The organism is Colwellia sp. MB3u-8, from assembly GCF_014076985.1.
Lineage (GTDB): Bacteria > Pseudomonadota > Gammaproteobacteria > Enterobacterales > Alteromonadaceae > Cognaticolwellia.
This window is the reverse complement of sequence record NZ_JACGVA010000073.1, coordinates 173,014-403,699: the sequence shown is the minus strand read 5'-3', so window position 1 is coordinate 403,699 and position 230,686 is coordinate 173,014. Positions and strand designations below refer to the sequence as shown.

General features: G+C 40.1%; 211 protein-coding genes, 6 tRNA genes and 1 pseudogene (2 of these 218 running past the window's edge). 142 read left to right on the top strand and 76 right to left on the bottom strand.

Going from position 1 to position 230,686, the window contains the following annotated elements; all coding sequences use genetic code 11:
• The 3 genes in view from H4J54_RS18705 to H4J54_RS18695 are tightly spaced (at most 11 nt apart) and all read left to right on the top strand, a layout consistent with a single transcriptional unit that may run on beyond the window.
• On the top strand, positions 1-265 hold the 3' portion of the coding sequence (locus tag H4J54_RS18705) for an RNA polymerase sigma factor (RefSeq protein ID WP_182192440.1). It extends 227 nt beyond the left edge of the window; the window shows 265 of its 492 coding nt (coding positions 228-492); its start codon lies off the left edge, out of view; the stop codon is at positions 263-265.
• Positions 262-1,026 (top strand): hypothetical protein, encoded by a 765-nt coding sequence (locus tag H4J54_RS18700; RefSeq protein ID WP_182192439.1) that lies wholly within the window; start codon positions 262-264, stop codon positions 1,024-1,026. Before H4J54_RS18705 ends, H4J54_RS18700 begins: the two co-directional genes overlap by 4 nt.
• Before the next feature lie 11 nt (positions 1,027-1,037).
• Positions 1,038-1,568, top strand: coding sequence for a CC0125/CC1285 family lipoprotein (locus H4J54_RS18695; protein WP_182192438.1), 531 nt, complete (start codon positions 1,038-1,040; stop codon positions 1,566-1,568).
• 198 nt (positions 1,569-1,766) lie between these two features.
• Here H4J54_RS18695 and katG read toward each other — a convergent pair whose 3' ends face one another.
• Together katG and H4J54_RS18685 are read right to left on the bottom strand one after the other, a co-directional pair.
• The gene (katG, locus tag H4J54_RS18690; protein ID WP_182192437.1) at positions 1,767-3,941 is read right to left on the bottom strand and encodes a catalase/peroxidase HPI; all 2,175 of its coding nucleotides are present in this window, start codon (positions 3,939-3,941) and stop codon (positions 1,767-1,769) included.
• Positions 3,942-4,216: 275 nt separating this feature from the next.
• Complete coding sequence (locus H4J54_RS18685) at positions 4,217-4,366, bottom strand: entericidin A/B family lipoprotein (protein ID WP_182192436.1); 150 nt, start codon at positions 4,364-4,366, stop codon at positions 4,217-4,219.
• A gap of 485 nt (positions 4,367-4,851) precedes the next feature.
• Between H4J54_RS18685 and H4J54_RS18680 the strand changes: the two genes are divergently transcribed.
• The 10 genes from H4J54_RS18680 to H4J54_RS18640 all read left to right on the top strand — a co-directional run bounded on the left by H4J54_RS18680 (position 4,852) and on the right by H4J54_RS18640 (position 13,110).
• The gene (locus H4J54_RS18680; protein WP_182192435.1) at positions 4,852-5,529 is read left to right on the top strand and encodes a CsgG/HfaB family protein; all 678 of its coding nucleotides are present in this window, start codon (positions 4,852-4,854) and stop codon (positions 5,527-5,529) included.
• A 15-nt stretch (positions 5,530-5,544) separates the two neighbouring features.
• Positions 5,545-5,898, top strand: a complete 354-nt coding sequence (locus tag H4J54_RS18675; protein ID WP_182192434.1) for a DUF4810 domain-containing protein — start codon at positions 5,545-5,547, stop codon at positions 5,896-5,898.
• 10 nt (positions 5,899-5,908) lie between these two features.
• Complete coding sequence (locus H4J54_RS18670; protein ID WP_182192433.1) at positions 5,909-6,556, top strand: GNA1162 family protein; 648 nt, start codon at positions 5,909-5,911, stop codon at positions 6,554-6,556.
• 1,380 nt (positions 6,557-7,936) lie between these two features.
• A complete protein-coding gene (locus H4J54_RS18665; protein ID WP_182192432.1) occupies positions 7,937-8,707 on the top strand; it encodes a SapC family protein in 771 nt (256 codons plus the stop codon).
• Between the two features lie 96 nt (positions 8,708-8,803).
• Positions 8,804-9,094, top strand: coding sequence for a hypothetical protein (locus tag H4J54_RS18660; protein WP_182192431.1), 291 nt, complete (start codon positions 8,804-8,806; stop codon positions 9,092-9,094).
• Positions 9,095-9,150: 56 nt separating this feature from the next.
• Positions 9,151-9,777 carry a YjaG family protein gene (locus H4J54_RS18655; protein WP_220464197.1) on the top strand — a complete coding sequence of 209 codons (627 nt, stop codon included), beginning with the start codon at positions 9,151-9,153 and terminating at the stop codon, positions 9,775-9,777.
• A gap of 146 nt (positions 9,778-9,923) precedes the next feature.
• Complete coding sequence (locus H4J54_RS18650; RefSeq protein WP_182192430.1) at positions 9,924-10,886, top strand: adenosylmethionine decarboxylase; 963 nt, start codon at positions 9,924-9,926, stop codon at positions 10,884-10,886.
• 18 nt (positions 10,887-10,904) lie between these two features.
• On the top strand, positions 10,905-11,099 hold the full coding sequence (locus tag H4J54_RS19270) for a hypothetical protein (RefSeq protein WP_310650105.1): 195 nt from the start codon (positions 10,905-10,907) through the stop codon (positions 11,097-11,099).
• A complete protein-coding gene (locus H4J54_RS18645; protein ID WP_220464198.1) occupies positions 11,075-11,401 on the top strand; it encodes a hypothetical protein in 327 nt (108 codons plus the stop codon). The genes H4J54_RS19270 and H4J54_RS18645 overlap by 25 nt, the downstream gene beginning before the upstream one ends.
• Before the next feature lie 116 nt (positions 11,402-11,517).
• The gene (locus tag H4J54_RS18640) at positions 11,518-13,110 is read left to right on the top strand and encodes a serine hydrolase (RefSeq protein ID WP_182192429.1); all 1,593 of its coding nucleotides are present in this window, start codon (positions 11,518-11,520) and stop codon (positions 13,108-13,110) included.
• 107 nt (positions 13,111-13,217) lie between these two features.
• Here the strand turns inward: H4J54_RS18640 and rsmD are convergent, their stop codons facing one another.
• Entirely contained in the window at positions 13,218-13,808 is a 591-nt protein-coding gene (rsmD, locus tag H4J54_RS18635) for a 16S rRNA (guanine(966)-N(2))-methyltransferase RsmD (protein WP_182192428.1), read from the bottom strand.
• A 175-nt stretch (positions 13,809-13,983) separates the two neighbouring features.
• Here rsmD and ftsY point away from each other — a divergent pair, with 175 nt between their 5' ends.
• The 10 genes from ftsY to H4J54_RS19625 all read left to right on the top strand — a co-directional run bounded on the left by ftsY (position 13,984) and on the right by H4J54_RS19625 (position 27,436).
• Positions 13,984-15,168: a signal recognition particle-docking protein FtsY gene (ftsY, locus tag H4J54_RS18630; protein WP_182192427.1), complete on the top strand. Its 1,185-nt coding sequence runs from the start codon at positions 13,984-13,986 to the stop codon at positions 15,166-15,168.
• Positions 15,169-15,179: 11 nt separating this feature from the next.
• Entirely contained in the window at positions 15,180-15,881 is a 702-nt protein-coding gene (gene ftsE / locus H4J54_RS18625; protein WP_182137086.1) for a cell division ATP-binding protein FtsE, read from the top strand.
• Entirely contained in the window at positions 15,871-16,848 is a 978-nt protein-coding gene (gene ftsX, locus H4J54_RS18620; protein ID WP_182192426.1) for a permease-like cell division protein FtsX, read from the top strand. Before ftsE ends, ftsX begins: the two co-directional genes overlap by 11 nt.
• A 288-nt stretch (positions 16,849-17,136) precedes the next feature.
• Positions 17,137-18,000 carry an RNA polymerase sigma factor RpoH gene (gene rpoH / locus H4J54_RS18615; RefSeq protein ID WP_182192425.1) on the top strand — a complete coding sequence of 288 codons (864 nt, stop codon included), beginning with the start codon at positions 17,137-17,139 and terminating at the stop codon, positions 17,998-18,000.
• A 514-nt stretch (positions 18,001-18,514) separates the two neighbouring features.
• Positions 18,515-21,022, top strand: coding sequence for a TonB-dependent siderophore receptor (locus H4J54_RS18610; RefSeq protein WP_182192424.1), 2,508 nt, complete (start codon positions 18,515-18,517; stop codon positions 21,020-21,022).
• A gap of 255 nt (positions 21,023-21,277) precedes the next feature.
• Positions 21,278-23,194 carry a bifunctional diguanylate cyclase/phosphodiesterase gene (locus tag H4J54_RS18605; protein WP_182192423.1) on the top strand — a complete coding sequence of 639 codons (1,917 nt, stop codon included), beginning with the start codon at positions 21,278-21,280 and terminating at the stop codon, positions 23,192-23,194.
• Between the two features lie 36 nt (positions 23,195-23,230).
• On the top strand, positions 23,231-24,772 hold the full coding sequence (locus tag H4J54_RS18600) for a PAS domain-containing methyl-accepting chemotaxis protein (protein WP_182192422.1): 1,542 nt from the start codon (positions 23,231-23,233) through the stop codon (positions 24,770-24,772).
• Positions 24,773-25,074: 302 nt separating this feature from the next.
• Positions 25,075-25,443 (top strand): transposase, encoded by a 369-nt coding sequence (locus H4J54_RS19835; RefSeq protein WP_220464243.1) that lies wholly within the window; start codon positions 25,075-25,077, stop codon positions 25,441-25,443.
• Positions 25,356-25,922 (top strand): addiction module toxin RelE, encoded by a 567-nt coding sequence (locus tag H4J54_RS18595; protein ID WP_220464270.1) that lies wholly within the window; start codon positions 25,356-25,358, stop codon positions 25,920-25,922. Before H4J54_RS19835 ends, H4J54_RS18595 begins: the two co-directional genes overlap by 88 nt.
• Before the next feature lie 881 nt (positions 25,923-26,803).
• Positions 26,804-27,436 carry a PEP-CTERM sorting domain-containing protein gene (locus H4J54_RS19625; protein ID WP_259367065.1) on the top strand — a complete coding sequence of 211 codons (633 nt, stop codon included), beginning with the start codon at positions 26,804-26,806 and terminating at the stop codon, positions 27,434-27,436.
• A gap of 671 nt (positions 27,437-28,107) precedes the next feature.
• Here the strand turns inward: H4J54_RS19625 and H4J54_RS18585 are convergent.
• Positions 28,108-28,183, bottom strand: a tRNA-His gene (locus H4J54_RS18585).
• Between the two features lie 294 nt (positions 28,184-28,477).
• On the opposite strand from H4J54_RS18585, the gene H4J54_RS18580 reads away from it, so the two are divergent.
• The gene (locus H4J54_RS18580) at positions 28,478-29,026 is read left to right on the top strand and encodes a DUF1285 domain-containing protein (protein ID WP_182192421.1); all 549 of its coding nucleotides are present in this window, start codon (positions 28,478-28,480) and stop codon (positions 29,024-29,026) included.
• A 1-nt stretch (position 29,027) separates the two neighbouring features.
• On the opposite strand, the gene hemN is transcribed toward H4J54_RS18580, so the two are convergent.
• The 8 genes from hemN to H4J54_RS18540 all read right to left on the bottom strand — a co-directional run bounded on the left by hemN (position 29,028) and on the right by H4J54_RS18540 (position 37,053).
• Complete coding sequence (hemN, locus tag H4J54_RS18575) at positions 29,028-30,398, bottom strand: oxygen-independent coproporphyrinogen III oxidase (protein WP_182192420.1); 1,371 nt, start codon at positions 30,396-30,398, stop codon at positions 29,028-29,030.
• Positions 30,399-30,627: 229 nt separating this feature from the next.
• Positions 30,628-31,122 (bottom strand): DUF2489 domain-containing protein, encoded by a 495-nt coding sequence (locus H4J54_RS18570; protein ID WP_182192419.1) that lies wholly within the window; start codon positions 31,120-31,122, stop codon positions 30,628-30,630.
• Between the two features lie 12 nt (positions 31,123-31,134).
• Positions 31,135-31,704 carry a Der GTPase-activating protein YihI gene (gene yihI / locus H4J54_RS18565; RefSeq protein ID WP_182192418.1) on the bottom strand — a complete coding sequence of 190 codons (570 nt, stop codon included), beginning with the start codon at positions 31,702-31,704 and terminating at the stop codon, positions 31,135-31,137.
• A 663-nt stretch (positions 31,705-32,367) separates the two neighbouring features.
• Positions 32,368-32,901: a VOC family protein gene (locus H4J54_RS18560; RefSeq protein WP_182192417.1), complete on the bottom strand. Its 534-nt coding sequence runs from the start codon at positions 32,899-32,901 to the stop codon at positions 32,368-32,370.
• A gap of 149 nt (positions 32,902-33,050) precedes the next feature.
• Complete coding sequence (locus H4J54_RS18555) at positions 33,051-34,844, bottom strand: M61 family metallopeptidase (protein ID WP_182192416.1); 1,794 nt, start codon at positions 34,842-34,844, stop codon at positions 33,051-33,053.
• A gap of 105 nt (positions 34,845-34,949) precedes the next feature.
• Positions 34,950-35,810, bottom strand: a complete 861-nt coding sequence (purU, locus tag H4J54_RS18550; RefSeq protein ID WP_182192415.1) for a formyltetrahydrofolate deformylase — start codon at positions 35,808-35,810, stop codon at positions 34,950-34,952.
• Positions 35,811-35,905: 95 nt separating this feature from the next.
• Positions 35,906-36,142, bottom strand: coding sequence for a VF530 family DNA-binding protein (locus tag H4J54_RS18545; protein ID WP_182192414.1), 237 nt, complete (start codon positions 36,140-36,142; stop codon positions 35,906-35,908).
• A gap of 182 nt (positions 36,143-36,324) precedes the next feature.
• Complete coding sequence (locus H4J54_RS18540; RefSeq protein WP_182192413.1) at positions 36,325-37,053, bottom strand: glutathione peroxidase; 729 nt, start codon at positions 37,051-37,053, stop codon at positions 36,325-36,327.
• Between the two features lie 348 nt (positions 37,054-37,401).
• On the opposite strand from H4J54_RS18540, the gene hutG reads away from it, so the two are divergent.
• Both hutG and H4J54_RS18530 read left to right on the top strand, forming a co-directional pair.
• Entirely contained in the window at positions 37,402-38,214 is an 813-nt protein-coding gene (gene hutG, locus H4J54_RS18535) for an N-formylglutamate deformylase (RefSeq protein WP_182192412.1), read from the top strand.
• Between the two features lie 12 nt (positions 38,215-38,226).
• The gene (locus tag H4J54_RS18530) at positions 38,227-39,591 is read left to right on the top strand and encodes a formimidoylglutamate deiminase (RefSeq protein ID WP_182192411.1); all 1,365 of its coding nucleotides are present in this window, start codon (positions 38,227-38,229) and stop codon (positions 39,589-39,591) included.
• Between the two features lie 306 nt (positions 39,592-39,897).
• Here H4J54_RS18530 and H4J54_RS18525 read toward each other — a convergent pair whose 3' ends face one another.
• Positions 39,898-40,254: a hypothetical protein gene (locus tag H4J54_RS18525; RefSeq protein ID WP_182192410.1), complete on the bottom strand. Its 357-nt coding sequence runs from the start codon at positions 40,252-40,254 to the stop codon at positions 39,898-39,900.
• Positions 40,255-40,475: 221 nt separating this feature from the next.
• Between H4J54_RS18525 and ccoG the strand changes: the two genes are divergently transcribed.
• Genes ccoG through H4J54_RS18510 form a run of 3 tightly spaced genes read left to right on the top strand, consistent with a single transcriptional unit; the run spans position 40,476 to position 43,572 of the window.
• Positions 40,476-41,909, top strand: a complete 1,434-nt coding sequence (ccoG, locus tag H4J54_RS18520; protein WP_182192409.1) for a cytochrome c oxidase accessory protein CcoG — start codon at positions 40,476-40,478, stop codon at positions 41,907-41,909.
• Positions 41,909-42,886, top strand: coding sequence for a serine/threonine protein kinase (locus H4J54_RS18515; RefSeq protein WP_182192408.1), 978 nt, complete (start codon positions 41,909-41,911; stop codon positions 42,884-42,886). The genes ccoG and H4J54_RS18515 overlap by 1 nt, the downstream gene beginning before the upstream one ends.
• A 53-nt stretch (positions 42,887-42,939) precedes the next feature.
• On the top strand, positions 42,940-43,572 hold the full coding sequence (locus tag H4J54_RS18510; protein ID WP_182192407.1) for a thiol:disulfide interchange protein DsbA/DsbL: 633 nt from the start codon (positions 42,940-42,942) through the stop codon (positions 43,570-43,572).
• Positions 43,573-43,693: 121 nt separating this feature from the next.
• Here H4J54_RS18510 and H4J54_RS18505 read toward each other — a convergent pair whose 3' ends face one another.
• Together H4J54_RS18505 and H4J54_RS18500 are read right to left on the bottom strand one after the other, a co-directional pair.
• On the bottom strand, positions 43,694-44,584 hold the full coding sequence (locus tag H4J54_RS18505) for a RimK family alpha-L-glutamate ligase (RefSeq protein ID WP_182192406.1): 891 nt from the start codon (positions 44,582-44,584) through the stop codon (positions 43,694-43,696).
• Positions 44,585-44,637: 53 nt separating this feature from the next.
• Positions 44,638-45,138, bottom strand: coding sequence for a hypothetical protein (locus H4J54_RS18500; RefSeq protein ID WP_182192405.1), 501 nt, complete (start codon positions 45,136-45,138; stop codon positions 44,638-44,640).
• 262 nt (positions 45,139-45,400) lie between these two features.
• Here H4J54_RS18500 and H4J54_RS18495 point away from each other — a divergent pair, with 262 nt between their 5' ends.
• Positions 45,401-47,140, top strand: a complete 1,740-nt coding sequence (locus tag H4J54_RS18495; RefSeq protein ID WP_182192404.1) for a DUF885 family protein — start codon at positions 45,401-45,403, stop codon at positions 47,138-47,140.
• Between the two features lie 454 nt (positions 47,141-47,594).
• Here H4J54_RS18495 and rpmG read toward each other — a convergent pair whose 3' ends face one another.
• From rpmG to radC, 3 genes are all read right to left on the bottom strand, one after another.
• Positions 47,595-47,750, bottom strand: a complete 156-nt coding sequence (gene rpmG, locus H4J54_RS18490; protein WP_070375415.1) for a 50S ribosomal protein L33 — start codon at positions 47,748-47,750, stop codon at positions 47,595-47,597.
• Positions 47,751-47,759: 9 nt separating this feature from the next.
• Entirely contained in the window at positions 47,760-47,996 is a 237-nt protein-coding gene (gene rpmB / locus H4J54_RS18485) for a 50S ribosomal protein L28 (RefSeq protein ID WP_146877856.1), read from the bottom strand.
• 498 nt (positions 47,997-48,494) lie between these two features.
• The gene (gene radC / locus H4J54_RS18480; RefSeq protein WP_182192403.1) at positions 48,495-49,172 is read right to left on the bottom strand and encodes a DNA repair protein RadC; all 678 of its coding nucleotides are present in this window, start codon (positions 49,170-49,172) and stop codon (positions 48,495-48,497) included.
• Between the two features lie 83 nt (positions 49,173-49,255).
• On the opposite strand from radC, the gene coaBC reads away from it, so the two are divergent.
• From coaBC to H4J54_RS18460, 4 genes are all read left to right on the top strand, one after another.
• On the top strand, positions 49,256-50,500 hold the full coding sequence (gene coaBC / locus H4J54_RS18475; protein ID WP_182192402.1) for a bifunctional phosphopantothenoylcysteine decarboxylase/phosphopantothenate--cysteine ligase CoaBC: 1,245 nt from the start codon (positions 49,256-49,258) through the stop codon (positions 50,498-50,500).
• Between the two features lie 146 nt (positions 50,501-50,646).
• Positions 50,647-51,231, top strand: coding sequence for a nucleoid occlusion factor SlmA (gene slmA, locus H4J54_RS18470; protein ID WP_146877859.1), 585 nt, complete (start codon positions 50,647-50,649; stop codon positions 51,229-51,231).
• A gap of 73 nt (positions 51,232-51,304) precedes the next feature.
• Positions 51,305-52,777 (top strand): aminoacyl-histidine dipeptidase, encoded by a 1,473-nt coding sequence (locus tag H4J54_RS18465; protein WP_182192401.1) that lies wholly within the window; start codon positions 51,305-51,307, stop codon positions 52,775-52,777.
• 215 nt (positions 52,778-52,992) lie between these two features.
• Positions 52,993-53,652: a response regulator transcription factor gene (locus H4J54_RS18460; RefSeq protein ID WP_182192400.1), complete on the top strand. Its 660-nt coding sequence runs from the start codon at positions 52,993-52,995 to the stop codon at positions 53,650-53,652.
• A 60-nt stretch (positions 53,653-53,712) separates the two neighbouring features.
• On the opposite strand, the gene H4J54_RS18455 is transcribed toward H4J54_RS18460, so the two are convergent.
• The 4 genes from H4J54_RS18455 to H4J54_RS18440 form a co-directional block, all read right to left on the bottom strand.
• Positions 53,713-57,150, bottom strand: a complete 3,438-nt coding sequence (locus tag H4J54_RS18455; protein ID WP_182192399.1) for a PAS domain-containing hybrid sensor histidine kinase/response regulator — start codon at positions 57,148-57,150, stop codon at positions 53,713-53,715.
• Positions 57,151-57,228: 78 nt separating this feature from the next.
• Positions 57,229-57,669 (bottom strand): hypothetical protein, encoded by a 441-nt coding sequence (locus H4J54_RS18450; protein ID WP_182192398.1) that lies wholly within the window; start codon positions 57,667-57,669, stop codon positions 57,229-57,231.
• Positions 57,670-57,831: 162 nt separating this feature from the next.
• Positions 57,832-59,571 (bottom strand): sodium:solute symporter family protein, encoded by a 1,740-nt coding sequence (locus H4J54_RS18445; protein WP_182192397.1) that lies wholly within the window; start codon positions 59,569-59,571, stop codon positions 57,832-57,834.
• Complete coding sequence (locus H4J54_RS18440) at positions 59,571-59,822, bottom strand: DUF4212 domain-containing protein (protein ID WP_182192523.1); 252 nt, start codon at positions 59,820-59,822, stop codon at positions 59,571-59,573. The genes H4J54_RS18445 and H4J54_RS18440 overlap by 1 nt, the downstream gene beginning before the upstream one ends.
• 289 nt (positions 59,823-60,111) lie before the next feature.
• Between H4J54_RS18440 and H4J54_RS18435 the strand changes: the two genes are divergently transcribed.
• The 3 genes from H4J54_RS18435 to H4J54_RS18425 all read left to right on the top strand — a co-directional run bounded on the left by H4J54_RS18435 (position 60,112) and on the right by H4J54_RS18425 (position 63,137).
• Positions 60,112-61,953: a putative nucleotidyltransferase substrate binding domain-containing protein gene (locus H4J54_RS18435; RefSeq protein ID WP_182192396.1), complete on the top strand. Its 1,842-nt coding sequence runs from the start codon at positions 60,112-60,114 to the stop codon at positions 61,951-61,953.
• 15 nt (positions 61,954-61,968) lie between these two features.
• Positions 61,969-62,667, top strand: a complete 699-nt coding sequence (locus tag H4J54_RS18430; protein ID WP_182192395.1) for an exonuclease domain-containing protein — start codon at positions 61,969-61,971, stop codon at positions 62,665-62,667.
• A gap of 233 nt (positions 62,668-62,900) precedes the next feature.
• Positions 62,901-63,137, top strand: a complete 237-nt coding sequence (locus H4J54_RS18425) for an RNA-binding protein (RefSeq protein ID WP_146877867.1) — start codon at positions 62,901-62,903, stop codon at positions 63,135-63,137.
• A gap of 115 nt (positions 63,138-63,252) precedes the next feature.
• Here the strand turns inward: H4J54_RS18425 and greB are convergent, their stop codons facing one another.
• The 3 genes from greB to H4J54_RS18410 all read right to left on the bottom strand — a co-directional run bounded on the left by greB (position 63,253) and on the right by H4J54_RS18410 (position 67,939).
• Positions 63,253-63,726 carry a transcription elongation factor GreB gene (greB, locus tag H4J54_RS18420; RefSeq protein WP_182192394.1) on the bottom strand — a complete coding sequence of 158 codons (474 nt, stop codon included), beginning with the start codon at positions 63,724-63,726 and terminating at the stop codon, positions 63,253-63,255.
• A gap of 305 nt (positions 63,727-64,031) precedes the next feature.
• Positions 64,032-64,661, bottom strand: a complete 630-nt coding sequence (locus H4J54_RS18415) for an OmpA family protein (protein ID WP_182137125.1) — start codon at positions 64,659-64,661, stop codon at positions 64,032-64,034.
• 389 nt (positions 64,662-65,050) lie between these two features.
• A complete protein-coding gene (locus H4J54_RS18410) occupies positions 65,051-67,939 on the bottom strand; it encodes a pitrilysin family protein (protein ID WP_182192393.1) in 2,889 nt (962 codons plus the stop codon).
• A gap of 163 nt (positions 67,940-68,102) precedes the next feature.
• Between H4J54_RS18410 and H4J54_RS18405 the strand changes: the two genes are divergently transcribed.
• A complete protein-coding gene (locus H4J54_RS18405; RefSeq protein WP_259367064.1) occupies positions 68,103-68,933 on the top strand; it encodes an SDR family oxidoreductase in 831 nt (276 codons plus the stop codon).
• Positions 68,934-69,008: 75 nt separating this feature from the next.
• Here H4J54_RS18405 and H4J54_RS18400 read toward each other — a convergent pair whose 3' ends face one another.
• On the bottom strand, positions 69,009-69,962 hold the full coding sequence (locus H4J54_RS18400) for a peptidylprolyl isomerase (RefSeq protein WP_259367063.1): 954 nt from the start codon (positions 69,960-69,962) through the stop codon (positions 69,009-69,011).
• 369 nt (positions 69,963-70,331) lie between these two features.
• Between H4J54_RS18400 and H4J54_RS18395 the strand changes: the two genes are divergently transcribed.
• The 13 genes from H4J54_RS18395 (at position 70,332) to H4J54_RS18335 (ending at position 84,461) form a co-directional block, all read left to right on the top strand.
• Entirely contained in the window at positions 70,332-71,042 is a 711-nt protein-coding gene (locus H4J54_RS18395) for a DUF445 domain-containing protein (RefSeq protein WP_182192392.1), read from the top strand.
• A gap of 441 nt (positions 71,043-71,483) precedes the next feature.
• Positions 71,484-72,671 (top strand): amino acid aminotransferase, encoded by a 1,188-nt coding sequence (locus H4J54_RS18390; RefSeq protein ID WP_182192391.1) that lies wholly within the window; start codon positions 71,484-71,486, stop codon positions 72,669-72,671.
• Positions 72,672-73,004: 333 nt separating this feature from the next.
• Entirely contained in the window at positions 73,005-73,409 is a 405-nt protein-coding gene (locus tag H4J54_RS18385) for a VOC family protein (RefSeq protein ID WP_182192390.1), read from the top strand.
• A gap of 485 nt (positions 73,410-73,894) precedes the next feature.
• A complete protein-coding gene (gmk, locus tag H4J54_RS18380) occupies positions 73,895-74,518 on the top strand; it encodes a guanylate kinase (RefSeq protein ID WP_182192389.1) in 624 nt (207 codons plus the stop codon).
• A gap of 74 nt (positions 74,519-74,592) precedes the next feature.
• Positions 74,593-74,868, top strand: coding sequence for a DNA-directed RNA polymerase subunit omega (gene rpoZ, locus H4J54_RS18375; RefSeq protein ID WP_182137134.1), 276 nt, complete (start codon positions 74,593-74,595; stop codon positions 74,866-74,868).
• Between the two features lie 210 nt (positions 74,869-75,078).
• Entirely contained in the window at positions 75,079-77,184 is a 2,106-nt protein-coding gene (gene spoT, locus H4J54_RS18370) for a bifunctional GTP diphosphokinase/guanosine-3',5'-bis pyrophosphate 3'-pyrophosphohydrolase (protein ID WP_182192388.1), read from the top strand.
• A 17-nt stretch (positions 77,185-77,201) separates the two neighbouring features.
• Complete coding sequence (locus tag H4J54_RS18365; protein ID WP_182137136.1) at positions 77,202-77,591, top strand: RidA family protein; 390 nt, start codon at positions 77,202-77,204, stop codon at positions 77,589-77,591.
• An 80-nt stretch (positions 77,592-77,671) separates the two neighbouring features.
• Positions 77,672-78,382 carry a tRNA (guanosine(18)-2'-O)-methyltransferase TrmH gene (gene trmH / locus H4J54_RS18360; protein WP_182192387.1) on the top strand — a complete coding sequence of 237 codons (711 nt, stop codon included), beginning with the start codon at positions 77,672-77,674 and terminating at the stop codon, positions 78,380-78,382.
• Positions 78,383-78,423: 41 nt separating this feature from the next.
• On the top strand, positions 78,424-80,511 hold the full coding sequence (gene recG, locus H4J54_RS18355; RefSeq protein WP_182192520.1) for an ATP-dependent DNA helicase RecG: 2,088 nt from the start codon (positions 78,424-78,426) through the stop codon (positions 80,509-80,511).
• 360 nt (positions 80,512-80,871) lie between these two features.
• Entirely contained in the window at positions 80,872-81,660 is a 789-nt protein-coding gene (gene ubiE, locus H4J54_RS18350; protein WP_182192519.1) for a bifunctional demethylmenaquinone methyltransferase/2-methoxy-6-polyprenyl-1,4-benzoquinol methylase UbiE, read from the top strand.
• A 4-nt stretch (positions 81,661-81,664) separates the two neighbouring features.
• Positions 81,665-82,306, top strand: coding sequence for an SCP2 domain-containing protein (locus H4J54_RS18345; protein ID WP_182192386.1), 642 nt, complete (start codon positions 81,665-81,667; stop codon positions 82,304-82,306).
• Positions 82,307-82,315: 9 nt separating this feature from the next.
• Complete coding sequence (gene ubiB / locus H4J54_RS18340) at positions 82,316-83,881, top strand: ubiquinone biosynthesis regulatory protein kinase UbiB (protein WP_182192385.1); 1,566 nt, start codon at positions 82,316-82,318, stop codon at positions 83,879-83,881.
• 100 nt (positions 83,882-83,981) lie between these two features.
• Complete coding sequence (locus H4J54_RS18335; RefSeq protein ID WP_182192384.1) at positions 83,982-84,461, top strand: DUF1456 family protein; 480 nt, start codon at positions 83,982-83,984, stop codon at positions 84,459-84,461.
• A 37-nt stretch (positions 84,462-84,498) separates the two neighbouring features.
• On the opposite strand, the gene H4J54_RS18330 is transcribed toward H4J54_RS18335, so the two are convergent.
• Complete coding sequence (locus H4J54_RS18330; RefSeq protein WP_182192383.1) at positions 84,499-85,485, bottom strand: GGDEF domain-containing protein; 987 nt, start codon at positions 85,483-85,485, stop codon at positions 84,499-84,501.
• 133 nt (positions 85,486-85,618) lie between these two features.
• Positions 85,619-87,637: a DNA helicase Rep gene (gene rep, locus H4J54_RS18325; protein WP_182192382.1), complete on the bottom strand. Its 2,019-nt coding sequence runs from the start codon at positions 87,635-87,637 to the stop codon at positions 85,619-85,621.
• 177 nt (positions 87,638-87,814) lie between these two features.
• On the opposite strand from rep, the gene H4J54_RS18320 reads away from it, so the two are divergent.
• Positions 87,815-88,066, top strand: a complete 252-nt coding sequence (locus tag H4J54_RS18320; RefSeq protein WP_182137143.1) for a ubiquinone biosynthesis accessory factor UbiK — start codon at positions 87,815-87,817, stop codon at positions 88,064-88,066.
• A gap of 53 nt (positions 88,067-88,119) precedes the next feature.
• Here the strand turns inward: H4J54_RS18320 and H4J54_RS19620 are convergent, their stop codons facing one another.
• The 6 genes and pseudogenes from H4J54_RS19620 to ilvG all read right to left on the bottom strand — a co-directional run bounded on the left by H4J54_RS19620 (position 88,120) and on the right by ilvG (position 94,985).
• Positions 88,120-89,715: a DUF418 domain-containing protein gene (locus tag H4J54_RS19620; RefSeq protein WP_259367062.1), complete on the bottom strand. Its 1,596-nt coding sequence runs from the start codon at positions 89,713-89,715 to the stop codon at positions 88,120-88,122.
• A gap of 115 nt (positions 89,716-89,830) precedes the next feature.
• A complete protein-coding gene (ilvA, locus tag H4J54_RS18310) occupies positions 89,831-91,411 on the bottom strand; it encodes a threonine ammonia-lyase, biosynthetic (protein ID WP_220464242.1) in 1,581 nt (526 codons plus the stop codon).
• 139 nt (positions 91,412-91,550) lie between these two features.
• Positions 91,551-91,763 (bottom strand): annotated as a pseudogene (locus H4J54_RS18305) (dihydroxy-acid dehydratase); the annotation flags it as partial.
• A 279-nt stretch (positions 91,764-92,042) separates the two neighbouring features.
• A complete protein-coding gene (locus H4J54_RS18300; protein ID WP_182192380.1) occupies positions 92,043-92,969 on the bottom strand; it encodes a branched-chain amino acid transaminase in 927 nt (308 codons plus the stop codon).
• A 108-nt stretch (positions 92,970-93,077) separates the two neighbouring features.
• A complete protein-coding gene (gene ilvM, locus H4J54_RS18295) occupies positions 93,078-93,320 on the bottom strand; it encodes an acetolactate synthase 2 small subunit (RefSeq protein ID WP_182192379.1) in 243 nt (80 codons plus the stop codon).
• On the bottom strand, positions 93,321-94,985 hold the full coding sequence (gene ilvG / locus H4J54_RS18290) for an acetolactate synthase 2 catalytic subunit (protein WP_182192378.1): 1,665 nt from the start codon (positions 94,983-94,985) through the stop codon (positions 93,321-93,323).
• A gap of 498 nt (positions 94,986-95,483) precedes the next feature.
• Here ilvG and H4J54_RS18285 point away from each other — a divergent pair, with 498 nt between their 5' ends.
• Positions 95,484-97,007, top strand: coding sequence for a YifB family Mg chelatase-like AAA ATPase (locus H4J54_RS18285; RefSeq protein ID WP_182192377.1), 1,524 nt, complete (start codon positions 95,484-95,486; stop codon positions 97,005-97,007).
• 18 nt (positions 97,008-97,025) lie between these two features.
• Here the strand turns inward: H4J54_RS18285 and H4J54_RS18280 are convergent, their stop codons facing one another.
• Both H4J54_RS18280 and ilvY read right to left on the bottom strand, forming a co-directional pair.
• Positions 97,026-97,943 (bottom strand): aspartyl protease family protein, encoded by a 918-nt coding sequence (locus H4J54_RS18280; RefSeq protein WP_182192376.1) that lies wholly within the window; start codon positions 97,941-97,943, stop codon positions 97,026-97,028.
• Between the two features lie 82 nt (positions 97,944-98,025).
• The gene (gene ilvY / locus H4J54_RS18275; protein ID WP_182192375.1) at positions 98,026-98,901 is read right to left on the bottom strand and encodes an HTH-type transcriptional activator IlvY; all 876 of its coding nucleotides are present in this window, start codon (positions 98,899-98,901) and stop codon (positions 98,026-98,028) included.
• 172 nt (positions 98,902-99,073) lie between these two features.
• Here ilvY and ilvC point away from each other — a divergent pair, with 172 nt between their 5' ends.
• Positions 99,074-100,558: a ketol-acid reductoisomerase gene (gene ilvC / locus H4J54_RS18270; RefSeq protein ID WP_182192374.1), complete on the top strand. Its 1,485-nt coding sequence runs from the start codon at positions 99,074-99,076 to the stop codon at positions 100,556-100,558.
• Between the two features lie 102 nt (positions 100,559-100,660).
• Positions 100,661-100,978, top strand: a complete 318-nt coding sequence (locus tag H4J54_RS18265) for a pyrimidine/purine nucleoside phosphorylase (protein WP_182192373.1) — start codon at positions 100,661-100,663, stop codon at positions 100,976-100,978.
• Positions 100,979-101,057: 79 nt separating this feature from the next.
• Here the strand turns inward: H4J54_RS18265 and proB are convergent, their stop codons facing one another.
• Complete coding sequence (proB, locus tag H4J54_RS18260) at positions 101,058-102,167, bottom strand: glutamate 5-kinase (protein WP_182192372.1); 1,110 nt, start codon at positions 102,165-102,167, stop codon at positions 101,058-101,060.
• Positions 102,168-102,600: 433 nt separating this feature from the next.
• On the opposite strand from proB, the gene H4J54_RS18255 reads away from it, so the two are divergent.
• Both H4J54_RS18255 and H4J54_RS18250 read left to right on the top strand, forming a co-directional pair.
• Complete coding sequence (locus H4J54_RS18255) at positions 102,601-103,506, top strand: acyltransferase (RefSeq protein ID WP_182192371.1); 906 nt, start codon at positions 102,601-102,603, stop codon at positions 103,504-103,506.
• Positions 103,506-104,771 (top strand): mechanosensitive ion channel family protein, encoded by a 1,266-nt coding sequence (locus H4J54_RS18250; protein ID WP_182192370.1) that lies wholly within the window; start codon positions 103,506-103,508, stop codon positions 104,769-104,771. The genes H4J54_RS18255 and H4J54_RS18250 overlap by 1 nt, the downstream gene beginning before the upstream one ends.
• Here the strand turns inward: H4J54_RS18250 and tesB are convergent.
• Positions 104,755-105,612: an acyl-CoA thioesterase II gene (gene tesB, locus H4J54_RS18245; protein ID WP_182192369.1), complete on the bottom strand. Its 858-nt coding sequence runs from the start codon at positions 105,610-105,612 to the stop codon at positions 104,755-104,757. The genes H4J54_RS18250 and tesB overlap by 17 nt on opposite strands.
• Before the next feature lie 271 nt (positions 105,613-105,883).
• On the opposite strand from tesB, the gene H4J54_RS18240 reads away from it, so the two are divergent.
• On the top strand, positions 105,884-106,138 hold the full coding sequence (locus H4J54_RS18240; protein WP_310650127.1) for a hypothetical protein: 255 nt from the start codon (positions 105,884-105,886) through the stop codon (positions 106,136-106,138).
• A gap of 138 nt (positions 106,139-106,276) precedes the next feature.
• On the opposite strand, the gene H4J54_RS18235 is transcribed toward H4J54_RS18240, so the two are convergent.
• Both H4J54_RS18235 and H4J54_RS18230 read right to left on the bottom strand, forming a co-directional pair.
• On the bottom strand, positions 106,277-108,112 hold the full coding sequence (locus tag H4J54_RS18235) for a tetratricopeptide repeat protein (RefSeq protein WP_182192368.1): 1,836 nt from the start codon (positions 108,110-108,112) through the stop codon (positions 106,277-106,279).
• Between the two features lie 549 nt (positions 108,113-108,661).
• Positions 108,662-110,446: a DUF885 family protein gene (locus H4J54_RS18230; RefSeq protein ID WP_182192367.1), complete on the bottom strand. Its 1,785-nt coding sequence runs from the start codon at positions 110,444-110,446 to the stop codon at positions 108,662-108,664.
• Positions 110,447-110,922: 476 nt separating this feature from the next.
• On the opposite strand from H4J54_RS18230, the gene H4J54_RS18225 reads away from it, so the two are divergent.
• Positions 110,923-111,939 carry a GGDEF domain-containing protein gene (locus H4J54_RS18225; protein ID WP_182192366.1) on the top strand — a complete coding sequence of 339 codons (1,017 nt, stop codon included), beginning with the start codon at positions 110,923-110,925 and terminating at the stop codon, positions 111,937-111,939.
• On the opposite strand, the gene H4J54_RS18220 is transcribed toward H4J54_RS18225, so the two are convergent.
• Both H4J54_RS18220 and H4J54_RS18215 read right to left on the bottom strand, forming a co-directional pair.
• Positions 111,936-112,403: a DUF523 domain-containing protein gene (locus H4J54_RS18220; RefSeq protein ID WP_182192365.1), complete on the bottom strand. Its 468-nt coding sequence runs from the start codon at positions 112,401-112,403 to the stop codon at positions 111,936-111,938. The genes H4J54_RS18225 and H4J54_RS18220 overlap by 4 nt on opposite strands.
• A gap of 67 nt (positions 112,404-112,470) precedes the next feature.
• A complete protein-coding gene (locus tag H4J54_RS18215) occupies positions 112,471-112,785 on the bottom strand; it encodes a DUF3630 family protein (RefSeq protein WP_182192364.1) in 315 nt (104 codons plus the stop codon).
• A gap of 194 nt (positions 112,786-112,979) precedes the next feature.
• Between H4J54_RS18215 and H4J54_RS18210 the strand changes: the two genes are divergently transcribed.
• Positions 112,980-113,279: a cytochrome c gene (locus H4J54_RS18210; RefSeq protein ID WP_182137159.1), complete on the top strand. Its 300-nt coding sequence runs from the start codon at positions 112,980-112,982 to the stop codon at positions 113,277-113,279.
• Positions 113,280-113,361: 82 nt separating this feature from the next.
• On the opposite strand, the gene recQ is transcribed toward H4J54_RS18210, so the two are convergent.
• A complete protein-coding gene (gene recQ, locus H4J54_RS18205; RefSeq protein ID WP_182192363.1) occupies positions 113,362-115,161 on the bottom strand; it encodes a DNA helicase RecQ in 1,800 nt (599 codons plus the stop codon).
• A 127-nt stretch (positions 115,162-115,288) separates the two neighbouring features.
• Here recQ and H4J54_RS18200 point away from each other — a divergent pair, with 127 nt between their 5' ends.
• Entirely contained in the window at positions 115,289-115,744 is a 456-nt protein-coding gene (locus H4J54_RS18200; RefSeq protein WP_182192362.1) for a thioesterase family protein, read from the top strand.
• 91 nt (positions 115,745-115,835) lie between these two features.
• The gene (rarD, locus tag H4J54_RS18195; protein ID WP_182192361.1) at positions 115,836-116,747 is read left to right on the top strand and encodes an EamA family transporter RarD; all 912 of its coding nucleotides are present in this window, start codon (positions 115,836-115,838) and stop codon (positions 116,745-116,747) included.
• Positions 116,748-116,895: 148 nt separating this feature from the next.
• Here rarD and uvrD read toward each other — a convergent pair whose 3' ends face one another.
• From uvrD to H4J54_RS18165, 6 genes are all read right to left on the bottom strand, one after another.
• Complete coding sequence (gene uvrD / locus H4J54_RS18190; RefSeq protein ID WP_182192360.1) at positions 116,896-119,070, bottom strand: DNA helicase II; 2,175 nt, start codon at positions 119,068-119,070, stop codon at positions 116,896-116,898.
• Between the two features lie 183 nt (positions 119,071-119,253).
• Positions 119,254-119,979 (bottom strand): HAD-IA family hydrolase, encoded by a 726-nt coding sequence (locus H4J54_RS18185; protein WP_182192359.1) that lies wholly within the window; start codon positions 119,977-119,979, stop codon positions 119,254-119,256.
• Between the two features lie 11 nt (positions 119,980-119,990).
• Positions 119,991-120,701, bottom strand: a complete 711-nt coding sequence (locus H4J54_RS18180) for a DUF484 family protein (RefSeq protein WP_259367061.1) — start codon at positions 120,699-120,701, stop codon at positions 119,991-119,993.
• Entirely contained in the window at positions 120,698-121,528 is an 831-nt protein-coding gene (gene dapF, locus H4J54_RS18175; protein WP_182192358.1) for a diaminopimelate epimerase, read from the bottom strand. Before dapF ends, H4J54_RS18180 begins: the two co-directional genes overlap by 4 nt.
• 17 nt (positions 121,529-121,545) lie before the next feature.
• Positions 121,546-122,796 (bottom strand): diaminopimelate decarboxylase, encoded by a 1,251-nt coding sequence (gene lysA / locus H4J54_RS18170; protein WP_182192357.1) that lies wholly within the window; start codon positions 122,794-122,796, stop codon positions 121,546-121,548.
• Between the two features lie 11 nt (positions 122,797-122,807).
• Positions 122,808-122,993: an LPS translocon maturation chaperone LptM gene (locus H4J54_RS18165; RefSeq protein WP_182192356.1), complete on the bottom strand. Its 186-nt coding sequence runs from the start codon at positions 122,991-122,993 to the stop codon at positions 122,808-122,810.
• A gap of 83 nt (positions 122,994-123,076) precedes the next feature.
• Here H4J54_RS18165 and cyaY point away from each other — a divergent pair, with 83 nt between their 5' ends.
• From cyaY to H4J54_RS18140, 5 genes are all read left to right on the top strand, one after another.
• Positions 123,077-123,397, top strand: a complete 321-nt coding sequence (cyaY, locus tag H4J54_RS18160) for an iron donor protein CyaY (protein ID WP_182192355.1) — start codon at positions 123,077-123,079, stop codon at positions 123,395-123,397.
• 21 nt (positions 123,398-123,418) lie between these two features.
• Positions 123,419-124,351 (top strand): hydroxymethylbilane synthase, encoded by a 933-nt coding sequence (gene hemC / locus H4J54_RS18155; protein WP_182192354.1) that lies wholly within the window; start codon positions 123,419-123,421, stop codon positions 124,349-124,351.
• On the top strand, positions 124,338-125,096 hold the full coding sequence (locus H4J54_RS18150; RefSeq protein WP_182192353.1) for a uroporphyrinogen-III synthase: 759 nt from the start codon (positions 124,338-124,340) through the stop codon (positions 125,094-125,096). The genes hemC and H4J54_RS18150 overlap by 14 nt, the downstream gene beginning before the upstream one ends.
• 66 nt (positions 125,097-125,162) lie before the next feature.
• Positions 125,163-126,677, top strand: coding sequence for a uroporphyrinogen-III C-methyltransferase (locus H4J54_RS18145; protein ID WP_182192352.1), 1,515 nt, complete (start codon positions 125,163-125,165; stop codon positions 126,675-126,677).
• Entirely contained in the window at positions 126,677-127,870 is a 1,194-nt protein-coding gene (locus tag H4J54_RS18140) for a heme biosynthesis HemY N-terminal domain-containing protein (RefSeq protein WP_182192351.1), read from the top strand. Before H4J54_RS18145 ends, H4J54_RS18140 begins: the two co-directional genes overlap by 1 nt.
• Positions 127,871-127,953: 83 nt before the next feature.
• On the opposite strand, the gene arfA is transcribed toward H4J54_RS18140, so the two are convergent.
• Positions 127,954-128,157, bottom strand: coding sequence for an alternative ribosome rescue factor ArfA (gene arfA / locus H4J54_RS18135; protein ID WP_182192350.1), 204 nt, complete (start codon positions 128,155-128,157; stop codon positions 127,954-127,956).
• 142 nt (positions 128,158-128,299) lie between these two features.
• Between arfA and H4J54_RS18130 the strand changes: the two genes are divergently transcribed.
• Complete coding sequence (locus H4J54_RS18130; RefSeq protein ID WP_182192349.1) at positions 128,300-128,986, top strand: DUF2982 domain-containing protein; 687 nt, start codon at positions 128,300-128,302, stop codon at positions 128,984-128,986.
• Between the two features lie 239 nt (positions 128,987-129,225).
• On the opposite strand, the gene fre is transcribed toward H4J54_RS18130, so the two are convergent.
• The 3 genes from fre to trxA form a co-directional block, all read right to left on the bottom strand.
• Complete coding sequence (fre, locus tag H4J54_RS18125) at positions 129,226-129,921, bottom strand: NAD(P)H-flavin reductase (RefSeq protein ID WP_182192348.1); 696 nt, start codon at positions 129,919-129,921, stop codon at positions 129,226-129,228.
• Positions 129,922-130,510: 589 nt separating this feature from the next.
• On the bottom strand, positions 130,511-131,770 hold the full coding sequence (gene rho, locus H4J54_RS18120) for a transcription termination factor Rho (protein ID WP_182137176.1): 1,260 nt from the start codon (positions 131,768-131,770) through the stop codon (positions 130,511-130,513).
• A gap of 187 nt (positions 131,771-131,957) precedes the next feature.
• Positions 131,958-132,284, bottom strand: coding sequence for a thioredoxin TrxA (trxA, locus tag H4J54_RS18115; protein WP_126670492.1), 327 nt, complete (start codon positions 132,282-132,284; stop codon positions 131,958-131,960).
• A 187-nt stretch (positions 132,285-132,471) separates the two neighbouring features.
• Here trxA and rhlB point away from each other — a divergent pair, with 187 nt between their 5' ends.
• Both rhlB and H4J54_RS18105 read left to right on the top strand, forming a co-directional pair.
• On the top strand, positions 132,472-133,737 hold the full coding sequence (rhlB, locus tag H4J54_RS18110) for an ATP-dependent RNA helicase RhlB (RefSeq protein ID WP_182192347.1): 1,266 nt from the start codon (positions 132,472-132,474) through the stop codon (positions 133,735-133,737).
• Between the two features lie 3 nt (positions 133,738-133,740).
• A complete protein-coding gene (locus H4J54_RS18105) occupies positions 133,741-135,279 on the top strand; it encodes a guanosine-5'-triphosphate,3'-diphosphate pyrophosphatase (RefSeq protein WP_259367060.1) in 1,539 nt (512 codons plus the stop codon).
• Positions 135,280-135,431: 152 nt separating this feature from the next.
• Here the strand turns inward: H4J54_RS18105 and hemB are convergent, their stop codons facing one another.
• From hemB to tatA, 7 genes are all read right to left on the bottom strand, one after another.
• Positions 135,432-136,448, bottom strand: coding sequence for a porphobilinogen synthase (gene hemB, locus H4J54_RS18100; RefSeq protein WP_182192346.1), 1,017 nt, complete (start codon positions 136,446-136,448; stop codon positions 135,432-135,434).
• A gap of 199 nt (positions 136,449-136,647) precedes the next feature.
• A complete protein-coding gene (locus tag H4J54_RS19615) occupies positions 136,648-138,093 on the bottom strand; it encodes a diguanylate cyclase (protein ID WP_259367059.1) in 1,446 nt (481 codons plus the stop codon).
• Positions 138,086-138,880 carry a TatD family hydrolase gene (locus tag H4J54_RS18090; protein ID WP_182192345.1) on the bottom strand — a complete coding sequence of 265 codons (795 nt, stop codon included), beginning with the start codon at positions 138,878-138,880 and terminating at the stop codon, positions 138,086-138,088. The genes H4J54_RS19615 and H4J54_RS18090 overlap by 8 nt, the downstream gene beginning before the upstream one ends.
• Positions 138,881-138,895: 15 nt before the next feature.
• Positions 138,896-139,411: a hypothetical protein gene (locus H4J54_RS18085; protein WP_182192344.1), complete on the bottom strand. Its 516-nt coding sequence runs from the start codon at positions 139,409-139,411 to the stop codon at positions 138,896-138,898.
• On the bottom strand, positions 139,411-140,166 hold the full coding sequence (gene tatC, locus H4J54_RS18080) for a twin-arginine translocase subunit TatC (RefSeq protein WP_182192343.1): 756 nt from the start codon (positions 140,164-140,166) through the stop codon (positions 139,411-139,413). The genes H4J54_RS18085 and tatC overlap by 1 nt, the downstream gene beginning before the upstream one ends.
• On the bottom strand, positions 140,163-140,531 hold the full coding sequence (gene tatB / locus H4J54_RS18075; RefSeq protein ID WP_182192342.1) for a Sec-independent protein translocase protein TatB: 369 nt from the start codon (positions 140,529-140,531) through the stop codon (positions 140,163-140,165). The genes tatC and tatB overlap by 4 nt, the downstream gene beginning before the upstream one ends.
• Complete coding sequence (gene tatA / locus H4J54_RS18070) at positions 140,531-140,779, bottom strand: Sec-independent protein translocase subunit TatA (protein WP_182137184.1); 249 nt, start codon at positions 140,777-140,779, stop codon at positions 140,531-140,533. The genes tatB and tatA overlap by 1 nt, the downstream gene beginning before the upstream one ends.
• Before the next feature lie 139 nt (positions 140,780-140,918).
• Between tatA and H4J54_RS18065 the strand changes: the two genes are divergently transcribed.
• A complete protein-coding gene (locus H4J54_RS18065; protein ID WP_182192341.1) occupies positions 140,919-141,863 on the top strand; it encodes a hypothetical protein in 945 nt (314 codons plus the stop codon).
• A 29-nt stretch (positions 141,864-141,892) separates the two neighbouring features.
• Here H4J54_RS18065 and H4J54_RS18060 read toward each other — a convergent pair whose 3' ends face one another.
• Positions 141,893-144,538: an EAL domain-containing protein gene (locus tag H4J54_RS18060; protein WP_182192340.1), complete on the bottom strand. Its 2,646-nt coding sequence runs from the start codon at positions 144,536-144,538 to the stop codon at positions 141,893-141,895.
• A gap of 222 nt (positions 144,539-144,760) precedes the next feature.
• Here H4J54_RS18060 and H4J54_RS18055 point away from each other — a divergent pair, with 222 nt between their 5' ends.
• Positions 144,761-145,462 carry a YceH family protein gene (locus tag H4J54_RS18055; protein WP_182192339.1) on the top strand — a complete coding sequence of 234 codons (702 nt, stop codon included), beginning with the start codon at positions 144,761-144,763 and terminating at the stop codon, positions 145,460-145,462.
• A gap of 89 nt (positions 145,463-145,551) precedes the next feature.
• Here H4J54_RS18055 and H4J54_RS18050 read toward each other — a convergent pair whose 3' ends face one another.
• From H4J54_RS18050 to H4J54_RS18030, 5 genes are all read right to left on the bottom strand, one after another.
• Complete coding sequence (locus tag H4J54_RS18050) at positions 145,552-145,956, bottom strand: hypothetical protein (RefSeq protein ID WP_182192338.1); 405 nt, start codon at positions 145,954-145,956, stop codon at positions 145,552-145,554.
• 183 nt (positions 145,957-146,139) lie between these two features.
• A complete protein-coding gene (locus H4J54_RS18045; protein WP_182192337.1) occupies positions 146,140-147,219 on the bottom strand; it encodes a site-2 protease family protein in 1,080 nt (359 codons plus the stop codon).
• A gap of 325 nt (positions 147,220-147,544) precedes the next feature.
• Positions 147,545-148,738, bottom strand: coding sequence for an aromatic amino acid transaminase (locus H4J54_RS18040; RefSeq protein ID WP_182192336.1), 1,194 nt, complete (start codon positions 148,736-148,738; stop codon positions 147,545-147,547).
• Between the two features lie 365 nt (positions 148,739-149,103).
• Positions 149,104-150,426 (bottom strand): DEAD/DEAH box helicase, encoded by a 1,323-nt coding sequence (locus H4J54_RS18035; RefSeq protein ID WP_182192335.1) that lies wholly within the window; start codon positions 150,424-150,426, stop codon positions 149,104-149,106.
• Positions 150,427-150,912: 486 nt separating this feature from the next.
• Positions 150,913-152,187, bottom strand: a complete 1,275-nt coding sequence (locus tag H4J54_RS18030) for a S8 family serine peptidase (RefSeq protein ID WP_182192334.1) — start codon at positions 152,185-152,187, stop codon at positions 150,913-150,915.
• 507 nt (positions 152,188-152,694) lie between these two features.
• Between H4J54_RS18030 and H4J54_RS18025 the strand changes: the two genes are divergently transcribed.
• Complete coding sequence (locus H4J54_RS18025; RefSeq protein ID WP_182192333.1) at positions 152,695-156,024, top strand: DEAD/DEAH box helicase; 3,330 nt, start codon at positions 152,695-152,697, stop codon at positions 156,022-156,024.
• 78 nt (positions 156,025-156,102) lie between these two features.
• On the opposite strand, the gene H4J54_RS19260 is transcribed toward H4J54_RS18025, so the two are convergent.
• Together H4J54_RS19260 and H4J54_RS19255 are read right to left on the bottom strand one after the other, a co-directional pair.
• Positions 156,103-156,384 carry a DUF1294 domain-containing protein gene (locus tag H4J54_RS19260; protein ID WP_220464241.1) on the bottom strand — a complete coding sequence of 94 codons (282 nt, stop codon included), beginning with the start codon at positions 156,382-156,384 and terminating at the stop codon, positions 156,103-156,105.
• 6 nt (positions 156,385-156,390) lie between these two features.
• Positions 156,391-156,639 carry a hypothetical protein gene (locus H4J54_RS19255; protein ID WP_310650126.1) on the bottom strand — a complete coding sequence of 83 codons (249 nt, stop codon included), beginning with the start codon at positions 156,637-156,639 and terminating at the stop codon, positions 156,391-156,393.
• A 316-nt stretch (positions 156,640-156,955) separates the two neighbouring features.
• On the opposite strand from H4J54_RS19255, the gene H4J54_RS18015 reads away from it, so the two are divergent.
• Both H4J54_RS18015 and H4J54_RS18010 read left to right on the top strand, forming a co-directional pair.
• Positions 156,956-158,080: an MltA domain-containing protein gene (locus H4J54_RS18015; protein WP_182192332.1), complete on the top strand. Its 1,125-nt coding sequence runs from the start codon at positions 156,956-156,958 to the stop codon at positions 158,078-158,080.
• 251 nt (positions 158,081-158,331) lie between these two features.
• The gene (locus H4J54_RS18010; protein ID WP_182192331.1) at positions 158,332-160,506 is read left to right on the top strand and encodes a TonB-dependent receptor domain-containing protein; all 2,175 of its coding nucleotides are present in this window, start codon (positions 158,332-158,334) and stop codon (positions 160,504-160,506) included.
• Positions 160,507-160,688: 182 nt separating this feature from the next.
• Here the strand turns inward: H4J54_RS18010 and H4J54_RS18005 are convergent, their stop codons facing one another.
• Positions 160,689-161,222, bottom strand: a complete 534-nt coding sequence (locus H4J54_RS18005) for a TlpA disulfide reductase family protein (RefSeq protein ID WP_310650125.1) — start codon at positions 161,220-161,222, stop codon at positions 160,689-160,691.
• A gap of 150 nt (positions 161,223-161,372) precedes the next feature.
• Here H4J54_RS18005 and H4J54_RS18000 point away from each other — a divergent pair, with 150 nt between their 5' ends.
• A complete protein-coding gene (locus H4J54_RS18000) occupies positions 161,373-161,858 on the top strand; it encodes a hypothetical protein (protein WP_182192330.1) in 486 nt (161 codons plus the stop codon).
• 17 nt (positions 161,859-161,875) lie between these two features.
• Here the strand turns inward: H4J54_RS18000 and H4J54_RS17995 are convergent, their stop codons facing one another.
• Entirely contained in the window at positions 161,876-162,238 is a 363-nt protein-coding gene (locus tag H4J54_RS17995; protein WP_182192329.1) for a hypothetical protein, read from the bottom strand.
• A gap of 305 nt (positions 162,239-162,543) precedes the next feature.
• On the opposite strand from H4J54_RS17995, the gene ompR reads away from it, so the two are divergent.
• Positions 162,544-163,269 (top strand): two-component system response regulator OmpR, encoded by a 726-nt coding sequence (gene ompR, locus H4J54_RS17990; RefSeq protein ID WP_182192328.1) that lies wholly within the window; start codon positions 162,544-162,546, stop codon positions 163,267-163,269.
• 44 nt (positions 163,270-163,313) lie between these two features.
• Positions 163,314-164,609, top strand: a complete 1,296-nt coding sequence (envZ, locus tag H4J54_RS17985) for a two-component system sensor histidine kinase EnvZ (protein ID WP_182192327.1) — start codon at positions 163,314-163,316, stop codon at positions 164,607-164,609.
• A 118-nt stretch (positions 164,610-164,727) separates the two neighbouring features.
• Here the strand turns inward: envZ and pckA are convergent, their stop codons facing one another.
• Together pckA and H4J54_RS17975 are read right to left on the bottom strand one after the other, a co-directional pair.
• The gene (pckA, locus tag H4J54_RS17980) at positions 164,728-166,338 is read right to left on the bottom strand and encodes a phosphoenolpyruvate carboxykinase (ATP) (protein WP_182192326.1); all 1,611 of its coding nucleotides are present in this window, start codon (positions 166,336-166,338) and stop codon (positions 164,728-164,730) included.
• A gap of 460 nt (positions 166,339-166,798) precedes the next feature.
• Entirely contained in the window at positions 166,799-169,390 is a 2,592-nt protein-coding gene (locus tag H4J54_RS17975) for a penicillin-binding protein 1A (protein ID WP_310650124.1), read from the bottom strand.
• A gap of 131 nt (positions 169,391-169,521) precedes the next feature.
• Between H4J54_RS17975 and H4J54_RS17970 the strand changes: the two genes are divergently transcribed.
• The 9 genes from H4J54_RS17970 (at position 169,522) to H4J54_RS17930 (ending at position 178,365) form a co-directional block, all read left to right on the top strand.
• Positions 169,522-170,601: a pilus assembly protein PilM gene (locus H4J54_RS17970; RefSeq protein WP_182192325.1), complete on the top strand. Its 1,080-nt coding sequence runs from the start codon at positions 169,522-169,524 to the stop codon at positions 170,599-170,601.
• Entirely contained in the window at positions 170,589-171,167 is a 579-nt protein-coding gene (locus tag H4J54_RS17965; protein ID WP_182192324.1) for a PilN domain-containing protein, read from the top strand. The genes H4J54_RS17970 and H4J54_RS17965 overlap by 13 nt, the downstream gene beginning before the upstream one ends.
• A complete protein-coding gene (locus H4J54_RS17960) occupies positions 171,167-171,772 on the top strand; it encodes a type 4a pilus biogenesis protein PilO (RefSeq protein WP_182192323.1) in 606 nt (201 codons plus the stop codon). Before H4J54_RS17965 ends, H4J54_RS17960 begins: the two co-directional genes overlap by 1 nt.
• Positions 171,772-172,296 carry a pilus assembly protein PilP gene (locus tag H4J54_RS17955; RefSeq protein ID WP_182192322.1) on the top strand — a complete coding sequence of 175 codons (525 nt, stop codon included), beginning with the start codon at positions 171,772-171,774 and terminating at the stop codon, positions 172,294-172,296. Before H4J54_RS17960 ends, H4J54_RS17955 begins: the two co-directional genes overlap by 1 nt.
• Before the next feature lie 8 nt (positions 172,297-172,304).
• Positions 172,305-174,353: a type IV pilus secretin PilQ gene (locus H4J54_RS17950; protein ID WP_259367057.1), complete on the top strand. Its 2,049-nt coding sequence runs from the start codon at positions 172,305-172,307 to the stop codon at positions 174,351-174,353.
• A 144-nt stretch (positions 174,354-174,497) separates the two neighbouring features.
• Complete coding sequence (gene aroK, locus H4J54_RS17945; protein ID WP_182137206.1) at positions 174,498-175,016, top strand: shikimate kinase AroK; 519 nt, start codon at positions 174,498-174,500, stop codon at positions 175,014-175,016.
• Positions 175,017-175,024: 8 nt separating this feature from the next.
• Positions 175,025-176,092, top strand: coding sequence for a 3-dehydroquinate synthase (gene aroB / locus H4J54_RS17940; RefSeq protein ID WP_182192510.1), 1,068 nt, complete (start codon positions 175,025-175,027; stop codon positions 176,090-176,092).
• 22 nt (positions 176,093-176,114) lie between these two features.
• Positions 176,115-177,470, top strand: a complete 1,356-nt coding sequence (locus H4J54_RS17935; protein WP_182192321.1) for a hypothetical protein — start codon at positions 176,115-176,117, stop codon at positions 177,468-177,470.
• Between the two features lie 79 nt (positions 177,471-177,549).
• The gene (locus tag H4J54_RS17930; RefSeq protein WP_182192320.1) at positions 177,550-178,365 is read left to right on the top strand and encodes a Dam family site-specific DNA-(adenine-N6)-methyltransferase; all 816 of its coding nucleotides are present in this window, start codon (positions 177,550-177,552) and stop codon (positions 178,363-178,365) included.
• 119 nt (positions 178,366-178,484) lie between these two features.
• On the opposite strand, the gene H4J54_RS17925 is transcribed toward H4J54_RS17930, so the two are convergent.
• Complete coding sequence (locus H4J54_RS17925) at positions 178,485-178,676, bottom strand: DUF2970 domain-containing protein (RefSeq protein ID WP_404851922.1); 192 nt, start codon at positions 178,674-178,676, stop codon at positions 178,485-178,487.
• Positions 178,677-179,138: 462 nt separating this feature from the next.
• Here H4J54_RS17925 and H4J54_RS17920 point away from each other — a divergent pair, with 462 nt between their 5' ends.
• Positions 179,139-180,587, top strand: a complete 1,449-nt coding sequence (locus H4J54_RS17920) for a hypothetical protein (protein ID WP_182192318.1) — start codon at positions 179,139-179,141, stop codon at positions 180,585-180,587.
• A gap of 84 nt (positions 180,588-180,671) precedes the next feature.
• Here H4J54_RS17920 and argE read toward each other — a convergent pair whose 3' ends face one another.
• Positions 180,672-181,832: an acetylornithine deacetylase gene (gene argE, locus H4J54_RS17915; protein ID WP_182192317.1), complete on the bottom strand. Its 1,161-nt coding sequence runs from the start codon at positions 181,830-181,832 to the stop codon at positions 180,672-180,674.
• Positions 181,833-182,144: 312 nt separating this feature from the next.
• Between argE and argC the strand changes: the two genes are divergently transcribed.
• From argC to tuf (H4J54_RS17780), 27 genes are all read left to right on the top strand, one after another.
• Positions 182,145-183,182, top strand: a complete 1,038-nt coding sequence (argC, locus tag H4J54_RS17910) for an N-acetyl-gamma-glutamyl-phosphate reductase (protein WP_182192316.1) — start codon at positions 182,145-182,147, stop codon at positions 183,180-183,182.
• Positions 183,182-183,973, top strand: coding sequence for an acetylglutamate kinase (gene argB, locus H4J54_RS17905; RefSeq protein ID WP_182192315.1), 792 nt, complete (start codon positions 183,182-183,184; stop codon positions 183,971-183,973). Before argC ends, argB begins: the two co-directional genes overlap by 1 nt.
• A 68-nt stretch (positions 183,974-184,041) precedes the next feature.
• Positions 184,042-184,956: an ornithine carbamoyltransferase gene (locus tag H4J54_RS17900; RefSeq protein WP_182192314.1), complete on the top strand. Its 915-nt coding sequence runs from the start codon at positions 184,042-184,044 to the stop codon at positions 184,954-184,956.
• A gap of 110 nt (positions 184,957-185,066) precedes the next feature.
• Positions 185,067-186,311, top strand: a complete 1,245-nt coding sequence (locus H4J54_RS17895) for an argininosuccinate synthase (RefSeq protein ID WP_182137214.1) — start codon at positions 185,067-185,069, stop codon at positions 186,309-186,311.
• Between the two features lie 18 nt (positions 186,312-186,329).
• Positions 186,330-188,291, top strand: coding sequence for an argininosuccinate lyase (gene argH / locus H4J54_RS17890; RefSeq protein WP_182192313.1), 1,962 nt, complete (start codon positions 186,330-186,332; stop codon positions 188,289-188,291).
• A 129-nt stretch (positions 188,292-188,420) separates the two neighbouring features.
• A complete protein-coding gene (argA, locus tag H4J54_RS17885) occupies positions 188,421-189,728 on the top strand; it encodes an amino-acid N-acetyltransferase (protein WP_182192312.1) in 1,308 nt (435 codons plus the stop codon).
• Between the two features lie 251 nt (positions 189,729-189,979).
• Positions 189,980-191,014, top strand: a complete 1,035-nt coding sequence (murB, locus tag H4J54_RS17880) for a UDP-N-acetylmuramate dehydrogenase (RefSeq protein ID WP_182192311.1) — start codon at positions 189,980-189,982, stop codon at positions 191,012-191,014.
• A complete protein-coding gene (birA, locus tag H4J54_RS17875; RefSeq protein ID WP_182192310.1) occupies positions 191,011-191,985 on the top strand; it encodes a bifunctional biotin--[acetyl-CoA-carboxylase] ligase/biotin operon repressor BirA in 975 nt (324 codons plus the stop codon). The genes murB and birA overlap by 4 nt, the downstream gene beginning before the upstream one ends.
• A complete protein-coding gene (locus H4J54_RS17870; protein ID WP_182192309.1) occupies positions 191,982-192,716 on the top strand; it encodes a type III pantothenate kinase in 735 nt (244 codons plus the stop codon). The genes birA and H4J54_RS17870 overlap by 4 nt, the downstream gene beginning before the upstream one ends.
• A 134-nt stretch (positions 192,717-192,850) precedes the next feature.
• Positions 192,851-192,926 (top strand) — tRNA-Thr (locus tag H4J54_RS17865).
• A gap of 33 nt (positions 192,927-192,959) precedes the next feature.
• Positions 192,960-193,044 (top strand) — tRNA-Tyr (locus tag H4J54_RS17860).
• Between the two features lie 29 nt (positions 193,045-193,073).
• Positions 193,074-193,148 (top strand) — tRNA-Gly (locus H4J54_RS17855).
• Positions 193,149-193,164: 16 nt separating this feature from the next.
• Positions 193,165-193,240: transfer RNA gene (locus H4J54_RS17850), tRNA-Thr, on the top strand.
• A 77-nt stretch (positions 193,241-193,317) separates the two neighbouring features.
• Complete coding sequence (gene tuf / locus H4J54_RS17845) at positions 193,318-194,502, top strand: elongation factor Tu (RefSeq protein ID WP_146877790.1); 1,185 nt, start codon at positions 193,318-193,320, stop codon at positions 194,500-194,502.
• 382 nt (positions 194,503-194,884) lie between these two features.
• Positions 194,885-194,961 (top strand) — tRNA-Trp (locus tag H4J54_RS17840).
• Positions 194,962-195,069: 108 nt separating this feature from the next.
• Positions 195,070-195,453, top strand: a complete 384-nt coding sequence (gene secE / locus H4J54_RS17835) for a preprotein translocase subunit SecE (protein WP_182137224.1) — start codon at positions 195,070-195,072, stop codon at positions 195,451-195,453.
• A 9-nt stretch (positions 195,454-195,462) separates the two neighbouring features.
• The gene (gene nusG, locus H4J54_RS17830; RefSeq protein ID WP_182192308.1) at positions 195,463-196,041 is read left to right on the top strand and encodes a transcription termination/antitermination protein NusG; all 579 of its coding nucleotides are present in this window, start codon (positions 195,463-195,465) and stop codon (positions 196,039-196,041) included.
• Between the two features lie 344 nt (positions 196,042-196,385).
• The gene (gene rplK, locus H4J54_RS17825; protein ID WP_182192307.1) at positions 196,386-196,814 is read left to right on the top strand and encodes a 50S ribosomal protein L11; all 429 of its coding nucleotides are present in this window, start codon (positions 196,386-196,388) and stop codon (positions 196,812-196,814) included.
• A gap of 2 nt (positions 196,815-196,816) precedes the next feature.
• Positions 196,817-197,512, top strand: a complete 696-nt coding sequence (rplA, locus tag H4J54_RS17820) for a 50S ribosomal protein L1 (RefSeq protein WP_182192306.1) — start codon at positions 196,817-196,819, stop codon at positions 197,510-197,512.
• Between the two features lie 311 nt (positions 197,513-197,823).
• Positions 197,824-198,318 carry a 50S ribosomal protein L10 gene (gene rplJ / locus H4J54_RS17815; RefSeq protein ID WP_182192305.1) on the top strand — a complete coding sequence of 165 codons (495 nt, stop codon included), beginning with the start codon at positions 197,824-197,826 and terminating at the stop codon, positions 198,316-198,318.
• A gap of 100 nt (positions 198,319-198,418) precedes the next feature.
• On the top strand, positions 198,419-198,781 hold the full coding sequence (gene rplL, locus H4J54_RS17810; RefSeq protein WP_146877795.1) for a 50S ribosomal protein L7/L12: 363 nt from the start codon (positions 198,419-198,421) through the stop codon (positions 198,779-198,781).
• Positions 198,782-198,979: 198 nt separating this feature from the next.
• The gene (gene rpoB / locus H4J54_RS17805) at positions 198,980-203,008 is read left to right on the top strand and encodes a DNA-directed RNA polymerase subunit beta (RefSeq protein WP_182192304.1); all 4,029 of its coding nucleotides are present in this window, start codon (positions 198,980-198,982) and stop codon (positions 203,006-203,008) included.
• Between the two features lie 105 nt (positions 203,009-203,113).
• A complete protein-coding gene (rpoC, locus tag H4J54_RS17800; protein ID WP_182192303.1) occupies positions 203,114-207,319 on the top strand; it encodes a DNA-directed RNA polymerase subunit beta' in 4,206 nt (1,401 codons plus the stop codon).
• A gap of 213 nt (positions 207,320-207,532) precedes the next feature.
• Complete coding sequence (rpsL, locus tag H4J54_RS17795; protein WP_011045492.1) at positions 207,533-207,907, top strand: 30S ribosomal protein S12; 375 nt, start codon at positions 207,533-207,535, stop codon at positions 207,905-207,907.
• A gap of 96 nt (positions 207,908-208,003) precedes the next feature.
• A complete protein-coding gene (gene rpsG, locus H4J54_RS17790; RefSeq protein ID WP_182192302.1) occupies positions 208,004-208,477 on the top strand; it encodes a 30S ribosomal protein S7 in 474 nt (157 codons plus the stop codon).
• A 141-nt stretch (positions 208,478-208,618) separates the two neighbouring features.
• Positions 208,619-210,715, top strand: coding sequence for an elongation factor G (gene fusA / locus H4J54_RS17785; protein ID WP_182192301.1), 2,097 nt, complete (start codon positions 208,619-208,621; stop codon positions 210,713-210,715).
• 68 nt (positions 210,716-210,783) lie between these two features.
• The gene (tuf, locus tag H4J54_RS17780) at positions 210,784-211,968 is read left to right on the top strand and encodes an elongation factor Tu (protein WP_146877790.1); all 1,185 of its coding nucleotides are present in this window, start codon (positions 210,784-210,786) and stop codon (positions 211,966-211,968) included.
• 710 nt (positions 211,969-212,678) lie between these two features.
• Here the strand turns inward: tuf (H4J54_RS17780) and H4J54_RS17775 are convergent.
• Together H4J54_RS17775 and fusA (H4J54_RS17770) are read right to left on the bottom strand one after the other, a co-directional pair.
• Complete coding sequence (locus H4J54_RS17775; protein ID WP_182192300.1) at positions 212,679-214,682, bottom strand: methyl-accepting chemotaxis protein; 2,004 nt, start codon at positions 214,680-214,682, stop codon at positions 212,679-212,681.
• A gap of 235 nt (positions 214,683-214,917) precedes the next feature.
• On the bottom strand, positions 214,918-217,023 hold the full coding sequence (gene fusA, locus H4J54_RS17770; protein ID WP_182192299.1) for an elongation factor G: 2,106 nt from the start codon (positions 217,021-217,023) through the stop codon (positions 214,918-214,920).
• 1,203 nt (positions 217,024-218,226) lie between these two features.
• Here fusA (H4J54_RS17770) and rpsJ point away from each other — a divergent pair.
• The 27 genes from rpsJ to H4J54_RS17635 form a co-directional block, all read left to right on the top strand.
• On the top strand, positions 218,227-218,538 hold the full coding sequence (gene rpsJ, locus H4J54_RS17765) for a 30S ribosomal protein S10 (protein WP_070375080.1): 312 nt from the start codon (positions 218,227-218,229) through the stop codon (positions 218,536-218,538).
• Between the two features lie 13 nt (positions 218,539-218,551).
• Complete coding sequence (gene rplC, locus H4J54_RS17760) at positions 218,552-219,190, top strand: 50S ribosomal protein L3 (RefSeq protein WP_182192298.1); 639 nt, start codon at positions 218,552-218,554, stop codon at positions 219,188-219,190.
• A gap of 15 nt (positions 219,191-219,205) precedes the next feature.
• Positions 219,206-219,811 (top strand): 50S ribosomal protein L4, encoded by a 606-nt coding sequence (rplD, locus tag H4J54_RS17755; RefSeq protein WP_146877787.1) that lies wholly within the window; start codon positions 219,206-219,208, stop codon positions 219,809-219,811.
• Entirely contained in the window at positions 219,808-220,110 is a 303-nt protein-coding gene (gene rplW, locus H4J54_RS17750) for a 50S ribosomal protein L23 (RefSeq protein WP_182192297.1), read from the top strand. Before rplD ends, rplW begins: the two co-directional genes overlap by 4 nt.
• Positions 220,111-220,122: 12 nt before the next feature.
• Positions 220,123-220,947, top strand: coding sequence for a 50S ribosomal protein L2 (rplB, locus tag H4J54_RS17745; protein WP_182137235.1), 825 nt, complete (start codon positions 220,123-220,125; stop codon positions 220,945-220,947).
• 28 nt (positions 220,948-220,975) lie between these two features.
• A complete protein-coding gene (gene rpsS, locus H4J54_RS17740) occupies positions 220,976-221,251 on the top strand; it encodes a 30S ribosomal protein S19 (RefSeq protein WP_146877784.1) in 276 nt (91 codons plus the stop codon).
• Positions 221,252-221,261: 10 nt separating this feature from the next.
• Entirely contained in the window at positions 221,262-221,594 is a 333-nt protein-coding gene (gene rplV, locus H4J54_RS17735) for a 50S ribosomal protein L22 (RefSeq protein WP_126667308.1), read from the top strand.
• Between the two features lie 11 nt (positions 221,595-221,605).
• A complete protein-coding gene (rpsC, locus tag H4J54_RS17730; RefSeq protein ID WP_146877782.1) occupies positions 221,606-222,304 on the top strand; it encodes a 30S ribosomal protein S3 in 699 nt (232 codons plus the stop codon).
• A gap of 11 nt (positions 222,305-222,315) precedes the next feature.
• Positions 222,316-222,729 (top strand): 50S ribosomal protein L16, encoded by a 414-nt coding sequence (gene rplP / locus H4J54_RS17725; RefSeq protein ID WP_146877781.1) that lies wholly within the window; start codon positions 222,316-222,318, stop codon positions 222,727-222,729.
• On the top strand, positions 222,729-222,920 hold the full coding sequence (gene rpmC / locus H4J54_RS17720) for a 50S ribosomal protein L29 (RefSeq protein ID WP_182192296.1): 192 nt from the start codon (positions 222,729-222,731) through the stop codon (positions 222,918-222,920). Before rplP ends, rpmC begins: the two co-directional genes overlap by 1 nt.
• A complete protein-coding gene (gene rpsQ / locus H4J54_RS17715; protein ID WP_146877779.1) occupies positions 222,920-223,171 on the top strand; it encodes a 30S ribosomal protein S17 in 252 nt (83 codons plus the stop codon). Before rpmC ends, rpsQ begins: the two co-directional genes overlap by 1 nt.
• A gap of 350 nt (positions 223,172-223,521) precedes the next feature.
• The gene (gene rplN, locus H4J54_RS17710) at positions 223,522-223,890 is read left to right on the top strand and encodes a 50S ribosomal protein L14 (protein WP_182137237.1); all 369 of its coding nucleotides are present in this window, start codon (positions 223,522-223,524) and stop codon (positions 223,888-223,890) included.
• A gap of 12 nt (positions 223,891-223,902) precedes the next feature.
• Positions 223,903-224,217 (top strand): 50S ribosomal protein L24, encoded by a 315-nt coding sequence (rplX, locus tag H4J54_RS17705; RefSeq protein ID WP_182192295.1) that lies wholly within the window; start codon positions 223,903-223,905, stop codon positions 224,215-224,217.
• Positions 224,218-224,229: 12 nt separating this feature from the next.
• Entirely contained in the window at positions 224,230-224,775 is a 546-nt protein-coding gene (gene rplE / locus H4J54_RS17700) for a 50S ribosomal protein L5 (RefSeq protein ID WP_182192294.1), read from the top strand.
• Between the two features lie 4 nt (positions 224,776-224,779).
• Positions 224,780-225,085, top strand: a complete 306-nt coding sequence (gene rpsN / locus H4J54_RS17695; RefSeq protein ID WP_182192293.1) for a 30S ribosomal protein S14 — start codon at positions 224,780-224,782, stop codon at positions 225,083-225,085.
• A 19-nt stretch (positions 225,086-225,104) separates the two neighbouring features.
• A complete protein-coding gene (gene rpsH / locus H4J54_RS17690; RefSeq protein WP_404842454.1) occupies positions 225,105-225,494 on the top strand; it encodes a 30S ribosomal protein S8 in 390 nt (129 codons plus the stop codon).
• Positions 225,495-225,506: 12 nt separating this feature from the next.
• Positions 225,507-226,040 carry a 50S ribosomal protein L6 gene (rplF, locus tag H4J54_RS17685; protein ID WP_182192292.1) on the top strand — a complete coding sequence of 178 codons (534 nt, stop codon included), beginning with the start codon at positions 225,507-225,509 and terminating at the stop codon, positions 226,038-226,040.
• 9 nt (positions 226,041-226,049) lie between these two features.
• On the top strand, positions 226,050-226,403 hold the full coding sequence (gene rplR / locus H4J54_RS17680) for a 50S ribosomal protein L18 (protein WP_182137241.1): 354 nt from the start codon (positions 226,050-226,052) through the stop codon (positions 226,401-226,403).
• 9 nt (positions 226,404-226,412) lie between these two features.
• Positions 226,413-226,922, top strand: a complete 510-nt coding sequence (rpsE, locus tag H4J54_RS17675; RefSeq protein ID WP_146877772.1) for a 30S ribosomal protein S5 — start codon at positions 226,413-226,415, stop codon at positions 226,920-226,922.
• Positions 226,923-226,928: 6 nt separating this feature from the next.
• Positions 226,929-227,108: a 50S ribosomal protein L30 gene (rpmD, locus tag H4J54_RS17670; protein WP_081151057.1), complete on the top strand. Its 180-nt coding sequence runs from the start codon at positions 226,929-226,931 to the stop codon at positions 227,106-227,108.
• Positions 227,109-227,110: 2 nt separating this feature from the next.
• Complete coding sequence (rplO, locus tag H4J54_RS17665; RefSeq protein WP_182192291.1) at positions 227,111-227,545, top strand: 50S ribosomal protein L15; 435 nt, start codon at positions 227,111-227,113, stop codon at positions 227,543-227,545.
• An 8-nt stretch (positions 227,546-227,553) separates the two neighbouring features.
• A complete protein-coding gene (gene secY, locus H4J54_RS17660; RefSeq protein WP_182192290.1) occupies positions 227,554-228,879 on the top strand; it encodes a preprotein translocase subunit SecY in 1,326 nt (441 codons plus the stop codon).
• Positions 228,880-228,896: 17 nt separating this feature from the next.
• Positions 228,897-229,010: a 50S ribosomal protein L36 gene (rpmJ, locus tag H4J54_RS17655; protein ID WP_182137244.1), complete on the top strand. Its 114-nt coding sequence runs from the start codon at positions 228,897-228,899 to the stop codon at positions 229,008-229,010.
• Positions 229,011-229,143: 133 nt separating this feature from the next.
• Positions 229,144-229,500 (top strand): 30S ribosomal protein S13, encoded by a 357-nt coding sequence (gene rpsM, locus H4J54_RS17650; RefSeq protein WP_081151060.1) that lies wholly within the window; start codon positions 229,144-229,146, stop codon positions 229,498-229,500.
• Between the two features lie 13 nt (positions 229,501-229,513).
• On the top strand, positions 229,514-229,903 hold the full coding sequence (rpsK, locus tag H4J54_RS17645; protein WP_076420861.1) for a 30S ribosomal protein S11: 390 nt from the start codon (positions 229,514-229,516) through the stop codon (positions 229,901-229,903).
• Between the two features lie 32 nt (positions 229,904-229,935).
• Positions 229,936-230,556, top strand: coding sequence for a 30S ribosomal protein S4 (gene rpsD, locus H4J54_RS17640; protein ID WP_146877767.1), 621 nt, complete (start codon positions 229,936-229,938; stop codon positions 230,554-230,556).
• 24 nt (positions 230,557-230,580) lie between these two features.
• Positions 230,581-230,686, top strand: the 5' portion of a protein-coding gene (locus H4J54_RS17635; RefSeq protein WP_146877766.1) for a DNA-directed RNA polymerase subunit alpha. Its footprint extends 884 nt past the window's final position; only the first 106 of its 990 coding nucleotides appear in the window; it begins with the start codon at positions 230,581-230,583; its stop codon lies off the right edge, out of view.

Below are 230,686 nucleotides of genomic sequence, written 5' to 3'. Positions count from 1 at the left end.
ACCTGAGCTGCAAGAACCACAAAGCGTGAATGAACAGCAAGCATTCGACAATAAAGAAATGCTCACACAGGTTAATGTCGCGATGAATACTTTACCCGACGAACAACGCGCTATTTTGTCTTTGGTGGCGGTACAGGGTATGTCATATAAAGAAGTGGCGTCGTCAATGGAAATCCCCGTTGGTACTGTGATGAGTCGGTTATCAAGAGCGCGCTGCGCCTTATTGGATATGATGAAGCCTGAAAGATTAGGAGCAGACACATGAAAATCAGCGATGAAATGTTAAGTGCTTTTATAGATGCTGAACTTAGCGAAGCGGCCATGGAAGAGGTACGCTGTGCGCTGGAAAGCGATGACAATTTAGTGATGCGTTTAGCGGATTTAGCACAAGCGGATCACTGGGTGGTAGAAAATGCTGCCGTGATGGATAACACACCGATGGCAGATAATTTATTGCCATTAGCGCAACGCATTGATAAAAAAATAGCGCAAGGGAAAACGGCTGAGTCAGCGGCTGACTCAGCGAAAAATGTCGTGAGTTTATCCGCTTGGAAAAACTTCAATAAAAGCCTGCAAAAGCCTTATGCATTAGCCGCTGGCGTTGCCATGTTATTTGGCGTAGGTACGGTAACCTTAATGCAGTCTCAACAAGCACCGACAGTGCTTACTGCGGGTATTACACAAGTATTAGATCAGCAGCGAAGTGGCGAAATATCGTCAATAGCGCAAGGAGATAAGATCACAGCTAACTTAAGTTTTACTAACCGTGCCGGCGATTACTGTCGCCAGTTTCAGCGCGTTAGCGAGCAAACGGCGAGTGTTAATATTGCCTGTAAAGAAAATGGCCTATGGCAGTTAAAAATTACCGAAAAAGTAAAAATTACTGAAAACACACAAAATTACCGCGCCGCGTCTAACCAGGCGCAACTGGATAGCGCTATAGACGCGATGATCAATGGACCCGCTATGGACAGCGCTCAAGAACAACGAGCAATCGCAACCAACTGGCAAACTGAGCAACAATAATCGAGGTTAAAATGAAAACACTTATTACATTTATATTGATGACTTTATTAGTAACGGCTTGCACATCTAAGCCTGAATATCGCCCAGCAAACAAGGGTTCTGTCGGCTATAGCGAGCAAAAAATAACGGAAGACAGGTTTCGTGTGCAGTTTAAAAGTGTCTCTAATAGTGTTGCAGATGCCGCGGATTATGCCCTGTTAAGAGCAGCTGAACTGACTCAAGCGCAAGGCTATGATTGGTTTGTGATCACCAGTAAGGAAACCTTTGTAGAGTCTGAAAAAGTTCAGCCAGCTTCCTCGATAGGTTTATCGCATCAGCAGCGGGTTGAACGTCGTTGTGGACTATTAACGTGCGAAACTTACCGACGTCCAAGCAATGAAGTCGGGGTTGCCTTTAGTGGTACTAATACGAATAGCCGCAAAGAAGTGCATAGTATTTTAGAAATTCGTCTGGGCAAAGGCGTTATGAGCAACGAGTCAAGTTACAGCGCTGCCGATGTGCTTGAAAACTTATCTAAAAAACTAGCCACAAAGGCTAATTAATTTGTTGCCTATGGTGAGTTAAAAGCTGAAGTGGCATATATCCACTTGCAGTAAGCATTTGAAAAGGCCCATTTAGGGCTTTTTTTTTGGCTAATACTGATTGGCTTAAGTCAGAGAGTAATGATAACTGAGTATAAATATCCTCGCACCCGATTACTCAGGCGCGAGGATATGATTGGCAAGGTTATTAGCTGAACATTATGCTAAATCGAAACGGTCAGCGCTCATCACTTTGGTCCATGCGGCAACAAAGTCGTGGACAAATTTTTCTTTATTATCGTCCTGTGCATAAACTTCACTATAAGCACGAAGAATCGAGTTCGAGCCAAAGATAAGATCAACGCGTGTGGCTGTCCATTTGACCTTATCTGTTTTACGTTCACGAATTTCATATAAATTATCGCCAACGGGCTGCCATTTATAGTCCATATTCGTTAAGTTAACAAAATAGTCGTTCGATAGCACACCTTCACGTTCGGTAAATACACCATGCTTGCTGCCACCGTAATTAGTGCCAAGCATACGCATGCCGCCAATAAGTACGGTCATTTCATGAGCAGCTAAACCCATTAACTGTGTGCGGTCTAGCATTAACTCTTCAGCGCTAACACTATAGTCAGCTTTGAGCCAATTACGATAAGCGTCATGCAGAGGTTCAAGTACCTTGAATGACTCTACATCGGTCATCTCGTCAATTGCATCACCACGTCCAGGGGCAAATGGTACTGTAATATCAACGCCTGCAGCTTTTGCTGACTGCTCAATACCGACATTACCTGCGAGGACAATAACATCAGCAATACTGACGCCACTTTCGTTTGCAATAGTTTCTAGTGTAGTGAGCACTTTAGCTAGGCGTGTAGGCTCGTTTCCTTGCCAGTTATTTTGTGGTGCAAGGCGAATGCGAGCACCGTTAGCACCACCGCGCTTGTCAGAGTCACGGTAAGTTCTAGCGCTGTCCCATGCTGTGGCAACCATTTCGCTGACAGTTAAATCACTAGCCGCTATTTTTTCCTTAAGCGCTTTTACATCATAACCTGTCATACCTGAGGGTACTGGATCTTGCCAAATAAGCTCTTCTTGCGGTACTTCTGAGCCAATGTATCGTGCTTTCGGGCCCATATCGCGATGGGTCAGTTTGAACCATGCACGGGCAAAAACGTCAGAGAAATATTCAGGGTCATTGGCAAAACGTTGTGAAATTTTAAGATAAGCGGGATCCATTTTTAATGCCATATCTGCATCAGTCATAATGGGATCTTGGCGTATGCTAGCGTCTTCGACATCAACCGGTTTATCTTCTTCTTTAATGTTCACGGGTTGCCACTGCGTAGCACCGGCGGGGCTCTTTTTCAGTTCCCAATCATGGTTGAGTAGCATAGAAAAATAGCCATTGTCCCACTGTGTAGGATGAGTAGTCCATGCACCTTCAATGCCACTGGATACCGTATCGCGACCAATACCACGTTTTGTTTTATTGTTCCAACCTGTACCTTGCTCTGAAATATCGGCAGCCTCTGGTTCTCTGCCAAGTATTGAGGCATCGCCATTACCGTGACATTTCCCCACCGTGTGACCCCCTGCGGTTAAGGCAACGGTTTCTTCATCATTCATCGCCATGCGTTCAAAGGTAACACGCATATCATGAGCGGTTTTTAATGGGTCAGATTTGCCGTCTACACCTTCAGGATTAACGTAGATTAATCCCATCATTACTGCAGCTAACGGGTTTTCTAAATCGCGCTCACCAGAATAACGGCTATTTTCGCTGCCACTAGGCGCAAGCCACTCTTTTTCAGCACCCCAGTAGATGTCTTTTTCGGGATGCCAAATGTCTTCACGGCCAAAGGCGAAACCAAAGGTTTTCAACCCCATAGATTCATAGGCGATAGTGCCGGCGTAAGCAATTAAATCTGCCCAGCTAAGTTGGTTACCGTATTTCTTTTTAATTGGCCAAAGTAGACGTCGTGCTTTATCTAAATTTACGTTGTCGGGCCAAGAATTAATCGGGGTAAAACGTTGATTACCGGTAGCGGCACCACCTCTTCCATCAGCAATACGATAGGTACCGGCTGAATGCCAAGTCATACGGATCATTAAACCGCCATAATGTCCCCAATCTGCGGGCCACCAGTCTTGACTGTCAGTCATCAGTGCGTGCATATCTTTGTTGAGCGCGGCGATGTCGAGATCTTTAACCGTATCCCGATAATTGAAATTCGTGCCCATAGGATTGGTTTTATTATCATGTTGATGAAGAATATCGAGGTTTAGCGACTTAGGCCACCATGTCATATTTGTCATCGAACTCTCTGTAGCACCACCGTGCATCACAGGACATTTTCCACCAGATGTTGTTTTATCGTCATTCATATTTTGTTTCCTTTCGTGAAGTGATAGAGATATATCTAAGTCATAAACCAATTTGACATCATTACTTAGAGTGATCAGGTCAAACTACAAGCAAACTGTTTAAAGCGCCAATATTACAAATGTTTTATTACCTATTGAAATTCAGTTAGATAGACCTAGATTAACAGCCAAAAATTTCAGTTGAAATGTGATATTTCTCCATCTGATATGATGGCTAAATACGGATTTTCAAGTGACGTTACTAGCAGAGCTAAGCAGCGATATTCAGTGTTATTTTAGCCTTTAGCAGCATTTTGAATGGCTTCACCCGCTTTTTCGAGATCTTTACCTGCACCATCAATGGTGGCACAAGCCCCTAAGGCACTACTTAGTAATAATATCATTAATATTGATTTAATCTTTGGGTAGTATGTTTTAGCTGTCATTTTCTGTTCCTTTTAAGTTATTAGAATATTCTCTGTATCGCGATACAGAGAATATTCTAATAGGTGTCATTTCATGGTCATTAGAGTACGGCGCAACTCAATGCATTTGCTTTTAATTGAGTCGCTAAAGCCCGTGTCGTTAGTAACCTTATCATTACTTATATCACAATATTTAAGTTCATAATGCTACTAAGAATATTGCCATATTTAGCACCATAGTCCACTATTTTAATAACAAAAGGATAAAAAGCTAATTGAGGTGAAAATGAATACAGCCTTTAGATGTCCTCATGAAAATAAAAGGTAAATTAAAAATAGTGGCTAGATTCACCGCCAACAATGAAAGACTTATTAGGGGTAATCATCTTTAAATATCAGGACAAATATTTATTAATACTCTTGCAAGATATTGATGATGTAGAGATTTTCTTTATTTAAGAGAAAAGTTAATACATAATGTTTCTTTTTTAAAGGAATAAGTCATTATGAAATTAATCAGAATAAAGTCGTTTAGCCTGCTTTTAATGTTAGCGGCATTAATCTCTGGCTGTGCTACAGAAAGCCACCAAAAAATCACAGTCATCCCCGTAGAAACTAATAAAACAATTTACAACGGTCCAAAATCAACACTGGTATTAGGTGAATTTAATAATCGTTCAAACTATATGCAGGGATTGTTCTCATCAAATATAGATAAACTGGGTAATCAAGGGAAAACCATTCTTAAAACCCATTTACAACAAACCAATCGCTTTAAAGTTGTGGATAGAGAGAACTTAGCCAATTTAAAAAAAGAAGCTGAGTTATTGGGGATTAAACAAGAAATAAAAGGTGCTCGATACGTTATAAGTGGTGGCGTTACTGAATTTGGTCGTAAAGTGATTGGTGATAAGCAATTGTTTGGCATCTTGGGTTCAGGAAAGAGCCAGATAGCCTACGCTAAAGTTTCACTCAATATTATTGACGTATTGACTTCAGAGATTATCTATTCAACACAAGGTGCTGGTGAATTTCAGTTAAACGAAAGACAAATTATCGGTTTTGGCTCTAAGGCTGGTTATGATGCCACACTTAATGGCAAGGTTTTGGACTTCGCTATAAAAGAAAGCGTGAATAATATGACGAGAGATTTAGCAAACGGTGAGCTGAATTTCGTTTTATAATAATAAGAGAAATGTATGAAAAATAAAGTATTAACTATTTGTATGGCAGTTTTATTTATTTCTGGCTGTGCCTCAAATAATACCCAGTATTACTGGGGAGAGTATGAAAATTTAGTCTATAAAACACATCACACACCCGGTGAAGTGCCTCCAAGTGTTCAAATTGAGCAACTACAAACTGATATTGAAAAAGCTCAAGCAGCAGGTAAGCCAATTCCGCCTGGTGTCTATGCGCATTTAGGTTTGATGTACGCAGCTAATGGTAACAAAGCACTTGCTTTAGCATCATTGACGAAAGAAAAAGAACTATTCCCTGAATCTGCAAAATTTATTGATGGTTTAATCAAACGCTCATTAACTAATAGCTAAGGATTTAAAAATGAAGACAAATATTTTCAAAACTGCTCTCGTATCAATCCTTATTTTATCTGGTTGTGCTTCAGTTGAACCCTATAACTACAGTGCCTTACAACAAGCTGCACCTCGTTCTATTTTAGTGCTTCCGCCTATGAATAGCTCAGTTGAAGTAAACGCGCCATACTCGTATTTATCAACAATATCTCAACCACTTGCGGAAAAAGGCTACTATGTTTTTCCTGTTTCAGTGATTGATACCTTTTTAAAAGAAAATGGCCTACCTACGCCAGCTGAAATGAATGGTATCGCCTTGGATAAAGTTGATGAAATTATTGGTGCTGATGCCGTACTTTATGTTGATATTCAAGATTGGGGGCAAAAGTTCCAAGTATTATCATCGGTAGCTGTAGTGCAAGGCCACATAAAACTTGTTTCTGTTAAAACGGGTGAGATATTATGGGATTCAGTTATTAGCGCGCAATATAATCCGAATAATAATAGTGGTGGCGGTTTGGTGGGGGCATTAGTGGGTGCTGTTGTGTCACAGATAGCAGGTGAAATTTCTGACAATTCACCACTAGTTGCAAGAATGGCAAATGCTGCGGCATTTAACTCACCTAAGCGTGGCTTACTTAATGGGCCTTATAAAATAGAAAAAAAACAAAAGTAAACTTATATTCATTGCAATGATAAAAGTTGGCTAATGAGCTAAGTAACATTTAACGAGCTATTTATCGACTGACTTTTGCTTAATAAAAAAGGCTCCTGATTGAATTTAGGAGCCTTTTTTAGTCTCGTCATTATGTTATAGAAAATATGAGTTTTAACTGACTAACTATACATTTAACATCCTTGCCTTAGGCCATTTAACCAATATATTTCAAGCGTTTTCTGTTGTTGTAACGGCGATGATAAGGCAGAAAAAACAAGATGATACCGGTAACAGAAATTAGTAGTAGTACCACGGAAATAGGTAAGGTAAACCATAAGTTTGCGCTGTCTTGCCAATAACTTACATCATGTAATTGTTCAATTATGTCTGACCGACGAAAAGCTGTTTTAAACTTTCACCCGTTGTCGCATCGATTTGAATTTCCCAGTTCGACTTTGTCCGTATTTTGATTATGCCCTTGCTAGGGCGCACATCTAAACGGTCAATAGCTGCCAAGAGTCTATTTTTGCCCTTAATACTTGCTCAAAACTGATATGGTAAAAGTGGCAGCAAAATAGCAGCAGCCATGATGGTATCGGAGTTTAGTTTCGGGTGGTAAACCTAGTGCTTATCAAGAGAATTTATTTTTGTAAATAGCATAGTCACTTACAACTAATAATTATTCTCATTGGATTTTTGAGTGTTGATTGGCCGTTGGTTAAAAGGCGTTGTGATAGATTTTTGAGACTAGTTATTACAAGTGATTACGACAGGATAAAGCTTATATCAGCAGATTAAATGCTCGTCAGCAGGCATTATTTAAGCTGTGATGTATAAGCTGATTTTTTATGATTATGTTGTTAGTTATAAACTAAGAATTTTAAAGCGTAAAGCTTAATATGCTTGATAAGCTTTGTAGTTAGGATAAACCCCTAGATAATCACACCAAGTACTAAAATCTCGGTAGGTAAAGCGTGTATCTGTCGTGGTTATCCAGTTGGAGGTCGATCTCATGTGTAGCCAAAATTTAGCTTTATAGCCATCGATGGCTATAAAGCAAGCTAAGGATTCTTCGGTTTCGTTTTTAACTTTTACTTGGCTAAAGCCATTAGAAGATTCGTTAAAGATGACAGTTGTTTTTGGCCAAGCCGAAATGACTGGACTAATAATAAATGCCGTAGCACAAAGGTACTTGATGATTTTAATAGATTAACATACTGTTTTTAAATGGTTTTAATTAATTATTTTGATGAAGAAGCTTAAGTGTAATTAAAATTAACTCAAGCTAATTTTAGTTATACCATTGAAAGCGTTATTAGGTGTCTCCATAACTAATAGCAACGAAGAAGTGTCAAAAACGACAACGCTTAAAATACGCAGTAAAAAGAGAACTTATTCATGGCTAACATTACTCCGATTAAAAAAGAAACTCATCAGAAAATTAAAATCGCTGCTAAGCGCGATTTATCAAATGTATCTAATCAACATATTGCACCGATCACCGCTCCTGAGTATTCTCAAGCAGCAACCAGTTACCCTATTGTACTTGTTAAAGATCAAGGTACAGAGCGCTACCGTAGTGTGGTAATGCTAGGTCTAGAAGCGAATGAAAACTTATATTATAAAGAAGATTCTTGGAATGCAGTTTATGTTCCGCAAAGTATTTCAATGGCACCCTTCTCTCTAGGTTTAGACCCGGAAAAAGAGAAAACATTAACGGCTTGTGTTGATTTAGACAGCAAGTTTGTTGGTGAAGATAAAGACCATGAATTATTTGATGCTGAAGGCAAAGACACTGAGTTTTTTCAAGGTGTACAAGATTCACTAGGTCGTTTATACGATAATGAAGTGATGAACGAGAAATTCATTAAAGAATTGCTTGATAATGACTTATTGTTAGAACTTGAACTTAATATTAACTTTGCCTCAGGTGAAAGTAAAAAACTTGTTGGTTTATATAATATTAATGATAAAAAAGTTCAAGAATTAAGTGATGACAAAGTTTTAGATTTCCATAAGCGTGGTTTATTTGTGCCAATTTACGCTATGTTAGGTTCAATTGGTCAAATTAATCGTCTAGCACAATTACGTAACCAGAGTGAATCTACCGCTAAAGTAAATGCTATTCGCTTTACACCAGCTACTCCTGAAGCTGTAGCTGAAAAGTAATAGCGCAGTAAGTTGCCCTTAATAAAAGGACCGTTTGGTCCTTTTTTTTCGAGTGAAATTCAGCTTTTTAAGCCAAATTTTTTCTCAAGGCAGATAGTGAAAAACCAGCAACAAGAAAGCATAACCACTAAAACACTGAATTTAACGTTTGTACTAGCAGCTGACAGAGCAGCAAGGGCTAAAAATAGGTGCTGGCAGCAAGAAAATAAAGACAAACAAGAAGTGGAATATAACAAAATACGAGAAACCATAAAGTATCTTGGTGATGAAAATACTGAGCTAAACCTGAAACTTGAACAACAAGTTAATGCGCTTAAAGATAAATTAACCGCGTATCGCTTACGCTTTGATTATGCACAGAAGCAGTTAACAAAATTCAGTAAATAAACTGCTAATTTCGTTGTGATCCTTATATACTAACAGCCAACTTTTTAGCATTGAAAATGAGATTTTACGTGGCGATTAACCTACCTTTTAGCAAATTAAGTCAATGGCAGCAGGTGGCATTTAGTGCTGCATTACTTGAGCGCATGTTACCTAATTATCAAATGTTTGCTGAACATGTTGAGTTTGGTGACTTTAAGGTCTTGAGAAATCAACTTGATCTTATCTGGCAATGGTTAGATAAAGCTAACCGTTGCAAAATTAACTATGATGCCCAAATTGCTAAACTTGAAGAGCAAGTACCTGATCCTGATGATTTTGATTTTTTGGGTGTTTTTCCAGCCTTAGATAGTGCTATGGCATTAATGTCGTTATTTCAAGGTATGCAAGACCTAGAAAGTGATAGCTTGAGCAATATTAGTAAGTTGTCAGAGAATAGTGTCAGTTACTATGTTGAATTGAGCTTGGCTCAGAAAATTGATGAAATAACCCCTGATGAAGAAGAGATAGTGATCTCAGCGCAACAAATTGCTGAACATCCATTAATGCAGTGGGAAATAGCCACACAAAATGAGCTATTTGAATTTTTAACCACGGCTAGCGAAAACAAAGCCAGTTGTCTGCAGGCAAAAGCTATGGCGCTAGAAGAAGGTTTATCCAATTTAGGCATAGACATTAACGCTTAATTTTTAGTGGTTAATTAAACCCAATTTAAGTTGACGTTAAGCTCGTAACCTTTTTTTTGTAAGATAGTGTGCTGTTTTTGCTATAGAATTTGGCAACTTAATATGGCGCCATCAGCGATTGCTGTTATGACGTTGAGGATATGTTTTTGTTTTTTGAAGGTTCAGAAAAAAAAGCTCAAATTGTGGTTAAAGACAAGCAACTTTCGCTACTTGATGATATTACCGATGACTTTTGGACCGCGTTTGTTCAATGTTGTAATGCGCAAATTTTGTCGTCAATTCGTAATGATGACTGTAAAGCTTTTTTGTTATCAGAGTCGAGCTTATTTGTTTGGCACGATAGGTTATTAATTTTGACCTGTGGCAATACACGATTAGTACATTCGGTCGAATTTTTTATCCAGCACATTGGCATGGATAAAATTAAGCAGGTTATTTATCAACGTAAAAATGAATATTTTTCCCATGCTCAGCCAAGTAGTTTTGGTGACGACATTAAGTTGCTCGGGCAATATGTTACGGGTAAAGGCTATCGTTTTGGTGAGTTGGACAGCCATCATAACTATATTTTTCATCAGGATAATAGTTTTCAAGCCGATAAATTAGATAAAACCTATGAACTGCTTGCATATCAAATTAGTGATCGAGCTTCTGAAAAGCTGACCACAGTGGGTTTAACAGCACAGGAAATTCGTCAATTTTTACAATTAGACAAATTTTTTGCTGACTTTACCTTGGATGATTTTGTTTTTGATCCCTTTGGTTACTCTGTTAATGCGATTAAAGGGAAAAAATATCTCACTATGCATGTTACGCCTCAAGCTAACAGTAGTTACGTAAGTATTGAATCAAATATTAATTTAATAAAAATAGCGGGTGATTTTTTAGCGATACTAGCACCAAAATCGTTTGATTTACTGAGCTTTAATGACTTTGACTTTGTTAACTTAACCAATGAGTTTATTCCAAAAAATTATGTGAGCAAATCCTTAGTAAGCGAGCATTTAAGCAATAATTATTTAGTTTGTTTTGCTAACTATATATTACCGCAGCAAAAATTTATGCAAGCAACGGTGCTTGATTTAGCAGGAGAAAACCATGCACTGTGATTTTTTCGTAAAAGAAAAATTTCAAGACTTTTAGGTTTAAAATTTAAAGTAAAAAAAGTACTTTTTTCAGGAAAAAGTGAATTTAAAACGGTTGATGTGGTTGAAACTAAAGGCCATGGAAAAATGTTACTCAATGATGGCTTAATTATGGTGACCGAACGTGATGAGTTTGCCTATCATGGTATGCCATGGATATTCAGCAAGCACTTTTAAAAGTGCTCAATACGGTATTTACACAAAGTTATTTGTATTCATTTAGTAAGTTCACTTACCCTGGTGGTTTGTGGAGTTTTACTTTTTCCAGTAAAAAATATCACTCAGTGCATGACTTTGACGAGCAACGTGTTGCAGCAAGTGGCCTAGATTTTCATTATTATAACCAAGCTTTACACCGCGCCGCGTTTGCCTTATCTAACTTTGTTAAAAAAGATTTAGTGGGTTTATCAATAATGGTTAACTGTTACTTCTCCTTATATATCATAATTTTATATCAAATTATGATGTTATCAAACTAGTGTTTCAGCCATCATTTTTTCTGTCTGTATCTTTGTACGATGAATGCTAATATGAATGAAAGACCACAACTTGGTTAGCGTTATGACAACGAATAACAATAAAAATAGGACGGTAAATGAAATTACCTTATACATGGTTATGGGTTAGCGCACTACTTTGTTCTCCTTTGGGCTTTGCTGAAGCTGCAAATCAAACTGTCAGTGGCAAGGTCGCTAATATTGAGTTGTCAGTCAGTAAGGCCATGGCAGCATTTCAAGTGCCCGGCATTGCTGTGGCAATTATTAAAGATAATGAAGTTGTGCTAAGTAAAGGCTTTGGTGTGCTTAAGCAAGGCAGTAAAGAAAAAGTGACTGCCGATACCTTATTTGGCATTGCCTCAAATACTAAAGCCATGACAGTGGCATTGTTAGCGGGCTTAGTAGACGAAGGGAAATTGACTTGGAAAACAAAAGTTATTGATATCATTCCAGCGTTTCAACTACCCGATGCCACTGTTACGCGAGAATTCACTATTATTGATTTATTGTCGCATAACAGTGGCCTAGGTTTAGGTGCTGGCGACTTAATGATCTGGCCAGAAACCACGTTAAGCAATCAAGACATTATTAAAGGTTTAAAATATTTACCACAAGTGTCGAGCTTTCGCAGTGAATTTGCTTATGACAACCTAATGTATGTTATTGCGGGTGAGATCATCGCAAAGCTCACAGATAAACCTTGGCAAGAGGTTATTCAACACCGCATTTTTGCGCCATTAGGCATGGATAATACCCGCGCAACTTTCTCTTTAATCCCTAAAAGTAATCAAAATGTGGCTCGCGCTCATGTGTTATTAGATGGTGAGTTGCAGGTTATTGGTGGAAATTTTTTAGAGAAATTTTCATCAGCAGGCTCGGTTGTATCCAGTGTGAATGATATGGCGTTATGGCTTAAAGCTCAGCTTAATCTTGGACAATACGGTGTTGATGGCGATCAAGCGTTAAGGCTTTTTAGTGCACAGCAAAGTCGTGAAATGTGGCAAGCACGTACGCTTTTACCGGTTTTACCACAAACTAGCGAGCAAGATAAAACGCATTTTTATGCTTATGCTTTAGGTTGGTTTGTTAAAGATTATCATGGTGTAAAAGTCGTACGACATACCGGCGGCATATTAGGCATGGTGTCAAAAGTGGTAATGGTACCAGAAGAAAATTTAGCCATGGTTATTTTAACCAATCAACAATCAGGTTTTGCTTTTAATGCCTTATCTCAACAAATTTTGACTGAATATCTTGAGCTACCCGAAAAAGATTGGGTTGCGCATTATGCTAGATTGCAGCAAAAAGATAATGCCAACAAAAAAGCACAGTTAGCAAAAGTGGCTGCAGCTGCGGATAAAAGCTCAACACCTTCTTTACCGTTAGCCAGTTATGCGCAAAGTTATGTGGATGATTGGTACGGTGAAATAGCCATTAGCTTAGAAAATAACCACTTAGTTATGCAGTTTGCTAATACCCCGGCACTGCATGGCACCTTAGCGCATTATCAGCACAATACTTTTATTGTACGTTGGGACGATCGCACCTTAGAAGCCGATGCTTATGTGAACTTTAATTTAAACCCCGATGGCAGTATTAGCTATGTCAGTATGAAAGCAGTGTCTTGGGCGACAGATTTTAGTTTTGATTTTCATGATCTAAAACTGTGGCCTAAATCTGCGGGTAAATAGGAAGAGTGACGAATAAAAAAAGCGCCTGATGGCGCTTTTTTAGCACATTTTAATCAACGCAACTAATTTAACTTGGGGTAAATAAGGCTAATGCTTAGGCGCTGTCCTTACTCTGAACCATTTTGGTAGAGTCGATAGATGACTTGGCCAGCCACCTTTTCCTTTAAAAGTTGCCAATGGCTTGGCATTATTTGTAGGTTATCGTCAGCTTCCATTTCAACATAGATCAATGCTTCGTCAGTTAAGCCTTTTTCGACTAATAATTCAGCGGCTTTTTGCGCTAGGCCTTTTCTAAAAGGTGGATCAATAAACACTAACGAATAAGCTTGTTGGTTACTGTGCAAAAAGTTTAAGGCATTTTGCTGTATGACTCGGATATTACTGGCTTTGAGTAACGCTTTATTATCGTTTAATTGCTGAGCCGCTGATTTATTCAACTCAACTAAAATTGCTGAACTTGCGCCGCGAGATATGGCTTCAAAACCCAGCCCACCAGAGCCGGCAAAGCAATCTAAGCAATTAGCGTCTTGAATATAAGGCATGAGCCAATTAAAAACCGTTTCTTTGACACGATCGGTAGTTGGCCGCAAACCATCGGCTATTAATACGGGTAATTTTCGACCACGATGTTGGCCTGCAATAATGCGAATATGGCCTTTTGGGGTGCTTTTTTCTGATTGTTTTTTGACTTTGCTCATAACTTAAACAGCTTTTGTTTTTTGTCGGCAGGTTAGGTGATACTATATCGACAATTTTATCCTTGTTTACCCGCGAATAGCAATTAATCTAATGAATTGTTCAAGTTAGAACATGCCTTAGATAGATGGTTTTAGTAGTAAACCTCTACATCAAATTAATATTGTAAATACATTTATGTCAAAGAAAAAAGGTATGTTCTCCTGGTTAGGTCTGGGTAAAAAACAGCAAGAAGACGCGGCCTCAGTTGTTGAGAATGTTATTGACGAGACTGAGCAAGTAGCGGCCTCTGAAGAGCATTTAACCACTGATGCGATGAGTCATGAAGAAAAAGTGACTCAAAATAATCAGCAAACACCGGCAAAAGAGCTTGCAATCGACAATGCCATTATTGAAGACTTACCTGCAGAGCCAGAGCCAGAGCCAGAGCCCAAAGTTGGCTTTTTTGCCCGTTTAAAGCAGGGCTTAACTAAAACACGGCAAAATTTAGGTGGTGGGCTTTTCAGTTTATTTAGCGGTAAAAAAATTGATGAAGCATTATTTGAAGAACTCGAAACCCATTTATTGCTAGCAGATGTAGGTGTTGAAACCACGACAAAAATTATTACAGCGTTAACAGAATCTGCATCGCGTCAGCAACTAAAAAATGCCGAAGCTTTATATGATTTATTAAAAGCTGAGCTGAAAAAAATTATTGAACCTGTTACCCAGCCCCTAGTGATCCCGCCATCTAACAGCCCTTATGTTATTTTAATGGTCGGCGTTAACGGGGTGGGTAAAACCACCACTATTGGTAAATTAGCTAAGCAATTTCAGGCCGAAGGCAAGTCGGTTATGTTGGCAGCAGGAGACACTTTCCGTGCTGCGGCGGTTGAACAATTACAAGTATGGGGTGATCGAAATGATGTGCCGGTCATTGCTCAACATACCGGTGCTGATAGTGCCTCGGTTATTTTTGATGCTATCAGTTCCGCTAAAGCGCGTGGTGTTGACGTGTTAATAGCCGACACGGCTGGGCGCTTACAAAATAAAAGCCATTTGATGGAAGAGCTGAAAAAAGTGGTACGAGTAATGAAAAAACTCGATGTTAATGCTCCCCATGAGGTGATGTTAACCCTAGATGCGGGTACCGGGCAAAATGCCTTAAGCCAAACTAAACTTTTTAACGAAGCTGTGGGTTTAACTGGATTAGTATTAACAAAACTTGATGGTACTGCAAAGGGTGGTGTTGTTTTTGCTGTGGCGGATAAGCATGCTATTCCCATTCGCTATTTAGGTGTTGGTGAAGCTATTGATGATTTACGGCCATTTAATGGTAATGACTTTATTGACGCCTTGTTCACACGCGAAGCACAAGAGTAATAAGACTTGATATGATCCGATTTAATAACGTTAGTAAAACCTACCCAGGAGGATTTTTAGCACTTAAAAAAGTGAGTTTCACTATTGCTCCTGGCGAAATGGCGTTTTTAACGGGTCACTCTGGCGCGGGTAAGAGTACCTTATTAAAACTCATGAGTGTGATGGAAAAGCCAACGGTTGGCAGTATTGAGATTAATGGTACTGAATTATCTACCATTAAGTATGCACAAGTCCCTTATGTACGTCGCGGTATTGGTATGATTTTTCAGAGCCATAATTTGTTACCCGACCGCACTGTCTTTGATAACGTTGCTCTGCCTTTGATTATTGAAGGCTATAGTCACAAAGAAACTCGTAAGCGTGTTGAAGCGGCACTTGATAAAGTGCATTTAACCAGTAAATTAAAGTGCTTTCCAAATATGCTTTCGGGTGGCGAACAGCAACGTGTCGGCATTGCTCGGGCGATTGTTAATAAGCCACCCATATTACTAGCAGATGAGCCTACGGGTAATTTAGACCCTAAGCTTTCATTAGATATTATTCGATTATTTGAAGAGTTTAATGATATGGGCATCAGTGTGTTAATTGCGACCCATGATTTAGGGTTAATTGCCCGCATGAGGTATCGCACACTGACTTTAAAGCAAGGTCATATGATCACCGACGGTATTGTTGATGGTTTACAAACGATAAGTGAACGTAATGGCAGCTAATGATACTCGCCACAATAATAGTCAGCATTTAAACTGGACTGGACGCATTACTGCCAGAGTTTTACGGCATTTGCAGCAAGCTATAGGGAGCTTAGGTGACTTGTGGCGCACACCCTTTACTTCGGTGATGACCGTACTTGTTTTAGGTATTAGTTTAACCTTGCCTGCCACCTTACATTTGTTTGTAAAAAACACCCAAACAGTTACCGAACAGTGGAATTCTGCCTCAGAAATCACTTTGTTTTTGCAGCTATCAACCTCGGAAAAAGTCGCACAAAACCTGGTGCAACGTATTCAGCTTTATCCTGAAGTAGACAATGTTGTTTATATTTCTGCTGAACAGGCATTAACTGAGTTTAAAGTGAGTTCTGGTTTTGGCCAAGCATTGGAATATTTAGATGAAAACCCATTACCGGCAACCTTATTGGTAACGCCAATTAAACGTTTTAGCCAGGCACAAGCTGCCCATGAGTTATTACTTAAATTAGAACAAGAGCGCGCTGTTGATCAAGGTAAATTGGATTTAGAATGGCTGACTCGATTACAGGCCATAGCAGCTCTGATAGAAGATGTTGTTATCGGTATCGCCATATTATTGTGTTTATCCGTAGTCTTAATTATTGGCAACACTATTCGATTGGCCATACTTAACCAAAAAGATGCGATTGCTGTGATGAAATTAGTGGGCGCGACAGATGATTTTATTCAGCGGCCATTTTTATATGCGGGCATTTGGTACGGGTTACTCGGTGGTTTTGTGGCGAGTATTTGTGTCGCTATTTTAGCCAACTATATTTCTGGCGCTTTACGCCAGTTAACTGATCTGTATCAAAGCCAATTCGTTTTGTCAGGCTTATCATTTAATGAATTAGCGATACTACAACTAACGGCAATAGGCTTAGGTTTATTAGGCAGTTTCATTTCTGTACGTCAACATATCCGAACAATTGAGCCAACTGCAGATTAATATCCTCTGTTTTTAATTGCTTTTTCTACTCACCACTACCTTGTAATTTATACTGATTTTCATCTTGGTGACAAAGTTTAACAAATTATTCATGATAATATTGGCAGAGAGTATTGTTTCACTCTGTCTTCTAAGCTAGTGTTAGTTCATTAAAGTTATGTTGATCTTTCATACACCCAGCTTCGTATTGTTTGGTATTGTTTTCATTTTTCACTAAAATGAGGATCTTGAGGTGTTTTGGGTATCTATGTTATTATCATCGACCAGATTAGATAGAGGAGTTATTAAATGAGTGAAGCAATGCAATCAATGGCGTTAACTGTGCCCAAAAGTGGCAGCATTGAGGCATACGTGCAATCAGCATATAGCATTCCAATGCTAACAGCTGAAAAGGAACGTGAATTAGCAACTCGTTTATATTCTGAAAATGATTTAAAAGCGGCGCAAGAGTTAATTATGTCGCACCTTCGTTTTGTTATTCATGTTGCTAAAGGCTATGCCGGCTACGGTTTACCACAAGCTGACTTAATTCAGGAAGGTAACATAGGTTTAATGAAGGCGGTTAAACGCTTTAATCCAGAGGTGGGTGTGCGACTAGTCTCATTTGCTGTGCATTGGATCAAAGCTGAAATTCATGAATTTGTGCTAAAAAATTGGCGTATCGTTAAAGTTGCCACTACCAAGGCACAACGAAAATTATTTTTTAACCTACGCAAAAATAAAAAGCGTTTAGGTTGGTTTAGTCACGATGAAGTCCATAATGTTGCTGATACCTTAGGTGTAACACCCAAAGATGTTTGGGAAATGGAATCTCGGATGAGTAATCAAGATCAAGCATTCGAATTATCAACTGATGATGATGATAATGCTAGCGCCAGTACTTATTCTCCAGCGCAATATTTAGAAGATAAACAATCCGATCTTGCTACTGAAGTAGAAGATTCGAATTGGGAGCAGCACGCCAATAAAAGGCTAAGTAATGCTTTAGTCGGTCTTGACGAGCGAAGCCAAGATATTATTCGTACTCGTTGGTTGCATGACGAAAAAACTACCTTACAAGAGTTAGCGAATAAATATGAAATATCAGCAGAGCGCGTTCGACAACTAGAGAAAAATGCCTTAGCAAAGTTAAAAGGTGCCATGGCAGCCTAGCGCTAATAAAACATAATTTAAACCGGCTTTCTGCCGGTTTTTTTATGCGCAGAATTTATCTGCAAAATAAACAGCCTGTCTTTGTTATACCAATTTCATTAATTAGGTGGTCTACTTTATACGCAGGAAAAATGGCCAAATATAAGGCATTTATTTTAATCACTCGTTGTTCTGATTATTAAATAAATAACGCAGTAGTGGGTTATTTTAACCAGTGAAAATGATCAGATAATGAGTGAGATTGGTATTATATAGCTGTGAAGCATGATGATAGAAAACTCTTTATCGCGACAATATAATTATTATGACTATAAAACAACTACTTAAACTTAGATTAAGGACAAGAATTTAACTTAAAGTAACATAATCACAATAAAAGTTACAACGCTCTAACGTTACATTACAACTCTTCAACATTAAATAACAAACCTCACTGAACTTTTGTCGCAAAATTGCTTTAGGCGATAAAACGCCGCTTTATAAAAAAGCTCATCATCGATGTTTGGAGAATTTAATGTATTCAGAAAAATTTTTAAGCCATGCTATTCGCGTTGCTTTACTCGCAGGTACCACTAGCTCTTTAGTTGTTGCTGGTCAGGTTAGTGCTGCAGAAAAGCAAATGGCAAGTGTTGAACGTATCGAGGTAACAGGCTCACGTATCACCCGTACTGATATTGAAACAGCAAGCCCAATAACGGTAATATCGTCAGAATTTATTACCCAAAGTGGTTACACCTCAGTAGCAGAAATATTATCAGCACAGCCTACTGCTGCAGGCATGAGTTTAGGCGCTACCACTAATAATGGCTCAGGCGGTTCGGCAACAGTAAATTTACGTGGTATGGGTGCTCAACGCACTTTGGTACTATTAAATGGTCGCCGTATGGTGTCATCAGGCACAGGTGCTGATTCAGCCGTGGACTTGAATACCATACCCGTTGCCATGATCAAAAACATTGAAATTCTTAAAGATGGTGCGTCTGCTGTTTATGGTTCTGATGCCATTGCCGGTGTAGTTAATATTATCACTAAAAAAGACTTCGTTGGTACTGAGTTAACCGTTGAAGGCAGCCAAACTGATAAAGGTGACGCTACGAGTAAAGGTATTAATATTTTACATGGTGTAGAGCTAGCTAACGGTAATTTAGTTTTAGGTTTACAGTATTCTGACCGTGGTGAAGTTATTCAATCTGACCGTGATTTTGTTGAACCGGGTGCATCGTCATTTATTCCACAAGGTTCTTTAGCGGGTCTAGTTGCAGATGCATCAGGTGGTTTTAAGTCAAGAGACACTTCATACGACTATACTGATGATAGCTATGCGCAAACACCGAATGAATTATTAAGTTTTTTTACGGCTTACAATACTGCGCTAGATTCAGATACTGAGCTCAATGTTGATTTAATGTATACACGCCGTGAATCTAATCAGCAATTAGCACCACAGCCAGCGAACTTAGATTTAGCCTCCAATAAGTTGAATTCTGTACATATTGACAACATTCAAGACGTTTTTGATGAACTTAACTCAGCTATTGATGATCCCGATGATCACCATGTTATTGGTGATAAAGTAAATTACCGACGTCGTATGACTGACGCTGGCCCACGTATCTACTCACAAGAAACTGATACTTATCGTGCGTCAATCGGCCTTAAAGGTTATTTAGACAATGATGCTATGTGGGATATTTCGGCAACATACGGTCGAAATGACTCGAAAGATAGCGTTCAAAATTCAATTCATGCCGATAATATGGCAACTAGTATCTACCAAGACCAAAGCACTTGGTTCAGTGGTGAAGCATTTGATAAAAGTGTCTTAGTGTCTGAAGGCATTATATACAATGAGGAAAATGAAGGCGGCAATGAGCAATTTACTTTAGCTGCGGGTTATAGTGGTGTAACTGAAAGCGATGTTGGTTATGCAGTGGGTTTTGAAACCCGTCATGAAAGTGGTTACTATACTCCTGATGAAGTGACTCAAAAAGGTGAAAGCACCGCAGCACAGCAGTTTGCTACTGACGGTAACTATTCTGTGCAATCAGTTTACGGTGAAGTCTCAGTGCCAGTCACTGATGAGTTAACCTTTGAAGCCGCTTCGCGTTACGACCAGTACTCTACTTTTGGTGGTGAGATAACGTGGAAACTAGGTGCCACGTACCGAGTGAATGATTCTTTTATGGTGCGTTCAGTAGCCGCTACAGGCTTTAGAGCACCGAGTGTAAGTGAATTATACGGCGGTGACAGCGGCTCTTATGACTATTTGAGTGACCCATGGGGTAATGAGCTAGATGCACAAATTAAAGTCAATTACACCAGTGATGAAGACTTACAGCCGGAAGAAAGCGAGTCATTTACTTTGGGTGCTGTGTTGGAGTTAACTGACAACCTTTCTACGACAATAGATTACTGGGCATTTGATATTACCAATGCTATTAGCCGCGTTGATGTTCAGCAAGAATTGAATGCCTGCTTTAACGGTGCTCAAGCTTCATGTACAGCGGTAAATATTACGGCGGGTGGTGATTTATCTGACCTAAGCGCTCAATTAACCAATATAGGCTCGCAAAAAACTTCAGGTGTTGATTGGAATGTCAGCTATAGCCATGACTTGTTTAAAGTTACTTTTGATACCACGTACTTAATTGAATTTGAACAAGACGACACAGACTACACCGGCACTATCGATGGCAATATTGGTGGCTACGCTGATATTAAGTCTAATTTATCGGTTTCTGGCTATGTCACTGAAGATCTAACCGTACTTTATAGTGCGCAGTTTATTCGTGGCATGGATGGTGAATATTACGGTGAGCAATTCGCCACTGATGATATTATCTACCATAACGTTTCTGCCTCATACCATATTAATGATCAATGGGCTGTTAATGGCGGCGTTAAAAACCTTTTTGATATTGAACCTGAGGCAGTACTTGGCGGTAATGATATGGGCACAGTACCCAGTATCTATGATGTGGTAGGTCGAAACCTATTCATGAGTACCTCTTATAACTTTTAACTAACTCAAAGCCTAGGTTAATGACTTGGGCTACCTTAAAAAAGCGATGGCATAACCATCGCTTTTTTATGTTATAGCTGATGAAATAGTATGTAATATCTTGGATCTATTTATGCTAGTCAATTAATAGCAAGCTTAAAAATAACGTTCACTCGTAAAATGCTAGGGAAGCTAAAAGGGTGAATAAATTTAAAATATATGCCGATGACACCATAGACTGTTACATAATGTTAAAACTAAAAAAGGTTTTATACTTTGAATTTAGACGAAAATAAAGCAAAGCGGGTTGCTGAGTTGTTCATCGCTAATGACCCATTGCGCTTTCAAAATGATGAAAAAGATAAGCGGGTAGCTGAGTTAGTTATCGCTAATGACCAATTGTGCTTTCAAAATGAAGAAAAAGATAAGCGGATTGCTGAGTTAGTCATCGCTAATGACCAATTGTGCTTTCAAAATAAAGAAAAAGATAAGCGGGTTGCTGAGTTAGTCATCGCTAGTGAATGTCGGATTGCCGCCACCGTTTTTGAATCTCAAGAAGCTATGTTTGTCACCGATGCTAACAGCAATATTCTTCGGGTGAATCGCGCATTTAGCCGTATTACAGGCTACAGCGCAGAAGAAGCCATCGGGCAGACACCACGCCTAATCAGCTCAGGAAAACAAAGTAAAGCCTTCTTCGATACCATGTGGCAGAGCATCAACAGTATAGGTGGATGGGCAGGTGAAATATGGAATAAGCGTAAAAATGGCGAAGTCTATCCAGAGCATCTTACGGTGACTGCAGTAAAAGACGCGAGCGGGAGGGTCTCTAATTATGTTGGCACATTCACAGATACGACGAAGAACAAAGCGGCCTCAGCAAAAATTAATAGTCTCGCCTACTTCGATCCGCTGACTCAGTTACCAAATCGCCGCCTGCTGTTTGATAAGCTTGGCCACGCCCTAGCGAGCAGTGCGAGGAGTCATAAGTGTGCTGCATTGCTATTACTTGATTTAGACCACTTTAAAATCCTCAACGATACCCTCGGCCACGAGGCGGGAGATACGCTTTTACAACAAGTCGCCACGCGTTTAATTAACGGTGTAAGAAAAATTGATACCGTCGCCCGATTAGGCGGCGATGAGTTTGTGGTCTTGCTAGAAAATCTGAGTGAGCAAGCTATTGAAGCGGCGGCCCAAACCAAGAATTTGGCCAACAAAATCATCTTTGCACTGACTCAACCCTACCAACTGGGTGCGAATGAGCATCGCAGCACGGCAAGTATCGGCGCGACAGTATTCAGTGGATATGAACTGACATCAGAGGAATTATTAAGGCAAGTAGATATTGCTATGTATCAATCCAAGGCCACAGGACGCAACACCTTGCGTTTCTTTGATCAAACCATGCAAGAAGCTATCACTGTCCGTGCAGACATGGAAAATGAACTACGCAAAGCCATTAAGTACAAACAATTTCAGCTCTATTATCAAATACAGGTTAGCAGCTCTGGTCAAGCATTAGGGGCTGAGGCCTTAATCCGTTGGCAACAGCCAGAACGTGGCCCGATTTCACCCTTTAACTTCATTCCGTTAGCCGAAGAAACAGGGCTTATTTTACCGATAGGGCAATGGGTATTAGACACGGCCTGCGCTCAACTTAAAGCATGGCAACAAAGCCCCCAGACAGAAGGTCTTGTACTCGCCGTCAATATCAGTGCTAAGCAATTTCATCAAGCAGACTTTGTAGAGCAGGTAAAAACCACCCTACAAGAGTATGAGATTAACCCCGCACAACTCAAGTTAGAGCTAACCGAAAGTATATTGGTGGAAAGCATCAGCCACATCATTACCAAAATGAATGTGCTGAGCAAAATAGGTGTTTTATTTTCATTAGACGACTTTGGGACGGGTTATTCGTCTTTACAATATTTAAAACTATTACCACTTAATCAATTAAAGATAGACCAGTCATTTGTCCGTGACCTTGCCACGGATGCCAATGACAAGGCGATTGTACGCACTATCATTACCATGGCGCATAGCTTAGATATTGACGTCATTGCCGAGGGTGTCGAAACGGTAGAACAAAGACAATACCTATTGGATAACGGCTGCATGCATTATCAAGGTTATCTCTTTAGTAAGCCCGTACCGATTGATGAGTTTGAGCTTTTGCTTAGCAAAAGCTGATTAACGTTAACTACATTTACTGATAAAAGAAATACTATGAATCACACTTTAAATAATGAAAAAACTTTCTCGGCAGTTGAACAATTGGTCTCTATTACAGATCTTATGGGAAGAATAACTTACGCGAACCCTGAGTTCTGTGCCATTGCCGGATATTCTCTTGAGGAACTTGTTGGACAACATCATAATATAGTTCGACATCCATCAATGCCTAAAGCGGCATTTGCTGATTTATGGCGTAAACTTAAACAAGAGGATTCTTGGCGAGGAATGGTTAAAAATCGTTGTAAAAATGGCGATTATTATTGGGTTGATGCCTATGTAACACCTGTTTATGAAAATGGAAAAGTGACCGGCTATCAGTCCGTTAGAACATTGCCGAGTAACGAGCAAAAACAAAAGGCGCAACACTTGTATGATACCCTCAATAATAAAGGCTCAGTCTCCGGTTTAGAGACTAACGTTCACTTAAGAAGGTTATTGGCTATAGTGCTCATCACCATAGCCTCTTTGGGTATAGGGACATATACCCATTCAATCGTTCCACCTATAGTACTGCTTGGTTGTATCGGTTTACTTGCTCTGGTTTTTTCACCCGAGCTGTTTGCCTTTCCAAATTACGTCGCCAAAACCAAAATACGATTCGATAGCCCTTCACGTATAATTTTTTCAGGGCAAGGACCATTAAGTATTATCTCTTACCCTATAGAGTTATATAAAGCTCGGGTACGCACAATACTTGGGCGGAGTGCTGATTCAGGACGCACACTAGTCAGGCTTGCTGATGAATTAGAGAATGCTTCAACAGAAATGCTGCAAGGTATAGAAGAAGAGAATTCACATCTAGCACAATTTGCAACCGCCATAACTGAAATGAGTGCGACTATTGCTGAAGTCAGTTTAAATACCCATCAGACACATGACAAAGTGTTAATGGTACAAAACGAGTGTCGGGAAAATATCAAGGTTATTGAAATTAGCCAAAATAAAATTAATGGTTTGGCGTGTGATGTCGATCAAGCGGCCAGTAGTGCGCTTGAATTGGTCACTGATGTCAATAAAATTGCAACGATCATGTCTGAAATTCAGGGTATTGCGGATCAAACCAACTTACTGGCATTGAATGCTGCCATTGAAGCGGCAAGGGCGGGTGAGCAGGGTCGAGGTTTTGCTGTGGTTGCCGATGAAGTCAGAACGCTAGCGGGTAGGACTCAGGGAGCAACGGTTCAGATCCAAACTTCTGTTATTGAATTACAAAATTCGTTAAAAAATTGGAGTGAGGTGATGCTTGCTAGCAAAGCTAATGCCGAAGAATGCTCTGCCGATAGTACTAAAATAAAGCAAGGAATGGAAAATATTATCGATAACGTAAATGATGTCAGTGATATGACGGCTCAAATTGCCACCGCGGCTGAAGAACAAAGTGTCGTTGCCAATCAAATAACGCATAGTGTTTATACCATAGATAATATTTCTCAAGAAAATAGTAAACTGGCAACGCAAGTAAATCATTATGGTATAGCGGTAAATAAAAGTGCTGAAGATCTCGACAAATTAAATACCACCTTCAAATATTAAACGCTCGTCTGTAGTTTAAGAATGTCAGAGATAAATCCATAGCATTAATTTTGGTAGGTCTCTGTGCATTTCGTACATGACTATTCTATGTCACTAAGGCGATTTATTGACTAAAATAAATCGCCTTAATGACCAGTACCTTTGTTAAACGGAATTAAATGGCCCTTTAATACCGTGTTATTAACGGCTATTTAACTTAGATTAGGCGTCAATATTTATCTCGTCCTATGAAAATAGGGTGTCAGAAAATACCGCTATGATGAAGTAAGTTTAGGCCTAACCGATTTCAAAAGGAGTTTGAAATGTCTAGACCATTAAGAATGGAATACGCAGGCGCGCTTTACCACGTCACTTCGCGTGGTGATCGTCAAGAAGATAGTTATGAAGAAGATGCAGATCCTAGGCTTTTTCTCTCAGTTTTAGGTGATGTGTGTATAAGCTACAACTGGGTCTGTCATGCATATTGTTTGATGAGCAATCATTATCACCTGGTAATAGAAACACCCGATGCAAACCTCTCTAAAGGTATGCTCCAACTAAGTGGCGATTACACTCGCCAATTTAATAGAGAGCCCATCGTAAAGTGGGGCATGTGTTTCAGGGGCGATACAAAGGCATTCATGTCGAAAAAGAATCATATTTACTCGAGCTGTCACGCTACGTCGTACTGAATCCGGTCAGGGCCTTTATGGTGAGGGATGTATTTGATTGGCCTTGGAGCAACTATCTGGCCACCATTGGTTATGAACAGGCACCGTCATGGTTACATAGCGAGTGGATACTATCGGTGTTTAGGTCACAAAAGACAAAGGCAATTGAAGCTTATAAACACTTTGTAAGCGCCGGAAGAGGGCATCCATCACCTTGGTTGGACCTAAGGAATCAGGCCTATCTGGGAAGTGAGCACTTTGTTGCAAAGCTTCAAGCAGGTATTGGTGAAGATATCGACCTATCTGAAATTTCGAGCTCTCAAAGAAGGCCTAAACCATTAGAGTTGGACGAATATAAACGGTGTTCAAGATCGCGCAATGATGCTATTACAAAGGCTTATGCTAGCGGAGGGTATACGCTCAAGGAAATAGGCACTTGCTTTGATTTACACTACTCTCGCGTGAGCAGAATTATTTCAATGGCAAAAGACAAGACTTGAGACCCATTGCGTGTTTTTAAAAAAGGGTAGATTAAGTGTAGTTTGTTGTTTAAAAAACAAACAAGTTATTATGGGTGGCTTAATAAGTGATTATAGATTCTGGTGAGCTATCGATAACAGCAAAAATTATTTTACCACTAGGCGTTTGAATACAATGAGCGATATCCGGACGTTCAGCACTTTCAAGTCATAGCGTACTGTCAGGTTTTTTTACATATTTTAACGCTTAGATCTTTTGTTGGAAAACCGCTACCAGAGCAGGAATTGATTTAGACTACATCCCACGATATTCAGTGCTTTTGGACCATCTGGTGCTGGTGAGCGTATTATCGAAATGGGATATTACCCCCCTAACGGTCCCTAACAGTGTACACATATAAATAAAGTGTAAATTTTCCTGACACCTGACGAGCGAGCTGAACGTTGCACGAGGGTTTATACCTGGTGAGACGGCAAGCACAAATAGTGAGCGCCATTCACTGCCACGGCAGGTGTCCAGGTGGCCTACAGACACTGCACCGCCTGACTTAGGATACAGCGTGCAATAAAAGCGACACCAAGTCAGAGGAGCATAAATTTGTCCCCCTTTAATATCGATGATTATTTCATGCTTTATTTTTATAAGGTATTGATATTTGATTGATTTATTTGTGTAATCTATCAATATCAGTTATTTTTACACATTAGATAACATAAAACTTTAAACCACTGAAATAATTAACCTTACTTGTCGGCATGAATATTGCAATAATTTTTATAAAAAAAGTCATTATTTTGTTATTCGGGTGATAAATATTTTCGCCTTAATATTAATAAGACTTCGTGTGTATGCAGTACTTGCTCACCTACCATATCGTAATAGAACTTTAGGAAATTGAATAATGAAAATACTTACAATGTTACCATTGATAGTTGCTGGTTTAATTTTATCTTCAACATCACAAGCTGGGCTCATCTCCTTGGATGCGTTTCAGGGCAGTGATTGGAAGGCGACGGTTACCCCTGAATCATTTGACAACAGCTGTTATCCTTGCAGCTCGAACATCTATTCGACTGGCTCAAATTGGGAGGCAACCAACACCAGCTGGAACGGTAGCGCAAGTTATAATGATTCGGCTTGGACGGCATACAGCGGCGGCACACCTGCTGGTGCGCTTACCCCGTTCTACGTTCGTCAAGTCTTCAACATTGTTGGCACAATTGACTCTGGAACATTCTCCATAGGTGTCGATGACGACTCACTTGTTTGGGTCAATGGCACACTCGTCCCCGGACTGGTTGATAACAATATGGGAAATAGCGGCGTGCAAACCGCTGATATCTCTAGCTTCCTGCTAACCGGTGCCAACGTAATTGCCTTCAAGGCACACAACAGTGCAGGCGGTGGTTTCGGGGTATACGGTCTAACTGGTTCGGTGGCATCCACTGCCGCCGTTCCAGAGCCTTCAACACTCGCTATATTCGCATTAGGCGTAATGGGGCTAGCATCACGTCGATTTAAGAAACAAGCTTAAAAAGATAGTTTCATTACCAAAATCGATTATCGACGACGGTTATTTACTTACGGGTAAGTCATAAAAACAAACTAGTAAATGTCTGCTTTCGCGTCTAAAGTGCCCATTAGGTGAGGAAAATTGGGTTCACAAAAACCGACCGCTTTGTGGCATTAGTTAGCTACCTGAAATGGAGTTCCACTGGCAGGTATGAGCTTGAAGCGGAAGTTAGGGTGAATGAGTTACTCACTTCCACTTAGCGCACTTTTTAGACCAAAATTTATACCTATTTTGCTCTAAACATAAAATATAAATTACTTAGTCCGCTTACTGTCTTATAGATGACTGTAAAAAAAGCTGACACTATTAAATAATAAGTTCCGCTTTGTGCAAAGTGAATGTTATGAATTAACTAATCTTCTCCTGCTGTTGACTGGATAAACACCATAATCAACACCATCTTGAGTTTTATATCGAAGCAGTACAAGAAACAGCCTGTAAACGATCTAAACAGCTAAAGTTAAGCACCCATTAGCTATGCTGTTGAAATGATCAAAGCAATGACTATGGTTGATTCTCATTTAATTAAGTTTACTTTCGATGAGCAGAGGAAATACACAGGAACAGGCAATGAAAAGACTGTTTTATATTTAGCATATCTTCGATAGTTATTAGTTTGAAAGGGGATAAAATGGGGTGGCTAAAGGGACTTGAACCCTCGACAACCGGAATCACAATCCGGGGCTCTACCAACTGAGCTATAGCCACCACTGAGTTTACTGAAAGCGCCTAGTGGTAAGGCGCGAGGATTGTATTGCATTTTATAGTGACATGACAAGCAAAATATTGCCTTTTGACTCACTTTTGTTGAATTTTATGGTGTGGGTAAATAATTATCAGTGAGTATGATTGCTATTGAGTGTGTTGGCGAAAAATTACGCCAGCGTCTAATGATTTTAGACGTGGTAAATAAGCGGATAGTAAGACTGACTTATCTGGCTATTTTAAGTTTTACGGTTAATTTGCTACTATTAGGTAAAGTCAGTAATTAGGATAATTATTATGTCATTAGAAAAAATTTCTGCCCAAATTTCCGATTCACAACCGGGTAATGTGAAAAAAATGCCACCGGTTGAATTATGGGATCCTCCTTTTTGTGGTGATATTGATTTAGAAATAAAGTCAGATGGCAGTTGGTTTTATAACGGCACGGTATTTAAACGTTTGTCTTTGGTTAAGCTCTTTGCCTCAGTATTAAAAAAAGAAGATGAGCGCTATTTTTTAGTTACGCCTGTCGAAAAGGTCGGTATCGTGGTTGCTGAGGCGCCCTTTATTTTAACGCAATGGCAATGGTTAGATGAGCAGAAAACAAGTATGCAAGTGACGACCAATTTAGACGACAGCTTTATCTTAAATGCTGAACATCCATTAGAAATTACCGAAGAGGGTAGTTTATATGTCACGGTCAGACGAAATTTGCAGGCAAAGGTGCATCGTAATGTTTATTATCAATGGGTAGATTTAGCCCGTGAAGATAACGAGGGTCACGGCACAGAATTAGTATTTTTCAGCGCCGAACATAGATTCAGTTTAGGCCAACTAGAAAGCTAACTTAAATTACCTGTGAAAAACGCTGTTGGTTTAGATTTTGCTTCATATAGGCATCAAAACTCATACAAATATTACGTATTAGCAGCCTGGCTTTTTGCTCGACCCGAATTTCATTAAGAGTCACCTTGATTAATCCGTCATTAATGAAGGTTTGCAGCAAGGGTAAGTCTTCAGCAAAATATTCATTAAAATTAATAGCAAACTTCTGGCTAATTTTATTTTTGTCGACATAAAGATTACACATCAACTCGCGAATAACTTCTCCACGAATAATATCGTCTTGAGATAAGCTAACACCTTTTACTTGGGCGTGTGCTTGAGTTTCTATGGCTTGGTAATAGTCTTGTAGTACTTTGGTATTTTGACTAAAACTGTGACCAATAGCACTAATTGACGACACCCCTAAACCGAGCAAGTCACAACCGCCTTTGGTGGTGTAACCTTGAAAATTTCGGTGTAAATTACCTGATTTTTGTGCAATGGATAGCTCATCTTCAGGCTTAGCGAAGTGGTCCATACCTATAAAGTCGTAGCCAAAATTACACAGTTTTTCAATGGCTAACTTCATCAAAGAAAATTTTTCATCTGCGCTAGGCAACCATTCATCTTTGAGTTTACGTTGGGCGGCAAAGCGAGAGGGAATATGGGCGTAACTAAACAATGAAATACGCTCGACATCCATTTCATGGGCTTTGTTTAGCGTACGAGTAAAGGTCTCTATAGTTTGATGAGGTAGGCCGTAGATCAAATCGATATTAATAGCTTTGAAGCCAACTTGTTTGGCATGGGCAATAAATTTTTCAATAAACTCGGTTGATTGCACGCGATTAATACTTTGTTGAACTTTTTCATCTATGTCTTGCACGCCAATACTTAAGCGATTGAAACCTAAACTATAAAGGTGATCCGCTAAGTTCATTTCAATTTCACGGGGGTCTATTTCAATACTCATTTCTACTTGTGCTGCAAAGGTAAACTGCGCTTTTAACTCTGCCACTAGTTGGCTAATTTGCTCATGTCGTAAAAAGCTAGGTGTACCACCACCCCAATGTAATTGCTTAACGGTATAGTCTTTAAATAACGGTGCTCTAGAGGCAATTTCTTGTGCAAGAAACTCAAGGTAGGTATCGGCTTTATCGCGATGACGGGTGACAACTTTATTACAGGCACAGTAATAGCAAAGGCTATGACAAAAAGGAATATGTACATACAAAGACAATTCACGGTTCGGTGATGCGATTATCGCTTGTACTAAATTTTCATGGCTAAATTGCTCATGAAACTCCAATGCGGTTGGATATGAAGTATATCTAGGGCCATTAGTGTTATATTTTTTTAAGAGTGTGCTATCAAAAAATTGAGCTGCTTGCATAAGTATTCCAGTTTATCTATTTGACGCTATTATAGATAAACCAAGCGCGCAAACATTGATCAAGCTCAACGCTGGCGGCTTCATTGTCACTTAGGGTTATTTATCACGGGTTTGATTAATTGCTACCCTAGCATAAGGGGGCAATATTAGCGGTTAGTGGCAAGCTAACCGTTTTATTATTTGAAGCTAAGTTTAATAAAACCTAAGCTCGATAAAACCTAAATTAAAACTAAGACTCGCTTAGCATACTATTTCGTTCATTAGCGTATTGGTGCAGTAGATCGATATCTTGGCGAATATCTTCTGCCATTTCTGCCTCAAGTTTCATGCGTTCTAAGTCAAGTCTCATGCGAGACTGTTTATCAAGTTTTTTACGTGCCCCTAAAATAGGCATATGTTTTATCGCTTCATAAAACTTGAATACGGCTGGAAATTGTACATTTAAGTCTTGGCTTAACTTTAATGAATCTAGCAATACACTTAAACGCCAGCAACCCTCTCCCATGTCGCATTGTTCTTCTTTCATCGCGCGCACGATAATAATAACACTGGCGATAATTTTTTTATCATGCTGCTGCAGGGCTTGTTGCTGCTCTACTTTTTTCTGCTCTTGTTCAAGCTTTTGTTGTTTTAATTGGCGTAGCAGCCTAATGGCTACTGCGGCTAATACACCAATAATAACGATGGCTAATAAAGCTAGGTATACCCAAGGGTTGGATAGCATTAAATACTCCTATTAAAATTTTGATAAATCACTCTTATCGAACTTGTCCCATAAGTCATCTTCAGAGTCTGACTTTTTAGTGGGCGCTACAATCTCATCTTCGTCATCAAGACCTAAGGCTTGACTAATTTTTTCATGCTGCTCCATTAGCGTATTGAAATAACTAACATCTTCTGCTGTTAGTGCCAGGTCATCATCTTGCTTTTCAAGTATTTCAAGCAATCTAGGGTCTTGTTCAATACGGCTTAATTGCTCGGCTAATGACTCACTGGCTTCAACGACACGAATTGCGGCAATAGGTGAGTTGTCTTGAACCTTTTTAGTGGCTTTAGTTTTGATCGGTGCAATCACTTTTTTGCCTAAATCAATAGGTGTTTTGCTACCAATGCGGGGATCTTTGTTTTTGCCAGAGCTCTGGCCATTAGCCATGACAGGGTTGGCCTCTTTTTGGCGGTTGCCCGGCTCTTTACCGTTTGTTTTCTTTGCTCTGCGAGGTGTGGGTGCGACTAATTTTTTGTTGTCATCTTTAACGATGCCAAGAGAACCGGTACCCGGTTTGCGTGATTTTTTAGTACGAGACATAGTAATAACTTAAAATAATAAATAATTGCTTTCATTTTACGTCATTCTACGCTAAACAGCGATAGAAAGAAAAAAAGCGACGTTAATAACGTCGCTTTAGGAAAGAAATGTAGCATAAGCCAACATCTATAGTTCCGATTTTTAAATGGCTGTCCTAGCCTTTTGTTACAATCCATGTGAATTTTTTAATTTTCAATGTTATTTTTATTGTTATTATTATTTTGTACACAATTTTATTTTTTTCGGTCATCCTGACACTTTTTTAGTGCTATCCTTGATGCCCCTTTGGGCTAAATATTTCAGTACTCATCCTGAGCTTTAATAAACAATCCATATTTTAAATAATATACTGCGTTAATAAACGCTTATTGCTTTCCGTGCAAATACTATCCATTTTGTTGAGTGCTATCTATGTAGCTAGCCATACTGTACGTGAGTTGAGTAAAGCTTCAAGCTATTTTTTCGTTTATTTATTGCACTAAAGTCTAATGTTCAGCAAGTCTTTGTTTTTAATTGTAATTTTTTGTTACTAAATGTAACTTAAGTTTTTAAGGAAAAATTACATGCCTTAAGGTTTATAAAAGTTAGCCAATAGCCATTTTTTTCTACCCCCTATTTACGAAAGCTTTCGTTAGTAGGGGCTTGTAGCGCTGTTTTTGTGCCTTAGTCGTCTAGTTGATGCAACCAAGCCGCATGTGTTGGCGCTTGTTTAGTTTGTGCCCATTCTTCAACCATCAAGGCCGCTACCCGTTTAAGTTCTGCATATTGTTCAGTGGTACCGATATTGGCGGCTAATTCTAAGCGGTGGCCGTTAGGATCAAAGAAATAAATAGATTTAAATACACCATGATTAACTGGGCCTAAAACGTCTAAGCCGTGTGCTTGTAAATCGCTTTTTGCTGAAATTAAAGCGTCAACATTTTCAACTTCTAATGCTATATGTTGTACCCATTCTGGGGTGTTTTCATCTCGGCCCATGTCAGGAGAATTGGGGATCTCAAAAAAGGCCAACACATTGCCCATACCAGCGTCTAAAAATATATGCATGTAGGGATCGGGTGCTTTTGTTGACGGTACCTCATTTTCGGCAATGGCGACAGTAAGTGCCATATTCAGATGTTTTTCATACCAATCAACGGTTTCTTTTGCGTCTTTACATCGATAAGCCACATGGTGCAAACGTTTTACATTAATCATAATATTATTACTTAAGTGAGTAGTTAAGCGAATGAGTTATTTTTTACCATAACTCGATAATGCGCCCTAATTTTCTGGCGAGTTTAGTCGCTAAATGTTGTCAGCAATTACGTACGCTTTAGTTTACAACACCGGTTTACAAAGCTAATTTACCCCTTTGGTAAAATATGCTGCCAACGTTTGACTAAGTTATCATCAACCACTTTAAAGGCGATACCCGCTAATGGCGAGTCAGTAATTTTCAATGTTGAACTCAGCAGTTGATCATCACGAAAAAAATCACAGGTTAGCTCTTTGCCTGCCGGTAAATGATCAAATAGGGCTTGTATTGATTGCTCCGTCATTTTGATTTTATCTATCGCGATCAGCGTGTCGTTAACCGCTAAACCTGCCTTGGCCGCTGGTGACTTTTCCAGTACTTGCGTAATGGTTAAGCCAAAGCCTTGTACTTTATATTGTGCACCTAAATAACCCTGGTAATGCATTTCAGGTGTGGTTTCTACACTGTTTAATTTTTTGAATTTTTGTTTTTGCAGTTCAACGCCGTACGTTGCCAGCTCAGCAGTTAAATCAATACGCTCATTGCTGTATAAATAGTGCTTAAATGTTGATGAAATATCTTCACCACAGAGCAGGTTAGCAATCTTGATAAAGTCAGCTTCACGGGTACCTATATTAGTGCGACCAAAGTGAATCCATAACTCTCGCATTAAGGTGTCTAAACTATGCTGGTTGTTTGATTTTCGGCGAATAATTAAGTCTAACCATAAAGCAATTAAAGCACCTTTGGTGTAATAACTGACAATGTTATTCACCGCATCTGGGCCTTGTTGATAAAACTTGGTCCAAGCATCAAAACTTGAAGCGGTGACGCTTTGTTTTAATTCACCACTACCGCGATAAACCCGCGTGGCTGTTTTCGCTAATATAGTTAAATAGTCTTCAAAGTTAATTAAGCCGGTACGAAAAAGTGAAAAGTCATCGTAGTAAGATGTTATCCCCTCAAAGGCCCATAACTGTTGGGTATAACTTTCTTTTTGTAAGTTGTAAGGGACAAATTCTTTCGGCTTTATGCGACAAACATTCCAAGCATGAAAATATTCATGTGAACATAAGCTTAAGAAGCTTTTATAATCCTCATTTAGCGCTGTTGCTGTTTGTTGTGGATTGGGTAAGTCGAAGCGACTGGCTTGTAAAATAGTAGAGTTTTTGTGTTCTAAGCCACCAAAACCATTCGCTTGTAAATGAGTGATAAACCAATACTCTTGAAAAGGTGCTTCACCAAATAAGCTAATGTGATGTTGGCATAACTTGCTAATATCAGCAGCTAAACGCTGAGTATCGCCATAGTGTTTACTGGTAAATACTAAATGGTGCACTACCCCTTCTACCGTAAATTCAGTGCTGTCAAAGTCGCCAATAGCGACTGGGCAGTCGATTAAGTGTTGGTAATTATCCGCAATATATTGACCAAATTGGTATTTTTTCGTGGTTTTCGCTCGTGGTAAACCCGTCGCCACTCGCCATTGACTATGTTCAGCTAACGTTGAGGGATGAATGATGAGCTCACATGCTTGCTCACTTAACTCTTGTACTTGCAAAAAGGTTGAGCTGCCATTGAAAAATCCGCGCTGGCTATCTAGGTAAGCCGTGCGTACGGATAAGTCAAAAGCGAAAACTTGATAGCGCACTTGCACCTGTTCATTGCTGGCCTGCAATGACCAAGTTTGTTTATCAATTTTACTTAAGCTAATGGCTTGCTCGTTGCTGTCAAACGCGCAAATTTCGGTAATGTTTTTCGCAAAATCGCGGATCATGTAACTGCCGGGTAACCAGGCGGGTAAAGATAAAGTGTAGCTTTGGCCTGGGGTACTTTTAAATGACAATAAGACCTCAAATAAATGACTATTTGGGTTAAGAGGGGAAATTTGATATTGGATCATATTGGCGCACAAATGTTGACAAGATATTTGTGCTCCAATGTAGCAGAGTTAACTGAATAAAACAGCTTGAAAGTCAGCCTTAGCGATTAGCTATTGCCATGGCGATTAACTTAAAATAACGGTTTTATCTTTATTGATGCAGATACGTTGCTCAGCATGCATTTTTACGGCATTACATAAGGCGATGGCTTCTAAGTCGTGGCCCAGATGAACCATGTGCTCAATGGTAAAAGCATGATTAATCGGTTTTACTTCTTGAACAATGATCGGCCCTTCATCCAGGTCTGCGGTGACATAATGTGCAGTAGCGCCAATGATTTTAACGCCACGTTTGTGCGCTTGATGATAAGGTTTTGCGCCTTTAAAACTGGGCAGAAAAGAGTGATGAATATTAATTGCTTGGCCACGTAAGCTACGACAAAGCTCGTCTGACAATATTTGCATATAACGGGCAAGTACCAATAAGTGACCATTATACTGCTGATAAATAGCTAATAATGCCTGCTCTTGCTGTGCTTTATTATCTTTATTGACCGGCAAGTAATGAAAGGGAACATTATGCCATTGAGCAAGTGCCTGACAATCTTGATGGTTTGAGGTAATAGCGACAATATTGACCGGTAACACACCCGCTTTCCATTTTGTTAATAGTGACACTAAGCAGTGATCATCTTTAGACACGGCAATAACGACATTAGGAAAATTTTCTTTTTCTCTAAGTTGATAATGCATATTTAACGGTTTTGCTAATAAATCAATGGCTTGTCTGAATGCTGAAAAACTGACAGTCAGTTCTCGATCATCAAAAGCAATGCGTGAAAAAAATGTATCGGTATAGGGATCACTGTATTGGCTAGTTTCAGTAATAAAGGCCCCGTGTTCGAATAAACTCTGGCTGACTTTTGCCAGTACGCCTGAAGTATCAGGGCACTGCCAAGTAAGAATATAGTGCTGGGTGTTTTTCATGCTTTAGACGTTATTGTGGTTATATCTCAGCAGTTTGGCATTTTATTGTCATCTTGTTCAATACTTTTGTGCGATATGCTTATGCTATTTCAAACCTAACCGTCTTCGTCATCAAGTTTGGTTTTGTGTTGAATATAAAGTGCTTCAACCTTTTCTCTGGCCCAAGGGGTTTTTCTGAGAAACTTCAAGCTTGAGTTAATGCTAGGATCATCAGTAAAGCAACGAATTTTTATTTCTTTACCGAGATAATCAAAACCAAAATGATCAACTAATTGAGTAACGATAATTTTTAACGTGACTCCGTGCAATGGGTTGTAGGGTTGGTGATCCATATTGTTGGCCTTAACAGTTTTAAGTACTATTCTATCATGACGTAGGCTAATGCCAACGGGATTAATGACACTATGGGTGACGAAAGAAAATTGGCGACGAAAGCAAAAAATAAAAAACGACGCTAAGGCGTCGTTTTTTTAATCGTTAAGCCAAGTTCAACGTCTATAGTCTTACTCGACTATTAATTCAAGTGAGCTGCCAATGCTTCACTGCCACCAATATGTTGTCCGTCGATAAAAATTTGCGGCACTGTGTCGGCATGCGTTAGCGCTTTAAACATGGTCAAGTTAACATCTTTGCCCACTTCTAACTCTTCAAATGTTAAGCCTTTTTCATTTAATAAGGCTTTTGCATTTTTGCAATGTGGGCAACCCGGCTTGCTAAAAACCACAATCGCTGATGTTTGACAGGCTGACGGGTTAATATGATTTAACATAGTGTCGGCGTCAGATACTTCAAATGGGTCGCCTGGTAAATCAGGCTCAATAAACATTTTTTCAATAACGCCATTTTTAACTAACATCGCATAACGCCAGCTACGCTTACCAAAGCCTATCGCGGCTTTATCAACTAACATGCCCATGCCATCCGTAAATTCGCCGTTGCCATCAGGAATAAAGTTAATCTTGTCTGCATCTTGGTGTGCTGCCCAAGCGTTCATCACGAAGGTGTCATTGACTGACATACAAATAATTTCGTCAACACCGTTCTGAAAGAACTTGGGTGCCAATTCGTTATAACGTGGTAAATGTGAAGATGAACAGGTCGGTGTAAAAGCACCGGGTAGCGAAAAAACCACTACCGTTTTATCACTAAAAATTTCGTTACTAGTACGCGTTGTCCACTCGTCATTGGCTCTTAATGTGAAAGTAACATCAGGGACTTTTTGTTGCTCTTTGTTTTCTAACATAATGGCTCCGTTTATAGTTTCTAAAATAATCTTGTTGCTGAATATATGGCTATTATTGAACAAGTCCGACTTTAAATAAAGTGATTAATATTGCACTTCATGATTGATAAAATCGATTAATGAAATCAATGGATAAAAGTAGCCAATGATATTAAGCAATTTTAGCTACTGGCATCCCTACATTTCATCAGGCGGCTGTACCTATCGGCACGGGTCAATTTGCACTGGTCAATTTGGCCAAGATGACCTAAATGAATTCGATGCTATCAATAGAAATAATTTCCTGTTTTATCCGCAAAGTGGTAAATTAAGCGCAATAAAGTTGTATATACAATTTGAGGGATTTATATGTCAAACAGTTACACCTTAATTAAAGGCTCTGTGCCTTTACTCATCAGCATGCCACACAATGGCGAAGAAATACCCGAAGATATTGCGAAGATGATGACCGCTAAAGGGCGTGAAGTTGCCGATACTGATTGGTATATGGAGCGTTTATATGCCTTTGCAAAAGAGCTTGGTGCTTATTTATTAATACCTAAATATAACCGTTATGTGATTGACTTAAATCGTGACCCTGATGGTGTTGATTTATACCCAGGTGCAAATAATACTGAGCTTTGTCCCACCACAGCATTTGATTTATCACCTTTATATCAAGCAGGCTGTGCACCAAGTGCTGAACAAATAGCGGTGCGCGTTGCAGATTATTGGCAACCTTACCATCAGGCCTTAAGCTCAACCATGCAAGCCATAAAAGTTGAATTTGGTCAAGCCGTGTTGCTTGAGGCACATTCTATTCGCTCGCATGTGCCAAGATTTTTTCAGGGACAATTACCTGATTTTAATTTTGGTAATGCCGATGGAAAAAGTTGTGCTCCTGAACTCATGACAGCACTAGCGGATGTAGACTACGCACCTTACACTATGGTCTGTAATGGTCGCTTTAAAGGCGGTTATATTACGCGGGCATTCGGTCAACCTCATCATAATTCTCATGCTATTCAATTAGAGCTCTCACAGCATACCTATATGAATGAGCAAGCGATGACTTATAACGAAAGCTTAGCCTTGCAAGTGCAGCCTAAACTTGCCGCCTTGGTTAAAACGCTGATAAATTTTACTGCCATTAACACCATAAGCCAAAACGCCACTGAGTAAGGGAAGGTATCGATGAAACTTTTTGCTAAAAAAATCTTATTAGCTGATGGCTGGGCTAACGAGCAAACGTTGACGATTGAACAGGGCGTGATTACTGATATTACCGCCGGATATATCGCAGGCGCGGAACGTGCTAATGGTGTGGTTATACCTGGTATGGTCAATTGTCACTCTCATGCCTTTCAACGGGCTTTTGCCGGTTTTAGTGAACAAGGCAGCGAAGGTCATGACAGTTTTTGGACTTGGCGTAATATTATGTATAAATTTTTGGGACAATTAAGCTCAGAAGATGTTCAGGTAATTGCGCGCCAGCTTTATATTGAAATGTTGAAAATGGGTTACACCCGTGTTGCTGAGTTTCATTATCTTCATCATGATATTGACGGCCAAAATCATCAAAACCTAGCCACTATGGCGCAAGCTATTTTTGCTGCGGCTCAGCAATCGGGTATTGGCTTAACATTATTACCTGTGCTGTATAGATTCAGCGGCTTTGGCACACAAGCCGCTACTGACGGACAAAAGCGCTTTATTAATTCAGTTGAGCAGTTTAATGATTTAGTCACTGATTGTTTTGAACTCGCCAAATCACAAGCTAATTGTAATGTCGGTATTGCGCCACATTCTTTACGCGCGGTTGATAAAAATTCGCTCTTAGCCGCCGTGGCTCATGTGAGAGCACTTGATGCGCAAGCGCCGATTCATATTCACATTGCCGAACAGCAAAAAGAGGTAGCAGACTGTCTAGTTCATTATGGTCAACGGCCGGTGCAGTGGTTACTCAATAATGCAGATTTAGACCAGCATTGGTGTTTAATTCACGCCACACATATCGATGAACAAGAGCGCAAAGGTATTATTGCTAGCCAAGCAATAGCCGGAATTTGCCCAACCACAGAAGCTAATTTAGGTGATGGTATATTCCCGACCAGTGAATTTTTAATCGACAATGGCACCTTTGCTATTGGTTCAGACAGCCATATTTCGGTCAATCCAATCGAAGAATTACGCTGGCTTGAATATGCTCAACGATTAAGTAAACAACAACGTGCCCTGTTAGCCAGCAGCGAGCAAAAGTCTGTTGGGCTTAATTTATGGCAAAAAGCCGCCGCCGGAGGCGCACAGAGCACTAACAGTAATACCGGCGCATTGGCTATGGGTAAGCAAGCTGATTTATTGGTCTTGGATGACCGCCAGTTACGTTTATTTGCCCATGACGATATTCACTTACTCGACAGCGTTATTTTTGCCAGCCAAAGTAACCCGGTTTTAGATGTGATGGTCAATGGTCATTGGGTGATCCAAGGCGCAGAACATGCCTTAGAGCAAGCGAGTGCAGATGGTTTTGCAACCTTATTAGCTAGGCTTTCAGCTTAATTATTCGCTCAACGTTAACTAGGCGATTAGCTTGGCTCGCTATCGTCTTGATCCCTTGGCTATGATAACAACAGGACTTGTTTCCGGATTATTTCTATGGGTTAAAACAAGTCACTATGGCGTTATTTATTTACTCATTAGCCTAACGAGTGATTAAATAAAAACCTTGTAATTCACTGTTTTTTTTTATGCATATAAACTAGGCCCGCTCATTAATTAAACGGATATTAGCTAGCTGTTTGACCTCAAGTTGAACATTTGTCCAAGTCGATAAGTGCAAGTCGATAAAAGCTCTATAGTAACTCATTATAATAAATTGCTATATTTGCTGATGGCTCGACACACTTTGGCTAAATTATCGCGCTGTAGTTTTGGCGTTTGTTTTTTACTGCTACAATATTGCTCGTTAAACTTTTTTACCTTTTCACGGCTGCTAGTGATTTCTGCCACGTAAGCTATTTCTTGGCTACTGAAGTGACTAAAGTCACGCGATAAATCTTGATATATTTTATCGGACTTTAAACGTACTTGGGTGTCAGTCACCTCTGAAAAATAACTCAGCACAGCTTGTTTTTGCTCAAATATCCAGCGGTTTAGTTTTTCATTGGGATAATAATGAAAAACTAACGCGGCGGCCACGATCAAGATCAATAATTTTTTCATATCTTGCCTTATAATCCTATCTGCATACAAATAACCTGCAACTCGCTGCTGTTATTTAACCAATCACCATCAGTATGATTGTTTTCTTGGCCTAAATGTCATGCAAATGACGCTAGAGTAATCAATTTGGTACTAACAAAGCAATATTATGCTATTTTTTTGATGGGTAATCAGTACGAATCCGTTATAATTGTCTGGCATACCGACATAAAGGAGCCGCTTTGAAATCAAAAGATAAAAACATTAACGTTAGTCAGCATATTCCGATTAAAAATGTTCAAATTCATCAGCCCGCCAAAAGCGATACCTATAAACCTCGTGACCAAATTTATGTTCGCAAAGTAAAAGGTGTATTTCAAAAACTACGCAAAAAAATGAATTTTTTCTTTTTAGCGCTATTTGCTGGTTTACCTTGGTTACAATATGACGGCCACCAAGCGATTTTGTTTGATATTAGCGAACAGCGTTTTACGCTATGGAGTGTCACGCTTTGGCCACAGGATCTCACGCTATTGGCCTGGCTCTTAATTCTTAGTGCTTTTTTGCTGTTCTTTATTACCACCTTTTTAGGGCGAGTTTGGTGTGGTTATCTTTGCCCTCAAACGGTTTGGACCTTCATATTTATCTGGTTTGAAGAAAAAATAGAAGGCACAGCCAACCAGCGTAAAAAACTCGACAGCCAAGCAATGGACTTCAACAAGTTTTGGCGTAAAGCGCTAAAACATTTTTGTTGGGGCTTAATTTCTGTTTTAACCGCGCTAACCTTTGCCGGTTACTTTGCACCCATGCGTGAGGTATTTGTTGATTTTTTCACTTTTAAGGCCTCGTTTGCCTTAGCCGCAACCGTATGGTTTTTTGCTTTTTGTACTTACGGTAATGCCGGCTGGATGCGAGAAATTATGTGTTTACATATGTGCCCGTATGCCCGCTTTCAATCCGCGATGTTTGATAAAGACACCTTAACCGTTTCTTACGATGCCAAACGTGGTGAAAACCGAGGTCCACGTACCAGAAAAGACGTGCCAAAAGATATTGGCCTAGGTGATTGTATTGACTGTAATTTATGTGTTCAGGTTTGCCCTACCGGTATTGATATTCGTAATGGTTTACAATATGAATGTATCAATTGTGGTGCATGTGTTGATGCCTGTGACGGTGTTATGGATCGCATGGGCTATGATAAAGGTTTAATTCGTCATGCCACTGAGCATGAGTTAGAAGGGAAAAAAGTGCACTTTGTCCGTGCTAAATTGATTGGCTATGCCATCGTATTATTGGTGATGACCAGCTCATTGGTTTTAGAAATGGTCAACAGAGTGCCAGTATCAATGGAAATTATTCGCGATAGAAATGAGTTAGCCAAAGAGAACTTTAATGGCGATATTGAGAATGTTTACACCCTAAAAATTCTCAATAAGTCACAAAAAGATAATCGTTATCGCCTGTCAGTAAAGGGTATTAACAATACTAAATGGAATGGCGATCAAGAGGTACTTGTGAAAGCGGCTAAAGTCTATACTTTACCGATTAGCCTTTCGGTCGCCCCTGATGAATTAGAAGACTATATGACAGATATAAGCTTTGTGATTGAATTAGTATCTGAGACGGATGAGGTGAAGCTTGAACACGAAAGCCGCTTCTTTAATAAACGCTAATGTCAGTATTTGATTTTACCTCGCTGTCACCCGATTTAATTCTAGACGGTTTGGAAAGCACAGGTTTAACGGTTGATAGTGGTTTGTTGGCATTAAATAGTTATGAGAATCGTGTTTATCAATTTCATGATATGGCTAACACTAAATATGTCACTAAGTTCTATCGGCCGCAACGCTGGACAGAAGCACAAATTAGGGAAGAGCATGATTTTTCTTTTGAATTAGACGCCAGTGAGCTGCCTTTGGTGGCACCAATGAAAATTGGTGGCGAGTCTTTGTTTTCATACAAAGGCTATAAATTTGCTATATTTCCTTGTCGTGGTGGCCGAATTTTTGAGGTTGATAACTTAGACCAACTAGAGTGGATGGGCCGGTTTTTAGGTCGAATTCACGCTGTTGCCGCTCAAAAAAGTTTTAGCGAACGGCCAACCTTTAATAGTGAAGAAATGCTTCAGCAAGCACAGCTTATTATTGAAGGGTCTAACTTTGTTCCTGCTGGCTTAAGCTTGCCTTTTTTCACTATTTTAGAACAAGTGATCACCGTTGCAAGTCAGCAATATCAGCCTAGGTCGCAGATCCGTCTGCACGGTGATTGTCATGCCGGTAACATTTTGTGGACTGATGTTGGACCACACTTTGTTGACCTTGACGATTGTCGTATGGGGCCTGCGGTGCAAGATATTTGGATGATGCTTAGTGGTGATCGCCAGCAGCAGTTATTACAACTTGATACCATATTAACTGGCTACAATGAATTTTATCGCTTTGAAGCCAATCAATTGCCTTTAATTGAATCATTGCGTACTATGCGAGTAGTTAATTATATGGCATGGCTATGTAAACGTTGGCAAGACCCTGCTTTTCCTCGTAACTTTCCGTGGTTTAATACTGAAAAATATTGGGAACAACAAATTTTGATGCTTAAAGAGCAAATGTCAGCATTACAGCAACCGCCGCTAAGTTTGCTAGGTTATTAAGCACACATAGTGCTATTGATTTTGATTTATTAATAATTAGGAATTTTAATTTTATGAAGAAGTTAGTGAGCTTATTCGCTTTAATGTTATTACCTGTACTCTCATTCGCAGCAGATTATACTGAAGGTGAGCATTACACTAAAGTGAATGAAGACGTTTCTGCGAAGTCTGAAGTACGTGAGTTTTTCTCTTTTTATTGCGGACATTGTTTTAAATTTGAACCCTTTATGGCGACGTTAAAAACGTCTATACCAGCAGATGCTGACTTTGAAATGAACCATGTAGATTTCTTGCGTGCTGCGTCACCTAAGGTACAACAAATGCTAAGTAAAGCGGTTGTTGTTGCCCATCAAATGGGTTTAGAGAAGAAAATTATTGGCGCACTGTTTAATTACATCCATATCCAAAAAGCGGTATTTACTTCAGAAAAAGATATCCGAAATGTTTTCGTACTCAATGGTGCTGACGGTGAAAAATTCGATAAGTTAATGAAAAGCTTTAGTGTGGTCAGCAAAGCCAATGCGATGAAGAAACAGCAAGACTACTTTGCTAATAAAGGTGCTTTAACCGCAGTACCTACTGTGATTGTTAATGGTAAATACCGTGTTGATACGGCCGGCTTAGATAGAAACAATTTTGAACAAGATTATATCAAGCTAGTAAATCACTTATTAACCTTAAAGTAAGTTAATCCGTGCCGACATGGATGTAGTGACTTAGTTTTTGTCTGGCATAAAAAACTGACCGTTCATCCGGTACATAAAAAAGAGGCTTTGGCCTCTTTTTTATTGCTTTGCTCTTTATATCTTAGGCTTTAGCCGTGAACGCTGTCATGCGAGTGTCAAAAGCGTTGGCAAAGCGCAGCGCTGAGGCATCGTCCATATTAAAATAAAGCGAAGGCTCAATTAACTCGGCTTCCATTAGGGCAAAGGTGTTTTGATAGCGAACAAAGTCAATGCGCGCGTAGAGTAGTTCACCATGGAGTTTGCTGATCGCTTGCATTGTATTGTTTGCTGCTACCAATAAGGATGGTTCCGGCATTACCGATAATAAGCCACCACCATGCTCTTCTTGAACTCGAAAGTCACCTTGGGCTGGGGTTTTTAATATGGTGTGACTGTACTGGCCGTTAAAATAAAACAACGAAAATTCACCTTCTTGGCAAATAGCAGCCATAAAAGGCTGCACCATTAACTCTCGCTTTGCAAACGCTTGACTTAACTCAGCTACTTTGTCTTGATAAGTGTCTTTTGTTAGCCAAAATGTATTATCAGCATTGGCACTGACTCGCGGTTTTAAGACTATTTGCTCGGTAGAAAAATGGTTGAAATATCCCGCCATATTGTCAGGTTCAAAAGCCTGTGGCCATAAGGTCGGTACAATAGTTACTTGCTCAGCGGCTAAGCTTTTTAAGTAGCTTTTATTAATATTCCACTGCACCACCTTCAAGCTATTCTCTAACCGGGCGCTTGATTGTTCAATAGCCGACAGTACCTTGAGAAAACTTTCCTTGTCATCTTGGTAATCCCATGGGCTACGAATAATAACCGCGGTATAGTCTGACCAATTTACGCTGCTATCATGCCAGGAAATTACTTCGGTTTGCCAGCCTAAAGCCAGCATTGGCTGATCAATCAAACAATCATAAGCTTCAAAATTTGCCAAACTGTCCATAGATAAAATTGCGCATTTTTTCATAAAATCTACTGCCTCTGCTGAATTGGTTAAGGTTAAGGTAAATAAAACTAACGCTAGTTAGCAAAAATTTCTGCTGGAAACAATTGCCCGTACATAGCTATCGGCATAACAAGCCATTGTGCTGATGTTTGATTAAAGATCAATAATTGCTGCTCGGTGGCATAAAAACTTAGCTGTAATGGCAGGGGTTGGCCGGCAATGTCGAGCTTAACATCCAGCGAAAATTGTCGATCAACTATCGGAGCTTGGGCCATCGCCTCACCGCTACTTTGCTGCCAAGACATCATCATTTGTGCTAATGCTTGGCCGGAAATATTAGCTGGAACTGCCCGCCAAGTGCGGCCTATCCGCTCAATAGTAACCACATTATTGATGTTGAGCGTTAAAATAATATTTTGCGACCCGACTAAAGCAATCTCTTGATGGCTAGTGACCTCAGTATTTTCATCTGGCGAGTAAATTTTTTTCTTCGTGGCGTTAATCAATAAAATAAAGCTCATTACCATAATGATAATGACATTATTCCAGCCAGTTTTTGATAATCTGATCATCATGTACCTCAGTACTGCCTATTATCTTCATCATACGAAAAATTAAGCTCATTAGAATATAGCGGTACATTAATACCCATTTCATTAAATTATTGCCCACTTGTGCTGGTTAAAATACACCAAGGTTGCGCTGCTCTCAATCACAATAGCCAGTATTGCTCAATCAAGCGTCTTGCCCTGAGGTATTTTCTCTGCGCACAACAAGATCACAAATTTAATGAAAGTGGTATAATATCAACAACACCCCCCCAAATTAAGGCTTAGTATGAAACTAAAACCATTAAGTGTTCGAGTATTATTACTCTGCGGCTTATTCAGCACAACCAGCACGTTTGCCAACCAAACCAGTGAACAGTTTCAACAGTTACTCAATGAGCATTGGCAAAGGGCAAATCAAGAACAAGTATTTTTTCGAAAAGACCCCGATGCCTTTCGCATGAAAGGTAAATTACCTGAAATGTCAGCAAGTGGCCGCGAACGTCGGTCAAAATACAATAATGAATTGCTAACGCGTATTGAAAATATTGATGTTAATAAACTCTCAGGTGCTGATCAGGTCAGCTATCGTTTATTTAAATATGAACGCGAAGCGGAAGCAAAAAGTTATCAATTTCAAGATCACCTTTATCCGTTAACCTATTATTCAGGTTTTCATAGTTACTTTGCTGGCGCTCCAGCCAACATGTCATTTTTAACCGAACAAGACTATAGTAATTATTTAATCAGTCTCGCTGATTATCCACGTTATAACCAAGAACATATCGTTGATCTAAAACAAGCCATTGCCTTAGGTCATACCCATTACTGTGAAAGCTTTAAAGGCTATGAAAAATCAATCAGTAAGCATTTAGTCGCTGATGTACAAAACAGTGTTTTTTATGCGCCTATGCTGAATATGCCAGCCGTCATTTCATTAACAGAGCAAGCGCGGTATCGTCAACAAGTAAAAACCTTGATTAAAGAGACTGTTTTACCCGAGTACCAAGCCTTTTATGACTTTTTCACCAAAGAATATATGACTCACTGTCGGACCACGGCTGGCATTAGCAGTGTTGAGGGCGGCGAGGCATACTACCAATATTTAATCGAGTATTACACGACCACGGATTTATCGGCTGATGAAATTCATCAAATAGGTCTAGATGAAGTCAGTCGCATACGAACAGAAATGCAGCAAATTATTAAAGCTGTGGGCTTTAAGGGTGAATTTAAAGATTTTATTGCGTTTTTGCGTAACGACAAGCAGTTTTACACCGATAGTGCGATGGATATGCTGGAAAAAGCCAGCTATATCACCCGTAAAATGGCGGGGCAACTACCTAAGTGGTTTTCGGTATTACCCCGTTCAACTTTTGACATTAAATCCAGTCCAAACGGCGGTGCCTATTATGTTGCTTCCGATGGCAGTGGTACCACACCTGGTACCTACTTTTTAGAGACTCAAAATTTACAAAGCCAACCTTTATATACTTTAGAAGCATTAACCTTTCATGAGGCAGAGCCCGGTCATCACTTTCAAAGTGCTATTGCGCAAGAAGTGGATATGCCCGAGTTTCGTAAAACTTTATACCACGCCGCCTATGGTGAAGGTTGGGGGCTATATTCTGAACGTTTAGGTAAGGAAATGGGCTTTTATCAAAATCCATACAGTGACTTTGGTCGCTTAACCTATGAAGCATGGCGTGCTTGTCGCTTAGTGGTCGATACGGGTATCCATGCCAAAGGTTGGACCCGTCAACAAGCGATCGATTATTTAGCCAAGAATACCGCTTTAAGCATGGCTGATGTTATTGGCCAGATTGACCGCTATATTACTTGGCCAGCGCAAGCCTTGTCATACAAAATTGGTGAGCTTAAAATTCGTCAATTGCGTGCCAAAGCCGAACAAGCATTGGGCAATAAATTCGATATTAGAGCCTTTCATGATCAAATGCTGAAAAATGGTAGCTTACCTATGGCGCTGCTTGAAGAGTTAACCATGGACTGGATAGCGCAGCAGTTGTAACGGCTAAAATATTTATATCATGCAAAAAAAAAGAGCAATGCCATTAAGTGGTTGCTCTTTTTAGTTACTCCTTATCCCAGCTTAAGCAACCTTGCCCAACCAACCACTTTTCAAAGCTTCATGGTCATCATCATAGTTATTAAGCGAATAAAATAACAGCGACTTGCTAGCTATTGTCAGTTCTTCCAATTCAGTTAACTCAGCTGTTGCTGTACTTAAGATCGACTTGACGTAATTGCATTTTCATAACGGCCGTTTAGTCGTGAGTGACTGGCATATCAGACAGGACTAAAGCCAAGCTGCAGAGGGTAAAATAGGCATAACGTTAAGGCGTAGGTTTGCTGTGCAAATTAATCATGACGGGTCAGGGTCGTTAACGGGCAGTTAACTGAGTGATTTTCTATAGGCAATAAAAAACCCGGTGTAAACCGGGTTTTTAAATAAGCAGTATCAATTACTTGATTTTAGCTTCTTTATACATAACATGCTGACGGATGCGAGGATCAAACTTTTTGATTTCCATCTTTTCAGGCATAGTTTTTTTGTTTTTGTCAGTAGTGTAAAAATGGCCAGTGCCAGCACTAGAAACTAAACGAATTTTATCGCGCATTGCAATTCCTTAAACTTTTTCGCCACGGGCACGGATATCAGTTAATACTGCATCAATACCGTTTTTATCGATAATACGCATTCCTTTCGGAGTTAAGCGTAATTTAACGAAACTATTTTCACTCTCAACCCAAAAACGGTGAGTTTGAAGGTTAGGTAAAAAACGACGACGAGTCGCGTTTCTTGCGTGCGAACGGTTGTTTCCAACCATTGGCTTTTTGCCTGTTACTTGGCAAACTTTAGACATATGAGTACTCCAAAATTAATTTCAGGTCGTGCTGTATTTCCCCAAGACCGTCGCCTCGGGATCCTGAAAAAGGTGGCATATTATAGTGAAAGTGAAAAATGAATGCCAGTATTAATCAACTTTAAAGTGAATAGTTTTTAAAGGCAATATAATTCAATAAGTTAAGATGAATAATTGACATGATCCTAGTGTTTCATGAGTTATTATCATTCGAATCGACTGTTAATAGCACATTTTCAGTCTATTTTATCAGCTAACTATTTACGTGATCTTTCTTTTTGATCTTTTTTAGCCAGTTCATTAGTTAAAAGGTGAATAATAGCTAACATAGCTACTTGAGTATTAAGCGCAAATACTTGTAGCTGTGCTATTGCTGTTTTACGTAAGGCCAATCTGCCAAGGTGAAAATGACGCCCCTGCTGTGCGACTTTTTGCTTGTCACGCCATGTATTCTTTGGAGCTCAAAACAGCTTGCTGAAATACTCACGCATTATTCAATTATTCAATCATTCGGCCATGTTCAGCATACGAATAACAATGACAACCCGCCACAATGATATGATCAAGTACTTTTATATCAATTAACGCCAGTGCTTGTTCTAGTCGATTGGTAATTTGGTTATCGGCAATACTTGGCTCAGCAATACCCGACGGATGATTGTGCGCAAGAATAACCGCACCCGCTTGATATTTTAGTGCGGTCTCAACCACAATGCGTGGGTATACTGCAGCCGCATTAATGGTGCCGTGAAATAAGCGTTCAAACTTTATCACTTGATGCTGAGTATTTAAAAATAGCACAGCGAATACTTCTCGGGTTTCATGGCGCAGTTCAGCTTTTAAAAAGTTTTGCGTGCTCAGTGAAGACGTTAACGCTTGCCCCATTTTCATCTGTTCCGCTAAATAGCGTGTCGACATTTCTAAACATGCTTGTAACTGCACATATTTTGCAATACCTAAACCATGATGCTGGCAAAAGTCATCTAATCCCGCTTGATATATTTGCGAAATACTGCCAAAACTTTTTAATAAATTTCGTGCAAGGTCAACTACATGGCAACCTTTAACGCCTGTGCGTAAGAATATTGCCAGCAGTTCGGCATCACTTAAGCTTTTCGCGCCAAAGTGTAATAACTTCTCTCGTGGTTTTTCACAGTCTGGCCAGTCTTTTAACATAAGTGCATCCTTGCAAAGTGATTTTAATAAAAGTGTGATAATGCTATCTTATTGCCCATTGTCGTTATTAAGATTAGCAGTTTATGCAGATTCTTCAGGGTAAAAAAATCCTATTGGGTATCAGTGGCGGCATTGCCGCCTACAAAACGCCAGAGCTAGTGCGCCGATTAAAAGATAAAGGCGGCGATGTTCGTGTGGTGATGACAGACGGCGCTCAAGCCTTTATTACGCCATTAACCTTACAAGCGGTTTCCGGCAATGCGGTTTCAAGTAGTTTATTAGATACGCAAGCTGAGTTGGCTATGGGCCATATCGAACTGGCAAAATGGGCTGATTTTATTTTAATTGCACCCGCTACAGCCGACCTTATCGCTAAAATTGCCGCCGGGTTGGCAAATGATTTGCTAACCACGCTTTGTTTAGCGACGGCAGCGCCAGTGGCTATTGCACCGGCAATGAACCAACAAATGTGGCATAACCCAGCAACACAAAAAAATATTAACACCTTAATGTCATGGCACTACAGCTTATTTGGTCCAGGTGCTGGCGAACAAGCCTGCGGTGATGTCGGCTTAGGCCGCATGTTAGACGTACCTGAGTTAGTTGAATTAACTTGCCAAGCAATCGTAAAAATGAATAACCCTGATACTGACTTAAATGAGCCAAAACCTTTAACTGGGCAGAAATGGTTAATTACCGCTGGGCCGACACGCGAAGCTATTGACCCTGTGCGTTATATTTCCAACCACAGCTCAGGAAAAATGGGTTTTGCTATTGCCAATGCAGCGCAAAGCCTTGGTGCAGAGGTCACCATCATCTCAGGGCCTGTTAGCTTAGCAACCCCACAAGGTTGCCAAAAAATAGCGGTAACTAGTGCCACAGAGATGCATCAACAGGCTATCGCACTCGCGCCTGATACTGATGTTTTTGTTGCTTGTGCTGCTGTGGCTGACTACCGTATTGATCACATTGCCAGTGAAAAAATTAAAAAATCGCACGATACCATGCAACTTAACTTGATCAAGAACCCTGATATTGTTGCTGATGTTGCTGCACTAGCGCATAAGCCTTTTACGGTTGGCTTCGCCGCTGAAACGCAAAATGTAGAGCATTATGCTCGTGATAAATTGGCCCGTAAAAATCTTGATATGATTGCCGCCAATAACGTTGCTGCTACAGGCCAAGGTTTTAACAGTGACAACAATGCGTTAACGGTATTTACCGCTAGCGATAAAAAAGTTTTACCTTTAATGAGCAAAAATGAGCTTGCCAAACAATTAGTACAACATATTCACCAAACATGGCAAAGTTCTCGATTAAAGAATTAATGTCGGGCGGCTAATTTCAGGCTTGAACATTAGCTAAATAACGCTATACAATCACGCTAATCTTTTAGTAGTAAAACCATCGGCATAATTTATCCATCCGTTTGGTCTGACTGTTGAAAATATAATAACAATAGAGAACCAGTTTTATGTCGGCAACTCAAAAACCTAATCGTAAACAACAAATTTTAGAATGCCTTGCTCATATGCTACAAACCAGCGCAGGGCAGCGGATTACAACGGCAAAACTTGCCGCCGAAGTCGGTGTTTCTGAAGCGGCGCTTTATCGCCATTTTCCATCGAAAGCACGGATGTTTGAAGGCTTAATAGAGTTTATTGAAGAATCTATTTTCTCTCGGGTAAACCTGATATTAACCGACCATAAAGAAGCCTTGATTCGTTGCCATCATATTTTGCATGTATTACTTATTTTTGCTGAGCGTAATCCCGGTATGTGCCGCATTCTTGCCGGTGATGCATTAATGGGGGAAAACGAGCGTTTACGGGCTCGTGTGAATCAATTTTTTGAAAAACTTGAATCACAATTTAAGCAAGTTTTGCGAGAGCGAAAGCTACGAGAAGGTAAAGGTTTCACCATTTCAGAGCAGGCTTTAGCCAACATTTTAATGGCTTATGCTGAAGGTAAAATTAACCAATATGTTCGTTCTGACTTTACCAAGAAACCCAGTAACGATTTTAATGAGCAATGGCAATTTTTAATGGCTGATAAATAGGCCATTGCTGCGAAAAAAATCATGGCGACAAGAGATTAATTGTCATCAGTAAGTAAAAATTTAAGGAAAGCTATTGAGTACGTTAGCACAACTAGAACCAAGCAAGTTATGGCAAATTTTTGATAAAATTTGTAGCATTCCACACCCGTCAAAACACGAGCAAAAAATATCGCTGTGGATCCAAAACTGGGCAACTGAACTCGGGCTAAGTGTTAAAGAAGACGCTATTGGCAACCTCATTATTAAAAAACCCGCCACGGCAGGTATGGAAAATAAAAAGGGCGTTATTTTACAAGCTCATATGGATATGGTGCCACAGAAAAATGCGGCCACTGATCATGATTTTCGTATCGACCCTATCAAGCCATACATAATTACCGAAGCTGATGGTGACTGGGTAACCGCTGAAGGTACGACACTAGGTGCGGATAACGGTATTGGCTTATCATCTGCGTTAGCGGTTCTGGCCAGTGACGATATTGTACACGGCCCGCTAGAAGTTTTAGTCACTATTGATGAAGAAGCGGGCATGACGGGTGCTTTTGGTCTTAAAGCCGGTTGGTTGGACGGTGACTTGTTAATCAATACTGATTCAGAGCAAGAAGGTGAAGTATACATGGGTTGCGCTGGCGGCATTGATGGTGAAGCCACTTTCGCTATTAGTAATGAAAGTGCGCCTGCTGATGTTGAATCATTTAATTTGTCAATTTCGGGTCTTAAAGGTGGGCACTCTGGTGTCGATATTCATACCGGTCGAGCCAACGCTAACCAAGTATTGGTGCGTTTTTTACTCGACGCTAGCAACACTTTAGGTTTACGTTTAACGGAATTAAATGGCGGCAGCTTACGCAATGCTATTCCGCGCGAAGCCGATGCTAGCTTTGTTATTAGCCGGACGAAGATTGAGCCGTTAAAAGCCAAGCTAGCTGAGTATTTAGCAACAGTGCGCCAATCGCTAGGTGCTATCGAAACCCATATCGAGATGTTATTGATTTCGCCTGAAACTTTTGATGAATGTTGGACGCAAGCCAGCCAACATACTATCTTACGTGCACTTAACGCCTGCCCTAATGGTGTGTTGCGGATGAGCGATGACATTGAAGGCATTGTTGAAACCTCCTTAAACTTAGGTGTTATGCGCAGCAAAGGTAATAAATTTGTCGCCATGACTTTGATCCGTAGTTTACATGACGACGGGCGCTTAGCCGCACAAACCATGGTGCAATCTGTGTTTGAGCTCGCTGGTGCGAGTATTAAATTTTCTGGCGCTTACCCTGGTTGGAAACCTGATACCAGCTCAGCATTAATGCAAACTGTGCGTGACACTTATCAAACCCTGTTTAATAAAGTACCTGAAATTATGGTTATTCATGCCGGTCTTGAATGTGGTTTATTCAAAACAGCTTATCCGCATTGGGATATGGTGTCATTTGGCCCAACGATCAAATTCCCTCACTCACCGGATGAAAAAGTACAAATAGCAACCGTTGAGCGCTATTGGCAGTTATTGTTAGCCGTATTAGCCAATATTCCAGAAAAATCGTAAGTGATGCTGTAGCGCCTTATTTTAGTGCGCTACAATTCGCTTTTGTTTTTTCTTTGCTACTCTCATATATAAAGTTTTATCACTATTTGATTAATTCGGATAAAATTCGACCCGATTAACAAAATGTTTGCTAGACTAAAGTCTAATGAACAAGCCATTGTAAACAGCTTAAAATAAGATTGGCATCCTATAAATTTTATAAAGGAAATAACGATATGATTCAGCCAGAAAAAATTATAATAGCTGACGATCATCCATTATTTAGACAAGCATTATTAGGGACATTAAAATTAAAACTCACCCAAACACTTTGGTTGGAAGCACAAACTATAGCTGAGCTAGAACAGCAACTGCGCGACAATAACGACAGTGATCTGCTATTACTAGATTTGCATATTCCGGGTGCCCATGGCTTCAATACCTTAATACATGTACGTAATCATTTTCCACAAATACCGGTTGTAGTGGTATCGGCTCATGAAGACCACGAAACCATACATAAATCTATGGGCTATGGCGCTTCAGGCTTTATTCCAAAGTCTACCCCCGTTGACGATATTTATAATGCCATTCAACAAGTCTTATTAGGTAATGTTTGGACACCCGATGCGTACAATGAGTCGTCACCGATGCAAGACAATAACAATATAGCAGAGCGTGTTGCTAGCCTGACTCAACAACAATATAGAATTTTAATGATGTTCGCCCAAGGCATGCTTAATAAACAAATTGCCTATGATTTAAATGTATCAGAGGCGACCATCAAAGCGCATGCCACGGCAATATTTCGTAAACTTGATGTTCGTAACCGCACACAAGCTGTTATCGTTATTGCTCAACTTGATATTTCTGATGTGCAATTACAAGACTGTTAGTCTGTAGTAACCTGAACTTGAATCACTAAAATTGAAAATAAGTAAGGTTATCACCAGTCATTATTGCAAATATTTTTCTTGCATTTTTTTCGTTAACATCGAACTCATCATCGCCCTAAGCGCGGCAGGTTTTATCAATTTACGCATAAAACCAATATCTGCTACTAGGGCTTTTTCCTCTAGGTTACTATCTGTGGTGGCGGTAATTAACACCGCAGGCACGTAGTGTCGACTCAACTTTCTTAGCGCTGTAATTAACGCGATACCGTTAAAGTCACCATCGAGTTGATAGTCAACTAACAGTATTTCGATATCGTTTTTGTGCTCATCAAAAATTGACAGAGCTTGATGATATGAATCCGCGGCCAATACGTTGCAACCCCATACGGATAATAGCTCAACCATACCACCCAATACATCAGGGTCATTATCGATACACATTACCGTAACATGGCTTAAACCTAAATTAACTACAGGTTTTTTGGCTACTGATTCTCGTTGTGCTCGAGTTCGTTCAACGCCAACGGTAAATTTACAACCCATATTCACTTGTGAACTCAGCGCTAAAGGGTGACCCAGTAATTTAGCTAAGCTTTGGGTAATGTTTAGCCCTAAGCCTAGACCTCCTGCTGAAGAACTCTGCTGATTATTTAACTGGGTAAATTGCTCAAATACCATGGTTTGTTTTTCTTCAGGAATACCTGGACCATTATCTAGCACTTGTATATTAACCATATCTCCTTTCGCTCGTGCCCCTAACAATATCTTACCTGGACTGGCATAACGAAAGGCGTTACCAATTAAATTTTGCAATATTCGGCGTAATAAACTTCGATCTGAACGTAACCACATTGAATTACAGCGTACTCGAAACTCCACTTTATGTTCCACAGCACTGGCAGAAAACTCTTTGGCAATATCATCAAATAAAGATTTCAATGAAAAAGAGCTGATATTGAGTTTTATATTACCACTTTCAATCCGAGAAATTTCTGACAAATCTGCCACTAGGTCATTGGCTACTTTTAAAGAGTGGTCAATATTGTCTACCTGTCGTTGTTGTGTTGCTGTTAAATTTCCTTGGCTAGCTAAAGCTGAGGTAAATAGCCGCGCAGCTTCTAATGGCTGCATTAAGTCATGGCTACAAGCTTTTAAATATAAGCTTTTTTTAATATGCGATTGCTCCGCTTTTTCACGGGCTAAAGCTAAAGCATCGTTGGTTTGCTCTAATTTTTGTGTTCGCTCAAGCACCCGCGTTTCCAAATCCACATTGGCTTCCATTAAACCTCTTTCGGCTTGGCGATAGACGGTAATATCAGAAAATAACATAACAAAGCCACCACCCGGTAGCGGATTACCTTCAATGCGTATGACTCTACCGTCACTATCTTCTCGTTCAGAGCTATGCGGACTGCCATTGCGTAAATGCATTAGGCGTTTACTAACTTGCTCATCAACTTTACCCACACCGCATAAACCTCTAAGTATGTTAAAGCGAATTAAATCACTGACGGGGCTACCTTGAAAAACCAGCTCGCTGGGGTAGTTAAATAAATCAACATACTTTTTGTTCCAGGCAACAAGGTTTAGCTCACTATCAACAATGGAAATCCCTTCACTGGCATTTTCGATCGCACTTTGTAATAAATCTTGGCTATATTGTTGTCGTTGGCTCGACGCTTCTTCCACTAATACCGCCACTTCGTCTAAAGCAATATCACGACCATCCAACGCCGACGATAATACTAAACGGGCAGACGATGCACCCATAACACTCGCCAAAGTATTTTCAGTGTGCTGCAATAATTTTTGGTTATACGCTACATTGCTCATTTGTGTTTTGTCTGTTGCACACTGAAATTGTATAAAACTAGCGCTGGATTTTTCTTCACCAACAAAACGCGAAAGTAACAGCTCAACTTCTTGATAATTGATTTGTTTATTACCTTGTAACTGTAAAGCTTTTGGCGCTTTGTATTCCATAAACAAGGATACTTGCATGCGCTCTTGCACACTTTGACGACTGACATGAGAAAGTAACCACATGGCAATGATGTTAGCGGATAAAGACAACAGACTTGCCATTGAATTAGCCGGTAGAAAGCCGCCTTCAAAGGGGTTTGGATAAAGGCCAAACTGTGGCAGAAAGTTGAGCGTTAACCAAGCACCAAAACCAATCACGATTCCGCCATAAACCGCAGTTAACGTGGCTCTACGCCAATAAAAAGCGGCGACTAATGCTGGCGTTAATTGGGCAAAAGCACCAAAGGCTATTTCACCTAAAGAACTTAAGGTATCTGGTGATGTCATCAAAAACACGCCATAACCTAATAAAATAACAAATAAAATCAATATTTTACGTATAGTTAATAATCGTAAACGGAAATTATCATAATCTGTTTCATGGTGTTTATTTGCTCGATATAACCAAGGAAAAACAATTTCATTACTGAGCATAGTACTCAAAGCAATAGAAGAAATTATGACCATAGAGCTGGCAGCAGATATTGCGCCCAAAAAGGTTAACAGGGTTAACCAAGGTTGTTGCTGATACCAAGGTAGAAATAATACGTAAGCATCAGAGGGAACACTATCGCCCAATAATAACTGTCCTGCTAGCCCTAAGGGTACCGCAAAAATTGCAAATATTAATAAGTAAAGTGGAAAAATTCGACGACTAAGCCAAGTATCTTTTTCATCTTTAAGTTCAACTACCATGACTTGAAATTGCCGTGGTAATGATAAAAATGCCGCCATTGTGATCACTAGCATAGCGAACATTGACATAATATTGGGAAAGTTCAGTTGCTGTTCAAGATTCAGGATAGTCGACGATTGACGCCAAATTTCCATGGGCGAATCAAAGAGCACGTAGGTAACAAAAATACCAACGGCAGCGAAGGCAAACAACTTAACTAAAGATTCAAAGGCTATCGCGAGCATAACACCTGGATGACGTTCAGTCACATCGATATTACGCACACCAAATACTATGGTAAAGCCAGCTAAGACTAAACTAACGATTAACCCAAAATGCCAATTAGCTAAACTCTGCTCTGCTTGCAGCTGTTGAAAAGTATAAACAATGGCTTTTAATTGCAGCGCAATATAAGGCATGGTGCCCACTAAGGCGACTATGGTCACTAAAATGGCTAAGTTATGTGATTTACCAAAGCGAGCAGCTAATAAATCAGCGATCGAAGTCAGATTTAATTTTAAACTAACGCTAATAATGCGTTGAATGAAAGGCCAAGCGAATATAAAGAGTAGTATAGGCCCTAAATATATCGGTAAATGTGAAATGAAATTACTCGACGCTTGTCCAGTAGTGCCTAAAAAACTCCACGACGTACAGTAAACGCCTAGGGTTAATGCATAAATTATCGCCTGGCTTTTGCGTAATAATTTATGACGGTATTTATCTCCAATATAGGCAATAAAAAACAGCAAACCTATATAAGCAAAACTTAAGCCTGCTAATTGCCAATTTGGAAACATAACATTTCTCTATAACTGATATTAATCATCTGATTATATGGATTTATTCAGAGATGTCATTAAACTTAAAGTTCAACGCTAATTTAATGTTTGAGTATAAAACTCCGCAATATATTGGCCACCTTTGATGTTAGCAATAATGCGTAATTTTTGCTTATCACCCTTGTTACTAATATTATTGCGTAAAGGTGTTGGGCTCTGCCAGTAATAGGCATTATCCATCATACCTAAAGGGTAAGCGCTGACTTGGTTGTTATTATCAACTAAAAAAAATGTTGCACTATCGAGTGGAAAAGTCGAATTTAATGTTGTAGTGCCCGCTTTATCATAAATATTAACCTCAAATGTCCCTGATTTCAAAACACACTTTTCATTGATCACATCACAAAGACCAAATGGCACCATATTAAATACTCGTTCTTGATCTGCTTTATTTTCGATATAAAAATCTGACGCTATGTAGCCACCCAAGATAAGAAACGGTGCCACTATTAATGCTGTTCTTGTATGACGATTCATGATTATCCTTATTTTCTTTAGTATTCAAATTTAAAGGTTATTTTACAACTGTGTATCTTACATCAGTTGGTTATCTAGCTTAAAGCCATCCTTAACAATAAAAACTAAAGGCTCCACAAGTGGAGCCTTTATTTAATCGGTATTAAATACCATCACACGCTATTAGTGATCATGTGCTGTTGAAACACCACCATGTGGTGTACGGAAGTTTTCAACTAATTGTTGGATATGAGCTGGCGCTGGACCTGTAAATCTTAATACTGTAAAGGCTACAGCAAAGTTAACAAATGCGCCGACTGAACCAAAGGCATTAGGTGAAATACCAAAGAACCAGTTAGGACCCATATCACCTAAGAAAGATGTACCTGGAATAAACATAAGGCCTTTGTGTTGGAACACATAAAGCATAGTTACACCGATACCTGAACACATACCCCATACTGCTGCAGTGCCACTCATTTTCTTAGAAAATATACCCATCATTAGTGCTGGGAATATTGATGATGCAGCTAAACCAAAGGCTAGTGCAACCGTTCCTGCGGCAAAGCCAGGCGGATTTAAACCCAACCAGCCAGCGACCAGAACCGATATGGTCATCACAATTCGACCTGCTAGTAACTCATTTTTCTCAGTTAAATCGGGCGTTAATATACCTTTCATTAAATCATGGGAAATAGATGAGGATATTGCTAATAGTAAACCTGCTGCAGTAGATAAAGCGGCAGCCAAACCACCAGCGGCAACTAATGCAATTACCCAGTTTGGTAAGTTTGCGATTGCAGGGTTAGCCAATACCATAATGTCACGGTCAACTTTAATCATTTCATTCGTTGTTTTATCAGCGTTGTATTGTATTTTACCATCGCCGTTTTTATCTTCGAATTGTAATAAACCCGTTTTTTCCCAGTCTTTAAACCACTGAGGACGTTCAGCATATTCCATATTTTGACCGGCTGCTGGCTCAATAGTGTTCATTAAGTTCAAACGAGCCATAGCGCCAACTGCTGGAGCAACTGTGTATAACAAAGCGATAAAAACTAAAGCATAACCTGCTGATTGACGTGCTGCTTTTACTGAAGGAACAGTGAAGAAGCGCATGATAACGTGAGGTAAACCTGCTGTACCTATCATCAGTGACAAGGTATAGGCGAACATATTTACTGAGCTACCCATGTTATCAGTAGTGTATTCTTTAAAACCAAGATCAGTGACTACCATGTCCAGCTTATCAAGTAAGTAAACACCACTACCATCTGCCAAGGTAGAACCTAAGCCTAGTTGTGGAATTGGGTTACCTGTTAACTGTAAAGAAATAAATACTGCTGGAATGGTGTAAGCAAAAATCAATACACAATACTGAGCAATTTGCGTGTAAGTAATACCTTTCATACCACCGAGTACCGCATAAACCCAAACAACGAACATACCGATGTAAAGGCCTAAATCATAATCAACTTCTAAGAAGCGAGAGAAAGCAACACCCACACCTTTCATTTGACCTATGATGTAAGTTAATGAAGCTATGATTAAACAAGCAACCGCAACAATACGTGCAGTTTTTGAATAATAACGATCAAAAATAAACTCAGGTACAGTAAATTTACCGTGTTTACGCATATAAGGTGCAAGCAACATGGCGAGTAATACATAACCACCTGTCCAACCCATTAGGAATACAGAACCGCCATAACCTAAGAATGAGATCATACCAGCCATTGAAATGAATGACGCAGCACTCATCCAATCGGCACCGATAGCCATACCATTTTGCATTGGCGTAATACCACCACCAGCGACATAGAAATCACTGGTTGAAGCCGCACGCGCCCACCAAGCAATACCAAAGTAAACGGCGAAAGAACCGAACACGGCAATGTAAGTATAAAGTTTTAACTCATCCATTATGATTCCTCCACGTTATATTTTTTATCAAGTTCGTTCATTTTTTTGGTATACCAAAAAACTAAACCGACAAATGTGTAAATCGAACCTTGTTGTGCAAACCAGAAACCTAGCTTATACCCACCTAGACGTATCTCATTTAATGGTTCAACAAGCAGTAAACCAAAACCAAATGAAACTACGAACCAAATAACAAGACTTATAAATATTAGGCGCAGATTCTCTGACCAATATGTTGCATTACCTTCCATCATTCTCTCCTAGCAATTATTCCTATTAAACCTGTTTAGCTTAATAGGCACAGCGTTTTATGATTTTTATACGCTTTATACCCGTTGTTTAAAGTAAGGTTGACTATTAATTCGACCAGCTAGCACAAGCAAACTTGGATAAATGAATACTTAACCTACTCTAGGCTACACACTAACAATCTTTTTTCGACTCTCATATTAAACTTTAGTCTAGAACACAGGTGAAATAGTTGACTTAAGGGTTAGAATTCATCTAAATACACTCAGGATACTTATTGGAGATATTGCCATGGACTCAGCATTAACCGAAATCAGTGAATTTATACAAGCGATTCCTCCGATGGATTTATTGCCTAGTAATATCATTGAACAAGTCGTTAAAGAGATCAGTATTTGTTATGTGCGTAGGGGGCAGTCGCTACCTCCAGAGGGTATTGTAGCAGCGAACCTCTACATCTTACGCAAAGGTGCATTAAGTTATGTCACTGAAAATGATGAGTTATTGGGGAAATATAGTGAAGGTGATATTTGTACCGCTTTTTGCCTAAATAATGATGACAAAGCTAAAGTTACCTCTGATGAAGATACCTTGCTTTACAGCATCAACTACCATAACTTTCACCAGCTGGTCAGTGAATATCCCGATGTGCTGGCATTTTTTCAGCAAACATCTGAGCAACGCCTCAATAAAAAAATGCTGCAAGTTAATGAAGACGCTATTTTAAATTCTTCATTACTTAATCGCTCAATCGCTCATTTTTGTCATGACCCTGTTTTTACCGTAAGTCCTGACACTAGTATTCAACAAGCGGCTATTTTGATGACAGAACAAGGTTTTTCATGTTTGGTTATTGTACAAAATGATCAGTTACTCGGCATAGTCACCGACAAAGATATTCGTCGGCGCTGTGTGGCGCAAGGTTTAGGTATTGATCAACCTGTTAGCATAATCATGACCGATGACATGGCGACAATCGATATTAAAAGTACCGCCTATGACGCGTTAATGATGATGACACAAAAGCATATTCATCATTTACCTGTCACTGCAGATAGCCAACTCAAAGGCATGATCACTGTGACTGATTTAATGAATAACGAAGGGCAAAATGCCATTAACATTACCAGCATTATTCATAAAGCAAAGTCGGTCGACGAACTCATCGAAATCAGTAGCATGATACCCAAACTGCAAATTCGGATGGCAAAACTAGGCACTACTGCTGATCATGTCGGTAAAAGTATTAGTGCCATTACCATGGCGTTTACCATTCGATTAATTGAAATGGCGGAAAAATTATTAGGTCCACCACCTGTGCCTTATGCCTGGTTGGCCGCAGGCTCGCAAGGAAGACAAGAGCAATTTGCTCACTCAGATCAAGACAACGCCTTGATCATTTCAAACGACATGCAACCACAGCATGGCTACTGGTTTAAAGATCTTGCTACTTTTGTTTCTGATGGCTTAGCCGCTTGTGGTTTTATTTACTGCCCTGGTAATGTCATGGCGACAAATCCCCAGTGGTGTCAAACACAAAAAAAATGGTCACAATATTTTGCCCAGTGGATTAACACACCAGACCCAAAAGCCTTAATGCATTGCAGCACTTTTTTTGACTTAATCACGGTTTATGGCGAGAGTAGTTTACTCGAGCAAGTTCGAGTGAAAATGTTAAAAAAAACCCAAAGTAGCACATTATTTATTGCACACTTATCGCGTAATGCTTTAAATTTAAGGCCACCATTAGGTTTTTTCCGTGATTTTGTCTTAATTCAAGATGGCGAAAATAAAGCCACACTAGATTTAAAACACAACGGTATTGCCCCAATAGTTGATCTGGCTCGTATTTATGCACTATCTGAGGGGATTTCTTCGGTCAATACCATAGAGCGGTTAAAGCAAGCCGCAGGAACACCTTCATTAACCAAAGCATCGGCAGCAAACCTTATTGATGCCTACGAATTTTTAAGTATGCTGCGCATGATGCACCAAGCCAACAAATTACAAAAAGGACAACAGCCTAATAACTACTTGTCACCTAAAGAGATATCTAAACTCGAGCGTGAACACTTAAAAGATGCCTTTAAAGTGATCAAAACCATGCAAGACAGCCGTCAGTCAACCTATTAGCGATAGTCATTTATTATGTTAAACCATCATCCATTAACTTGCTGGCTATTCGGTTACGAAGCACAACGTAAACGTATGCTAAAAAAGGCGCCTGAAGGGCCATTGCGTGATTTTCTCAGCGTACCCTTTCCACCGCTTTACACGCCGTTGAATTGTATTCCAATTTTAGCGGTAGATTTTGAAACCACAGGTTTAGATGCCGTGCAAGATCAGTTACTCAGTGTCGGTTGCGTAGAATTAAACCATAATCAAATAACGCTTGGCAGCAGTTATCACCAAATTATTAACGCTAAAGGTAGTTTAAAGGCCAATAATGTTACTATTCATCAAATTACTGACGATCAAAAAGACCAAGGTCAGCCCTTAGCTGAGGTCATAGAACAATTACTTAAGCGCCTTGCAGGCAAAGTGATGTTAGTGCACTTTGCCCGTATTGAACGACAGTTTTTGCGACAAGCCTGCCTTGAACTCTATGGTATGGCGCCACCATTTCCCATCATAGACACCTTAGTGGTCGCTAAAAGAATACTCGATAAAAGAGATGTGGCCTACGACCCTTCTGAATTAAGACTGTTAGCCTTACGCGAAAAGTACGATCTGCCTGAGCACTATGCCCACAATGCACTCAATGACGCTATCGCAACAGCTGAATTGCTTTTGGCGCAGTTAAGCGAAAGAAGTAAGGATTTGTCACTGCAGCAATTGATTTTATAAGCTGAGTATTAAGCTATTGGCTAGAGCAATAGCCGCTACTATTGAAATACTTAAGGTGCTGACAACAACTTTGCCACACCATGGCGCCTGTACCTGCTGCATTTTAATAGACAGATTGTGCACGTCGAGCACGGCTATGTGGCTAAGTTATTTTAGCCAAATGCAGAAAATAGCTTGGTCTATTGCCAAACTATGAGATAATTATGGTCGCAATCACATACCTATGGTCAATTATGAAACTTTTAGTTCGCAACCTTTCTCGTACGACAACCGAACAGGAACTCCGTATTTTATTTTCTGCTCATGGCACTGTCACTGAATGTAACTTAGTTTTAGACCAAGAAACGGCCAAATCAAAAGGTTTTGCTTTTGTTGTAATGCCTGATGAAAAAGAAGCAAAACTAGCCTTATCTAATCTACATGAAACCAAAATAGCAAAAAATAAAATTCGTGTGAAAATCGCGCAATAATATTAGCCAAACAAGAGAAAAACAAAGCCAGCTATATGCTGGCTTTTTTGTCATTAAATAAAACTAAACCTCGTTAGTACTTGTAGAGTGAGAATACAGCTATTATTCGTACCTATTATTGCTCATACTGAATATCACTAACGTACCAAATTTTTTCACCTTTTGGCGTCTTCACGACCACTTCGTCATCAACGGATTTTTTTAAGCAAGCGCGTGAAATAGGTGAGTCGATTGAAGAAAAATCGTTGCGGCCATAGATCTCTTCTGAGCCGACAATACGAAACCTGAGCGTTTCATTATCGTCATTGTTTAAACTCACCCAAGCCCCAAAAAATACTTTACCTTCTTGTTGTGGTCCGTAATCAACAATCTTTAGCTCTTCAAGTATTTTGCGGAGATAGCGCACACGGCGGTCTATTTCACGTAGGCGTTTTTTGTTGTACTGATAGTCAGCATTTTCACTGCGATCACCTAAGCTTGCCGCCCAGGATACTTTACGAGTGGTTTCAGGACGGTCTTCACGCCACAGTTTATTTAACTCTTGTTGTAATAAAACATAACCCGCTCGGGTGATTAATTTTGTTTTCATAACTTGTACTATAGTTTCAATAACTGGTGATGAAGAGCGTTAGCTGCAAATAATGCAAAAAATAAAACACTCATTTACCCGTCATAATATCGTGAAAAACCTGGCTAGGCTAGTGATACCCATCAACCTAACATATGAAGTCATTGAGTATAATTATTGTTTGATAACAAGTTAGTGTATGAACAGCAAGCTAGTGTTGATGAACCCAGAAGGGCACTAAGGTATTGAGTTTTCTATGCCTTTAAGATGAAAAATACCACGAGGTTACGTGGTATTTTGTCTTACGTTTGTTCTAATGGTTTAGGCTATGTTTGCTTTGGAATGATTTGAATTTCAACCCGGCGATTAAGCGCGCGGCCATTAGCCTTCATGTTATCAGCCACAGATCGAGACTCACCATAACCTATGGTTTTTAAACGACTAGCAACAATATCTTGATTGGTTAGATATTGCTTAACACTGCCGGCACGTTGCTCAGATAAGTTTTGATTAAACTCTGCTCCACCTTGGCTATCCGTATGGCCTTCAATGCTCAACAAGGTTTTCTCATATTTATTTAACACCCGTGCGATATCGTCTAGCGTGCTGTAAAAGCCAGAAGTAATATAAGCTTGGCCAATGGCAAAAGTGATATTGGCCGGCATAATTAAACGTAAGTTATCACCTTCGCGCACCACTTCAATACCTGAGCCTGATAATTCGTCACGAAACTCTTGCTCTTGTTTATCCATATAATCGCCAATAGCCACGCCAGCAAGTGCACCAATGGCAGCGCCCCAAACAGCACGTTTATTCTTATGGTTACTGGTCGACTTACCGAGAATAGCGCCAGTAATTGCGCCAATAGCGGCACCTTTTTCTTTATTGGTGCTTGCACAACCACTAAACGCTAACGAAAGAACCACTAAACTGATGATAGATTTTTTGAATTGCATAAATACGACCTTAAGGAGAATAATACGATTTGAAATAACTTGTTTTATCATACCAAGGAAAAATGAATGGCAGATGAACAAGCGTGGCGATAAGCTTTAACTTGGAATTTAACTTAAGTGATTGTATCAATTTTACCAGCATAAATAACATGTTAAAGCTTAACTCTTTCCATCGCGGTGCCTATATTTACAAAAGTGTGGGTTTTTGGCGTAATGCTGGAGTGATGACCGAGCTGCTTAATACTGCTAAATAGAGGAGGTTTGAGAGGTGCCTAAATATAAAAACACCACGGCTAGCGTGATGTTTTATTTAAATAACGGATGATGTTAACGTTCAAAGTAGGCGTATAAAATGTAGGAATAAAGTTAGCTTTATACCTTACATAGCCCTATTGAAATACCGCATCAACAGCGATCACTTCAACATTTTTACTGGTTAACTTCAGTTGATAGCTTTCGATAATTTTATCGCTAGCTAATAACTCAGCGGGTTTTTCAGCATTATATTTCAATGATGAAACTTGCTCTGACAACAAGCGTTTTTTCATGTCTTCGCCGTCACCTGAAACAAATACATAGTGAATATTATCAGTTTGTAAGTTTTCTTTAATCACACGATTGACATCGGCTAAAGATAATTTAGCAAATTGCCCACGTACATAGTTAACAAATTCTTCGGTTTTATAAAACTCACTATCAAGGGCATAACCTAGTTGCTGATCTTGGCTCGCTACTAGTTGTGGCGCATAGTTAGTTAAATAATTACGCGTTGCTTGAAAGTCTTTTTCGCTCATACCTTTTTCAATGAGCTTATCTAATTCGTATAACGCGGCCCGTGTCGCAAAATGGGCATCATTATTTGAACGTAATGGTCGCAGCCATACTTGAAAAATTTGACTAGAACGGCCTAAGTTTGCATCTGGTTTAGTTTGGTACATGCCACGCGGGAAATATTCGATATATGAATAATCACCGTAGTTCATACCACGTGCTTGGCGTATTTGTTGATACAAGTAGCTATTTGAACTTCTGTGTTCACCAAAGTATGAACGCACTAACCATAGCGCGGCCCAATCTTGGTCATTACGAATAGTATCGATTGGAAAACCGAATGAAACCGCGGTTGATTGTGCATTTTTTTCAACTATGGTCGCATGATGACCTTTTAACACTGGCGCGTTTGCAATGCTTAAGCGTTTTTCATCACCCACAGGTAAGGTCGAAAAATCACTCAATAATTGGCTTTTTAAATCACTTGGCAATGCGCCCGTTATACCCACATGCAATTTAGCCTGCGTAAGTTGTGCGCGATAAAAAGCCTGCACATCATCAAGGGTAATCGCGGCTAAATCAGATAAGTCGCCGCTATTATAATGCTCGTAAGCGTGACCTTGATAAAGTTCGCTATAAAGCACTTCTTTACCTAACTCTTCATCATTAGACGATTTTAGTCCTGATTCAATACCGTCAATTAACTCTTTTTTCAGACGTTTAAAGTCATCTTCGCGCCAGCCTGGGTTAAGTAATTGATCACTGATTAATTGATACCAAGGTTGTGCATTGTCTTTATGCACACGACCAGTAAAGGATATCATTTCTTTATCTAGCTGAGCCGAAAACTGTCCAGCTAATGGGTATAAACCTTGTTGTATGGCTTTATAGCTGCGCGTTTGTGAGCCACCTTGGGTCAACATACTTGCCATTAATGCCGCAACGCCTTTTTTGCCTGCGGGATCAGCCGCGGCACCGGTATAAAACAAAAAATTAACATCAATCAATGGTGAGTCATTGGTATTATCTAATAGCGCAAATTGTGCTTTACTCGCTGGCGTTTTTTTTACTTCACGTTTTGCCACCGCCGCGTTTAAATCAACTTCTTGCTCAAAACCCGTCACCTTATCTAATGCCGATAACGTAACCGTCGTGCGGTTATTATCAATAAAATATTTATTAGCGATACGCTTAATATCGTCAGCGGAGATATTATCGAAGCTGTTATAAAGGTGATTAATCGTTTCAGGGTCGCGATCAAAGTGCATGTAGCTTGCTAGGGTTGAAGCAATTGACTCTGAAGAGTCTAAGCTATTGACGAAGCTATATTTTAAGTTCGATTTTAAATTATCAAGCTTTTCTGTTGAGACTAATTCAGTGCGCGCTTGCGCGTAAGTTTGATTGATGGCATCACGCACAATCGCTAAATCTTTTTCTTCGTTCACCTTAATAAAGACGTGACGTAAACCGGCATCTTTTGTCGCTGGATTGTAGTTAAACATTTGGCTGGCCAACTGCTTGTCAACCACGAGTTCTTGATACAAGGCTGAGTTATTGGAAAAGTATAATTCAGAGATTAAATCTAATGCCGCGCGATCTTTTTTCTTGGGTTGCCAATCAGCCCCTTTATATGACACTAATAACCAATGGCCCGGTAAACCGTCAAATTTTTCATGGACATATTTAGCCGTTTGTTGTTTTGGCTCTGGTGTAATGTTATTAACAAAATCACCTCTTTGCCAATTACCCCAATGTTTTTCTACCATTGCCATAGTCGCTGTGGGCTCAACATCGCCAACAATTACTAACGAAACATATTCAGGTTTATAAAACTGTTTAAAGAACTTTTTGCCATAAGCAACTTGCTCAGGCATAGCTTCTACGTCTTCAAAAAAACCCATGGTAGTATGTTTATAAGTATGGCTGTCAAAGGCCTCTTTACGCACAGCAGCAAGTAATTTACGCACAGGACTGGCATTATTTTTTAAGTATTCACCTTTAACCGTTAATGCTTCAGTTTTAAATTGTGCTTCGGTGTAAGTTAGATTTTTAAAATGATCTGCTTGAATTTCTAATACTTTATCTAAGTGATTTTTAGAGAAATCTAAATGATAATTGGTGTAATCGTTGGTGGTGTAGGCACCATTATCAACACCGGCATTTTTAAATAAATCAGCATAAACCGCTTGTGGGAATTTTTCTGAGCCTTTGAACATCATATGCTCGAAAAAATGTGCAAAGCCGGTTCTACCCACTTCGTCTTCATCACGAGAGCCAACTGAAACTGGAATTTGCACAGAAACCAGATCAGGATAATCGGTTTTTACAATCAGCACGCGTAAGCCATTGTCTAATTCTTTAAAAACATAATTCTGACTGAATACTTTGTTGGTATTGCTGGCAACGGCGGCACTTTGTGCTGTTGAATTTTGGTGAGTTTGGGTGGCTATACAAGCCGACAGCGTCAAGCTGGCCACAATGGCCACAGCTAGATATTTTATTTTCATTATCAATCCCTTTATTGTTATGCTGATATCTTATGAAATTGATGATGTATTTTCACTATTTTCAGCATAAATGTAGCTAATAGTCTGTAACAAAATACATACATCATCAATACCACCAAACAAATTAAGCAGCAATGCCGTCGCGATAAAAAGAGAACTGAGCATGATGAATAATAATTTTATAGATAAAACCGTTATCATTACCGGCGCATCTGCCGGTGTGGGTGCTGCAACGGCAAGAACTTTTGCCCACTTAGGGGCGAATTTAGTCTTAGTGGCTCGTGGACAAGCGGCATTAGATAAAATTACTGAAGAGCTAGCAAGGACAACATCGGTCATCAATATTGCCATGGATATTAACGATCCCACAGCCAATGAAAGCTTGCTGGTCAAAGCAGCGCAGGCCTTTGGTTCGGTTGATGTATTGATCAACAATGCTGGTTTTCATCAACGTGGTGAGGTAGAAAGTAACCACGCAAATGATCTGGCAAAAATGGTTGATGTTAATTTACGTGCGCCGATTCAATTGTCCTGCTTAATCTTGCCGTATTTACGCAAAGCGGGTGGCGGTGCAATAGTTAATGTTGGCTCGCTAGCCGGCAGAACGCCATTGCAGGGCGCGGCAACTTATGCGGCAACAAAAGCAGGCTTGCGAGCATTTACTTACTCGTTAGCCGATGAGCTAAAAGGGACAGGGATTTATGTTGGCGTGGTTTCACCTGGGCCTATTGATACCGGTTTTATTATGTCAGAAATAGATCAGGTAGAAGACATAGTATTCTCACAAGCCATGAGCAGTGCCCAACAAGTTGCCGATGCTATTGTTAGTATTGCTTGTGGTGAAGCAAGCGAAATATCCTTACCCAGAGCCAGTGGCTGGTTAACAACCGTGTCTTATCTTTTCCCGACACTGCGAAGAGTATTACGACCAGCACTCTATCGCAAAGGCCGCAAAGCGAAAGAGCAATATAAGCAAGGTAACACTAAGCTTTAATATAAAACCATAATGTAAAACCATAATCAGTCGTGCTATTTATCTACTTTGAAGTCTTATTTAATGAAGGTAGCGTTATTGAGCGAGTAAGCGGGTTAACACTGGCGTTTGACAGACATCAAGTACCGCGGGTGGTTTTTTAAAAAAGAAAGCATCGTCACGTTTAATACGCTCAGTTAATTTAGTGGCAAACAATTTATTTTCGGTATTTTTCACCGCTAAATGAATTTGTTTTTCTGCGGGGACATCTGCCATCATTTGCATAGATACAATGGGCGTATAGTCAGCACTTGCCACTTCAGTTTCACCCTCTATGGTGGCGGTTCGTGTTATCGCTTGGACATGATTCATGCCATAAATAACGCGGCCAAATATGCTCATAATACGATCTAAATATCTTGGTGCTTGACCATTAGTAATATAAAAATGACTAGAGCCTGAATTGGCATCGTTACCACGTGCCATGGCAATAATGCCCGGACAATGCGTTAACCAAGCACTATCTTCGCTAGGGTTATGAGCCAGTGCAAAACCGTCTTTAAAGCCAGTTTGCTCGGCGAATAAATCCTTGTTTTGCACTAAGGTAAACCGCCAGTTTTTATTGGTTGGCCATTCGCCTTCAAGTGCTAACAAAGGTACTGAGCCATCAAGGCTGCTGTCTTCCTCGGGGCCAGCCTGAGCAACAAAACCATCAATAACTCGATAAAATTTGTTGCCATCGTAATGCCCAGCCTGGGTTAAACGTATAAATTGTTCAACATGCCTTGGCGAGAATTGCGGTGCTAACTCAATCACGACTTCACCGTAAGGTAAGCTTAACAACACCATATTTTCAATCGCGACTGTTCGCCATTCATCTTGATTATTAGCCGGTTGGCCAGCGACGGGTGTTATTATATGTTTTTTAACCCCTTGCTGGGCATTGACTATGGTACTTAATACTAGGGTGCTGAATACGATGAGACTTAACGACAAAGTTAAGCGGTAAAAAATCATCAGCGGTCTTACAAATATTTTACAAAATTTCATGAAATTCCTTTTTAATTTTTATCTAACGTTATCTAACCATGTGATTGATTGTTTAATATTCCACCAAAAATTGCAAACCAAAACATAAATTTTACCACCAGTCTTTAGCCAAAGTAATATCAAATAAATGAATTATTGGCGCAACAGCAGGCAATTGATACCATATAGTAAAATTAGCAATAGCTAGAGGACTCACTATCTCCCCATTTAAAAGGGTTAAAATAAAAAATGATTGTGTTATAAAAGTGATAAGTAACATAACAACGTACTAAAATTTATATTTTGTATTGAGCTATTTTTCCTGATGAAAAAGTAGCCCACTTAATTATTCAAATCGGTATAACTGACCTTAACATTGACGGAGTTTTTGTGAATAAAAGTTTTATCACCAACTTTTTAGCCCTAATCGCTATTATTATTGGCTATATTGTCAGCAACAATATTATTTTTACCCTAGGTTTATTTGCCTTGTCTGGTGCAATAACCAATTGGCTTGCTATACACATGTTGTTCGAACGCGTGCCTTTTTTGTACGGCTCAGGGGTTATTCCCGCGCGTTTTGAAGACTTTAAAATTGCCATTCGCGCTTTAATGATGGAGCAATTTTTTACCGAAGAAAATATTGACCGTTTTTTAGCCGGTAACGACAACCCAGCCACGGCGATTAATCTTGCCCCCGTTATTAATAAAGTCGACTTATCACCTGCCTTTGATAATTTAGTCATCGTCATTGAACAGTCTTCTTTTGGTGGCATGTTAGCTATGGTCGGTGGCACTGAAGCACTACAACCTATGCGTGAGCCCTTTATTGAAAAAATGCGCGCATCGGTCATCGAAATTAGCCAAAGTGAAGAATTTAATGCCATTCTTCGGGAAGAGTTAGAGCAACCTAGCATCATGGCCGGCATGCGCGATAAGGTAAGCGATATTATTGAAAAGCGCCTTAATGAATTAACGCCACAACTCGTCAAAGAAATTGTGCAAAAAATGATCCAAGAGCACTTAGGTTGGCTAGTGGTTTGGGGGGGCGTATTTGGGGGTATTATTGGCTTTATTGCCGCCATAACAACCAAGTTCTAAAGCATGTGCTTTGCTCATCAGCAGTCAGTACAACATAATCGTGACTGACTGCTTTACTACCCTGCTGATTTATCACTAAGGTCGCTAATGAACTAGCTTAATTACCCAGTTAAAAAAGTCATTAATAAAGTCACTAAAACTTTCAGCATATGAAATTTCACTCGTCTAGCGCTTAAATCAAGCTAATAAATAGACAGGTAAATCCTTGTAGTAATCACAACCGATTCAATCCTCTAGCTATATTCATTAATTAACTGGCGATAACTATCCGTGATCAACTAGATTTTTTCGGTTATTTACGATGGGATTTTTTAATCTTTATGCTTTAATTTTCGCCTGATAGCCGTTATGCTAGCGCTTTAATAACAGGGATTAATGCCACAACTCCAAGCTCGGAGTTCAACCGCTCAACTCCCTCTCTTCGTAAAAGGTACACCCAAAATGTTTGGTCGCTTATCAGCGTTGCCTGCCGATCCTATTTTAGGCTTGTTGGCTAAATATCGTGAAGATTCAAATCCTAAAAAAATAGACTTAGGTGTCGGCGTTTACAAAAATGAAGCCGGTCACACGGCAGTTTTACAATGTGTAAAAGCCGCTGAAAAACATCGACTCGATACTGAAGATACCAAGGTTTATATTGGTCCAACAGGTTCAGCACTGTTTAACGAAGAAATGGCTAAATTAATTTTTGGTCATCATAAAGTGTTGCTAGAGAATCGTGCGCGTACCATTTCTACTCCGGGTGGCACAGGGGCATTACGTGTAGCCGCTGAATTTATTAATTCATGTAAAGCGGGTGCAACTATTTGGGTAAGTAACCCAACATGGGCGAATCATACTGGTGTATTTCAAGCCGCAGGGTTAAATGTTAAAACTTATCCCTATTATGACTATGAAAACAAAACCCTTGATTTTGATGGCATGTTAGCGGCATTAAAAGAAGTTAAAGCCGATGATACGGTATTACTCCATGCTTGTTGTCATAACCCAAGTGGTATGGACTTAAACAATGAGCAATGGCAACAAATTGTTGCAGTGGCAAAAGATATTGGCTTTTTACCGCTGATTGATATGGCTTACCAAGGTTTTGGTGAAGGCTTAGACGAAGACGCTTACGGTCTAAGATTAATGGCTGATAGCGTTAAAGAAATGATCGTTTGTAGCTCATGTTCAAAAAACTTTGGTTTGTATCGTGAACGTATTGGCGCTTGTTCTATTATTGGTGAAAGCTCACACAGTGTTGATATCGCTAATTCAGTATTGCTCAGTGTGGTGCGCTGTATTTATTCAATGCCGCCAGCACATGGTGCGGCCTTAGTAGAAACTATTTTGCATTCAGACGAGTTACGCGCCCAATGGCACAGTGAACTACAAGAAATGCGTGACCGCATTAACGGCAATCGCCAGCTACTAGTGGATAAACTGATTGAAAATGGCGTAACGCGCGATTTTAGCTTTATTCCGCGTCAAAAAGGCATGTTTTCTTTCTTAGGCATAACCCCTGAGCAAGTACAACAATTGCAAGACGAATACAGTATTTATATGGTGGGTTCAAGCCGTATGAGTATTGCCGGCATTGCTAATCGCAACGTTGACTACTTAGCGCAATCAATCGCGAAAGTGCTATAAGTTATGATTAAATAACTCCATGCATTAATATTATGTGTGGAGTTATTTTCGATTTTACTCGCAACCGGCTACTCTCAACCGACCATTAGCATAACGCCCAAAGATAACCACATTTTTAAACATTGCTTGCCAAGTATTTTTCAGATTTATCTCATCTCTTTAACAAACAACGGCACTCAGCTAAAATTAATTTCAGCATCAGTATATTTAAAAATAAAAACAAGAAAGAGAATGCGTATATAATATGTTGAGCCAGAAAAATTATCGCGTCATGAAAAACCTAACATGAGTCTAAGGCAATGAATGCCACAAGTTTTATCAAAGGATATATGGATGATTAAACCCAAAGCAATAGATCACATCGTATTACGCACAGTACAATATCAGGCACTTATTAACTTCTACTGCGAGGTGTTAGGTTGTGTTGTAGAGCGTACATTGCCAGATGATATCGGTTTAACTCAACTCCGTGCTGGCTCTGCTCTTATCGATATAGTCGATGTAAATGCCGCCTTAGGTAAAGCTGGCGGTCCTGCGCCACAAGCCACTGGCAACAACCTTGATCACTTCTGCCTGCAAATAGAAAAATTTGATGAAAACGAATTAATATCTTATCTCCAAGGTAAGGGGATCGAGGTGGGTGAATTTGAAGAAAGATATGGGGCGCAAGGTATGGGACGTTCACTCTATTTAAAAGATATTGCCGGCAATAACATTGAACTGTGTGCCGCGATATAAAATAAAGAGTTAAGCGCGATTAAGCTGCAGTTACTAGCCACTGCTGTATCGATGTTGAGCACTTTAAAACATACCATGATCATTAGGGTCACCAACAAGTTGCTGTAGTTTTACGTAAAATTGCTCAAACCATTAAACGCAACTTATCCAATTATAATGGCGCTATACAAGTCATTCCTCATAAAACACTAGCATTGAGCAAATTATGCAGCAAGCTGATGAAAACTTGTTTTAGTTAAAAAAATCCTCAAAATGCTTTTAACCTGCTCGAACTTGATTGGAAAAATCAGTAAATACCGCTCGACATTGCCTGATCCAAGCCAAAAACATCAGGCATTACCAAGACAAATTAATGGGAAACCCGGCAGATTTTAGTTATAGTGCGCGTCATTAACACTGACTACGCCAATTGAAATAGTGCGCAATTCATGACAGTAATTGGCCTTACTATTAGCTGTTATTTACTCAGCTACCAAGGATAAATTGTGACAACTAAAGGCAACCTTTTCATTCTATCTGCCCCTAGTGGTGCAGGTAAATCGAGTTTAATCTCCGCTTTACTTAAACAAACATCAGCAAGACCCATGCAAGTGTCTGTTTCGCACACAACACGCGATCCTCGTCCCGGTGAAGTCGACGGTCAACACTATCACTTTGTTAGCAAAGAGCAATTTAAACGTGCCATTGCGGATAATCACTTTTACGAACACGCCGCGGTGTTTGGTAACTACTATGGCACCAGTGAAATAGCGATAGATCAACAGCTTGCACAAGGCATTGATGTTTTTCTTGATATTGACTGGCAAGGGGCACAGCAAGTTAGAATAAAGAAACCAGACGTAACCACCATCTTTATTAGCCCACCATCAAAACAAGCATTAGAAGAGCGCTTGCGTGGCCGTGGCCAAGACAGTGAAGAGGTTATTCAAGCTCGTATGGCACAAGCACAAGCAGAATGTTCACACTATCAAGAATTTGACTACATTATTATCAATGATGATTTTCAGCAAGCCTTAACGGACTTGACCACAGTAGTGAATAATCAGCGTTTAAAGCGCAGTCAGCAAGCTTGCGAGCATCAAGGCTTATTTGAAGAGTTATTAGCGTAAGGCGCTTGCTTATTTACCGTTAGATAAAGTAAACTACGCGACTATTTTATAAATTTAATTGCTGGAGTGACCACATGGCTCGCGTAACTGTTGAAGATGCCGTAGAAAAAGTCGGTAATCGTTTTGATTTGGTGCTAATTGCATCTCGTCGTGCTCGTCAAATTGCTACGGGCGGAAAAGACCCATTGGTTGATCCTGAAAATGACAAACCAACAGTAATAGCTTTGCGTGAAATCGAAGCCGGTCTTATCACCACTGCAGTAATGGACAAGTCTGATCGTCATGAACAAGTACAACAAGATGATGAAGAATTAGACAAGATTGCAGCCATTGTTGGTGGCAATCAATAATATTCGCTTACGTTTAACGTTAGTTGCGACATAAAAAACGCGTAAATTACCTCACAGTGATTTACGCGTTTTTTATTATCTGTTAGGTTTGAGTAAATGAATAATAAAAATTCGTGCTAGTGCGCTTAAACATTGGCATAGCGGCAAAATAATCGTATTCTAAACCTATCGCTAAAAGCTGAGCCACTCTCATCATTAAGGAATTACTGAGTGTACCTTTTTGAACCACTAAAAAAACACGTATCAAGTTATCTATCCAAGGTACAAATTGACCTACTAAAGCAGGCCTATATTGTTGCGCGTGAAGCACATGACGGCCAAATGCGCTCAAGTGGTGAACCCTATATAACGCACCCAGTGGCCGTTGCCCTTAATCTTGCGAAAATGCATTTAGATCACGAAACCTTAATGGCTGCTTTGCTACATGACGTGATTGAAGATACCGCGACCACGAAAGACCAGTTAGCCGAATTATTTGGCCATACGGTGGCAGAGCTGGTTGAAGGTGTGAGTAAACTCGACAAGCTCAAATTTGATAATAAAGAAGAAATGCAAGCGGAAAACTTTCGCAAAATGGTTTTGGCCATGGTGCAAGATATTCGTGTTATTTTAATCAAACTTGCCGATCGCACCCACAACATGCGAACTTTAGGGGCATTGCGACCTGATAAACGTCGACGAATAGCCCGTGAAACATTAGATATCTATGCGCCAATCGCCAATCGCTTGGGTATTCATGACATTAAAAATGAACTGGAGGCTTTAGGCTTTGAAGCCCTCTATCCGATGCGCGCACGAGCATTAAAGTCAGCCGTAAAACAAGCACGTGGCAACCGTAAAGAAATTATCAACAATATCCAAGCAGAGTTGACCAGCCGCTTAGCGGAAAGTGGCATTAAAGCTGAAGTTGTTGGTCGAGTAAAGCATCTTTATTCCATCTATAAAAAAATGAAAAATAAAGAATTAATGTTCAATGAAGTCATGGACATTTATGCCTTTAGAATTATTGTTGGTGACAAAATTGATGACTGCTATCGCGCTTTAGGGGCCGCTCATAATTTGTATAAGCCCATTGAGTCACGTTTTAAAGACTATATAGCCATACCAAAAACTAACGGCTATCAATCACTGCATACCTCTTTAATTGGCCCTCATGGTATTCCCGTTGAAATTCAAATTCGTACCCACGATATGGATCAAATGGCCGATAAAGGTGTTGCCGCTCACTGGTTATATAAACAAGACGGCAAAGATACCGGCACTACAGCGCAAATGAAAGCCCGTCGCTGGATGCAAAGTTTATTAGAATTACAACAAAGTGCGGGTAGCTCATTTGAGTTTATCGAAAATGTAAAATCAGATCTTTTTCCAGAAGAAATTTACGTTTTTACTCCCGACGGCCGTATTATCGAATTGCCTATGGGGGCAACAGCGGTCGATTTTGCTTATGCCGTGCATACCGACGTTGGTAACTCATGCGTTGGCGTAAAAGTTGAACGTAAACCCTATCCATTAAGCCAAGCCTTAGATTCAGGTCAAACTATCGAAGTGGTGACCTCTTCTGCTGCCCGACCTAACGCGACTTGGCTTAACTTTGTCGTTACCGCAAAAGCGCGCTTGCAGATTCGTACCTACTTGCGATCACAAGAAAAAACTGAGTCGCTTGCCTTAGGTCGACGCTTACTAAGCCACGCTCTTGGGACCACAAAACTCGAAGACATTGCCGCAGAAAAATTGTGCCAAGTGGTTAAAGACACCGGCAATAAAACCACTGAAGAATTACTGATCAATATAGGTCTTGGTAATGCATTAAGCATAGGTATCGCTAAACGTTTAAAAGACGAATTTACTGACGAGTCTGATATACAACCCAAGACTAAAAATAAAATGCCGATAAAAGGCACCGAAGGTATGATGGTCAGTTATGGTAAGTGCTGTAGACCTATTCCTGGTGATTCTATTCTGGCTTATTTAAGTCCTGGTAAAGGCTTAATGGTACACCAACATGGCTGTAGAAATAATAAAGGTCATGAACAAGGTAGTTTGTTCCCGGTCCGATGGGATACAGATATTGACCGCGATTTTATTGCCAAATTACGTATCGAAATTCTCAATCATAAAGGTGCACTTGCCGCTTTAACCAGTGTTGTTGCCCGTTGTGGCTCAAATGTTCACACACTAAATTCTGGTGAGAAAGAGTCCGGACTGTACTTGATTGATATAGAAATCACCTGTCGGAACAGGGTGCATCTTGCCAAAATCATTCGAAAAATTAAAGTCATGGGCGACGTTCAACGCGTTGTGCGTAACAAATAGGAAAGCTTAGGAACACTATGAAAACAATTATTAATACAGAAAACGCTCCCAGTGCAATCGGTACCTATAGCCAAGCGGTAAAAGTCAATAATACCGTTTATCTATCAGGCCAAATTCCCTTAGTACCTGAAACTATGGAAATTATTTCTGAAGATTTTGCTGAGCAAACACAACAGGTCTTTAAAAATATTGTCGCCGTATGCGAAGCGGCAGGCGGCAATATCAATGACATGGTAAAAGTGAATATATTTTTACAAGATTTAGCCAACTTCGCTACTGTTAACGAAATTATGAGCCAATATTTTCAACAACCTTATCCAGCAAGAGCAGCGGTACAGGTAGCACGTTTGCCAAAAGACGTTGCCATCGAAATTGACGGTATTATGGAATTACCCAATTACAGTTAACATCAAGCCATAACACTACTTACCGGCAAGCAACACTGATAAAAGCTTGCCAATATTTTACTCAACATTAGAACCAGTATATGACTCCGGATAGACTACAAAGAATTAACAGCATGTTAGATCAACGCCAACCTGATTTAACCGTATGTATGGAAGGTGTGCACAAAACTCATAACCTAGCTGCCGTAGTTCGCACGGCAGATGCCGTTGGTGTTAGCGATGTACATGCCGTATGGAAAAATGAAACCATGCGCATATCTGGCGGCAGTGCGGCAGGTAGTCAAAACTGGATAGAAGTGCATAATTATAACCGCACCGAAGACGCAATTACCGAGTTAAAAAAGCAAGGTATGCAGGTGCTGGTAACTAACTTGTCAGCTACAGCTGTCGACTTTCGTGAGATTGACTATACCAAGCCAACCGCTATTATTCTTGGACAAGAAAAGTTTGGCGCCTCGGCTAAAGCACTTGAAATGGCTGACCAAGACATTGTGATTCCTATGGTGGGCATGGTGCAGTCATTAAATGTTTCTGTTGCTTGCTCAGTGGTGTTATATGAAGCCCAACGCCAGCGTCAAGCGGCGGGGTTATATCAACAACCCAGAATAAGCCAACAACGCCGTCAACGGATATTATTTGAAGGTGGCCATCCTATTTTTGCTACCGCCTGCCAACGTAAAGGCTTAGCCTATCCAGAGATCGATGAAGCTGGACAAATTGTGGCATCAGAGCAATGGTGGCAGCAAATGCAAATGACCCAAGCTGCTTGGCAAGATATTGATAACGAATAAATTTCAAACTTATATCAAAGGAGTCAGCGGTGCCTCGCGCAATGGAAGCCTTAACTAATTTAGCCCAAATCCCCGTCACTAGCTTAAAAGGTGTCGGACCCGGTATGGCCACTAAGTTGGAAAAAATTGGTCTAGTGTCACTACAAGACTTACTTTTTCATTTACCGTTGCGTTATGAAGACCGCACACGAGTTACCGCGGTGCGTGATCTTATGCCCGGTCTCTTCACCAATATTATTGGCGAAGTTACCCAAAATGAGATAATACAAGGCAAGCGTAGAATGATGTTAGTCACTATCAATGATGGTACTGGCAGTATTAATCTACGTTTTTTTCACTTTTCGGCTAGTCAAAAAAATAGCCTAGCTGTCGGGCTCAATATCCGCTGTTATGGTGAAATTAGTCGTGGTATGCGTGGCTTTGAAATAGTACACCCAGAATATAAAGCCCTAGATCAAGATCAGGCCTTAACCGCCGCTGAAGAAACCCTAACACCGGTTTATTCAACCACCGACGGTTTACGACAAATTTCTTTACGCAATCTAACCGAACAAGCATTAAAGCACTTGCAGAGTGGCAAAGTAGAAGAACTATTGCCGGTTGAAATTAGTCATCAACAATATAGCTTAGCTGAAGCACTCGCCTTAATTCACCGGCCACCCCCAGAGACCTCAGTGGTCTTAATGGAAGAGGGCAAACACCCAGCACAGCTTAGGCTGATCAAAGAAGAATTATTAGCCCATAACCTCAGTATGTTAAAATTACGTGCCGCCAATGATCATCACCCCGCCGTTGTTCTGGCTATAGACACTCAACTAGAGAAAAACTTTTTAGCGTCACTGCCTTTTACACCGACAGGCGCACAAGCAAAAGTGACGGCAGAAATACGCACTGACCTGTTAAAACCTATGCCCATGATGCGTTTAGTACAAGGTGACGTAGGCTCAGGCAAAACACTCGTTGCCGCATTAGCCGCATTAACCGCTATTGGCCAAGGTTTTCAGGTGGCCTTAATGGCGCCAACAGAAATATTGGCAGAACAACATGCGATTAATTTTGAAAAATGGTTTGGGCCACTGAGTATTTCAGTCGGCTGGTTGGTGGGTAAAACCAAAGCTAAAGCAAGACGCCATGCCTTAGAGCAGATCGAAAATGGTAATATGCAAATGGTTATTGGCACGCATGCTTTGTTTCAAGAGCAAGTGATATTTAACAAACTAGCCCTGATTATTATTGATGAACAACATAAGTTTGGCGTCCACCAGCGTTTATCTTTACGTGAAAAAGGTGCATGGCAAGGCCATTACCCCCATCAGTTAATCATGACAGCTACGCCTATTCCGCGTACTTTAGCCATGACAGCTTATGCAGATTTAGACACTTCAGTGATTGACGAATTGCCGCCGGGACGAACCCCTATTACCACAGTCGCCTTGCCGGACAGTCGCCGAGATGATGTTGTTGAACGCATTCGTCAAGGTTGCACCAAGGATAACCGTCAAGTCTATTGGGTGTGTACGCTCATTGAAGAGTCCGAGGTATTACAATGCCAAGCCGCTGAAGATACTGCGGTGTATTTGCAAGCACAATTATCCGCCTTAAAGGTTGGTTTAGTGCATGGCCGAATGAAGGCGGATGAAAAACAAGCCGTGATGGAGCGTTTTAAGCTTGGCGAACTGGATGTCTTAGTAGCAACAACCGTTATTGAGGTGGGTGTGGATGTGCCTAATGCGAGCTTAATGGTGATTGAAAATCCTGAACGTTTAGGCTTAGCACAACTACATCAATTACGCGGCCGTGTTGGTCGTGGCTTAGTGGCTTCTCACTGTGTGTTAATGTACAAAGCACCTTTGACTAAAACTGCCACCAAACGCTTAAAAGTACTCAGAGAAAGTAACGATGGTTTTGTTATCGCGCAAAAAGATCTCGAAATTCGTGGGCCGGGTGAATTACTTGGCACCAAACAAACCGGTTTGGCGAATCTAAAAATTGCTGACCTGCAACGCGATGCCCACTTAATACCAGAAGTACAACAAGATGCTCACCTGATATGGCAAAAATACCCAGAGCAAGCCAACGCGCTCATTAATCGCTGGTTAGCCAACCGTGAAAAATATTCTAATGCCTGAGACTTAGAGCGGATCACTTGGGTAAATGACTCTATTTACCCATGGCCTTTCAACAGCAAAATAGCGGTAAAGATTATTTGTTGATAAGCTTTTTGCTCCCGATTTTATCTTGTACCCCTTAGATTAACTCAGTGTGCTACTTTTTCCTGCAACAAAAGGGCTAAACTTAAAGCATAAAGTTTAATCAGTCGTCATGTGACTTATCAAGTTTATAACACCGTAGTTTTTCATTTTAACCTTTAAAAATGAACAGCTAATTAATCAACTTGCTATTAATAACCGCCACCGTGATCTCAAGTGTTAATTAATCTAAAAAAATGCGGTAAACTAAGCTTAATTATAGTTAACAGCGAAATCATGATGTCTTCACACGATCAAAATCATCCGATTAATAATGACACTAGTGACGAAAAAACGACCCATTTTGGCTTTCAGACGGTCGAAAAAAATGAAAAAGAGTCGAAAGTTGCCAGCGTGTTTCATTCTGTTGCTCAGCAATATGACGTGATGAATGATTTAATGTCATTTGGCATTCATCGCTTATGGAAACGTTTTACTATCGATGCCAGTGGCGTACGCCCGGGTAATAAAGTACTAGACTTAGCCGGTGGTACCGGCGATTTAACGGCAAAATTTTCTCAACTTGTTGGCCGTGAAGGTAAAGTCATATTAGCCGATATCAATAGCTCAATGCTCAATGTTGGGCGCGATAAATTGCGTGACCTTGGTTTAGTGCAAAATATTGAATACGTGCAAGCCAACGCGCAATATTTACCGTTTGAAGATAATACCTTTGATATTATCACGATAGCGTTTGGTTTACGCAATGTGACCGATAAAGACATGGCATTGCGCTCTATGTATCGCGTGCTCAAACCAGGTGGCCGTTTATTAGTTTTAGAGTTTTCAAAACCAGAACATGAGTTAGTCAATAAGGCCTACGATTTCTATTCTTTTAACATCTTACCTAAAATAGGTGAGTTAGTGGCAAAAGACGGTGATAGTTACCAATATTTAGCCGAGTCTATTCGCATGCACCCGGATCAAGAAACCCTGAAAACCATGATGGATGCCGCTGGCTTTGAACAAACCAGTTTCAAAAATTTAACCGGTGGGGTAGTGGCACTGCATAAAGGTTATAAGTTTTAGCCTTATGCCTCAAACTATTAGTCAGCAACTCATGTTTGCTCAAACCCTAAGTGCGATACTTGAAACCGTTATCAATCAGTTTCTGGGCTATAATTTGCACGGTATGCGGGCCTTAAAGCCTTTGTCTGAGAAAACACTCACCATTAAACTGGCAGAATTACCGTTTCCTTTAAGCTTTACCGTTAGTGATGAAAAAATTCATGTTAGCAGTAATAATGAAGATAATGATTGCTGTTTAATCACCAGTATCAGCAGCTTAATTGAGTTAAAAAAAGAGCAACAACTGACGGATTTAATTAAAAAAGATAAACTCGATATTCAAGGTGATTTAAAAGTAGCTCAGCGCTTTGCTGACATTGCCCAAACACTTGATATTGATTGGCAAAGTGAGTTAGCTAAACGTATTGGTGATATTCCTGCCTACAAATTAGGTCAACTGGGTCGCAAGCTATTAAAGACCTTAAACTTTGCTGGGACAAAAATTCAAGCAGATGCCAGCGATTGGCTAATACATCAGCAGCGCCTAATAATAACAGCCACTGAAATGTCTTATTTTAATCATGATGTTGAAAATGTAGAACAACAAGTTAGTGCTTTAAGCCAACGACTTGATCAATTAACTAAACACATAAGCAAATTATCATAAGGGTCTGTGGTGAGCAGTAAACGTTTATACAAAATAGTAAAAACCTTTCTTCAGTTTGGGCTTGATGAGCTTTTACCTGAAAAGTACCTGCCATGGTATATGAAAATATTGCGCAGCTCATTGTTTTGGCTGAAAAACAAACACCGAGAAAAAACTCAGGCGCAGCGCTTTCGAATGGCGATAGAGTCATTGGGCCCAGTATTTGTTAAGTTTGGTCAAATGCTCTCCACCCGTCGAGATTTATTGCCAGACGACTTCGCCAATGAATTAACCTTATTGCAAGATAAAGTCGCTGCCTTTGCTGGCGAAGATGCTGAAAAAATTATTATCGCGGCCATTGGCGCAGAAATTTTTGCACAACAATTTAAAGACTTTGATCTAACGCCTTTAGCATCAGCCTCTATTGCCCAAGTGCACACGGCTACCTTGTTACAACCAGAGGGCGAGCAAGAGGTGGTGTTAAAAGTATTACGACCTAACATTACAGCAACCATAATAGCTGACCTGAACGTGATGTCACTGTTTGCCAACATTGTTGCTCGTTGGTTACCCGATGGCAAACGCTTACATCCTCTAGAAGTTGTCGCTGAATATAAAAAAACCATGTTAGAAGAATTAGATTTAAACCGTGAAGCAGCTAATGCTATGCAATTAAAACGCAATTTTAGCCAGGGGCGAGATAGCGACAAGGTGCTTTATGTGCCTAAAGTCTACAGCGAATATTGTTCGAAAAATGTTATGGTAATGGAACGTATTTATGGCGTAGGTGTTGGGGAAGTTGAGACTTTACTAGCAAAAAACGTTAACATGAAGTTACTCGCTGAACGTGGTGTTGAAGTCTTTTTCACTCAAGTATTTCGCGACAGTTTTTTTCATGCGGACATGCACCCAGGTAACGTATTTGTTGATGCAACGAAGCCAAATGACCCCACTTGGATTGCCATTGATTACGGTATCGTTGGCACCTTAAACCGCGAAGATAAACGCTATTTAGCGGAAAATTTTGTGGCTTTTTTTAACCGTGACTACCGTAAAGTGGCACAATTACATGTCGACTCAGGCTGGGTACCCAGTGACACAAGTGTTGATGAATTTGAGTTTGCCATACGGACAGTATGTGAGCCTATCTTCAACAAACCTTTGTCTGAAATTTCTTTTGGTCAGGTATTAGTCAATCTTTTTAATACTGCACGTCGCTTTAATATGGAATTACAACCCCAGCTAGTCTTACTGCAAAAAACCCTACTTTATATCGAGGGCTTAGGCCGACAGCTTTACCCGGCTTTAGATCTTTGGCAAACCGCCAAGCCATTTTTAGAAAAATGGGTCAAAGAACAAATGGGCATCAAAGCGGTAATTAAGAAAGTAAAAGACAACTTACCCTTTTGGAACGAAAAACTGCCCGAGATACCTGACTTAGTCTACGATTACCTAAAAACTAATCGAGCAGCACAACGTCAGCAATTAATGACATTGAAACAAATACAGTTGCAACAACAGCAACACAGCAAGCAAATAACCAAACTGGTCGTTATAGCCACGCTGGTTATTTGCTTGACCATTAGCTTTACTTAATAACCATTTGAGCTTGACTAGATACAGGGCCAGAACCCATTTTTTAGGTTAAGTCTTAAGTCTAAGTAATAAAAAACAAATTAATTCAACAGGATAAAACATGACTAACAACGAAGTTTTACATCACATTCGTTATATATTTAGCTTAAACAATGAAAAAATAGCCGCTATTTTTCAATTAGCCGCATGCCCACAAAGCGATGAAGAAATTAACAATTTTTTCCGCAAAAATGGTGAACAAGCATTTGCTCGTATTGCTGATAATACCTTAGCGAGTTTTCTTGATGGCTTAATAATAGAATGTCGAGGAGCAAAAGAGGGTGCGCAAGCGCAGTTGGATCAGCCAATAAATAACAATATTGTCTTTAACAAAGTAAAAATTGCTCTCGCGTTAAAAGCTGAAGATATTATTGCCTTGCTTGACTCTGCTGAATTAACCTTAAGTAAACATGAACTCAGTGCTTTTTTCCGTAAACCTGAGCACAAACACTTCCGTGCTTGTAACGACGACACCTTATTGAAATTCTTTAATGGCTTACACTTAAAAAATCATCAAGCTATTGTAGAAATAAAAGAGTAATAGCGAACTTAATGACACTAGCTAGGTCATCTATGGTCTAGCTAGGCTTCTCTGCCACTGCTTTCTCTACCACCACACAATTACGGCCACTATCTTTTGCTAGATATAACGCCGCGTCTGCTCGACTAATCCAAGCTTCAGCCGTTTCATACGCTCGATATTTTGCGACACCAATTGAAACGGTTACTGCGATATCATCTACAAAAGTAGACTCAGCGATTAAGGCACATAATTTTTCAGCGACCCGCTTCGCTTCAGCTAAATTGATATTTAACGGTAAAAGAATAAACTCTTCACCACCATAACGATATAAAGCATCCATTGATCTACTATGTTTTTTAATCAAGGCGACCAACTCAACTAAGACTATATCGCCATTAGCATGGCCATAATCATCATTAATTTTTTTAAAATGATCTAAATCTAATAACAATAATGAGACGTTAGAAGCAGTTCTCTTTTGATCAGCAAGAATATTTTCCAGTGTTAGGTCTAAGGCCCGGCGATTCCCCGACGAGGTTAAGGGGTCAATACTGGCTAATAAGGCCAACTTACTATTGTTTTTCTCGTAGTTATCAAAAATTATATAAGAAAACACTGCGGTTAAAGATAAGGTAAAGCAGATGGTTAAAAACTCTAACGTACTGCTAGTGGGAAATAATGTGATGGCAATGACCATAATAGCGATAAAACATATAATGCCTGCCGATCGTGCGGGCAATATATAGTAAAATGAGATTATAGCGGGGTACAACCAAAGTAAATGTGATTGTCCACGTATGGCCACGATAGTCACAATAGCAAGAGAAAGGAAGATGGTGAATGCCAGTTTTGCAGTATTGACCTTGCGGGTACAATAAACAAAGACAAAGAAAACAGCGGTTACAACCATAAGTGCGGCATCTATAGAGGCCATAACTATATCACCATCAAGCCAGCGCAAATAAACAAATGGCGAAATGGCAATAGCCGCCAACGCACTGAATGTTAGTAGCATTTTCTCTGCTGCTGAACGTTTTGTCATTGAACTTCCCCTTACTCTACTGGTTATTTTCTTGAAGATATTAATTTAGCCATCCACTTTTAAGATAAAAAAATTATATAAATAATTCATATAGATGGTACAAATAGATAAATAAGAGCCACCGCAGTGTATATTATTTTTTATTTTTTAACATCTCACGTAAACCCGCTACGCCCATTTTTGCCGTGGCTTGCTTTTTTTCTATACTTTGCTTAGTTTGCGTTAATTCCCAGCTTAAATCATCTTGTGGTAATTCATGTAAAAACCGACTGGCTTCTGTACGAGAAACTTCGCCATACTGTCGCCGTTCTCGCGCATAAGTAAATATTAACTCTCGCTTGGCCCGTGTAATGCCAACATAGGCTAAACGACGCTCTTCTTCTACATTACCCTCATCCATACTGGTTTGATGAGGCAATAAACCTTCTTCCATGCCAATGAGAAAAACATAAGGAAATTCTAGGCCTTTTGAACCATGCAAGGTCATTAACTGAACTTGGTCAGTATCTTCTTCATCCTCATTGCGCTCCATCATGTCACGCAAGGTTAAGCGTGTAACCACTTGCGCTAAGGTCATGGGCTCTTCATCTTCTACACCTTCGAGCATTTGCGTTACCCAACTAAACAACTGGGTCACGTTTTTCATACGCATTTCAGCCGCTTTTGCGCTCGGTGAGCTATCGTATAACCAATCTTCATAGTTAATTTCACGCACCATAGAGCGCAATACCACAGAGGTATCGCCTCGCTCGGCATGATCGGCAGTTTCGACTAACCAACGGGTAAATTTTTGCACACTGATCAGGCCGCGACCCCCCAGATGTTGTTCTAAGCCTAATTCAAAACTAGCCGCAAACATGCTAATTTGACGCATATTAGCGTAGCTACCCAGTTTTTCTAGCGTGGTTGGGCCAATCTCTCGACGTGGAACATTCACAATCCGTAAAAAGGCATTATCATCGTCTGGATTTACTAACAGCCTTAAAAACGCCATCATGTCTTTGATTTCAGCACGAGAGAAAAACGAGGTGCCACCATTGATTTTATAAGGTATACGGTTGGTCATTAGCGCTTTTTCAAGTAAGCGCGACTGATGATTACCACGATATAAAATCGCATAATCTTTATATTTACTCTTATTTAAAAAGCGGTGGCCGATTAATTCACCCACCACGCGCTCAACCTCGTGGTCTTCATTTTTAGTTTGTAGCACCCGTAACGCCACGCCGTAATTGAGCTCACTAAATAGCGCTTTGTCATAAACATGAGGGTTATTAGCAATCAGCGTATTGGCACATTTTAAAATACGGCCACTGGAACGGTAGTTTTGCTCAAGCTTAATCAGCTTAAGATTGGGATAGTCTTTGCCTAATAGCACTAAATTTTGCGGTTTAGCGCCACGCCATGAGTATATTGATTGGTCATCATCGCCCACTACGGTCAACAAGCCTTGCTCACCGGTGATCTGCTTGATTAATTCATATTGACTGGCATTAGTATCTTGATATTCGTCTACTAACATATATTGAATTTTTTGCTGCCAACGCGACCGTACTTCTGGGTAATTTCGCATTAACAGTGTTGGAATTAAGATCAAGTCATCAAAGTCTAGCGCGTTATAGGCTTTCATATGCTTTTGATATAGGGCATAAAATTCGGCAAACAGTTGGGCATCCGCATCACTCGCTTGTTTCATCGCGGCGTCTGGCAGGAACAATTCATTTTTCCAATGGGAAATCATTGTCTGTAATTTATTTAATAAATCTTTATCGCCCTCAAGGTGCTCTTGGGTAAGCTCCTTTAATAATGCCAGACTGTCTTGATCATCAAACAAGGTAAAGCCGGGCTTGTAACCTAAGGTTTTTAATTCTTTACGAACAATGTCTAAGCCCAATGAGTGGAAGGTAGAAACAGTTAAGCCACGGGTTAGTGACTTATCCATCATCTTAACCACTCGCTCTTTCATTTCACGCGCCGCTTTATTGGTAAAGGTTACCGCCGCAATATGTTTAGCTTTATAACCACAATTTTGAATTAAGTACGCAATTTTCTGACAAATAACCCCAGTTTTACCACTGCCTGCGCCCGCTAATACTAAGCATGGACCTTCAACATATTTTTTTGCTTCATTTTGACCTGGGTTTAATTTCATTGCTGGGCTTTAACTCAATTGATGAATAATATAGTCAGCTGTCGATTTTACCTGTTTTTATAACAAGACAACATCAACTTTCTCTCTAGTTAGGTAATTTTTTAGCAGCTTTAATGCAGATATTATGATGAAAAGCGCTTACAATAACTGCATTATTTACCAAAAAAGAACTTTCTCATGATTAGTGCTAAAAAAATAGAAGAACTCGCCAAACAAGTCACTGATTCAATGCCTGACGGGTTAAAAGACTTTGCCAATGACATGGAAGATCGCACTAAAATGGTTTTGCAGCGTAAACTGTCACAACTTGACGTAGTAACCCGTGAAGAATTCGATGTGCAAACCCAAGTGTTAATTAAAACCCGCGCTAAATTGACCGATCTTGAAGCAAAAGTTACGGCCTTAGAAGTAAAGTTAGCTGAAAAATAGCACAGTGTTTACCGCCTTAAAGTAATAATAGGCCTGACAAGACAGTGTCATTATTATAGGCGCATAGTTTGTATTTTTTTATAAGATAAACAGCGCCATAGCCATTCTAATGGCCCAAAGGCGTAGTGATTTAACCACCAGCGTGAAAATAGCAATTGAAAGACCACAATTGCGAACACCAGTAACATTTGTGGTGCCCGAGATATTTCACCAAAATAGCCGCCTGCGTAACCATAAAATAGACTACTTAAAATCACTGAATGCATAATGTAATTGGTTAATGCCATTCTGCCCATAGGAATGAATACGGCTAAACGCTTGCGCCATTTCTGAGTAGTTAATAAAGCCATGATCAAGCCAAAATAGCCTGCCGTCATGACAAACTGGCCAATAAAAAATAATGTTTCACCGACCACTTGTAATAACATCACTTGCTTTGCCACCGGATGTTGTGCGACTAACAAGCCAGCCACTTCCAATACAGTGCCTAACCCAAGACCGAGATAGGCTATAATTTTGAAAGCGAGCGCGTGCTCTTGATAGTGCTTCATTATCGAGCTAGACACTAACCAATACCCTAAAATAAAGATGGGTAGTAGCATGGTAAAAGCAAAGGGTAGGGTAAAAGTCAGCATAAATAAGGCGAAATTAAGACGAAATGCGGTTGCCTGCCAGTAGCTACCGTTAGTCAAAGCGTTAATTTCTCTCAGTTCATCGGCTTGTATTTCGGCTTGCTGAGCGACTATTGCTTGCGCTTGTCGTTCTATTGCTGCTTGAGGAAAAAGTTCAATTGCAGTTTTAACGCTGTCAGTGATAGCGGTTGTCGGTTTTACTGGCGCTGAGGTTGTAGCTAGGGCTGGGCTTGGATCTGAAGCTAAGTTGGATGAATCAATATCTCCCTTGATATCAGGTATGGTGCTTGCTGCTATTAATGCTTTCGTTGTTGTTAGCGCTTCACTGTGTTGTTGAGCAGATGTTGTCTGGGCTAAATTTATCGCTTTAACACGCTCAGCTACTTTTATTTGTTCATGCCATTGGGCGGTCAAATCTTCAGTACTATGGCTTAACCCAAAGCCAATACCGCTGATTACAGAAAGTAAAATAGGCACCGACAGCCACACCAGGGCTAATGTTAAAAATGATGTTGGATTATCATAGGGCTTAAATAGCGGCTTTTTAAGTAAGGTCACCCAAGCCAAGAGTAACAAACCGGCAAAGCCGTAATCATGAAGAATATCACCCCCCCATAAAAACACCATATGTAGAAAACCAAAGGCCATTAACACTAGCATACGGCGTGAAAACCAAGCGCCAAAGGGCCGCTTAGCTGCTTTCGCTCTAATCAACATCACCGCAAACCCCATGCCGAATAATAAAGCAAATAGCGTATAAAATTTACCTTCAACAAAACAACGAATGAGCCAGCCAATGGCATGATCTAGACCGGTTAAACTGATGTCTTGGCTACCTACACTGCTAATGGCACGGTTAAACCACTCAATGTTCATCAAGAGAATGCCAACCAGTGCTAAGCCTCTGAGAATGTCCATGGCATCAATACGTTCGCTGATGGTAATCGGTGTTAAGTTTTCAATTTTTGGGCTTAAAGAGGCACTCGACTCAGGCACATTGGCTTGAATTTTTGACATAAAATTTCCTTTTTTATTAAGATTTTTATCTTTAAATTTGTCTAAATAATATAAAAAACTTTAAAAAAAAGCAGCTTTACGCTGCTTTTTTTACAAAAATAATATAAACAAAAAATCAGGTAAGAAAGGCTTGATAAGCCTGGTTGTCAGTTTCTTCTTGCCACTCATAATCTAGCGCTTTTAAGTGCGCAAAAAAATCAGTTTCCTGTGTTTTTTGTACTTCAAAGCCGGCTAACACTTGGCCAAAAGCTGCACCGTGATTACGATAATGGAACAAGGTAATGTTGTAATGCTCACCCAAAGTATCGAGAAACTTCTCTAATGCGCCCGGATATTCAGGAAATTGAAAGCGAAAAATACGTTCTTGCGCTGACCATTTATTTTTACCGCCAATCATGTATCTCACATGCAGCTTAGCCAATTCATTTTCCGTAAAGTCAGCTAATTCATAATCTTGTTGCTGCAAGCTTTGGATTAAATTTTTTCGGTCAGTAGCTTCACCACTTAGGCGCACACCAACAAAAATATTGGCACGTTGCGTTTGGTTTGTTAGCTCAGTGTTGTCGGCATAACGGTAATTAAATTCAGTGATCACTCGTCCAGCAAGTGCCTTACAAAAGTTTCTAAAGCTACCTTTTTCTTCTGGAATTTTGACCGCAAACACGGCTTCTTTTTGCTCACTTAATTCACAACGTTCTGAGATATATCGCAAGGTATGAAAGTTCATATTAGCGCCAGAAAGAATCGCTACCAAAGACTCGTTACCTTGACTAGTGTGACAATACTTTTGTAATCCCGCTAAGGATAATGCGCCGGCGGGTTCTGCAATCACTCGCGTTTGTTCAAAAATATCTTTTATCGATGCACAAATTTCATCGGTAGTCACTGTTATGACATCGTCACAGTAATGCTTAATTAAATCAAAGGTATGCTCACCAATGCGCTTAACGGCCACCCCATCAGCAAATAAGCCAACTTGCTCCAAGTCAACCGGTTTACCGGCTGCAAATGCAGCTTTTAAACAGGCAGAATCTTCGGCCTCAACACCAATAACTTTAATATGGGGTTGTAATTGTTTTAGGTAAACTGACATACCTGCTAATAAACCACCACCACCGACAGGAATAAACACCGCATCCGTGTGAGGCTGTTGTTGTAATAACTCTTTTGCCACCGTACCTTGGCCAGCAATAATATCAACATCATCAAATGGCGGCACCACAGTTTTATTTTCAGCTTGGGCATAGGCTATCGCGGCTTGTTGTGCCTCATTAAAGTTCTTACCCACTAAGCGCACATCGGCACCAAAACGCCGGACATTATCCACCTTGATATCAGGTGTGGTAATGGGCATAACAATGGTGGCTTTAACACCTAATTTATTCGCCGCTAATGCTAAGCCTTGTGCGTGATTACCTGCAGATGCAGCAATAACGCCGTCTAAGCATTGCTGCTCAGACAAGTTGACTAATTTGTTATAAGCACCACGTAATTTAAAGGAGTGTACCGGTTGTTGATCTTCTCGTTTAAGAAAAATTTCATTCCCTAAACGTGCTGATAACTTAGTTAATGGCGTTAGCGGTGATTCAATCGCGACATCATAAACTGGTGCAAGCAATATCTTGCGTAAATAGTCTAAACCTTGGCCTTGTATAGCCTGCGCTTTTACTAAAGCGACTTGTTCTGCATCAGTCATTTTGGTCACCATTGAAATTGCCATCCAGTAATTCACGATTACGCACTGCGCCTTTGTCAGCACTGGTTGCTAACATAGCGTAGTTTTTCAGCGCATAACTTATCGGGCGGATACGACCTATGGGCCTCCAAACATCTATTGCTACGCCACCAGCGCCTTCAATGGCACGAGCAACTAATTGGCCCATATCTTTCAAATGCACATGGCCGGGCATAAATTGGGTAAAAGAGTTCACGACCGCAATAATAGGTTTACCAAAATCACCATCTGTCATCCCCGTTGCGCGCCAAAGCGCACGAGCTCCAGCCATATTACGGCCTTGAGTAGAAGTTGCTGATCTTAATTTTGGCATGACCTTAGTCCCTGAATATATTATGTGGCTATTAATAAGCGCGATAAATGTTAAAAATTATGTTAAAAATTCACTCGACAATGCGCTTTTAACATAACTATTATTTTTGGATTTATTCAAGGTTTATCAAGCGAAAAACGCTGAACACTTAAGTGACTTACATCAAGTTAATATCGGCATATAGTCAAACTAACTAAAGCCCCCAACAGAGATGTTACGGGGGCGAAATCAGCGAGCACTAAATACAGCTTGAGTTTATTTAGTGTTGAAAACTAAGCTTTACTCTACCTTGTCTAACCAGCCTTCAGGCACTTTGGTACTGCCATCAAAAATACCAAAAAATGCTGCTTGTAGTGCTTTAGTGATAGGGCCACGCGCACCATTACCGACAGGCAAACCGTCGACTGACTTTACAGGAACCACTTCTGTTGCAGTGCCACACATGAAAAACTCATCGGCGAGGTATAAAGATTCACGAGAAATTGATTCTTCACGCACTTCGTAGCCTAACTGCTTGGCAAGGACAAATACGGTGTCACGGGTCAAGCCTTGTAAAATGGACGCGGTACCTGGCGGGGTATAAATAATCCCTTTGCGAATTAAAAATAAATTTTGACCTGCACCTTCACTGACCATGTTATTGACATCTAAAGCCACGCCTTCGGCATAGCCATGGCGAGCGGCTTCGGTAGAAATTAACTGTGAAGACAGATAGTTACCACCGGCTTTTGCTGCGGTTGGCATAGTATTAGGAGCAAGTCTGTTCCAACTTGACACCCCCACTTCAACACCATTTTTAATGGCATCAGCACCTAAGTAGGCTTCCCAGCTAAAGGCGGCAATCATAACATCAGCTACGGCGTCAATGGGTGGGCGAAGACCCATACCAATATCACCTAAAAATGCTAAGGGTCTTAAGTAGGCTGATTTCAAATTATTTTTTACGACGGCATCTTTACACGCTTGAATGATTTCTGCTTTCGTGAAAGGGATGTTCATGCGATAAATTTTTGCTGAATCAAATAAACGGTCGATATGCTCTTCTAAGCGAAAAATACAAGTACCTTTGTGGGTGTTATAAGCACGAATACCTTCAAATACTGATGAGCCGTAATGTAAAGCATGGCTCATGACATGCACAGTAGCATTTTGCCACGGCATGAGTTCTCCATTAAACCAAATTAATTCTGCGTTAACTTTTGCCATTTTTCTTCCTAAATTTTATCCGTACCGGTCAGTCAACTATTAAAAATAACTTAACTGATCAAACTTTATTAGTGGTGGTGATTAGTTTTAAGCTAGCGATGTGCGCTGCTATGATGCGTGATTGTCTATCTTGACTTCTTTGATGTCGATCAGTTTATTAATTTGATCAACCAAAAGTTCAATCGGACGTTCGCTTCTGACCAATAATTCAATGGTGCCTATGTTAGTACCTGTGTTAACTTTTGCATTGATACCGCTGATTAAAAAACCGCGATAGCGAGTCACTTGTAAAATTCGTTCAAGTACCACCTGCTTATCATCCGCTGTTATCATTAATTGATAGTTATTCATTTAGGTACTCTCCATCATTTTATCGTTAGCGGTGTTAGGCGGTACAAGCGGCCAGACATTTTCTTGTGCATCAATTTTAACTTGTAACAAGTAAGGTCCGTCATGCTCAAGCATCTCTTCGATGGCGGCGCTTACTTGTGACTTTTTGGTGATCATTTGTGCTTTAATATCAAAGGCATTGGCTAGCATAATAAAGTCAGGGTTATCGGCTAAATCAGTTTCACTTAATCGGCCATTGAAAAATAGGTCTTGCCATTGGCGCACCATACCTAACTTGGCATTATCAATAAGTACAATTTTAACGGGTAATTGAAAACGTTTAATCGTTGACAACTCTTGCACATTCATCATAAAAGAGCCATCACCCGAAACGGCAATAATACAGTCTGTTGGCCGACTCACTTGTGCACCCACAGCTGCGGGTATACCAAAGCCCATGGTGCCCATACCGGCACTGGTTAAAAAGTTACTTGGATCATCAAACAGCATGTGCTGTGCTGCCCACATTTGATGCTGTCCAACATCTGTGGTTACGCAGCTATTTTTTGGCATTTTATCGCTAATTTCTTTTAATACGGCAGGCGCAAAAATTGACTCTCCTGGATGGTTATAATCCCAAGCAAAGTTGTTATTCATTTCGTGACAGACGGCTTGCCAAGGTTTGATGGCTAATGGAATAGCGAGCGCAGGTAAGTTAACCTTTAAGTCGCCTAATATGGGTGCATCGGCAATTCTTCGTTTATTAATTTCTGAGGTATCAATATCAAAATGAATCACTTTCGCATGTGGCGCAAATTCATTTAATTTACCCGTAACGCGATCATCAAAGCGTGCCCCTACGGCAACCAACAAATCACATTCTTGTACCGCGATATTCGCCGCCTTAGTACCATGCATACCCAACATGCCAAGGTAATTTTCATCTTCAGGGTCAATAGCGCCTAAACCTTTGAGGGTGGAAACGCTCGGCAAACCTGTTATTTTAGCAAAATCTCGTAACTCGTCGATAGCATTGGCCATGCCGACACCACCGCCGACATAGAGAATAGGTTGTTTGGCTTGATTCAATAAGGCGATAGCACTGCCTACATTCGCGGGCGGTAATTTCACTTTGTTTTCTAAGTTGACTAATTCATCTAAACAGCGGTTAACTTCTGTGATTTGAATATCTTTAGGAATATCAACTAATACCGGTCCTTGTCTGCCCTCTAGCGCAATAGCAAAGGCTTGGTGTAGCACTTTTGCTAAATCATTAATATCGGTAACTTGAAAAGAGTGCTTAGTACAGGCAAGTGATAAACCAAAAATATCAATCTCTTGAAAGGCATCAGAGCCCATAGCCGCCGTGGCTACCTGCCCAGTAATGGCAACAACAGGAATTGAATCTGCCAAGGCATCAGCCAGGCCGGTGATCAAGTTAGTCGCGCCCGGGCCTGATGTGGCAAAGCAGACACCCACTTTACCGGATGCTCTGGCATAACCTACGGCAGAAAATGCCGCACCTTGCTCATGTCGACACAAAAAGTGCTCCACTTTACTATCGTAAAGCGCATCGTAGATTGGCATTATTGCGCCACCAGGATAGCCAAAAACATGCTCAACGCCATGCTGCTCTAGCACGTTAAATAATAAGCCTGCGCCGGTTAATTTCTTTTCAGTGGTCATGTTTTTGTTTTACTATGCGCTCACATTTTATGCACGGGTTATATATTTTTATAAGACCCTGCAACTATGTTGTGATGTACAAGTATGCTCCCAAAAGTTAATAATGCTTATGCGCTACGCGCGGTTTAATAACGACAAACCCCCCGGTCCTTGCGGAGCGGGGGGTTTGTTATTTTAAGATTTTTTATTTTCTTTAGCTCAACAATTACCCCCGCGACGATTTAAGAATCACCACGATGAGGACGTTAATAATCATTGAGCTTTTATATATCATGTTAATCTGTATTTTCTTTCAGTTAATTCACTGCTAGTAATCTCTAGCCTATTTAAATTAGTACCATAGCTCTAATAACAAGCGCAAGTGTTTTTGTTAGAGCTTTTTGGTGAAAACTATTTTCTTAGTTATAACTGTCATTTTTAGTGGCTTTATTTTTCGCGAAAACGATATTACTTAGCTACACTTACAATAAGTAATCGTTAAAATAAAAATGGATTTTTATGGCTTTAGCCTGTGTTTTCAGTCGAGCTCGTGTCGGACTTGAATCGCCCTTAGTCACGGTAGAAGTGCATTTAGCCAATGGCTTGCCAGCTTTTAATATTGTTGGCTTACCTGAAACATCGGTTAGAGAAGCCAAAGACCGCGTGCGTAGCGCCATTCTTAATTGCGGTTATGAATTTCCTGCTAAGCGTATTACGGTAAATTTAGCGCCGGCTGATCTGCCCAAAGAGGGCGGTCGTTTCGATTTGCCCATTGCCATAGGTATTCTTGCCGCTGCTGCTCAGCTTCCTGAAGCAGATTTAAACCAATATGAATTTGCTGGCGAATTAGCCTTGTCGGGTGAACTTCGCGCTATTATTGGTGAAATACCTATGGCAATGGCTTGCAAGAAAAGTGGCCGAACACTGGTAATACCGACGGTAAACGCCGAACAAGCGAGTTGGGTACAAGAAGTAAAAATATTAAGCCTGTCACATTTAAAGCAACTATTTCCACATTTTCTAAAACAACAAAGCTTGCCACTGGTTCAAACAAGAGTGCTACAAACCTATATAACCCAGAGTGTGCATGATATTGCCGACGTTGTCGGCCAACCATTGGCTAAGCGAGCGCTAGAAATTGCCGCTAGTGGCCGTCATAACCTATTATTTATTGGGCCTCCTGGTACAGGGAAAACTATGCTCGCCAGTCGTTTGCCTGGCATTTTACCGCCTATGACCGAGCAGGAAGCGTTATCCAGTGCCGCTATTCAATCGATTTGCCATGAAAATATTAGTCTTGAATCATGGTTGACACGGCCGTTTCGCGCGCCGCATCATACGGCATCTTCAGCTGCCCTTGTTGGCGGCGGCAGTTATCCGCAGCCAGGTGAAATTTCATTAGCCCATAACGGCGTACTATTTCTCGACGAATTACCTGAATTTGAGCGCAAAGTACTCGACGTTTTACGCGAACCGATGGAATCTGGCGAAGTCACCATTTCACGTGCATTGGTCAAACAAACTTTCCCCGCACAGTTTCAACTCGTCGCCGCTATGAACCCAAGCCCAACCGGATTTTACAATGACAAGCGCAGTACACCAGAGCAGGTTTTACGTTACCTCAATCGACTTTCTGGGCCATTTTTAGATCGTATTGATATTCAAATTGAAGTCACTAGGTTACCGCGAGGCATGTGGGCGAACGATGATGGCAAAGGTGAGTCGAGTAGCACTATTCAAAAACGGGTCAGCACTTGTCACCAAAAACAAATTTTACGCCAAGGCAAAGCAAACGCACAACTCAGTAGTGCAGAAGTTAGAAGCTTCTGCCAACTGGTGCCTGATGATAATGAATTTTTAGAATTAGCGATTGAAAAACTCAATCTATCGACCAGAGCACATCATAAAATACTAAAAATTGCTAGAACACTGGCCGATATGGAAGCGCTCGAGCTTATCGAGCGCAAACACTTAATTGAAGCCTTATCGTATCGCGCTATGGATAGAATATTACGCCATTTAACCGACGCTATTGCGCTATAAGAAGGGCACATTTAATCTTTAAGGTGCAACTATGTGCATATGACCACCTTGGTAATCAAGGGTAACAATGAAATGTTTAAGCACATCGTAACCCAGTAATCCTTTAATGTTTTTCCCTTTTATACGGCTGCCAAGCTGACTACCTTGAGAGGACAGGTTAGCGGATTGGTTTTTACCAGGAACACTAGTGAGTACATTTTCTAATTCATAGGGGCCAATTTTGATTACTGGCAGACGAAATACTTGATGAATACCTGAAGCATTGATCCCATTAGAGGTGCCACTCTTTATCTCAAACTTACTCAACCAATCAAAATGCTGGGCTGTTGATCTTTTTAACATTAGCCCTCCAGAATTACCGGTATCTAGTACTAACCAGACAGACTTTTCATTATTAAGTTGCACATTGACAATAGGTTGTCGTGAATATTTGTCAAATTGCATTTTAACGTTGGCGAGTTTTTGCATGTCAATTGCGTCATGGGTCATTAGCCGTATTTTTTTCTTGGGGTAATCAAGTTGCACAACAAAATTGCTGAAAAAACCAGCGCCGAGCAGTAACTGATTACTATGATGACCGATAAAACTCTCAACGACATTATCCAACGAAAAATCTGCGCCCAGTAAATTAACCGGCACGTTATTATAAGTTTTTCTGGTTTTAGTGTCATAAACCCCCTGGACTTTAATTTTTGTTCCTGTGCTAAACTCAAGGCCATTTTTTTGCATAAAAGCACTATTAATACTATTAATTTGTGCTCCGGAGTCAAGTATGGCGTAACCGTCAATACCTGATACGACGACTGGAATTTTGACATGGCCATTAACTAACGTAAAATCGATCCATTCGGTGACCCCAGAGAAAGACAGAGGTGAGAAAAAACAAAAAAAACTTAGGTATAAAAACCTTAGGTATAAACATCTCAACTTGAACATTGTTATTATTTCCTTATAAAATTTGTCTCACGAGATCAAAAAGTAATACTACAATCACTGAATTTATTTTTATATGATGATTTTACTTTATCGCATCAAAAAATGCCTGAATCAGTGGTTTTTCCTTGCTCTGGTTTAAGCAGCAAATACCCAAGTCAAAGGGCTCGATTTCACCGACATCGGCTAAATATTGCACCCGGTCTTTCACCGGACTATTTTCTACTACCACTCTTGGCACAATACCGACACCACACCCTAAAGCCACCATACTGACCAAGGCTTCATGACCAGAAACCGTGGCGTAAATATAGGCTTTACCTTGTTGTTTCTTACGAAACCAATATTCAAAACGTTTTCGTGCTGGGCCGTGCTCGGGCAAAATAATCGGTATGTCAGACCAAACAAAGTCTTGCTGAATTTGCTGCTGAACTTGACACACCATAGTGGGCGCAATTACTGATAAGGGTATTTTTGCTAGATGGTGAAAAGTAAAAATGCGCGACAGCTGCTCAGGTTTAGCGGCAATGGCAAAATCAACCGCTTGCTTTTCAACTTGCTCTAATGCGTCGGCGGCGTCACCCGTTGTTAGCATAATTTCAACCAGCGGGTGCTGTTGTCGAAAACGTTCAAGTAATGGCGGCAAGTGACTATAGGCGGCGGTTACAGAGCAATAAATATGCAACTTGCCTTGTAATTCTGCTTGTTTTTGATTCAGTGAAAGCTGTAGTAACTGCCACTGCTCAAGTTGTTGCTCAGCAAATTGTAAAAACTGTTTCCCTGCCTCACTTAACACCACAGTGCGGTTATCTCGGTGTAATAATGCACTGCCTAGTGAAAGTTCTAAGCGCTGGATTACTCGGCTTAATGTTGAAGGGCTGACGTGATGAAGTTCAGCGGTTTTGCCAAAATGTAATGATTTTGCTAAATCAACAAACATCCGCAATGACTTTAATTCCACAAAAATCCTTAAAGGTAAATAGCGTTGAGAAACTGTATTGCAAATACTGCAACACTGCAATGCAAATATATCATTTTAAGCAACGATATATTTTCGCTATGATAGCCTTAAGGTCAACAAATTGACCACTTAATTCATTTTCTTGGTCAATAACCAAGTACAGGAGAGCAAAATGGCTAACTATTTCAATACATTGAGTTTACGCGAAAAACTAGCACAGTTAGGCAAATGTCGCTTCATGAATCGTGAAGAGTTTAGTGATGGTTGTAATTTCATTAAAGATTGGAATATTGTTATTGTTGGTTGTGGTGCTCAAGGCCTTAACCAAGGCCTGAATATGCGCGACTCAGGTTTAAACATCTCTTATGCCTTACGTGATGCTGCCATTGCAGAAAAACGTCAATCTTATCAGTGGGCAAGCGACAATGGTTTTACTGTAGGCACCTATCAAGAATTAATTCCACAAGCCGATTTAGTATTAAATCTTACGCCAGATAAGCAACATACGTCAGCGGTTAGTGCCGTTATGCCACTGATGAAAGAAGGTTCTTCTTTAGCTTACTCTCACGGTTTCAACATTGTTGAAGAAGGCATGCAGATTCGCTCTGATATTACTGTGGTGATGGTTGCCCCTAAATGTCCTGGTACTGAAGTGCGTGAAGAATACAAACGTGGTTTTGGTGTGCCAACACTTATCGCTGTTCATCCTGAGAACGATCCTCAAGGTAATGGTTGGGCTATCGCAAAAGCCTATGCTTCAGCAACAGGTGGCGATCGCGCCGGTGTTTTAGCCTCTTCATTCATTGCAGAAGTTAAATCAGATTTGATGGGCGAACAAACTATCCTTTGTGGTATGTTACAAACAGCCGCCATCTTGGGTCACAAGCAATTATTGTCGCAAGGTGTTGATGCAGGTTATGCACGTAAATTATTACAATACGGTATCGAAGGGGTTACTGAAGGCTTAAAATATGGCGGCATTACTAACATGATGGACCGTTTATCTAACCCAGCTAAAATTAAAGCCTTTGATATGTCGTTAGAATTAAAAGAGATTTTACGTCCTTTATTTCAAAAGCATATGGATGACATCATCGAAGGTCGTTTTTCTGCCGGTATGATGGCAGACTGGGACAACGGTGATGCTAACCTATTAAAATGGCGTGAAGAGACCGCTGAAACGTCTTTCGAAAAAGCACCCACATGTGATACCGAAATTTCTGAGCAAGAATATTACGACAAAGGTATTTTCGTTGTCGCTATGGTAAAAGCGGGTGTTGAATTAGCCTTTGATGCTATGGTTGACTCAGGCATTATCAATGCTTCTGCATACTACGAGTCGCTACATGAAACGCCGTTAATTGCTAACACTATCGCCCGCAACATGTTATACGAAATGAACGTGGTTATTTCTGATACAGCAGAGTACGGTAACTACCTATTCTCGCACGCTGCGGTACCTTTATTGGAAGGCTTTGCGAGCAAATTAACCTTAGAAGAATTGGGTGAAGGTTTAAAATCCAGCTCTAATGGTGTTGATAACGCGCGTTTAATCGAAGTTAACGACGCTATTCGTAGCCATGGTGTAGAAGCTATTGGTAAAGAATTACGCGGCTACATGACTGATATGAAGCGCATAGTTGAAGCGAATAGTTAATAGTTAACGTATTTATTACCAGCGGTGTTGGCACAATTGGCAACACCGTTTTTTTTATCCAGCGCGAACGTGCTGTTTTAGTAAGAATAAAAGGGAAGATTAATGACACAATTCAATAACGTCAGTATTTCATCAGTGGCCAGTATTTATTTTGATGGCCAAGTGACGAGCAGAAAAGTGACTTTTGCTGATGGCTCGATTAAAACCTTAGGTATTATGATGCCGGGTGAATATACTTTTGCTACCGCAGAAAAAGAACTAATGGAAATTCAACAAGGTACGCTTAGTGTACTATTGCCAGGCAGTGATACTTGGCAAACCATTACCGGCAATCAAGCCTTTAATGTGCCTGCCAATGCATCCTTTGATGTTAAAGTAAGTGAATTAACCGACTATTGCTGTTCGTATATTGCTGAGTAATATGCATTAGTAGTTAAAAAAGCTAATAGCGATTAAATAAGGGTCTTTGACCCTTATTTTTTATCTCACCTAAAATATCCTATTGTTCTGAGTTTAACAGCACCATATCGTCACGGTGAATAACCACCTTACTTGGACAACAACCAAGCAGAGCCGCAATCTTGTCACTTTTACTGCCTTTAATTCGCTGTAAATCTCGCGCATTATATTGGCTGATACCTTTGGCGATCTGTTGAGCATTTTTAGCATCATAAATATCAATACAGTCGCCGGCTTGAAAATCGCCGCTAACCTCAGTCACCCCGGATGGTAACAAAGACGCTCCTTGCTTGGTTAACGCACTGACAGCGCCAGGGTCTAATAACATCTTGCCATTACTTTTTAAGGTGTGCTTCAACCAATGTTTACGGGCCCGTGTTGCACCTTGTTGAGCGATAAAGTGCGTACCTGGGTTATCACCACGTAAGATTTGTTCAAATACTTCGCCACGACTGCCGTTTAAGATATAAGTGTCAATACCATTTTCTACTGCTTTTTCTGCCGCTTGAATTTTTGTTTTCATGCCGCCAGTAGCCAAAGGATTGTTGGTGGCGCCAGCCATGGCATAAACTGACTGGTCGATTTTGGCGATAACAGGAATTAATTTAGCTTGAGGATTTAAGCGGGGATCTGCTTCAAAAACACCATCAACATCACTTAAAATAAATAAACTGTCCGCTTCACTGACCAAGGCGACTAATGCCGCTAAGTTATCATTATCACCCACTTTTAACTCTTCTGTGGCCACGGTATCGTTTTCGTTAACAATAGGAATAACGCCATTGGCGAGTAATATTCTTAAGGTGTTTTTAATATTAATATAACGTTGGCGATCTTTTAAATCGCCATGAGTGATTAAGAGCTGACTGCATGGCACATCAAAGAAACGTTGCCAATTCGCCATCATTTTCATTTGTCCAACAGCAGCCATTGCCTGCTTAGTAGGAATTGAGGGGTTGGGAGAGCCGTGCACAATCAAACTTCTGCCCGCGGCAACACTGCCAGATGAAACCAAAATAACTTCTTTACCTACTTGCTGACATTGGCTAATAAAGCGAGCAATACCAAGGATATACTTACCGCTACAGCCATTGGCATCTGGAGCCACCAAAGCACTGCCAACCTTTATCACCACACGTTTAAACTTCATGATAACCCCCTATTTTTTATTTGCTTAGCTTGCCTTGAAAACTAGTTGTTATGCAATTCATTTATATCCATATCTGCTATTTTCTCATGCTTTATAGCATTAGCTCTCTTAAACCATTATTTTGCTATGTTAAAATTGTAATTTACTCGTAAAAAAGCCTTAGTAATAAAATTATGATGCGTTTTTGGCCAACTAGCTTGTTTTATGCTAACACCAAGGTCTATAAAGCTACCGTCAGTCTTAAGTTGAAAAACTAATGGCAAATATCATTTTTTTAGCTTTCATTACCATTTCAAGCTGCACTGCAAATAAAGCCGGTCTAAGTTTTTTGTCATCTATCAGACAAGTTTTTAACGATTTTTACTGAAAATAAGGCTAAAACCCATTAAGATTATAAGCAGTAATTATCATCTTGAAAGTTTTGGTTTTTTATATGCTACATTTTTTACCTGGCCCAGTTATTGGCTGTACCTCTGTTATTTTGTATATTGCCAACACTATACTCTGGCTTATACCCATACTTATATGCTCGTTACTAAAGGCATTAGTACCCTTGAGTCAATGGCAAAAATTCTTTAGTTATTTACTGGATCAGTTGGCGAGCAATTGGGTGCTCTGCAATACCTTTATTCAAAAATTATTTACCAAAACAAAAATAAATGTCACGGGTTTAGAAAAGTTAAAAATGAAAGACTGGTATCTGGTGATTAGTAACCATCAGAGCTGGATTGATATCCTAGTATTACAACGCGTTTTACACGGTAAAATACCCTTCTTAAAGTTTTTTTTAAAGAAAGAGTTAATTTATGTCCCTTTACTGGGCTTAGCTTGGTGGGCGCTCGATTTTCCTTTTATGAAGCGTTATAGCCAACATTTTTTAAAGAAAAATCCTCACCTAATAGGTAAGGATATCGACACGACAAAAAAGGCTTGTGAAAAATTTAAACATAAACCCGTTAGTGTGATGAATTTTATAGAAGGCACGCGCTTTACCGCAGAAAAACATCAGCACCAGAACTCGCCTTTTCAACGACTATTAAAACCAAAAGCTGGCGGCATTGGTTTTGTTCTTCAAGCAATGAAGGGTAATCTGAGTAAAGTGGTTAACGTCACTATTTACTATCCTGATGGCACACCAAAATTTTTTGACTTTTTGTCAGGAAAAATTAAACAGGTAAATATTGCCATTGAAACTCAAGATATTGATGAATCACTCAAAGGTGATTATGTTAATGATCGGGCTTATAAAATTCAGTTTCAGAAGTGGGTTAACCAACTTTGGCTTGATAAAGATAAAAAAATGCTCCAACTTGAAGCACAAGCTAAGAAGGATATGTAATGCAGGTAATAATCACCTCATGGTTAACTGAACAAGGTGTTCATGCGCCATACATAACACTAGGTAGCCTTGTTATTGGTTGTTTGTTAATTTTATTATTCTGTAGTGTTAGTTTTTATATTGCGAAAAACTATGTACTTGCGCTTATTCATAAATTAATTAGCACATCAAAAAATACTTGGGATGATCACTTATTTGATCATCAAGTATTTTCACGTATCTCCTTGCTGGTGCCTTTTGTTTTATTGTTATTACTTACGCCATTTTTCTTAGAGGCAGAGTCTTTGCTGGCCGGTGTTCTCATGGTATTTGCAAAAGTCGGCATTTGCTTTCAGGTTGCGCGCAGCATTAGTGCATTACTCAATGTGATCAATAGTCTTTATCAACAAAAAGCTAGCGAGCGCTATTTACCCTTAAACTCAACCTTGCAAGTGATTAAACTTGTGGTGTATTTAGTAGCCACAATACTGGCAACTTCGTTACTATTAGACCGTTCACCACTCTACTTACTCAGTGGTTTAGGTGCGTTAACTGCGGTGTTAATTTTAGTATTTCAAGATACGATTAAAGGTTTAGTGGCGAGTATTCAAATTTCGGCTAACAAAATGGTTGCCCCGGGCGATTGGATTGAGTTACCCAAATATGGCGCTGATGGCGATGTTATTGAGATAGGGTTAAACACGGTAAAAGTGAAGAACTTTGATAATACCGTCACAACAGTGCCTACTTATGCGTTAACTAGCGACTCATTTAAAAACTGGCGCGGTATGCTAAATTCAGGCGGTAGAAGAATTAAACGCGCTATCGTGATTGATCTTAGCAGTATTAAATTTTATAACTCAGAACAGCTTGAAACGTTAAAGTCAGTGCAACTAATTGCTGGCTACCTTGCGGACAAGCAAACTGAAATTCGCCAACAAGCGGCACAAGAAGTCACAGGTAATACCAATACTGCAGCAATAATAAACACTCGACAGTTAACCAATATTGGTACCTTTCGAGCTTATATCAGCGCCTATTTAAAACAACATCCAAAGGTTCATCATGAGATGACCTGTATGGTCAGGCAACTACACGCAACAGAGGTTGGCTTGCCGCTGGAGTTATACTTTTTCAGTAGTGACCAAGACTGGGTTAACTATGAAGCAATACAAGCAGACATATTCGACCATCTATATGCTGCCGCGCCACTTTTTCATTTAAGAGTGTTTCAACACCCTAGTGGCTACGACTGGCAAAATGCCAAGGCTAACGCTGACGCATAACGCCTTCTTGCATAGTAGAGGCAACTAATAAACCTGCACGGTTAAATATTTGTCCTCTTACTAGGCCACGGCCACTACTCGCTGACGGGCTATCAATACAGTAAAGTAGCCATTCATCTATACGAAATGGGCGATGAAACCACATGGAGTGATCTATCGTGGCCAGTTGAAAATTTGGCTGCCAGTAGCTTACACCATGTGGAAATAAAGCGGTTGGCAAAAAAGAAAAGTCTGAAGAATAAGCTAATAAATAGGTATGGATACGAAGATCATCAGGTAAATTACCATTAGACTTTATCCACATATGACACTTAGCGTCAGTTCTTTCTGGTTTTAGCCAGTTATACTGCTCCACTGGTCTTGTTTCGATCGGTTTTTCAGATAAAAATTTACCCCGGATTTCTTCTGGAATAGACGCTTGATGGTCGAAAATAAAATCTGTATATGACTTTAACTCTTCAGGACCAGGCACCAATGGCATAACATCTTGGTGATCAAAACCCTGCTCATGCTGTTGAAATGAGGCGGTCATGTAAAAAATAGCCTGACCATTTTGAATAGCGTTGACACGTCGAGTATTAAAGCTGCGGCCATCACGAATATTTTCTACTTGGTAAACCACAGGTTTAGTGGCATCGCCCGGTCTTAAAAAATAGGAATGGAATGAGTGAACATTATGAGTTACTGCCACAGTCTCTTGTGCTGCTGACAATGCTTGCCCCATCACTTGGCCACCAAATAACGCTTTAAAGCCTAAATCTTGGCTTTCACCGCGATAAATACCTTGCTCTATTACTTCTAGTTTTAACAACGCAGAAAGATCTTTTAATACCTGACTCATAAAAATATAACTCTAATTAATCGTGACCAATTAAAAACATTATAACCTGCTATAGCTTTAAACATAACGTACTAAATCTTTAAACCTGCAATTTTGAAACAATATCAGTAACAAATCATCTCAGCCCACTGATAAAATGGTTAGCAAGCCGTAACAATTTAACTATTGATATTGACAAAATTCTAAGCTATGTTGTTGTCACTAGATACATGATATTTATAATATTATATCGTAGTAATGTGTCGTAACAATATAGAAAAAAGAGGCTATTGTGCACGCAGTTTTTGAACGAGAAGCATTACTAGAAAGACGTCAATATACGCCGCAGCAATCAAACTTGTGGGATAAATTGTCGTTGGCACAAAAATTTTCCACCAACAGTCTGGCACAATTTGGTTATGACCTATCTTTTATTCGTCATAGTAAATCTGGCAATATCGCCATTTTGTTATGTGATAATAATGCTGCAACGATTGCTGATGATGGCGAAATTAGTACCTTGCCCAGTATTGTCATTAGAGCTTAGTTCAAACCGTTATCCAAATAACCAATAGCTGCTCTTAATAGTGGTTTTTTTGTGGTGATTAAAAATAAAGGCGTAATGAACTGCTAATATCATTGATTAAATTAACCTCTACCGCCAGTAAGTATTATTCCTACCCTGCTATTTTTCAATAGCAGAACACTCACTCAATCGAGAAAGAAAAACATAGGGATCAATATCCTGAATAGTGGGTGCTGCAATTGAAAAAATAACATTAACGGAATAATCGCCTAAGTTAGCAAAAAACTGGGTTTTTATTGCCTGCTTTATACGGGTCAATTTAATAAGTACTTGCTCCGGCGTTTGATGTGGACACAAAAATAAGTATTCCCCATCACTAATAACACCTGCATAGTCTTCAGCATCAAAGTTTTCGTCAATAATAGTGGCCAGTACTTGGCTAACATCAGCTAAAACTTTACGGTTAAAGCGAAAACTGAGCTCTTGCCAGTTTTCAACCTTTAAATAGGCGACTGAAATATTATATTGATACTTTCTTGCCATTTTATATTGCTGTTGATACCAACGTTTAGTTTGCACCGCTTGTGTTAAATGGGTTTGAGGTAACTCTAATTCATCGTAGTAATGATTAAGCCGTTTACGATGCGCTTGAAAAAAGCAATATATGATAAAAATTAAGCTGCAACTTAGCATGCTAGCAAGCAATATAATCCACGTTTGTTGGCGATGATACTTCTCACTAAACGCCAAACTCAGTTGGCTCTGTTCCGCTAAATTCAAGGCTAATTTTTTGGCTTTATTACTGCCCGATGTAGCGATAGCTGCTAATGAATTTCTTACACTTACATTGGGATATAATGCTTGATACAGGGTGAGATAATGTTTTTGTGCCTCGATTGCCTGCACAAATAGCTTTTGTTCGCTGTAGTAGTCTGTGAGCAATAAAAACAAAACTATTTGTTGCGGCGACAGGACGACATCTTTGGCTAAAGACTGAGCAGAGAGCAGCATACTATCAGCTTCAGCAGACTTACCTAAAGCATACAGCACTCTTACTAAAGCAATTTTCGCCGATAAGTTAAACCGTACTAAGTTATGCTGATTAAAAACTGCGTGGGCATTAAGCAAGCGCACTTTTGCCAACGTAAACTGCTGCTGTTGATACAGCACTTGCCCTAAACCAAGTTCTGCATAGGCGGCACGAATAGGTAAATTATACTGCTTGGCAAATTGTAGCGATTGCCAAAAAGCATTATAAGCGTCATCATATTGCTGTAATTGGTAATAGGCATTCGCGATTAAATGATAGCTGCGGCCAATACCTGCTGTTCTTGACATAGTTGTACGTAATTGTAATACGTGATTAAGCAACTCTACCGCGTTGTCATATTCGGATAAATAAAAATGTGCTTCAGCAATAATTTCTAAGAGGGTGATCTGGTCAACACTTTGTTGGTTTTGGCTCAGTATACTTTCAACTTTAGTTAACTCTTTTACTGCCAAAGGGTAGTCATCATTTAAGGCATAAGCCACAACTGAATAAGCCAGTGCTTGCAAATGATAATTCATATTACTGGCTTGATCAGCCAACCATGCCGCTTTTTGTGAGGTTTCTCTTAACTGAATATATTTACCTTGAACATAATAACCACGGGCAATTTTCAATAATAAGTCTAATTGTAAATCGACATCAGCCGGCTCTGTTTCGCTACCATCTTGGGCAAATTGCAATGCCACTGACAAGTTACCGCGATTAAAGGCAACATCTGACAACAAAGAAAATGCCTTGGCAACCCTATTATGACTGTATTGATTAGGGTTGTTTACCACGGCTTGTGCAACGTCAATGACACCTTGAGTCATCAATAACTCTTTATCTTGAAGATAATAAGCATCAAGCAATTGACGATAGTTTTTATCGCTGTTTATTGCGTCCGCTTGAGCCGTAAGCAAAATACAAAAATTTATTAAAATACCCAACAGCATTCGTTTCATTGAACGTGACTTCCTATTTTGGGTGAGAGACTGTTTATCTTTCAAGATCAAAATTTATACCATGTAATAGTTCAAATGCAAGACTAGCTTTGTGGCAATTTTGTGCTCGGTTTATCGCTTTATTCGCTTGGCTAATACACTTTCATTTTCTCTGTGCTCTTGTTGTGTACAAAGAAAATAAATCAAGGCAAGAGGCTAGATTAGGCAATAGCGAACTATTGTTATTAAGAGCATCGCTACCCTGGTGTATTTTAACCAGCACAAGAGGGTGATAACTTAATGAAATGGGCATAATACTGGCGCATATAAAAACCCTCCTAGCCTGTTTGAATATCATCTGAATATCAAATAAAGTACCTTATCTATATAATCACATTTGACTTTATAAAACTCAAATAAGCACAAAGCCAATAAAAATACGAGACGAAAAATGACGAATAAAAGCACCTAAACGGTAAAGTGCAGATACAAGCATAGCTTATTGTAAGCTATCACTTCGTCATCATAATCTCTATAAACTGTGTCTGCTATGTTATCTTTTTTTGCGGATTAATTTACGCTTGATAGCTCTTCCTGCTGTTTAGCCTTTTTGTTTGCAACATATGCAATCATCACATTTTCTAACATGGATAATGGCATCGAGCCATTTTTCAAGACTTGATCATGAAACTCTCTCAAATCAAAGTCTTGACCTAAGGCTTGCTCAGCCATTTTACGAAGCTTTTTAATGGTTAATTCGCCCATTTTATAAGACAAGGCTTGGCCCGGCCAAGAAATATAGCGGTCAATTTCAGTTTTAACGTTGTGCAGCGATAATGCCGTGTTATTAGCTAAATAGTTCATCGCTCGCTCGCGGCTCCAACCCTTAGCATGCATGCCCGTATCAACCACCAGTCGACAAGCACGCCACATTTCATAAGTTAATCGGCCAAAGTTACTATAAGGGCTTTTATAAAAGCCCACTTCTAGGCCCAAATACTCAGAATAAAGCCCCCAACCTTCGCCAAACGCTGAGATATAAGTATTATTTCTAAATTTAGGCACGTTTTGCATTTCTCGGGCAATGGAGCCTTGTAAATGATGACCCGGCACTGCTTCATGTAAGGTTAATGCCTCTAAAACATATAAGGGGCGACGGTCTAAGCGATAAGTGTTGACCCAATAGTTACCTGCCTGATCATCTCGTGATGGTCCAGAGTATCGTCCCGTGGTGTATTTAGGGGCAATGTTAGCGGGCACTTCAACAACGCCGTAAGGTGTGCGCGGTAAGGTTTTAAATAATTTAGGTAATTGAGCATCCATTTTTTTCGCTATAAATGAGGCTTCTTTTAACAAGCCTTCTGGGCTTGTGGCATAAAATTGTTTATCGGTACGCAAAAAATGGACAAAATCAGCAAAACTGCCGGTAAAGTCTAATTGCTGAATAATATTGTCCATCTCGCCTCTAATCCGCTTCACCTCGGCTAAACCTGTGTTATGCACCTCATCCACTGAAAGCGGCAAAGTAGTGTAATGCTGTAACCGATTTAGATAATAATTTTCGCCATTAGGTAAAGAGCTAGCGGCAATGTTACTTCTCGCATTGGGTTGATAACGTTGCACCATATAATCATAGTATTTTTGATAGCTTGGCATAACACTAGCTAAAATAATGTCGGTGGCTTGTGCTTGCAGTTCCAATTTAAGTGCTGGGGGGAAATACGCCGGCAGGGTTAAAAATGGCTGATAATAGCTGCTTAATGTCGCATCTGTTTTTATAAATGCTTGAATCGATTCTTCAAAACCTTGTAAGACTATTTTAGGTTGGGTGATACCCGCTTCAATGCCTTTATCCATCCAGTACATTTGCTGAGAAAAATATTTTTCTAAAGCGCCTAGTCTAGTGAGGTAGTCACGATAATCTTGTTCAGTTTTAAAACTTACTTGGCTTTTTATACGGCTAATCCAAACATGAAAGCCTGACTCCGCCGTTAGCGGCATGTAATGCTCTTTGTTGGTATAACTATCCAATTGATTTTTAATGGTATAGGACAACACAGCATGATTAATGACCTCATCTTGCTGAAGACCTTGAACGGCAACCTGCGCTAAACGTTGATCAATAGCAAGTAACGCTTGATGCTGCTGCTTAAGGGTGTCGGGTGATAAATCAGGTAATTGGCGGTTAGTTTCGCCAGCAATGTCTTGATTAAATGGGCTTTGCAGATCATTAAAGCGCTGATAGTCTTTAATGATCTGTGCAAGATTATGGTTCACTAAGCTCACTTGCAGCTTTGGTGACTGACACGCCATAACAAAAAGAAATACAAATAGGGTGATTGAAAATACTTTCATGACAAGATCTCAAAGATTAATTTACACAGGAAACTCAATAACTAAATACCATAACAAAAGATAAGTATTTATAAAGAAAAGTTTTCTCTGACACGATAATTTTCTCGTTGTGCTTATATACAAGACTTCACGACTAGCGATAACATCTCAAAATAGCCATTTGTGTCAGTGACAAACGGGTCGTTGCACAGATTATTGTTGCTGATTAAGCTCATCTGTTCAGGCAATACTAGATTAAAAACAAAACGATAGATGGTTAAGAACAAACAATGAAAATGCTAGTGCTTTATTACCAAGAGAGTTAGGCTAATAAATAAGCCTTTAATAGCTTACCTGCTGGAAGTTAAGTGAACAATAAACCAGTATAATTAGCTTTATTGTTGTTTTTAATACTTTTTATTGTGGTACTTTCACTGAAATTATTACAGAATAGCTTTCCCGCTATTATTAGCGAATACCATAGATCAAAGGTTGGAATGATGAAGTACCATGACTCTATAGTAACAGCCGAAAAAAAAATGCACGCCGCCATCAAGCAATTGCAGTTATGGCATGTAGCAGCGACGCCGATTAATTACGCGGTGAGTTACGGCTACCTCAATAAACATTCAAAAGCACTTAATGCCGCCATTGAAAAACAATTAGCTGCGGTTAAAAAGCTTGATAACTTCTTTTTAGAACAAATATATAGCCAATATATTTTAGTGCAAAGTGCCTTTCGAGGTGAGTTAATTGACGATCTTGATGAAGTATTAATCGATTTACAAGCCCATAGTCAACAGTCTTCCTCTTGCACAAAACGATTAGTAACTCAATTAGATGATAATATGGTGCGTTTAAACTCGACGGATAAAGACGAAATATTTATTGCGATTAAAAAAATCCGCCAAACTACTCAAGAGTTCAAACTTGAACAAGAAAAAATTGTTCAGCAATTACTGGTATCAAAACAGTCAACTGAGGCATTGCGCTCAGAATTAGAAGATGTAAAAAAAGAAATTTATTTAGACCCTTTAACGAAATTATATAATCGTAAAGCTATGGCAAAGCATTTAGAGCTTTGGTGCTCTGCTGATCCTGATCAGCAGGTGGCGGCGATAGTCATTAATATCGATCAATTTTCTCAGATGAATGAAAGTTTAGGGCCACTGATCAGTGACGTGCTACTGACAAAAATAGCTAATAAAATTAGCAGTTACGTCGATGAAAGTGGCTTACCGATAAGATCGGCTGGCGATGAGTTTTTGATTTTACTGCCGGATGTTGAACGCAGCATGGCTGGCGAAATTGCTGAAAAAATTCGACAAAGTGTAGAAAAATTAAGATTTATCAGCAGTAAATCAGGTACTCGTTTGCCACAAATAACCCTGAGTATGGGGGTCAGTGATTATAATGTCGCCACAAGTGCTAATAACATCATTAGCCAGACCCGTGCACTGATTAACCCGCAAGCTAAGCGCCGAACTAATTTCGTTAATATCGCGAATAGTTAGCTCAGTGTTAGCTCGCTAATGAGTTTGGTGAGGTTTTTCTCTGAAAATACTTTTATGCCGTTTGCTCTTAAGATAGTGGTGGTAATACCTTGCCCCGGTATCTTCTGTTGATTGAACTGGCCATTGTAAATACTGGAACTGCCACATGACGGACTAGATTCTTTTAATAGTGCATAACGAATATTATGTTTTTGGCAGAGCAATAACGCCTGATTAGCGCCTTGTTCAAAAGCATGGCTGACATCATGACCCATAATCGTTTTCACGATTATTTTTTCGCCAATAATTCGAATTTCTGCTGGCGCTCTTGGTGTGGTTAATCCGCCAGCTAACTCCGGACAAATAACCACTAAGCGCTGCTCTTTTTTCCAAGCTATCAGCGTGGTATGAGTTAATAAATTATCACCACCATCATATCTGACTTTATTGCCTAAAAAGCAGCTACTGATGAGGATTTTTTCCATTACTTTTTTAACCCTATATTTTTAAATTAATATTATGCTGTGATTAAATAACATGACTGAAAGTCTACTAAGATCCTGATGACAACAGCAGCTTAATTTCCTGCAGTCCAGTGCGGTCTTGCGCTGTAATACACTCGAGCCAACAAGCATGACTGTACTCTTCAAAGTTGAGTAAAAACTCATAGTCACTATACTTTATTCTTAAACAATACAGGTCTGCACCTTGTAAAACCTCTAACACTTTTGCCGATGCACTGAGCAAAACATGATCAATAATTGCTACTTTATCATCCATAGTCCATTCAAGATTAAAACTAAGCTGTAATATGGTCGGATTTATTTCCTCAACCTTGATGATTTCTATATTATTTTTTATTGGCATATAATTTTCTTCTTAGTTTAAGTTCAGTTAAGTTAACCGTAATCAGTTGCTTAAAACTTGTCTTAGCGCCTCAAAATATTAGTTAAACTTTCATCCTGATACGATCATAAAAAAAGCCACGACAACAGTATACTTTTTACATATAATCAACCGAGGATCCTTTAAAAATTATTGACCAAAGAGAGATAATATTTATGAAAAAATTTACTTTAGCCATTGCTGCTACTGTTATGATGGCTTCACCTGCATTCGCTGGTGACGCAGCTGCCGGCAAAGCAAAAACTGCCATGTGTTCAGCTTGTCATGGTGCTGCGGGTATTTCCGCTATTCCAATGTATCCGAACCTTGCCGGCCAGAAAGAAGCTTACCTAGCTCAGCAATTAAAAAACTTTAGATCAGGCCAACGTAAAAACGCCGTAATGGGCCCAATGGCTATGGCATTATCTGACGACGATATTGCTAACATTTCAGCATACTACTCAAGTCTTAAATAGCCTTAATTTTTTAGGTTAAAAAAGCGCTATTAGGCGCTTTTTTTGTTTCTGCCTTTTATCGCCGCTTGTTCTCGCTTAGGTTTTAGTTTTGGTGCTGTTTAATCAAAGAGAGAAACGGTTCACCATAGCGTGCAAGCTTAGTGTCACCAATACCACTGACATTAAGCATTTGTCTTGCAGTTAAAGGTTTTACTCTGGCCAATTCAGCTAATGTGGCATCGTTAAAAACAATAAACGGCGCTATGTCTTCAAGAGTCGCTATTTCTTTACGCAATGATCTTAGCTTTGCAAATAACGCTCTATCGTAGACTTTATCGCGTTTATTGCCTTGCCAATAGCTCGCTTTTTGTAAACGAGGAGTGGCCAACATCAGCGGCTGTTGTCCTTTCAAAACCCCACCGGACGCTTGTGTTAAACATAAGTTCGACTGAGCAGCGATATCTTGTTGTAAATAGCCTAAATGAATCAATTGTCGTACGATTGAAAACCAATAGCTGGGTGTTTTGTCGCTGCCAATACCAAAAGTGGATACTTTGTCATGACCCAAGGCAATAATTTTATCATTAAGTTCAGCCCGTAAAACTGCAATAACATGCTCAATATCACCATTGCCTTCAATTCTATAGACACAAGAAAGCACCATTTGCGCCGCTTTTGTCGCGTCAAATTGACTCGGTGGATCCAAGCAAATATCACAGTTACCGCAACTTTTTTCAGTAAACTCGGCAAAGTAGTTCAATACCACTCTACGCCGACAGGTTTGCGCATCAATAAAACCTCGCATGGCTTGAAAACGCTGTAATTCAACGTTAACGCGTTGTTCATTTTCACCTTCTACAATACGCTTGCTAATACGTTCAACGTCTTTTTCATCATAAAGAAAAAGCGCCTCTGCGGGTAAGCCATCACGCCCAGCACGACCTATTTCTTGATAGTATGACTCTAAAGTTCTTGGGGGCTCAAAGTGAATAACAAAACGCACGTTGGATTTATTAATGCCAAGCCCAAAAGCCACGGTTGCGACCACTATCTGAATATCATCTTTGGCGAATTTATCTTGAATAATATTACGAATGTCAGACTCTAATCCGGCATGATAAGCGGCACAATTAATGCCCGTTTGTGCTAAATTTTTCGCTAGTTTTTCAACTTGCCAACGGCTATTACAATAAATGATGCCACATTCGTCTTTGCGCTTGTTGATATAACCCATAACTTGTTGCTCACCTTGATATTTATCTGCCAAGGTAAAACGAATATTAGGTCTATCAAAACTATCAAGGTGAATGTAGGGATCATGCAAAGCCAATTGTTGTAAAATATCTCGGCGTGTTGTCACATCCGCTGTTGCGGTTAACGCCATCACAGGCACATGTGGAAAATTTTGCTTTAGCAAATGCAATTGTGTGTACGCGGGGCGAAAATCATGCCCCCATTGCGATATACAATGAGCTTCATCAATCGCAAATAAACTGATGTTGAGTTGCGATAAACCTTGAATAAAATAATAATTTTTTAGCCGTTCAGGGGCAACATAAAGTAGCTTTATTTCACCTTGACCTAAACGTCGAAATATATCGTTAATGGTCTCAGTATCGAGTGAGGAGTTTACGTAAGCCGCTGATATTCCTTGACTAACCAGACCGTCAACTTGATCTTTCATTAATGCAATTAAGGGTGAAACAACAATAGTGACACCCGGCATTAAAGTTGCTGGCAGCTGATAGCACATTGATTTTCCGCCACCAGTGGGCATTAATACTAAGCTGTCACGGCCCTGAAGTGCATAATTAATAATTTCTTCTTGGCCAGCACGAAAGCTCTGATAACCAAAATGATGTTTAAGAGCTTCAGTTAATCTTGTAGGGGAAATGGCTTGCAACAGACAATCTTCATTGGGTGAAATCGACCAACATTTTAACGCAGTAACACCTTTGTGCGGAGATTTATTTTCAATATCAGCATAATTATTGTTATTCTTTTACCTCATCGGGCCAAAAGGAAAGTTTATGACACATGAAGAGACGTTTATGCAGCTTGCTCAATATTGGAACCAAGCCATGCCATTTAACAAGCTATTAGGCTTAGAAATTACCCAATTTAATAGCCAAGAGTCGGTTGTTAGTATTGTCTGGGACGACAAGCTAATTGGTAATCCGGAACAAAAAATACTGCATGGCGGCGTCACGGCTTCAGCGCTTGATCTTGCCGGTGGCGTTGTTGCTGCCGCAAATATTCTGACTCAGTTAGCTGAATTATCACCCGAAATAATTGCACAAAGCTTAAGTCGTTTGAGCACTATTGATTTACGGACCGACTTTTTAAGACCGGGACGTGGAGAAAAATTTATTGCGACAGCAAAAATCATTCGTAGTGGCAGCAAGGTGGCAGTCGCCCGCATGGAGATGCATAACGAGAAAGGTGACCATATTGCCTTTGGCACTGGTACTTATATGGTGGGATAAAAAAAGCCATCACGAGTATTAACATGGGTTGTTTAGCCCAACAATGCTATTATGATTATTATCTCACCAACCTCAACCCATAATTGATTCCATGCCAATATCTGAAAAAACTGCCTTACGTGGCGGTATTATTAGTGCCGTTAGTGCCTATACTATGTGGGGTGTCGCGCCACTATATTTCAAACTAATAGACCATATTAACGCGGATGAAATTTTAGTACATCGCGTGGTTTGGTCGACCGTTTTATTAATCTTAGTCGTGCTGCTGACCAAAAGATCGCGCAATTTTATTGCCACCATTACTCAACCCAAAATAGTCATGCGATTAACCATTTCAGCGACACTGCTTGCCGTGAATTGGTTTATGTTTATTTGGGCGGTTAACAATGGCCATTTACTTGATGCCAGCCTAGGTTATTACATTAATCCACTTTTCAGTGTGGCGTTAGGGGTTATATTTCTAGGTGAACGCTTGCGACCTTGGCAGTTATTTGCCGTTGGACTCGCCTTTATAGGTGTGATGATTCAACTCTTTATGGTTGGGTCACTACCGATGATTTCATTAGCACTGGCTGCCACTTTTGGTACTTATGGCTTATTACGCAAAACCATGCCTTTAGACTCATTTGTCGGCTTACTGATCGAGTCTCTGATGATGTTACCGATTGCCTTGATTTATTGGTTAGTATTTTTAAAAACAAGTACAACCAATATGTTAGACAACGATATGTCATTAAATATGCTCTTGGTTTGTACCGGTATTGTCACTACCGCGCCCTTGTTATGCTTTTCTGCTGCAACAAAACGTATGACCTTAACGGCGTTAGGATTTTTTCAATACATTGGCCCAAGCATCATGTTTATTTTGGCAACGTTTTATTACCAAGAGCCATTATATTTTGCTAAATTAATTACTTTCGCTTGCATCTGGACTGCATTAGCCATATTTAGTTTTGATTCAGTAAAAGCTAGAAGACGTGCGATAAAAACAGCCACAACATAGTGAGAAGAAATAGTGCAGAAAGTGATAGATTAGAAAGTTTTATCTGTCAGAGGTGTTTTAAACAGCGTTAATAGCCGCCCTAATGTTAGGCCGTTGCAACTGATGTCAAACTCGTTGCAACGGTTAGTCAGTGTAATGTCTTGGGAATTTACAGTGTTTCTAAGTTCGCGTAAGCAACAACAAGCCACTTGCAACCCACGTCAGCAAAGTTAACTTGGATACGACTTTGCGGACCACTACCTTCGTAGTTTAATACCACACCATCACCAAACTTTTTATGACGAACATTTTGGCCAAGTTTAAAGCCGGAATTGCCAAATGTTTCTAAGGTCAGGGCCGATGAGAATTTCCCTGTTGTGACGGGTTTCTTCACTTGATTTTGCAGACGAATTGCCTCTGTACAATCGTCAGGTAGTTCTCTCAAAAAGCGACTTGGCTTGTGATTTTTTTCCTGACCATACAATCGACGGCTTTCTGCATGGCATAAATATAACTTTTTCATCGCCCGGGTCATACCGACATAGCACAAACGTCGCTCTTCTTCTAAGCGACCATGGTCTTCAACCGACTGCTGCGAAGGAAACATGCCTTCTTCTAAACCAGCAATAAAAACCAATGGAAACTCTAAGCCTTTAGCCGAGTGCATGGTCATTAATTGGACCGCAGGTTCATGATCATCGGCTTGTGACTGACCTGATTCTAGCGCTGCATGGGTTAAAAAAGCGGTAAGTGGGCTTTGTTCTTCTTCCAGCTCTGGGTCAACCTCAAAAGTTTGACAAGCGTTAACTAGCTCATTTAAGTTTTCAATACGAGCTTCGGCACGCTCACCTTTTTCGGCTTGATACATCGCCTTTAAGCCTGAGTGTTGAATAACATAGTTGGCTTGCTGGTCAAGATTTAACTTGCTTGAGTCGTCTTCTAGCTGCTCAATGACATTGATAAACTGTTGAATAACTTTGGCACTTCGGCCTTTGAGTTCTTTATTTTGCACCATATGTTGGCAGGCTTGCCACAAGGTACATTCTAAGTTTCTCGCGCCATCACGCACTAAACTTAAGGTTTGATTACCAATGCCACGGGTTGGGGTATTAATGACCCGTTCAAAGGCTGCATCGTCATCACGATTATTTAATAAGCGTAAGTAAGCCAGCGCATCTTTAATTTCTTGACGTTCAAAAAATCGTAAACCACCATATATACGGTAGGGTAATTGCGCTTGAATTAAGGCTTCTTCCATTAAACGTGATTGGGCATTACTGCGATATAAAATCGCAATATCATCAAGTGAACCATCATCTTTTTGCCAATCAGCAATGCGTCCGGCAATAAAACGTGCTTCATCTATTTCATTGAATGCAGTATAAATCGATATTTTTTCACCGGCATCATCTTCGGTCCATAAATCTTTGCCTAGACGATTATTATTGTTGTCAATCAGCTGATTAGCGGCTTTGAGAATATTGGCAGATGAGCGATAATTTTGCTCAAGTTTAATCGTTTTTGCGCCATCAAAGTCTTGCAAAAAACGTTGGATATTTTCAATTTTTGCGCCACGCCAGCCATAAATAGATTGGTCGTCGTCACCGACAATCATGACCTTGCCACTTTTTTGACCTAACAAGTTTAACCAAGCATATTGAATCGCGTTAGTGTCTTGAAACTCATCAACTAAGACATGAGCAAAGCGCTGTTGATAATGCTGTAATAATTCTGGATTATTTAACCAAAGCTCATGGGCGCGAAGTAATAATTCGGCGAAGTCGACTAAACCTGCACGGTCACAAGTGTCTTGATAAACCCGATAAACTTTAACAAAAAGTTCTTCTGTTACGTCATGTTGGGCATCAATATGTTGCGGGCGTAAACCTTCATCTTTTTTACCATTGATATACCAAAGAAATTGTTTGGGAGGCCAGCGTTTTTCATCAAGCTCTAACGAGCGCACAATGCGCTTAATCATGCGTAGCTGATCGTCTGAGTCAAGCACTTGAAAACTTTGTGGCAATTTCGCTTCTTGAAAATGCATACGCAATAAACGATGCGCTAAGCCATGAAAAGTACCAACCCACATGCCTTGTACATTACCATCAACGGTTTGTTCAACACGGGCTCGCATTTCAGCCGCCGCTTTATTGGTAAAAGTAACGGCTAAAATACTATGAGGAGATGCGTGTTCAACCTTCATTAACCAAGCAATACGTTGCACTAAAACCCGGGTTTTACCGCTACCGGCACCGGCAAGCACCAGCATATTTTGTAGTGGTGCAGCAACAACATCTCGTTGTTTATCGTTCAACGACTCAAGTAATTCAGAAACATCCATAGCGAGGTAAAATCAAAAAGCGAAAATATAACCCTATCATAGCAAGTTCAGCACTATTTTGATAACGCTATCCTTATGCCAAGCTAACTAATAAAGTGATCAACTGGGCATTAATTTGTCTTCAGGCTAGTTTTTTACTGTATTGCTTAAAATTTATTAGTTAAAAGTAATAAATACAATAATTTATGTCAATATTTTGGCGAGCTGCTCAATATTGTCAAGCGCAAGGGTTGGGAGAACTTTTAGTGGTTTACCGACTTTATATGGGTTTAACCAGACGGTTTGACAGCCAGCATTAATAGCACCAAAAACATCATTTTTACCACAATCGCCGACATGTAGTAGTTGTTCAGGGCGAATTTGCAAAGCCATACAGGTTTTATCAAACATATCGCGGTCAGGTTTTAATTTGTTGTCAATCGAGGCATGAAAGTGTTCAGTAAAGTATTTTGCGATACCTATTTTTTGGGTATCAACATTACCGTTAGAAATAGCCACTAGCGGCATCTTGCGCTGCAGAAAGCTCAGAAAATCATGGGTCTGTTGCGGTAAAGTAAAGTTACTACGTTGCTCAACAAAATAAGCTAAAGCGGTAGCGGCGAAAATATTGGCCTCTATACTTGTTAAGCCAAGCGATAGTGCGCCTAGGTAATAAGTTTTTTCTCGCAATAAGCCAACGTCATGCTGTAGTTCTGGTGATTGTACGATAACTTGCTGGCGAAAAGGCCACCAAAAGCTAAAATCAAAACGATATAAGTGGCTATCAATGCCATAATCACTCAAGCTTTTGTTTAAATAAGCGCCCATCTTTCTATCGGTCGCCACCATAATCGGTTGATTGCTGTACAGGGTATCGTCTAAATCAAAGCTAATCGCATGAAAAGGGTGTAATCGGCGATAAAATCTCACAATGTTTCTACCTAATAGATATGTTGATGTAAAAGTTTTGCCACCAATTTTTTAAATTGGTTTAGCAGTAAGGTATCCATGCGCGGATCAAAATGCTCAGCATCTCGGCTACTAATGGCCAAAAAACCTATATCTTCTTGGTTGTGCGTCAGTCGTACTAAAACCACTGACCCAGAGCTTGCTTGAGCAAAAATTAATGCTTGTTCACTTTGTTGTAAGCGGCCAAAATAGTATTCATCTTTACTTAATCGGCTGGCCATTATTTCTGCGCAATTATCAGTAATTAAAGCACTGTGATTGACCGCGACCGGCTTTATTAACCATACTTTAAAGGCGTCAAACGATAACAACTCAGTGGTAGCCTGATGCAAACAATCAAGTAATTCTGCTGCGGTTGTGCAATCGAGTAAACGTAAATAAAGATCGCTGTATAAGGCAAATAATTGTTCATTTTGGCTTGCGATCACCATGAGTTGGGTGATTTCTTCTTCCAAATTATGAATTTTTTCACGTTGTTGTAACAATTGACGCTCAACTAAAGAAATAGCGCCACGTTGATGATCTGGCAACCTTAAGCCGGTAACAAATTCGGCTTGACGATTAAAAAACTCAGGATGTTGTTGCAGATAGCTAACAATTAATTCATCGGTTAGTTGTATTTCATCAGCTGATTTTAGGGTCTGTTCACTTGCTTGCATCACTTTATTTTTATCTTTATTCATAGATTTATTTGCCCATCGAACACATGCACAGCGGGACCTGTCATTTTGACCGAATTACCTGGGCCTTTCCAAAAAATCTTCAACTGCCCCCCAGGTAAATCAACCAAGACTTGTCGATTAAGTTTCTTTTGCATCTGGCCAACAACAACAGCAGCACATGCGCCACTACCACAAGCGAGTGTTTCAGCAGCACCACGTTCATAAACCCGCAGTTTAATATATTCAGCTGACACCACTTCCATAAAGCTAATATTCGCTTGTTGAGGAAAACGTTCATGCAATGACAAAGCTTTGCCCAATTGCTCTACGGGTGCTTCTTTGACATTATCTACTGTTAAAACGCAGTGCGGGTTGCCCATTGACACAACACCACAAAGCACGGTTTCGTCATCGCTACGCAGAATATAAGTGCCTTCTGCTTTTTGCGCGGTAAACGGAATTTTTGCTGGTTCAAATTGTGGTACCGGCATATTGACCGACACATTGCCGTCACGCTCAATAAACAAGGTCATTTTTCCTGATTGCGTTGACACTTTTATTTTATGTTTATTCGTTAAACCTTTTAAGCGGACAAATTTCGCAAAACAACGTGCGCCATTGCCACATTGCCCAACTTCACTGCCATCGGCATTAAAAATTCGATAATGAAAATCTAAATCTGGATCATAAGGAGGCTCAACAATGAGCACTTGATCAAAACCAATACCAAAATTTCGATCGGCCAACTGTTTAATTTGCTCATTCGATAAAAAAACATTTTGGGTGACATTATCGATGACGATAAAATCGTTACCTAAACCGTGCATTTTAGAAAAATTGATTAACATTTACATCCAATCTCACACTATAAAGGTAATAAGCTTTCACCTAGCCACAATTGGCTTAAGGTTTCGCGTTTTCTGACTAAATAACTTGCGCTGCCGTCCACCATCACTTCAGCAGCACGTGGCCGACTATTGTAATTTGAACTCATGGTAAAACCATAGGCACCAGCACTGCGTATGGCGAGTAAGTCGCCCGCACTTATCGCCAGCGCTCGATCCTTACCCAGAAAATCACCGGTTTCACATATTGGGCCAACCACATCATATTGCGCACTGGTCACATCATCACGTTGTTCAACCGGAATAATCGCCTGCCAAGCCTGATATAATGCCGGTCTGATCAAATCATTCATTGCCGCATCAACAATAGCAAAATTACGCTCTTCACTGACTTTGATATATTCTACTTCGGTCACCAAAATACCGGCATTGGCCATGATGGCTCGGCCCGGTTCATAAATAAGGGTTAGATCACGACCCGTTAACTTTTGTGCAATCGCTTTGGCATATTCTTTAGGGTGAGGCGGCTGCTCGTCGTCGTAACAAACACCTAAACCACCACCTACATCGATATGCGATAATGTAATACCTTGTTCGGCTAAGGTGTCAACTAAGTTTAATACCCGATCGAGTGCGTCTAAAAAGGGGGCAATTTCGGTCAGCTGTGAACCAATATGGCAATCAACCCCTTGAATATTAATATGAGACAAGGTGGCGGCGTATTGATATAACTTAGGCGCTTGCTCAATACTAATACCAAACTTATTCTCTTTTAAACCCGTTGAAATATAAGGGTGTGTGCCGGCATCAACATCAGGATTAACCCGTAATGAAATGGGCGCCATTTTGTTTAACCCTTGCGCGACAGATTGGATACGGTCTAACTCTGCCGCTGATTCAACATTAAAACAGTAAATACCCAAATTTAGTGCGTAAGCTATTTCTTCAGAGGTTTTACCGACACCTGAAAACACGACCTTTTTTGCATCGCCGCCGGCTTCAATCACCCGCATCAACTCGCCTTGTGAGACGATATCAAAGCCTGACCCTAACCGGGCCATGACATTTAAAACCGCAATATTACTATTGGCTTTAACGGCATAACAAACTAGATGTGGGCGCTCTCCAGCCGCTTGGTCAAAAGCATGCCAATGGCGCTCAATAGTCGCTCGAGAATAGATATAAAGTGGTGTTCCGTATTGCTTTGCTAATTCAGCAACCGAACAGTGCTCAGCGTATAATGAATGTTGTTTACGATTAAAAAAGTCCAATGCCGTTCTTCCTAAGGTTCTAAATTGCTTTTATCAGTTTCTTGGCTTGTTTTTGGTAAGTTCTCTTGCTGTTGCTGAGGAGTTTGATATAAAGGGCCTTTAATGCCGCAGCCTGTTATGGTGACTAAACTAAGCAAACAGAAGAAAGTAATTGCAATTTCTTTACGCATAATTGATTTATTCGATTTTTTTCCCATGATAGACGTTTTATAATGCCATGACCAACAAATACCAAGCAAAGATTAAACAATCTTAAAGTGCAGGTAAAAAGGAACCGTTAATGAATGATAGTCAGTACAACTTAGCCGCAGAAAACATCTTACTAGCGATAGAAGAAGCCATCGAAAATTGTGGTAGCGATATCGATTATGAAGGTGTTGGCGGGATGTTAACCCTCACCTTTAAAAATGCCAGTAAAATCATCATCAACAAGCAAGCACCTTTACGTGAAATTTGGGTAGCAACGAAATTTAATGGCCACCATTTTCACTTTGAAAATGACCAGTGGTTTGATAAACGTGGCGGCGGTGAGTTATGGCAGTTTATGTCTAACGCGGTCAGCAAACAAGCAGAAGAAACTATTGTCATTGCTGAGCAATAAATATTGAATAAGGTAACTGAAATGACCCAACAAACCGTACGTATTGCAACGCGTAAAAGCGCGCTGGCGTTATGGCAAGCAGAATATGTTAAGGCAAAACTTGAGCATTTTCATCCGGGTATCCAGGTTGAATTAGTGCCCATGACGACCAAAGGTGACATTATTCTGGATACGCCACTCGCCAAGGTTGGCGGAAAAGGCTTATTTGTTAAAGAACTTGAAGTGGCAATATTAGAAGACCGTGCTGATATTGCCGTGCATTCAATGAAAGATGTACCGGTTGAGTTTCCAGAAGGCTTAGGGCTAGAGGTTATTTGTCCGCGCGAAGACCCGCGTGACGCTTTTGTTTCTAACACTATTGATAGCTTGGCTGATTTACCCCAAGGTGCGATTGTGGGGACATCAAGTTTACGTCGTCAATGTCAAATTAAAGCCCTGCGACCCGACTTAACTATTCGCGACCTACGTGGTAACGTCAATACTCGGCTTAAAAAGCTCGATAATGGTGAATATGACGCCATAATTTTAGCTGCAGCTGGGCTTATTCGTTTGGAAATGCCGGAACGTATTCGAGAGTATATTGCGCCAGAGGTAATGTTACCGGCGAATGGCCAAGGTGCAGTGGGTATCGAATGTCGCATTGACGATGTTACTATTAAAGCACTGTTAGCCCCACTAGGCTGTGAAGAAACTCGTCTTCGCGTAGTAGCAGAACGTGCGATGAATCGCGCGCTTGAAGGCGGTTGTCAGGTACCTATTGGCAGTTATGCTGTGCTTAAAAATCAAGAGATATATTTACGTGGTTTAGTCGGCTCGATTGATGGCAGTGAAATATTAACCAGTGAAATTCGTGGCCACATTAACCAAGCCGCGCAATTAGGTAATCAGCTAGCTGAGCAATTATTGGCTAAAGGTGCTGGCAAAATTCTTCGTCAGGTGTATGACCAAGCATAAGCTTAAAATATTAATCACGCGCCCTGAAAAAGCTGGGCGCGATCTACAAGATTGCCTGCAACAACAGGGCTATCAAAGTTATTGTCAGCCGTGCTTTGATTATCAAGACGGTGCCAGCCTTGAGCAATTACAAATATTACAAAGTCAACTGACTCGGCCACTGGTCATATTTATTAGCGTCGCAGCAGTAGAGTTTGCTAATAAACTGATGCCAATATCCTTATGGTCGACAAAAGAAGTTATTGCGGTTGGGGCTGCCACTGAGCGAGCATTAAAAACTTTAGGCATAAGCGTCTTAGTCCCTGCAAAGCATAATAGCGAGGGGCTGTTGGTGTTGCAGCCATTACAAAACGTGCAGGCAAAAGACGTGCTCATTGTCCGTGGTGATGGCGGCCGAGAACTTATCGCAGAAGATTTGCGACAGCGTGGTGCCTCGGTACATTATTTTGAAAGTTATCGGCGTGTTTGGCGAAGTTTCTCGCCAGAAGTCATCAAAACATGGCATCAACAGCAGATAAATTGTATCTTAATCACTAGTAACGCTTTGCTAGAATTCATAGTAAACTTAATTGATAACTCAGACAATTACTGGCAAGAGCAATGTCTGTGGATTGTGGCAAGTAATAGAATTGCGCTCAAAGCTAAAGAAATAGGTATTAGCCGAATAATAAATGCCAATGGTGCCAATACCACTGCTATTATTAATGCACTAGCCTATGAGCAGGAATTAAGTCACACCAAGTAATATAACAGCATATTAGCCTAATATATTTAATGTGCGTAGCGCCAACATGTAAGATGGGATCAGTTCATGAGCGATAAAAAACCACCCGAGCAAACCAAAGCCGATAATAATACTGCAGCGGTCGACAAGCACGTTGAACAACAAGTTGACTTATCTGCGTCAAGCAATGTTAGCTCACCGTTAGCAGCGTCTTCGAATAAACCGGCAACGGCTGATAATCCAGAAAAATCTCCAGATAAAGCTGAAAATATAACTGAAGCTAAAACAAAGGCCACTGCTGCACAAAGCACCAGGGAGACTCAGCCATCATCAAATAAAAACCATGATAAGAGCACAGCACCTGTGAAAAATAGCGCATCTAGCACATCAAGTAAGTCGACAACTGTCGGTACGGCAACGCGGGCAGAAAAAAGCACAGCAAGCCATGCTAAGCAAAGTACGCAGAAAACTTCAAAAACGGCAGTGGTAGCCTTAATTATTGCATTATTGGCTATAGCTGCCAGTGCGGGTCATTATTATTGGAGTGAACAACAAAAAGCTCAATATAGCTTACAACTTAATGAGCTTGTAAAGCGCCAATTAGTCGAAAATCAGCAGCAAATTTCCCAACAACAGTTAGACAATAAACAGCGTATTGCTGAGCAATTTTCACAAAGTAAACAAGCCAATACTGCGGAGCTAAACGCGCTGCGTAAAAACCTTGAACAAGGTGATAATCTGACAAAAAGTCACAGTGAAGCGCTGGCACAATTACAGCAGCAAGTGGCAAGTTTAGGTAACAATCAACCTAGTGATTGGTTGTTACAAGAAGCGGAATACCTTATTCGAGTAGCGTCAAGAAGCTTGTGGTTAGAAAAAGAAACCAGTGCCGCTATTAGCTTACTTAATGACGCCGACTTACGTATTAAACAATTAAATGACCCCCAGTTTTTCGCCTTACGTCAAATTATTCAGCAGGATATCGCCAAGCTAGTATTACTACCGACACTAACAACAGATAACGCTATTTTAAAACTGATGACACTGGCTCAACAAACTCAGCAATTACCGTTAATAAAGACTCATACTTCAGCAAATAATGACCAAGAAATCGATGATGAATTAAGCGAAAATGCGAGTGATTGGCGGGAGAACCTTGCTAAAACATGGCACAGTATCACGGCTAAATTTCTTACTATTAGTAAAAAATCAGCAGATTCGAAGCCATTAATGTCTCCCGATTTTAGACAAAATTTACGTGAAAATTTAAACTTGAAGTTACAAACTGCCATATGGGCAGCCAGTAAAATGAATCAAGAAATTTATCAGCAATCGCTAAATGAAATTAATCATTGGCTCAAAGATTATTTTGATATGAGCGATATTGGTAACCAGAACTTCTCAAATATTATTCTAGAGTTACAAAACGAAGTTATTAGCGCTGAATACCCGAATAGATTAGATTCTCTAGCAGCCGTTAGACAGTTATTATCTAATAAAAAGCAGCTTGTGATACCTTCGAAAGAAAAGCCTAGTGCGGCTGAAGTATTAACAGAAACCGTCACTGAGCCGGTTGCTGTTGATCAGCAAGAGGGCGCGTAATGCTAAAAATAATTATACTGATCGTGTTCATCATCGCATTAGTCGCGGTTGCTCCAACACTTATTAGTGACCCTGGTTATATGCAAATATCCTTTGGTGGAACTGTGATAGAATCGACTGTGGTTGCTGGCGTTATCATGCTAACGCTGATTTTTATTACCTTACTGCTTAGCCTTAAATTTTTCCGTGGCGGGCTAAATTTTAGCTTCGCCGCTTGGAATAAAATTGCTTTTGCTAGTCGTCGACGTGCGCTGAAAGATTTTAACCAAGGCATCGCAGCCTATGTGTTAGGTGACTATAAACAAGCAGAGCACTTATTAGCTAAATCATCAGCTAAGGCATCATCTTTTGAGCAAATCGCTTACCTTGTTGCCGCAGATGCTGCGCAAAAACAAGCGTTAAAACCAAACACAGACCACTATTTATCCTTGCTAGAACAAACCACTAGCAGCTTAAAAGACCCAGGATTAGAAACGGTATTAATTAAAATTAAATTACTGATCGGTCAGCATAATTACCCACAAGCACGTACAGTGATCGATCAATACCATAAGCATATTGGGCATGACGCACGGCTGTTATCGTTAGAAATAGAGTTAAGCTTAATTGAACAGCGTTTTGACTATGTTATTAAGCAGTTAAACACCGTGGAAAAACAAAAATCTATTAGTCCAAAAACTATCACGCAATGGCAACAGCAAGCGTTTTACGGCGCCTTTAATAGTCAAATTAAACAACATGATAATAATGCTTTGATGGATTATTATCAGCAACTGCCGAAGAAAGTGAAGCAGTTAGAAACAGTCGTGCTTGCTTATTGTCAGGTCTTGGCAGAAAACCAAGTTAATGCACCTTTAGCCAAATTATTATTACCCATAATAAAGAAAGGGGCGGCAATTAACCTGTTAAAAGCGGTCAGAACATTACCTATTACCCAAGCTGATGAGCTAATGGCGGCGGCACAGAAACACTTACACAGTGCGCCAAAAAATGCCCTTTGGTTGTCATTGGTTGCCCACTTTGCCAAGGTTTCACAGCAATGGCTGTTAGCAGAAAAGGCATTTAATAGCTTAGTCAACTTGGAAGAGCAGCATTATGATAAAGTCGATTTATTGGCTTTTTCACAAGTCCTTGAACACCAAGGTCAACTTGAAAAGGCGAATCAAGTCCTGAGAAAAATTCACGCATTATGACTCGCGGCTAACAGGTACTGATCAGCAGTAGGTAAATATATAAAGCTTAAAGCCCTATTTAATAATGGTTATAACCTAAGGGCTTAAACCGCTATTAAATAGGACTCTTGTCCTTTATGTTTTTGTGTTCTTTGATAAGCACCCTTACCTTTTTTAGCGGTAACTATTTGCTGTTTATACAATCTTGACGTAACAACAGCCGCTAAAAAATTATCTTTAATGACCCCACGGCCTAATTCACAACCACCTTGATTTTTTTGGTGTTTTTTTACTTTAGTCTTTGTCATATGAGTTTACCTTTTACTTGGTTTATTAAGTTAAATTACTACAAAATTATTGCTTCGCAGCCAAAACGCGCAAAGTATATACGAATCAAAAAATTATGCACAAATTTTAAATAAGATTAATTAATTACCATCATAAAAACTTATGAAAAAAAATAATAATGTCATAAAAATTAAAGCCATCGCCCGTCATCATGGTTTATTTATCACCTTAACTGGGTTTATAGCTTTACTTATTATGGCTTGGCTATGCAGCTATTATTGGCAGCAAGCCCGCTTTCCTTTAATGTTTATGGTCCTCGCTTGCTTAGTGACGATATTTATCGGTTTACTAAAGTTAGCTGAACCAGCACACAGTTTGATCCTAACAGCTGAAACCTTAACTTTTCATCATCGTCATGGTCGTTGGCAACTTAATTGGCAACAGATCCGCAACATACATTGCGTGACCAATACGGTCGGCATCAGCCGTGAAGAATTAAATTACGTTGGCATAAAACTAAGTTCGATAGATAGCATAGCAAACAATATCTCGCTGCGTTTAGCCAACCGGATGATTCACGAACAAAAGCCCCTGATTCACTATTGTATTAAGCATCAATTGCTAACCTTTGAGCAAGGTATTTTAAATTTTGAACCTTACGTTTTAAAAGATGGTAGCATCATTAAAGGGCCATTAGCCGCTTTTTTGCATCATAGTGAGATATTACATCATGCACTTGGCGCGCACCTATTTATTGCCGCAAGCAATTTAAATGGCTCAATTGACGACTTTGTATTTTTGGCAAATACTTACTTAGCTAATGCGAAAGGGCCTATTATTAATTTTTAGCTTTGTTTAATTTGTAACAACTGAAATTGAATTATTCATTATTCGCTTAACCTCACCTTTGGCACCTACACTTTATATCTGTTCCATGAGGTTTGTGATCTAGTTGTGCGCAGAAAATAAATTAAGGGTGGTGTTAATTGTTTTAGACTAAACCCAAGTATTCACGTCCATGTGCTCACCAGAATAACCCTAGGCTATTTTAACCACTAAAAGTGGCCAATAATTTAATAAAATTGTTATTAAATAAAAGCAAAGGCATCAGCATACATATGTTCAATTAATGCGCCTTGTTTAACAAAGTCTTCACGCACGGCAGCGACCATTTCAAAACGGCCTGCTAAGTAAATGTCATAATCGACTAAGTTGTTAACTTCTGCCATTACCACTTTATGTACCATGCCTGTGCGACCTTGCCAATTTTCATTCGGTGCTTCAATTACGGGGGTAAATTTACCCTTGGGTAACTTATTAATGATGGCCGCTGTTTGCTCTAGCTCATAACACGCACTTGGGTCACGTAAGCCCCAGTAAACGATAACTTCACGTTCAGAATGCTGTAATGCTAAATATTCAAACATAGATTTTATGTATGAAAATCCTGTACCACCGGCAATAAGTAATAACGGGCGTTTACTTTCTTCGCGTAATTGTGCATTACCCAACGGCATTTCGATGGTAACTTCAGTGTTGGCTTTAATGTGCTCAATAACTTGCATTGGATAACTGTCTGAGCCAAACGCACCAATTTGTAATTCAATTAATTGTGCACCCGGGGCACTAGCAATTGAAAAAGGGCGTTTATCATCGTCACTCATTACAAAATTTAAGTATTGTCCGGCAGAAAAATCAACAGGCTGACTTGGCTTTAAAAGCGCCTTATAAACATGCTCTGTTAATGGTGTTAACGACGCTACCTGACATGTAATTACTTTCATTTATTTTGTACCTTATTACTGCCTGCTTGTTGTTTTGCTACAGTATTATTAGTGTATGAGTTACAGCAATTAGACTAACTAAATACTGGTTTTAAATGGTCTGACTAAGAGACTTTAGTTTTGCTAATTTCTCTAATTAATTGGTGAAATCTATTAAACCATTCTATTATAATTTGACCAAAAATTTGTCGGTATTATAACGGTTGAACGATAAAACCCCTAATTGATAGTAATATCATGTAAATTATTTTTTTGACTTGATCGTCATTGCAATATTAAAGCTGCTTTATATCCGCTCGATTGATGCTGATATGACAGTTCCTAGCGAGCTCGATAATGAATCCTATATTACTCGACTACTTTACATCTATCTAAGAGCATCGCTTCTGGGCATGTATCTCGAGATAAAATAACAAAAGCATATTATTGAGCAATAGCGGGCGAGGGTGATTGAAAGTAACACGGATATCAAATATTTAGGCCAACTTAGCAGTCGCAATTATTTTTCAATTACATAAGAAGGTAATTTTATTGCTGATATAAAAATGCCAGCAAATGCTGGCATTATTAAACAATGTTTATCTCGGTATTACTGGCGCTTCATCGAATCAAAAAACTCATTATTAGTTTTTGTCATCGCCAGTTTATCAATCATGAATTCCATCGCGTCAATTTCACCCATTTCATGGACAATTTTACGTAATATCCACATTTTTTGTAATTCATCAGGCTTAGTTAATAGCTCTTCACGACGTGTGCCACTGCGGTTAAAATGAATGGCTGGGAAAACACGTTTTTCCGCAATTTTGCGTGATAAGTGTAATTCCATATTACCAGTGCCTTTAAACTCTTCGTAGATCACTTCATCCATTTTAGAGCCGGTATCAACAAGGGCTGTTGCTATGATGGTTAAGCTACCACCTTCTTCAATATTACGCGCTGCACCGAAAAAGCGTTTTGGACGATGTAAGGCATTGGCATCAACACCACCGGTTAATATTTTACCTGATGATGGAATAACCGTATTGTACGCACGTGCTAGTCGAGTAATTGAATCCAGTAAAATAACTACATCTTTTTTATGTTCAACTAAACGTTTTGCCTTTTCAATAACCATTTCTGCTACTTGAACATGACGACTCGCTGGCTCATCAAAGGTAGAAGCAATAACTTCACCTTTAACTAAGCGCTGCATTTCTGTTACTTCTTCTGGGCGCTCATCAATCAGTAATACCATTAATTCAGCATCGGGGTGATTATGGGCAATGCTTTGGGCAATATTTTGTAGTAATAAAGTTTTACCCGCTTTTGGTGGCGCAACGATCAAACCACGTTGTCCTTTACCAATCGGTGAAGCTAAATCTAACACACGTGCGGTAATATCTTCAGTCGAACCGTTACCGCGTTCCATCGTCATACGGTTGGTTGGGTGAATAGGTGTTAGGTTTTCAAAAAGAATTTTATTACGAGAATTTTCAGGTCGATCAAAGTTAACTTCATTAACTTTTAATAGTGCAAAATAACGTTCGCCATCTTTTGGTGGGCGAATTTTACCGTTAATAGTATCGCCGGTACGCATGCTAAATCGGCGTATTTGGCTTGGTGATACATAAATATCATCAGGACCGGCTAAATAAGAAGAATCTGCTGAGCGCAAAAAGCCAAAGCCATCTTGTAGAATTTCTAAAACACCACTACCAAAAATATCTTCACCACTTTTAGCATGGGCTTTTAAAATGGCAAAAATAATGTCTTGCTTGCGATTACGAGCCAAATGCTCCAATTTCATTGATTCTGCGAGCTGAATTAGTTCGCTGATCGACTTTTCTTTAAGTTCATTAAGATTCATAGTGGTGGGTTCTTAGACTATTTAGGTTGTTATGCTGCGCCGTTTGGCGATTTAGGATGTTTGAGTATGGTTTTGAGATGTTCTTTTGTTCGAAATCTAAATTTAGCATTAAAAAGCAAAGCCGTAAAGGATCACTTAGTTGATCTTTAGCTAAAAAACAAAAAGGCCCGATTATTCGGGCCTTTTTTTATAAATTCTTATCAATAAACTCTTTTAATTGAGTTTTTGATAACGCACCAACTTTAGTGTCAGCGACAACGCCATCTTTAAATAGTAACAGCGTAGGAATACCACGAATGCCATATTTAGGTGGAGTGTTAGAATTTTGATCAATGTTTAATTTACCGATAGTTAATTTACCAGCATATTCTTCAGCAACGTCATTTAACAACGGCGCGATCATTTTACATGGACCACACCATTCAGCCCAAAAATCAACTAGGACTAAACCTGATGCATTGATTACATCAGTGTCAAAACTATCATCTGTTAACTGAACAATTTTATCGCTCATTTATATCTCCATTAAAGGTGGCCTATCGCCAATTGGTTAAGATTATACCTTCATCACCATCAATTACCAACATTGATATATAACAGTTATCGACGTTTTATTTCAAAATCAACTAATGCTATCAATTTATTAAGGCTTTTATGTGAATCTAATTTTTATTAATAGCGTAACCTGTTAAGCTAGCGGTATGAAAAAAACACACTTAACAGAAATAAAGTTCTCCGAACTTAAGCTCGAGCCTACCGTGGTAAACGGCCTCGAATCAATGGGCTTTGAATATTGTACTGCAATTCAAGCAAAGTCTCTTCCTATACTCATGACGGGCAAAGATATTGCCGGTCAAGCGCAAACTGGTGAAGGTAAAACTATTGCCTTTTTAGCGGCAACATTTCATCATTTATTACAGAAAAAAGATGTTAGCCACAATCAACCGCGTGCCTTAATTATGGCGCCAACACGTGAGCTTGCTATTCAAATTCATCGCGATGCCATTGAAATGGCAAAAAGTACCGGGTTACGCCTTGGTATTGTATATGGTGGTGAAGGTTACGAAAGTCAACGCCAAGAACTTGAACAAGGTGTAGATATTTTGATCGGCACTTGTGGTCGCTTACTTGATTACTTAAAACAAGGTATTTATAACCTTAGTAATATCGAAGTTGTGGTACTTGATGAAGCTGATCGTATGTTCGATTTAGGTTTTATTAAAGACATTCGTTATATGTTTGGAAAAATGCCGGCAGCGAATGAGCGTTTAAGTATGCTATTTTCTGCTACCTTATCTTTTCGGGTTAAAGAATTAGCTTTTGAACACATGAACGATCCTGACAGTGTTGAAGTAGAACCCGACCAGAAAACCAATGTTCGTATTTCTGAAGAGCTATTTTATCCTTCTAACGAAGATAAAATGTCTTTACTACAAACATTGATTGAAGAAGATTGGCCAGATAAAGCGATTATTTTTGCCAATACTAAACATGTTTGTGAAAAAATATATGCCCACCTTGAAGCGGATAATATTCGCGTTGGTATGCTTACCGGTGACGTTATTCAAAAGAAACGTCTGAAGATTTTAGAGCAATTTACCGCGGGGCAACTTGATGTTTTAGTCGCTACCGATGTAGCGGCACGTGGTTTACATATTGAAGCCGTGACTCATGTATTTAATTTCGACTTACCTGATGATTGTGAAGATTATGTACATCGTATTGGCCGTACAGGTCGAGCGGGTGCTACTGGCCATGCCATTAGCTTAGCATGCGAGCAATATGTTTTTAATTTACCCGCAATTGAAAGCTACATTGATCATTCATTACCTGTCAGTAAATATAATCATGATGCACTATTGACCGACTTACCAAGACCTAAACCACGCCCGCGTCGTCATAAGCCTCACAATGGTGGCCAAAATCGAAGCCGCAATCCAGGTACTAGGCCTCAAAGGAACAGCTAATTAATGACGACCACTTCAATGGAGACTTTATCACCTCTGTATGCCGTGGTCGATTTAGGCTCCAATAGCTTCCATATGTTGCTCACTCGACAACTGGCCGATAGTGTGCAGGTTGTTGACAAAGTAAAGCGTAAAGTGCGCCTTGCTGCTGGCCTGAGTGCAGAAAACATATTGTCTGAGCAAGCCATGGCAAAAGGCTTAGAATGTTTAAGTTTTTTTGCCGAGCGCCTGCAAGACATCCCCAAAGAAAATATTCGAATTGTTGCCACCGCCACCTTAAGGTTAGCGCATAATCGTGCTGATTTTATGGCCAAAGCTGAGAAGGTTTTGGGGCATAAAGTCACCTTGTTAAGTGGCATTGCTGAAGCTAAGCATATATACCTTGGCGTAGCTCATACCAGTTATAGCGCAGATAAACGCTTAGTTTTAGATATTGGCGGTGCTAGTACAGAGATTATTGTTGGCCGAGGCTTTAGGGTCAAACAAGCCCATAGCCTTAACTTGGGTTGCGTCACTTATAATCAACAATATTTTCCTGATGGTACGCTTACAGCTGAAAACTTCGCTCATGCAATATCCGCAGCTGAACAGACTATTGCCACGGTAAAAGCTAGTTTTTGTGATATCGGTTGGCAATGCGTACTAGGGGGTTCAGGTACTATGCAAGCATTAGCCGAAATGTTGATTTATCAACATAAGCCTAGTGTGCTTTCATTGGACTTTCTTTATCAGGTTCAAAAACAATTACAAACCTTTGAGTATATCAAGGATATTAATTTACCTGGTTTATCAACAGAGAGAAGCCCTGTGATTGCCAGTGGCTTAGCTATTCTCATTGCCTTATTTCAACAATTTTCTATTCAACAATTAACACTCTCTAGTGGTGCCTTACGTGAAGGCTTATTATATGAAATGTTACCCAATAGCCACAAGACTAATATTCGCCAGCGTACTATCCAAGCGTTAAGCCAACGTTTTCATATTGATCAACAACATGCCGATAGTGTTAAGCGGCAAATTCACACGCTGTTTACCCAATTGAAAAGCACATGGCATTTACCTGAGGGTAATGCATTAGAGTTATTATTGGCCAGTGGGGACTTGCATGAAATAGGTTTATTGCTTGAATACAAATACCATCAACAGCACAGTGCCTATATTCTTACTCATGCAGATCTAGCGGGTTTTAGTCAATCAGATCGGCAATTATTGGTTAGTTTGGTCACACTTTATAAAGGTGATATCAACCAATTGCTTATTGAACAACAATCAGCGATAGACGCTGAAAGTGCGACAAAATTATTAATTATTCTTCGCTTAGCGGTAAAGTTGTGCCGTCGCCGCAAAGACGATAAATTACCAAACTACCGCATAAGGCTCAATGAGAAAGCTTTGCACTTGTCCTTACCCAAAGTTTGGCTCATGCAACACGCGCTGATTCATGATGAATTAAAGCAAGAAAATGACCATATTGCCCGCCTAGGTTATCGCTTGCACATTGACTGTGAAAATGAATTAAGCGTATTGGCCACGCCAGACTGAAAAATCATCAAACTCGTACCCTTAACTATTACAATTATTAGCGTCTGGAAGAAAAAATCGCCCCTTGTTCCTGAGCATAAAAAAGCCGTGCTATATAGCACGACTATTAACTACAGTAAATTCAGCACAGCTTTGAGTATTTCAACGGCTGTTTACGCGCTTTGTTCTTCTTTTAACCAACGCGCTACTCGCTTAGCAAAATAGGTAAGAATGCCGTCTGCTCCGGCTCGTTTAAAGGCCAACAAACCTTCCATTACACAAGGTTTTTCTGCTAACCAGCCATTTTGAATTGCGGCCATGTGCATCGCATATTCACCACTGACTTGATAAGCATAAGTCGGCACTTGAAAATTATCTTTTACTCGGCGCACAATATCTAAATATGGCATACCTGGCTTAACCATCACCATATCTGCACCCTCATGAATATCTTGTGCGACCTCATGTAAGGCTTCATTACTGTTGGCGGGATCCATTTGATAAGAAAATTTATTACCCCCTTTGATATTACCTGCAGAGCCTACCGCATCACGAAACGGACCATAGTAGCTAGAGGCGAATTTGGCAGAATAAGCCAGTATTTTCGTATTAACAAAATGGTGCAGCTCTAACTCTTGACGAATGGCGCCAATACGACCATCCATCATATCTGAAGGAGCAACAACATCAGCACCCGCCTGTGCATGAGACAAGGCTTGTTTAACTAAAATATCCTTAGTCACGTCATTCAGTACATAACCGCTATCATCGATAATGCCATCTTGACCATGGGTAGTGAATGGGTCTAAGGCAACATCAGTGATCACACCTAAGCTTGGGAACTTTGCCTTCACTGCTCGCACGGTGCGTTGAGCCAAACCATCAATGTTATAAGCTTCTTCAGCCAACAGTGACTTTTTATCCGCTGGGGTTACTGGAAAAATGGCAATCGCAGGTATACCTAGATCTACCAGTTCCTGACATTCATCTAATAACAGATCGATACTCTTGCGTTCGACACCCGGCATAGAGGCAATAGCTTCACACTGGTTTTCACCTTCTAAGACAAAAACAGGGTAAATCAAATCATTGACGCTCAGTTGATGTTCTGACATTAAACGTCGTGAAAAGTCATCAGAGCGCATGCGACGCATACGACGGGCGGGATATTGGCCAAAGACGTTGTTCATACTTATTTCCTATAATAATTTAATTTTACTTTTCTATACGTATAGCCATGCCCATTGAGTTAATGTATTCACAACTTTGCCTATAAGCTTTTTAGGCGGGCTCCTAGGGATATCAGTAGCCATTAAATAGAGGCTAAAAATGTATGATAAAGAACTATACTTAACATATTTTTCTTTTTATCAAATCGCTATGGAAGCACTAAGTTGACAGATTCATCATTTCAATGGGTATTACTTGTACTTGATTTCGACCCGTTTGCTTAGCTTTATAGAGGGCTTTATCTGCTTTATCAAAGATAATTTCAGGTGTCACACCTTGCTCTTGCTGATACGTTGTCACACCACAACTGACGGTTAAATGAATAACATTTTCATGGTTGAAAATATGTTGCTGGCGCACACTTTGACAAATTTCTTCTGCCAAAGCTAAAGCCCACTTTTCGTCTGTTTCAGGCAGGATCAAGCAAAACTCTTCACCACCATAGCGACAAGCAACATCAGTACTGCGGCGTAATACAAGGTTAATCATACTAGCCACTTCCACAATACATTTATCACCGGTTAAATGGCCATAACTATCGTTCACGTTTTTGAAATGATCGATATCAATCAAGATCAGGCTAAGTGGGGTTAAGTTACGGCGACTACGCCTAAATTCTGCCATTATTTTTTCATCATAATAACGACGATTATAAAGCCCTGATAATTCATCAAGGGTATTTTTCTCTTTTAACGTTTGATTGACTAATTCTAATTCTTGCAGGGCAATATTCAACTCTAAAGTTCTTTCTTGCACTCGATTTTCCAATTGCTCTTGACTTTCATCTTGCAAAGCTAACAACTTTTTCTGAGTAATGTAGGATACTTTGGCTCTGGCTAACACTTGTTGTTGAGCTGATTTTTCATCTCGGATATGGTCATAATATTTACGCACCATCAAATAGCTCATCATAATTGCCATAAACCAAAAAGTCAGCATATCCAGACCATTGATCATCTGAGCAGAAAAGTGCCAGTAATAGAGTAAATAAGTAATAATATTAAAGCTTAATTGCACCAGCAGAATGAGTGAATATATTTTTGGCAAACGACCCCTGTTTTTTGTGATAGTACTAGTAACATAGAGTAGCGCAAGCAAGCTAATACTGATGGATATTTGGGTTAATAACCAAGTAGTTCTATCGTTAAACATATAACTTAAGGGCACCATAATCGCCATGATAATGGCTAAGGCGAGTAACAATTGATCGCTATTCTTATCTGACGTTTTTAGGGGAAATAATTTAATCGTAAAGCTGAAAAGCAGCATATTAGACAAGTTGGCGAGTAGTAAAGTTTCAGTATTGAGGAGATAAATATTGTCAGTGAATAAGCCAAAAAATGCTATGCCACCAGCAACCAAAATACTCAGTGATTTTAGGGCAAAAAATAACGCTAAAATTGCCATACTGCAACTACGCATGGCGCTAGCCCAAGTACAGCACATTAAAGACAGGAGCAAACTGCTACCGATAAACATATGCTGTATAGGTAAGGGTAATAACCAACTTGGCTTAGCAAGCAAAAGCATACCTTGAGCATTTACCACAGCAAGTATTAACAAGGCAATAAAAAAAGCAATCATAGTGAGGTATAAATTACGCATGGCGAGTACTTAAATTGAAAACGCTTTCACTATTAAGGGTTGTTTGTTTGATAATTTCCTGTTCACTATAACCCATTAATTCGGCTAACACAGTGACAATATAAGGTAAGTAGCTGGGTTCATTACGGCTACTTTTGGGTTTTGGACGAATGTTTCTTGGCGTTAGATAAGGCGCATCTGTTTCGATCATTAGTCGATCTAGTGGAATAAAAGGCACAATGTCGCGTAACTCTTGACCACGACGCTCATCGCAAAGCCAACCTGTAATGCCAATATACATGTCAGCATCTATGCACTGCTGTAACTCTTTTTGATTGCCGGTAAAGCAATGGGAAACCATTGCGGGAATACTAGCAATATAAGGCTTTAAAATTTCAAACCAAGGCTCGAAGGCATCACGTTGATGTAAGAATAAGGGTAATCGAAGTTGCTCTGCTAACGCCACTTGCTGAGTAAAAACGTCTTTCTGATTGACGGCACTTGAGAAATTACGATTAAAGTCTAGTCCGCACTCACCAATAGCTTTAACGCAGCTATTTTCAGCTAAATCAGCCAGTTGCTGTTGGAAGTTTTTATCGGCATGGTCTGCGTCATGCGGATGAATACCGGCAGTACTATATAAGTAGTCTGGATAGTGCTGGCAAAGCTCAATCGCTTGCTTACTTGCAAAAATATTAGTGCCAGTAACAAGTAAGGCATTAATGTTTTTTGCTTTAGCGCGGGCAATAACAGCAGAAAGATCTTTGTCAAACCGCGTATTGGTTAAGTTGACACCAATATCAATCAAGGGATTATAAACTCATTATTTAAAGCGTTTAACACGAATTGTTCGATTGGAATCTGGGTGATTTTTCTTCAAATAAACCGCACTCATAAAGCCTTTTTTAAGTAAGACACTATCGCCGACTTCAACTTTAAGAAAGTCATTATCAGTTTGCTGCCATTGTTGACCGTTGGTAAAGGTGAATCGCCATTTATCGTAGTGATCTTTACTTAATTTCTCAACAGTCAACACAAGCTGTTGGTCTTCTTCAGCTACTTTATATGTGGTTAAATGTTCTGCACCAAAGTCTGCTACTTTTGTCGACGTAGGAGCTACGCTAGTGTCGGCTTTAGTCTCGGGCGCATTTTTTTCCATTTTAGCGATCACATTGACGGCTGGCACAGCTTGCTCAGCTAAGTCATCAAAACAAACCAGACGCGCTAAACTGTCTTGAATTTTTAGACATTGGGCTAAACTGCCATTAAGTGTTTCTGCTTTTGTTGTTAATGATAACAAGGTCAAAATTGCAAGCGTTATAATAGTCATATTTTTCATTATTGTTCTTCCTTTGATTCTGTTTCTTCCTCTGTTCGATAATAAACAGAGGCGATAATAATGCCTAACTCAAATAGCAGTAGCATGGGCAATGCCAGCATGGTCTGAGAAATAATATCTGGTGGTGTTAACAACATACCAACGACAAATGCACCGACCACAATGTAAGGGCGTTTAGTGCGCAAGCTAGCTGGAGTTGTTACTCCAGTCCAACACAGTAATATAATGGCAATAGGGATTTCAAATGCGGCACCAAAAGCAAAAAATAGTTTTAAAACAAAATCCAAGTAACTGCTAATGTCTGTTGCTATGGTAACGCCATCGGGTGCTACCGAAGAAAAGAAGGCGAAAGCAACTGGAAACACCACATAGTAAGCAAACGCAATACCGCCATAAAACAATAAGGTACTACCCAGCATTAAGGGGGCCATTAAACGTTTTTCATGCTTATACAAACCCGGCGCAATAAACGACCACAATTGATATAAAATGTATGGCATGGCAATAAATATTGATAAGACAATGGTGAGTTTAAATGGCGTAAAGAAAGGTGATGCTACATCAGTCGCGATCATTTGCGTACCCTCTGGCATCACGGCCAAAAGTGGCTTTGCGACATATTGGTAAATATCTTGGGCAAAGTAAATCAACGAACAAAAAACAACCAAAACACCTAGCACTGCATGCAATAATCGTGTTCTCAGTTCTAATAAGTGATCAAATAATGTGTGATTTTGTTTAACGGCTGAACTCATTTACCCTGCTTTTCATTTTTATTATCATCGAGCTGTGTAACTTTTTCAGACGAGTCTGTTGTGTTTTCAGCTGTTTGATAAGGATTATTGACCATTGCTGCCGCTTCTTCTAGTGACTTCACTGACGCGGCAACTTCTGGTGATAAGTCTTTCATGCCAGCTTGTTCAGCTTTCTTTAAATTAGCATGCAGTTCATGGATACGCAGCTCTTCGGTGAGTTCATTTTTAACGCCCTCACTAAAATTACGCATGCTATTTATCCAGCTACGCACAGAACGAATTGCTACGGGTAATCGCTCGGGGCCTAGTACGACCAAGCCAATAATAGCAATTAATAGTAGTTCCCAAAAACCTATATCAAACATTAGACTTGGTCTTTCTCTTTTTCAGCCACAGTACTTTCTTTGGCTGTTTTATCACCTAAACTGTCGTTATTAGCTAAATCTTCTTGGCTAGCGTCTTCTTTTTTTGCTGTATCGTCAGTTACTGCACTTTTAAAACCTTTCACTGCTGATCCTAAATCAGTGCCCAAATTACGTATTTTTTTTGTGCCAAACAACAATACGACAATGACCGCAATAATTAATAATTGCCAAATACTTATACCGCCCATAAAAAACTCCTATAATTTATTTGATTTCATTATAAAGTTTATAGAAAAAAAATCACCAACTGATATGATAAATAGTGAGGTAAAACAAAATTTGATAAGAATGTATTGTAAAAATCAGTGTTATTGGCATTTTTGCCTAGTGTTATTTTACTTTGCATTTGCAAATTCAGCACAAGCTTATGCTTCAGCAGAAGTAAAAGCGCCCGCTGAACGAAAAGCTGAACGAAAAGCTGAACACTGGATGCAAGGACTGCATGAAACGGTTGCTGACTCCGTTTATCAATCTGCGCAATGGTTTGATAGTTTTTTTATTGCAAATGATAGTGAACAACAAAATCCAAAAACAACCGCAAAAATTAGTTTTGCTTGGTTGCCAAAAAGTCGTGACTGGAGTGAAATCAAGCCACGCTTTCGATTGCGTGTTAAATTGCCGCATTTTCAAGACAGAGTTAGTGTGGTGTTATCTGACGAAACAGATGATGAACTAAACAATCTACCGCTAGAGTCAGTCAACACCAATTCGAGCACCGAAGAAGAAAAATTTTCTTTAGCACTAAACTATACACGAGATAAAAAAAATGATCGGTTAATGAATTATCGTGTGGGTATTTCAGGTGGAGATATATTTGCTAGAGCAAAACATCAACGTCGCTTAACTATCAATCCCAAGCAAGGTTTTTTAGTTGAACCGTCAATGTATTACTACCTTAATGATGGCTTTGGCGCTAAATTATTGCTGGAGTACGATTATCAATTAAGTAGCAAATCACTTTTTCGTCTCAATTATAGTATTCGAGGCTCTGCGGCCTTTAGTGGTATTCGCTGGAAGCATGGTTTTTATAAACTAGATCAAATAAATCACACCACGGCATCAGTGCTGAGCTTACAAGCTGAAGGTGAACGCAACGGCGCACGAGGTTTTGTTATTGATAAGTACACCTTAAGTTATCGATACCGCTTTAATGCCTTGCGCGATTGGTTGTTTTTTGAAATAGAGCCTTTTGTCGAGTTCCCCGAGCAAGAAAATTACAACACAACCCCAGGTATTGCCTTACGCATTGAAGGCTTTTTTCACAAGGGTTAGCGTTAACGTAGTTGAGCGTTAAACTAGGCCTAAATAATTGCTATAGCATTACTGTGTGTATCAAGATAACTTTCATTTTCATTTTCATTTTCATTTTCAACATTATTGTCCGCTATTTTTCCTGGCCGGTTAATATAATAGCCTTGGCCAAATTGACAACCTAGGGTTTGTAGCTTCTTGAACATGGCTTTAGATTCAATGCCTTCAGCCACTAGTTGGTAGCCAAATTTTGTCCCCAGTTCCTGCAAAGCTTTAATTAAAGATAAGTTTGTATCATTGTGATTTAAAGTATGGATAAAACTGCGATCGAGTTTAATAAATTCAAATGGGTAGTTATGTAAAAAATTAAGCGACGATAAACCAGCACCATAATCATCTAAAGCTAACTTAACGCCAAGCTCTTTCAATCTCTGTAAGCCTTTAAGTGCGAGTTCGGTATGTCGAGCAAAAGCAGATTCATTAAACTCGAGAATCAGTCGTTCAGGCTCCACCGTATTAGCACTAATTAAAGCCAGTAATTTTGCTAATTGGTTCGCTTGAATTAAGTGACGGCCTGATAGGTTGACACCAATATAAGTGTGCTCATATTCTTTTGATTGTTGCCATCGTTTTAATTGCATACAAACTTGTTCAATCACCCAAGTTTCTATATCCAAAATCATACCAGTTTCTTCTGCCATAAAAAGAAACTCACTCGGGGTTAATAAGCCCTTGGTTGGATGCTGCCAACGTAAAAACACTTCAAAACCTATAGTTTTAGTTGAGGTTAAATCTGAAATTTTCTGATAATGTAACTCAAACTGTTTGCCTTGAATAGCTTGCCTTAATTCTTGCTCAAGCGTCATGCTGGCAATAATTTTTTCCCGCATGCTGTCCTCAAAGAAAACGTATCGACCGCGGCCTAAACTTTTTGCTTCATACATAGCTGCATCAGCATCACGTAATATTTCGCTGGCATCTTTATAGCTAACTCGACTTTGAGCAATACCCATACTGGCATTTGAATACAAGGTCTGACCCTCAAGTTTAAAGGGTTGCGCAATTGATGTAATGATACGAGATGCAATTTCTTCAATACCTTCAGGTGCTTGTAATGAGTCTAATAACACCACAAATTCATCACCACCTAACCGGGCTAAAATGTCATTGTCGCGCACACAATGGCCTAAGCGGCGCGCAATTTCGATTAAAAATTGATCGCCAGCGTGATGTCCTAGCGTGTCGTTGATCATTTTAAAGCGATCTAAATCAATAAATAAAATGGCAAAGTTATGGCTAGGATGACGCTTTAAATGCTGAATAGCATAGGTTAAATGCTCTGAAAACATCGATCTATTCGGTAGTTGTGTTAACGCATCATGATGCGCTTCATGATACAAACGTGCCTCTGCTTTTCGACGTTCTTCAATTTGCATACGTAAATTGAGATTGGTTGCTTGGAGTTCTTGGGTGCGTTTATTAACTCTCTCTTCAAGCACTTCATGGTTTTTTATTGCTTGTTGTTGGGTTTTTTGTCGTAAAATTTCAATGGCAATATGGTGACTAACAAAACGCATAAGCTCGAGATCTTTACTATGATAAGCATTTTTGTCTTGATAATGCTGGATAGCAATAACCCCAAAAATCTCACCCTGATGAGATAAAGGAGCGGCCAGCCAAGCCTGTGTTAAACCGAAATCAGGATATGGCGTGCTAAAATCACCTTCTGTGACTTCACCCTCTGCCGCTAAGGTGTAAATTTTGCTATTGCTTAACAGAATAGGTTTACCCTTTCTTATGACCATTTCAGACAAACCGTCGCTGAGCTTTCTCGTCGCGGGCTGTGTAAATTTCTCATCACAATGGTAAGGAAATTTTAATTGGCTTTTATTTTCAGATAATAATGCGATATATAAATTTTTTGCGGGTAATAGCTTATTGATTTCGTCATGCAAGGCTTGATAAAATTCTGATATAGCTTGCGATTTTGTTGTTAGCTCAGAAATATTAAGCAGCACTTGATGTGTTTTAACGGCTAATTGTCTTTCAACAATTTCACGCTGTAACTCTTGATTGGTTTGCGTTAATTTAACGGTATGTTGGTGAATACTAGACGCTAATAACTCTCTACTTCGAACGCGATCTATAGCCGTGACTAAATGTTCAGCAATAAACTCTAAAATTTGACAGTTTTTCTCAGAAAAGCAGCGTCTTTTATCGTAACTTTGTAGAGAAATAACACCGATAACCTGTTCGCCACGTTTCAATGGCACACCAAGCCAATCTGCCCATACTGAGCCATACAAGACAATTTTATCCGCTTTGGCCAGTGCCATTCTTTCTTTGGCAGAACAATGTAGTGGTGCTTGGCGTTGTAAAACTAGGCCGGTTAGACTTTTTCGTCCTTTAGCTAAATCAAAATCTTCATGTAAACGCTTTTCTACCGGATTATGGCAGTAAGCTAATTGTAATTCGTTAGAAGGGTTTAACAAGGCTATATTGAAACTGTCAGTAGCCAGTAAGGTTTTAATCACTGATTCAAGACCGTGATAAAATGCGTCTAGATCGGTTATTGAACTGGATAATTCAGCCAGTTGTAACAAACCTGATTGCATGCTTTTATGCTGTCGATATTTTTTAAGTAGCGATTTTAACTTAGGAAGTTGGCGTATCGCATGAGTATTTTCCTTCGCCATCAAGTCCATTTATAAAGTCCGTTTTATCATTAGTATTATTTTTGTACGGCTAGTCTAACAAAATAAATAGGGTTGGCGAGGCCTTAGCGTCATTTATTCTTTACTTATAATGACATAAGCTTAGTTTTAACTATGCTTTTTTTATAAGTAATTATGCAGATTACATAGTAAAGGTGCCAATTGCTTGATATAACTAGAGGTTTTAATAAGGATGCTTTTAATATGATTTCATTATCCGCAGTGCAATGCCGCATTATCGGCGTGATGCTAGAAAAAGAAACGACAACACCGGAGCAATGTCCTCTTTCTATCAACAGTATTACCTTAGGCTGCAATCAAAAAAGTAATCGTGAACCTGTGATGTCACTGGCAGAAAATGAGGTGCAAAACGTTGTTGATGAACTGGTACAAATGAATCAGTTAATGATAGATCAAAAAGCTTCAAGCCGAGTAAATAAATACTTTCATCGCTTTTGTAATACTGAATTTGGCAATTTACACTTTTCAGCCCAGCAAAGAGCCATTATTTGCGTGTTATTCCTAAGAGGGCCACAAACACCAGGAGAGTTAAGAATACGTACCAACCGCCTAGCTGACTTTGCTGATGTCAGTGAAGTTGAAGCGGCCTTAAATCAATTACAAAACCTTAACAATCAAAGGCTAGTCAAAAAACTCGAACGAGAGCCAGGAAAGCGGGATTCCCGCTATGTACATTTACTCTCAGACCTTGATGTGGGGGACTTAGCTCAAAGGAACTTAACTCAAAGGGACTTAGTTAAAGGGGACTTAGCTGAATCGAGTGTCACTCAAACAGAAAATATTGCCTTGGCAAGTGATGATAAACTAGCCCAGAGAGTAACCGTGTTAGAGCAACAAGTGGCGGCATTAACAGAACAACTGGCTTGTCTAACTGAGCAATTTTAAGACAAGTGACGATTAATTTAATCCCTGTATGGAGCCAGTTTAGGTAACACTGATACTTGATTGAATTCTTGTGATGATTCTTTTGACTGTTATTGTAGATGGACTAACCCGCTATCATCACGTTCAAAACCATGACAGATATAACCGCTTTGCGGACGTTTTTTCTTGGCGATTTGATGGAAATGCTCAAAACCGACTGAAAAGGCAAATGGGTTGGCGTTGTAGTCGGCGTAAGCTTGATCACTGCCGTTCTTCGCTTCTCTGACGCCAGCAGCGAATGAGCTTAAAAAGTCATCTCTGTTATTGAGCAAAATGGTGCTGGGGCCATTTACATCCTCAACGAGTTCAAACGCGCCGAGTGCAATATACTTATCAACAACTAGGTTATTGAATACGCCACAGTATTGTTCAGTTTCTTGATCATAAGCCACGGGTGAGTCATCGCTTGCTTCCATTAAAGAGACAAATAACTCTCTTACTTTTTTTGAAATCATAAACTATTCCTTTTCAAGCCGTATTTGTGTCGTCAGCTTAAGTTTAAGCTTTAACGCTTAACGCTTTGATTTGCGCTCTGCTATAGCGTAAGAAGAGCTTTAGCGGGTTAAGTTGATAACATCAATTGCCAGCCAACTTAGCCCTCGCTCAGCTTAACTACTGACTATGTGAACGGACAAATGTTAACTGCCTAATATTTTAAGTGGTAGCGACAATGCGTCATTGCCTGTTTGGCCCACTAGCCAAATAATGGCAGATAAACCCCCAACGGTAACGACATACCATAATGCGGAGACAATTTGTGCATAGCGATTAAGGGGCAGTAACTGGCTTAAATGTCGGCGCTTATATTCAAAAAATATTTCTATGCTACCAATAGCCAGTAAAAAGCCTAACAGGGCTAAACCAAAGTAATAACTGATATAAATACCTAGCGCTGCGCCTAAGGCACAAGCGACTAAACCAACTTTAGAGTTGATTGAAAAAGCGATGCTTTTCAGCACATGGCCACCGTCTAACGGCAAGATAGGCAATAAGTTAAATAAATTGAGCAGGGCATTAAATACTGCCAAGCCGGCTAGTATTTCTATATCGGTCAGCCAATAACCCACTAAGCAAGCGATAGAAAGTATTAAGCCGAAAAAGGGCCCCATAATTGAAATAACAATGTCTTGCCAGCGGGTATTAATTTTGTCATCACTCAGCGCTAAACCGCCAACAAAGGGGATGAGATATATGCCTTTAGTTTTCAAGCCAAAGTATTTCATCGCTCTAATATGACCATATTCATGAAAAACGAGGCAAAGAATAAGTGCGATGGCAAACTCAATCGAGAATAACCAGCTATAAGCCGCCAAACTGCCGGCAGCAAATAACACTTTAACCACCTTGGCACTTTTCAATAGCTTCAAGCCAAGGCCAGCCATACCGACTAAACTAAATTTAATCGCTTGCTTTTCCCCTTTGACGATTTGACGTTGCTCTATGTCTTTTTCATTGAGGCTATTGTCGTGTAACAGCTCGTTATTGACTAACAGTTGAAATTGCAGCGAAAAAGGCTGCCATTGCAGTGAACCCTTGAGTTCTACGGGTAATTCACCATGCTCATTTTGTAGGGTAAATTTATGTGTAAATGACTCACTGTCGACATGAGCATTAATTTGTGAGACACATTGTTCATCCCAAAATACTTGCTGCCATCCGGCCATTGATCCTTCTAATCTTAGTGTTTTTCCTAGACATTCTACTTCTAATAATTGCAATTAATTAACTCAGCATATAAAACCTTGCCCGATTATCGCTATATTTGCCGCCGCATCAAGGTTTATTGACAAAACATTAAGGACAGTTAATGTTTTGCACCTGATTTATTTGGCCCTGTTGTCGTTAATGGCTGCCGCCTTAGACAGCATTAACTTGGCTATTCATATTGTGCCTATCAGGTTAATTTCCTGTTTAACGCTTGATGGACTGAAGTGCGAGCGACAAAAAAATGGCCTAAAGCTATATGGCGATATGTAAAAGTAAGCTTAGTTAAAAGACTGACTTTCTCTCTAAGCTATCAAGTGTGCTGTAAAATAGAGCTATTTATTGCTCAACTCGTGTGACCGCTAAAACGCTGGCGACTAAGTAATCAATATGTTGCTCTGGAATTGATGCCAGATTAATGCGTCCGTTATTTAAACCGTATATGGCATATTGATCTCTGAGTATTTCCATTTGCTCTGCGGTTGCTGGCAACATAGAAAACATGCCTTCTTGAGATAAAATATAATCAAAATAATTATCGCCTGAGTGTTGACGAAAGGCAGCGCAAAGTTTTGCTCTTATGGCTTTAATTTTAATATTTATCTGTGCCAGTTCATCCGACCACACTTTTCTCAGCTCAGGGGTTTTAACAATGGTTTTTACAATTTCAGCGCCATTAGAGGGTGGTACCCAATAAGTGGTTTTACTCATAATAGCAAGTTGAGCTTGCGCTTTGTCTGCTTCTTCTTGTGTTGGACTTAAAATATAAGCCGCACCGACTCGATCACTGTATAAACCGAAGTTTTTTGAACAACTTACGCAAAGTGCTAGGCGTTCAACCGTATTGGCGATAGTCAGTAAACCGGCCGCATCTTCATTTAATCCGTCGGCAAAGCCTTGATACGCGGTGTCGATTAAGGGTAAAAATCCAGTAGATTTTGAGAGCTGAGCAATTTGCTGCCAATGTGGCAATGTTAAGCGCAATCCTGAAGGGTTATGACAAGAGCCGTGCAAGAGTACAACATCATTTTCGCCTAATTTTTCAAGCGTATTGAACATGCCCATTTCATCAAGCATCATGGTTTTTTTGTTAATAAAAGCGTATTCCTCATAAGCTAAACCGGCGGCTATAATGGTGGGAATATGGTTGGCATAGGTGGGGTCACTTACCCAAATTTTGGCCTCAGGGTTGGCAAGCTTAATTAAATCTAATATGGCACGTAAGCCGCCACTGCCACCGGCGGTTTGAATGCCATTGATGTAGCCATTCACTGCTTGGTTTGCAAACACCATTGCTTGTAGTAATTGCACATATTCAAGATCACCTTTTGAACCCACATAGCTTTTATTTCGTCCAGCATTGGCGAGCTGTTGGTCGGCTTGCTTTACTGCTTGCATTAGCACGACCTTGTCATGGCTATCTTTATAAACGCCTACGGTTAAATCAACTTTAAAAGGCCTTTCATCTTTAGATGAACGTGCCATTAAATCTATAATTTCGTCAGTAGCAGGTAAGGGGATATTGGCAAACATGAGTTCTCTTTAATTAACTAATCAATAATAAGGTAATCGAATATATTCAAGGTAAGAGTATACGCTATTATTTGCGATGATTTTTAGCCGAATTATTTAGTAGTATGATAATGCAAAAAATATTTAAGGCCTTATTTTCGATACTGGCATAGGTTAATCTCAAGACAAAAAGCAGCCAGTAACATTATTTAAAATGTTACTGATTTAAATAATTTAAATAAATAGCCAATGAAAAAGGCCGATACGTTAAGTATCGGCCTTTAAATTTAGCTAAATCATATTGAGGTTTATCACCACTTAGCCCGACTAAACCTTCAAGCTAGAAAAATAGCTTGAATGAGATACTACACTTTATGCTCGTTAAGCTATTCATTTTCAGCATATCCTGCCCAAATATCAGCATTGACGGTGGTTTTCTTTTTGCGTTTTTTCTTACCGCTGCCTTCAGGTGCGGCCATCGGCTTTTCTGCGGCTAAAATTGAATTATCGCTAATTTCATCAACCTCAAAACCTTCGACTTGCTCACGTTCAAGCCAAATTTTATGCTTTTTCTCAATCACTTTAAAGTGATGATAATCTTCATGATCGATAAGCGATATGGCCAAGCCTACTTCGCCCGCACGGCCACTTCGGCCAATACGATGCATGTAGTCTGATGGACTTCTGGGTAAGTTAAAATTGATCACCACGGGCAGTTTTTCTATGTCTAGGCCACGGGCAGCAATATCGGTGGCAATTAACACGGCAATCTCGCCAGCTTTAAAGCCGTCAAGCACTCGACTACGTTCGCCTTGGCCTTTATCGCCATGAAACACCGCAGCGGTAATACCCTGTTTAGCCAATTTTTCAGCTAAATGTTCACAGTGGTGTTTGGCATTGACGAAAATAAGCGCTTGTCGCCATTGCTGTTGCTGAATTAAATGCGCTAATACCGCTGTTTTTTCGCCCTTGTTAACAGTAAAAACCCGCTGTACCAAGGTGCTGGCGTCGCTACTTTGTAATTGTATTTCAATTGGGTTGTTAAGCAGTTCTTGGGTTAATGCCTTGACTTGCTCAGGGAAGGTCGCTGAAAACAATAAGGTTTGTTTTTTCTTTGGCAATAAGGCTAACAGCGCAGAGAGTTCTTCAGTAAAACCGAGACTTAACATTCTATCGGCTTCATCAAGCACTAAGGTGTTGACCTTATCAAGCTTAATCGCATTACTTGAAATTAAATCCAGTAATCGACCTGGCGTTGCCACTAAAATATCGCTGCCGCCACGTAAGGCCAGCATTTGCGTATTGGCTGATACACCACCAAAAACTGCCATAGCTTTAATTTTGCCGTTAAAATGCACGGCATAAGATTTAATGCTGTCAGCTACTTGCTTGGCAAGTTCACGGGTAGGTACCAAAATTAGGCCAGTAACATAGTTACCTTTAGTACTACTCACTAATGATCTTTCAGCCTGTGGTTGCAGGGCAAGTTGCTGTTGCTGTATTTTTTGCAATAGCGGCAAGGCAAAGGTAGCTGTTTTACCTGAGCCAGTATTTGCCCCGGCAATTAAGTCACGTCCGGCTAAGACACTTGGAATAGCTTGCGCTTGAATGGGCGTGGGCTGTTGATATTCCAGTTCAGTTAGTCGAGCTAACAAAGGTGGAATAAGGCCAAGTTCTGTAAAGTTGGCTGGCGTTGTGGCAGAGGTCATTAATATAAAGGGCTCAAAGCTAAGGTAATAACCCGCTATTTTAGCCTATTTTTGCTCTGTTCAGTTAGTGAAATTGATCTAAAGAGTGGCGTAATGTTATTGAGTATTATTTAAGGTAAGCAGAGTTGGAGTTTAACTCGACATTGTGGCGATAGAGTTAAGGGAGATAAAATGACTTGTATTAGTACATGCGCTTTTAAGAAGCTCAGACAGAGAAAACCATTGGGCAATAAAACTGATTTACTGTCAGTCGAAGATACGTTTAGCATTTAAAGCAAACGCACTTCAAAATGAGCGAATTTTTTGCCGATGGTTTATTTATACCAATTTCATTAAGTTATTGTCCACTTGTACTGGTTAAAATACACCAAGGCTAGGGTGCTCTCAATCACAATAGCCAGCTATTGCTCAATCAAGCGTCTTGCCCTGATGCATTTTCTCTGCGCACAACAAGATAACAAATTTAATGAAAGTGGTATTACATTTTTATTGTGGGATTTCAGCGTTCAGGAAATCTTCCTGATGTGTATCACCCGTTGAATTGGTTAAATTAGCATTAGATTCACTATTGTTAAGTAACCAGTCTCTTGTCTCAGCAAAAGCGCTTCCGTCAGGGTTTAGTGAGATGGTTTCTAAATAAAGCGCTAAAACACCAGCAACGTGCGGAGCTGCCATAGATGTACCACTCATGGTTGTTGTTCCACCACCACTTTGGGTCGATAGTATATCGACACCAGGCGCTGCAATAGCCACGGGTGCAGATTGGTGGTTAGTCCAGTTTACTGCTCCATTACCCCAGTTCGAAAAGCTGGCCCAATCATCATTTATATTGGTTGCACTTACTGTGATCACTGCGTCGTCATAGGCTGCAGGCGTAGCTTGGTTAGCATTTTCACCATCATTTCCCGCAGCTACAGCAAAAATCACGCCTTGATTTTTAGCATTACAGATAGCGCGATGAAAGTTATCGTTACCAACAAAACCGTTGTTTGTACAAGTGCCAGTTTTAGTCCCACTGCCGCCTAAACTCATGTTAGCCACTACAGGTACAGCTAGAGATGCGGCCTGTTGTGCTACCCAGTCAATGCCTGCAATAACACCCGAATTAGAACCACTTCCTGCCGCATTCAATACCTTAACTGCGTGCAAAGTCACCGCGGGTGCAACTCCGATAACATCTAAATTATTATCTAACGCACCAATAGTACCAGCCACGTGTGTTCCATGGCCCTGGTCATCATCCCAACTATTTGCACAGTCTAAGCCGAGACACATTTCAACGCTATAACCATTTGATATATTGCTAGCCAAGTCATCGTGGTCAGAATCTATACCGGTATCAATAACATAGACATGAACGCCTGCACCAGTATTTGCAGCTGTATTAGCACCAATTCGGCTAACTCCCCAAGGGCTTTGTTGCTGATCTGTTTGACAACCAAATACCAAGCTACAGGCCGCTATTTTACTTGAGTTACTTTTTGTTGCGTGTACGTTGCCATCTGCTGAAACGCTTAAAACGCGTTGATCGTTATTTAGCTGTGCTAGCATACTCGTTGGGACTGTCGCAGAAAAACCCTTAAACACATGGCTATAAGTGTGCTTGCTTGTTATAGCGTAATCATTGATAAACTCAGAGACACTAGCGATTTGGTTAGCATCAAGGCTAACAATGATATTGCTTAATAGCGCATCTTCTGCAGCAAGTGCAGGCAGTGCAATACAAGAGGAAATCATCAAGCTTATTAATTTTTTTTTCATTTTAGCTCCACATAGCATTAAGTTTTTTAAGTTACTCTAGGACTGAGCACTTAATTTTTATTTCTATTAGATATAGAAAAGTAAATGTACTGTGACCAATGTAGAGACTAGATGCTGGTTCGACCATCAGGTAAAACCCCTATCTTTTATAATAATACCCCCCTATCGCTGCAATTGATTTTTGTTCAAGCGCAACTAACTAGCTGCTTTACTGAACAAAAAAGCCTTTTAGAAAAAGTGCTATTGAAGATGTTTGTCTCGAGTACAAGTGATATCTAGGTTATTAATCTTGTTAGCCCAAAAAATTTATTAGCATGGGTACCATAAGCCGCATTGAAGGTTTTAAGTCTCAGTGGTATTATTCGTGTGAAATATGAGTAATCCGCAATCAGCAGTTAACCCTGAAAGTTCTATTACTATACTTAATACTTTTATCCTGTTGAGAAGATATAATGACTTCACTTTTCAACTTACCCATCTATTTGAGTTCTTAATAATTAAAACCTTATGGCTAAAAATACGTTTACACCTGAGTTACTTGAACAACACTTTACCAAAAATGAATGGAAAAAAGGCACGAGAATTTTTCAGGCTAAAGGTATTAAAACCTGTGCTCTTGACGGTGAAACAATTCGTGGCGTAGTTTTTAGTGAGCGCTCTCGCCAAGTAGGGTATTTAACACGGTTAGTTTTTGAAGAGAAACAGGGTGATATTGCCAGTTATTGTGACTGTTATATTGGTCGTGATTGTAAACATGGCGCAGCTTTAGCCCAGTATTTTGTTGATGAACATTTTGATTACAATAGTATCGCTTCATCTGAAAAAATAGTGGATAAATGGCTGACTCGCTTTCAAGCTCAACCCAGTAGATACCAGCCTAATAGCCAACAAAAATCATTATTATACTTTTTAAAGCCTAACAGCTATAACGAAGATGATTATTTTACCTTAGGGATTAAATCAGCTCGACCAAAAAATAGTGGTGGTTGGAGTCATACCCTTGGCAGTGAATATTCTGCCAGTTCGTTAATTAATAGTGCCTATGCTACGAACGAAGATGTTGGGGTACTAACCGAGCTTATTCGCACAAATCAATATGGCGATAACATTAAATATTTTGATTTATTTGCCCGTATTATAAAAACTAATCGCTGTTTTTGGCAGACAAATTACGACTTGAACGACGCGATTACCTTAGGTGACCCCCTAGAAGCACAATGGCAGTGGTTGGCATTGGGTAACCATTTACATACCTTGCAGCTGGTTTTTATGCAGCCATCAAGCAGTATTCTTATTATCAAAGCACAACCGCTGTGCTATTACGATGAAGAGCAAAATTGTTTTGGCGAAATTAAGACCAATACTCAATGTGATTTTGAAGCTGACTTACTCAATTCACCTATTTTTGAAGAAGATAAATTACCTTGGGTAATGAGCAAGTTGTCAATGTCATTAGGTGATGCAGTGCAGCGCTTGCCAAAACCAAAAACAGAATTTTCCCAAGAGTTAACTAAGCCTGAAGTGCATTTGCACTTTTCTACCCCTGCAGAAGCTAATCCACAGTCAGGTTTTGTGCGGGTTAATTTTTCTTATCAAGGTAATTTAGTTAATCCGCATAATGACAGTGTCACGGTTTCACCGGCTAACTTGACTGACAGTGACAGCGCTAGCAAGGTAAAGCTTTATCGAGATTTATCCTTTGAACAAACGGTCATTGATAAACTGTCGACCTTAAAATTTAATGTTCAGCCTAAGCCTAAGCGTTACACTTTTACCAATGAAGACTATTTGAATAAAGACAAAGTGCCTAAGTTTTCAATGCTGATGCAAGGGCGCTATGCTTGGCATCACTTTTTGCATCAGGAATTACAAGTCCTTAAAGATTTGGGCTGGCATATTAGCTTTGCGGATAATTTTTATTATAAAGCACTCTCCACCGACAGCATATTTGACGCAGAAGTGATTGAAACTGATGATCATGATTTTTTCTCCTTAGGGTTAAACTTAACCATTGATGGTAAGAAAATGCCGGCGTTTCCTATTTTGCTGGGGGCCATTGAACAACTACCTAAATCGGCATTATTTGATCGTGATAAAGTGGCTGGCGAAAAAATACCGCTTATTGCACCCGACTCACCGATTTATGTTGATTTAGACAATGGTGACTTTGTTGCTTTGCGTTATCAAAGTGTACAGCCCATCTTAAAACAATTTATTGAACTGTTTATGCCCAACGCCTTAAATAAAGATGGCAGGATGGAGCTATCACGCTTTCAAGGACATCAAACATTATCTATGTTAGATGACCAAGGCATGATAGCAACAGGCACCAGTAAGTTAAGAGCGCTGGCGGATAAACTGAAAAACTTTCAACAAGTTACCACTGTGCCTGTGCCCCTTGGTTTAAACGCTACGTTAAGAACTTATCAGCACCAAGGGTTAAACTGGTTACAGTTTTTACGCGAGTATCAATTAAACGGTATTCTGGCGGATGATATGGGCTTAGGTAAAACCATTCAAGCTTTGGCGCACTTACTGGTTGAAAAACAGCAAGGTCGACTTAATAAGCCAGTACTCATTGTGGCGCCTACCAGCGTTATTTTTAACTGGGCTAATGAGATAGAAAAATTTACCCCACAACTTTCATATCAAGTATTACACGGTAGTAAACGTCAGCAACACTTTGATTGTTTTGACCAGAGTGAAAGCGGTGAAAATCAAGTTGATATCATCATTACCAGTTATGCGTTAATTATTAAAGATTTAGAACATTACTGTGAACAACAATTTTATTACCTTATTCTTGATGAAGCACATTATATAAAAAATACTAAAACTAAATTATATCAAGCATTTATGGCGCTAAAAGCGCAGCATAAATTATGCTTGACGGGTACGCCTATGGAAAACCATTTAGGCGAGTTTTGGGCGCAATTTAATTTTTTACTGCCAGGATTTTTAGGTGGACAAAGACAATTTACTAAGCTCTTTAGAACCCCGATAGAAAAGCATGGTGATCATGAACGTAAGCAGCTATTAAACCAGCGTATTAAACCGTTTATTTTACGCCGAACCAAAGATAAAATAGCCACAGAGCTACCACCCAAAACTGAGATCATTCAAAAGCTACGTATTGAAGGTAAGCAAGCTGAGCTCTATGAATCAGTACGCTTAGCCATGGACAGTCGCTTAAAAGATATTATTGCCGATAAAGGTTTAAAACGTAGTCAGATAGAGGTTTTAGACGCGTTATTAAAACTAAGACAGGTATGTAACCACCCTAAGTTATTATCACTTGAAGGCGCTAAAAAGGTCAATCAATCGGCTAAGCTTGATTATTTAATGGAAACGCTGCCAGAGCAAATTGATGAAGGCCGTAGAATATTAATCTTTTCACAGTTTACTAGTATGCTGGCTTTGATAGAGGCAGAGCTGATTGAAGCGGGTATTGGTTACGTTAAATTAACCGGTTCAACCACTAAAAGACAAGAGGTAGTTGATAAGTTTCAAGGCGGTGAAGTGCCGGTGTTTTTAATTAGCTTACGTGCGGGCGGTGTGGGCTTAAACTTAACTGCAGCCGATACCGTTATTCATTTTGATCCTTGGTGGAACCCTGCGGTGGAAAACCAAGCCACGGACAGAGCATACCGCATTGGCCAAGACAAGCCCGTTTTTGTCTACAAATTGATTATTGAAAATTCAATAGAAGAAAAAATTCAAAAAATACAACAAAACAAAGCCGAGCTTGCAAAAGCCTTATTATCTGAAGAAGTCAGTGACAGCAAATTGAGTTTAACCGATGATATTCTAACCTCACTGCTTGCACCGCTAAGCTAGCCTAGCAGGTAATAGCCATTTAATTAATGGCTATTACCTGCTGCGAAAACCCAGCCACCCTCTTGTTGCAAAAATCGCCTAAGTAAATAACTGAAGATATTGCACACCTGATGCCGAATATAGCCAGAGTAACAGCGCTAAATTAATCATTACCTTGCTCCAAAAAAACCGTATAAAGGTTTTTTTTGATGATTTATGCCGAAGAATTTGTTGCGCTAGCGCTGCACCCGGCCATCCCCCTATTAAAGCAAGCATATGTAAAGTGCTTTCTTGAGTGCGCCATGCACCACGTTGTGCTTTTGATTTATCGACCGCATAACTGAGAAAAGTTAAAAAACTTAATCCTATATAGATAGACATTAATTTTTACGGTAAATAGCCTAAAGTAAAAGTGATCATGATGGTGGCTAAAAAGATCAGCGAGAGATAAATAGGGAATGAATTGATTGTTTTCGGTTGCTTTTTCTTGAATTTTTCACCTAAGAAGGTGGCATCACAAGCGCAGTATCGACCGGCTTTATCTTTGGTGATTGAAAAAGTAATAATGTCACTAATTTGCGGTATTCTAGTTTTATTAGCAAAGGCAGATTGCTGAATAAAAACCGGGTTAACCACATCGTTGGGGGCAATAAAGCCAAAAGCTTTATCAGCATACGATTTTGTTAACTTCCCTTTAAAGCGAATTTCGTGGTATCCCTGCTACTTTGCATCTTTCTAGTGAGAGATATCCACTTGGTATTCAATTCGACATTCAATGCGATATGCATCATAACTATTTAATAAAATTAAATAAAATACTAGATAGAAAGCTAGCTTTCAATGGCTCAAATTTCAACAGAAAAGTTTATTGAACATTATTAAACTCACAGGCTAGCGTCACTTTTAGGATTGTCATACCATGGTGGTCTATTATTTTTAATACCGGCTATTTATGCGCCTTGGTTTATTTTGTTTACTTCTCGTACTGGTCACTTTTCACTGTGCAGCCCAAACACCATTGAGATTTTTTAAGCTCGACAAAACGCCTGAATTAGGCAAAATGACCGACTTTAAAGCCAGTGCTTTGTGTGATGTGGCCGAGGCAACTCAGCGCTATTTAACCACATTTTCAGCGGACAAATTTGCCGTGCACGCAGGTAAAGTATTTGATAACAGTGTAACCCTGGTGAGAGTAGAAAAAACCCTAGCCTTTATCTGCCAAACTTATCGTGAAGATGTACGGGCAAAGCGTGATAGTCGATTGCATGATAAAGGTTTTTTAACCGCAAATTTTGACTTTTATCGCTGGACGCCAGATCTAGCCACGGCCAGAAAAATTGCCTTAAAAAGCACTCATGCTAGAAAAGCCAGTATGTTAAATGCTATTTCGCGTGACAAAATATTTCTAACTAAATATTACACTAAACTATTAACGGCGAGTGCGGTTAGAACCCCAGTCTATACTCAAGCACTTTATGCGCTGCCTTATGATGAATTAGGTTTGACACTCACCCAGGCTAATAATGACCTAACGCTCACTCGTCATCAATATACTCGCCAAGACATTATTGCGGGCGATCTAGCAGAAAATAAATTAGCTAAGGCGTTAATCTGGCTCACCGAAGAAGCCTTACATGACGTGTTATTGCAAGGTACGGGTGTGGTTGATGTTAATGGCGTGCGGCGTTATTTTAATGTTCATCGTCATAATGGTATTGCTTATGACTATGCCATAGGTAAGCGTGAGCAAGCACGCTATTGGTATTTTGCAGAAGTACCTAGCATCATGGGTTATGGCAAAACGCTTGACAGTAAAATAGCGCTCAAAGCACAGGTTTCTTTTGCTGGCAATGTGGCAGAACTTGGCTTAGGTAAGTTATTTATGGTCAGTTATCCGCAGGCGGATAAAAACATATCACGCTTAGGTGTACTGGCTGATCAAGGTGGCGCCTTTGATAATAATCTTTTTCAACTCGACCTATTAGTCGATAGTTATTATGGTTGGCAAGATTATCATCAAGCCAATAAGCATCTACCCGATTACGCTAAAGCCTGGTTAATGTTAATGAAGCCATAATGAAGTGATAGTACCCCACGACACACTATGCTAGTTTTTTAGCGCTTATAATAAGCTTACCTGAGGCGGTTACCCATATCATAGTAAAATAGGGAGCTTGCGATAGTGCGCTGTCAAATAAAGTCATATCTGGCGCGTAAGTACCTTATATCAATTAACAATGATAAATAATACAAATGATATTGATTCCTATTCAACTGTGTGGTTAAATGCGTGCAATTCAAATTATTGTTTCTTTTATAGGCTTAGCTATGCGAATTTCTTCTCTTTTTCAACCCGCGTTGATCGCTTTATCTGTGGTTAGTGTTATTTTAAATATGGCCGTTGCCGATGATGATATGGAGCATTTAACTATTTTTGGTAGTGGCCAAACGGTTAACGATGTACCTGGCAGTGCTCATATGATTTCTCAGGCAGAATTAGAGAAATTCGACTTTACCGATATTATGCGTACCTTAACCACGGTGCCAGGTGTTTATGTTTTAGAAGAAGATGGTTACGGTTTACGTCCAAATATAGGTATGCGTGGTACTGGCCAAAACCGCAGTGAAAAAGTAACTATTATGGAAGATGGTGTTTTAGCCGCACCTGCACCGTATTCAGCACCTGCAGCCTACTACTTTCCAACGGCAGGTCGTATGCAACAAATTGAAGTGCTAAAAGGTACCTCAAGTGCTATGTATGGTCCGCGTACTACAGGTGGTGTAATTAATATGCTATCTCGCACTATCCCTAAAGAAGCGCTAGCAGGGCAGGTTAATTTAAGTGCTGGTGAAGACGGTTTTGCTAAAGCCCATGCCTATATCGGTGGCGCAGGTAAAAATGTTTCGTCAGTGGTTGAAATATTTCGTTATCAAGCGGATGGTTTCAAAGAAGTCAATCATACCGGCGATGATACCGGCTTTGTCAAAAACGACATCATGGCAAAAATGATGATTAACAGTGATAGCGATGCGAAATACTATCAAGAATTAGAATTTAAATTAAAATATTCAGATGAAAATTCAGATGAAACCTATATGGGTTTAACTGACGCTGATTTTAAAACTACCCCTTATTCTCGCTATTCTGCCTCGCAGCTAGATAATATGGATACTGAGCATAAACAGTGGCAAATTAACCACCATATTAAGTTGTCTGATCGCTTTAACTTAGGCACATCAGCTTATTACAATGAATTTAGCCGTAACTGGTATAAAACCAGTAAAGTCAACGGTAAGAGCCTAAGTGATGGTGCTATTGACGATGCTGCTGCGTTTGATAATGGTAGCTTTAGCGATGATGAAATTAGTGTTGATGTCAAAGCCAACAGCCGTGCCTATCAATCAAAAGGCCTTCAAACCGTGTTAAATGCTGACTTTGGCGCACACCAAGTCAAATTTGGTGCTCGCTATCACGAAGATGAAATGGACCGTTTTCAATGGGTTGACAACTACACACTCGACACGAGTTATGAAATGAGCTTAATTAATGCCGGTATCCAAGGGTCGGATTCTAATCGTATTGATTTGGCAGAGGCGATTGCCTTATTTGTCCATGATGAGCTTACTGTCGGTGATTTCATTATCAATGCTGGCTTACGTTATGAAGATATGACCATCTCACGTAAAGACTGGGCGAAAGGGGTTATTGATAGAAATGCACCTTTAACTAAAGATGTTAGCAACGATACTCAGGTGTTGTTGCCTTCGTTAGCAGTAACTTACCGTGTTAATCATGATTTAATTATTATTGGCGGTATACAAAAAGGTTTTGCGCCACCAGCCCCTGGCAATGATAAAACAGAAAATGAAGAAAGTATTAACTATGAATTAGGTTTTCGTTACAACCAGCAAGCATTTAACGGCGAAGCCTTGGTCTTTTATTCTGATTACGAAAATATGCATGGCAACTGTACCGCGAGCCAAGGTTGTGATGAAGATAATGTTGGCAATCAATATAATGCCGGTGCAGTAAAAGTTTCAGGTTTAGAAGTTAAAACCGGTTATGAGTTTGCTGCTGGTGCATTGAGCATTCCGGTTGACTTAACTTATACCTTTACGACAACAGAGTTTCAAAACGCTTTTCAATCAGGTTTAGATACTTGGGGCAATGTTTTAACGGGTGACGAATTACCTTACGTACCTGAAAACCAGTTGCAATTGACTGTTGGCGTGGTTGGTGAGCAATGGCGTAGTGATATTTTAGTGCGTTATGTTGATGAAATGCGCACTACCGCAGGCCAAGGGGCAATTGCTGCCGAACAGTCCATTAACAGCCGCACTGTTGTTGATATGGCGGCTCATTATAATCTTGCTGATAACCAAGAGATCACCTTAAATATTGATAATTTACTTGATAAGCAATATATCGCGACACGTACACATGGCTCGATTATGGCAGGTAAACCACGCAGTTTAACCTTAGGTTACAAGTACAGCTTTTAAGTTACTGCTATCCTAGTTTTAAAAGCGAGCCACTGAGCTCGCTTTTTGCTTGCGGTTAGATTGTTAGGATTTAGTTTGCACTAGGCTTAGGTGATTAATAAACTAGCGCAAATAGTGGATTATGATCTGTTGAGTGATACCAAGCGGACTAATTGTCGCTAAGTGGTTAATCATAAATTCAATTAATCTAGGCTAGTTAATAGCGCTTTAATTTCTTGTTCATAAGCTGCTTTCTTTTCTTCATTAAAGCCCACGTGCGCGCTGACTATTTGGCCTTGTCGGTTAATAATGAAACTGCTGGGCATACCCTTTAATTGATACTTTTTTGCAATGTTGCCTTTAGGGTCGTAAATAACCGGGAAATTAGCCGGTATTTGCGCTAAAAATTCATCAGCTAATACTCGGCTGTGATCTAGATTAATGCTGAGAATGATTAAGCCTTGTGTTTGATACTGTGCGGCTAAGTTATTCATCCACGGGAATGACTTTCGACAAGGAATGCACCATGAGGCCCAAAAATCAACGTAGATAACCTTGCCTTTTGCCTTGTTAAGCTGCTGATCTAATAACTCAGTAGTACTGAGGTCAGTACTTAGGTTAGTACTTAGGTTAGTATTTGAATTAACACTGACATTAACATCATCAAATGCCAACAGTGGACTAGAGAAAGTTAGTAATGTGATGAAAAAAAAGCCTATTTTAAAATTTTGTCTCACGATATAGTCAACATTATTAGCATCTATTTTAGCTAGTTAACCACGTTAAGCCAGATTAGAAAAGTGTCGCTATTATTTAATGCGCTGCGCAATGGCGACATTGATACGTTTTCAATAGTCGAGTGAAGTCGACAAGTTATGGAATACCTTATGAACATCAATGTATTAAGTCAGAAAAATAAAGCTTTTTTCTTTATTAGCCTGCTGGTGAGTACACCGCTGCAAGCGGCGCAGAGCCAAACACTTGAGATGAACCTATGGTTAAAGGCACGTTTTGGCGCGCAACATCAGGCACTTATTCCTATTGTTGCGGTGGCAGATATGCTTTATAGCTGCCAGCAGCAAAAGAGAAAAACTGACAGTTTAACGATTAAAGCCTTAATTACCCAATTAGATAAAAATACTTTGGCTGAACAACTTATCACTTGTTTGGCGGGTGAGTCGGCCAAGTCGGATACAGCATTAAATTATGGTTTGAAGGCCTGTTTTTATGAGCAATTTAGTCACTTATCTTTAGCAGAAAAGCAGCAGAAAATGGCGGTAGTTACTCAAACTATCGCTACGCTTTCAAGAAGTGAGCGACAAAAAAGCTTTACACAATGTGTTACTGATCAAGCAATTCACTATTTGCGCTAGTGAGGGGGCTAATAGGCTTATCGTGGTGGTTTTTTACCATCAATAAATGAGCTGGGTAGTATTTCGACGCCAACCCAGCGGCCAATTTTTATCATCAGAGGTATAGTAATAGGGGCAAAGGGCAGAATAGCAACAACGCCAACGCCAAGGCCTTTTAAAATATCAATAAATTGCTGGTTGGCCATGCGCATTTCTTCAGCACTTGCATCACGCTTGGTGTAGCGCTTATAAATACTTAGCATGGCTCTTGTTTCTACTTTTTCTTGAGCTAAAGCTATTTTTATTTTAACCATACTGCGCTTAAGCTGGACGATATTACGCCTTTTACTGATGCGTAAAACACGAAGCGGTACTTTGTGAAAATGGAGCCAAATTCTCATTTGAGTATTCTCCCACAATAACTAGCCAAAGTAAGTAATTCAATTAAGGATATCTGGGCCTTAGCACTGTTACTCAGTAGCAGGGCAGCTCACTCATTAAGTTGCTACTCGCTTTGCCTTAATAGGAAGTATTATGGTCAATTGTTTATTTAAATGATAAAATTTACATAATTTACACTTAATATGAACTATATTGCAACATAAGTTGTGGCAAATGCTACAAAGTTGAGAAAGCACAGGTTTTATATTTCAAGTAAGATGATTTATAGCCGAGCTTTATTAAAATAAAAAATGGAATCAGTATAATGGGATATGAAACACCGAAAATTTTGGTAGTTGATGATGATATGCGTTTACGTGCCTTACTAGAACGCTATTTAGTTGAACAAGGATTTGTTGTTCGAAGTGCGGCAAACTCAGAGCAAATGGATAGATTGCTCGAGCGTGAAAACTTTCATCTGTTAGTACTCGACTTAATGTTGCCAGGCGAAGATGGCTTATCTATTTGTCGCCGCTTACGTCAAAACTGTAATGATATCCCTATTGTGATGTTAACAGCCAAAGGTGATGAAATAGACCGTATTATTGGCTTGGAGCTTGGCGCAGATGACTATATGCCAAAACCTTTTAATCCACGTGAATTATCAGCCCGTATCAAAGCGGTTTTACGCCGCCGAGTTCAAGAAGCTCCTGGTGCGCCTTCACAAGAAGAAAATGTTATTGCCTTTGGTGACTATAAGCTTAATCTTGCTACTCGCGAAATGCTTAAAGGCGATGTTAATATGCCACTAACCAGTGGAGAATTTGCAGTATTAAAGGCGCTGATCACCCATCCTAGAGAGCCCTTGTCACGTGATAAGTTAATGAACTTAGCGCGTGGCAGAGACTATTCTGCTTTAGAGCGTAGTATTGATGTGCAAGTATCCCGCTTGCGTCGTATGTTAGAAGAAGACCCAGCAAAGCCACGTTATATTCAAACCGTTTGGGGCCTAGGATATGTATTTGTTCCCGAAGGAAGATCTGTGGTATAAATCTGTTAAAATGCATTGAAAACAACACTACTTAGTAGAAGTCTATGAAAATATTACCGCGCAGTGCCTTTGGTCAAACGGTACTCTTAATTGGTGTGTTGTTGTTAATAAATCAAGTCGTGTCATTTATATCGATGTCGATATATATTATTCAACCCAATGCGCAACAGGTTAATCAGTTACTGGCAAAGCAGGTGCGTGTTGTATTTATCGATATTGCTGATGAAGCCATAAGTCCCGCTATGGGAGAGGCGTTTCAGCGAGAAACTGGTATTGGTGTTTATCGTGAAGCTGCTGCCATGAAATTAGGTCTACAAGAGGCGGTATATTACGCTTTTCGTTCTGATGAAATGTCTAGCTTATTAGGTGGTCCAGCCGAAGTGAGAATTTCCCAAGGTGATGAATATCTATTTTGGATTCGTCCACCCCAAGCCCCTGAATACTGGGTTAAAATTCCAATTAATGGCTTAAGAGAAGAAAGCTTTTCACCGCTTATTTTTGTGCTAATGATTTTAGGTATTTTGAGTGTAATGGGGGGGTGGTTATTTGTGCGGCAACTTAATCGTCCGTTAGCTGCATTACAACATGCGGCTCATGATGTGGGCTGCGGCGACTTTCCTGAGCCATTAACGGAAATAGGTACCACTGAAATTGTTGCAGTAACTCGGGCTTTTAATCATATGTCTAAGGGTATTAAGCAACTAGAAGATGACCGAAATTTATTGATGGCAGGTATATCTCATGATTTACGCACACCCTTAACCCGCATTCGTTTAGCCACTGAAATGATTGCTGCAGATGAATTTTTAAAAGCCGGTATTGAAGGTGATATTCAAGACATGAACACCATCATAGATCAGTTCATTGATTACATTCGCCATGATAGTAAAGACAAAGTTGAGTTGGGAGATATTAATCTCTTGATCGACGAAGTAGTGCAGTCTGAAAGTATTCTAGAGCGAGAAATTATTATTAATGCCCAGCCGCTACCTAAAGTTCCATTGCGTTATGTTGCTATGAAGCGGGTATTGGCAAATTTAATTCAAAATGCTCTACGCTATTCTGACGGCAAGACTATGGTCACTAGCACATTCGATAAAGATAGACAGGAGGTTTGTTTTTGTGTTTCTGATGAAGGGCCAGGTATTGCTGATGTGGATATCGAGCGCTTATTTCAGCCCTTTACGCAAGGTGATGAAGCCAGAGGAACGGGTGGCAGTGGCTTAGGTTTAGCTATTATTAAACGTATTGTCGATTCCCATGGTGGCCGAGTGGAATTGTCTAATCGAGTAGCAGGGGGGTTAACCGCGAAAGTTTGCTTACCTATTAGCCACGGCTAATCACATCTTGTAATACTTAATGGTATTTATGGCATTAGCACAATAGCAGGCACTAAAAAGCCGTCGTAGTTACGACGGCTTTTTAGTTTATTTTTAGTTTAGTGCGGTACTAGTTTAATTATAGTTTAGGGCCTGCTGCTACTAACGATTTACCGTTGTCAGTATCAGTAAACTTATCAAAATTGTTAACAAAGCGAGTCGCTAAATTTATGGCTTTATCCTGCCATTGTGCTGGCTCAGCATAAGTATTACGTGGGTCTAAAATACCATCATCAACACCGGCAATGCTGGTTGGAATATCTAAATTGAATAAGGGTAAAACTTGTGTTTCTGCATTATCAATTGAGCCATCAAGAATCGCATCTATAATAGCGCGAGTATCTTTAATGGAAATACGTTTGCCGGTGCCATTCCAACCTGTGTTAACCAAATAGGCTTCAGCACCAACCGCTTGCATACGATTACGTAACACTTCAGCGTATTGCGTTGGGTGTAGACTTAAAAACGCGGCGCCAAAACAACTTGAGAAGGTTGGTGTCGGCTCTGTTATACCACGTTCAGTACCAGCAAGTTTCGCGGTGAAACCCGACAAGAAGTAATATTCTGTTTGTGCAGGGGTTAATTTAGCCACTGGAGGTAAAACACCAAAAGCATCAGCGGTTAAGAAAATAACTTTTTTCGCATGACCCGCACGAGAGACAGGTTTAACGATATTATCAATATGATGAATGGGGTAAGAGACACGGGTGTTTTCAGTTTTTGAATTATCGTCAAAATCAATCGTGCCCTTTTCGTCAACCGTGACGTTTTCTAGTAAAGCGTCACGACGAATAGCATTATAAATGTCAGGTTCATTCTCTTTGCTTAAGTTGATGGTTTTTGCATAGCAACCGCCTTCAAAGTTAAAGACACCATTTTCATCCCAGCCATGTTCGTCATCACCAATCAGTTGGCGTTTAGGATCAGTTGATAATGTGGTTTTACCGGTACCAGAAAGACCGAAGAAAATCGCCGTGTCACCATCTTCACCCACGTTAGCACTACAATGCATTGAAGCTATGCCTTTTAGCGGTAAAAAGTAGTTCATCATTGAGAACATACCTTTTTTCATTTCGCCGCCGTACCAAGTACCACCAATAAGTTGCACTTTTTCAGTTAAGTTAAAGGCAACAAAATTTTCTGAATTTAAGCCTTGTGCTTGCCAATTTGGATTGGTGGTTTTTGCGCCATTCATAACAATAAAGTCAGGTTCGTAATGTGCTAATTCTGCATCAGTGGGGCGAATGAACATGTTTTTTACAAAATGTGCTTGCCAAGCCACCTCAGTAATAAAACGCACTTTTAAGCGGGTGGCATCATCTGCGCCACAAAAGGTATCAACAACAAATAAACGTTTGCCGGATAACTGTTCTGTGACTAGACTTTTTAGGCTAGTCCAAGTCTCTTGAGTCATTGGTTTGTTGTCATTTTTACCTTGATCTGACCACCAAACGGTATCACGGGTTGTATCATCACGAACAATATATTTATCTTTAGGTGAGCGACCCGTAAAAATGCCGGTATCAACTGAAACAGCGCCGAGTTCGGTAACCACACCTTTATCAAAACCACTGAGATCGGATCTTGTTTCCTCAGCAAAGAGTAACTCATAAGATGGATTGTAAACTATCTCAGCAACATTACTGATGCCGTATGAAGATAAATCGATTGAGTTTTCTAAAGCTGCCATTGCGAATTCGCTCCTAAAGGTATGACGATTTTTAAATAATTAGTTTCGGTGTTCCGAGTTTGGAGGCCAATTTTAGGCGATCAATGAACAAAACGAAAGTTTTTTTTCTTTCGTTGTGAAAGTTTTCATACTAACTTTCATTATTTTTTAAGCAAAGATATTTATGATGAACAAAAATTAATGAAAAGCTTATGGATTAATCCAGCAAAATTTTCATTTATATACAATAAAAACAATTAGTTATGAATATATGTTTGTTGACTGATTGGTCAGAAAGATATCATTGAATGGGTGTTATAAAAGTAATATAAAATTTAAAAATGTTCTAAAAAATGGCGAATAAAAACAGGATTTTCATCCGCATACTTTCCTAACGAAACTTTTAGTGGGGATTATTGATATTTTCACAAAAAAATATAGGGCTGTAACAGACAGTTCGAAAGCTCAAGACAAGTTATGCTTAATCGAATATTCCTTCTTCACTGACTTTATCTGAACCCCCGTCGAGGATTTGACTGCTAATGTCTTTGCTAATAAATTCAGTGGGTGCTGTGCCTAATTCAAAATACTCAAAGCGACTCGATTTGTCTGTTTTTGTGGTTAATTTTCCTGACACTTTGTCTATTCGCACCGACATTAACGCTTCGGGTTGTTCAAAAGGCTCAATAGGAAGTTCTGCAAGTGCCACTTTCATAAAGTCGATCCAAACGGGTTGAGCTGACTTAGCGCCGAACTCTTTACCTGTCGTTTGTTCTTTACCTAAGTTGCTATTATAGGTTGTTTGGCCGAGCTTACTACTGGGATTGTCAAAACCTATCCAGGATGTTGTCACTAATCGGCGACTGTAACCCGAGAACCAAGCGTCTTTTGCTTGATTGGTCGTACCTGTTTTGCCTGCAATATCTCTGCGTTTCAGTACTCGTGCACGAAAGCCAGTGCCTTGCCAAAAAGGTTTCACATTCCAGTCAGCACCCCAAATTGCCGAGTGAAGTGCTTCGGTCATTAAAAAGGCATTTTGAGCACTAATAACACGCTTGGCTTTATTGATAGTTTTTGCGGCTAGTTTATTACCTTCAGCAACAGTCAATGGCTCATCTTCAACCATGTTAGTGATGTCAGCCTTGTTGTCAAAAATATCAATCTCTGTGGCTATAGTCTCCTCGCAACGATCACAGGCAATAGCTGGGTTGGCTTGAAATAATACCTTACCGAAGGAGTCTTCAATGCGTTCAATTAAGTAGGGCTCAATTAAAAACCCGCCATTGGCAAATGTGGCAAAGCCAGTAGCCACTTCCAAGGGTGTCAAAGACGCTGACCCGAGTGCTAAAGACTCGTTACGCGGTAAATCGTCAGGATCAAAACCAAAAGAGGCTAAATAGGGAATAATTTTATTTAAGCCAACATCTCGAAGCAAGCGCACAGCGATAACGTTTTTAGATTGTGCCAATGCTAAACGAAGTCGGATTTCGCCGTTATAAACCGGTGGCGAGTTTTTAGGGCGCCAGACCACGCCTGAGCTTTTATCCCACTGGTTAATGGGTGCGTCATTGACTATCGATGCCAACGTATAGCCGCTGTCTAATGCTGCTGAGTATATAAAAGGCTTAATGTTAGAGCCTACTTGTCGTTTTGCTTGGGTAACACGGTTGAATTGGCTATGCTCAAAACTAAAGCCACCCACGGCCGCTTTTATCGCGCCATTATCTGTTGCGAGCGAGATAAGTGCTGAACTGACATCGGGCAATTGGCTTAAGCGGTAGCCAGATTCTGTTGCCGAAACCATAATAATATCACCCAGTGTCAATATATCACCGGCTGTGGTTGGTGGCGGTGCTTGCTTATCATCATTGATATAAGCTCGCGCCCACGATAGACCATGCCAATCAATGTCTACCTCAGAGCCATCTTGAAGTTTCACTTGTGCAGCACGATCAAATGTTGCCGTAACAACCGCGGGTACCAGTGAGTGATAGCTCGACATCGAAGCAAGTGCTTGTATAACTTCTTCGTCACTTATTGGCGCACTTGCGATTTTGTTTGAGTCATCTGTGCTAATAGTTTGAGCTTGGTTATCAAGGGGGCGTAAGCTGCTAATAGGGCCGCGATAACCATGGCGTTGGTCATAAGCTAAAATATTATTCACCACCGCTTGTTGAGCGGCATATTGCAAAGTTGAGGTTACGGTAGTAAATACTTTATAACCACCCGTGTAGGCAGTTTCTTTACCGAAACGGTCGATCATTTCTTGATGGGCCATTTCGGCAATATAAGGCGCGCTTAATTCAATTTCCGCACCATGTTTAATGGCGGTAATAGGTGCCTTATTGGCGACTGACATTTCTTCGGCACTAATATAGCCAGCGCTATACATGCGTTGTAATACTACGGTTCGGCGCTGCATTGCTCGATCAGGTCGGCTAATAGGATTCATGGTTGAGGGCGCTTTTGGTAAACCGGCTAATACGGCAATTTGCGCTAAAGTCAGTTCTTTAGTTTCTTTACCATAATAGACCTGTGCGGCGGCACCAAAACCGAAAGAGCGATGGCCTAAGGCAATCTTATTCATATAGAGTGTAAGAATTTCATCTTTTGTTAACAGGCTTTCAATATGGAAAGAAATAAATATTTCGCGAATTTTTCGGACATAGGTTTGTTCACGGCTGAGAAAAAAGTTTCGTGCTACCTGCATAGTGATGGTACTTGCACCCCCTTTGTTTTGTCCGGTGAGTTGACCTAGGATAGCTCGAGCCATACCGATAGGGTCAACGCCAAAATGAAGATAAAAGCGGTCGTCTTCAGTAGCTAAAATCGCATTGATTAACTGTTGTGGCATTTCCTCTAAGGTAAGGGGAATACGTTTCTTTTCACCAAATTGGGAAATAAGTTTGCCGTCAGCGCTAAAAATTTGCATTGGCGTTTGCCATTGCAAATCTTTCAGTGATTCAACACTGGGTAAATTTGAACGCATCGACAAGTAAATTCCGGCCAGTGCCAGCATGCCAATAAAGACCAATATAGCACCCGTTTTTAACAGGTTTCTTATAGAAAACACAAAAAAAAGCTCGATAAAATTTATAAAATAGGAATTATACTACTAGTATATCCTGTAAAGACATGTGATAAATGAGTTTATGCCAATTTTTTATCTAATATTATAAAAATAAAATGTTCTAGAAGGATGCTATGTTAAGTCGTTTATGGAAAAAAAAGCCCGCTTTAATGGTTGGAATTGACATTGGTTCTCACTCTATCAAAGCTGTTTTACTGAACCAAAATGATAACGGATATGTTTTAGAAGCTGTCGCTATTGAGCCGATGCCAAGAGGGGCAATTGTTGATAGAGAAATTCAAGACATTGATGCTGTTGGAAAAGTGATAGCAAAAATACGAAGAAAAATTTCGTCATCTGTACGACAAGCCGCGTCTGCAGTATCTGGACAAACGGTTATCACAAAAATAATTTACATGGATGTAGCCTTAACGGAACAAGAATTGGCTAGCCAGATAGAAATTGAAGCTGATAGTTTAATTCCCTACCCCCTTGATGAAGTCAGCTTAGACTTTGAATCGCTTGATATTAATGAATCAGACCCGAGCAAAATGAATGTTTTACTTAGTGCAGCGCGAACAGAGTCTGTTGAAGCAAGAGTTGCCGCATTAGAAGCCGGTGGCTTTAAAACTAAAGTTATTGATGTTGAGTCTTACGCTATCAGTCGCGCCTATGATTTAATTTTAAGTCAATTACCTGACGATGCAGCTGATAAAATTATTGCTACCGTAGATTTGGGCGCGACAATGACCCTGTTTTCGGTCACTGAATCAGGTACTCATATTTATAGTCGTGATCAACTGTTTGGCGGTGAACAATATACTCGTTCGATTGTTTCCTATTATAATAAGTCCTTTGAAGAAGCAGAGTTAGCGAAATTAAGCGATGATCTGCCACCCAACTACACCTTTGAAGTTTTAGCGCCTTTTCACACCATATTAGTGCAGCAAATTCGTCGTGCAATTCAAATGTTTCTTACCACCAGTGGTAAAGAAAAAATTGATTACCTGGTTATCTCAGGTGGTAGTGCTTTAGTGGAAGGTGTTAAGCAACTATTGTCAGAAGAATTGGGTATTCATACTGTCATAGCTAACCCCTTTGCCGGCATGGAAGTTTCGAGCACTATTAATCAAGCAGTGTTAGCTAAAACAGGACCGCGCTATATGGTGGCAGCTGGATTAGCATTAAGGAGTTTTTCCCCGTGGCATATATAAACCTACTACCATGGCGTGAAGAAGCTGAAAAAGCTCGGCAACGAGAATATTTTACGATGTTAACCCTAGTTGCCGTAGTGGCATTACTCATCGTATTTTCAGTAAATCAGTTTTATCAAATGCATATTGATGGGCAAAATGCTCGTAATCAATTTTTACAAAATGAAATTCAACTACTGGATTTACGCATTGCAAAAATAAAGTCGCTTAATGAAAAGAAAAAAGAGCTTAAAAAACGCACCAGTGTTGTTGAGCAACTGCAACGTAGTCGCAATGTTGTGACCCAAGTGCTAGACGAAATAGCAAAAGTAGTCCCCAATGGCATTTATCTCATACGTCTAGAAAAACAGGATAATAGCTTAAATATTATCGGTAAAAGTGAGTCTAATAATCATCTAGCCAACATGATTAGAGAAATTGAGCGTTCTGATTTATTTGAAGACGCGATACTTGAATCTATCACTTCTAACGAGGCAAAAAGTAAATTATTAAGTGATTTTAAAATGCGCGTTCGAATTAAAGGTTTGATTAATTCGGACGAATCGATTGAGCAAGGAGCACCATAATGAATTTTGATTCATCGGAATTTATGGCGCAATTTGAAGGCTTAGAGCTTGATAATATTGGACAATGGCCAAAAGCCGCCAAAATAGTTTTATCAATATTTTTAGTAGTTTTAGTCTTAAGTTTGGGTTATGTGTTAATGATCAGCGATCAAATTAAACAACTTGAACGTGTGACAGCACAAGAGCTTACCCTGAAGCAAGAATACCAAGCTAAATATCATGTAGCGGCTAATTTAGAAGTATTCGAACAACAAATGATTGAAGCGGAAGCTATGTTTGCTAAGCAACTAAAAAGCTTACCAGAAAGCCATGAAACCCCTGGCCTGCTAGATGACATTACCTTTGTCGGTACTACTACAGGACTTGATTTTGTTAAATTAAATTGGCAGCCGGAAATAGAACAAGAAATTTATGTCGAATTACCCATAGATATTGAAGTGTTGGGCTCTTATCATGAGTTTGGTGAATTTGTCAGTCGAATTGCTGGCTTACCGCGAATAGTTACCCTACATAATTTTGATATTAATTTGCATAAACAAGCTTCAGGAGATTTAACGTTAAAGTTGCAAGCTAAAACCTACCGTTATCGGGAGGCAGATGAATAATGAAAAAGTTTATTATATTAAGTGTTGTTTTATTAACCGGCTGTTATAGCAATACGGACGATTTGCAACAACACATTGCCGATGTCCAAGCGAGCACCACTAGTACAATAGAGTCGATGCCAAAAGTTAAAGTTTTTGGTCACTTTGATTATTCTGCAAATGTACTTCGTAGCCCGTTTGACGAGCCAAAACCTGAAGCTATTCAAGAAAAAATTCAACAAATGTCAGGGTGTTTAAGTCCAGATCCACGTCGAAGAAAGCAGCCTTTGGAGAAGTTTTCATTAAGTGATTTAGTGATGCGTGGCACCTTAGGAGAATTAGGTGTTACTTGGGCATTACTCGAAGCGTCTGACAATACCTTGCACCGGGTTGCTGTGGGTAGTTATGTTGGCTTATATCATGGGCGAATTACCACAGTAAGCCAAGATCATGTAAAAGTAGTAGAGTTAATCCCAGATGGAGCAGGTTGCTGGGTGGAACGTGAGACTGTAGTTACCATGACACAGGCCAGTGCAGAGGGGTAAAGGAAGTAATGTTGCTATTAAATAAAATAAAAAACGATAATCTTATGACACATGGTAAAAAAATAAAGTTAATTATGGCCGCCTATTTATGTGTGTTATCAACTTTATCGTGGGCGAACGAACTAACAGGGATCACTTATAACACCATTCAAAGTAATGAAATTGAATTGATATTTGAACTATCAGATAAAATTTTTGCGCCGCCAAAAGTAACGACGACAATGACACCGGCACAAGTGAGAATAACCTTTGATGTAGAGCAATTTAACCCTGCAATAGCGACTACGCTGATTGAACATGCAGGGGTAAAAAATATCACTGTGCGAAAAATGGCCGGTAAAGTTGTTGCCGATGTTAATTTGCAGCAACTATCAATTTTCGATGTTAGCCAAAAAGATAATACTTTTGCCCTAACCTTAAATACTGGCCAGGTAAATAAAGCGGTAACGCATTTAATTCCGCTAGGACATGGTTTTATAAATCAAATCGACAATATTGACTTTAAACGTGGGCAGCAAAATGAAGCACAACTTTTGGTTAAGCTTATCGACAGTAAGGTGGCTGTCGATGTTAGCGATAAATTAGGAAAGCTTTATATTGAATTTCACAATACTGAAATTCTTGAAGACTATATTTATAAATTAGATGTTACTGACTTTGGCACCTTGGTTAACGGGATTGAAACCTTTAAAGAAGGACGCAATGCCCGTTTAGTTGTTGATATTGAAGGGCCGTTTGAATATAAGCATCAGCAGTTTAATGATGTTTTTTCATTAACAATAAAGGCTAAAGTGAAAGAGGACGGTTACTTAGGTGAAGAAGGAAATTTTAGTGGCAGGGCAATTTCATTAAATTTCCAAGATATTTCGGTACGTACTGTCTTGCAAATTATTGCTGATTATAATGGCTTTAATTTAGTGACCAGTGACACTGTGGTTGGTAATATTACCTTGAGACTAGATGGTGTACCTTGGGATCAAGCGCTTGATATTATCTTAAAGGTCAAAGGCTTAGACAAGCGTATGCAAGGAAATATTCTGATGGTTGCGCCTAGTGATGAACTAGCTGCTCGAGAAGCACGTGACTTGCAGGCCCAGCAACAAGTGCAAGAACTCGCACCATTATATTCTGAATACGTGCAAGTTAACTACGCGAAAGCGGCTGAATTTGCTGCATTAATTAAAAATGAAGATAACAGCATTTTATCTACGCGCGGCAGTGTTAGCGTTGATGAAAGAACCAATACTTTATTGCTGCGTGATACGGCTAAAAGTATTGAAGATATTAAACGTATGGTCTTGGTATTAGATATCCCTGTTCGCCAAGTTATCATTGAATCTCGCATGGTGACGGTAAAAGATAATATTAATGAAGAGTTGGGTATTCGCTGGGGCGTAACAGACTCTGACGGTGAGTCTTCAACCTCAGGATCTTTAGCCGGTGCTGGCAGTAGCACTGTGCCGGATTTAAGTGACAGATTGAATGTCAACTTACCCGTAGCAAACCCGGCGGGCAGTATCGCCTTTCAGGTTGCGCGCTTGGCTGATGGTACCATCCTTGATCTGGAATTAAGTGCGATGGAAAAAGAAAACAAAGGCGAAATAATTGCCAGCCCGCGCATTACTACGGCAAACCAAAAAGAAGCGTATATCGAGCAAGGTGTGGAAATTCCATACCAAGAAGCCGCGTCGAGTGGCGCTACATCAACACAATTTAAAAAAGCGGTATTAAGTTTAACCGTAACACCGCACATTACCCCTGATGATAGAATTATTTTGGACTTGGTGGTAACGCAAGATACGGTGTCTGATCTCTTAAATGGCACGGCACCTGCTATCGACACACAAAGAATAGGTACGCAAGTTTTAGTTAATAATGGTGAAACCATCGTATTGGGTGGAATCTATCAACAACAAATTATTAGTTCAGTGTCAAAAGTACCTGTTTTGGGTGATATTCCCTATTTTGGTTGGATGTTTAGGAATAGCAGTAACTTTAATGAGAAAAAAGAACTGTTAATATTCGTTACACCACGCATAGTTACCGAAAGATTTTAAGTTAATTTGCATGTAAGGTGGTGTTTTCATCTTACATGCTTGCAATTTGTACCCAACAATTGCGATAATTGCGCCCTTGAAATTTTCGAGAGAGGTTCTCTCTTACCTGTTCACGTAATAAATAAACGAGTATTAATTAATCTAATGGCAGAAAAACGTAATATTTTCCTTGTAGGCCCAATGGGCGCAGGCAAAAGCACCATTGGTAGAGAATTAGCGGATAAGCTACATCTGGAATTTTTTGATTCTGATCAAGAAATCGAACGTCGTACTGGTGCAGATATCGCGTGGGTTTTTGATCTTGAAGGCGAAGAAGGTTTTCGACTAAGAGAAGAGTCAGTTATTGAAGACTTAAGTGAAAAACAAGGAATTGTTTTGGCTACTGGCGGTGGATCTGTGATCAGCGCTCAAGTACGTAATCACTTATCAGCACGCGGCATTGTAGTTTATCTAGAAACAACTATAGATAAGCAAGTCGCTCGCACTCAAAGAGACCGACGTCGTCCGCTACTACAAACTGATGAAGAACCTAGAACAGTACTTGAAAACTTGGCCATAGAACGTAATCCGTTATATGAAGAAATTGCCGATGTTATCGTGCAGACGGATGACCAAAGTGCGAAAGTTGTTGCAAGTAAAATAGTTGAACGCTTGGACTTTTAAACGACATAATTATGACCACACTTAAGGTTAAACTCGGCAAGCGCAGTTATCCAATCTATATAGACAGCGGACTATTAGCAAATAGTGAGCTGCTGTCTAGTCACATCCGCAGTAAGCGTGTTTGCATTGTCAGTAATAATATCGTTGCACCTCTCTATATTGAGCAAATGAAACATAGCCTTAGGGATTTTGACCTTGATGAAGTCATATTACCTGATGGTGAAGCTCAGAAAAGTTTAGCGAATTTTGAACGGATAATGTCACATCTGCTAGCGGGTAATCACGGCAGAGACACGACCTTAATCGCGCTAGGTGGTGGAGTTATTGGCGATATCACAGGTTTTGCCGCCGCGTGTTATCAACGCGGTATTGATTTTATTCAAATCCCTACTACTGTGTTGTCTCAAGTTGACTCATCAGTTGGCGGCAAAACGGCCGTTAATCACCCTTTAGGTAAAAATATGATAGGCGCGTTCTATCAACCTAAAGCGGTATTTATTGACCTAGCAAGCCTAGCAACTTTACCGATTAGAGAATTTAATGCCGGTATGGCTGAAGTGATTAAGTACGGTATATTAGGTGATGGTGATTTTTTTACTTGGCTTGAACAGCATATTGATGCAATAAAAGCCGGTGAAAATAAAATTTTAATGCAGATGATCGAACGTTGCTGTCAATGCAAAGCGAACATTGTTGCTGAAGATGAAACAGAAACCGGAGTGCGTGCTTTATTAAACTTAGGACATACCTTTGGCCACGCTATTGAAGCTGACCAAGGCTATGGTAATTGGTTACATGGTGAAGCTGTTGCTACTGGCATGGTACTTGCTGCTAAGTTATCAGTAACAATGAATTTGCTTGAAGTGTCAGATCTTCGTCGTATTGAAACTTTGCTGTCTGCTTTTGATTTACCGTTAATCGCGCCAGACAATATGGGTTTTGATGAATTTATTTGTCATATGCGTCGTGATAAAAAGAACTTAGCTGGAAAGCTACGTTTTATTCTCCCAACAGCTATTGGCCAATCTGAAATTAATGACGATGTTAGTGAGAAACACCTTCAACAAATTCTGTAATTTTATTCAGAATAGGTGAAACATGTCAGCGTTAATGAAAAATATTGGCCTATCTAATGATAACACCAGTGTCACTAAAATTAGTGCCCATGCCCGCATAGACTATATTCTACGTTTTTCAAAACAAGCTATTTTAGTTATCGACGAAAGCGTTGAACAAAGTGCGCCCAGTGCTAGCCAATTTTTAGCCAGTTTACCTGAGCAGCATAATGCTGCCTATATCTCACTTGCTGCACAGTTTAATAATATTCAAATTCGTTGTCGTATAATCGAGCAGTTATATACGGCTGAGTTATTTGATCCCGAAATATCATTAGCGGTTAGTGTGATTAATTTAGCTAAAAAATCACCGCAGGGCATTAGTATTGTGCTCGACAGTGCTCAGCACTTATCATTACAGATATTTCATGAGCTATCACAACTAGCCGTTATCGCTAAAAAAGCCAATTTGGTGGTTAACATTGTGATGTTTGGCTCAGTACAAGCGGGTAAAACTGTGGCGAATAATAAAAGTTTATTTGACAATAAACTGACATTATTATCGGCACAATCGGGCCAACTTCTGTCAGCCACATCAGCAATATTTAAAAATACTCAGCCAAAATGGCATTTCATTAATCAAAATAAAGGGGTAATTAGCGCATTAGTGTTTTTATTAGGCCTTGCTGTATTGGTTATTAATTTATTGCCATTAGATAGTTTTAATTTTGCGAAATTAATCATCGCTAATAAACAAGCAGAAATATCATTAACCGAAGTATTAGCGAACCCACAAACCATGGTGTTAGCCATTAATCGTGAGGATAATGCTGAGGTTGCTGAGCCAGCAACTCAAACTAAAATAGAAAACACTAAGCTTGCTGCTAGACCTAAAGATATTTACTCGTCGTTAATTAATCCATTGTCAGTATTACCGATAAAAGTGCTAAGGTTACCGGCATCACCTGCTGAGGTGATGTCAGCTATAACAGCAGGAAGTATGAATAGTGCAACAGCCAATGGTGCAGTACTTAAACCTTCAGCGAGTCGGCGTAAAGTACAAGCGACAATTGAGCAGAACAAGATAGCGAATCAAGTCAGCGTTAACAATGACTACTACAGTAATCACCTTGGCTATGTTATTCAATTAGCCGTCTATAGCGATTTAACATTGCCAAAATCCTTACTTGAGGATTTGACAAGGATTGACTACCAAGTTTATCAACGTTTATTAAATAATAAACCATCAGTGGTTATCACCAGCGCTGCCTATGTAGATAAATCAGCAGCACAATCTGCCTTAGCGGGTTTACCAAAATCCTTATTAGCACGGCAACCCTGGATCAAGCCAGTTACGGTTATTAATAACGAAATCAATGCATTTCTACTCTCCCAATAAAGGTTAATTCAGGATACAATCCCCACTTACTTTTCAGATGCTAAGTATCTGTTGCTAAATTTTTGGATTTGTAGGTGCTATGAAGAAAAAACATCGAGCTTTTTTAAAATGGGCGGGTGGTAAATACGCGCTTACCGATGTCATAAATTCTATGTTACCAAAAGGAAATCGTCTGATTGAACCTTTTGTTGGCGCCGGCTCTGTGTTTCTAAATAGTGATTATGACGAATACTTACTCAATGATATAAATCAAGATCTCATCAATCTATATCGTATTGTACAGCGAACACCGGATAAATTCATCGCCGATGCTCGTCGATTGTTTTCACCTGAACATAATCAGGCAGACAGCTACTATCAACTGCGAAAAGACTTTAACGCCAGCTCAGACCCTTATTTTAGATCGCTAGTGTTTCTCTACATGAATCGTCATGGCTATAATGGCTTATGTCGATACAATAAATCTGGTGGTTATAATGTCCCTTTTGGGCAATATAAACGGCCCTACTTTCCTGAAGCTGAGCTGCACTATTTCGCTGAAAAAGCGGCAAAAGCGATCTTTATTTGTGACGGCTATCGACAAACCTTCGCTCATGCGAAATCTGGTGATGTTATTTATTGCGATCCTCCTTACGTGCCGTTAAGTAAAACAGCGAGCTTTACCAGTTATTCAGGTAACGGCTTTGGGCTAGATGAACAAGCCGATTTAGCCAATGCGGTAGAAGAAGTCACCAAAAATCGTAAAATATCAGTATTGATCAGTAATCACGATACTATCTGGACACGAAAAATATATCAGCATGCGAAAAAACATCACTCAATAGAAGTGTCACGAACGATTAGTCAAAAAGCTAATGCACGCAATAAAGTGTTTGAGTTACTCGCGCTTTATTAAATAACGCCAACTCAACTATCAATGACTTATATCATCTTGATGTAAGATTGAATTAGTACCATTGAGTTTTGCGTGACTTATGGCTTTAGGTGAATTTAGTGGTGTTGAACTAAAAAATACTAGCTGGGTAAAACGAAACTTACAATGGTAACTAAGGCCGCTATAAATAACACCACAGCAATTACACCCGCAATAATGAAATGACTAAATTTGCCATGAGTAAAGTCTCGCTCTCTATTTTTATCACTTTGCACACCAAAAAATGCTGCGCCAACACTTTTGAGGGTTTCTTTAAAGTTACTTGAGGCCATCATTATCCTTAATTGCCAATGCGGCAAATTTGTATATTAGTGTAAAGTTTAGTCAGTATGTTCTAATGCACAGTCTCAATCAAGTGCTGCTAATGTAACCGTATATTGTCAGGCTGCATCTCACTTGGCACTTTAGTATTGACATTTTAATTAATTTGTTCGATGTTAAGTATAATTATTGATTGTTAACGAACCTGATTGAGCGATCAAGTCTGGGTTGAAACAAGTATGGGTTGAAAAATTGTATTTTTTAGCCTGTCATTAATCGCATGTATATATTCACTATGTAGTAAGCACAATAGCGATCTACTCTTAGTACATAAGGCATAAAATATAGCTTAATACTTATACATTTTGTTTGTTCTAGACTAGCTAATTAGAGCTAGGACAACGGCACTATCATTTTAATGGCTACCACTTATACGAACATTTTAATGGCTACTACTTATACGAATGGAACTCATGTTGAAAAATTTCTCTGGAGATACTAAGTTTACGACTAAGGTCAAAATTTTATTAACTAAAATTTACGGACCTAGTCCTTTAAAAGATTCTGTCTTGGAAAGGGCTATAGCATTTTACGATCTAGAATTTATCTCACAAGGCAAAGTTAAGAGCCTTAACAATGAAATGGTCAAGTTAGTACAAATTGATAGTGATAAAAGTAACAAGAAACTTTTCAAGCTTGAACGTGAGCACCAAGAAAACTTAACCGTGTTAAGCGCAAAGCGCAATGAACGCGCCCAACATTTACAGGGTATTTGTCGAGATATCCTCGAACTTTGTGAAGGTGAAAGCTTGGCTGAAACTAAGCGAAAATCAGCAGAGTTATTAGGCACTACACAGTTATTATTGCCAACCGAAGGCAGTAAAGTGGCAGTTGAAAACGAACGCAGTAAACCTTTATATAGAGCTGTACTGGCGTTAAGGTTACTAGATCAAATCTGTTTAAAAAATTTTTCATCCGAAGACACTTTAGCGCAAGAATTAGTGGCACTAGTCGCTTTTGATTTTAATGAATTACGCAGTGGCAGTGCAGAGGCCTTTCGTCAATTTACAGATCTTGTGAAAATACCTGTGTTAATGGCCGCTATATTACAAGATATTGGCCATTATCATCCTAATGCACAGAAGATTATACAGGGCGTTGATGGCAAGCTAGACTGTTTTCGCACCTTAGAGCTTGAAGAGCGGAAAGCCTTATTGCAGATTAATTATCGTGAAACCCTAAATTATCTTCTCAATGGTATTGGTGTGGTAAATTATCTAGGTGACTCTGTAGCTGAAAGAGAGGCTTTTAATAGTACACAAACTCATACCTTACGGTTTGTTAAGCAGCTGCTAATGAGGAGTTTCCAGCCAAAGTTAGGTGTGGGCAACATATTAAAAATACCACAAATATATACCGGCATTGTCTTATCAACTAAAAACAACTACAACTACAAATTATTACCGAGAGTATACCAAGCCTTATATAAGAACGCTGAAGCAGGCCGTTGTAGTCGTCAGGTTGTTGATGCCTTATATCAAATTACTGGCGATTTTCCACAAGGGTTTGGGGTAATTTACATCCCGAATGATACAGACCAGGACGTGCGCTATGAATATGCGATAGTCACTCAGCTCTACCCTGAAAAACCTAATGAACCTAAGTGCCGTATAGCATCAAGACAATTGACCTTCATTGGCCACGGTCATGATTTGGTAGTAAAAAAAAGCAATAATTTATACTTTGTAGAAACAGCACAAGAGTGCTCCAATATAAGCAAAGCAAGATTGGATGAAATTCTACCCTTGTTGTCATCAAACTATCTTGAACGTAAGGAACTCGATTTATTGCCGCGTTGTTGGCAACCCGGGGAATACTTTTTGAACATAGTTAACCAAAAACTGTGGAGTCGAGCCCGCTAAGTATAAATAGGCTATACATTAGCGGGTAAGCTTAATTTTATGCTGCCAACTGCTTTCTTTTTGACGCACTAAAAACACTAAAAATTAAAAACAATAATGATGAATGAGTTTAGTCAGTAAGAGCTCAGTTTTTGTAATTTCACTATGGGCTAAATACTCATTAGGTTGATGTGCCTGATCAATCGAGCCGGGGCCCATAACAATAGTTTGGCAACCCAATTGTTGAATAAATGGCGCTTCTGTTGCGTAATTTACCGCACAACAATGATGACCAGAAAGTTTTTCAGCCGTAAGTACTAATTCACTTTCAGGGGTTTGCTGAAAACTTGGTGAACTAGGGTCAAGCTCGTCTATACTGAGTCGACCAGGATATTTTTCCGCAATGGGCTGCAGGGCCTTTGCTAACCAAGCCACTAGCTCTTCATCTTTCATACCGGGTAAAGAGCGCATATCAATATCAAGCTCACAATGACCACAAATTCGATTTGCATTGTCACCGCCTCTAATAGCCCCTAAATTCATCGTAGGTGTTTGAACATCAAAAGCTTCATTTTGATAGCTTAGGCTGAGTTTTTCTCTGAGTTTGAATAATTCACTCATCACTTGATGCATTATTTCAATCGCATTAACGCCGCTTGCCGGTTTACTTGAATGTCCAGCCTGACCTTTAATGCTAATTTTATGAGACATATGGCCTTTGTGCATTACCACAGGCACTAAATTTGTTGGCTCACCTATAATGGCAACGTCAGGTTTTATTATTTCACTGTTAGCAAAAAATCGCGCGCCAGCCATGGTGGTTTCTTCGTCGGCAGTGGCTAAAATGTATAATGGCTTGTTTAATTTTTTAAGGTCAATATGTTGGCAAACTTGCAAAATAAAAGCAAAAAAACCTTTCATGTCGCAGCTACCAAGGCCAAAAAGTTTATTATCGTTATCGGTGATTTTTAATGGATCAGATAACCAGCTGTTTTCATCAAAAGGTACAGTGTCGCTGTGGCCTGCAAGTAATAGGCCCCCTGTACCAGTGCCTAATTTAGCCAACATATTAAACTTAGCTTTAGCGTGTGGAACCGCTTGAATAGTGACAGTAAAGCCTAAGGTTTCAAACCAAGCTGACAGTAAATTTATTACCCCTTCATTACTTTGATCCCAGCTCGCTTGGGAAGAACTAATACTGGGTTGTGCTATTAATTGGCTAATGGCTTGGGTAAAGTTGGGGAGTTTTTTATTTAGCTTTTTCATGATATTTAAGCACCTAAAATTATTCATTGGGTATTTATGCTAATTTGTTGCATAACTATTTGTATGGTGGTATTTTAGCAACTTAATGTAAAGAGCCTAATTAACCACACTATGAAAATGTTTGTAATGTATTCAACTAAGCCACGACAATAGCGTCAAATATTAGTTTTGGTCAGTCTTGATTTTCTAGATAGTGATATGTTTTTAGTCATAAAGCTAGAAAATAATTGGCTAAATTTGAATAGAATTGCAAAGTTTACGCGTAAATAGTGCCGTGAGTTTTAGTTTCTAATCGTAAAAAATGGTAAGCAAATGAACGTCGTAGTTATTGGTGCAAGTGGATATGTGGGGGCTGAATTAATTGGCTTGTTAACACAGCATAATAAAATATCAATTCAACATTTATTGGTGTCTGAAAATGGCACCTCTAGTGGTCAAAATTTTTCACAATTACATGCTCGTTGGCAAGGTATATGTGATTTGCCGCTAGAGCCTTTTTCTCCACAATGGTTTGAGCAACATATTAGTGCCCCTAAACACAAGATTGATGCGGTTTTTTTTGCCACACCCCATGAGTTTAGTGCGCAATGGGCCCAAGCCTTTATTGACCAAGATGTTAAAGTATTCGACTTGTCGGGTGGTTTTCGTTTAAAAGACGCTAAGCAATATCCCGTGCATTATGGTTTTGAACATCAAGCGTTAAACGCACTACAACAGGCTCAATATGGTTTAGCTGAATGGCAAGCCGCCGAGATTGCTACCAGCAATTTAATTGCTGTGCCAGGTTGTTATCCGACCGCGAGTTTATTAGCGTTAAAGCCGATCTCCAGTAATGATCTCCATCAAGAAAATTCATTAATTGTGGTTAATGGTATTAGTGGCGTAACGGGTGCTGGTCGTAAAGCGTCGTTAGCGACAAGTTTTTGTGAAGTGAGTTTAACCCCGTACAATATTTTGCAGCACAGGCATCAGCCAGAAATCAGTCAAGAAGCTAACGTTGAGGTGATTTTCAATCCACATTTAGCCCCTTACAAGCGCGGACTATTAGTGACGGCGACCTTAAAGCTAAAAGCTAAGGTTACTAGTCAACAAGTCGACAGTGCCTTTACAAAAGCCTATCAAGACACGCCATTAGTGAGAATAGTAAACACCTGGCCTAAAATAGACAATGTGGCCCACAGCCCATTTGCCGATGTGCATTGGTTAGTTGATGAAGAAAAACAGGTGGTGGTGGTGAGCTGCGCTATTGACAACTTATTAAAAGGGGCGGCGTCACAAGCCATACAATGTGCCAATATTAGTTTGGGCTTACCTAGTGAATATAGCTTATTAACCGCAGGGAATTACTGATGAAGAAGCCTGTTGTAATCAAAATTGGTGGCGCTATTTTAGATGGCTACAATCAAGGCAACAGCTCTGCCTTAGTTGCGTTATTAACCGTGATTGCCAGTTTAAAAGATCAACCTGTAGTTATCGTTCACGGTGGTGGCTGTGTGGTTGATGAAATGCTTGCTCAAGCAGGTTTTGTTACGGAAAAAAAACACGGTTTACGGGTGACACCCAAAGAGCAAATGCCGATTATTAGTGGTGCCCTAGCCGGTAATGTTAATAAAGCTATTGTGGCCAGTGCCGCGAGTTTAAAACTACCCGCTGTTGGTTTGTCACTTACCGATGGTCAAATGGTGCAGTGCCAATTAAGCCCTCTAGCATTAGGCCAAGTCGGTGTACCTCAACCTTTTAGTAGCGCGTTATTAGATACGTTACTAAAAGAAAAATTTTTACCTATTGTTTCATCCATTGGTGCTTTGGACAATGGTGAGTTAGTCAATGTAAATGCTGATGATGCCGCGGTAGTGATATGTCAGTTGCTTAATGCTGAATTATTGCTGTTGACCGATGTTAATGGCGTTAAAGGGGCAACGGGCGAGTATTTAAGTTCATTGAATGCTCAGCAAGCAGAACAACTTATTACCAGTGGCGTTATTGCCGGAGGCATGACCGCTAAAGTAAACGCAGCATTGCGAGCGGCGAATCAGTTACGACGAAGTATCGCGGTTGCTAGTTGGCAATCACCTGAGCAAATTGTCGATTTGCTCAACGGCGACAGTGTCGGCACTCGTATACAGCCTAATGGTTGTTAGTTTCATATAAGCCATTTTAATTGTCATAAGACAAGTTGTTAACCGGTTTCGCACAGGATTAAAGATTGATGAATTTACAGCACTTCTTAGCTGATGATCAGCTAAATAAAGCACAAATACTCGACTTAATTACCTTAGCACGTGATATAAAACAGCAACCTGAAAAGTACTCTCAGGCTTTGGCGGGTAAATCAGTTGCCATGATTTTTGAAAAACCCTCGCTAAGAACCCATGTTAGTTTTGATATTGGCATTAATAAATTAGGGGGTCATGCCCTGTATTTAGGCCAACAAAATGGTAAATTAGGTGAACGTGAGCGAGTTAGCGACTATGCTAAGAACCTTTCTTGTTATGCCGATGCTATTGTTGCACGAGTTTTTAGCAACAACTCGATAGACCAACTGGCCCAGCATGGCAGTGTACCTGTGATTAATGCATTGTGTGATGTGTATCATCCATGCCAAGCATTGGCTGACTTTGTTACTTTAGCAGAAAATTTTTCTGATCTTAGCAAAATCAAACTTGCTTACATTGGTGACGCAAATAATGTCTCTAATTCATTAATGCTAATGGCAGCAATCGTCGGGGTTGATTTTACTTTAGTTTGCCCTGTAGGGCATGGTCCTGATGGACAAATGTATAATAAAGCCGTGAGCTTTAGTGCAGCATCAGGGGCTAAATTATCTTTAACCCATGATATAGCTGAATTAGGACAACAAGATGCTATTTACACTGACACCTGGATATCTATGGGTGATAATACCAATGTCGATGATATTTTAGCGACCTTTAAACCGTATCAAGTGAATCATCAAGTGATGGCAAACGCAGGGGCAAGTATTGTTATGCATTGCCAACCCGCGCATCTTGAAGAAGAAATTACCACTGAGCTGTTTGATAGCGAAATGTCAGTGGCTTTTCAGTCGGCTGAAAATCGCATGTGGGCACAAAATGCGGTGTTAGTCACTTTATTAGCGGATTGATCTCTGTTTTACTAAGCAGATGAGTAAATTAAATTTAAAAAACATTTCAGGCTAGCCAATGACTCGTTGTTGGCTAGCCTGATGATAAAATATTGTTAAGGAATAAAATCATGGCGTTAGCCGCAAAAAAAGACATTAAAAAAGTAGTATTGGCCTATTCAGGTGGTTTAGATACCTCAGCTATCATCCCTTGGTTAAAAGAGAATTATCAAGGTTGTGAAGTGGTCGCATTTTGCGCTGATGTAGGTCAGGGTGAAGAAGAGCTTGTCGGCATTAAAGAAAAGGCTATCGCCTCAGGTGCTTCAGAATGCTATGTAGTTGACTTGAAAGAAGAATATGTTAAAGATTATATTTACCCCATCATTAAAACGGGTGCGGTTTATGAAGGCCAGTATTTATTAGGTACCTCAATGGCGCGTCCAGTGATCGCCAAAGCACATATTGAAATTGCCTTAAAAGTGGGTGCTGATGCGGTTTGTCACGGTTGTACCGGTAAAGGTAACGACCAAGTGCGCTTCGAAGCTTGTTTTGCTGCCTTAGCACCACAGCTAACCGTTATTGCCCCTTGGCGTGAATGGGACATGGTTTCACGTGAAGACCTATTAGATTATTTAGCTGAGCGTAATATCCCTTGTTCGGCTTCATTAACTAAAATTTATAGTCGTGACGCGAATGCTTGGCATATATCGCATGAAGGTGGCGAGTTAGAAGACCCTTGGTGTGAACCTTCAAAGGAAGTGTGGACCATGACAGTTGACCCTATGGACGCACCGAACGAAGCAGGCAAGGTAATGCTCAGCTTTGATAAAGGTGAGTTAGTTGCCGTCGATGGCGAGCCCATGTCGGCTTATCAATCATTAATGTATTTAAACGAAAAAGCCGCTGCACATGGTGTTGGCCGTATCGACATTGTCGAAAACCGTTTAGTTGGTATGAAGTCTCGTGGTTGTTATGAAACACCAGGCGGCACTGTTTTAATGGCAGCTTATAAAGGGCTAGAGTCATTAATACTAGACAAAGAGTCATTAAAGTATCGTGAATCCGTTGGTCATGAGTTCTCACACGTCATTTATGACGGTCGTTGGTTTACACCACTTGCGAAAGCACAACTTGCCTCTGCCGCCTCTTTTGCTGAAAAAGTTACTGGCGATGTCGTCGTCAAACTTTATAAAGGTATGGCACAAGTGACTCAACGTCGTTCACCAAATAGCTTATATTCAGAAGCGTTTGCCACTTTTGGCGCTGACGATGTTTATGACCAAAAACATGCGGAAGGTTTTATTCGTTTGTTTAGCTTATCCAGTAGAATTACCGCGCTTAAACAAGCAGACTCAGTAATTACTGCAAAAAAATAAAGGTAGAGGAATTTAGTAATGGCATTATGGGGTGGACGGTTTAAAGAGCAAGCCAGTGTGCAGTTTAAAAAGTTTAATGACTCTTTACCTGTTGATTATCGTTTGGCAGTGCAAGACATTGTTGGGTCTATTGCCTGGGCAGAAGCATTAACTACAGTTAATGTCTTAAGCCAAGCTGAGTTTGAAGAATTAAAAGCGGCATTGTTAGCATTAAAAGCTTCAGTTGAAGAAAATCCAAAGCAAATTTTAGCGTCTGACGCGGAAGACATTCACAGTTGGGTGGAAATTAACCTGATAGAAAAAACCGGTGATTTAGGCAAGAAATTACATACAGGTCGCAGTCGTAATGACCAAGTAGCCACTGATTTAAAACTTTGGTGTAAAGAAACCGGCAATGATTTACTTTATGCCTTAGTGAATTTGCAACAGGCAGTATTAGACCTAGCTGAACGTGAGCGTAATACCGTATTGCCAGGCTACACCCATTTACAACGTGCACAACCGATCACCTTTGGCCATTGGTGTTTGGCTTATGTTGAGATGTTTAACCGTGATATTGGTCGCCTAAAAGACGCCTTGTATCGCGCTGACACTTCACCCCTAGGCTCTGGCGCCTTAGCCGGTACCGCTTATCCGATTGATCGTGAAAAACTGGCTCATAATCTTGGCTTTCGTAGTGCCACACTCAATAGCTTAGATGCAGTTTCAGACCGTGATCATGTGATTGAATTATTATCAACCGCCAGTATTAGCATGATGCATTTATCGCGTTTTGCAGAAGACTTGGTTTTTTACAATTCAGGTGAAGCCGGTTTTGTTGAAATGAGCGACTTAGTTAGCTCAGGTTCGTCATTAATGCCACAAAAGAAAAACCCAGACGCTTGTGAATTACTACGCGGTAAAGCTGGGCGAGTGATGGGTTCACTCACCGGTATGATGATGACCATGAAAGCTTTACCACTGGCTTACAATAAAGACATGCAAGAAGATAAAGAGGGCTTATTTGATGCGCTTGATACTTGGCAAGAATGCATGCAGATGGCCGTATTAATTGCTGAAGGCTTAACGGTCAATCGTGCGCGTACTTTAGCGGCGGCTCAGCAAGGTTATGCCAATTCAACCGAGCTTGCTGACTACCTTGTTAGTAAAGATATTCCCTTTCGAGAAGCGCATCACATTGTTGGTGAAGTTGTATTGGCGGCTATTGATGCGGGACATGCTTTGGAAGATTTTTCAATTGCACAACTGCAAACATTTAGCGATAGAATTGAACAAGATGTCTATCAACATTTATCGATTGAATCTTGTTTAGATAAGCGCGACGCTATCGGCGGCACTTCTCGTCAGCAAGTCGACAAAGCCTTAGCAGAGGTTCAGTCAGGCAATATTTTAGCTGACAGCCAAGACACCTTAAATACCCAAGTTTTAGGTGCGCCAAGTAAAACACAAATTAACTTAACCTTAAAACAAGTAAAACAACGTTTAAATGCCCAGCGAGCAGCCGCTATGTCGGTGCGCAGAGCAAGAATGTCAGATATTGATAGTATCTCAGCCTTGGTCGATTATTGGGCCGAGCGCGGTGAAATACTGCCACGCAGTCGCGATAATATTATTCATGCGGTACAAAATTTTGTTGTTGTTGAAGTTGACGGCGCGGTAGTTGGCTGTGCGTCACTGTATATCTACCAAACCGGTCTTGCCGAGATTCGTAGCCTAGTGATTGATAAAGCCGCCCATGGTCAAGGTCAAGGCCAAGCACTGGTACAATATTTATTAGAATTTGCTCATCAAATGCAACTACAAAAAATTATTGTGCTGACTTATATTCCAAGCTATTTCCAGCAGTTAGGTTTTAATTTGATTGATAAAAATTCATTAGCAGACAACATCATAGAAGACAGTGAGCAAAGCCCACATAAAAACCCTGAAGATGAAGTTGCCATGGAATATATTGTTAATCGTGGTGCTGAAAAAGTTTAGCCACTTTAATGTTTATACCCGTTCTCGACTTGCACAAATTTACACCTAAAGTCGAGCGGGTATATATAAGTTATTCATAAGTTATATATACGTATTAAGATAAGCGATAGATATTAGTGATCAGATGTTATGAATAGTAATGAAGATAATGTAAAGTGGTTTAGAAATGCAGCGCCCTATATCAATGCCCATCGTGGTAAAACGTTTGTCTTGATGTTTGGTGGTGAGGCGATACAACACCCAAATTTTGCCAATATCATTCATGATATAGCTTTGTTAAGAAGTCTGGGCGTTAAGTTGGTTTTGGTGCATGGTGCGCGCGTGCAAATCGAAGAGCGACTTGTTGCTCGTGCCCTAGTGCAACAAATTGAAGGTAATATACGTGTTACTGACGCAGAAACCTTGACGGCGGTAAAAGACGCCACAGGTTCGTTGCGTATTCATATTGAAGCTTTGTTAACTATGGGCTTAGTTAACTCACCTATGCATGGTGCGCAAATTCGGGTCAGTACCGGTAATTTTGTTATTGCTAAGCCTATTGGTGTGCGTGACGGCATTGACTTTAAGTATACTGGCTTGGTGCGTCGAATTGACGCTGAAGGTATTAATACCCAATTAAATTTTGGCTCAATAGTCTTGTTATCGCCTGTGGGTTACTCATCAACGGGTGAAGTGTTTAATTTAGCGTTAGAAGATGTGGCAGCAAAAACCGCGATAGCGTTAAAAGCGGACAAACTTATCACGTTAACTGAACAATCAGGGTTACTCGATAGGCAGGGGGCCTTAATTCGAAGTTGTGGGGTAGCGACCGTTAGTGATTTACTTGCAGAGCAAGAAGATCATGTTCAACAGTTACTGTTACAAGCGATTATACAATGTGGTAAACAAGGGGTAGAGCGTTGTCATAGTGTCAGTTATACCAGTGATAGCGCGTTATTACAGGAGCTGTTTACTCGTGACGGTGCAGGAACCTTGATTGCCAAAGACTATCAAGAGCAATTGTCAGCTGCCGGTATTGATGACGTTGGCGGCATAGTAGAATTAATCGCGCCACTGGAAGAAGAGGGTGTGTTGGTTAAACGCTCACGCGAGTTGCTTGAAATTGAAATTGACCGCTTTACTGTGATTAAAAAAGAAGATGTTATCATCGCTTGTGCGGCCCTTTACCCTTACCCAGAAGCAAGAACAGGTGAAATAGCCTGCTTAGTTATTCACCCAGATTATCGTGGTGGCAATCGGGGTATTCGTCTTATTCAAGCACTAGAGCAGGCGGCGAAAAGGCAGAATCTCACGTCAATTTTTGTCTTGACTACGGTTAGCGCACACTGGTTTATTGAGCAAGGTTACAGTGAACAGGCGATTGACAAGTTACCAGAAGGTAAGCAACAACTATATAATATTCAACGGAAATCTAAAGCCTTTACTAAAGCAATATAATATTTTATCGGTGTTTGTATCAAGTAATAGCCGGCTTTACTTGGTAAAACACCCGATGAATTATTCACACTTGGTCACTGGCATTGCCATGCAGACAACAAATTCTCCGCTGCTTATCGAGCAATTACCCCCGCATTCAGTTTATAGCAAACGAATTAATAAATTAACCTTACTAGTATAACTAGGGTTAGCACTGTTTATGCGCAGGCTATTTTTGCGTACAATAAGGCAAACTTATTATAGTCACTGTTATGAAAATACGCGCTAACTTCCCTTTACAAGCATTAAATAGCTTAAATGTGCCAGCCGTCACCGCTGAGATACTGTTCCCGTCTACCGTTAAAGAGCTGTTTGAAATAAGTACGGATAAAACACTCAGGTCTTATATTCTTGGTGAAGGCACAAACACCTTATTCTGCCAAGCGCAGGCGCCAACCATTATTAAGCCCAGCTTAATGGGTATTGAGGTCACTGAAAACGATGAATATTTTCAGGTCAGTGCCGCTTGTGGTGAAAATTGGCATAACTTGGTTTTGTTTTGCATTAATCGTGCTATATACGGTTTAGAAAATTTGGCGCTAATCCCCGGCAGTGTTGGTGCCGCGCCGGTACAAAATATCGGTGCTTATGGTATTGAGGTGAGTGACTTTATTGAACGTGTTACTTGGTTTGATTTTACCAAGAAAAAGTTGATAGATTATAATAACGCTGAGTGTCAATTTGGCTATCGTAACAGTATTTTTAAACAGGCATTAAACGGCAAAGGTATTATTACCCAGGTGCATTTTTCATTGCCAAAAGCTTGGCAGCCGGTCGACAGTTATCAGGGCTTAAACGCTATGATGGCCCCTGTAACTCCGCAGGCTATTATGGCAAAAGTTATCCAGTTACGTCAGGCGAAACTACCTGAGCCTAAACTACTACCTAATGCGGGCAGCTTTTTTAAAAATCCGCTGGTGAGTGAAGACTTTTTTCATGCTTTACAGCAGCAGTATCCGAAGATGCCTTATTATCGACAACAAAGTGGTGAAATAAAGTTAGCCGCAGGTTGGTTAATTGAGCAAGCAGGTCTTAAAGGTTTTCGTGACGGGGGGGTGGGTGTGCATGAAAACCAAGCCTTAGTGATTATTAACTATGACAGTGAGCAGGGTGAACATATTGTCGCCTTGTCAGTTTATATTCAGGAAAAAGTCATGGCCAAATTTAAGCTTCAATTGATACCAGAAGTTAGATTTATTGGCGCTGATGGTGAGCTAAGTCATATCAACACAGGGTGTCAACAATGAAAGCAATTCGTGAGCAGTTGATTAAAAAATTGGTTAAAGGTGAATTTTTGTCAGGGCAAGCCATAGGCGAAGAACTCGGTGTCAGTCGCGCGGCTATTTCAAAGCATATTAGTGTATTACAAGAAATGGGCTTTGATATTTTTAGTGTCACCGGCAAAGGCTATCGATTAGCTGAACCCATTGAACTGCTCAACGAAAGTCTCATAGTGGCAGAATTGGCCGAGCAAGATACTAGCGCCAAGGTAGAAGTTCATAACTTAATCGACTCAACTAATAGTTATTTAATGCGCCGTTTGCCCAACCAAAATGTTATCGGGCAAGTGTGTATTGCTGAATATCAAAGTGCTGGTCGAGGACGAAGGGGGCGAAAATGGATTTCACCTTTTGGCTCACACATTTATTTGTCAATGTATTGGTATTTAGAACAAGGTATGTCAGCAGCCATGGGGTTAAGTGTTGTGGCGGCACTGGCGGTGAGTGATGCAATAAAAGCCCTTTATCAAGTGGATGTTCAATTGAAGTGGCCAAATGATATTTATTTCAATGGTGTTAAACTTGCCGGCATTTTAATTGATCTCGAAGGTCAAGCGATGGAGCCTTGCCATTGTGTTATTGGCATAGGTCTCAATATTAAAATGCCAATCAAGAGTGCAGTATTAGTCGATCAACCATGGATTGATTTGTCGAGCGCTATAGGTGTTGATATTGATCGAAACATGTTAGCGGCTAGCATCATTACAGCCTTACATAAGCGTTTAAAAGTCCATAGCGAAACGGGCATCAATACTATGGTGACTCAATGGCATGCACAAGACTTTTACTTTAACAAAGCCGTTGCTTTGGTTACAGGTGAGAAAGTCACTCGGGGTATTTGTCGTGGTATTAACGGTCAAGGGGCATTGATGTTGGAGGTTAATGGCCAAGTAAGTCCGGTGTATGGTGGTGAAGTTAGTCTAAGGACCGGGTTATGAGATTGTTAATTGATGTCGGTAATACCCAGGTAAAATATGTTTTTCAAGCCTTGGGTGTTTCTGCGCCACTTTCTGACATTGTTTATCTCAACTATCACGCTTTTAAAGTACAGTTATCGCAAGGTAAATTCTCACAGGTGAGCGAAGTTATTCTTGCTAACGTGCATGGTAACCAAGTGCATGATGCGATCGAAAAGTGGGTAGCAGACTATAATATTGCTTTTGTACAAGTACACAGTTCAGCACGTGCGTTTGGAATATCCTCGTCTTATCAGCAGCCAGAAAGCCTAGGCGTGGATCGTTGGCTAGCTATGATAGGGGCGAAACAGCTTTATCCGCAACAAAACTTACTTATTATCGATGCCGGGACTGCGACAACGGTTGATTTATTAGCGGCGAATGGTCAGCATATTGGTGGCTGGATCATGCCGGGTGTACAAACCCTATTTGATAGTTTATTAACCCGCACCACTAAAATTATCGCCACAGCTAAAGTTACCGCAAGTATAGCCTTTGGTCAGGACAGCTCAGATTGTTTGAACCATGGTAGTTGGGCCATGACCATAGGGGCGATTAAAGAAGCTATTATTCAAGCAAATAGTTTGTTAACACTCGACAAGGTACTGATAACCGGTGGCAATGGTGAACAGATTGCAAAGTTAATGGCTGAGCAGTGTCAACTTGAACCCAAGTTGGTTTTTCTTGGTTTAAGTTGTTTTCAAGCGAGTTAAGGTCAGTGTTTATAGTTAAAAATTTGTCATTATGGGTAAAAAACCATCAAACGCATAAAAACATGCTTATTTTTTTCATTTTGCTGTTGCAAGCACGAAAACATTGCTCTAGAATTCGCACCACTTAATGTAGTGCCGACTTAGCTCAGTTGGTAGAGCAACTGACTTGTAATCAGTAGGTCGCCAGTTCGACTCCGGCAGTCGGCACCATTAATACATTACTTGTAATGTGACATAAAATTTGGAGGGGTTCCCGAGTGGCCAAAGGGATCAGACTGTAAATCTGACGGCTCAGCCTTCGGTGGTTCGAATCCACCTCCCTCCACCATTTTAACAGAGATAATCTGATAGAATTTAGCGGGTGTCGTATACTGGCTATTACCTCAGCCTTCCAAGCTGATGAAGCGGGTTCGATTCCCGCCACCCGCTCCAGTCTTTATAGAGAAATGCTGATATGGCTCAGTTGGTAGAGCGCACCCTTGGTAAGGGTGAGGTCGGCAGTTCGAATCTGCCTATCAGCACCACTTCTTTAGGCCTTCTATAGATTAATCAATGTTGACTAAAAAATTAATAGATTTAATCTACCCAGAGGTACTTTAAGATGGCTAAAGCAAAATTTGAACGTTTAAAACCGCATGTTAACGTTGGTACTATCGGTCACGTCGATCACGGTAAAACAACTTTAACAGCCGCTATCTCTGCGGTATTAACTAAAGTTCACGGTGGTGAAGTTAAAGATTTCGCACAAATCGATAACGCTCCTGAAGAACGTGAACGTGGTATTACCATTAATACTTCTCACATTGAGTATGATACAGCTGCACGTCACTACGCGCACGTAGATTGTCCTGGTCACGCCGATTACATCAAAAACATGATCACCGGTGCTGCACAAATGGATGGCGCTATCTTAGTAGTTGCTGCTACAGATGGTCCTATGCCACAAACACGTGAGCACATCTTGTTGTCACGTCAAGTTGGCGTACCTTTCATCATAGTATTCATGAACAAATGTGATGTTGTTGATGATGATGAATTATTAGAATTAGTAGAAATGGAAGTTCGTGAACTTCTTTCTGAATATGACTTCCCAGGTGATGATTTACCGGTAATTCAAGGTTCAGCACTTGGCGCTCTTCAAGGCGACGAGAAATGGGAAGCGAAAGTAATTGAACTTGCTGATGCATTAGATAACTACATTCCAGAGCCAGAGCGTGCAATCGACGGAGCATTCATCATGCCTATCGAAGATGTATTCTCAATTTCAGGTCGTGGTACGGTTGTAACAGGTCGTGTTGAACGCGGTATTGTTAAAATCGGCGATGCAGTTGAAGTTGTTGGTATTCGTGATACACAAACATCTACTTGTACCGGTGTTGAAATGTTCCGTAAGTTACTTGACGAAGGTCGTGCTGGCGAGAACTGTGGTGTTCTTCTTCGTGGTCTTAAGCGTGAAGACGTTGAACGTGGTCAAGTACTATGTAAGCCTGGTTCAATTTCTCCTCATACTAAGTTTGAGTCAGAAGTATATGTACTAAGCAAAGATGAAGGTGGTCGTCATACGCCATTCTTTAAAGGCTACCGTCCACAGTTTTACTTCCGTACAACGGATATTACTGGTGCAGTAGAGCTTCCTGAAGGTGTTGAAATGGTAATGCCAGGCGACAACTTGAAGTTTGTTGTAGAGCTTATCAACCCAGTAGCGATGGACGAAGGTTTACGCTTCGCTATCCGTGAAGGTGGTCGTACCGTTGGTGCTGGTGTTGTATCTAAAATTATCGCTTAATTTTAGAAGACATTAACACGATAAAAAAAAGACGCTTAGGCGTCTTTTTTTGTCGCTGAGTTATAGTGAATTGGCAATAGGTCAATAGTTGTTGGTCTGGTATCTGCTGTTACCTTACCGAATCATTGCTTGATTATAGTACAGATTAAAATGATAAAAAAAGCCGCTTAGACGTCTTTTTTTTGCAGATTTTTGCGTGTCAATGCTATTTATAAAAGCCAATAAGACGAGTGAAAAAGTAAGGCTGATGCAGCATCTAGTTAAAACTCGAAAATAGTCCTTGAGTAAAATATTTTGATTAGTATAATAGCGCCTCACTTCTAGAGTCTCTCTTAATTCCCAAACAACTAAGAATCACTCGGTAAGTGTAAGTACAGATTGAAGGGGTATAGTTCCAATTGGTAGAACAGCGGTCTCCAAAACCGACGGTTGGGAGTTCGAATCTCTCTACCCCTGCCATTTTTGAGTAAAGTGCTTATTAATAAAATAATAGGTGCTTTAGATTTTAACTTCGATTGTATCGGAGTGCTTTGTCTTAGATTAGACATGTAATTACGGGTAGTAGATATGAATGCAAGTACTGAAGCTGAACCAAGTGGTTCATTTGATTTTTTAAAGTGGAGCGTAATCGTTTTACTTCTAGCTGGCGCTGTTTTTGGTAATTACATTTTTGCTGAACAATCAGTTCTCGTTCGCGCTATAGCGGTAGTTGCTGCTATTGTCATTGCAGGGCTTATTGCTATGCAAACAGTTAAAGGCCGTACAGCTGTAGCATTTGCTAAAGAGTCTCGCACTGAAGTACGCAAAGTGGTTTGGCCAACACGTCAAGAAGCCGTGCAAACAACGGGTATAGTATTAGTAGCAACATTAATTATGTCTTTATTGCTTTGGGGTTTAGATTCAGTTCTGTTCTGGGTAGTTGGATTAATTACTGGATTAAAAGTAGGTTAAGGTACCGTCATGACTGAAGAAATTACAATTACAGATACGCCTGAAAAAAATAACAATCCTAAATTACGTTGGTATGTAGTCCAAGCCTTCTCTGGCTATGAAGGCCGTGTGCAAAAAACATTGCTTGAGCATATTGGTATTCATGGTTTAGAAGAAAAGTTTGGTGATATTCTTGTGCCAACTGAAGAAGTTATTGAGATGCGCGCCGGGCAAAAGCGTAAAAGTTCACGTAAATTCTTTCCAGGCTATGTCTTAGTTCATATGGAATTAGACGATGAATCATGGCATTTAGTTAAAAGTGTGCCGCGTGTGTTAGGTTTTATTGGTGGCACTAAAGAAAGACCAGCACCTATTTCACAAAAAGAGGCGGATCGAATTTTACAACGCCTTGAGGACACTGACAAACCTAAACCTAAAACATTGTTTGAACCAGGTGAAGTGGTACGCGTTATTGACGGTCCATTTGCTGACTTTAATGGCGTGGTTGAAGAACTTGATTACGAGAAAAATCGCATTAAAGTATCTGTGCTTATTTTTGGTCGTTCAACACCTGTTGATTTGGAATTTGGGCAAGTCGAAAAAGGCTAGCAATAAATATTCCCTAAAAAGCCAGAGTCTTCACTCTGGCTTTTTTATATCCTGTGATCTATTCCTGCTCCTGCAGTCTTCCTTTTTTCTTCCTGTGAATTATTTTATTATGTTTTTAAGGGAGGAAAAAATGAGAAAGGAATGAGTAGATCCCCCCATTCGCTTAGTGACAGCGCTCCGTGGTCTTTTTTTATACAAATCAAGCATCATAGCTTGCACTATCACCTTGTAATAATATATAATCTGCTGCCGATTTTATCTGATGAAGAAAAAATCGATTTTTTGTTAACGGGGAGCTGTTTTTAATCATCAGCGTTTGAACCCATACTAAAGGTATTAAAACCATGGCTAAAAAAGTCACAGCTTTAATTAAGCTACAAGTTGCTGCTGGTGCAGCAAATCCGTCACCGCCAGTTGGTCCTGCATTAGGTCAACACGGTGTCAACATCATGGAATTTTGTAAAGCGTTTAACGCAAAAACTGATTCTTTGGAAAAAGGCGCTCCAGTACCAGTAGTTATTACTGTTTATGCTGATCGTTCTTTTACATTTGAAACAAAAACTCCACCCGCTGCTTATTTACTTCTAAAAGCTGCTGGTGTTAAGAGTGGTTCAGGTCGTCCTAACACTGATAAAGTTGGTACTGTTACTACAGCACAACTTGAAGAAATTGTTAAGATGAAAGAAGCCGATCTTACTGCTAGTTCTTTGGAAGCTGCAGTGCGCACCATTGCGGGTTCTGCTCGTTCAATGGGTTTAGTGGTAGAGGATTAATTATGACTAAATTATCAAAACGCACTCGTCTTATCCGTGAAAAAGTAGACGTATTAAAAGAATATGACATCGCTGAAGCACTTTCTTTATTAAAAGAATTAGCTACTGCTAAATTTCGTGAAAGCGTAGATGTTGCCGTAAACCTTGGCATCGATGCTCGTAAATCAGATCAAAACGTACGTGGCGCGACTGTATTACCAAATGGTACAGGCCGTGACGTTCGTGTTGCTGTATTTACGCAAGGCGCTAACGCTGATAAAGCGAAAGAAGCCGGTGCTGACATCGTAGGTATGGAAGATTTAGCAGAACAAGTTAAAGCCGGTAACATGGACTTTGACGTTGTAATTGCTTCACCAGATGCTATGCGTGTTGTTGGTCAACTAGGTCAGATTTTAGGTCCACGTGGTCTAATGCCTAACCCGAAAGTTGGCACAGTTACACCTGATGTTGTTACTGCAATAAAGAACGCAAAAGCGGGTCAAGTCCGCTACCGCAATGACAAAAACGGTATCATCCATACTACAATTGGTAAGGCTGATTTCGACGATGCTAAATTGCAGGAAAACCTTGAGTCATTATTGGAAGCGCTTAAAAAAGCAAAACCAGCTAATGCTAAAGGCCAGTACATTAAGAAAATTTCTGTTTCAACTACTATGGGTGCCGGCGTTGCCGTTAACCAAGCTAGCTTGACGCTATAGTTTTCAATAAAGTGTCGGTAATCGATGCTTTACAGGGGTTAAATTGTAGACTATAATTTCGCCCCTTAAATTTTGGTAGGTGTTGTCTACTTAATTAGCGTAAATTAACGTTGACTAACTTTAGACAACCCCGTCAAAGACCGTAGGAGCCGAGACGATTCTTCGTTGAAAGCTTAATTTTTCCTACGTAGATGGTGATTACCCAGTATTTCCTAATTCTGGTCCTCGCCGTAACGGCCTAAGCGAATCTTAGTTTGCTTAGGGATAGTAAATACCGGTTTTTTATTGCCGGTGAACCAGGAGTAAAGCCAATGGCTATCAATCTTGATAACAAAAAAGCAATAGTTGCTGAAGTTCAAGAAGCTGCTAATGGCGCTCAATCAGCTGTAATCGCGGATTCTCGCGGTGTTGCAGTTGAAGCAATAACGACTTTACGTAAAGAAGCTCGTGTAAACGGTGTATGGATGAAAGTTATCCGTAACACGTTAGCACGTCGTGCTTTACAAGGTACTGACTTTGAATGTGTTGTTGACACATTGGTTGGTCCATCGTTAATTGCATTCTCAAACGAGCATCCAGGTGCAGCAGCGCGTTTATTTACAGACTTTGCGAAGAAAAATCCATCGTTTGAATTAAAAGCCGCCGCATTTGAAGGCAATTCAGTAGACGTAAATATGTTAGCTAAGCTACCAACTTACGACGAAGCAATTGCCCGTTTAATGAGCGCAATGAAAGAAGCATCTGCAGGCAAATTGGTCCGCACGATTGCTGCAGTACGCGATCAGAAAGAACAAGAAGCTGCTTAATAATTGTTTATCTCTTAAATTTAAGAGCACAATTTGCACTTTTTGTATTTATAGTTATTTATAACAGCCAACAGGTTGTTAATTGAACAGGAAATTTAAAATGTCTATTTCTAAAGACGATATCCTAAACGCAGTTGCTGAAATGTCAGTAATGGACGTTGTTGCACTTATTGAAGCAATGGAAGAAAAATTTGGCGTATCTGCATCAGCTGCTGTTGCCGCTGCTGGACCTGCTGAAGCTGTTGAAGAACAAACTGAATTTGATGTAGTTATGACTAGCTTCGGCGAGAAGAAAGTTGCTGTAATCAAAGCAGTTCGTGGCGCTACAGGTCTTGGCTTAAAAGAAGCTAAAGATTTAGTTGAGTCAGCTCCAAAAGCAATTAAAGAAGGCGTTGATAAAGCTGAAGCTGAAGCGCTTAAGAAAACTCTTGAAGAAGCAGGTGCTTCTGTTGAGATCAAATAGTCTGTTTTTAAACAGATTATTTGCCTGAAAAGGCAATGGCTGGTGATTTAAACGTCACCGGCCTTTTTGCGCTAAAGAAAGTGGTTTTTTTTTGAACCAAAACAGCGCATTATTTGATGCTTGATAAAAAAAGTATCACTGCTATATCCTGTCTTTTTTAAGACAGATTCGGCCATAACCAGCAAGCTGAGGAACCCCATGGTTTACTCTTACTCTGAAAAGAAACGTATTCGTAAGGACTTTGGTAAAAGTGTTCAAGTAATGGATTATCCATTCTTGTTATCAATCCAACTCGAATCTTTCCGTAAGTTTATTGATATTGATCCAACAGGTGAAACAGGCCTAGAGGCTGCATTTCATTCTATTTTTCCAATTAAAGCTTATTCTGGTAGCTCAGAATTACAATTTGTAAGCTATCGTTTGGGCGAACCGTTATTTGACGTAAAAGAATGTCAAATTCGCGGTATCACCTACTCTGCGCCATTACGCGTTAAATTACGTTTAGTCGTTTATGATAAAGAAGCGGCGGCAGGCACAGTAAAAGATATCAAAGAACAAGAAGTATACATGGGTGAAATACCATTAATGACTGACAACGGTACGTTTGTCATCAATGGTACTGAGCGTGTTATTGTTTCACAATTACACCGTTCTCCAGGTGTGTTTTTCGATCACGATAAAGGAAAAACGCATTCATCAGGTAAAGTGTTATATAACGCTCGTGTTATACCTTACCGTGGTTCATGGTTAGATTTCGAATTTGATCCAAAAGATAACTTGTTTGTTCGTATTGACCGTCGTCGTAAATTACCTGCGTCGATAATTTTGCGTGCTTTAGAGTACTCAACGGAAGAAATTTTAGATATCTTCTACGATACAACAGAATTTTCTATTAAAGGCGATAAGCTAGTAATGGATTTAATTCCAGAACGCTTACGTGGTGAAACGGCTACTTTCGACATAAAATTACCTAAAGGTGATGTTTTAGTTGAGCAAGGCCGACGTATCACTGCTCGTCATATTAAATCGCTAGAAAAAGCTAAGCTTGAAAAATTAGAAGTACCTGCTGAATATATCGTTGGTAAAGTACTGTCTAAAGCTTACATTGACAAATCTACGGGTGAAGTCATTGCTGAAGCGAATGCTGAAATCACGCTAGAAATGTTAGCTGAGTTAAGCCAAGCTGGCCATAAAGTACTTTCTACTTTATATATGAACGAATTCGATGTTGGTTCATATATGTCAGACACACTACGTGTTGACAATTCTACTAACCGCCTAGAAGCGTTAGTAGAAATTTATCGTATGATGCGTCCAGGCGAGCCGCCAACAAAAGACGCAGCCGATACGCTATTTAACAACCTATTTTTTGCATTAGAGCGTTATGACCTGTCAACAGTAGGTCGTATGAAGTTCAACCGTCGTGTTGGCAATGCTGATGATATTGGTACCGGTGTGTTATCTAAAGAAGATATCATTTCAGTGATGAAAACCTTAATCGGCATACGTGACGGTAAAGGTGAAGTTGATGATATTGATCACTTAGGTAACCGTCGTATTCGCTCTGTAGGTGAAATGGCAGAAAACCAATTCCGTGTTGGTTTAGTTCGTGTTGAACGTGCTGTTCGTGAACGCTTAAGTCTTGGCGACTTAGATGCGATCATGCCACAAGATTTAATTAACGCTAAGCCGATTTCTGCTGCCGTTAAAGAATTTTTTGGTTCATCACAATTGTCACAATTTATGGATCAAAACAACCCGTTATCAGAAGTGACGCATAAGCGTCGTATTTCTGCTTTAGGGCCAGGTGGTTTGACACGTGAACGTGCTGGTTTTGAAGTACGTGATGTACATCCAACTCACTACGGTCGTGTTTGTCCAATTGAAACACCGGAAGGTCCAAACATTGGTTTGATCAACTCGTTATCGTGTTATGCACGTACTAACGATTTCGGTTTCTTGGAAACACCTTACCGTAAAATTGTTGATGGTTTAATCACTGACGACATAGATTACCTTTCTGCTATTGAAGAAGGTAACTTCGTTATTGCACAAACCACTGCTAAAGTTGATGCAGAGGGTAAATTAGTTGCAGGCTTAGTGGCTTGTCGTCATAAAAACGAATTTACTTTGATGTCTGCTGAACAAGTTCAGTATATGGATGTTTCTCCACAGCAAATCGTTTCTGTTGCGGCGTCACTTATCCCATTCCTAGAGCACGATGATGCTAACAGAGCCTTGATGGGTTCGAACATGCAACGTCAAGCAGTACCTACACTAAGAGTGGATAAACCACTTGTGGGTACCGGCATGGAGAAAATTGTTGCTGTTGACTCTGGTGTAACTGTTGTTGCTAAACGTGGTGGTGTTGTTGCTTACGTTGATGCTTCACGTATTGTCGTTAAAGTTAATGAAAATGAAATGCACGCTGGTGAAGCGGGTATTGATATTTATAACCTAACTAAATACACCCGTTCAAACCAAAACACTTGTATCAACCAACGTCCAACTTGTCGTATGGCTGAACCTGTAGTGCGTGGTGATGTTTTAGCTGATGGTCCTTCAACGGACATGGGCGAATTAGCCCTTGGTCAGAACATGCGTATCGCTTTCATGCCTTGGAACGGTTACAACTTCGAAGATTCAATGTTGTTATCTGAGCGTGTAGCTACTGAAGATCGTTTTACTACGATTCATATTCAAGAGCTAACTTGTATCGCTCGTGACACTAAGCTTGGCAGCGAAGAAATAACGGCTGATATCCCAAATGTGGGCGAGTCTGCATTATCTAAACTAGATGAAGCGGGTGTTGTTTATATTGGCGCTGAAGTTAATGGTGGCGACATCTTAGTGGGTAAAGTTACTCCTAAAGGTGAAACACAGTTAACGCCAGAAGAAAAACTATTACGTGCGATCTTTGGTGAGAAAGCGGCTGACGTTAAAGACAGCTCTTTACGTGTACCTAACTCAGTGTCTGGTACCATCATAGATGTACAAATCTTCACCCGTGACGGTGTAGACAAAGATGCTCGTGCTGTTGAAATCGAAGAAATGCAACTTAAACAAGTTAAGAAAGACTTGGGTGATGAGTTTAGTATTTTAGAAGATGGTATTTATGCACGTGCGAAAAAATTATTGTTAGGCTCAGGTTTAAATGAATCTGATCTTAACAGCATGTCTCGTGATAAGTGGTTAGTTCAAAACTTAGCTGATGAAGGTCAACAGTCAGAGCTTGAGCAAATTGCTGAACAATACGACAACATTAAAGCAGACTTTGATAAAAAGTATGAAGTTAAGCGTCGTAAAATCACTCAAGGTGCTGATTTAGCGCCAGGCGTGTTGAAAATTATTAAAGTGTATTTAGCGGTTAAGCGTCGTATCCAGCCAGGTGATAAAATGGCCGGTCGTCATGGTAACAAAGGTGTTATTTCAAACGTAGTCCCTGTTGAAGACATGCCTTACGACCAATATGGTGTTCCTGTTGATGTAGTACTTAACCCATTGGGTGTACCATCACGAATGAACATTGGTCAGATCCTAGAAACACATTTAGGTATGGCTGCACGTGGTATCGGTGAAAAAATTAACCGTATGTTGGAAGCTCAATTAGAAATTCACAAATTACGTGAATTTTTAAAAGAAGTTTACAACCTAGGTGAATCTCGCCAAGAAGTTGATATTGATTCATTCTCGGATGATGAAATCATGCGCTTAGCGGGTAACTTACGAGCAGGTCTTCCTATTGCGACACCAGTATTTGATGGTGCCAGCGAAAAAGAAATTAAAGACTTATTTAAACTTGCTGATATGCCTGAAAGTGGTCAATTTACGTTGACGGATGGCCGTACTGGTCGTAACTTTGAGCGTCCTGTGACGGTTGGTTACATGTATATGCTAAAACTAAACCATTTAGTTGATGACAAAATGCATGCGCGTTCTACGGGTTCATACTCGCTAGTAACGCAACAGCCTCTAGGTGGTAAAGCACAGTTTGGTGGTCAGCGTTTCGGTGAGATGGAAGTCTGGGCACTTGAAGCATACGGTGCTGCTTACACCTTGCAAGAAATGTTAACGGTTAAATCTGATGATGTTAACGGTCGTACTAAGATGTATAAAAACTTAGTTGACGGTGATCATCGCATGGAGCCGGGTATCCCTGAATCATTCAACGTATTGTTGAAAGAAATTCGTTCGTTGGGTATCAACATCGAATTAGATCAGGACTAAGCTACCTCAAGCTACATTGCTGACTTTTAGCACCAGCTGAAGTCAGTACAGGGAGAGAACAGATAACTGTTCTCTCCGGTATTTAACTCCGACAGGAGAGAGTGTGTGAAAGATTTACTTAAGTTTCTTAAGCAACAAAATCAAACAGAAGAGTTCGATGGTATTCGCATCGGACTAGCTTCACCTGACATGATTCGTTCATGGTCATTTGGTGAAGTAAAGAAACCTGAGACGATTAACTATCGTACTTTTAAGCCGGAACGTGATGGTTTGTTCTGTGCGCGTATTTTTGGCCCAGTTAAAGACTACGAATGTCTTTGTGGCAAATACAAACGCCTTAAGCACCGTGGTGTAATTTGTGAAAAATGTGGCGTTGAAGTTACATTAACTAAAGTTCGTCGTGACCGCATGGGTCATATCGAACTAGCAAGTCCAGTTGCCCATATTTGGTTCTTGAAGTCATTACCATCTCGTATCGGTCTATTATTAGACATGACGCTACGTGATATTGAGCGTGTGCTTTATTTTGAATCTTACGTTGTTACCGAACCTGGTATGACAACATTAGAGAAAAGCCAAATTCTAACTGAAGAAGAATATCTTGATGCGTTAGAAGAGCACGGTGACGAATTTGACGCCCTAATGGGTGCTGAAGCGGTACTTGCGTTATTACAACAGATTGATCTTGACGGTGAAGTCGCGCAAATGCGTGAAGAGCTACCTGAAATTGGCTCTGAAACAAAACGTAAAAAGATCACAAAACGTTTAAAATTGATGGAAGCATTCGCAGCATCAGGCAACAAGCCTGAGTGGATGATCATGAACGTTTTACCAATCTTACCACCAGACTTACGTCCTTTGGTACCATTGGATGGTGGCCGTTTTGCAACGTCTGATTTAAACGATTTATACCGTCGTGTAATCAACCGTAACAACCGTTTAAAACGTCTTCTAGACTTAGTAGCACCAGACATTATCGTACGTAACGAAAAACGTATGTTACAAGAGTCTGTTGATGCACTTCTTGATAACGGTCGTCGTGGTCGCGCCATTACCGGTTCTAACAAACGTCCTCTTAAATCTCTTGCCGATATGATTAAAGGTAAGCAAGGTCGTTTCCGTCAGAATCTATTGGGTAAACGTGTTGATTACTCTGGTCGTTCTGTAATTACTGTTGGTCCTACACTGCGTTTACACCAGTGTGGTTTACCGAAAAAAATGGCACTTGAATTATTCAAACCATTTATTTACGGTAAATTAGAAGCTCGTGGTTTAGCGACTACGATTAAAGCAGCTAAAAAATTAGTTGAACGTGAAGGCGCTGAAGTTTGGGATGTACTTGACGAAGTAATTCGTGAACATCCGGTTATGCTTAACCGTGCACCTACACTTCATAGATTGGGTATCCAAGCGTTTGAACCTGTACTAATTGAAGGTAAAGCGATTCATTTGCATCCATTAGTTTGTGCGGCCTATAACGCCGATTTCGATGGTGACCAAATGGCGGTACACGTACCGTTGACAATCGAAGCACAAATGGAAGCACGTACGTTGATGATGTCAACGAATAACGTACTTTCTCCAGCGAACGGTGATCCAATCATCGTACCATCACAGGATGTTGTATTAGGTTTATATTACCTAACGCGCGATCGTGTTAATGGTTTAGGTGAAGGTATGATTTTTACCGACATCAAAGAAGTTGAAAAAGCTTACCGTACAGGTTTTACTGAACTTCATGCCCGCGTGAAAGTTCGTATTACTGAACATGTTCGTAATAGCGATGGTGTACTTGAGCCGGTAACTAAGCTGCGCGATACTACTGTCGGTCGTGCGATCTTATGGCAAGTATGTCCAGACGGCATGCCTTATGATCTTATTGATCAGCCACTAGGTAAAAAGCCAATTTCAAAACTGATTAACCATGCGTACCGTAACTTAGGTCTTAAAGATACCGTTATCTTTGCTGACCAAATTATGTACACAGGTTTCCACTACGCGATGATCGCGGGTGCTTCAGTTGGTATCGACGACATGGTTATTCCAGCGGCGAAATACACCATCATCGAAGAGTCAGAAGAAGAAGTTAAAGAAATTCAAACTCAGTTCGAGCAAGGTCTTGTAACTCAGGGTGAAAAGTACAACAAAGTTATTGATATTTGGTCATCTGCCAACGAGAAAATCTCGAAAGCTATGATGGACAACTTATCAAAAGAAACTGTGATTAACCGTGATGGTGAGCCAGAAGAGCAAGACTCTTTCAACTCAATCTACATGATGGCCGATTCAGGTGCTCGTGGTAGTGCTGCGCAGATTCGTCAGCTTGCAGGTATGCGTGGTTTGATGGCGAAACCAGATGGCTCAATCATAGAAACGCCAATCACAGCTAACTTCCGTGAAGGTCTGAATGTATTACAATACTTCATCTCTACTCATGGTGCGCGTAAAGGTTTGGCTGATACGGCATTGAAAACAGCCAACTCGGGTTACTTAACTCGTCGTTTAGTTGATGTTGCACAAGATTTGGTTGTTACCGAACATGACTGTGGCACATTAGACGGGCTACAAATGACGCCATTGATTGAAGGTGGCGATGTTGTTGAACCGTTACGTGAACGTGTGCTGGGTCGTGTTGTAGCTGAAGATGTGGTTAGACCGGGTACCAATGAAGTTTTATTAGCTCGTAATACGCTAATTGACGAAGCTTTATGTGATTTCATTGAAGAAAATTCAATTGATCAAATGAAAGTACGTTCAATCATTACCTGTAAAACCGATTTTGGTATTTGTGCTCATTGTTACGGTCGTGATTTGGCTCGTGGACACATGATCAACCAAGGTGAAGCGATTGGCGTTGTGGCAGCACAATCTATCGGTGAACCCGGTACTCAGTTAACTATGCGTACGTTCCATATTGGTGGTGCAGCATCTCGTGCATCAGCAGAGAATAACGTACAGGTTAAGAATACAGGTACGCTGAAACTACAAAATGCTAAATTTGTAACTAACTCTGAAGATCACTTAGTGATTACTTCTCGTTCATCTGAGCTAACCGTAATTGATGAGCTTGGTCGCGAGAAAGAGCGTTATAAAGTACCTTACGGTACCATTCTTAATAAGAAAGATGGCGAAGTACTAAACTCAGGCGATATCATTGCCAACTGGGACCCGCATACGCATCCTATTATCACAGAAGTAGCCGGTAAGGTGCAATTCGTTGAGCTTATTGATGGCGTAACTATGGTTCGCCAAACTGATGATCTTACGGGTTTATCAAGTATTGTAGTCACGGACGTTGGTCAACGTAATACTGCGGGTAAAGAAATGCGCCCAGCAGTTAAATTGGTTGATGCTAAAGGCAACGATGTGATGATCGCTGGCACTGAAATTCCAGCGCAATACTTCTTACCCGGTAATGCAATTGTTAACCTAGAAGATGGTGCAGAAGTTGGGATCGGTGATGCGTTAGCGCGTATTCCTCAAGCGTCGTCGAAAACGCGTGATATTACGGGTGGTTTGCCACGTGTAGCTGATTTATTTGAAGCGCGTAAGCCAAAACTTCCAGCGATATTAGCTGAGAAGACAGGTATCATCGCCTTCGGTAAAGAAACTAAAGGTAAAGTGCGTTTATTAATCACACAACCCAGTGGTGAAGTATACGAAGAGATGATCCCTAAAATGCGTCAATTAAACGTGTTTGAAGGTGAATCTGTACTTAAAGGTGAAGTTATTGCCGATGGTCCAGAGTCTCCACATGATATCTTACGTTTACGTGGTGTGGCACCAGTAGCTAACTATATTGTTAACGAAGTACAAGAAGTGTACCGTTTGCAAGGTGTTAAGATTAACGATAAGCATATTGAAGTTATCGTGCGTCAAATGATCCGCAAGTGTGAGATCTTAGATGCCGGTGATAGTACCTTCCTTAAAGGCGAAGTCCTGGAAGTTGCCCGTGTCAATATCTCTAATCGTGAATTAGAAGCTGCAGGTAAACAACCCGCTGAATACGAAATGCAAATGATGGGTATTACTAAAGCATCATTAGCCACTGAGTCATTCATCTCGGCAGCCTCTTTCCAAGAAACGACGCGTGTACTGACTGAAGCAGCGGTAGCTGGTAAGAAAGATAAACTTCGTGGCTTAAAAGAGAATGTTATTGTTGGTCGCTTAATCCCAGCAGGTACAGGTTATTCTTATCATCAAGAACGTGCGCGTGCTAAAAACGCCGTTCCTGTAGAAGAAGTAACAGTATCAGCTGACGACGCAGCGCAAGCATTAACGGATGCTTTGAATGCAGATTTGTCTTCTTAGTCAATCGTATTGAAAAAGTGGTTAAAGCAGATGATTAACCTGTCTATTGCGAGTAAAGCTTGACAGGTTAAAGCTTGACCTATAGAATTCCGCGACCCTGTATTCCCTACTTTTAGGTATTGAATATGAGGTCGCGGATTTTCACGTTTATAAGGGTGTAAATTTCCCCATTGATTGGAATTTACACAAATTTAACTAATCGGGAGCTATTTAATGGCAACTATTAACCAATTAGTACGTAAACCACGTGTAAGACAAGTAACTAAAAGTAACGTACCAGCGTTACAAGCTTGTCCACAACGTCGTGGCGTATGTACTCGTGTGTATACAACTACACCAAAAAAACCTAACTCAGCATTACGTAAAGTAGCTCGTGTTCGTTTAACTAACGGCTTCGAAGTAACTTCATACATCGGTGGTGAAGGTCATAACTTACAAGAGCATAGTGTTATCTTGATTCGTGGTGGTCGTGTTAAAGATTTACCAGGTGTGCGTTACCACACCGTTCGTGGTGCACTTGATTGTTCAGGTGTAAGCGACAGAAGACAAGGCCGTTCTAAATACGGTGCTAAACGACCTAAATCTTAAGCTATTTTATTTCTTTAATTAGAGATAGAAAGCGTTAAGTAAGGCCAAATAAAATATTAAATTTTGGGTTATACCTGAAAAAAACGGAGAATTAAGATGCCAAGAAGACGCGTCGTAGGGCAACGTAAGATATTGCCAGATCCTAAGTTCCATAACGAACTTTTAGCAAAATTCATCAACATCCTTATGGTTGATGGTAAAAAATCTACTGCAGAAAAAATTGTTTACGGTGCATTAGACATTTTAACTGAGAAAAACACTGAGAAGACTCACCTTGAGTTATTCGAAACAGCGTTAGACAACATCCGCCCACAAGTGGAAGTAAAGTCTCGTCGTGTTGGTGGTTCTACTTACCAAGTTCCAGTTGAAGTTCGTCCTGTGCGTCGTAATGCACTAGCCATGCGTTGGTTAGTTGAAGCATCTCGTAAACGTGGTGAAAAATCAATGGCTCAGCGCCTAGCTAACGAAATGTTAGATGCGTCTGACAGCAAAGGTTCAGCGGTTAAGAAACGTGAAGACGTTCACCGTATGGCCGAAGCTAACAAAGCATTCGCTCACTACCGTTGGTAGGCACTATGAATTAGCAATATTTGCTGATTTTATAGTAACAAGCGTAATGCCGTGGTTATCACCGAATATCAGTATTGATATAAAGTGATAACCACAACTGTTTTATAATCTGAGATAAAGTCTCAGAAAGAGGAAGTAATTGTGGCACGTATAACCCCTATCGAGCGTTACCGAAATATTGGTATTTGTGCTCATGTCGATGCCGGTAAAACGACAACAACAGAAAGGGTACTTTTCTACACTGGTCGTTCACATAAGATCGGCGAAGTTCATAATGGCGCAGCTACTATGGACTGGATGGAGCAAGAGCAAGAGCGTGGTATAACCATAACTTCTGCGGCAACAACTTGTTTCTGGAAAGGCATGCAAGCCCAGTTTGAAGACCATCGCATTAATATCATCGACACCCCTGGTCACGTAGATTTTACGATTGAAGTAGAACGTTCATTACGTGTATTAGATGGTGCGGTATTAGTATTATGTGCTTCTTCAGGTGTTCAACCACAAACAGAGACTGTTTGGCGTCAAATGGAGAAATACTCTGTTCCACGGCTAGTTTTTGTTAATAAGATGGACCGCACTGGTGCAGACTTCTTATTAGTAGTTGAGCAACTTAATTCTCGCTTGAAAGCTAATGCAGTGCCCATTCATTTAGCAATCGGCGCTGAAGATGACTTTACTGGTGTTGTTGACTTGATCAAGATGAAAGCGATTAACTGGAACGAAAGTGACCAGGGTATGACTTTTACTTATGAAGACATCCCAGCAGAGATGCTAGAGCAAGCCGAACATTGGCATGAACATCTAGTCTCTGAAGCTGCAGAAGCCTCTGAAGAATTAATGGATAAATACCTTGAAGAAGGTGACTTATCCGAAGCAGAAATAAAATCTGCGCTGCGTACCCGTACGCTAAACAATGAAATTGTCCTTTGTGCTTGTGGTTCAGCTTTCAAAAACAAAGGCGTTCAAGCAGTACTTGATGCTGTTGTAGAATTTTTACCTTCGCCAACTGATGTTGAAGCGATAAAAGGTATTAATAACGACAAAAACGAAACTGAAGGTAGTCGCGAGGCTGATGATAAAGCACCATTTGCTGCTTTAGCATTTAAAATTGCCACTGACCCATTTGTCGGTACGTTAACGTTCTTTCGCGTATACTCAGGTGTAGTAAAAACTGGCGACAGTATATACAATCCTGTGAAAGGTAAAAAAGAGCGTTTAGGTCGTATTGTGCAAATGCATGCAAATGACCGTGAGGAAATTAAAGAAGTAAGAGCGGGCGATATAGCTGCGGCTATTGGTCTTAAAGATGTCACTACAGGTGATACTTTATGTGATGTGAATCACGTGATCACGCTCGAACGAATGGAATTTCCTGAACCCGTCATTTCTGTAGCAGTTGAGCCAAAAACTGTCGCCTCCCAAGAAAAAATGGGTGTGGCGTTAGGTAAGTTGGCCGCAGAAGATCCGTCATTTAGAGTAGTCTCTGATGAAGAAACGGGTCAAACCATCATTTCAGGTATGGGGGAATTACACCTCGATATTTTAGTTGAACGTATGAAACGTGAATTTGGCGTTGAATGTAATGTCGGTAATCCACAAGTGGCTTATCGCGAAACCATTCGTTCGACAGTTGAAGTGGAAGGTAAATTTGTTCGTCAATCAGGTGGTCGTGGTCAATTTGGTCATGTTTGGTTGAAAATGGAGCCCTTGCCAAAAGGCGAAGGCTTCGAGTTTGTTAATGAAATTGTCGGTGGTAGTGTTCCAAAAGAATTTATCCCCTCAGTTGAGCAAGGTTGTAGAGAGCAAATGGACAGTGGTGTGTTAGCGGGTTACCCGTTATTAGACATCAAAGTCACGCTTTACGATGGCTCTTTTCATGACGTTGACTCAAACGAAATGGCGTTTAAAGTCGCTGCATCAATGGGTTTTAGACAAGGGGCGCTAAAAGCGTCACCGGTAATTCTTGAGCCAATGATGAAAGTTGAAGTTATTACGCCAGACGCAAACATGGGTGATGTTGTTGGTGACTTAAACCGTCGCCGTGGCATGATCGATGGCATGGACGAAGGTCCAGCTGGTTCGAAGATAGTGAATGCATTTGTGCCGCTATCTGAAATGTTTGGTTACGCTACTGCATTGCGTAGTGCAACTCAAGGTCGCGCATCATACTCAATGGAGTTTCACGAATACAGTGAAGCACCAAAGGCTGTTGCCGACAAAATAATTGAATCTTAGTAAGGCTTTTTGAAAGTCTGGCTCGGTCTTTTGGCCGGGCTTTTAATAAACTTTAAGGTAATTGAAAAATGGCTAAAGCAAAATTTGAACGTTTAAAACCGCATGTTAACGTTGGTACTATTGGTCACGTCGATCACGGTAAAACAACTTTAACAGCTGCTATCTCTGCAGTATTAACTAAAGTTCACGGTGGTGAAGTTAAAGATTTCGCACAAATCGATAACGCTCCTGAAGAACGTGAACGTGGTATTACCATTAATACTTCTCACATTGAGTATGATACAGCTGCACGTCACTACGCGCACGTAGATTGTCCTGGTCACGCCGATTACATCAAAAACATGATCACCGGTGCTGCACAAATGGATGGCGCTATCTTAGTAGTTGCTGCTACAGATGGTCCTATGCCACAAACACGTGAGCACATCTTGTTGTCACGTCAAGTTGGCGTACCTTTCATCATAGTATTCATGAACAAATGTGATGTTGTTGATGATGATGAATTATTAGAATTAGTAGAAATGGAAGTTCGTGAACTTCTTTCTGAATATGACTTCCCAGGTGATGATTTACCGGTAATTCAAGGTTCAGCACTTGGCGCTCTTCAAGGCGACGAGAAATGGGAAGCGAAAGTAATTGAACTTGCTGATGCATTAGATAACTACATTCCAGAGCCAGAGCGTGCAATCGACGGAGCATTCATCATGCCTATCGAAGATGTATTCTCAATTTCAGGTCGTGGTACGGTTGTAACAGGTCGTGTTGAACGCGGTATTGTTAAAATCGGCGATGCAGTTGAAGTTGTTGGTATTCGTGATACACAAACATCTACTTGTACCGGTGTTGAAATGTTCCGTAAGTTACTTGACGAAGGTCGTGCTGGCGAGAACTGTGGTGTTCTTCTTCGTGGTCTTAAGCGTGAAGACGTTGAACGTGGTCAAGTACTATGTAAGCCTGGTTCAATTTCTCCTCATACTAAGTTTGAGTCAGAAGTATATGTACTAAGCAAAGATGAAGGTGGTCGTCATACGCCATTCTTTAAAGGCTACCGTCCACAGTTTTACTTCCGTACAACGGATATTACTGGTGCAGTAGAGCTTCCTGAAGGTGTTGAAATGGTAATGCCAGGCGACAACTTGAAGTTTGTTGTAGAGCTTATCAACCCAGTAGCGATGGACGAAGGTTTACGCTTCGCTATCCGTGAAGGTGGTCGTACCGTTGGTGCTGGTGTTGTATCTAAAATTATCGCTTAATTTTAGAAGACATTAACACGATAAAAAAAAGACGCTTAGGCGTCTTTTTTTGTCGCTGAGTTATAGTGAATTGGCAATAGGTCAATAGTTGTTGGTCTGGTATCTGCTGTTACCTTACCGAATCATTGCTTGATTATAGTACAGATTAAAATGATAAAAAAAAGCCGCTTAGGTGCCTTTTTTGTTTTGTAGCTGAGTTATAGTGAAGTGTAAATAGCTCAACAGTTGCTAGTGTAGTATCTACTGCTACCTTAACGAATTGTCGCTTAATTTTAAAAGACATTAACACGATAAAAAAAGACGCTTAGGCGTCTTTTTTTATCGCTGAGTTATAGTGAATTGGCAATAGGTCAATAGTTCTTGGTCTGGTATCTGCTGTTACCTTAACGAATCATTGCTTGATTATAGTAAAGATTAAAATGATAAAAAAAGCCGCTTAGGTGCCTTTTTTGTTTTGTAGCTGAGTTATAGTGAAATGGAAATAGGGCAATATTTGCTAGTGTCGTATCTATCAATGCCTTCAAAAATCATAGGTAGGTATAGTTAGTGTTGACTTATCAGCTTTACTTTCATCACAAAGCTAATGTGGTGATGAGAATAATGCTGAAACAAGTAACTTTATCAGAAAGTAAGCCTCTAAGTAGTTTGTTAACCGCGGCATGAATTTACACCACGGCGGTGTTGAGTCTGTAAGAGAGTTTTCGCCTAGGCTAAACGTTAAATTGGTTGACCACTTTTGACAATGAATTAGCTTGATCAGATAAACTGGCCAGACTAGTTTTCATCGTTGTGGAGACATCAACAGTATCGTCAGTTAACACTCTGACGTTCTCAATGTTTTTCGATACTTCTTCGGCGACATTGGCTTGTTGTTCGACTGCATGGGCTACTTCAAACGTTTGACTCTGAAACTGACCAATAACCTCAGCAATATCAGCTAATACTTGCTGTACTTGGTGTGTTAGCTGGACACTGTTTTCTGCCTGCAGGCAACTAGACTCCATCACTGCTACTGCATTTAACGCGGTTGCTTGTAGCTCTTCAATGATGCGTTGGATATTGGCGGTAGATTCTTGTGTACGTGACGCCAGGGTACGAACTTCGTCTGCAACAACAGCAAAGCCTCGGCCTTGTTCTCCGGCTCTAGCTGCTTCAATGGCTGCGTTTAACGCCAATAAATTTGTTTGTTCAGCGATACTGCGTATCACGGTGACAACATCACCAATGGTTTGCGTGCCTGTTTTTAGCTGTTGCACAACTTGTGATGCATCATCAACATTATTTGAAAGTTGTTGAATGCCAATGGTAGCTTGTTTAACGACGCCAGAGCCTAACGCTACTTTCTCTTCAGCTCTCGTCACCAATTGTTTTGAATAATTTGTGTTGTTAGATATGTCGATGCTTGATTGAGCTAATTCGGTGGCTGCGGTGGCTACAAGATCTATTTCTCGTTTTTGCGCTTCAACAATATGAACTGTTTTTTTGCCGATTTTCTCTGCGGCGTCACTTGAAGCTGACACTTCTTTAGTAATAATGATAGTTTGACTGACCAGTTGTTGAATTGAATCAACAAAGAGATTGAATTCATCAACCAACTTGCCAATTTCATCATTCTTTAATGGCGCTATTCTTTGGGTTAAATCACCATCGCCATCGGCAATGTCTTTCATAGCATTTCTAAGGCTTGTTATGCGATTAACGAAAGGTAATACGCTTAGCCAAACCACAATAGCAATCATAATAATAATCGCGATAACAATAGCCACAGAAGACCTAAAAGCTGCTTCGACCGGCTTTGATATGAGTTGCTCAGGGACCAGAAAGCCAAGTTTCCAATTCATTAGCGGATATTCACTTTTCACTTGATTAAAAACGACTTGATAGTCTATGCCTCGCAGAGATACCTGCGTAATGCCACTATCGTTCTGCACAAGGGTCGCTTGCAATTGTGAAAAGCCCGATGTGTTTGAGAATTGGTTATCTACACTGGCCATAGAGTCTCCAGGTTTGAAGTTATCATCAAAGCCAGGGAAGAAGACTAATTTTCCTGTGCCTGTCATTAAGAAGGCTTCTCCTTCGTTTTTATATTTAATAGGGGCGAGTAAATCACGTCCTATGGTGGTAATTAAAATGTCCATACCGCCAATACCTAATAATTGTCCACTGGGTAAATAGTAGGGTGAAGTAATAGTGGCTGAAATGGAACCGTCATTATTGTCTACTGCGGGTTCAGTAACATACATTGTAGCCGCGCTAAGACTGCTTGACCACCAAGGCCGCTGATTGGTGAAATATTTCTCATCGTCATAACGACCATTTAAGTCGAAATATTCATGGGTATTTTCGCTACCAAAAAATACACTTTTTATCGCGGGATCTTTTTCTGAGAAGTATTTAAAATAACGAGTCACATCTTGGTATTGCTTATTATCACTGATATTGGAAAGTCGTTTATCGTAATTATTAAACCAATCAATAACCAAGGGGTTAGAAAATACACTATGATTTATTTGGCCTTTTGCGACAAAAAATTCTTTCACTTTGTTTGATTGTAAAGTAACAATGTTCTCTATATCAGAGATAAGTTGCTCTCTGGTATTATCACTAACATTGGATAGAATAAAGAATGAGGTAATGACCAGTAGTATGGCAACTGCACTTGATATGGTAATCACCAATTGGCGCATTATAGATCGACTAAAAAAATTGAACATACTATTTTATACCTATTTGATGAATCTTATTATTAAGAGGGTAAATTGTACTAACATCAGTAACAACGTCAGTAATAACAAATGGATGAAACATTCATAAAACATCAGCACTTAAAGAAAATAGTATCATGTGCTTTATCTGATGGCTAGATTTCCGCGCGCTTGCTGAGGATGTTTTAGGCAATAAAAAAGGATGCCGAAGCATCCTTTTATAAAAAGACTAAAAGTAAGGGAATTACTTTTTAGCTTTAGCTTTAGCTGCTTTCATTTCTTTTACTTCAGCAATAACGGCTTCTGCTACGTTGCTTGGACATGGAGAGTAGTGAGAGAATTCCATAGAGAATTGACCACGACCTGATGTCATTGTACGTAAAGTTCCGATGTAACCGAACATTTCTGAAAGAGGTACATCAGCTTTAATACGAACACCAGAAACACCAGCATCTTGACCTGCGATCATGCCACGACGACGGTTTAAATCACCAATAACATCACCAACGTGATCATCAGGCGTAAACACATCAACTTTCATGATAGGTTCGATTAACTGGGCACCCGCTTTTGGAATTGATTGACGGAAAGCACCACGAGCAGCGAGTTCAAATGCAACAGCAGATGAATCGACAGCATGGAAGCCACCATCGTATAATTCAATTTCAACGTCAAGTACAGGGAAACCAGCAAGAACACCAGTATCCATCATGCCCTTGAAGCCTTTTTCAATAGCTGGGAAGAATTCTTTTGGTACATTACCACCAACAACTTTTGATGAGAATGTAAAACCAGAATTTGGTTCACCTGGACGGATGATATAATCAATTTTACCAAATTGACCAGAACCACCTGATTGTTTCTTATGCGTATAGCTATCATCAATTTCTTGAGTAATAGTTTCACGGTAAGCAACTTGTGGTTTACCAACAGCTAATTCAACACCGTAGGTACGTTTTAGAATATCTACTTTGATATCTAGGTGAAGTTCACCCATACCAGATAAGATTGTTTCACCTGAATCTATGTCAGTTTCAACTTGGAATGTTGGATCTTCAGCAACCATTTTACCGATTGCAATACCCATTTTCTCAGTTGAACCTTTATCTTTAGGTGTTACAGAAATTGAAATTACAGGCTTAGGGAATACCATAGCTTCTAGGATGATTGGGTGTTTGGGATCACATAATGTGTGACCTGTTTGAACGTTACTTTTCATACCAACAATCGCGATGATATCACCGGCTTGTGCTGAAGTAAGTTCTTTACGCTCATCGGCTTGCAGTTCACACATACGGCCAACACGCTCAGTTTTTCCTGTTGCAGCATTAAGAATGCTATCGCCTTTCTTCAACGTACCTGAATAGATACGTACGAAAGTTAATGTACCAAAACGGTCATCAGTGATTTTGAATGCTAACGCTTTGAATGTTTCATCTGCAGAAACGATTGCGTATTTACCATTAGGCTCACCTTCTTCATCAGTCAGTGGTTGTGGATCAACATCCACTGGTGACGGTAAATAATCAACAACGGCATCAAGAATGTTTTGAACACCCTTGTTTTTAAAAGCAGAACCACAGTAAGTAGGGAAGAAGTCCATAGTACGTGTTCCTTTACGGATACAACGTTTGATATCTTCCATAGATGGCTCTGTGCCTTCTTCTAGATAGGCTTCGAAAAGTTCATCATCTTGCTCAAGAGCTGTTTCAAGAAGCATTTCGCGATATTCTTCTACTTTATCAACCATGTCCGCAGGTACATCAGTGATCTCGAAGTTTTCTGGAAGACCGGTTGCATCCCATATCCATGCTTTTCGGGTAAGTAGATCAACAACACCAGAAAACTCATCTTCTTCACCAATTGGCAATACCATGATAAGTGGGTTAGCACCAAGTACTGTTTCAGTTTGTTTAACAACACGATAAAAATCAGCACCGAGACGATCTAGTTTGTTTACAAAGATAATTCGGGCAACTTTTGAGTCATTCGCATAACGCCAGTTAGTTTCTGATTGTGGCTCAACACCACCAGAGCCACAAAATACACCAATACCGCCATCAAGTACTTTAAGTGAACGGTAAACTTCAACGGTGAAATCTACGTGACCAGGAGTATCGATTACGTTAAAACGGTGATCGTCCCAAAAACAGCTTACCGCAGCAGACTGGATGGTAATACCGCGCTCAGCTTCTTGTTCCATGAAGTCAGTCGTAGATTCACCATCATGTACTTCACCTGTTTTATGGATCTGACCGGTAAGTTTAAGGATACGTTCAGTTGTTGTGGTTTTACCAGCATCAACGTGAGCGAAGATACCAATGTTTCTGTATTTAGATAAATCTGCCATTACTTTACTCTATTTAAGTCGCTACTAAAAAAGCGGAATTGTTGAAAATTTGCGCGCGAGTATACCATTACTCAAGACGAATCGACATAAAAAATCATTTAAGTTTGCTTATTTCTGCTCAGCGCAGTTAAAAATATCAGTTGTGAAGCATATTTGGTGATATTGAGATAATAAATAAAAAAATAACAAACCAATAGCTCTGCTTATATATGGCTATTAAATATAGCAGTTTGAAAACTGCAATGAAGTTTGCATCAAGGCCATATGGCTTTCAATAGTGTTTTGACGGTGTTTTAAAGTGTTTTGATATTGTCTATACCGCTGGAGCTATTATTTTTAGCCTAGATTAACCCTCTAGTATTAGTCTCTAATGAGCTAAAACCATAATAGTGTCATAAGACTCTACCCGACTTATTTCAATATACTGTTTTAGCACTAAACTAGGCAATTAGATTAAGGGACAATTTGAAGGTATGTGTCATCTTCAGTAATGGGGTCAGTGCTGCTTTAATGGCAACAGTGGCGAGACAGCTTCATTGATAAAGTAAAAAATCATCGACATGAGCAGCAAATCATTGATCTTGCCTATTCAAGCTATTTATAGATGGTGTTGCTTGCGGGTCCCAAGGTTATTGAGTGTTTGTCTTCCCCAACATTTATAAGCTCTGACAGACTAAATTTACTAGGTAGTTGGGAAGATGATTAGCTTGATACCATATTTATATGAGAATTTGATTAAATATGATGGCAGGAAGAGATTTTGCTAGCGTCGAGCTTAACTTCGCACAGACAAGTTATTACAGGCTCATCGGCTATATTATTGATTGCAAAAAATCACAATTATTTCTGATTCAGACAGCCTAGTTTACGCGACACTTATCATCGATAATCTAGCCTCAATCCGTATATAGCTGAGCCTTGCTAGACGGGCAAGCCTGTATCTAGAAACGAAAAGGCTAGAAAAGACTATAGATGTTAAAGTTGTTAAATAAATAGTTGAAATTATCATCGCTCTCTGTATAATACGCCTCCACGTCGAGCTCGTCTCAACGTGTTTATCAGTTAACGTATTAGTTTTAATTATTAATAGTTAACACACAGCAATTCCGATATGGAGTTGAATGTTATAGCGATACTCCCCCCTTTTATATAAAAAGGTGATGGGCAGTATTTTGTTGTTCTTTAAAATGGGGATTTGTCTTAATGTCAAATCAAAGAATTCGCATTCGTTTGAAAGCGTTCGATCATCGTTTGATTGATCAATCAACAGCTGAAATCGTAGATACTGCTAAACGTACTGGCGCACAGGTTCGTGGTCCAATTCCACTTCCTACACGCAAAGAACGTTTCACTATCTTGACTTCACCACACGTTAACAAAGATGCACGTGATCAGTACGAAATTCGTACTCACAAACGCATGATTGATATCGTAGAACCAACTGAGAAGACTGTAGATGCATTAATGCGTTTAGATCTTGCAGCTGGTGTTGACGTTCAAATCAGCTTGGGTTAATAGGAGTTTTAACATGACTATAGGTCTAGTTGGACGTAAAGTGGGCATGACTCGCATCTTCTCTGAAGATGGCGTATCTACTCCTGTCACCGTCCTAGAAGTTGAAGCGAACCGTGTTGCTCAGGTTAAAACTGTTGACAACGATGGTTATTCGGCGCTTCAAGTTACCACGGGAAGCAAAAAAGCTAACCGTGTTAACAAGCCAACAGCTGGTCATTTTGCGAAAGCTGGTATCGAAGCAGGCCGTGGCCTGTGGGAATTCCGCTTAAATGCAAATGAAGGCGAAGGTCTTGTAACTGGCAGTGAAATCACTGTTGAGTTATTTAATGACACGAAATTAGTAGATGTTACTGGCACCTCAAAAGGTAAAGGTTTCCAAGGTGGTATTAAGCGTTGGAATTTTTCAATGCAAGATGCAACTCATGGTAACTCACTATCTCACCGTTCAAACGGTTCGATAGGTATGTGTCAAACACCAGGTCGTGTTTTCAAAGGCAAAAAAATGTCTGGTCACATGGGTGCTGCAAAAGTTACAACGCAAAACCTTGAATTGGTTCGTGTTGATGTAGAACGTAACTTGCTCCTTATTAAAGGTGCGGTTCCGGGTGCAATCAACGGTAGCGTAATCATCAAACCAGCTGTTAAAGCCTAGTCCAGGAGATTTGTGATGGAATTAGCATTAAAAGACGCTTCAGGCGCTCTTGAAGTTTCTGAAACAACTTTTGGACTTGAGTTTAATGAAGCTCTTGTACACCAAGTAGTAGTTGCTTATGCAGCTGGTGCTCGTGCAGGTACTCGTGCTCAAAAAACTCGTTCAGAAGTTAGTGGTGGTGGCGCAAAACCATGGCGTCAAAAAGGTACTGGCCGTGCACGTGCTGGTACTAGTCGTGGTCCAATCTGGCGTACAGGTGGCGTAACATTCGCTGCTAAGCCACAGGATCACAGCCAAAAAGTAAACCGTAAAATGTACCGTGGTGCGATTAAAAGCATCCTTTCTGAGTTAGTTCGTCAAGAACGCTTGATCGTGGTAGAAAATTTTACAGTTGAAACACCAAAAACTAAAGAGTTAGTAGCTAAACTTAACGCATTGGAGCTAAAAGACGTATTAATCGTTACTCCAGATGTTGATGAGAACTTGTTCTTATCAGCGCGCAACTTGTATAAAGTTGACGTGCGTGACGTAGACGGTATTGACCCAGTTAGCTTGGTAGGTTTCGAAAAAGTTTTGATGACTGCATCAGCAGTTAAGCAACTTGAGGAGATGTTAGGATGATAAACGAAGAACGTTTACTGAAAGTGCTTTTAGCACCGAACATTTCTGAGAAAAGCACCATGGCCGCTGAAGTTAACAACACAGTTGTTTTCAAAGTTGCCACTACTGCTACTAAAGCTGAAATCAAAGCTGCTGTTGAGAAACTTTTTGAAGTTTCAGTTGATGGTGTTCGTACATTAAATGTCAAAGGTAAAGTGAAACGTACTGGTGCTCGTTTTGGTCGCAGAAGCGATTGGAAAAAAGCATACGTTACACTTGCTGAAGGCAGTGAAATCAACTTCGTTGGCGCGGAATCATAGGAGTTTACGAAAATGGCTATAGTTAAATGTAAACCTACTTCTCCGGGTCGTCGCCACGTTGTTAAAGTGGTAAACACGGAGTTGCATAAAGGTAAGCCTTACGCACCATTGTTAGACACTAAGTCTAAATCTGGTGGTCGTAACAATAATGGTCGCATTACTGTTCGTCACATTGGTGGTGGACACAAGCAACATTATCGTATGGTTGACTTTAAACGTAATAAAGATGGTATCCCTGCTAAAGTAGAACGTTTGGAATATGATCCAAACCGTAGTGCAAACATTGCACTAGTACTTTACGCTGATGGTGAACGTCGTTACATCCTAGCCCCTAAAGGCTTAAGTGCTGGAGATTCAATCCAGTCTGGTGTCGATGCTCCTATTAAGCCAGGTAACACTTTACCACTTCGCAACACACCATTAGGTAGTGTTGTTCACGCAATCGAACTTAAACCAGGTAAAGGTGCTCAAATCGCACGTGCTGCTGGTACTTACGCGCAATTAGTTGCGAAAGACGGTGCTTATGTCACTTTACGTCTTCGCTCTGGTGAAATGCGTAAAATAGAGTCAGATTGTCGTGCTACTTTAGGTGAAATCGGCAACGCTGAACACATGCTTCGCTCTTTGGGTAAAGCTGGTGCTTCACGCTGGCGTGGTGTTCGCCCAACTGTTCGTGGTGTTGCCATGAACCCAGTTGATCACCCACACGGTGGTGGTGAAGGTAAAACATCAGGCGGTCGTCACCCGGTATCACCTTGGGGTGTACCAACTAAAGGTTACAAGACTCGTTCTAACAAGCGTACCGATAAATTTATCGTACGTCGTCGTGCTAAATAATAGTACTTTTAATTAAAGAGGAATCACCATGCCACGTTCTCTCAAGAAAGGTCCATTTATAGACCTACACTTGTTGACGAAGGTAGAGACAGCGGTGGAAAGCGGGATTAAAAAGCCAATTAAGACTTGGTCTCGTCGTTCAATGATCATCCCTACGATGATCGGATTGACCATTGCCGTCCATAATGGCCGTCAACACGTACCTGTATTTGTAACTGATGAAATGATCGGTCACAAATTAGGTGAATTTGCACCAACTCGTACTTACCGTGGCCATGTCGCGGATAAGAAAGCGAAGAGATAGGGGAAATTAGATGGAAGCTATTGCTACACATAAATTTGCCCGTGGCTCTGCACAAAAAGCACGCTTAGTTGTGGATCAGATCCGCGGCTTGCATGTTGAAAAAGCACTTGAGATCTTAACATTCAGCAATAAATCTGCTGCTGTTTTGGTTAAAAAAGTACTTGATTCAGCTATTGCTAACGCAGAGCACAACGAAGGTGCAGACATTGACGAGCTTATCGTAAAAACTATTATGGTTGACGATGGTCCAACAATGAAACGTATTAAGCCTCGTGCGAAAGGTCGCGCGGATCGAATCCTTAAGCGTACAAGTCACATTACTGTGATTGTATCTGATAGCTAGGAGATATTAGAATGGGTCAAAAAGTCCATCCAAATGGTATTCGCTTAGGTATCACGAAACCTTTCGCGTCTACTTGGTTTGCAAGTACTAAAGATTTCGCAGCTAATTTACACGGTGACCATTTGGTTCGTGAATATTTAACTGAAAAGCTTAAGCGTGCTTCATTATCAAAAATTGTAATTGAACGTCCAGCTAAATCTATCCGCGTTACAATCCACACGGCTCGTCCGGGTGTTGTAATCGGTAAGAAAGGCGAAGATGTTGAGAAACTACGTTTAGCGGTTTCTAAAATTGCTGGTGTTCCTGCTCAAATCAACATTGCTGAAGTGCGTAAGCCAGAAATGGATTCGCAGCTTGTTGCTGATAGCATCGCTAGTCAATTAGAACGTCGTGTAATGTTCCGTCGTGCGATGAAACGTGCTGTACAAAATGCTATGCGTTTAGGCGCAAAAGGCATCAAAGTACAAGTAAGTGGTCGTTTAGGCGGTGCAGATATTGCACGTGCTGAATGGTATCGTGAAGGTCGTGTTCCATTACACACTTTACGTGCTGACATTGATTACTCAATTGCGCGTGCTGATACCACTTACGGTGTTATCGGTATCAAAGTATGGATCTTTAAAGGCGAAGTAATTGGCAACATGCCATTACAAGTAGAGCAACCAGCTGCTAAGCCTAAAAGAAAACCTAACCGCAAGACCAGTAAGTAGGGGAATAAGTAATGTTACAACCAAAACGTACTAAGTTCCGCAAGCAATTTAAAATGCGTAACCGCGGTCTTGCACATGTAGGTAGTTCAGTAAGCTTCGGTACTTTCGGGTTAAAATCAATGGAACGTGGTCGTATGACTGCGCGTCAAATTGAAGCGGCTCGTCGAGCAATGACTCGTCACGTGAAGCGTCAAGGTAAAATCTGGATCCGTGTATTCCCTGATAAGCCAATTACTAAAAAACCTCTTGAAGTTCGTATGGGTAAAGGTAAAGGTTCAGTGGAATATTGGGTATGCCAAATTCTACCTGGTCGTGTTCTTTATGAAATGGAAGGTGTTTCGGAAGAGATTGCTCGTGAAGCATTTGCTTTAGCAGCAGCTAAACTTCCGTTCAAAACAACTTTCGTAACTAGAACGGTGATGTAATGAAAGCTAGTGAATTGAAAGAAAAAAGCATTGAAGAGCTAAACGCTGAATTGCTTGAGTTGTTACGCGAACAGTTTAACTATCGCATGCAAGCAAGCACAGGCCAGTTGACGCAAACTCATTTGCAAAGAAATGTACGCCGTAGCATCGCGCGTGTTAAGACTATCATAACTGAGAAGGCAGGTAAGTAATGAGCGAAGCAAAAATTCGTACACTACAAGGTCGTGTCGTCAGTGACAAAATGGATAAGTCTATCACTGTCCTGATCGAACGACGTGTTAAGCACCCTATGTACGGTAAGTACATGACGCGTTCAACTAAGTTGAAAGCGCATGATGAAACTAACCAATGTGCAGCTGGTGATTTAGTATCTATTCGTGAATGTGCTCCAATTTCTAAGACTAAGTCTTGGACTTTGGTAAGCGTATTAGAGAAAGCTTAATCGCCTGATCTAATTCACAATAAGAACTTTGAAAAGGCTCTGCTTCTGCAGGGCCTTTTTTTTCAACAAAAATTTATATCTAGATTTTTAAACGTCATATTGATACTGGATAATTAAGTGTATTAAACCGCTGGTATAGCGCATTTTTTGGTGACTGTGGCAGCAATCATCCTGCAGACCGCTCCTAGCATAGTGGTTACTTTTTAGCTAAATAAAGTATCACTTTTAAATCACCGGTGTTATAATCTCGCGCCCGCTCGTTGTGAGTGGGATTTAGAAGGCAGTGACGGGTCAAATTTCTGGCCTTGAATTTAATCTTTTATAAAGATAATTTAGCGGAGACATATTAAATGATCCAAATGCAATCACAACTGAACGTAGCTGATAACAGCGGCGCTCGACGTGTACAATGTATAAAGGTTCTTGGTGGTTCGCACCGTCGCTACGCACGCATTGGTGACATCATTAAAATTGCAGTGAAGGAATCAACTCCTCGCGGCAAAGTTAAAAAAGGTGATGTCCTAACTGCAGTAGTGGTGCGCACTAAGAAAGGTGTTCGTCGTTCAGATGGTTCTACCATCCGTTTTGATGAAAATGCGGCTGTAATGTTAAATGCTAACTTACAACCAATTGGTACTCGTATTTTCGGTCCTGTGACTCGTGAACTTCGTAATGAAAAATTCATGAAAATTGTTTCACTTGCACCAGAAGTACTATAAGGAGTCACGATAATGGCATCTAAGATTCGTCGTGATGATGAAGTAATCGTACTTGCAGGTAAAGACAAGGGCAAAACTGGTAAAGTGACCAAAGTTCTTGTTGAAGACGGCAAAGTATTTGTTGAAGGTATTAACTTAATCAAGAAGCACACTAAGCCTGTACCTCAGTTACAGCAGCCTGGTGGGATTGTTGAAAAAGAAGCACCTTTAAATGTATCCAACGTTGCGATTGTTAACCCAGCTACTGGCAAAGCAGATCGTGTTGGTTTTAGAGATGAAGACGGCAAAAAAACGCGTTTTTTCAAATCTAATAACGAATTAATTTAATTGGAGTAAACGATGGCGAAACTGCATGATTTATATAAAGATACAGTTGTAGCTGAATTGCAAAAGCAATTTGGTTATAAAAGTGTCATGCAAGTCCCTCGGATTGAAAAGATCACCCTTAACATGGGTGTTGGCGAAGCTATTTCTGATAAAAAAGTTTTAGAACACGCCACAAATGATCTTACTGCAATCTCAGGTCAAAAGCCGGTCACGACATTAGCACGCAAATCAGTTGCGGGCTTCAAAATTCGTGAAGGCTATCCTATAGGCACAAAAGTAACTCTACGTGGCGAACGTATGTGGGAATTTTTAGAGCGTTTAATCTCTATTTCTATTCCTCGTATCCGCGATTTCCGTGGCTTAAATCCTAAGTCATTCGATGGTCGTGGTAACTACAGCATGGGCGTACGTGAGCAAATCATTTTCCCTGAAATCGAGTACGATAGAATCGATAAAATTCGCGGAATGGATATCACTATCACTACAAGTGCGAAGGACAATGAAGAGGGTCATGCATTATTGGCTGCCTTCAACTTCCCATTTAAGAAGAAGGTGTAGAGTTATGGCAAAATCGTCAATGAAAGCTCGTGAAGCTAAAAGAACCAAGTTAGTTGCACAATATGCTGAAAAGCGTAGTGCACTAAAAGCTATCATCTCTGGTGCCGATTCTTCTGATGAAGAACGCTGGGATGCTGTATTGAAACTTCAAAGTTTACCTCGTGATTCGAGTAGTAGTCGTCAACGTAACCGTTGTAACATTACTGGCCGTCCACATGGTTTCTTACGCAAATTTGGTTTAAGCCGTATTAAATTACGCGAAACTATGATGCGCGGTGAAGTTCCAGGTCTTAAGAAAGCTAGTTGGTAATTCACGGGAGTAAATGGTTATGATGACTGATCCTATCGCGGACATGTTTACACGCATCCGCAACGGTCAATCTGCAGCAAAAACTGCAGTAAAAATGCCATCTTCTAAGGTAAAAGTTGCACTTGCCAACTTGCTTAAAGAAGAAGGTTATATTTCAGAGTTTACAGTTTCAAGCGATGCAAAGCCTGAATTAACTGTTGAATTGAAATATTTTGAAGGTAAAGAAGTAATTGAAGTGATCAAACGTGTTTCACGTCCAGGTCTTCGCGTATACAAAGGTGCTCAAGAGCTTCCTAAAGTATTAGCAGGCATGGGTATCGCAATTATTTCTACTTCTAAAGGTCTAATGACTGATCGCGCCGCTCGCAATGCGGGTCTTGGCGGTGAAGTTCTTGGTTTCGTAGAGTAAAGGAGCAGAATTATGTCTCGTGTTGCAAAAGCACATGTCGCAATCCCTGCTGGCGTTACTATTACGTTATCAGGTCAAGACATCAAAGTTAAAGGTCCAATTGGCGAATTATCGCATACGATCCATAGCGCTGTTGTTGTTTCTCAAGAAGAGAGCAAGATCATCACTAATATCGTAGCTGATACAAAAGGCGCTTGGTCTCAAGCCGGTACTGTACGCTCTTTAATCAATAATATGGTTGAAGGTGTTAGTAAAGGTTTTGAAAGGAAATTATTGTTAAACGGTGTTGGTTACCGTGCTAAAGCTGCAGGTAAGGTTTTAAACTTATCTTTAGGTTTTTCGCACCCGGTCGAGCACGCAATCCCTGAAGGGATTACCGTTGAAACTCCTACCCAAACTGAAATCATACTGAAAGGTGCTGATAAACAGTTGGTCGGTCAAACTGCAGCGAACATTCGCGCATACCGTAAACCTGAGCCTTATAAAGGTAAAGGGATTCGTTATAGCGATGAGATTGTCCGTCGTAAAGAAGCTAAGAAGAAGTAGGGTAATACTATGGATAAGAAAACATCTCGTTTGCGCAGAGCTAAACGCTCTCGTGCAAAAATTAGCGAGTTGGGTGCGAATCGTTTAGTTGTATTCCGTACTCCTCGTCATATTTACGCGCAATTGATTGCACCAACAGGTTCTGAAGTAATCGCATCAGCGTCTACTTTAGATAAAGAAGTTAGTGCTCAGTTAGAAAAAACAGGCAACGTTGAAGCAGCTACGGCTGTAGGTAAGGCTCTTGCAGAACGTGCAGTAGCTAAAGGCATCACAAGTGTTGCTTTTGACCGTTCAGGTTTCCGTTACCATGGTCGCGTGAAAGCGTTAGCAGATGCAGCTCGCGAAGCTGGTCTTCAGTTTTAGGGGTTGATAATGGCTAATCATAATCAAGAAAACTCACAACAAAGTGATATGGCTGAAAAGCTAATCGCAGTTAACCGCGTTTCAAAAGTGGTTAAAGGTGGTCGTATTTTCAGTTTCACAGCATTAACCGTAGTTGGTGATGGTGCTGGTCGCGTTGGTTTTGGTTACGGTAAAGCACGTGAAGTGCCTGCTGCAATCCAAAAAGCAATGGAAAAAGCGCGTCGTAACTTAGTAACCGTAGATTTGAAGGGTACTACTCTTCAGCATGTCATCATTGGCAAGCATTCAGGTTCTAAAGTTTACATGCAACCAGCTTCTGAAGGTACGGGTATTATCGCCGGTGGCGCTATGCGTGCAGTACTTGAAGTTGCAGGCGTACAGAACGTATTGTCAAAAGCATACGGTTCTACTAACCCAATCAACGTAGTTCGCGCTACTGTATCTGCTCTTGCGAATATGCATTCGCCTGAAGCTGTTGCAGCAAAACGTGGCAAAAGCGTTTCAGATATCTTGGGGTAATCGAGCATGGCTAAAACAGTTAAAATAACTCAGTTAAAAAGTTCTATCGGTCGTTTGCCGAAGCATAGAGCTACATTAAAGGGTCTTGGTTTACGTCGTATCCGTCATACAGTCGAGTTAGAAGATACTCCCTCTGTACGTGGTATGATTAATCAAGTATCTTATATGATTAAAGTGGAGGATTAATAATGCATTTAAATACTTTATCTCCTGCACCAGGTGCTAAGAAAGCCAAGAAACGCTGTGGGCGTGGTATTGGTTCAGGCATAGGAAAAACAGGCGGTCGTGGTCACAAAGGTCAGAAATCTCGTTCTGGCGGTAGTGTTCGTCCTGGTTTCGAAGGTGGTCAAATGCCATTGAAACAACGTTTACCTAAGTTTGGTTTCACGTCACGTAAATCTTTAGTTCGCGCTGAAGTACGTTTACATGAACTAAACAACATCACAGGTGATGTTGTCGATATCTTTGCCCTTAAAGATGCTAACTTAATCACACGTAACATTGTCGCGGTGAAAATCATGCTTTCTGGTGATATCACTCGTCCAATTACTATACGTGGTTTAGGTGTTACTAAAGGCGCACGTGCAGCTATTGAAGCGGCAGGCGGAAAAATCGAGGAATAGTACAGGTTATGGCTACACCAGGAATTGATAATAAAGCAAAGGGCGGCTTGTCTGAGCTTAAACAAAGATTATGGTTTGTATTCGGTGCACTTATTGTGCTTCGTTTGGGAACATTTGTGCCAATCCCTGGTATTGACGCCGCTGTATTAGCTCAGTTGTTTGATCAACAAAAGGGCACCATTGTAGAGATGTTTAACATGTTCTCTGGTGGTGCACTTGAGCGAGCCTCTGTATTGGCACTGGGTATTATGCCGTACATCTCAGCTTCAATCATAATGCAATTGCTTACGGTCATGCACCCGGCAATGGCAGAATTGAAAAAAGAAGGTGAAGCTGGACGACGTAAAATCAGTCAATACACCCGCTACGGCACTTTAGTTCTAGCGACTGTACAATCAATTGCAATAGCAAGAAGTCTACCGGGAATGATGCCAGGTCTAGTAATGGACGCAGGTTTCGGATTCTACTTTGCTGCGGTAGTAAGTTTGGTTACTGGTACCATGTTTCTGATGTGGTTAGGTGAACAAATTACTGAACGCGGTATTGGTAACGGTATTTCTGTTTTGATATTTGCAGGTATAGTGGCTGGTATGCCGTCAGCTGTTGCTCAAACAGCAGAGGCGGCGCGTCAAGGTGAATTGCACTTATTAGTATTATTGCTAATTGGCGTAATTATATTTGCTACTACTTTCTTTGTAGTATTTGTGGAACGTGGTCAACGACGTATTGTTGTTAACTATGCTAAACGTCAGCAAGGCCGTAAGGTTTTCGCTGCTCAAAGCACGCATTTACCGCTCAAAGTCAATATGGCAGGTGTTATTCCACCAATTTTCGCTTCAAGTATTATCTTGTTTCCAGGCACGCTTGCGAGCTGGTTTGGCCAAGGTGAAGGCATGCTTGCTGATTTCCTACAAGAAGTATCAATTGCTATTTCTCCAGGACAGCCGTTGTATGTCATGTTACTTGCCGCTGCGATAATATTTTTCTGTTTCTTTTACACGGCGCTTGTTTTCAATCCGCGTGAAACGGCAGATAACCTGAAAAAATCCGGTGCGTTTATTCCTGGGATCCGTCCTGGTGAGCAAACGTCAAAATATATCGATAAAGTTATGACTCGCTTAACCTTAGCTGGTGCGATGTATATTACCTTTATCTGTTTGGTACCTCAGTTTATTATCATGGCATGGGACGTCAATTTTTACTTTGGCGGCACATCACTACTTATTATAGTAGTTGTGATAATGGATTTTATGGCACAAGTACAGACCCATTTGATGTCACATCAATATGACAATGTACTTAAGAAAGCAAACCTTAAGGGCTACGGTCGTTAGGTAACGGAGTATATAGAATGAAAGTACGTGCATCCGTAAAAAAGATTTGTCGTAACTGTAAAATTGTTAAACGTGCTGGTGTTATTCGCGTAATCTGCGAAGAGCCAAAGCATAAACAACGTCAAGGCTAAATCTTTAAGCAGTAGCATTATGCAGATAAGTCTGTATAATGCCGCTTCGATTTACAAAGAAATGCGGCTGGTTGAGTATCCTAACGGGCTTTTCAACTGGTAAATTTTAATTTAAAAATAGGAGATGTGTTTAGTGGCCCGTATCGCTGGCATTAACATCCCTGATCGTAAGCATGCAGTAATCGCCATTACTGCGATCTTCGGTATCGGAGCAACACGTGCGAAAGCAATTTGTGTTGCAACTGGTATTGCAGAGTCAACTAAGATCAGTGAATTGGACGAAGCTCAAATTGATTTGCTTCGTGCAGAAGTGGATAAATACACCGTAGAAGGTGATTTACGCCGTGAAGTTTCAATGAACATTAAACGTCTTATGGATTTAGGTTGTTACCGTGGTATTCGCCACCGTCGCAGTCTTCCTCTACGTGGTCAACGCACTAAAACTAATGCGCGCACCCGTAAAGGTCCTCGTAAGCCAATTAAGAAGTAAGAGGAACTAGATAATGGCTAAAACACCTGTACGTACGCGTAAACGCGTTAAAAAACAAGTTGCTGACGGCATGGCTCATATCCATGCATCTTTCAACAACACAATCGTAACTCTTACAGATCGTCAAGGTAACGCCTTATCATGGGCGACTGCTGGTGGTTCAGGTTTTCGTGGTTCACGTAAATCTACTCCATTTGCTGCGCAAGTAGCTGCAGATCGTGCTGGTAAAGCTGCACAAGAGTTTGGCTTGAAGAATATTGAAGTGTTCGTTAAAGGTCCGGGTCCAGGTCGTGAATCTGCTATCCGTGCTTTAAATGCTGCTGGTTTTAAAATCACCAACATTACAGACGTAACACCGATTCCTCATAATGGTTGTCGTCCTCCTAAGAAACGTCGCGTTTAATCGTACTTTTTTAGGATTGTTGGAGAAAGAAAATGGCTAGATATTTAGGTCCTAAGTTAAAGCTTAGTCGCCGCGAAGGTACAGATTTGTTCCTTAAAAGCGGTGTTAGAGCAATTGACACTAAATGTAAAATCGAAACAATACCAGGTCAACATGGCGCCCGTCGCGGTCGTTTATCTGATTACGGTATTCAGCTTCGTGAAAAACAAAAAGTTCGTCGTATTTATGGCGTACTAGAAAAACAATTCCGCAACTACTATAAAGAAGCGGCTCGTCTAAAAGGCAATACAGGTGAAAACTTGTTGCAACTTTTAGAGAAACGTCTTGATAACGTAGTATACCGTATGGGCTATGCCAGCACTCGTGCTGAAGCTCGTCAACTCGTTAGCCATAAAGCTATCGTAGTTAACGGTGTTGTTGTTAATATTCCATCTTTCACTGTTAAAGCTGAAGATGCAGTTTCTGTACGTGAAAAGTCTAAAACTCAAGCGCGTATCATCGCTGCTTTAGAATTAGCTGAACAACGTGAGAAGCCAGTTTGGATTGAAGTAGATAACAAGAAACTTGAAGGCGTTTTCAAACGTGTTCCTGATCGTTCTGACTTGTCTGCCGAAATTAATGAACAGTTGATTGTTGAACTTTACTCTAAGTAAAGTTGCACTTTAAGAGAGGACATAATGCAGGGTTCTGTAACCGAATTCCTTAGACCACGATTGGTTGGTATCGAAACTATTAGCCCTACTCGTGCTAAAGTAACTTTAGAACCATTAGAACGTGGTTTTG

Coding starts and splice junctions, on each gene's coding strand:
- H4J54_RS18700 (WP_182192439.1), top strand. CDS start 262: ATGAAAATCAGCGATGAAATGTTAAGTGCTTTTATAGATGCTGAACTT.
- H4J54_RS18695 (WP_182192438.1), top strand. CDS start 1,038: ATGAAAACACTTATTACATTTATATTGATGACTTTATTAGTAACGGCT.
- katG (WP_182192437.1), bottom strand. CDS start 3,941: ATGAATGACGATAAAACAACATCTGGTGGAAAATGTCCTGTGATGCAC.
- H4J54_RS18685 (WP_182192436.1), bottom strand. CDS start 4,366: ATGACAGCTAAAACATACTACCCAAAGATTAAATCAATATTAATGATA.
- H4J54_RS18680 (WP_182192435.1), top strand. CDS start 4,852: ATGAAATTAATCAGAATAAAGTCGTTTAGCCTGCTTTTAATGTTAGCG.
- H4J54_RS18675 (WP_182192434.1), top strand. CDS start 5,545: ATGAAAAATAAAGTATTAACTATTTGTATGGCAGTTTTATTTATTTCT.
- H4J54_RS18670 (WP_182192433.1), top strand. CDS start 5,909: ATGAAGACAAATATTTTCAAAACTGCTCTCGTATCAATCCTTATTTTA.
- H4J54_RS18665 (WP_182192432.1), top strand. CDS start 7,937: ATGGCTAACATTACTCCGATTAAAAAAGAAACTCATCAGAAAATTAAA.
- H4J54_RS18655 (WP_220464197.1), top strand. CDS start 9,151: ATGAGATTTTACGTGGCGATTAACCTACCTTTTAGCAAATTAAGTCAA.
- H4J54_RS18645 (WP_220464198.1), top strand. CDS start 11,075: ATGGATATTCAGCAAGCACTTTTAAAAGTGCTCAATACGGTATTTACA.
- H4J54_RS18640 (WP_182192429.1), top strand. CDS start 11,518: ATGAAATTACCTTATACATGGTTATGGGTTAGCGCACTACTTTGTTCT.
- rsmD (WP_182192428.1), bottom strand. CDS start 13,808: ATGAGCAAAGTCAAAAAACAATCAGAAAAAAGCACCCCAAAAGGCCAT.
- ftsY (WP_182192427.1), top strand. CDS start 13,984: ATGTCAAAGAAAAAAGGTATGTTCTCCTGGTTAGGTCTGGGTAAAAAA.
- ftsE (WP_182137086.1), top strand. CDS start 15,180: ATGATCCGATTTAATAACGTTAGTAAAACCTACCCAGGAGGATTTTTA.
- ftsX (WP_182192426.1), top strand. CDS start 15,871: ATGGCAGCTAATGATACTCGCCACAATAATAGTCAGCATTTAAACTGG.
- rpoH (WP_182192425.1), top strand. CDS start 17,137: ATGAGTGAAGCAATGCAATCAATGGCGTTAACTGTGCCCAAAAGTGGC.
- H4J54_RS18610 (WP_182192424.1), top strand. CDS start 18,515: ATGTATTCAGAAAAATTTTTAAGCCATGCTATTCGCGTTGCTTTACTC.
- H4J54_RS18600 (WP_182192422.1), top strand. CDS start 23,231: ATGAATCACACTTTAAATAATGAAAAAACTTTCTCGGCAGTTGAACAA.
- H4J54_RS19835 (WP_220464243.1), top strand. CDS start 25,075: ATGTCTAGACCATTAAGAATGGAATACGCAGGCGCGCTTTACCACGTC.
- H4J54_RS19625 (WP_259367065.1), top strand. CDS start 26,804: ATGAAAATACTTACAATGTTACCATTGATAGTTGCTGGTTTAATTTTA.
- H4J54_RS18580 (WP_182192421.1), top strand. CDS start 28,478: ATGTCATTAGAAAAAATTTCTGCCCAAATTTCCGATTCACAACCGGGT.
- hemN (WP_182192420.1), bottom strand. CDS start 30,398: ATGCAAGCAGCTCAATTTTTTGATAGCACACTCTTAAAAAAATATAAC.
- H4J54_RS18570 (WP_182192419.1), bottom strand. CDS start 31,122: ATGCTATCCAACCCTTGGGTATACCTAGCTTTATTAGCCATCGTTATT.
- yihI (WP_182192418.1), bottom strand. CDS start 31,704: ATGTCTCGTACTAAAAAATCACGCAAACCGGGTACCGGTTCTCTTGGC.
- H4J54_RS18560 (WP_182192417.1), bottom strand. CDS start 32,901: ATGATTAATGTAAAACGTTTGCACCATGTGGCTTATCGATGTAAAGAC.
- H4J54_RS18555 (WP_182192416.1), bottom strand. CDS start 34,844: ATGATCCAATATCAAATTTCCCCTCTTAACCCAAATAGTCATTTATTT.
- purU (WP_182192415.1), bottom strand. CDS start 35,810: ATGAAAAACACCCAGCACTATATTCTTACTTGGCAGTGCCCTGATACT.
- H4J54_RS18545 (WP_182192414.1), bottom strand. CDS start 36,142: ATGGATCACCAACCCTACAACCCATTGCACGGAGTCACGTTAAAAATT.
- H4J54_RS18540 (WP_182192413.1), bottom strand. CDS start 37,053: ATGTTAGAAAACAAAGAGCAACAAAAAGTCCCTGATGTTACTTTCACA.
- hutG (WP_182192412.1), top strand. CDS start 37,402: ATGTCAAACAGTTACACCTTAATTAAAGGCTCTGTGCCTTTACTCATC.
- H4J54_RS18530 (WP_182192411.1), top strand. CDS start 38,227: ATGAAACTTTTTGCTAAAAAAATCTTATTAGCTGATGGCTGGGCTAAC.
- H4J54_RS18525 (WP_182192410.1), bottom strand. CDS start 40,254: ATGAAAAAATTATTGATCTTGATCGTGGCCGCCGCGTTAGTTTTTCAT.
- H4J54_RS18515 (WP_182192408.1), top strand. CDS start 41,909: ATGTCAGTATTTGATTTTACCTCGCTGTCACCCGATTTAATTCTAGAC.
- H4J54_RS18510 (WP_182192407.1), top strand. CDS start 42,940: ATGAAGAAGTTAGTGAGCTTATTCGCTTTAATGTTATTACCTGTACTC.
- H4J54_RS18505 (WP_182192406.1), bottom strand. CDS start 44,584: ATGAAAAAATGCGCAATTTTATCTATGGACAGTTTGGCAAATTTTGAA.
- H4J54_RS18500 (WP_182192405.1), bottom strand. CDS start 45,138: ATGATGATCAGATTATCAAAAACTGGCTGGAATAATGTCATTATCATT.
- H4J54_RS18495 (WP_182192404.1), top strand. CDS start 45,401: ATGAAACTAAAACCATTAAGTGTTCGAGTATTATTACTCTGCGGCTTA.
- rpmG (WP_070375415.1), bottom strand. CDS start 47,750: ATGCGCGATAAAATTCGTTTAGTTTCTAGTGCTGGCACTGGCCATTTT.
- rpmB (WP_146877856.1), bottom strand. CDS start 47,996: ATGTCTAAAGTTTGCCAAGTAACAGGCAAAAAGCCAATGGTTGGAAAC.
- radC (WP_182192403.1), bottom strand. CDS start 49,172: ATGTTAAAAGACTGGCCAGACTGTGAAAAACCACGAGAGAAGTTATTA.
- coaBC (WP_182192402.1), top strand. CDS start 49,256: ATGCAGATTCTTCAGGGTAAAAAAATCCTATTGGGTATCAGTGGCGGC.
- slmA (WP_146877859.1), top strand. CDS start 50,647: ATGTCGGCAACTCAAAAACCTAATCGTAAACAACAAATTTTAGAATGC.
- H4J54_RS18460 (WP_182192400.1), top strand. CDS start 52,993: ATGATTCAGCCAGAAAAAATTATAATAGCTGACGATCATCCATTATTT.
- H4J54_RS18455 (WP_182192399.1), bottom strand. CDS start 57,150: ATGTTTCCAAATTGGCAATTAGCAGGCTTAAGTTTTGCTTATATAGGT.
- H4J54_RS18450 (WP_182192398.1), bottom strand. CDS start 57,669: ATGAATCGTCATACAAGAACAGCATTAATAGTGGCACCGTTTCTTATC.
- H4J54_RS18445 (WP_182192397.1), bottom strand. CDS start 59,571: ATGGATGAGTTAAAACTTTATACTTACATTGCCGTGTTCGGTTCTTTC.
- H4J54_RS18440 (WP_182192523.1), bottom strand. CDS start 59,822: ATGGAAGGTAATGCAACATATTGGTCAGAGAATCTGCGCCTAATATTT.
- H4J54_RS18435 (WP_182192396.1), top strand. CDS start 60,112: ATGGACTCAGCATTAACCGAAATCAGTGAATTTATACAAGCGATTCCT.
- H4J54_RS18430 (WP_182192395.1), top strand. CDS start 61,969: ATGTTAAACCATCATCCATTAACTTGCTGGCTATTCGGTTACGAAGCA.
- H4J54_RS18425 (WP_146877867.1), top strand. CDS start 62,901: ATGAAACTTTTAGTTCGCAACCTTTCTCGTACGACAACCGAACAGGAA.
- greB (WP_182192394.1), bottom strand. CDS start 63,726: ATGAAAACAAAATTAATCACCCGAGCGGGTTATGTTTTATTACAACAA.
- H4J54_RS18415 (WP_182137125.1), bottom strand. CDS start 64,661: ATGCAATTCAAAAAATCTATCATCAGTTTAGTGGTTCTTTCGTTAGCG.
- H4J54_RS18410 (WP_182192393.1), bottom strand. CDS start 67,939: ATGAAAATAAAATATCTAGCTGTGGCCATTGTGGCCAGCTTGACGCTG.
- H4J54_RS18405 (WP_259367064.1), top strand. CDS start 68,103: ATGATGAATAATAATTTTATAGATAAAACCGTTATCATTACCGGCGCA.
- H4J54_RS18400 (WP_259367063.1), bottom strand. CDS start 69,962: ATGAAATTTTGTAAAATATTTGTAAGACCGCTGATGATTTTTTACCGC.
- H4J54_RS18390 (WP_182192391.1), top strand. CDS start 71,484: ATGTTTGGTCGCTTATCAGCGTTGCCTGCCGATCCTATTTTAGGCTTG.
- H4J54_RS18385 (WP_182192390.1), top strand. CDS start 73,005: ATGATTAAACCCAAAGCAATAGATCACATCGTATTACGCACAGTACAA.
- rpoZ (WP_182137134.1), top strand. CDS start 74,593: ATGGCTCGCGTAACTGTTGAAGATGCCGTAGAAAAAGTCGGTAATCGT.
- H4J54_RS18365 (WP_182137136.1), top strand. CDS start 77,202: ATGAAAACAATTATTAATACAGAAAACGCTCCCAGTGCAATCGGTACC.
- trmH (WP_182192387.1), top strand. CDS start 77,672: ATGACTCCGGATAGACTACAAAGAATTAACAGCATGTTAGATCAACGC.
- recG (WP_182192520.1), top strand. CDS start 78,424: ATGGAAGCCTTAACTAATTTAGCCCAAATCCCCGTCACTAGCTTAAAA.
- ubiE (WP_182192519.1), top strand. CDS start 80,872: ATGTCTTCACACGATCAAAATCATCCGATTAATAATGACACTAGTGAC.
- H4J54_RS18345 (WP_182192386.1), top strand. CDS start 81,665: ATGCCTCAAACTATTAGTCAGCAACTCATGTTTGCTCAAACCCTAAGT.
- H4J54_RS18335 (WP_182192384.1), top strand. CDS start 83,982: ATGACTAACAACGAAGTTTTACATCACATTCGTTATATATTTAGCTTA.
- H4J54_RS18330 (WP_182192383.1), bottom strand. CDS start 85,485: ATGACAAAACGTTCAGCAGCAGAGAAAATGCTACTAACATTCAGTGCG.
- rep (WP_182192382.1), bottom strand. CDS start 87,637: ATGAAATTAAACCCAGGTCAAAATGAAGCAAAAAAATATGTTGAAGGT.
- H4J54_RS18320 (WP_182137143.1), top strand. CDS start 87,815: ATGATTAGTGCTAAAAAAATAGAAGAACTCGCCAAACAAGTCACTGAT.
- H4J54_RS19620 (WP_259367062.1), bottom strand. CDS start 89,715: ATGTCAAAAATTCAAGCCAATGTGCCTGAGTCGAGTGCCTCTTTAAGC.
- ilvA (WP_220464242.1), bottom strand. CDS start 91,411: ATGACTGATGCAGAACAAGTCGCTTTAGTAAAAGCGCAGGCTATACAA.
- H4J54_RS18300 (WP_182192380.1), bottom strand. CDS start 92,969: ATGGCAAAAGTTAACGCAGAATTAATTTGGTTTAATGGAGAACTCATG.
- ilvM (WP_182192379.1), bottom strand. CDS start 93,320: ATGAATAACTATCAATTAATGATAACAGCGGATGATAAGCAGGTGGTA.
- ilvG (WP_182192378.1), bottom strand. CDS start 94,985: ATGACCACTGAAAAGAAATTAACCGGCGCAGGCTTATTATTTAACGTG.
- H4J54_RS18285 (WP_182192377.1), top strand. CDS start 95,484: ATGGCTTTAGCCTGTGTTTTCAGTCGAGCTCGTGTCGGACTTGAATCG.
- H4J54_RS18280 (WP_182192376.1), bottom strand. CDS start 97,943: ATGTTCAAGTTGAGATGTTTATACCTAAGGTTTTTATACCTAAGTTTT.
- ilvC (WP_182192374.1), top strand. CDS start 99,074: ATGGCTAACTATTTCAATACATTGAGTTTACGCGAAAAACTAGCACAG.
- H4J54_RS18265 (WP_182192373.1), top strand. CDS start 100,661: ATGACACAATTCAATAACGTCAGTATTTCATCAGTGGCCAGTATTTAT.
- proB (WP_182192372.1), bottom strand. CDS start 102,167: ATGAAGTTTAAACGTGTGGTGATAAAGGTTGGCAGTGCTTTGGTGGCT.
- H4J54_RS18255 (WP_182192371.1), top strand. CDS start 102,601: ATGCTACATTTTTTACCTGGCCCAGTTATTGGCTGTACCTCTGTTATT.
- H4J54_RS18250 (WP_182192370.1), top strand. CDS start 103,506: ATGCAGGTAATAATCACCTCATGGTTAACTGAACAAGGTGTTCATGCG.
- tesB (WP_182192369.1), bottom strand. CDS start 105,612: ATGAGTCAGGTATTAAAAGATCTTTCTGCGTTGTTAAAACTAGAAGTA.
- H4J54_RS18235 (WP_182192368.1), bottom strand. CDS start 108,112: ATGAAACGAATGCTGTTGGGTATTTTAATAAATTTTTGTATTTTGCTT.
- H4J54_RS18230 (WP_182192367.1), bottom strand. CDS start 110,446: ATGAAAGTATTTTCAATCACCCTATTTGTATTTCTTTTTGTTATGGCG.
- H4J54_RS18225 (WP_182192366.1), top strand. CDS start 110,923: ATGATGAAGTACCATGACTCTATAGTAACAGCCGAAAAAAAAATGCAC.
- H4J54_RS18220 (WP_182192365.1), bottom strand. CDS start 112,403: ATGGAAAAAATCCTCATCAGTAGCTGCTTTTTAGGCAATAAAGTCAGA.
- H4J54_RS18215 (WP_182192364.1), bottom strand. CDS start 112,785: ATGCCAATAAAAAATAATATAGAAATCATCAAGGTTGAGGAAATAAAT.
- H4J54_RS18210 (WP_182137159.1), top strand. CDS start 112,980: ATGAAAAAATTTACTTTAGCCATTGCTGCTACTGTTATGATGGCTTCA.
- H4J54_RS18200 (WP_182192362.1), top strand. CDS start 115,289: ATGACACATGAAGAGACGTTTATGCAGCTTGCTCAATATTGGAACCAA.
- rarD (WP_182192361.1), top strand. CDS start 115,836: ATGCCAATATCTGAAAAAACTGCCTTACGTGGCGGTATTATTAGTGCC.
- uvrD (WP_182192360.1), bottom strand. CDS start 119,070: ATGGATGTTTCTGAATTACTTGAGTCGTTGAACGATAAACAACGAGAT.
- H4J54_RS18180 (WP_259367061.1), bottom strand. CDS start 120,701: ATGAATAAAGATAAAAATAAAGTGATGCAAGCAAGTGAACAGACCCTA.
- dapF (WP_182192358.1), bottom strand. CDS start 121,528: ATGTTAATCAATTTTTCTAAAATGCACGGTTTAGGTAACGATTTTATC.
- H4J54_RS18165 (WP_182192356.1), bottom strand. CDS start 122,993: ATGGGAAAAAAATCGAATAAATCAATTATGCGTAAAGAAATTGCAATT.
- cyaY (WP_182192355.1), top strand. CDS start 123,077: ATGAATGATAGTCAGTACAACTTAGCCGCAGAAAACATCTTACTAGCG.
- hemC (WP_182192354.1), top strand. CDS start 123,419: ATGACCCAACAAACCGTACGTATTGCAACGCGTAAAAGCGCGCTGGCG.
- H4J54_RS18150 (WP_182192353.1), top strand. CDS start 124,338: ATGACCAAGCATAAGCTTAAAATATTAATCACGCGCCCTGAAAAAGCT.
- H4J54_RS18145 (WP_182192352.1), top strand. CDS start 125,163: ATGAGCGATAAAAAACCACCCGAGCAAACCAAAGCCGATAATAATACT.
- H4J54_RS18140 (WP_182192351.1), top strand. CDS start 126,677: ATGCTAAAAATAATTATACTGATCGTGTTCATCATCGCATTAGTCGCG.
- arfA (WP_182192350.1), bottom strand. CDS start 128,157: ATGACAAAGACTAAAGTAAAAAAACACCAAAAAAATCAAGGTGGTTGT.
- H4J54_RS18130 (WP_182192349.1), top strand. CDS start 128,300: ATGAAAAAAAATAATAATGTCATAAAAATTAAAGCCATCGCCCGTCAT.
- fre (WP_182192348.1), bottom strand. CDS start 129,921: ATGAAAGTAATTACATGTCAGGTAGCGTCGTTAACACCATTAACAGAG.
- rho (WP_182137176.1), bottom strand. CDS start 131,770: ATGAATCTTAATGAACTTAAAGAAAAGTCGATCAGCGAACTAATTCAG.
- trxA (WP_126670492.1), bottom strand. CDS start 132,284: ATGAGCGATAAAATTGTTCAGTTAACAGATGATAGTTTTGACACTGAT.
- rhlB (WP_182192347.1), top strand. CDS start 132,472: ATGAAAAAAACACACTTAACAGAAATAAAGTTCTCCGAACTTAAGCTC.
- H4J54_RS18105 (WP_259367060.1), top strand. CDS start 133,741: ATGACGACCACTTCAATGGAGACTTTATCACCTCTGTATGCCGTGGTC.
- hemB (WP_182192346.1), bottom strand. CDS start 136,448: ATGAACAACGTCTTTGGCCAATATCCCGCCCGTCGTATGCGTCGCATG.
- H4J54_RS19615 (WP_259367059.1), bottom strand. CDS start 138,093: ATGCGTAATTTATACCTCACTATGATTGCTTTTTTTATTGCCTTGTTA.
- H4J54_RS18085 (WP_182192344.1), bottom strand. CDS start 139,411: ATGAAAAATATGACTATTATAACGCTTGCAATTTTGACCTTGTTATCA.
- tatC (WP_182192343.1), bottom strand. CDS start 140,166: ATGAGTTCAGCCGTTAAACAAAATCACACATTATTTGATCACTTATTA.
- tatB (WP_182192342.1), bottom strand. CDS start 140,531: ATGTTTGATATAGGTTTTTGGGAACTACTATTAATTGCTATTATTGGC.
- tatA (WP_182137184.1), bottom strand. CDS start 140,779: ATGGGCGGTATAAGTATTTGGCAATTATTAATTATTGCGGTCATTGTC.
- H4J54_RS18060 (WP_182192340.1), bottom strand. CDS start 144,538: ATGGCGAAGGAAAATACTCATGCGATACGCCAACTTCCTAAGTTAAAA.
- H4J54_RS18055 (WP_182192339.1), top strand. CDS start 144,761: ATGATTTCATTATCCGCAGTGCAATGCCGCATTATCGGCGTGATGCTA.
- H4J54_RS18050 (WP_182192338.1), bottom strand. CDS start 145,956: ATGATTTCAAAAAAAGTAAGAGAGTTATTTGTCTCTTTAATGGAAGCA.
- H4J54_RS18040 (WP_182192336.1), bottom strand. CDS start 148,738: ATGTTTGCCAATATCCCCTTACCTGCTACTGACGAAATTATAGATTTA.
- H4J54_RS18035 (WP_182192335.1), bottom strand. CDS start 150,426: ATGACCTCTGCCACAACGCCAGCCAACTTTACAGAACTTGGCCTTATT.
- H4J54_RS18030 (WP_182192334.1), bottom strand. CDS start 152,187: ATGAAAAAAAAATTAATAAGCTTGATGATTTCCTCTTGTATTGCACTG.
- H4J54_RS18025 (WP_182192333.1), top strand. CDS start 152,695: ATGGCTAAAAATACGTTTACACCTGAGTTACTTGAACAACACTTTACC.
- H4J54_RS19260 (WP_220464241.1), bottom strand. CDS start 156,384: ATGTCTATCTATATAGGATTAAGTTTTTTAACTTTTCTCAGTTATGCG.
- H4J54_RS18015 (WP_182192332.1), top strand. CDS start 156,956: ATGCGCCTTGGTTTATTTTGTTTACTTCTCGTACTGGTCACTTTTCAC.
- H4J54_RS18010 (WP_182192331.1), top strand. CDS start 158,332: ATGCGAATTTCTTCTCTTTTTCAACCCGCGTTGATCGCTTTATCTGTG.
- H4J54_RS18000 (WP_182192330.1), top strand. CDS start 161,373: ATGAACATCAATGTATTAAGTCAGAAAAATAAAGCTTTTTTCTTTATT.
- H4J54_RS17995 (WP_182192329.1), bottom strand. CDS start 162,238: ATGAGAATTTGGCTCCATTTTCACAAAGTACCGCTTCGTGTTTTACGC.
- ompR (WP_182192328.1), top strand. CDS start 162,544: ATGGGATATGAAACACCGAAAATTTTGGTAGTTGATGATGATATGCGT.
- envZ (WP_182192327.1), top strand. CDS start 163,314: ATGAAAATATTACCGCGCAGTGCCTTTGGTCAAACGGTACTCTTAATT.
- pckA (WP_182192326.1), bottom strand. CDS start 166,338: ATGGCAGCTTTAGAAAACTCAATCGATTTATCTTCATACGGCATCAGT.
- H4J54_RS17970 (WP_182192325.1), top strand. CDS start 169,522: ATGTTAAGTCGTTTATGGAAAAAAAAGCCCGCTTTAATGGTTGGAATT.
- H4J54_RS17960 (WP_182192323.1), top strand. CDS start 171,167: ATGAATTTTGATTCATCGGAATTTATGGCGCAATTTGAAGGCTTAGAG.
- H4J54_RS17955 (WP_182192322.1), top strand. CDS start 171,772: ATGAAAAAGTTTATTATATTAAGTGTTGTTTTATTAACCGGCTGTTAT.
- H4J54_RS17950 (WP_259367057.1), top strand. CDS start 172,305: ATGTTGCTATTAAATAAAATAAAAAACGATAATCTTATGACACATGGT.
- aroK (WP_182137206.1), top strand. CDS start 174,498: ATGGCAGAAAAACGTAATATTTTCCTTGTAGGCCCAATGGGCGCAGGC.
- H4J54_RS17935 (WP_182192321.1), top strand. CDS start 176,115: ATGTCAGCGTTAATGAAAAATATTGGCCTATCTAATGATAACACCAGT.
- H4J54_RS17930 (WP_182192320.1), top strand. CDS start 177,550: ATGAAGAAAAAACATCGAGCTTTTTTAAAATGGGCGGGTGGTAAATAC.
- H4J54_RS17925 (WP_404851922.1), bottom strand. CDS start 178,676: ATGGCCTCAAGTAACTTTAAAGAAACCCTCAAAAGTGTTGGCGCAGCA.
- H4J54_RS17920 (WP_182192318.1), top strand. CDS start 179,139: ATGTTGAAAAATTTCTCTGGAGATACTAAGTTTACGACTAAGGTCAAA.
- argE (WP_182192317.1), bottom strand. CDS start 181,832: ATGAAAAAGCTAAATAAAAAACTCCCCAACTTTACCCAAGCCATTAGC.
- argC (WP_182192316.1), top strand. CDS start 182,145: ATGAACGTCGTAGTTATTGGTGCAAGTGGATATGTGGGGGCTGAATTA.
- argB (WP_182192315.1), top strand. CDS start 183,182: ATGAAGAAGCCTGTTGTAATCAAAATTGGTGGCGCTATTTTAGATGGC.
- H4J54_RS17900 (WP_182192314.1), top strand. CDS start 184,042: ATGAATTTACAGCACTTCTTAGCTGATGATCAGCTAAATAAAGCACAA.
- H4J54_RS17895 (WP_182137214.1), top strand. CDS start 185,067: ATGGCGTTAGCCGCAAAAAAAGACATTAAAAAAGTAGTATTGGCCTAT.
- argH (WP_182192313.1), top strand. CDS start 186,330: ATGGCATTATGGGGTGGACGGTTTAAAGAGCAAGCCAGTGTGCAGTTT.
- argA (WP_182192312.1), top strand. CDS start 188,421: ATGAATAGTAATGAAGATAATGTAAAGTGGTTTAGAAATGCAGCGCCC.
- murB (WP_182192311.1), top strand. CDS start 189,980: ATGAAAATACGCGCTAACTTCCCTTTACAAGCATTAAATAGCTTAAAT.
- birA (WP_182192310.1), top strand. CDS start 191,011: ATGAAAGCAATTCGTGAGCAGTTGATTAAAAAATTGGTTAAAGGTGAA.
- H4J54_RS17870 (WP_182192309.1), top strand. CDS start 191,982: ATGAGATTGTTAATTGATGTCGGTAATACCCAGGTAAAATATGTTTTT.
- tuf (WP_146877790.1), top strand. CDS start 193,318: ATGGCTAAAGCAAAATTTGAACGTTTAAAACCGCATGTTAACGTTGGT.
- secE (WP_182137224.1), top strand. CDS start 195,070: ATGAATGCAAGTACTGAAGCTGAACCAAGTGGTTCATTTGATTTTTTA.
- nusG (WP_182192308.1), top strand. CDS start 195,463: ATGACTGAAGAAATTACAATTACAGATACGCCTGAAAAAAATAACAAT.
- rplK (WP_182192307.1), top strand. CDS start 196,386: ATGGCTAAAAAAGTCACAGCTTTAATTAAGCTACAAGTTGCTGCTGGT.
- rplA (WP_182192306.1), top strand. CDS start 196,817: ATGACTAAATTATCAAAACGCACTCGTCTTATCCGTGAAAAAGTAGAC.
- rplJ (WP_182192305.1), top strand. CDS start 197,824: ATGGCTATCAATCTTGATAACAAAAAAGCAATAGTTGCTGAAGTTCAA.
- rplL (WP_146877795.1), top strand. CDS start 198,419: ATGTCTATTTCTAAAGACGATATCCTAAACGCAGTTGCTGAAATGTCA.
- rpoB (WP_182192304.1), top strand. CDS start 198,980: ATGGTTTACTCTTACTCTGAAAAGAAACGTATTCGTAAGGACTTTGGT.
- rpsL (WP_011045492.1), top strand. CDS start 207,533: ATGGCAACTATTAACCAATTAGTACGTAAACCACGTGTAAGACAAGTA.
- rpsG (WP_182192302.1), top strand. CDS start 208,004: ATGCCAAGAAGACGCGTCGTAGGGCAACGTAAGATATTGCCAGATCCT.
- tuf (WP_146877790.1), top strand. CDS start 210,784: ATGGCTAAAGCAAAATTTGAACGTTTAAAACCGCATGTTAACGTTGGT.
- H4J54_RS17775 (WP_182192300.1), bottom strand. CDS start 214,682: ATGTTCAATTTTTTTAGTCGATCTATAATGCGCCAATTGGTGATTACC.
- fusA (WP_182192299.1), bottom strand. CDS start 217,023: ATGGCAGATTTATCTAAATACAGAAACATTGGTATCTTCGCTCACGTT.
- rpsJ (WP_070375080.1), top strand. CDS start 218,227: ATGTCAAATCAAAGAATTCGCATTCGTTTGAAAGCGTTCGATCATCGT.
- rplC (WP_182192298.1), top strand. CDS start 218,552: ATGACTATAGGTCTAGTTGGACGTAAAGTGGGCATGACTCGCATCTTC.
- rplD (WP_146877787.1), top strand. CDS start 219,206: ATGGAATTAGCATTAAAAGACGCTTCAGGCGCTCTTGAAGTTTCTGAA.
- rplW (WP_182192297.1), top strand. CDS start 219,808: ATGATAAACGAAGAACGTTTACTGAAAGTGCTTTTAGCACCGAACATT.
- rplB (WP_182137235.1), top strand. CDS start 220,123: ATGGCTATAGTTAAATGTAAACCTACTTCTCCGGGTCGTCGCCACGTT.
- rpsS (WP_146877784.1), top strand. CDS start 220,976: ATGCCACGTTCTCTCAAGAAAGGTCCATTTATAGACCTACACTTGTTG.
- rplV (WP_126667308.1), top strand. CDS start 221,262: ATGGAAGCTATTGCTACACATAAATTTGCCCGTGGCTCTGCACAAAAA.
- rpsC (WP_146877782.1), top strand. CDS start 221,606: ATGGGTCAAAAAGTCCATCCAAATGGTATTCGCTTAGGTATCACGAAA.
- rplP (WP_146877781.1), top strand. CDS start 222,316: ATGTTACAACCAAAACGTACTAAGTTCCGCAAGCAATTTAAAATGCGT.
- rpmC (WP_182192296.1), top strand. CDS start 222,729: ATGAAAGCTAGTGAATTGAAAGAAAAAAGCATTGAAGAGCTAAACGCT.
- rpsQ (WP_146877779.1), top strand. CDS start 222,920: ATGAGCGAAGCAAAAATTCGTACACTACAAGGTCGTGTCGTCAGTGAC.
- rplN (WP_182137237.1), top strand. CDS start 223,522: ATGATCCAAATGCAATCACAACTGAACGTAGCTGATAACAGCGGCGCT.
- rplX (WP_182192295.1), top strand. CDS start 223,903: ATGGCATCTAAGATTCGTCGTGATGATGAAGTAATCGTACTTGCAGGT.
- rplE (WP_182192294.1), top strand. CDS start 224,230: ATGGCGAAACTGCATGATTTATATAAAGATACAGTTGTAGCTGAATTG.
- rpsN (WP_182192293.1), top strand. CDS start 224,780: ATGGCAAAATCGTCAATGAAAGCTCGTGAAGCTAAAAGAACCAAGTTA.
- rpsH (WP_404842454.1), top strand. CDS start 225,105: ATGATGACTGATCCTATCGCGGACATGTTTACACGCATCCGCAACGGT.
- rplF (WP_182192292.1), top strand. CDS start 225,507: ATGTCTCGTGTTGCAAAAGCACATGTCGCAATCCCTGCTGGCGTTACT.
- rplR (WP_182137241.1), top strand. CDS start 226,050: ATGGATAAGAAAACATCTCGTTTGCGCAGAGCTAAACGCTCTCGTGCA.
- rpsE (WP_146877772.1), top strand. CDS start 226,413: ATGGCTAATCATAATCAAGAAAACTCACAACAAAGTGATATGGCTGAA.
- rpmD (WP_081151057.1), top strand. CDS start 226,929: ATGGCTAAAACAGTTAAAATAACTCAGTTAAAAAGTTCTATCGGTCGT.
- rplO (WP_182192291.1), top strand. CDS start 227,111: ATGCATTTAAATACTTTATCTCCTGCACCAGGTGCTAAGAAAGCCAAG.
- secY (WP_182192290.1), top strand. CDS start 227,554: ATGGCTACACCAGGAATTGATAATAAAGCAAAGGGCGGCTTGTCTGAG.
- rpmJ (WP_182137244.1), top strand. CDS start 228,897: ATGAAAGTACGTGCATCCGTAAAAAAGATTTGTCGTAACTGTAAAATT.
- rpsK (WP_076420861.1), top strand. CDS start 229,514: ATGGCTAAAACACCTGTACGTACGCGTAAACGCGTTAAAAAACAAGTT.
- rpsD (WP_146877767.1), top strand. CDS start 229,936: ATGGCTAGATATTTAGGTCCTAAGTTAAAGCTTAGTCGCCGCGAAGGT.